Origin of the sequence: Salipiger sp. IMCC34102, from assembly GCF_004145405.1 — a bacterium.
Lineage (GTDB): Bacteria > Pseudomonadota > Alphaproteobacteria > Rhodobacterales > Rhodobacteraceae > Loktanella.
This window is the reverse complement of the sequence record NZ_SELQ01000001.1, coordinates 386,927-606,587: the sequence shown is the minus strand read 5'-3', so window position 1 is coordinate 606,587 and position 219,661 is coordinate 386,927. Positions and strand designations below refer to the sequence as shown.

General features: G+C 66.7%; 225 protein-coding genes, 3 tRNA genes and 1 pseudogene (2 of these 229 cut by a window edge). 102 read left to right on the top strand and 127 right to left on the bottom strand.

What is annotated here, in order from left to right; genetic code table 11:
- From rpsE to rpmC, 10 genes are all read right to left on the bottom strand, one after another.
- Positions 1-220 carry the 5' portion of a 30S ribosomal protein S5 gene (rpsE, locus tag EU805_RS03170; protein WP_129762483.1) on the bottom strand. Its footprint begins 383 nt before the window's first position, so only the first 220 of its 603 coding nucleotides appear in the window; its start codon is at positions 218-220; its stop codon lies off the left edge, out of view.
- Positions 221-381: 161 nt separating this feature from the next.
- Positions 382-741 (bottom strand): 50S ribosomal protein L18, encoded by a 360-nt coding sequence (rplR, locus tag EU805_RS03165; protein ID WP_129762482.1) that lies wholly within the window; start codon positions 739-741, stop codon positions 382-384.
- A 1-nt stretch (position 742) separates the two neighbouring features.
- Entirely contained in the window at positions 743-1,276 is a 534-nt protein-coding gene (gene rplF / locus EU805_RS03160) for a 50S ribosomal protein L6 (RefSeq protein WP_129762481.1), read from the bottom strand.
- 10 nt (positions 1,277-1,286) lie between these two features.
- On the bottom strand, positions 1,287-1,679 hold the full coding sequence (rpsH, locus tag EU805_RS03155; RefSeq protein WP_129762480.1) for a 30S ribosomal protein S8: 393 nt from the start codon (positions 1,677-1,679) through the stop codon (positions 1,287-1,289).
- 18 nt (positions 1,680-1,697) lie between these two features.
- Positions 1,698-2,003: a 30S ribosomal protein S14 gene (gene rpsN, locus EU805_RS03150; protein ID WP_129762479.1), complete on the bottom strand. Its 306-nt coding sequence runs from the start codon at positions 2,001-2,003 to the stop codon at positions 1,698-1,700.
- Positions 2,004-2,025: 22 nt separating this feature from the next.
- A complete protein-coding gene (rplE, locus tag EU805_RS03145) occupies positions 2,026-2,589 on the bottom strand; it encodes a 50S ribosomal protein L5 (protein WP_129762478.1) in 564 nt (187 codons plus the stop codon).
- Positions 2,589-2,894 carry a 50S ribosomal protein L24 gene (rplX, locus tag EU805_RS03140; RefSeq protein WP_129762477.1) on the bottom strand — a complete coding sequence of 102 codons (306 nt, stop codon included), beginning with the start codon at positions 2,892-2,894 and terminating at the stop codon, positions 2,589-2,591. The genes rplE and rplX overlap by 1 nt, the downstream gene beginning before the upstream one ends.
- A 2-nt stretch (positions 2,895-2,896) precedes the next feature.
- Positions 2,897-3,265: a 50S ribosomal protein L14 gene (gene rplN / locus EU805_RS03135; protein WP_129762476.1), complete on the bottom strand. Its 369-nt coding sequence runs from the start codon at positions 3,263-3,265 to the stop codon at positions 2,897-2,899.
- 81 nt (positions 3,266-3,346) lie between these two features.
- Positions 3,347-3,577, bottom strand: coding sequence for a 30S ribosomal protein S17 (rpsQ, locus tag EU805_RS03130; RefSeq protein WP_129762475.1), 231 nt, complete (start codon positions 3,575-3,577; stop codon positions 3,347-3,349).
- 4 nt (positions 3,578-3,581) lie between these two features.
- Positions 3,582-3,791 (bottom strand): 50S ribosomal protein L29, encoded by a 210-nt coding sequence (gene rpmC, locus EU805_RS03125; protein WP_129762474.1) that lies wholly within the window; start codon positions 3,789-3,791, stop codon positions 3,582-3,584.
- Between the two features lie 241 nt (positions 3,792-4,032).
- On the opposite strand from rpmC, the gene EU805_RS03120 reads away from it, so the two are divergent.
- Positions 4,033-4,677: a hypothetical protein gene (locus EU805_RS03120; RefSeq protein WP_129762473.1), complete on the top strand. Its 645-nt coding sequence runs from the start codon at positions 4,033-4,035 to the stop codon at positions 4,675-4,677.
- Positions 4,678-4,680: 3 nt separating this feature from the next.
- Here the strand turns inward: EU805_RS03120 and EU805_RS03115 are convergent, their stop codons facing one another.
- The 23 genes from EU805_RS03115 to rplJ form a co-directional block, all read right to left on the bottom strand.
- Positions 4,681-5,301, bottom strand: a complete 621-nt coding sequence (locus EU805_RS03115) for a TIGR02466 family protein (protein WP_129762472.1) — start codon at positions 5,299-5,301, stop codon at positions 4,681-4,683.
- 248 nt (positions 5,302-5,549) lie between these two features.
- Positions 5,550-5,963 carry a 50S ribosomal protein L16 gene (gene rplP, locus EU805_RS03110; protein WP_129762471.1) on the bottom strand — a complete coding sequence of 138 codons (414 nt, stop codon included), beginning with the start codon at positions 5,961-5,963 and terminating at the stop codon, positions 5,550-5,552.
- 12 nt (positions 5,964-5,975) lie between these two features.
- Positions 5,976-6,692, bottom strand: coding sequence for a 30S ribosomal protein S3 (gene rpsC / locus EU805_RS03105; protein WP_129762470.1), 717 nt, complete (start codon positions 6,690-6,692; stop codon positions 5,976-5,978).
- The gene (gene rplV, locus EU805_RS03100; protein WP_129762469.1) at positions 6,692-7,072 is read right to left on the bottom strand and encodes a 50S ribosomal protein L22; all 381 of its coding nucleotides are present in this window, start codon (positions 7,070-7,072) and stop codon (positions 6,692-6,694) included. The genes rpsC and rplV overlap by 1 nt, the downstream gene beginning before the upstream one ends.
- Before the next feature lie 3 nt (positions 7,073-7,075).
- Positions 7,076-7,354 carry a 30S ribosomal protein S19 gene (gene rpsS, locus EU805_RS03095; RefSeq protein ID WP_129762468.1) on the bottom strand — a complete coding sequence of 93 codons (279 nt, stop codon included), beginning with the start codon at positions 7,352-7,354 and terminating at the stop codon, positions 7,076-7,078.
- Position 7,355: 1 nt separating this feature from the next.
- On the bottom strand, positions 7,356-8,198 hold the full coding sequence (rplB, locus tag EU805_RS03090) for a 50S ribosomal protein L2 (RefSeq protein WP_129762467.1): 843 nt from the start codon (positions 8,196-8,198) through the stop codon (positions 7,356-7,358).
- Positions 8,199-8,525: 327 nt separating this feature from the next.
- Positions 8,526-9,149, bottom strand: coding sequence for a DUF6338 family protein (locus EU805_RS03085; RefSeq protein ID WP_129762466.1), 624 nt, complete (start codon positions 9,147-9,149; stop codon positions 8,526-8,528).
- 426 nt (positions 9,150-9,575) lie between these two features.
- On the bottom strand, positions 9,576-9,872 hold the full coding sequence (locus tag EU805_RS03075) for a 50S ribosomal protein L23 (protein ID WP_129762464.1): 297 nt from the start codon (positions 9,870-9,872) through the stop codon (positions 9,576-9,578).
- Positions 9,869-10,489, bottom strand: coding sequence for a 50S ribosomal protein L4 (gene rplD / locus EU805_RS03070; RefSeq protein ID WP_129762463.1), 621 nt, complete (start codon positions 10,487-10,489; stop codon positions 9,869-9,871). The genes EU805_RS03075 and rplD overlap by 4 nt, the downstream gene beginning before the upstream one ends.
- Complete coding sequence (gene rplC, locus EU805_RS03065) at positions 10,479-11,327, bottom strand: 50S ribosomal protein L3 (RefSeq protein ID WP_129762462.1); 849 nt, start codon at positions 11,325-11,327, stop codon at positions 10,479-10,481. Before rplC ends, rplD begins: the two co-directional genes overlap by 11 nt.
- A gap of 12 nt (positions 11,328-11,339) precedes the next feature.
- Entirely contained in the window at positions 11,340-11,651 is a 312-nt protein-coding gene (gene rpsJ / locus EU805_RS03060; RefSeq protein ID WP_056032218.1) for a 30S ribosomal protein S10, read from the bottom strand.
- A gap of 178 nt (positions 11,652-11,829) precedes the next feature.
- Positions 11,830-12,816 (bottom strand): nickel/cobalt transporter, encoded by a 987-nt coding sequence (locus tag EU805_RS03055; RefSeq protein ID WP_129762461.1) that lies wholly within the window; start codon positions 12,814-12,816, stop codon positions 11,830-11,832.
- Entirely contained in the window at positions 12,804-13,568 is a 765-nt protein-coding gene (locus EU805_RS03050) for a DUF1007 family protein (protein ID WP_242494035.1), read from the bottom strand. The genes EU805_RS03055 and EU805_RS03050 overlap by 13 nt, the downstream gene beginning before the upstream one ends.
- Positions 13,569-13,700: 132 nt before the next feature.
- Positions 13,701-14,876, bottom strand: coding sequence for an elongation factor Tu (gene tuf / locus EU805_RS03045; RefSeq protein WP_129762441.1), 1,176 nt, complete (start codon positions 14,874-14,876; stop codon positions 13,701-13,703).
- A gap of 114 nt (positions 14,877-14,990) precedes the next feature.
- On the bottom strand, positions 14,991-17,114 hold the full coding sequence (fusA, locus tag EU805_RS03040; RefSeq protein WP_129762460.1) for an elongation factor G: 2,124 nt from the start codon (positions 17,112-17,114) through the stop codon (positions 14,991-14,993).
- An 18-nt stretch (positions 17,115-17,132) separates the two neighbouring features.
- Positions 17,133-17,603, bottom strand: a complete 471-nt coding sequence (gene rpsG / locus EU805_RS03035; protein ID WP_129762459.1) for a 30S ribosomal protein S7 — start codon at positions 17,601-17,603, stop codon at positions 17,133-17,135.
- A gap of 98 nt (positions 17,604-17,701) precedes the next feature.
- The gene (rpsL, locus tag EU805_RS03030; protein WP_129762458.1) at positions 17,702-18,073 is read right to left on the bottom strand and encodes a 30S ribosomal protein S12; all 372 of its coding nucleotides are present in this window, start codon (positions 18,071-18,073) and stop codon (positions 17,702-17,704) included.
- A 306-nt stretch (positions 18,074-18,379) separates the two neighbouring features.
- Positions 18,380-19,279, bottom strand: a complete 900-nt coding sequence (locus tag EU805_RS03025) for a DMT family transporter (RefSeq protein WP_129762457.1) — start codon at positions 19,277-19,279, stop codon at positions 18,380-18,382.
- A 38-nt stretch (positions 19,280-19,317) separates the two neighbouring features.
- Positions 19,318-19,662: a VOC family protein gene (locus tag EU805_RS03020; RefSeq protein WP_129762456.1), complete on the bottom strand. Its 345-nt coding sequence runs from the start codon at positions 19,660-19,662 to the stop codon at positions 19,318-19,320.
- A 103-nt stretch (positions 19,663-19,765) separates the two neighbouring features.
- The gene (gene rpoC / locus EU805_RS03015) at positions 19,766-24,022 is read right to left on the bottom strand and encodes a DNA-directed RNA polymerase subunit beta' (protein ID WP_129762455.1); all 4,257 of its coding nucleotides are present in this window, start codon (positions 24,020-24,022) and stop codon (positions 19,766-19,768) included.
- A 91-nt stretch (positions 24,023-24,113) separates the two neighbouring features.
- Positions 24,114-28,253, bottom strand: a complete 4,140-nt coding sequence (gene rpoB / locus EU805_RS03010; protein ID WP_129762454.1) for a DNA-directed RNA polymerase subunit beta — start codon at positions 28,251-28,253, stop codon at positions 24,114-24,116.
- A gap of 387 nt (positions 28,254-28,640) precedes the next feature.
- The gene (gene rplL, locus EU805_RS03005; protein WP_129762453.1) at positions 28,641-29,015 is read right to left on the bottom strand and encodes a 50S ribosomal protein L7/L12; all 375 of its coding nucleotides are present in this window, start codon (positions 29,013-29,015) and stop codon (positions 28,641-28,643) included.
- Positions 29,016-29,082: 67 nt separating this feature from the next.
- The gene (rplJ, locus tag EU805_RS03000; RefSeq protein WP_129762452.1) at positions 29,083-29,595 is read right to left on the bottom strand and encodes a 50S ribosomal protein L10; all 513 of its coding nucleotides are present in this window, start codon (positions 29,593-29,595) and stop codon (positions 29,083-29,085) included.
- A 329-nt stretch (positions 29,596-29,924) separates the two neighbouring features.
- On the opposite strand from rplJ, the gene EU805_RS02995 reads away from it, so the two are divergent.
- Positions 29,925-30,584 carry a MarC family protein gene (locus tag EU805_RS02995; RefSeq protein WP_129762451.1) on the top strand — a complete coding sequence of 220 codons (660 nt, stop codon included), beginning with the start codon at positions 29,925-29,927 and terminating at the stop codon, positions 30,582-30,584.
- Positions 30,585-30,643: 59 nt separating this feature from the next.
- On the opposite strand, the gene rplA is transcribed toward EU805_RS02995, so the two are convergent.
- Together rplA and rplK are read right to left on the bottom strand one after the other, a co-directional pair.
- Positions 30,644-31,345, bottom strand: coding sequence for a 50S ribosomal protein L1 (gene rplA, locus EU805_RS02990; RefSeq protein WP_129762450.1), 702 nt, complete (start codon positions 31,343-31,345; stop codon positions 30,644-30,646).
- On the bottom strand, positions 31,345-31,770 hold the full coding sequence (gene rplK / locus EU805_RS02985) for a 50S ribosomal protein L11 (protein WP_129762449.1): 426 nt from the start codon (positions 31,768-31,770) through the stop codon (positions 31,345-31,347). The genes rplA and rplK overlap by 1 nt, the downstream gene beginning before the upstream one ends.
- A 282-nt stretch (positions 31,771-32,052) precedes the next feature.
- Here rplK and EU805_RS02980 point away from each other — a divergent pair, with 282 nt between their 5' ends.
- Positions 32,053-33,282: a glycosyltransferase family 4 protein gene (locus tag EU805_RS02980; protein WP_129762448.1), complete on the top strand. Its 1,230-nt coding sequence runs from the start codon at positions 32,053-32,055 to the stop codon at positions 33,280-33,282.
- Here the strand turns inward: EU805_RS02980 and nusG are convergent.
- The 5 genes from nusG to EU805_RS02955 form a co-directional block, all read right to left on the bottom strand.
- On the bottom strand, positions 33,257-33,790 hold the full coding sequence (nusG, locus tag EU805_RS02975; protein ID WP_129762447.1) for a transcription termination/antitermination protein NusG: 534 nt from the start codon (positions 33,788-33,790) through the stop codon (positions 33,257-33,259). The genes EU805_RS02980 and nusG overlap by 26 nt on opposite strands.
- 225 nt (positions 33,791-34,015) lie before the next feature.
- Positions 34,016-34,213 carry a preprotein translocase subunit SecE gene (secE, locus tag EU805_RS02970; protein ID WP_129762446.1) on the bottom strand — a complete coding sequence of 66 codons (198 nt, stop codon included), beginning with the start codon at positions 34,211-34,213 and terminating at the stop codon, positions 34,016-34,018.
- 55 nt (positions 34,214-34,268) lie between these two features.
- Entirely contained in the window at positions 34,269-35,174 is a 906-nt protein-coding gene (locus EU805_RS02965) for a hypothetical protein (RefSeq protein ID WP_129762445.1), read from the bottom strand.
- 24 nt (positions 35,175-35,198) lie between these two features.
- Positions 35,199-35,274: transfer RNA gene (locus tag EU805_RS02960), tRNA-Trp, on the bottom strand.
- A gap of 59 nt (positions 35,275-35,333) precedes the next feature.
- Entirely contained in the window at positions 35,334-36,299 is a 966-nt protein-coding gene (locus EU805_RS02955; RefSeq protein ID WP_129762444.1) for a hypothetical protein, read from the bottom strand.
- A gap of 137 nt (positions 36,300-36,436) precedes the next feature.
- On the opposite strand from EU805_RS02955, the gene EU805_RS02950 reads away from it, so the two are divergent.
- Complete coding sequence (locus EU805_RS02950) at positions 36,437-36,937, top strand: ferritin-like domain-containing protein (protein ID WP_129762443.1); 501 nt, start codon at positions 36,437-36,439, stop codon at positions 36,935-36,937.
- A 59-nt stretch (positions 36,938-36,996) separates the two neighbouring features.
- Here the strand turns inward: EU805_RS02950 and EU805_RS17910 are convergent, their stop codons facing one another.
- Both EU805_RS17910 and tuf (EU805_RS02940) read right to left on the bottom strand, forming a co-directional pair.
- Positions 36,997-37,308: a CatB-related O-acetyltransferase gene (locus tag EU805_RS17910; protein WP_370318154.1), complete on the bottom strand. Its 312-nt coding sequence runs from the start codon at positions 37,306-37,308 to the stop codon at positions 36,997-36,999.
- Between the two features lie 665 nt (positions 37,309-37,973).
- Positions 37,974-39,149, bottom strand: coding sequence for an elongation factor Tu (tuf, locus tag EU805_RS02940; RefSeq protein ID WP_129762441.1), 1,176 nt, complete (start codon positions 39,147-39,149; stop codon positions 37,974-37,976).
- A gap of 277 nt (positions 39,150-39,426) precedes the next feature.
- On the opposite strand from tuf (EU805_RS02940), the gene EU805_RS02935 reads away from it, so the two are divergent.
- Positions 39,427-41,373 (top strand): PhoX family phosphatase, encoded by a 1,947-nt coding sequence (locus EU805_RS02935; protein ID WP_129762440.1) that lies wholly within the window; start codon positions 39,427-39,429, stop codon positions 41,371-41,373.
- Positions 41,374-41,487: 114 nt separating this feature from the next.
- On the opposite strand, the gene EU805_RS02930 is transcribed toward EU805_RS02935, so the two are convergent.
- Entirely contained in the window at positions 41,488-43,830 is a 2,343-nt protein-coding gene (locus tag EU805_RS02930) for a DNA topoisomerase IV subunit A (RefSeq protein WP_129762439.1), read from the bottom strand.
- Between the two features lie 136 nt (positions 43,831-43,966).
- Between EU805_RS02930 and EU805_RS02925 the strand changes: the two genes are divergently transcribed.
- The 6 genes from EU805_RS02925 to EU805_RS02900 all read left to right on the top strand — a co-directional run bounded on the left by EU805_RS02925 (position 43,967) and on the right by EU805_RS02900 (position 48,119).
- Positions 43,967-44,557 (top strand): SH3 domain-containing protein, encoded by a 591-nt coding sequence (locus EU805_RS02925; protein WP_129762438.1) that lies wholly within the window; start codon positions 43,967-43,969, stop codon positions 44,555-44,557.
- A 41-nt stretch (positions 44,558-44,598) separates the two neighbouring features.
- Complete coding sequence (locus EU805_RS02920; protein ID WP_129762437.1) at positions 44,599-45,420, top strand: SDR family NAD(P)-dependent oxidoreductase; 822 nt, start codon at positions 44,599-44,601, stop codon at positions 45,418-45,420.
- Between the two features lie 58 nt (positions 45,421-45,478).
- Positions 45,479-45,682, top strand: coding sequence for a twin transmembrane helix small protein (locus tag EU805_RS02915; RefSeq protein ID WP_129762436.1), 204 nt, complete (start codon positions 45,479-45,481; stop codon positions 45,680-45,682).
- Positions 45,683-45,685: 3 nt separating this feature from the next.
- A complete protein-coding gene (locus tag EU805_RS02910; protein ID WP_129762435.1) occupies positions 45,686-46,258 on the top strand; it encodes a cob(I)yrinic acid a,c-diamide adenosyltransferase in 573 nt (190 codons plus the stop codon).
- Between the two features lie 176 nt (positions 46,259-46,434).
- Entirely contained in the window at positions 46,435-47,193 is a 759-nt protein-coding gene (locus EU805_RS02905) for an electron transfer flavoprotein subunit beta/FixA family protein (protein WP_129762434.1), read from the top strand.
- Positions 47,193-48,119: an electron transfer flavoprotein subunit alpha/FixB family protein gene (locus EU805_RS02900; protein WP_129762433.1), complete on the top strand. Its 927-nt coding sequence runs from the start codon at positions 47,193-47,195 to the stop codon at positions 48,117-48,119. Before EU805_RS02905 ends, EU805_RS02900 begins: the two co-directional genes overlap by 1 nt.
- 94 nt (positions 48,120-48,213) lie before the next feature.
- Here the strand turns inward: EU805_RS02900 and EU805_RS02895 are convergent, their stop codons facing one another.
- Positions 48,214-49,062 carry a DUF6473 family protein gene (locus EU805_RS02895; RefSeq protein ID WP_129762432.1) on the bottom strand — a complete coding sequence of 283 codons (849 nt, stop codon included), beginning with the start codon at positions 49,060-49,062 and terminating at the stop codon, positions 48,214-48,216.
- Positions 49,063-49,193: 131 nt separating this feature from the next.
- Between EU805_RS02895 and EU805_RS02890 the strand changes: the two genes are divergently transcribed.
- Entirely contained in the window at positions 49,194-50,069 is an 876-nt protein-coding gene (locus EU805_RS02890; RefSeq protein ID WP_129762723.1) for a 3-hydroxybutyryl-CoA dehydrogenase, read from the top strand.
- Here the strand turns inward: EU805_RS02890 and EU805_RS02885 are convergent.
- From EU805_RS02885 to EU805_RS02855, 7 genes are read right to left on the bottom strand one after another with little or no spacing between them, the layout of a single operon-like run.
- Positions 50,066-50,932, bottom strand: coding sequence for a lysophospholipid acyltransferase family protein (locus EU805_RS02885; protein ID WP_129762431.1), 867 nt, complete (start codon positions 50,930-50,932; stop codon positions 50,066-50,068). The two genes, EU805_RS02890 and EU805_RS02885, sit on opposite strands and share 4 nt — an antisense overlap.
- Complete coding sequence (locus EU805_RS02880; RefSeq protein WP_129762430.1) at positions 50,925-51,194, bottom strand: HPr family phosphocarrier protein; 270 nt, start codon at positions 51,192-51,194, stop codon at positions 50,925-50,927. Before EU805_RS02880 ends, EU805_RS02885 begins: the two co-directional genes overlap by 8 nt.
- A 2-nt stretch (positions 51,195-51,196) precedes the next feature.
- Positions 51,197-51,589: a PTS sugar transporter subunit IIA gene (locus EU805_RS02875; protein WP_129762429.1), complete on the bottom strand. Its 393-nt coding sequence runs from the start codon at positions 51,587-51,589 to the stop codon at positions 51,197-51,199.
- Positions 51,586-52,506 carry an RNase adapter RapZ gene (gene rapZ, locus EU805_RS02870; RefSeq protein ID WP_129762428.1) on the bottom strand — a complete coding sequence of 307 codons (921 nt, stop codon included), beginning with the start codon at positions 52,504-52,506 and terminating at the stop codon, positions 51,586-51,588. The genes EU805_RS02875 and rapZ overlap by 4 nt, the downstream gene beginning before the upstream one ends.
- Entirely contained in the window at positions 52,499-52,921 is a 423-nt protein-coding gene (locus EU805_RS02865; RefSeq protein ID WP_129762427.1) for an HPr kinase/phosphorylase, read from the bottom strand. Before EU805_RS02865 ends, rapZ begins: the two co-directional genes overlap by 8 nt.
- A 21-nt stretch (positions 52,922-52,942) precedes the next feature.
- Positions 52,943-54,655 carry a sensor histidine kinase gene (locus tag EU805_RS02860; protein WP_129762426.1) on the bottom strand — a complete coding sequence of 571 codons (1,713 nt, stop codon included), beginning with the start codon at positions 54,653-54,655 and terminating at the stop codon, positions 52,943-52,945.
- Positions 54,656-54,659: 4 nt separating this feature from the next.
- Entirely contained in the window at positions 54,660-55,361 is a 702-nt protein-coding gene (locus EU805_RS02855; protein WP_129762425.1) for a response regulator transcription factor, read from the bottom strand.
- Between the two features lie 282 nt (positions 55,362-55,643).
- Here EU805_RS02855 and EU805_RS02850 point away from each other — a divergent pair, with 282 nt between their 5' ends.
- Together EU805_RS02850 and EU805_RS02845 are read left to right on the top strand one after the other, a co-directional pair.
- Positions 55,644-57,242 carry a phosphoenolpyruvate carboxykinase gene (locus tag EU805_RS02850; protein WP_129762424.1) on the top strand — a complete coding sequence of 533 codons (1,599 nt, stop codon included), beginning with the start codon at positions 55,644-55,646 and terminating at the stop codon, positions 57,240-57,242.
- A 35-nt stretch (positions 57,243-57,277) separates the two neighbouring features.
- Positions 57,278-57,808 carry a DUF3859 domain-containing protein gene (locus EU805_RS02845; RefSeq protein WP_129762423.1) on the top strand — a complete coding sequence of 177 codons (531 nt, stop codon included), beginning with the start codon at positions 57,278-57,280 and terminating at the stop codon, positions 57,806-57,808.
- 24 nt (positions 57,809-57,832) lie between these two features.
- On the opposite strand, the gene EU805_RS02840 is transcribed toward EU805_RS02845, so the two are convergent.
- Positions 57,833-58,603 (bottom strand): sulfite exporter TauE/SafE family protein, encoded by a 771-nt coding sequence (locus EU805_RS02840; RefSeq protein ID WP_129762422.1) that lies wholly within the window; start codon positions 58,601-58,603, stop codon positions 57,833-57,835.
- 147 nt (positions 58,604-58,750) lie between these two features.
- On the opposite strand from EU805_RS02840, the gene EU805_RS02835 reads away from it, so the two are divergent.
- Complete coding sequence (locus tag EU805_RS02835; protein ID WP_129762421.1) at positions 58,751-60,436, top strand: acyl-CoA dehydrogenase family protein; 1,686 nt, start codon at positions 58,751-58,753, stop codon at positions 60,434-60,436.
- 400 nt (positions 60,437-60,836) lie between these two features.
- Here the strand turns inward: EU805_RS02835 and recO are convergent, their stop codons facing one another.
- A complete protein-coding gene (gene recO / locus EU805_RS02830) occupies positions 60,837-61,571 on the bottom strand; it encodes a DNA repair protein RecO (RefSeq protein WP_129762420.1) in 735 nt (244 codons plus the stop codon).
- Positions 61,572-61,658: 87 nt separating this feature from the next.
- Between recO and EU805_RS02825 the strand changes: the two genes are divergently transcribed.
- Positions 61,659-62,327 carry a flavodoxin reductase gene (locus EU805_RS02825; RefSeq protein ID WP_129762419.1) on the top strand — a complete coding sequence of 223 codons (669 nt, stop codon included), beginning with the start codon at positions 61,659-61,661 and terminating at the stop codon, positions 62,325-62,327.
- A 105-nt stretch (positions 62,328-62,432) separates the two neighbouring features.
- On the opposite strand, the gene EU805_RS02820 is transcribed toward EU805_RS02825, so the two are convergent.
- Positions 62,433-63,218 carry an Fpg/Nei family DNA glycosylase gene (locus EU805_RS02820; protein WP_129762418.1) on the bottom strand — a complete coding sequence of 262 codons (786 nt, stop codon included), beginning with the start codon at positions 63,216-63,218 and terminating at the stop codon, positions 62,433-62,435.
- Positions 63,219-63,340: 122 nt separating this feature from the next.
- Here EU805_RS02820 and EU805_RS02815 point away from each other — a divergent pair, with 122 nt between their 5' ends.
- Together EU805_RS02815 and EU805_RS02810 are read left to right on the top strand one after the other, a co-directional pair.
- On the top strand, positions 63,341-64,090 hold the full coding sequence (locus EU805_RS02815; protein WP_129762417.1) for a class II aldolase and adducin N-terminal domain-containing protein: 750 nt from the start codon (positions 63,341-63,343) through the stop codon (positions 64,088-64,090).
- Complete coding sequence (locus tag EU805_RS02810) at positions 64,087-64,560, top strand: DUF1810 domain-containing protein (protein WP_129762416.1); 474 nt, start codon at positions 64,087-64,089, stop codon at positions 64,558-64,560. The genes EU805_RS02815 and EU805_RS02810 overlap by 4 nt, the downstream gene beginning before the upstream one ends.
- A 97-nt stretch (positions 64,561-64,657) precedes the next feature.
- On the opposite strand, the gene rnr is transcribed toward EU805_RS02810, so the two are convergent.
- From rnr to dapD, 7 genes are all read right to left on the bottom strand, one after another.
- The gene (gene rnr, locus EU805_RS02805; RefSeq protein ID WP_129762415.1) at positions 64,658-66,907 is read right to left on the bottom strand and encodes a ribonuclease R; all 2,250 of its coding nucleotides are present in this window, start codon (positions 66,905-66,907) and stop codon (positions 64,658-64,660) included.
- Between the two features lie 197 nt (positions 66,908-67,104).
- Entirely contained in the window at positions 67,105-68,253 is a 1,149-nt protein-coding gene (gene dapE / locus EU805_RS02800) for a succinyl-diaminopimelate desuccinylase (RefSeq protein WP_129762414.1), read from the bottom strand.
- Positions 68,254-68,378: 125 nt separating this feature from the next.
- The gene (locus EU805_RS02795; protein ID WP_165351870.1) at positions 68,379-68,726 is read right to left on the bottom strand and encodes a hypothetical protein; all 348 of its coding nucleotides are present in this window, start codon (positions 68,724-68,726) and stop codon (positions 68,379-68,381) included.
- Between the two features lie 32 nt (positions 68,727-68,758).
- Positions 68,759-69,790 (bottom strand): sodium:calcium antiporter, encoded by a 1,032-nt coding sequence (locus EU805_RS02790; protein WP_129762412.1) that lies wholly within the window; start codon positions 69,788-69,790, stop codon positions 68,759-68,761.
- A 71-nt stretch (positions 69,791-69,861) separates the two neighbouring features.
- Positions 69,862-70,116, bottom strand: a complete 255-nt coding sequence (locus EU805_RS02785; protein ID WP_129762411.1) for a GlsB/YeaQ/YmgE family stress response membrane protein — start codon at positions 70,114-70,116, stop codon at positions 69,862-69,864.
- Positions 70,117-70,191: 75 nt separating this feature from the next.
- Complete coding sequence (locus tag EU805_RS02780; protein WP_129762410.1) at positions 70,192-70,473, bottom strand: hypothetical protein; 282 nt, start codon at positions 70,471-70,473, stop codon at positions 70,192-70,194.
- Positions 70,473-71,300, bottom strand: coding sequence for a 2,3,4,5-tetrahydropyridine-2,6-dicarboxylate N-succinyltransferase (dapD, locus tag EU805_RS02775; RefSeq protein ID WP_129762409.1), 828 nt, complete (start codon positions 71,298-71,300; stop codon positions 70,473-70,475). Before dapD ends, EU805_RS02780 begins: the two co-directional genes overlap by 1 nt.
- A gap of 87 nt (positions 71,301-71,387) precedes the next feature.
- Here dapD and EU805_RS02770 point away from each other — a divergent pair, with 87 nt between their 5' ends.
- The gene (locus tag EU805_RS02770; protein WP_129762408.1) at positions 71,388-72,233 is read left to right on the top strand and encodes a TIGR00730 family Rossman fold protein; all 846 of its coding nucleotides are present in this window, start codon (positions 71,388-71,390) and stop codon (positions 72,231-72,233) included.
- Positions 72,234-72,558: 325 nt separating this feature from the next.
- Here EU805_RS02770 and rlmN read toward each other — a convergent pair whose 3' ends face one another.
- Entirely contained in the window at positions 72,559-73,740 is a 1,182-nt protein-coding gene (rlmN, locus tag EU805_RS02765; RefSeq protein WP_129762407.1) for a 23S rRNA (adenine(2503)-C(2))-methyltransferase RlmN, read from the bottom strand.
- A 123-nt stretch (positions 73,741-73,863) separates the two neighbouring features.
- Positions 73,864-74,400, bottom strand: a complete 537-nt coding sequence (locus tag EU805_RS02760; RefSeq protein WP_207208054.1) for a hypothetical protein — start codon at positions 74,398-74,400, stop codon at positions 73,864-73,866.
- Positions 74,401-74,568: 168 nt separating this feature from the next.
- Here EU805_RS02760 and EU805_RS02755 point away from each other — a divergent pair, with 168 nt between their 5' ends.
- The 5 genes from EU805_RS02755 to EU805_RS02735 all read left to right on the top strand — a co-directional run bounded on the left by EU805_RS02755 (position 74,569) and on the right by EU805_RS02735 (position 78,193).
- Entirely contained in the window at positions 74,569-75,564 is a 996-nt protein-coding gene (locus EU805_RS02755; protein WP_129762406.1) for an asparaginase, read from the top strand.
- 8 nt (positions 75,565-75,572) lie between these two features.
- Positions 75,573-76,361, top strand: coding sequence for an exodeoxyribonuclease III (locus EU805_RS02750; RefSeq protein ID WP_129762405.1), 789 nt, complete (start codon positions 75,573-75,575; stop codon positions 76,359-76,361).
- 93 nt (positions 76,362-76,454) lie between these two features.
- Positions 76,455-77,357 (top strand): co-chaperone YbbN, encoded by a 903-nt coding sequence (locus tag EU805_RS02745; protein WP_129762404.1) that lies wholly within the window; start codon positions 76,455-76,457, stop codon positions 77,355-77,357.
- Positions 77,358-77,384: 27 nt separating this feature from the next.
- Positions 77,385-78,023, top strand: coding sequence for an LON peptidase substrate-binding domain-containing protein (locus tag EU805_RS02740; RefSeq protein WP_129762403.1), 639 nt, complete (start codon positions 77,385-77,387; stop codon positions 78,021-78,023).
- On the top strand, positions 78,020-78,193 hold the full coding sequence (locus EU805_RS02735) for a Trm112 family protein (RefSeq protein WP_129762402.1): 174 nt from the start codon (positions 78,020-78,022) through the stop codon (positions 78,191-78,193). Before EU805_RS02740 ends, EU805_RS02735 begins: the two co-directional genes overlap by 4 nt.
- A gap of 133 nt (positions 78,194-78,326) precedes the next feature.
- Here EU805_RS02735 and EU805_RS02730 read toward each other — a convergent pair whose 3' ends face one another.
- A complete protein-coding gene (locus EU805_RS02730) occupies positions 78,327-79,532 on the bottom strand; it encodes a UbiH/UbiF/VisC/COQ6 family ubiquinone biosynthesis hydroxylase (RefSeq protein WP_129762401.1) in 1,206 nt (401 codons plus the stop codon).
- A gap of 80 nt (positions 79,533-79,612) precedes the next feature.
- On the opposite strand from EU805_RS02730, the gene EU805_RS02725 reads away from it, so the two are divergent.
- The 4 genes from EU805_RS02725 to EU805_RS02710 all read left to right on the top strand — a co-directional run bounded on the left by EU805_RS02725 (position 79,613) and on the right by EU805_RS02710 (position 86,188).
- Positions 79,613-80,959 carry an amidase gene (locus tag EU805_RS02725; RefSeq protein WP_129762400.1) on the top strand — a complete coding sequence of 449 codons (1,347 nt, stop codon included), beginning with the start codon at positions 79,613-79,615 and terminating at the stop codon, positions 80,957-80,959.
- A gap of 83 nt (positions 80,960-81,042) precedes the next feature.
- The gene (locus EU805_RS02720) at positions 81,043-82,221 is read left to right on the top strand and encodes an aminotransferase class I/II-fold pyridoxal phosphate-dependent enzyme (RefSeq protein ID WP_129762399.1); all 1,179 of its coding nucleotides are present in this window, start codon (positions 81,043-81,045) and stop codon (positions 82,219-82,221) included.
- A gap of 11 nt (positions 82,222-82,232) precedes the next feature.
- On the top strand, positions 82,233-85,133 hold the full coding sequence (locus EU805_RS02715; protein ID WP_129762398.1) for a DNA translocase FtsK: 2,901 nt from the start codon (positions 82,233-82,235) through the stop codon (positions 85,131-85,133).
- Positions 85,134-85,366: 233 nt separating this feature from the next.
- Positions 85,367-86,188, top strand: coding sequence for a bifunctional allantoicase/(S)-ureidoglycine aminohydrolase (locus EU805_RS02710; RefSeq protein WP_129762397.1), 822 nt, complete (start codon positions 85,367-85,369; stop codon positions 86,186-86,188).
- Between the two features lie 93 nt (positions 86,189-86,281).
- Here EU805_RS02710 and puuE read toward each other — a convergent pair whose 3' ends face one another.
- The gene (puuE, locus tag EU805_RS02705) at positions 86,282-87,682 is read right to left on the bottom strand and encodes an allantoinase PuuE (RefSeq protein ID WP_129762396.1); all 1,401 of its coding nucleotides are present in this window, start codon (positions 87,680-87,682) and stop codon (positions 86,282-86,284) included.
- A gap of 66 nt (positions 87,683-87,748) precedes the next feature.
- Here puuE and EU805_RS02700 point away from each other — a divergent pair, with 66 nt between their 5' ends.
- Positions 87,749-88,969 carry a urate hydroxylase PuuD gene (locus tag EU805_RS02700; RefSeq protein ID WP_129762395.1) on the top strand — a complete coding sequence of 407 codons (1,221 nt, stop codon included), beginning with the start codon at positions 87,749-87,751 and terminating at the stop codon, positions 88,967-88,969.
- On the opposite strand, the gene EU805_RS02695 is transcribed toward EU805_RS02700, so the two are convergent.
- Positions 88,970-89,572 carry an outer membrane lipoprotein carrier protein LolA gene (locus EU805_RS02695; protein ID WP_129762394.1) on the bottom strand — a complete coding sequence of 201 codons (603 nt, stop codon included), beginning with the start codon at positions 89,570-89,572 and terminating at the stop codon, positions 88,970-88,972.
- 177 nt (positions 89,573-89,749) lie between these two features.
- On the opposite strand from EU805_RS02695, the gene dps reads away from it, so the two are divergent.
- Positions 89,750-90,229 carry a DNA starvation/stationary phase protection protein Dps gene (gene dps, locus EU805_RS02690; protein ID WP_129762393.1) on the top strand — a complete coding sequence of 160 codons (480 nt, stop codon included), beginning with the start codon at positions 89,750-89,752 and terminating at the stop codon, positions 90,227-90,229.
- 57 nt (positions 90,230-90,286) lie between these two features.
- On the opposite strand, the gene EU805_RS02685 is transcribed toward dps, so the two are convergent.
- Complete coding sequence (locus tag EU805_RS02685; RefSeq protein ID WP_129762392.1) at positions 90,287-90,871, bottom strand: transglycosylase SLT domain-containing protein; 585 nt, start codon at positions 90,869-90,871, stop codon at positions 90,287-90,289.
- Between the two features lie 218 nt (positions 90,872-91,089).
- On the opposite strand from EU805_RS02685, the gene hspQ reads away from it, so the two are divergent.
- Positions 91,090-91,416, top strand: a complete 327-nt coding sequence (gene hspQ / locus EU805_RS02680; RefSeq protein WP_129762391.1) for a heat shock protein HspQ — start codon at positions 91,090-91,092, stop codon at positions 91,414-91,416.
- Between the two features lie 72 nt (positions 91,417-91,488).
- Here hspQ and EU805_RS02675 read toward each other — a convergent pair whose 3' ends face one another.
- Entirely contained in the window at positions 91,489-93,066 is a 1,578-nt protein-coding gene (locus EU805_RS02675) for a gamma-glutamyltransferase family protein (RefSeq protein ID WP_129762390.1), read from the bottom strand.
- Between the two features lie 144 nt (positions 93,067-93,210).
- Here EU805_RS02675 and EU805_RS02670 point away from each other — a divergent pair, with 144 nt between their 5' ends.
- Complete coding sequence (locus EU805_RS02670; RefSeq protein WP_129762389.1) at positions 93,211-94,095, top strand: homocysteine S-methyltransferase family protein; 885 nt, start codon at positions 93,211-93,213, stop codon at positions 94,093-94,095.
- A gap of 65 nt (positions 94,096-94,160) precedes the next feature.
- On the opposite strand, the gene EU805_RS02665 is transcribed toward EU805_RS02670, so the two are convergent.
- From EU805_RS02665 to EU805_RS02625, 9 genes and pseudogenes are all read right to left on the bottom strand, one after another.
- A complete protein-coding gene (locus EU805_RS02665) occupies positions 94,161-95,525 on the bottom strand; it encodes a S41 family peptidase (RefSeq protein ID WP_129762388.1) in 1,365 nt (454 codons plus the stop codon).
- 7 nt (positions 95,526-95,532) lie between these two features.
- Positions 95,533-96,657, bottom strand: a complete 1,125-nt coding sequence (locus EU805_RS02660; RefSeq protein ID WP_207208053.1) for a murein hydrolase activator EnvC — start codon at positions 96,655-96,657, stop codon at positions 95,533-95,535.
- Positions 96,657-98,183: a 2,3-bisphosphoglycerate-independent phosphoglycerate mutase gene (gene gpmI / locus EU805_RS02655; protein ID WP_129762387.1), complete on the bottom strand. Its 1,527-nt coding sequence runs from the start codon at positions 98,181-98,183 to the stop codon at positions 96,657-96,659. Before gpmI ends, EU805_RS02660 begins: the two co-directional genes overlap by 1 nt.
- A gap of 128 nt (positions 98,184-98,311) precedes the next feature.
- Positions 98,312-98,782 (bottom strand): 23S rRNA (pseudouridine(1915)-N(3))-methyltransferase RlmH, encoded by a 471-nt coding sequence (gene rlmH / locus EU805_RS02650; RefSeq protein ID WP_129762386.1) that lies wholly within the window; start codon positions 98,780-98,782, stop codon positions 98,312-98,314.
- The gene (rsfS, locus tag EU805_RS02645; protein ID WP_207208067.1) at positions 98,779-99,225 is read right to left on the bottom strand and encodes a ribosome silencing factor; all 447 of its coding nucleotides are present in this window, start codon (positions 99,223-99,225) and stop codon (positions 98,779-98,781) included. Before rsfS ends, rlmH begins: the two co-directional genes overlap by 4 nt.
- Positions 99,226-99,333: 108 nt before the next feature.
- Entirely contained in the window at positions 99,334-99,906 is a 573-nt protein-coding gene (locus EU805_RS02640; RefSeq protein WP_129762384.1) for a hypothetical protein, read from the bottom strand.
- On the bottom strand, positions 99,900-102,020 hold the full coding sequence (locus EU805_RS02635; RefSeq protein ID WP_129762383.1) for a YadA-like family protein: 2,121 nt from the start codon (positions 102,018-102,020) through the stop codon (positions 99,900-99,902). Before EU805_RS02635 ends, EU805_RS02640 begins: the two co-directional genes overlap by 7 nt.
- A 36-nt stretch (positions 102,021-102,056) precedes the next feature.
- Positions 102,057-102,113, bottom strand: a pseudogene (locus EU805_RS17905) (hypothetical protein); the annotation flags it as partial.
- A 296-nt stretch (positions 102,114-102,409) separates the two neighbouring features.
- On the bottom strand, positions 102,410-103,783 hold the full coding sequence (locus tag EU805_RS02625) for a mechanosensitive ion channel family protein (RefSeq protein WP_129762382.1): 1,374 nt from the start codon (positions 103,781-103,783) through the stop codon (positions 102,410-102,412).
- 156 nt (positions 103,784-103,939) lie between these two features.
- Here EU805_RS02625 and EU805_RS17565 point away from each other — a divergent pair, with 156 nt between their 5' ends.
- The 8 genes from EU805_RS17565 (at position 103,940) to EU805_RS02585 (ending at position 110,733) form a co-directional block, all read left to right on the top strand.
- Entirely contained in the window at positions 103,940-104,047 is a 108-nt protein-coding gene (locus EU805_RS17565) for an isopropylmalate isomerase (RefSeq protein ID WP_207208052.1), read from the top strand.
- A gap of 69 nt (positions 104,048-104,116) precedes the next feature.
- Positions 104,117-105,517, top strand: coding sequence for a 3-isopropylmalate dehydratase large subunit (gene leuC, locus EU805_RS02615; RefSeq protein WP_129762381.1), 1,401 nt, complete (start codon positions 104,117-104,119; stop codon positions 105,515-105,517).
- A complete protein-coding gene (leuD, locus tag EU805_RS02610) occupies positions 105,517-106,122 on the top strand; it encodes a 3-isopropylmalate dehydratase small subunit (RefSeq protein ID WP_129762380.1) in 606 nt (201 codons plus the stop codon). The genes leuC and leuD overlap by 1 nt, the downstream gene beginning before the upstream one ends.
- Positions 106,123-106,422: 300 nt before the next feature.
- Positions 106,423-107,259 carry a hypothetical protein gene (locus tag EU805_RS02605; RefSeq protein WP_242494033.1) on the top strand — a complete coding sequence of 279 codons (837 nt, stop codon included), beginning with the start codon at positions 106,423-106,425 and terminating at the stop codon, positions 107,257-107,259.
- A 47-nt stretch (positions 107,260-107,306) separates the two neighbouring features.
- On the top strand, positions 107,307-108,281 hold the full coding sequence (locus tag EU805_RS02600) for an endonuclease/exonuclease/phosphatase family protein (RefSeq protein ID WP_242494032.1): 975 nt from the start codon (positions 107,307-107,309) through the stop codon (positions 108,279-108,281).
- Positions 108,282-108,343: 62 nt separating this feature from the next.
- The gene (gene leuB / locus EU805_RS02595; RefSeq protein WP_129762379.1) at positions 108,344-109,450 is read left to right on the top strand and encodes a 3-isopropylmalate dehydrogenase; all 1,107 of its coding nucleotides are present in this window, start codon (positions 108,344-108,346) and stop codon (positions 109,448-109,450) included.
- A gap of 108 nt (positions 109,451-109,558) precedes the next feature.
- Complete coding sequence (locus EU805_RS02590; RefSeq protein ID WP_129762378.1) at positions 109,559-110,614, top strand: DMT family transporter; 1,056 nt, start codon at positions 109,559-109,561, stop codon at positions 110,612-110,614.
- A gap of 42 nt (positions 110,615-110,656) precedes the next feature.
- Positions 110,657-110,733: transfer RNA gene (locus EU805_RS02585), tRNA-Pro, on the top strand.
- A gap of 112 nt (positions 110,734-110,845) precedes the next feature.
- Here the strand turns inward: EU805_RS02585 and EU805_RS02580 are convergent.
- On the bottom strand, positions 110,846-111,847 hold the full coding sequence (locus EU805_RS02580) for a zinc-dependent alcohol dehydrogenase family protein (RefSeq protein WP_242494031.1): 1,002 nt from the start codon (positions 111,845-111,847) through the stop codon (positions 110,846-110,848).
- Positions 111,848-112,323: 476 nt separating this feature from the next.
- Here EU805_RS02580 and EU805_RS02575 point away from each other — a divergent pair, with 476 nt between their 5' ends.
- A complete protein-coding gene (locus tag EU805_RS02575) occupies positions 112,324-113,154 on the top strand; it encodes an amidohydrolase (RefSeq protein ID WP_129762377.1) in 831 nt (276 codons plus the stop codon).
- 82 nt (positions 113,155-113,236) lie between these two features.
- On the opposite strand, the gene EU805_RS02570 is transcribed toward EU805_RS02575, so the two are convergent.
- The 7 genes from EU805_RS02570 to EU805_RS02540 form a co-directional block, all read right to left on the bottom strand.
- On the bottom strand, positions 113,237-114,418 hold the full coding sequence (locus tag EU805_RS02570) for a D-isomer specific 2-hydroxyacid dehydrogenase family protein (RefSeq protein WP_165351868.1): 1,182 nt from the start codon (positions 114,416-114,418) through the stop codon (positions 113,237-113,239).
- Positions 114,419-114,462: 44 nt separating this feature from the next.
- Positions 114,463-114,795 carry an L-rhamnose mutarotase gene (locus EU805_RS02565; RefSeq protein ID WP_129762375.1) on the bottom strand — a complete coding sequence of 111 codons (333 nt, stop codon included), beginning with the start codon at positions 114,793-114,795 and terminating at the stop codon, positions 114,463-114,465.
- Entirely contained in the window at positions 114,795-115,850 is a 1,056-nt protein-coding gene (locus EU805_RS02560) for an ABC transporter ATP-binding protein (protein ID WP_129762374.1), read from the bottom strand. Before EU805_RS02560 ends, EU805_RS02565 begins: the two co-directional genes overlap by 1 nt.
- A gap of 14 nt (positions 115,851-115,864) precedes the next feature.
- On the bottom strand, positions 115,865-116,704 hold the full coding sequence (locus EU805_RS02555; protein WP_129762373.1) for a carbohydrate ABC transporter permease: 840 nt from the start codon (positions 116,702-116,704) through the stop codon (positions 115,865-115,867).
- 8 nt (positions 116,705-116,712) lie between these two features.
- Entirely contained in the window at positions 116,713-117,630 is a 918-nt protein-coding gene (locus tag EU805_RS02550) for a carbohydrate ABC transporter permease (protein ID WP_207208051.1), read from the bottom strand.
- Positions 117,631-117,713: 83 nt separating this feature from the next.
- Positions 117,714-118,964 (bottom strand): ABC transporter substrate-binding protein, encoded by a 1,251-nt coding sequence (locus EU805_RS02545; RefSeq protein ID WP_129762372.1) that lies wholly within the window; start codon positions 118,962-118,964, stop codon positions 117,714-117,716.
- Positions 118,965-118,984: 20 nt separating this feature from the next.
- Complete coding sequence (locus EU805_RS02540; RefSeq protein WP_129762371.1) at positions 118,985-120,142, bottom strand: mandelate racemase/muconate lactonizing enzyme family protein; 1,158 nt, start codon at positions 120,140-120,142, stop codon at positions 118,985-118,987.
- Between the two features lie 90 nt (positions 120,143-120,232).
- Here EU805_RS02540 and EU805_RS02535 point away from each other — a divergent pair, with 90 nt between their 5' ends.
- Positions 120,233-120,907: a GntR family transcriptional regulator gene (locus EU805_RS02535; protein ID WP_207208050.1), complete on the top strand. Its 675-nt coding sequence runs from the start codon at positions 120,233-120,235 to the stop codon at positions 120,905-120,907.
- Positions 120,908-120,970: 63 nt separating this feature from the next.
- Here EU805_RS02535 and EU805_RS02530 read toward each other — a convergent pair whose 3' ends face one another.
- The 11 genes from EU805_RS02530 to EU805_RS02480 all read right to left on the bottom strand — a co-directional run bounded on the left by EU805_RS02530 (position 120,971) and on the right by EU805_RS02480 (position 132,152).
- Entirely contained in the window at positions 120,971-121,813 is an 843-nt protein-coding gene (locus tag EU805_RS02530) for a fumarylacetoacetate hydrolase family protein (RefSeq protein WP_129762370.1), read from the bottom strand.
- A gap of 23 nt (positions 121,814-121,836) precedes the next feature.
- The gene (locus EU805_RS02525; RefSeq protein ID WP_129762369.1) at positions 121,837-122,568 is read right to left on the bottom strand and encodes an SDR family oxidoreductase; all 732 of its coding nucleotides are present in this window, start codon (positions 122,566-122,568) and stop codon (positions 121,837-121,839) included.
- 30 nt (positions 122,569-122,598) lie between these two features.
- Complete coding sequence (locus EU805_RS02520) at positions 122,599-123,585, bottom strand: aldo/keto reductase (protein WP_129762368.1); 987 nt, start codon at positions 123,583-123,585, stop codon at positions 122,599-122,601.
- Positions 123,586-123,892: 307 nt separating this feature from the next.
- Positions 123,893-125,362 carry a mannitol dehydrogenase family protein gene (locus EU805_RS02515; protein WP_129762367.1) on the bottom strand — a complete coding sequence of 490 codons (1,470 nt, stop codon included), beginning with the start codon at positions 125,360-125,362 and terminating at the stop codon, positions 123,893-123,895.
- A gap of 20 nt (positions 125,363-125,382) precedes the next feature.
- On the bottom strand, positions 125,383-126,153 hold the full coding sequence (locus tag EU805_RS02510) for an L-iditol 2-dehydrogenase (protein WP_129762366.1): 771 nt from the start codon (positions 126,151-126,153) through the stop codon (positions 125,383-125,385).
- A complete protein-coding gene (locus EU805_RS02505; RefSeq protein ID WP_129762365.1) occupies positions 126,150-127,154 on the bottom strand; it encodes an ABC transporter ATP-binding protein in 1,005 nt (334 codons plus the stop codon). The genes EU805_RS02510 and EU805_RS02505 overlap by 4 nt, the downstream gene beginning before the upstream one ends.
- A 12-nt stretch (positions 127,155-127,166) precedes the next feature.
- Positions 127,167-127,997 (bottom strand): carbohydrate ABC transporter permease, encoded by an 831-nt coding sequence (locus EU805_RS02500; RefSeq protein ID WP_129762364.1) that lies wholly within the window; start codon positions 127,995-127,997, stop codon positions 127,167-127,169.
- A gap of 10 nt (positions 127,998-128,007) precedes the next feature.
- The gene (locus EU805_RS02495) at positions 128,008-128,871 is read right to left on the bottom strand and encodes a carbohydrate ABC transporter permease (RefSeq protein ID WP_129762363.1); all 864 of its coding nucleotides are present in this window, start codon (positions 128,869-128,871) and stop codon (positions 128,008-128,010) included.
- Positions 128,872-129,025: 154 nt separating this feature from the next.
- On the bottom strand, positions 129,026-130,348 hold the full coding sequence (locus tag EU805_RS02490) for a sugar ABC transporter substrate-binding protein (protein ID WP_129762362.1): 1,323 nt from the start codon (positions 130,346-130,348) through the stop codon (positions 129,026-129,028).
- Positions 130,349-130,465: 117 nt separating this feature from the next.
- Entirely contained in the window at positions 130,466-131,491 is a 1,026-nt protein-coding gene (locus EU805_RS02485) for a LacI family DNA-binding transcriptional regulator (protein WP_129762361.1), read from the bottom strand.
- Between the two features lie 205 nt (positions 131,492-131,696).
- Positions 131,697-132,152 carry a MarR family winged helix-turn-helix transcriptional regulator gene (locus EU805_RS02480; protein ID WP_129762360.1) on the bottom strand — a complete coding sequence of 152 codons (456 nt, stop codon included), beginning with the start codon at positions 132,150-132,152 and terminating at the stop codon, positions 131,697-131,699.
- Between the two features lie 128 nt (positions 132,153-132,280).
- Between EU805_RS02480 and EU805_RS17815 the strand changes: the two genes are divergently transcribed.
- On the top strand, positions 132,281-132,415 hold the full coding sequence (locus EU805_RS17815) for a hypothetical protein (RefSeq protein ID WP_255465829.1): 135 nt from the start codon (positions 132,281-132,283) through the stop codon (positions 132,413-132,415).
- Positions 132,416-132,486: 71 nt separating this feature from the next.
- Here EU805_RS17815 and EU805_RS02475 read toward each other — a convergent pair whose 3' ends face one another.
- Together EU805_RS02475 and EU805_RS02470 are read right to left on the bottom strand one after the other, a co-directional pair.
- Entirely contained in the window at positions 132,487-132,783 is a 297-nt protein-coding gene (locus EU805_RS02475; RefSeq protein ID WP_129762359.1) for a DUF1244 domain-containing protein, read from the bottom strand.
- Positions 132,784-132,804: 21 nt separating this feature from the next.
- Positions 132,805-133,542 carry an N-formylglutamate amidohydrolase gene (locus EU805_RS02470; protein ID WP_129762358.1) on the bottom strand — a complete coding sequence of 246 codons (738 nt, stop codon included), beginning with the start codon at positions 133,540-133,542 and terminating at the stop codon, positions 132,805-132,807.
- Between the two features lie 120 nt (positions 133,543-133,662).
- Here EU805_RS02470 and pyk point away from each other — a divergent pair, with 120 nt between their 5' ends.
- The 7 genes from pyk (at position 133,663) to EU805_RS02435 (ending at position 137,965) form a co-directional block, all read left to right on the top strand.
- Positions 133,663-135,108, top strand: coding sequence for a pyruvate kinase (pyk, locus tag EU805_RS02465; protein ID WP_129762357.1), 1,446 nt, complete (start codon positions 133,663-133,665; stop codon positions 135,106-135,108).
- Between the two features lie 35 nt (positions 135,109-135,143).
- On the top strand, positions 135,144-135,368 hold the full coding sequence (locus tag EU805_RS02460; RefSeq protein WP_129762356.1) for a hypothetical protein: 225 nt from the start codon (positions 135,144-135,146) through the stop codon (positions 135,366-135,368).
- Between the two features lie 109 nt (positions 135,369-135,477).
- Complete coding sequence (gene rpmI, locus EU805_RS02455) at positions 135,478-135,678, top strand: 50S ribosomal protein L35 (RefSeq protein ID WP_129762355.1); 201 nt, start codon at positions 135,478-135,480, stop codon at positions 135,676-135,678.
- 15 nt (positions 135,679-135,693) lie between these two features.
- Positions 135,694-136,062: a 50S ribosomal protein L20 gene (gene rplT / locus EU805_RS02450; protein WP_129762354.1), complete on the top strand. Its 369-nt coding sequence runs from the start codon at positions 135,694-135,696 to the stop codon at positions 136,060-136,062.
- A 123-nt stretch (positions 136,063-136,185) separates the two neighbouring features.
- The gene (gene pheS / locus EU805_RS02445; protein ID WP_129762353.1) at positions 136,186-137,259 is read left to right on the top strand and encodes a phenylalanine--tRNA ligase subunit alpha; all 1,074 of its coding nucleotides are present in this window, start codon (positions 136,186-136,188) and stop codon (positions 137,257-137,259) included.
- On the top strand, positions 137,259-137,540 hold the full coding sequence (locus EU805_RS02440) for a YrhK family protein (RefSeq protein WP_129762352.1): 282 nt from the start codon (positions 137,259-137,261) through the stop codon (positions 137,538-137,540). The genes pheS and EU805_RS02440 overlap by 1 nt, the downstream gene beginning before the upstream one ends.
- Positions 137,537-137,965, top strand: coding sequence for an ASCH domain-containing protein (locus EU805_RS02435; RefSeq protein WP_129762351.1), 429 nt, complete (start codon positions 137,537-137,539; stop codon positions 137,963-137,965). Before EU805_RS02440 ends, EU805_RS02435 begins: the two co-directional genes overlap by 4 nt.
- Here the strand turns inward: EU805_RS02435 and EU805_RS02430 are convergent.
- The 5 genes from EU805_RS02430 to EU805_RS02410 all read right to left on the bottom strand — a co-directional run bounded on the left by EU805_RS02430 (position 137,962) and on the right by EU805_RS02410 (position 142,371).
- Entirely contained in the window at positions 137,962-138,603 is a 642-nt protein-coding gene (locus tag EU805_RS02430) for a hypothetical protein (RefSeq protein ID WP_129762350.1), read from the bottom strand. The genes EU805_RS02435 and EU805_RS02430 overlap by 4 nt on opposite strands.
- 141 nt (positions 138,604-138,744) lie before the next feature.
- A tRNA-Thr gene (locus EU805_RS02425) sits at positions 138,745-138,820 on the bottom strand.
- A gap of 43 nt (positions 138,821-138,863) precedes the next feature.
- Positions 138,864-140,321, bottom strand: coding sequence for a heme biosynthesis protein HemY (locus EU805_RS02420; protein WP_129762349.1), 1,458 nt, complete (start codon positions 140,319-140,321; stop codon positions 138,864-138,866).
- Positions 140,322-140,331: 10 nt separating this feature from the next.
- Positions 140,332-141,600, bottom strand: coding sequence for a COG4223 family protein (locus tag EU805_RS02415; RefSeq protein ID WP_129762348.1), 1,269 nt, complete (start codon positions 141,598-141,600; stop codon positions 140,332-140,334).
- An 81-nt stretch (positions 141,601-141,681) separates the two neighbouring features.
- Positions 141,682-142,371 carry a uroporphyrinogen-III synthase gene (locus EU805_RS02410; RefSeq protein WP_129762347.1) on the bottom strand — a complete coding sequence of 230 codons (690 nt, stop codon included), beginning with the start codon at positions 142,369-142,371 and terminating at the stop codon, positions 141,682-141,684.
- 69 nt (positions 142,372-142,440) lie between these two features.
- Here EU805_RS02410 and tsaD point away from each other — a divergent pair, with 69 nt between their 5' ends.
- From tsaD to EU805_RS02390, 4 genes are read left to right on the top strand one after another with little or no spacing between them, the layout of a single operon-like run.
- On the top strand, positions 142,441-143,535 hold the full coding sequence (tsaD, locus tag EU805_RS02405) for a tRNA (adenosine(37)-N6)-threonylcarbamoyltransferase complex transferase subunit TsaD (protein ID WP_129762346.1): 1,095 nt from the start codon (positions 142,441-142,443) through the stop codon (positions 143,533-143,535).
- Complete coding sequence (locus EU805_RS02400) at positions 143,532-144,479, top strand: NAD(P)H-dependent glycerol-3-phosphate dehydrogenase (RefSeq protein WP_129762345.1); 948 nt, start codon at positions 143,532-143,534, stop codon at positions 144,477-144,479. Before tsaD ends, EU805_RS02400 begins: the two co-directional genes overlap by 4 nt.
- Positions 144,480-144,893: an EVE domain-containing protein gene (locus tag EU805_RS02395; RefSeq protein WP_129762344.1), complete on the top strand. Its 414-nt coding sequence runs from the start codon at positions 144,480-144,482 to the stop codon at positions 144,891-144,893.
- A 35-nt stretch (positions 144,894-144,928) separates the two neighbouring features.
- Positions 144,929-145,183 (top strand): DUF1761 domain-containing protein, encoded by a 255-nt coding sequence (locus EU805_RS02390; RefSeq protein WP_165351867.1) that lies wholly within the window; start codon positions 144,929-144,931, stop codon positions 145,181-145,183.
- Between the two features lie 14 nt (positions 145,184-145,197).
- Here the strand turns inward: EU805_RS02390 and EU805_RS02385 are convergent, their stop codons facing one another.
- Positions 145,198-145,539, bottom strand: coding sequence for a DUF2853 family protein (locus tag EU805_RS02385; RefSeq protein WP_129762342.1), 342 nt, complete (start codon positions 145,537-145,539; stop codon positions 145,198-145,200).
- 264 nt (positions 145,540-145,803) lie between these two features.
- On the bottom strand, positions 145,804-147,192 hold the full coding sequence (gene ahcY / locus EU805_RS02380; RefSeq protein WP_129762341.1) for an adenosylhomocysteinase: 1,389 nt from the start codon (positions 147,190-147,192) through the stop codon (positions 145,804-145,806).
- Between the two features lie 110 nt (positions 147,193-147,302).
- On the opposite strand from ahcY, the gene EU805_RS02375 reads away from it, so the two are divergent.
- A complete protein-coding gene (locus EU805_RS02375; protein WP_129762340.1) occupies positions 147,303-147,896 on the top strand; it encodes an HD domain-containing protein in 594 nt (197 codons plus the stop codon).
- A 136-nt stretch (positions 147,897-148,032) separates the two neighbouring features.
- Here EU805_RS02375 and EU805_RS02370 read toward each other — a convergent pair whose 3' ends face one another.
- Positions 148,033-148,611: an ActR/PrrA/RegA family redox response regulator transcription factor gene (locus EU805_RS02370; protein ID WP_129762339.1), complete on the bottom strand. Its 579-nt coding sequence runs from the start codon at positions 148,609-148,611 to the stop codon at positions 148,033-148,035.
- Positions 148,612-148,662: 51 nt separating this feature from the next.
- On the bottom strand, positions 148,663-149,271 hold the full coding sequence (locus tag EU805_RS02365) for an SCO family protein (protein ID WP_129762338.1): 609 nt from the start codon (positions 149,269-149,271) through the stop codon (positions 148,663-148,665).
- Between the two features lie 65 nt (positions 149,272-149,336).
- Here EU805_RS02365 and regB point away from each other — a divergent pair, with 65 nt between their 5' ends.
- The 8 genes from regB (at position 149,337) to trxA (ending at position 161,154) form a co-directional block, all read left to right on the top strand.
- Positions 149,337-150,686, top strand: a complete 1,350-nt coding sequence (regB, locus tag EU805_RS02360; RefSeq protein WP_129762337.1) for a sensor histidine kinase RegB — start codon at positions 149,337-149,339, stop codon at positions 150,684-150,686.
- Positions 150,687-150,769: 83 nt separating this feature from the next.
- Positions 150,770-152,371: a PAS-domain containing protein gene (locus EU805_RS02355; RefSeq protein ID WP_129762336.1), complete on the top strand. Its 1,602-nt coding sequence runs from the start codon at positions 150,770-150,772 to the stop codon at positions 152,369-152,371.
- Between the two features lie 40 nt (positions 152,372-152,411).
- Positions 152,412-152,888 carry a tRNA (adenosine(37)-N6)-threonylcarbamoyltransferase complex ATPase subunit type 1 TsaE gene (gene tsaE, locus EU805_RS02350; RefSeq protein ID WP_129762335.1) on the top strand — a complete coding sequence of 159 codons (477 nt, stop codon included), beginning with the start codon at positions 152,412-152,414 and terminating at the stop codon, positions 152,886-152,888.
- Positions 152,881-153,819, top strand: coding sequence for an aminoglycoside phosphotransferase family protein (locus EU805_RS02345; protein ID WP_129762334.1), 939 nt, complete (start codon positions 152,881-152,883; stop codon positions 153,817-153,819). The genes tsaE and EU805_RS02345 overlap by 8 nt, the downstream gene beginning before the upstream one ends.
- Positions 153,816-154,493, top strand: a complete 678-nt coding sequence (locus tag EU805_RS02340; RefSeq protein WP_129762333.1) for a nucleotidyltransferase family protein — start codon at positions 153,816-153,818, stop codon at positions 154,491-154,493. The genes EU805_RS02345 and EU805_RS02340 overlap by 4 nt, the downstream gene beginning before the upstream one ends.
- Complete coding sequence (addB, locus tag EU805_RS02335; RefSeq protein WP_129762332.1) at positions 154,486-157,404, top strand: double-strand break repair protein AddB; 2,919 nt, start codon at positions 154,486-154,488, stop codon at positions 157,402-157,404. The genes EU805_RS02340 and addB overlap by 8 nt, the downstream gene beginning before the upstream one ends.
- Positions 157,401-160,775 carry a double-strand break repair helicase AddA gene (gene addA / locus EU805_RS02330; protein WP_129762331.1) on the top strand — a complete coding sequence of 1,125 codons (3,375 nt, stop codon included), beginning with the start codon at positions 157,401-157,403 and terminating at the stop codon, positions 160,773-160,775. The genes addB and addA overlap by 4 nt, the downstream gene beginning before the upstream one ends.
- A 58-nt stretch (positions 160,776-160,833) precedes the next feature.
- On the top strand, positions 160,834-161,154 hold the full coding sequence (trxA, locus tag EU805_RS02325; RefSeq protein ID WP_129762330.1) for a thioredoxin: 321 nt from the start codon (positions 160,834-160,836) through the stop codon (positions 161,152-161,154).
- 54 nt (positions 161,155-161,208) lie between these two features.
- Here the strand turns inward: trxA and EU805_RS02320 are convergent, their stop codons facing one another.
- Positions 161,209-162,123, bottom strand: coding sequence for a hypothetical protein (locus tag EU805_RS02320; RefSeq protein ID WP_129762329.1), 915 nt, complete (start codon positions 162,121-162,123; stop codon positions 161,209-161,211).
- A gap of 105 nt (positions 162,124-162,228) precedes the next feature.
- Between EU805_RS02320 and hslV the strand changes: the two genes are divergently transcribed.
- From hslV to EU805_RS02305, 3 genes are all read left to right on the top strand, one after another.
- A complete protein-coding gene (gene hslV / locus EU805_RS02315; protein ID WP_129762328.1) occupies positions 162,229-162,786 on the top strand; it encodes an ATP-dependent protease subunit HslV in 558 nt (185 codons plus the stop codon).
- Between the two features lie 48 nt (positions 162,787-162,834).
- On the top strand, positions 162,835-164,142 hold the full coding sequence (gene hslU / locus EU805_RS02310) for an ATP-dependent protease ATPase subunit HslU (RefSeq protein ID WP_129762327.1): 1,308 nt from the start codon (positions 162,835-162,837) through the stop codon (positions 164,140-164,142).
- A gap of 204 nt (positions 164,143-164,346) precedes the next feature.
- Positions 164,347-165,567, top strand: coding sequence for an MFS transporter (locus EU805_RS02305; protein ID WP_129762326.1), 1,221 nt, complete (start codon positions 164,347-164,349; stop codon positions 165,565-165,567).
- Here the strand turns inward: EU805_RS02305 and EU805_RS02300 are convergent.
- The 3 genes from EU805_RS02300 to EU805_RS02290 are packed head-to-tail and all read right to left on the bottom strand — an operon-like array spanning position 165,550 to position 167,821.
- On the bottom strand, positions 165,550-166,140 hold the full coding sequence (locus EU805_RS02300; protein WP_129762325.1) for a Smr/MutS family protein: 591 nt from the start codon (positions 166,138-166,140) through the stop codon (positions 165,550-165,552). The genes EU805_RS02305 and EU805_RS02300 overlap by 18 nt on opposite strands.
- The gene (locus EU805_RS02295) at positions 166,140-167,108 is read right to left on the bottom strand and encodes a murein transglycosylase A (RefSeq protein ID WP_129762714.1); all 969 of its coding nucleotides are present in this window, start codon (positions 167,106-167,108) and stop codon (positions 166,140-166,142) included. The genes EU805_RS02300 and EU805_RS02295 overlap by 1 nt, the downstream gene beginning before the upstream one ends.
- A 50-nt stretch (positions 167,109-167,158) precedes the next feature.
- The gene (locus EU805_RS02290; protein WP_129762324.1) at positions 167,159-167,821 is read right to left on the bottom strand and encodes a Tim44/TimA family putative adaptor protein; all 663 of its coding nucleotides are present in this window, start codon (positions 167,819-167,821) and stop codon (positions 167,159-167,161) included.
- Between the two features lie 107 nt (positions 167,822-167,928).
- On the opposite strand from EU805_RS02290, the gene EU805_RS02285 reads away from it, so the two are divergent.
- Together EU805_RS02285 and secB are read left to right on the top strand one after the other, a co-directional pair.
- The gene (locus EU805_RS02285; protein ID WP_129762323.1) at positions 167,929-168,447 is read left to right on the top strand and encodes an FxsA family protein; all 519 of its coding nucleotides are present in this window, start codon (positions 167,929-167,931) and stop codon (positions 168,445-168,447) included.
- A 46-nt stretch (positions 168,448-168,493) separates the two neighbouring features.
- Complete coding sequence (gene secB, locus EU805_RS02280; protein WP_129762322.1) at positions 168,494-169,018, top strand: protein-export chaperone SecB; 525 nt, start codon at positions 168,494-168,496, stop codon at positions 169,016-169,018.
- Here secB and dnaQ read toward each other — a convergent pair.
- The 4 genes from dnaQ to EU805_RS02260 are packed head-to-tail and all read right to left on the bottom strand — an operon-like array spanning position 169,011 to position 171,709.
- The gene (gene dnaQ, locus EU805_RS02275) at positions 169,011-169,700 is read right to left on the bottom strand and encodes a DNA polymerase III subunit epsilon (RefSeq protein WP_129762321.1); all 690 of its coding nucleotides are present in this window, start codon (positions 169,698-169,700) and stop codon (positions 169,011-169,013) included. The two genes, secB and dnaQ, sit on opposite strands and share 8 nt — an antisense overlap.
- A 4-nt stretch (positions 169,701-169,704) precedes the next feature.
- The gene (gene coaE / locus EU805_RS02270) at positions 169,705-170,283 is read right to left on the bottom strand and encodes a dephospho-CoA kinase (RefSeq protein WP_129762320.1); all 579 of its coding nucleotides are present in this window, start codon (positions 170,281-170,283) and stop codon (positions 169,705-169,707) included.
- Positions 170,280-171,113 (bottom strand): shikimate dehydrogenase, encoded by an 834-nt coding sequence (locus tag EU805_RS02265; protein ID WP_129762319.1) that lies wholly within the window; start codon positions 171,111-171,113, stop codon positions 170,280-170,282. The genes coaE and EU805_RS02265 overlap by 4 nt, the downstream gene beginning before the upstream one ends.
- Positions 171,110-171,709, bottom strand: a complete 600-nt coding sequence (locus tag EU805_RS02260; protein ID WP_129762318.1) for a nucleoside triphosphate pyrophosphatase — start codon at positions 171,707-171,709, stop codon at positions 171,110-171,112. The genes EU805_RS02265 and EU805_RS02260 overlap by 4 nt, the downstream gene beginning before the upstream one ends.
- Positions 171,710-172,106: 397 nt before the next feature.
- Between EU805_RS02260 and hemJ the strand changes: the two genes are divergently transcribed.
- From hemJ to EU805_RS02225, 7 genes are all read left to right on the top strand, one after another.
- Positions 172,107-172,553 (top strand): protoporphyrinogen oxidase HemJ, encoded by a 447-nt coding sequence (gene hemJ, locus EU805_RS02255; RefSeq protein WP_129762317.1) that lies wholly within the window; start codon positions 172,107-172,109, stop codon positions 172,551-172,553.
- Between the two features lie 113 nt (positions 172,554-172,666).
- The gene (rho, locus tag EU805_RS02250; protein WP_129762316.1) at positions 172,667-173,941 is read left to right on the top strand and encodes a transcription termination factor Rho; all 1,275 of its coding nucleotides are present in this window, start codon (positions 172,667-172,669) and stop codon (positions 173,939-173,941) included.
- 4 nt (positions 173,942-173,945) lie between these two features.
- Entirely contained in the window at positions 173,946-175,214 is a 1,269-nt protein-coding gene (gene mnmE, locus EU805_RS02245) for a tRNA uridine-5-carboxymethylaminomethyl(34) synthesis GTPase MnmE (protein WP_129762315.1), read from the top strand.
- Positions 175,215-177,083, top strand: coding sequence for a tRNA uridine-5-carboxymethylaminomethyl(34) synthesis enzyme MnmG (gene mnmG, locus EU805_RS02240; protein ID WP_129762314.1), 1,869 nt, complete (start codon positions 175,215-175,217; stop codon positions 177,081-177,083). It abuts the gene before it with no gap.
- On the top strand, positions 177,073-177,699 hold the full coding sequence (rsmG, locus tag EU805_RS02235; protein ID WP_129762313.1) for a 16S rRNA (guanine(527)-N(7))-methyltransferase RsmG: 627 nt from the start codon (positions 177,073-177,075) through the stop codon (positions 177,697-177,699). Before mnmG ends, rsmG begins: the two co-directional genes overlap by 11 nt.
- The gene (locus EU805_RS02230; RefSeq protein WP_129762312.1) at positions 177,680-178,498 is read left to right on the top strand and encodes a ParA family protein; all 819 of its coding nucleotides are present in this window, start codon (positions 177,680-177,682) and stop codon (positions 178,496-178,498) included. Before rsmG ends, EU805_RS02230 begins: the two co-directional genes overlap by 20 nt.
- On the top strand, positions 178,498-179,382 hold the full coding sequence (locus EU805_RS02225) for a ParB/RepB/Spo0J family partition protein (RefSeq protein WP_129762311.1): 885 nt from the start codon (positions 178,498-178,500) through the stop codon (positions 179,380-179,382). Before EU805_RS02230 ends, EU805_RS02225 begins: the two co-directional genes overlap by 1 nt.
- Here EU805_RS02225 and hemW read toward each other — a convergent pair whose 3' ends face one another.
- Genes hemW through rph form a run of 3 tightly spaced genes read right to left on the bottom strand, consistent with a single transcriptional unit; the run spans position 179,383 to position 181,842 of the window.
- Positions 179,383-180,537, bottom strand: a complete 1,155-nt coding sequence (hemW, locus tag EU805_RS02220) for a radical SAM family heme chaperone HemW (RefSeq protein WP_129762310.1) — start codon at positions 180,535-180,537, stop codon at positions 179,383-179,385.
- The gene (gene rdgB, locus EU805_RS02215; protein WP_129762309.1) at positions 180,530-181,138 is read right to left on the bottom strand and encodes an RdgB/HAM1 family non-canonical purine NTP pyrophosphatase; all 609 of its coding nucleotides are present in this window, start codon (positions 181,136-181,138) and stop codon (positions 180,530-180,532) included. The genes hemW and rdgB overlap by 8 nt, the downstream gene beginning before the upstream one ends.
- Positions 181,135-181,842: a ribonuclease PH gene (gene rph / locus EU805_RS02210; protein ID WP_129762308.1), complete on the bottom strand. Its 708-nt coding sequence runs from the start codon at positions 181,840-181,842 to the stop codon at positions 181,135-181,137. Before rph ends, rdgB begins: the two co-directional genes overlap by 4 nt.
- A gap of 101 nt (positions 181,843-181,943) precedes the next feature.
- On the opposite strand from rph, the gene hrcA reads away from it, so the two are divergent.
- Positions 181,944-183,002: a heat-inducible transcriptional repressor HrcA gene (gene hrcA / locus EU805_RS02205; protein ID WP_242494030.1), complete on the top strand. Its 1,059-nt coding sequence runs from the start codon at positions 181,944-181,946 to the stop codon at positions 183,000-183,002.
- A gap of 31 nt (positions 183,003-183,033) precedes the next feature.
- Positions 183,034-183,564 carry a nucleotide exchange factor GrpE gene (locus tag EU805_RS02200; RefSeq protein ID WP_370318161.1) on the top strand — a complete coding sequence of 177 codons (531 nt, stop codon included), beginning with the start codon at positions 183,034-183,036 and terminating at the stop codon, positions 183,562-183,564.
- Between the two features lie 83 nt (positions 183,565-183,647).
- Here EU805_RS02200 and mutS read toward each other — a convergent pair whose 3' ends face one another.
- Positions 183,648-186,281 carry a DNA mismatch repair protein MutS gene (mutS, locus tag EU805_RS02195; protein WP_242494029.1) on the bottom strand — a complete coding sequence of 878 codons (2,634 nt, stop codon included), beginning with the start codon at positions 186,279-186,281 and terminating at the stop codon, positions 183,648-183,650.
- A gap of 110 nt (positions 186,282-186,391) precedes the next feature.
- Between mutS and EU805_RS02190 the strand changes: the two genes are divergently transcribed.
- The gene (locus tag EU805_RS02190) at positions 186,392-188,641 is read left to right on the top strand and encodes an NADP-dependent malic enzyme (RefSeq protein ID WP_129762306.1); all 2,250 of its coding nucleotides are present in this window, start codon (positions 186,392-186,394) and stop codon (positions 188,639-188,641) included.
- Positions 188,641-189,516 carry a ribokinase gene (locus tag EU805_RS02185; protein WP_129762305.1) on the top strand — a complete coding sequence of 292 codons (876 nt, stop codon included), beginning with the start codon at positions 188,641-188,643 and terminating at the stop codon, positions 189,514-189,516. Before EU805_RS02190 ends, EU805_RS02185 begins: the two co-directional genes overlap by 1 nt.
- Here EU805_RS02185 and msrA read toward each other — a convergent pair whose 3' ends face one another.
- The gene (gene msrA, locus EU805_RS02180) at positions 189,517-190,152 is read right to left on the bottom strand and encodes a peptide-methionine (S)-S-oxide reductase MsrA (RefSeq protein WP_129762304.1); all 636 of its coding nucleotides are present in this window, start codon (positions 190,150-190,152) and stop codon (positions 189,517-189,519) included. It lies immediately after the preceding gene.
- A 133-nt stretch (positions 190,153-190,285) separates the two neighbouring features.
- On the opposite strand from msrA, the gene EU805_RS02175 reads away from it, so the two are divergent.
- The 3 genes from EU805_RS02175 to EU805_RS02165 all read left to right on the top strand — a co-directional run bounded on the left by EU805_RS02175 (position 190,286) and on the right by EU805_RS02165 (position 192,557).
- Entirely contained in the window at positions 190,286-191,188 is a 903-nt protein-coding gene (locus EU805_RS02175) for a D-amino acid aminotransferase (RefSeq protein WP_129762303.1), read from the top strand.
- A 186-nt stretch (positions 191,189-191,374) separates the two neighbouring features.
- Positions 191,375-192,079, top strand: coding sequence for an HAD family hydrolase (locus EU805_RS02170; protein ID WP_129762302.1), 705 nt, complete (start codon positions 191,375-191,377; stop codon positions 192,077-192,079).
- 61 nt (positions 192,080-192,140) lie between these two features.
- Positions 192,141-192,557, top strand: coding sequence for a hypothetical protein (locus EU805_RS02165; protein WP_129762301.1), 417 nt, complete (start codon positions 192,141-192,143; stop codon positions 192,555-192,557).
- A gap of 101 nt (positions 192,558-192,658) precedes the next feature.
- Here EU805_RS02165 and EU805_RS02160 read toward each other — a convergent pair whose 3' ends face one another.
- Together EU805_RS02160 and EU805_RS02155 are read right to left on the bottom strand one after the other, a co-directional pair.
- Positions 192,659-193,876: an argininosuccinate synthase gene (locus EU805_RS02160; protein WP_129762300.1), complete on the bottom strand. Its 1,218-nt coding sequence runs from the start codon at positions 193,874-193,876 to the stop codon at positions 192,659-192,661.
- Positions 193,877-193,932: 56 nt separating this feature from the next.
- Positions 193,933-194,376, bottom strand: coding sequence for an NUDIX domain-containing protein (locus tag EU805_RS02155; protein ID WP_129762299.1), 444 nt, complete (start codon positions 194,374-194,376; stop codon positions 193,933-193,935).
- Positions 194,377-194,452: 76 nt separating this feature from the next.
- Between EU805_RS02155 and EU805_RS02150 the strand changes: the two genes are divergently transcribed.
- The 7 genes from EU805_RS02150 (at position 194,453) to EU805_RS02120 (ending at position 202,675) form a co-directional block, all read left to right on the top strand.
- Positions 194,453-195,463 (top strand): Hsp33 family molecular chaperone HslO, encoded by a 1,011-nt coding sequence (locus EU805_RS02150; protein ID WP_129762298.1) that lies wholly within the window; start codon positions 194,453-194,455, stop codon positions 195,461-195,463.
- Positions 195,450-196,040, top strand: a complete 591-nt coding sequence (locus EU805_RS02145; RefSeq protein WP_129762297.1) for a CoA pyrophosphatase — start codon at positions 195,450-195,452, stop codon at positions 196,038-196,040. Before EU805_RS02150 ends, EU805_RS02145 begins: the two co-directional genes overlap by 14 nt.
- Entirely contained in the window at positions 196,037-197,176 is a 1,140-nt protein-coding gene (locus EU805_RS02140) for a CCA tRNA nucleotidyltransferase (RefSeq protein ID WP_129762296.1), read from the top strand. Before EU805_RS02145 ends, EU805_RS02140 begins: the two co-directional genes overlap by 4 nt.
- A gap of 51 nt (positions 197,177-197,227) precedes the next feature.
- Complete coding sequence (locus EU805_RS02135; protein ID WP_129762295.1) at positions 197,228-199,060, top strand: ABC transporter ATP-binding protein; 1,833 nt, start codon at positions 197,228-197,230, stop codon at positions 199,058-199,060.
- Complete coding sequence (locus EU805_RS02130) at positions 199,057-200,886, top strand: ABC transporter ATP-binding protein (protein ID WP_129762294.1); 1,830 nt, start codon at positions 199,057-199,059, stop codon at positions 200,884-200,886. Before EU805_RS02135 ends, EU805_RS02130 begins: the two co-directional genes overlap by 4 nt.
- A complete protein-coding gene (locus EU805_RS02125) occupies positions 200,883-202,079 on the top strand; it encodes a class I SAM-dependent RNA methyltransferase (protein ID WP_129762293.1) in 1,197 nt (398 codons plus the stop codon). Before EU805_RS02130 ends, EU805_RS02125 begins: the two co-directional genes overlap by 4 nt.
- A gap of 92 nt (positions 202,080-202,171) precedes the next feature.
- Entirely contained in the window at positions 202,172-202,675 is a 504-nt protein-coding gene (locus EU805_RS02120; RefSeq protein ID WP_129762292.1) for a murein L,D-transpeptidase family protein, read from the top strand.
- A 37-nt stretch (positions 202,676-202,712) separates the two neighbouring features.
- Here EU805_RS02120 and EU805_RS02115 read toward each other — a convergent pair whose 3' ends face one another.
- Complete coding sequence (locus EU805_RS02115; RefSeq protein WP_129762291.1) at positions 202,713-203,270, bottom strand: CAP domain-containing protein; 558 nt, start codon at positions 203,268-203,270, stop codon at positions 202,713-202,715.
- A gap of 165 nt (positions 203,271-203,435) precedes the next feature.
- On the opposite strand from EU805_RS02115, the gene EU805_RS02110 reads away from it, so the two are divergent.
- Positions 203,436-204,023, top strand: a complete 588-nt coding sequence (locus EU805_RS02110; RefSeq protein WP_129762290.1) for a L,D-transpeptidase — start codon at positions 203,436-203,438, stop codon at positions 204,021-204,023.
- A 123-nt stretch (positions 204,024-204,146) separates the two neighbouring features.
- On the opposite strand, the gene EU805_RS02105 is transcribed toward EU805_RS02110, so the two are convergent.
- From EU805_RS02105 to EU805_RS02095, 3 genes are all read right to left on the bottom strand, one after another.
- Positions 204,147-205,313 carry an MFS transporter gene (locus EU805_RS02105; RefSeq protein ID WP_129762289.1) on the bottom strand — a complete coding sequence of 389 codons (1,167 nt, stop codon included), beginning with the start codon at positions 205,311-205,313 and terminating at the stop codon, positions 204,147-204,149.
- Between the two features lie 68 nt (positions 205,314-205,381).
- A complete protein-coding gene (gene hemH / locus EU805_RS02100) occupies positions 205,382-206,458 on the bottom strand; it encodes a ferrochelatase (protein ID WP_129762288.1) in 1,077 nt (358 codons plus the stop codon).
- Between the two features lie 54 nt (positions 206,459-206,512).
- Complete coding sequence (locus EU805_RS02095; protein ID WP_129762287.1) at positions 206,513-207,331, bottom strand: SAM-dependent methyltransferase; 819 nt, start codon at positions 207,329-207,331, stop codon at positions 206,513-206,515.
- 13 nt (positions 207,332-207,344) lie between these two features.
- Between EU805_RS02095 and EU805_RS02090 the strand changes: the two genes are divergently transcribed.
- The 4 genes from EU805_RS02090 to EU805_RS02075 are packed head-to-tail and all read left to right on the top strand — an operon-like array spanning position 207,345 to position 209,624.
- Positions 207,345-208,070 carry a double zinc ribbon domain-containing protein gene (locus tag EU805_RS02090; protein ID WP_129762286.1) on the top strand — a complete coding sequence of 242 codons (726 nt, stop codon included), beginning with the start codon at positions 207,345-207,347 and terminating at the stop codon, positions 208,068-208,070.
- A gap of 32 nt (positions 208,071-208,102) precedes the next feature.
- Positions 208,103-208,360, top strand: a complete 258-nt coding sequence (gene grxC, locus EU805_RS02085; RefSeq protein WP_129762285.1) for a glutaredoxin 3 — start codon at positions 208,103-208,105, stop codon at positions 208,358-208,360.
- Positions 208,357-209,190 (top strand): carbon-nitrogen hydrolase family protein, encoded by an 834-nt coding sequence (locus tag EU805_RS02080; RefSeq protein ID WP_129762284.1) that lies wholly within the window; start codon positions 208,357-208,359, stop codon positions 209,188-209,190. Before grxC ends, EU805_RS02080 begins: the two co-directional genes overlap by 4 nt.
- Positions 209,187-209,624, top strand: coding sequence for a MarR family winged helix-turn-helix transcriptional regulator (locus EU805_RS02075; protein ID WP_129762283.1), 438 nt, complete (start codon positions 209,187-209,189; stop codon positions 209,622-209,624). The genes EU805_RS02080 and EU805_RS02075 overlap by 4 nt, the downstream gene beginning before the upstream one ends.
- Positions 209,625-209,627: 3 nt before the next feature.
- On the opposite strand, the gene ubiG is transcribed toward EU805_RS02075, so the two are convergent.
- Positions 209,628-210,365, bottom strand: a complete 738-nt coding sequence (gene ubiG / locus EU805_RS02070; protein WP_129762282.1) for a bifunctional 2-polyprenyl-6-hydroxyphenol methylase/3-demethylubiquinol 3-O-methyltransferase UbiG — start codon at positions 210,363-210,365, stop codon at positions 209,628-209,630.
- Positions 210,366-210,439: 74 nt separating this feature from the next.
- Between ubiG and pip the strand changes: the two genes are divergently transcribed.
- The 8 genes from pip to EU805_RS02030 form a co-directional block, all read left to right on the top strand.
- Positions 210,440-211,438, top strand: coding sequence for a prolyl aminopeptidase (gene pip / locus EU805_RS02065; RefSeq protein WP_129762281.1), 999 nt, complete (start codon positions 210,440-210,442; stop codon positions 211,436-211,438).
- A 61-nt stretch (positions 211,439-211,499) separates the two neighbouring features.
- Positions 211,500-212,489, top strand: coding sequence for an ABC transporter permease (locus EU805_RS02060; protein WP_129762280.1), 990 nt, complete (start codon positions 211,500-211,502; stop codon positions 212,487-212,489).
- Entirely contained in the window at positions 212,486-213,676 is a 1,191-nt protein-coding gene (locus EU805_RS02055; protein ID WP_129762279.1) for an ABC transporter permease, read from the top strand. Before EU805_RS02060 ends, EU805_RS02055 begins: the two co-directional genes overlap by 4 nt.
- Positions 213,673-215,319, top strand: a complete 1,647-nt coding sequence (locus tag EU805_RS02050; RefSeq protein ID WP_129762278.1) for an ABC transporter ATP-binding protein — start codon at positions 213,673-213,675, stop codon at positions 215,317-215,319. Before EU805_RS02055 ends, EU805_RS02050 begins: the two co-directional genes overlap by 4 nt.
- A gap of 64 nt (positions 215,320-215,383) precedes the next feature.
- Positions 215,384-216,931, top strand: coding sequence for an ABC transporter substrate-binding protein (locus EU805_RS02045; RefSeq protein WP_129762277.1), 1,548 nt, complete (start codon positions 215,384-215,386; stop codon positions 216,929-216,931).
- Positions 216,932-217,105: 174 nt separating this feature from the next.
- Positions 217,106-217,732, top strand: a complete 627-nt coding sequence (rimP, locus tag EU805_RS02040; RefSeq protein WP_129762276.1) for a ribosome maturation factor RimP — start codon at positions 217,106-217,108, stop codon at positions 217,730-217,732.
- On the top strand, positions 217,732-219,402 hold the full coding sequence (nusA, locus tag EU805_RS02035) for a transcription termination factor NusA (RefSeq protein ID WP_129762275.1): 1,671 nt from the start codon (positions 217,732-217,734) through the stop codon (positions 219,400-219,402). The genes rimP and nusA overlap by 1 nt, the downstream gene beginning before the upstream one ends.
- A gap of 3 nt (positions 219,403-219,405) precedes the next feature.
- Positions 219,406-219,661, top strand: the 5' portion of a protein-coding gene (locus tag EU805_RS02030; protein ID WP_129762274.1) for an RNA-binding protein. It continues 371 nt past the right edge of the window; the window shows 256 of its 627 coding nt (coding positions 1-256); the start codon lies at positions 219,406-219,408; its stop codon lies beyond the right edge, outside the window.

Here is a 219,661-nt window from a genome sequence, read left to right as displayed (position 1 = left end):
CGGTGGCCTTGCGGATGGCCTCGGGGACCTCCTTGGCCTTGCCCTTGCCGAAGCCCACGCGGCCCTTCTGGTCGCCCACGACGACGAGGGCTGCGAAGCCGAAGCGCTTACCGCCCTTGACGGTCTTGGACACGCGGTTGATCGCGACCAGACGGTCGGCGAATTCCGGTGTTTGCTCTTCGCGGCGGCCACGGCCCCCGCGGTTGTCACGTTCTGCCATGTCTGGCTGTCCTTTCAAATCCGGCTTTCGCCTTGTTGCGTCGACCGCAGTGCCCATCGGCCCCGGTCATCGAGGACGGATCCATCCGCCCTGCAGTCGGGAGAGGCGAAAGATCGCATCCCCCGCATGTCGAAGGGCGGGATCGCTCCCGCCCCGATCGCTTAAATTTTCAGGCCACCCTCGCGCGCGCCGTCGGCGACGGCCTTGATCTTGCCGTGGAACAGGAAGCCACCGCGGTCGAAGTAGGCTTCTTCCACACCGGCCTTCTTGGCGCGCTCGGCGATCGTCTCGCCGATCTTCTTGGCCGCCTCGACGTTGTTCTTGCCGACCAGCCCCAGATCCTTCTCGAGGCTGGAGGCGGAGGCCACGGTCACGCCGTTCACGTCGTCGATCAGCTGGGCGCTGATGTTCTTGTTGCTGCGGTGCACGCTCAGGCGCATGCGGCCCGCGTTGACGGCGCGCAACTTGTTGCGGACGCGCAGGCGGCGCTTGATGAACAGGGATCTCTTGGAGTTTGCCATGTTACTTCTTCTTCCCTTCCTTGCGGAAGATGTACTCGTCCTTGTACTTGATGCCCTTGCCCTTGTAGGGCTCGGGCGCACGCCAGGCACGGATGTTTGCGGCAACCTGACCAACGACCTGCTGGTCGATGCCCTCGACGACGACCTCGGTCTGCTTCGGCGCCGTGACGGTCACACCCTCGGGCACTTCGAAGTTCACGTCGTGGCTGTATCCCAGGCTCAGCTTCAGGGTGTTGCCCTGCATCTGCGCCCGGTAGCCCACGCCATTGATCTCGAGTTCCTTGCGGAACCCCGTGGTCACGCCGGTCACCAGGTTCTCCACCTGCGAGCGGCTCATGCCCCACTGCTGGCGGGCCCGCTTGGACTTGCCGCGCGGGGTCACCGTGACGGCGCCGTCCTCGACGGTCAGCGTGACGTCGTCGGTCGCATGGAAGCTGCGGGTGCCCTTGGGGCCCTTCACTTCGATGGTCTGGCCCGACACCTTGGCCTCTACCCCGGAGGGCAGCTCGACCGGTCTTTTACCAATACGAGACATGGGTCCCTCCTTAGAATACGGTGCAGAGCACTTCGCCGCCGACGTTGGCGGCCCGTGCCTTGGCGTCGGACATGACGCCCTGCGGGGTGGAAACGATGGACACGCCCAGGCCCTGGCGGACCGAGGGCAGGTCGGTGGCGGCCATGTAGACACGGCGACCGGGCTTGGACACGCGCTTGACCTCCTGGATGACAGGAGCGCCTTCGTAGTACTTCAGCTCGATCGAGAAGGCCGGGTGACCGTCCTTGCCGTCCTTCTTGTTGTAGCCGCGGATGTAGCCTTCATCGGCCATCACATCCAGCACCCAGCCGCGCAGCTTGGAGGCGGGGGTTTCCACCGCCGACTTGCCGCGCATCTGGCCGTTGCGGATCCGGGTCAGCATGTCGCCGATAGGGTCGTTCATTGGCATGATGTCTCTCCCTTACCAGCTCGACTTGACCATGCCGGGGATCTCGCCGTTGGACCCGAGGTCCCGCAGCGCGATCCGGCTGATCTTCAGTTTGCGGTAGTAGGCGTGCGGACGGCCCGTCAGCTGGCAGCGGTTGTGCAGGCGCACCTTGCTGGAGTTGCGGGGCAGTTCGGCCAGCTTCAGGGACGCCTTGAAGCGCTCCTCCACGGGCTTTTCACGGTCGTTGATGATATCCTTGAGGGCCGCGCGCTTCTCAGCGTACTGCGCCACCAGGCGTTCGCGCTTCTTCTCGCGCTCGATCATGGATTTCTTGGCCATATCTCTATTCTCCCTGACGCGATCAGCTGTTGAACGGCATGTTGAAGTGCTTCAACAGGCTCTTGGCTTCGGCGTCGGTTGCAGCGGTGGTGCAGATCACGATGTCCATGCCCCAGTTCTCGTCGATCTTGTCGAAGTTGATCTCGGGGAAAACCAGGTGCTCCTTGATGCCGGTGGCGTAGTTGCCACGGCCGTCGAAGCTCTTGCCGGACACGCCGCGGAAGTCGCGGATCCGCGGCATCGCCACGTTGATCAGGCGGTCGAGGAATTCGTACATCCGGTCGGCACGCAGCGTGACCTTGGCACCCAGGGGCATGTCCTCGCGGACGCGGAAGCCGGCGATCGACTTCTTGGCGCGGGTGGTCATGGCCTTCTGGCCGGCGATGGTGGTCAGGTCTTCCTGAGCCGTCTTCGCCTTCTTGCTGTCACGGACGGCTTCGGCACCGCAGCCGATGTTCAGGACGATCTTGTCCAGACGCGGGATCTGCATGTCGTTCTTGTAGCCGAACTCTTCCTTGAGAGCCGCCCGGATCGTGTCCCGGTACTGCTTCTCGAGGCGCGGGGTGTATGTCGCGTTGTCAAGCATCAGATCGCATCCCCTGTGGTCTTGGCGTACCGCACCTTGTTGTCCCCATCCATGCGGAAGCCCACGCGGGTGGCCTTGCCGTTGGCGTCGACCAGCGCGAGGTTGCTCAGCTGGATCGGCATCGCCTTGGGCGTGCGACCGCCTTCGGACGTCTGGGATTGCTTCTGGTGGCGCACGGCCATGTTCACGCCGTCGACCACGGCCTTGCCGGCCTTGGGATCGACGCTCTTGATCTCACCGGTCAGGCCCTTGTCCTTGCCGGCGAGCACGACGACCTTGTCGCCTTTGCGCAGTTTCGCAGCCATGGTTACAGCACCTCCGGAGCGAGCGAGATGATCTTCATGAAGTTCTTGCCGCGCAACTCGCGCACCACCGGCCCGAAGATACGGGTGCCGACGGGCTCGTTGTTGTTGTTGAGGATGACGGCGGCGTTGCGATCGAAGCGGATCGCGGTGCCGTCCTCGCGGAAGACTTCCTTGGCGGTGCGCACGACGACGGCCTTGCGCACGTCGCCCTTCTTCACGCGGCCGCGCGGAATGGCCTCTTTCACCGAGACGACGATGATATCGCCGACCGATGCGTAACGACGGTGCGAACCGCCGAGCACCTTGATGCACTGAACACGGCGTGCGCCGCTGTTGTCAGCAACATCCAGGTTGGTCTGCATCTGGATCATGTGATGTCCTTTTTCGACCTATGGGGAAGTCCCGATTTCCGACCGGGGCCCCAGGGTTTCGTTGATCGGGGTGCGACCGCCTTAGCTGGCGATCACCTCCCAGCGTTTGGTCTTCGACTTCGGCGCGCATTCCTGGATGCGCACCATGTCGCCCACGTTGAACGCGTTGTTCTCGTCGTGGGCGCGGTACTTCTTCGACTTCCGCACGGTCTTGTGCAGCAGCGGGTGCTTGAAGCGACGCTCGACCGACACGGTGACGGTCTGTTCGTTCTGGTTGGAGGTCACGACCCCCTGCAAAATGCGCTTCGGCATGGGCTCAGGCCTCCGACTTGGCGGCGTCAGCCGCTTTTTGGTTGAGAATCGTCTTCACGCGGGCAGCGCCACGGCGGGCGTTGCGAATCGCCGCAGTGTTCTCAAGCTGGCCGGTGGCCTGCTGGAAGCGCAGGTTGAACGATTGCTTCTTGAGGTTCACAAGCTCTTCCCGAAGCTGGTCGGGCGTCTTGTCACGCAGTTCTTTGGCGTCCATGGGACGGCTCCTTTTTCAACATCACCGGTGGGCCCGCGAGGGGTGACCCAGAATCCGGTGGAGTGGGGTAGAGAGGGCCCTATAGGAGGCTTGTCCGCAGTTGGCAACCCAATATTCACTGGCACCTCGCGCCCGGGACCCTTCCCGTATCGGCAAGGCGCTGCCGGGCGCGCCTGTCCGCCGCTTTACACCGGCCCCGCCCGCGTCACACTCGGGTAAAACGCCTTACAGGACCACCCCGATGATTCTCCGCGCTTCCTGCCTCGCCGCAGGCCTTCTGTCGATCGCCGCCACCGGCGCCCATGCCGGGATGTGCGACTACCGCCTGAGCGCGCTCGTGGGCTCGGGCGGACGCGCCGTGGCCAACGTGGGCGGGGCAGCACTCGACGCGACGGGGATCTCGGGCAAGGCCCTGGGCTATTACACGCTCACCAACGCGGTGACCGGGGCGAACCTGCTGGGGGCCGGCGGGGCCGCCGCCACCTCGGCCGAGGTCATCGCAGGCGCCGGCACCGGGATCGGCGCCGCCGGGGCCGCCCTGATGACGCCGCTGGGGATCGCCATCGGCGTGGTGGTCGCCGCGGGCGTCGCGGGCAGCGAGGGCTACTGCTACTTCCAGGACGAGCGGATCACCGATTACGACGAGATCATGACGATCCTCGAAGGTCTCGCGGCCAATGCCGACCCCGCCTACTTCCAGCTCGTCGATCCCGCGACCCCGCTGGAACGTCAGGCGATCATCCAGGTAGGCGACGGCTCCAACGCCTTCACCTCCTACCGGGTGGAGGACCTTTACATCGTGAACGGCGATCTCAAGCACCGTGAGCGCCTGCGCGACACGACCATCGGCACCGTGCGGCTGGATGTCGTCCCGATCGAGGAGTGAGCGTCAGCCCCAGCTGTAGTTGAAGCTGACGCTGATCCGGTCTTCCTCGGCCATGTTCATCGGCACCTCGTGCCGCAGCCAGCTCTCCCACAGCAGCACGTCGCCCACGACCGGCGCGACATAGGTGAACTGCTGCAGCATCTCGGCCGCGTCCTTGCGGCGTCCGGGGGCGGCCATCATCATCGGCAGGCGCGGGTCCTCGAACTTGATGGCAGAGGTGCCCTCCGGCATCGCGACATAGGTCGTCCCCGAGATCACCGAGTGCGGATGGATATGCGCCGTGTGGATGCCGCCTTCGGGCAGGATGTTGATCCAGAGGTCTTCCAACTTCAGCTTCTTGCCGTCCAGGTCGAAGGCCAGATCCTCGGCGAAGGCTTTCACGTGCTTGTCGAGCGCCTTCTTCACCGTCTTGAAGATCGGCATCCGCCAGGCGAGATCCGTGAGCGAGGCATAGGAGGTGTAGCCGGGGAAATCGTTCTGCTCGCACCAGTCCTGCCCCGCCTCGTCGTCCTCGGCGATGGAAAGACAGGTGGCCGCAAGCTCGTCGGGATCGACGGGTTTGCCCTTGGCCGAAAGCGGCGCCTGGTAGAGGCGGGTGACGAAGAGGGATCTGATGTTGCTCATGGGTCCTTCCTATCCCCGACACGCCCGCCTGCGCCAGCGGTGACCGGGGAGGTGTCGTGAAAAATACGCCGAAGCCCCGCCTTGCGCGGCAAGGGTAAACGCCGCGGGCGGTGGCCTTAAGGGGCAATTGAGATCGCGCAAGCGCGGAGCGCCTCACGACTTTCCGGTCGATTGCCACCTGGCAATCCCACGCAAAAGGCCCCCGCCGCGGGGCGAGGGCCTTTCAAGTCTTAACGCGAGATCCGGGCTTACCAGTCTTCGCGCATCACGGTGCGGGTCTTGATCGGCAGCTTCATCGCGGCCAGACGCAGAGCCTCGCGGGCCACGTCCTCGCCGACGCCGTCGATCTCGAACATCACGCGGCCGGGCTTGACCTTGGCGGCCCAGAAATCGACCGAGCCCTTGCCTTTACCCATCCGGACTTCGACCGGCTTGGAGGTGACGGGCAGATCGGGGAAGATCCGGATCCAGACGCGACCCTGACGCTTCATGTGACGCGTCATGGCCCGGCGGGCGGCTTCGATCTGGCGTGCGGTGATCCGCTCGGGCTCGAGGGCCTTCAGGCCGAAGGTGCCGAAGTTCAGGTCGAACCCGCCCTTCGCTTCGCCCTTGATGCGGCCCTTGTGCATCTTGCGGAATTTGGTGCGTTTCGGTTGCAGCATGTGCTCTACTCCTTACCGGTCGCGACGCGGGCCACCAGGACCGCGCGGGATCGCGCCTTCCTGAAGCTCGGCGTGTTTGCGATCGCGCGCCTGCGGATCGTGTTCCATGATCTCGCCTTTGAAGATCCAGACCTTGATCCCGATGATGCCATAGGGGGTCATGGCTTCGTAAAGCGCGTAGTCGATGTCGGCCCGCAGGGTGTGCAGAGGCACGCGGCCTTCGCGGTACCACTCGGTCCGTGCGATCTCGGCGCCGCCAAGACGGCCGGCGAGGTTCACGCGGATGCCCAGGGCGCCCATGCGCATCGAGTTCTGCACCGCGCGCTTCATGGCGCGACGGAACGAGACACGACGCTCGAGCTGCTGACCGATGTTCTCGGCCACCAGGGCTGCGTCCAGTTCGGGCTTGCGGACCTCGACGATGTTGAGGTGCAGTTCCGACTTGGTCAGCTTCGACAGCTTGGCGCGCAGCGTCTCGATGTCCGCGCCCTTCTTGCCGATGATGACGCCCGGACGGGCGGCGTGGATCGTGACGCGGCACTTGCGGTGCGGACGCTCGATGATCACGCGGCTGATGCCGGCCTGCTTGCATTCCTTGCGGATGAACGCCTTGATCGCGAGGTCTTCCAGCAGAAGGTCCCCGTAGTCCTTGGTGTTCGCAAACCAACGGCTGTCCCAGGTGCGGTTCACCTGAAGACGCATGCCGACGGGATTGACTTTGTTACCCATTACGCTTGCTCCTCGTTCTGACGCACCAGGATGGTGATTTCCGAAAACGGCTTCACGATCTTGCCGAAGCGGCCGCGCGCCCGGGGGCGTCCGCGCTTCATCAGAAGGTTCTTGCCCACGTAGGCCTCGGCGACGACCAGTTCGTCGACGTCCAGACCGTGGTTGTTCTCGGCGTTGGCGATGGCCGACTGAAGGCACTTCTTCACGTCGCCGGCGATCCGCTTCTTCGAGAAGGTCAGGTCCGTGAGGGCCTTGTCCACCTTCTTGCCGCGGATCAGTTGCGCCACCAGGTTCAGCTTCTGCGGGCTGGTGCGCAGCATGCGCAGCTTGGCGCGGGCTTCGTTGTCGGCCACGCGGCGGGGATTGTTGTCCTTGCTCATGGCTTACTTCCGCTTCGCTTTTTTGTCGGCGGCGTGACCGTAGTAGGTCCGGGTCGGGGAGTATTCACCGAACTTCTGACCGATCATGTCTTCGCTGACGTTGACGGGAATGTGCTTCTTGCCGTTGTAGACCCCGAAGGTCAGGCCAACGAACTGAGGCAGGATGGTGGAACGACGCGACCAGATCTTGATCACCTCGTTGCGGCCGCTGTCGCGCGCCGCTTCGGCTTTCTTCAGCACGTAAGCGTCGACGAAGGGGCCTTTCCAGACGGAACGAGCCATATTAGCGGCCTTTCTTCTTTTGGTGACGCGTGCGGATGATCAAGTTGCTCGAAGCCTTCTTGCGGTTGCGCGTCTTGGCGCCCTTGGTGGGTTTGCCCCAGGGCGTGACGGGGTGACGACCACCGGAAGTCCGGCCTTCACCACCGCCGTGCGGGTGGTCGATCGGGTTCATGGCGACGCCGCGGACGCTCGGGCGCTTGCCCTGGTGACGCGTGCGGCCGGCCTTGCCGAAGTTCTGGTTGGAGTTGTCGGGGTTCGACACGGCACCGATGGTGGCCATGCATTCCTGACGCACCAGGCGCAGCTCGCCGGAGCTCAGGCGGATCTGGGCGTAGCCGCCGTCGCGACCGACGAACTGGGCGTAGGTGCCCGCGGCGCGTGCGATCTGGCCGCCCTTGCCGGGCTTGAGCTCGATGTTGTGGACGATCGTGCCGATCGGCATGCCGCTGAAGGGCATCGCGTTGCCCGGCTTGATGTCGGCGCGCGCGGAGGCGATCACCTTGTCGCCGACGCTCACGCGCTGGGGGGCCAGGATGTAGGTCTGGGTGCCGTCCTCGTACTGGATCAGGGCGATGAAGGCGGTCCGGTTGGGGTCGTATTCGATCCGGGCGACGACAGCGGACATGTCCAGCTTGTTGCGCTTGAAATCGACGATACGATAGAGCCGCTTCGCGCCCCCGCCGATGCGGCGAGAGGTGATCCGTCCGGTGTTGTTCCGGCCGCCCGATTTCGTCAGACCCTGGGTGAGGGACTTGACGGGACGTCCTTTCCAAAGCTCCGAACGGTCGATCAGCACCAGCCCACGCTGGCCCGGCGTCGTCGGCTTGTACGACTTGAGTGCCATGTTAGCTTCTTCCGTTTGCTTGGCGGAGCCGGCATGCGGCCCCTGATGTGAAGGCCCCCGAAGGTGCCCGGTTTTCAAAGCACAGCACCCCGGAACGAATCCCGGGGCGCGGTGAGTGTTGGGCGTATAGGGGGGTTGGGGGCGGGTGGCAAGTGGTCAGCCGCTACTCAACAATTTAATCTATTTCTTAGGCTTGGTTGGCGTCGGCGCTGGAGGTCGCTCACTGACCTGCTGCGTGGTATTTAGCCCGCCCTTTTTCATACTGCCGTCATTTACGATCCCGCGATGATCCCTACCGGGATCTTTTCCTTCTCGATCAGTCATGGCTCATGTTCCTTCTGGCTCTATTGGAAACTCTATCCAAATATCCTGCTTGGGCCTCGATAAATACAAGAATGGCGCTCTCGAAATTTCTTCGCCCTCAAGATCATACACAATCGCATCACGCAGTAGCAACTCTCTATACTCCTCAGTTTCTGAGAATACGTTGATCCAACCAGCATAAACGAACCCGCCCTGTAAATCACGGAGATGCAGATATTCGACGCTACGTATGCTAGAATTAAGCGCAAAACTCCAAACATCCTCGTCGCCATAGCGCCTGCTCGCACCACACCAATTCAAGAATCTTGCTAGCCACCTTAAGCGGACCACCCACAGCCAAACGATTGATAGAATGAATGCAACTGGTATTGAAAACGCAATTTCATCTCTGAGTTGTATTAAATCTAGCTCGGCAATATTCCTTGGAAGTTCATCATACCCGAAAGGAATATCCAACATGAGGTAGACAACAAACAGTACCGAGTATGACGCTAGACCAAAAGCAAACGACCTTATCAGCATTACAGTTTGAGTAGCTTTGGCCCCAGAACCGTATTTTGCATCGATACTTCCCCAAATGAGGCCTGGAAGAAATATCAACGCAAGCTGCGCTACTGCAAAGTCCATCAAAGCAACCTTAAAAGACGCAAAACGGGATCAGCTCCGCCTGCGCGAAGCTGAATGTTTTACTTGAAACCAGACTTATTTTTCGTTCCATCTACTGGAACGTAACGTTGGCCTGGTTTTGGCGTCGGGGGGAGTGGATTACCTTTGGTCGTGGTCCGCTCCTGACCTGTATCTCCCCCTCTCGGTCCGACAATCTTTACTTGACCGGAACCGGGAGCCCTCTGACCTGGCTTAAGTGTTTTACTCATAATGGATTCCTTAAATTAGTGCGTTTTGCACGCCAGTCATGTGGGATCTACCTTCAGATACGACAAGTAATGGCGACCAAACTTTTTGCCGAGATCGCCGATATTCTTGTTTTCATACGAAAATAGCCCCCTGCTTTCGCAGGAGGCTATCCGATGACGCATCGAATGCGTTTTTGCCTTACAGCCCGGTGCTCACGTCGATCGTGTTGCCCTCTTCGAGCGTCACGTAGGCCTTCTTGACGTCCCGGCGGGTGCCGAGGGCGCCGCGGAAGCGCTTGATCTTGCCCTTGGTGATGGAGGTGTTCACCGCCTTCACCTTCACACCGAAGAGCGCCTCGACGGCCTCCTTGATCTGCGGCTTGGAGCTGTCGATGGCGACCTCGAAGACGACGCCGTTCGCTTCCGACATCATCGTGGCCTTTTCCGTGATGACCGGCTTGCGGATCACGTCGTAGTGTTCTGCCTTGGCGCTCATTTCAAACGGGCCTCCAGTGCTTCGATCCCGGCCTTCGTGATGACCAGCGTATCGCTTTTCAGGATGTCGTAGACGTTGGCGCCCTGGCTGGGCAGCAGGTCCACGTTCGCGAGGTTGCGCGCGGCGCGGCTGACGTCCTCGTTCACCGACGCGCCGTCGATGATCAGCGCGCGCTTCCAGCCACGCTCGGTCACGTGCTTCGCCAGCATGGAGGTCTTGGCGTTGTCCAGCGTCAGCGCGTCCAGCACCACCAGCTCACCGGCGGCCTGCTTGGCCGACAGCGCGTGGCGCAGGCCCAGCTTGCGGAACTTCTTGGTCAGCTCGTGGCCGTGGCTGCGGGGCTTGGGACCCTTGTAGACACCACCGTGACGGAAGATCGGCGCGCCCTTGGACCCGTGGCGTGCGCCGCCGGTGCCCTTCTGGCGATAGATCTTCTTGGTCGAGTAGCTGACCTCGGACCGGCCCAGCGTCGAGTGGGTGCCCTGCTGCGCGTTGTTGCGCTGCCAGCGGACCACACGGTGCAGGATGTCGCGGCGCGGCTCCAGCCCGAAGATGGCGTCGTCCAGGTCCACGGACCCGGCCGATGCGCCGTCGAGTTTGATTGCATCAGCTTTCATTTTTGTCACCACCCTCTTCGGCGTTGTTCTCTTGAGCCAGCTCGGCCTCGGCGGCCTCGAGTGCGGCCTGCTCTTCCTTCGCGGCGGCCTCGGCGGCGGCGGCTTCGGCGGCAGCGGCTTCGGCGGCGGCTTCATCGGCCAGACGCTGGGCTTCCTCGGCCTTCGACTTCAGACCGGCGGGGTAGATCACGCCTTCGGGCGTCGGCTTCTTCACCGCGTCCTTGATCGTGACCCAGCCACCCTTGGAGCCGGGAACGGCGCCCTTGACCATGATCAGGCCACGGTCGGTGTCGGTGCGGACGACCTGCAGGTTCTGCGTGGTCACGCGGGCCGCACCCATGTGGCCGGCCATCTTCTTGCCCTTGAAGATCTTGCCCGGGTCCTGGCACTGACCGACGGAGCCGTGCGAACGGTGGCTGATCGACACGCCGTGCGTGGCGCGCAGGCCGCCGAAATTGTGCCGCTTCATGGCACCGGCGAAGCCCTTACCGATCGAGGTGCCGCAGACGTCGACGTACTGGCCCTCGAAGTAGTGGTTGGCGATCAGTGTCTCGCCGACGTTGATCATGTTCTCTTCCGAGACGCGGAACTCGGCGACCTTGCGCTTGGGTTCCACGCTGGCGGCCGAGAAGACACCACGCATCGCCTTGGAGACGCGCTTGACCTTGGCGGTGCCGGCGCCCAGCTGGACGGCGGTGTAGCCGTGCTTGTCGGCGGTGCGCTGGCTGACGACCTGCAGGTTCTCGAGGCTCAACACGGTGACGGGCACCTGGCGGCCGTCTTCCATGAACAGGCGGGTCATGCCCACCTTCTTTGCGATAAGTCCTGTACGGAGCATCTGGTGTCCTCCTTACACGCTGATCTGCACGTCCACGCCGGCGGCGAGGTCGAGCTTCATGAGGGCGTCCACGGTCTGCGGCGTCGGATCGACGATGTCGAGCAGGCGCTTGTGGGTGCGGATCTCGAACTGGTCGCGCGACTTCTTGTCGATGTGCGGCCCGCGCAGGACGGTGAACTTCTCGATCTTGTTGGGCAGCGGGATCGGACCACGGACGGACGCGCCGGTGCGCTTGGCGGTCGAGACGATCTCTGCGGTGGAGGCGTCGAGGACGCGGTAGTCGAACGCCTTGAGGCGAATACGGATGTTCTGGCTGGCTGCCATGTGACATCACCCTTTATGACAGGGCTCTAACGGAGAGGAAGATGGCGGCTCATCCGGCACCCTCGTCGCGTCTTGGTCCAACGTAAAAGGGCGCGGAGAATCGCGCCCTTGGCTGGATGTGCGGCGTATAGGGGATGGGGTCCGGGCTGACAAGGGGCCGCCCGCGATTGCGGCGCGATTACAGGCTGCGCAGAAGATACTGCCCGGCGAGGATCAGTACCAGCGATCCCGCCGCGATCTGGATGCCCACGAAAAGCCGCGCGGACCCATCGGAGGAGACGGCCTGCGCCAGCACGCTCTCGCGCACGCCGGCCGCAGCCAGCGCCACGACGGCGGTGAAGGTCGCCGTGCCCAGCCCCATCACCAGCGCCCCCGCGATCCCGGCCCAGTCGAGGCCGAGCGCATGGGTCAGGATCAGAAGGAAGATCGCGCCGGTGCAGGGCCGCACGGCGATGCTGCCGATCAGGACGAGCGCGTCGCGAACCGAGCGGACCTCCGCCGCCTGGCGGGGCGTGGGGGCATGGGCATGACCGCAGGTGGCGCAGATGCCGTCCGACGCGTGGTCGTGGGCATGGCCATGATCGTGGTGGTGATCGTGACCGTGGTGATGGTGGCGATGGTCGTGGCCCGGGTGATGATCATGGGCGTGCCCGTGATCCCGCCGGGTGGCGCGGCGCCCGGGGATCTGGCGCAGCCCGCGCAGGATCAGCCAGGCGCCGACCGTGGCGATCATCGCGGCGCTGACGGGGGCCAGCAGACCGTCCGCTAGCGAGGTCATCTGCGCGCGCCCCCACCCCAGGAGCGTCACCGCGGCATAGACCAGCGCGATCGCGGTCAGCGCCTGGGCCAGCGACGACAGCACGGCGAGTCCTGCCAGGCGACGGGCGGTCGCCCGCGCGGCCAGACCGTAGCCCCCGATGACCAGTTTCCCGTGACCCGGCCCCGCGGCATGGACGAAGCCGTAGCCGAAGCACAGGGACCAGAGCGTGAGGATCGCTCCCGGCTCCTGCGCCTTCAGCGCGCGCAGGCTGGCCGCCATCGCGTTCTGGACGCTTCGCTGCGCCTCGCCGGCGGAGAGCATGATCCGCTCCGCACCGCCAAGACCCCAGAGCCAGAGCGCGACCAGCGACAAGGCGGCAAGAAGGAGGATGCCTAGGACCCGCATGTCACCACCACGCTCTGGGCATAGGCGATCCCGATCTCGGGAAAGAATTCGTCCGGCCCGATCTCGTCGGGGGAGCGGCCCAGAAGCAGGTCCTCCGCCAAGGCGTTCGCGGCGCCGAGGTCGGGTTTCTCGACCGTCGCGGTGCAATCTTCGCGGCCTTCGAACTGGATCGGGCCGGTGACGTCGTAGGCGGTGTAATAGCTTGGATCGTATGGGCGGATCACCAGGGGGGCCGCGACGGGCGGGTCCAGGGGGCGGGTCAACGTCTCGACCATCGCCTCTCCTTCGAGGTGCGCCTCGTGGTCCGTCCGGGGCGCGAGGGCTGCGCGCGCGCCGTCGCTCTCGACTTCCAGATCGCCTTCGAAGCCCGGGGGCCATTCGGTGACGGCCTCGCGGAACGTGGCCTGCTCCTCGTCCGAGAGGGTCAGATCCCCGTCCGAATCCAATCCCAGATCGGCCAGCAGCAGCATCGTGAAGAAATCGTCGTAGGCCCAATTCAGCCGGACCTCGGTCATGTCCTCACCGTCGAAGACGATGGTCATACCGACTTCGACGAAGACATGAGGATGCGCCGGTGCCTCGGTCGCGAGGAAGGCAGCACAAAGAAAGAGGCAGGATCCGGTTCGGCGCATGGCGAAGTCGTAGTCGCGGTCTTGCGCGAGGACAAGCGAGCGGCACCGGACTGGCGGCGATGTGCCGACGACGCGCGGGGCCAGGGGCGCGCGTCCGTGACGCGGCAGGTCATCGGGCACGCTTCGCACCGTCGCAGGAAAAAGGCCGCCGCATGTCTGCGACGGCCTTTCTGTTCTCTCCCGCGTGGGCCGGCGGTTCGGTCGAACCGCGTTTGCCCACCGGTGGCGGTTCGGTCTTGCCGAAGCCGCCCCTTACTCGGTGATCTTCGACACCACGCCGGCGCCGACGGTGCGGCCGCCTTCGCGGATGGCGAAGCGCAGGCCTTCTTCCATCGCGATCGGCGCGATCAGCTCCACGTCGAACTTCAGGTTGTCGCCCGGCATCACCATCTCGGTGCCCGAGGGAAGCTCCACCGTGCCCGTCACGTCCGTCGTGCGGAAGTAGAACTGCGGACGGTAGTTGGCGAAGAACGGCGTGTGACGGCCACCCTCTTCCTTGGTCAGGATGTAGGCCTCGGCCTCGAACTTCGTATGCGGCTTCACCGAGCCGGGCTTGCAGAGCACCTGGCCCCGCTCCACGCCGTCGCGGTCCACGCCGCGCAGCAGCGCGCCGATGTTGTCGCCGGCTTCACCCGAATCCAGCAGCTTGCGGAACATCTCGACGCCCGTGCAGGTGGTCGTCTTGGTGTCGCGGATGCCCACGATCTCGATGCTGTCGCCGACGTTGATCACGCCACGCTCGACGCGCCCCGTGACGACCGTACCACGACCCGAGATCGAGAAGACGTCCTCGATCGGCATCAGGAACGGCAGGTCCACGGCGCGTGCGGGCGTCGGGATGTACTCGTCGACGGCGGCCAGCAGTTCGCGGATCGAGTTCTCGCCGATCTCCGCGTCACGCTCTTCCATCGCCGCCAGGGCCGAGCCCTTGATGATCGGGATGTCGTCGCCGGGGTAGTCGTAGGAGGACAGCAGCTCGCGGATCTCCATCTCGACGAGCTCCAGCAGCTCCTCGTCGTCCACCTGGTCGACCTTGTTCATGTAGACGACCATGTAGGGGATGCCGACCTGACGGCCCAGCAGGATGTGCTCGCGCGTCTGCGGCATGGGGCCGTCGGCGGCGTTCACGACCAGGATCGCGCCGTCCATCTGGGCGGCACCGGTGATCATGTTCTTGACGTAGTCGGCGTGGCCGGGGCAGTCGACGTGCGCGTAGTGGCGCGTGTCGGTCTCGTACTCGACGTGCGCGGTCGAGATCGTGATGCCGCGGGCCTTCTCCTCGGGGGCGCCGTCGATCTGGTCGTAGGCGCGGAAATCGCCGAAGTACTTCGTGATCGCCGCCGTCAGCGTCGTCTTGCCGTGGTCCACGTGACCGATCGTCCCGATGTTCACGTGCGGTTTGTTACGTTCGAACTTTGCCTTAGCCATGATGGCCTCCTTGCATTTTTGTTTTCGGCCCCCTGTCCCGAAGCATGTCCGGGACCCAAGGGCGCAATGGGGTCAGAGGTCCCGGACCAGGTCCGGGACGTCCGTGTCGCGGAATTACGCGAACTTCTTCTGGATCTCTTCCGAGATGTTCTGCGGCACCGGCTCGTAGTGGTCGAACTGCATCGAGAACTGCGCGCGGCCCGAGGACATCGAGCGCAGCGTGTTGATGTAGCCGAACATGTTGGCCAGCGGCACCATGGCGTCGATGACGTTCGCGTTGCCGCGGCTGTCCTGGCCCTGCACCATGCCCCGACGCGAGGTCAGGTCGCCGATGATCCCGCCGGTGTATTCCTCCGGGGTCACGACCTCGACCTTCATGATCGGTTCCAGCAGCTTGGCCCCGGCCTTGCGCATGCCTTCGCGCATGCACATCCGCGCCGCGATCTCGAAGGCCAGCACGCTGGAGTCCACGTCGTGGAACTTGCCGTCCAGGAGCTCGACCTTGAAGTCGATGACCGGGAAGCCCGCCAGCGGACCGGAGTCCATGACCGACTTGATGCCCTTCTCGACGCCCGGCACGTATTCCTTCGGAACCGCACCACCGACGATCTTGCTCTCGAACGAGTACCCCTCGCCCGGCTCGGTCGGCAGGATGTTCAGCTTCACCTCGCCGAACTGACCGGACCCGCCCGACTGCTTCTTGTGGGTGTAGGTGTGCTCGACGGCGTGACCGATGGTCTCGCGGTAGGCGACCTGAGGGGCACCGATGTTGGCCTCGACCTTGAACTCGCGCTTCATGCGGTCGACCAGGATGTCGAGGTGCAATTCGCCCATGCCCTTCATGATGGTCTGACCGGACTCGAGGTCGGTTTCCACCCGGAAGGACGGATCCTCGGCGGCCAGGCGCTGAAGGGCAATGCCCATCTTTTCCTGGTCGGCCTTGGTCTTGGGCTCGACGGCGATCTCGATCACGGGATCGGGGAAGGTCATCGTTTCCAGCACGACCGGATCCTGCGGGTCGCACAGGGTGTCACCGGTGGTGGTGTTCTTCAGGCCACCCAGCGCGATGATGTCGCCCGCGAAGGCTTCGTTGATTTCCTCGCGGTTGTTGGAGTGCATCATCATCATGCGGCCGACGCGCTCCTTGCCACCCTTGGTGGAGTTGAGCAAATTGTCGCCCTTGGCCAGAACGCCCGAGTAGACGCGGGTGAACGTGAGCGAGCCCACGAAGGGGTCGTTCATGATCTTGAACGCCAGGCCCGCGAAGGGCATGTCGTCGTCCGCGCGGCGCGGGATGTTGCGGGTTTCGGTCTCGTCGCCGGGCTTGAAGCCCATGTAGTCGACCACGTCCATCGGGCTGGGCAGGTAGTCGATCACGGCGTTGAGCAGGGGCTGGACGCCCTTGTTCTTGAAGGCCGAGCCACCCAGGACCGGGACGAAGTGCAGCGCCAGCGTGCCCTTGCGCAGCAGCTTGCGCAGGGTGTCGACGTCGGGCTCTTCCCCGTCGAGGTAGGCCATCATCGCGTCGTCGTCTTCCTCGACGGCCGCCTCGATCATCTTGCCGCGCCATTCGTCGGCCTGCGCCTTGAGGCTGTCGCGGATCGGCTTCTTGATCCAGGACGCGCCCAGGTCTTCACCTTCCCAGACCCACTCTTCCATGGTGACCAGGTCGACGAGACCTTCGAGCTCGTTCTCGGCGCCGATGGGGAATGCGATCGGCACGGCCTTCGCACCGGTGCGGTCCTCGATCATGCGGACGCAGTTGAAGAAGTCGGCGCCGATCTTGTCCATCTTGTTGACGAACACCATGCGCGGGACCTTGTAGCGGTCGGCCTGGCGCCAGACGGTTTCGGTCTGGGGCTCGACACCGGCGTTGGCGTCCAGCACGCAGACGGCCCCGTCGAGAACGGCGAGCGAACGCTCCACCTCGATGGTGAAATCGACGTGGCCGGGGGTGTCGATGATGTTCATCCGGAACTTGGTGTCGGACGTGCCATCGGCGGTCGGCTCTTCCTGGCGCTGCCAGAAGGTCGTGGTCGCAGCGGAGGTGATCGTGATGCCACGCTCCTGCTCCTGCTCCATCCAGTCCATGGTGGCGGCGCCGTCGTGGACCTCACCGATGTTGTGGGACTTGCCGGTGTAGAAAAGAATGCGCTCCGAGCAGGTCGTCTTGCCCGCGTCGATGTGCGCCATGATACCGAAGTTGCGGTACCGTGAGAGGGGATAGTCGCGTGCCATCTTCGTGGTGCTCCTGAATTACCAGCGGTAGTGGCTGAACGCTTTGTTCGCGTCGGCCATCTTGTGGGTGTCTTCGCGCTTCTTCACGGCCGTGCCACGACCGTTGACCGCGTCCAGAAGCTCGCCGGCGAGGCGCTCTTCCATGGTGTTCTCGTTGCGCTTCTTGGCGGCGGCGATGAGCCAGCGGATCGCCAGCGCCTCGCGGCGCTCGGGGCGCACCTCGACGGGGACCTGGTAGGTCGCACCACCGACGCGGCGCGAGCGGACCTCGACCGAGGGTTTGATGTTGTCGAGGCACTCGTGGAAAACCTCGACGGGGGATTTCTTGAGCTTGTCCTCGACCCGGTCGAAGGCGTTGTAGACGATCCGCTCGGCGACGGCTTTCTTGCCGTCGATCATGAGGTTGTTCATGAACTTGGTCAGAACGGTATCGCCGAACTTGGCGTCGGGCAGGACTTCGCGTTTTTCGGCGGCGTGGCGGCGTGACATAGTGTGTGTCTCTCTTTTCGGGCGGGCGCCCCGGACCTGATCCGGGGCCACGTGAAGGGAACGGGATCCCGGCACCAGGCCGGGATGACGCTGGCGCGTTACTTCGGACGCTTGGCGCCGTACTTCGAGCGACGCTGCTTGCGGTCCTTCACGCCTTGCGTGTCGAGCACGCCGCGCAGGATGTGGTAGCGCACACCGGGAAGGTCTTTCACACGGCCGCCGCGGATCAGCACGACCGAGTGTTCCTGCAGGTTGTGCGATTCACCGGGGATGTAGCTGATGACCTCGTAGCCGTTGGTCAGGCGCACCTTGGCGACCTTCCGCATGGCCGAGTTCGGCTTCTTCGGGGTGGTGGTGTAGACGCGGGTGCAGACGCCGCGCTTCTGCGGGCATCCTTCAAGGTGCATCGACTTCGACCGGGCGACTTTGGGCTGGCGCGGCTTGCGGATCAGCTGCTGGATCGTTGGCATGGGGCGGTTTTCCCTATTCTTTCACTGGTACGCAGGGACCGGCCCCGCACGGTTTGGTTCACACGCCTGCGGCGCGATGGATTTCACGTGCGCAAAGCACGAAAGTTCCGCAGTCGAACCCTTACCGGAGGTTCGGTGCGGTGAGGTTACAGAGGAACGGGGACAGCATTAGCCCGGTTCTTGACCACGACGACATTGATATCGGACAAAGGGGGACTGCCCCCCGGACCCGGATGCGCGCCGTATAGGCCGCGCGGGATAGGGTGTCAACAGCGCCCGCGGCGGACCGCGCACCCCCTGCCCCGCCTAGCGGATCCGGTCGGGGATCACCCGGCGGCGCAGGCGGATCTGGCGTTCGCGCCACAGGGTGAAAAGCCCGGTGGCCACGACGATTCCCGCCCCGACCAGGGTCAGCGCACGGGGGACCTCGTCGAAGAAGACCACGCCGATGAGGAGCGCCACCAGCAGGCTGGTGTAGCGGAAGGGCGCCACGAAGCCGATCTCGCCCACACGCATGGCCGCGACCGAGAAGATGTAGCCGCCGATCAGCGACAGCGTCGCACCGCCCAGCATCACCCCCTGCCGACCCGAGACCGGCGTCCAGTCGACGAAGATCGAGGCCGCCCCCGCGCTTGTCATCACCACGACCGAGGCGCTGAGCGAGATCAGCACCGATGGCACCGTCGCGGACATCCGCCGCACCACGAGGTCGCGCACCGTCACGCACAGCACCGTCGCCAGCGCGCTGACGGCGAAGATGTTGAAGTCCGCGCCGCCGGGGCGGACGATGAGCAGGACCCCCGCGAAGCCCACGAGGATCGCGGTCATCCGCCGCCAGCCCAAGGGCTCCTTCAGCCACAGCGCGCCGCCGAGCGCCACGGTCAGCGGCAGGGCCTGCAGGATCGCGCTGACATTGGCGATGGGCATGTTGAACAGGGCGGTCACGAAGAAGAACGCCCCGAAGGCCTCGGCGAGCGACCGGACCCCGATTAGGCCCCAGTCCGCGCGCGACTGCTCGAGCCGAAGCTGGCCGAGCGCGACCGAAAGCGCCAGCAGGCCCAGCGTCACGCCGATGCCGCGCAGGAACAGGATCTGGAACAGCGGAACGTCCCCGCCCAGCGTCTTGACGAAGGCGTCGTTGACCGTGAAGGCCGTCATCCCGGCCGCCATCAGGAACGCGCCGCGCATGTTGTCGGACAGTGCCATGCGCCAAGCCGTATCAGGGCCTGTCGCGGGGCGCCAGATCAGTCGGCGGTGATCCAGACCGCCATCTCGGTGCCGCCGGGCTCGCGGAACTGGAACCGGCGGCCACCGGGGAAGCTGAAGATCCCGCGCGTGATCTCTCCACCGGCGGCCTTCACCGCGGCGTAGCTGGCATCCAGATCGGTGGAACGCACGACGGGCAAGGGCGCACGCCCCGCACCGCGTTCGACGCCGCCACCGATCCCGGCCCCCTGGATGTCGGCGTAATCCGGCCCGTAGTCCACGAAGGACCAGCCGAAGGCCGCGGCCATGAAGTCCTTCGTCCGGTCCAGGTCCGGCGAGGTGTATTCGACGTAATCGAGCGTGTGGTGCGGATCGTCGGTCATGCGGCCCTCCCTCGGGTCGAGCCTAACGCCGGCGTCGCGCCCTGCAAACGCAAAAGGCCCCCGGAACGGATCCGGGGGCCTGTCGCATGTCCTGCGGCGCCGCTTACTCGTCGCGGCTTTCGGGCGTGTCGACGATCATCGTGTCGAACTCGTCACCTCCCACCACGTCGCCGGCGGGATCTTCCACCGGGGCGGCGAGGGCCGCGGCCTTCTCGGCCTCCTCGCGGCGCGCCTCGATCACGACGTTGTCGCGGTCGGAGGCCACCTTGCGCACGCGGCTGGTCGCACCACCGGTGCCCGCCGGGATCAGGCGGCCGACGATGACGTTCTCCTTGAGGCCCACCAGCTTGTCACGCTTGCCCATGACCGAGCTTTCGGTCAGCACCCGCGTCGTTTCCTGGAAGGACGCCGCCGAGATGAAGCTGCGGGTCTGCAAGCTTGCCTTGGTGATGCCCAGCAGGATCGGCTCGCCCGTCGCCGGGCGTCCATCGCGCGAGATCGCGCGGGCGTTGGCCTCGTCGAACTCGGCCTTGTCCACGGTCTCGCCCTTCAGCAGCGTGGTGTCGCCGCTGTCCTGGATCTCCCACTTCTGGAGCATCTGGCGGACGATCACCTCGATGTGCTTGTCGTTGATGCGCACACCTTGCAGGCGATAGACGTCCTGGACCTCGTCGATCATGTACTCGGCCAGCGCCTCGACACCCATGACCGCAAGAATGTCGTGCGGGGCCGGGTTGCCGTCCATGATGTAGTCACCCTTCTGGATGAAGTCGCCTTCAGCCACCGGGATGTGCTTGCCCTTGGGCACCATGTACTCGACCTTGGTGTCCGGATCCTCGGCGGACTCGATCGCGATGCGACGCTTGTTTTTATAGTCCTTGCCGAAGCGCACGTAGCCGTCGATTTCCGCGATGATGGCGTGATCCTTCGGGCGACGTGCCTCGAAGAGTTCGGCCACACGCGGCAGACCACCGGTGATGTCCTTGGTCTTGGCGCCTTCGCGCGGGATGCGCGCGATCACGTCACCGGCCTGGATGTCCTCGCCGTCCTCGACGGACAGGACCGCATCCACCGACATCGCGTAGGAGACGGGGTTGCCGTCGTCCTTCATCACCGGCTCGCCGTCGGCGTCCGCAATGATGATCTTCGGGGCCAACTCGTTGCCCTTGGGGGCCGCGCGCCAGTCCGCGACGATCCGCTGCGTCATGCCGGTGGCGTCGTCGGTGTCCTCGCGCACGGCGATGCCGTTCACCAGGTCCACGTATTTCGCCTTGCCGGCCTTCTCGGCGATGATCGGCAGGGTGTAGGGGTCCCATTCGAACAGCTTGTCGCCGCGGTGGACGTCCTGACCTTCCTTGACGAAGATCTTGGTGCCGTAGCCGACCTTGTGGTTGGCCCGCTCGACGCCGTTGTCGTCCACGATCGCAAGGACCATGTTCCGGCCCATCGCGACCTGCTCTCCGGCGGTGTTCTCGAGCAGGGCCGCGTTGCGGAACTCGATCTTGCCGGGCTGGCTGGCTTCCAGGAAGGACTGCTGACCCCCCTGTGCGACGCCGCCGATGTGGAAGGTCCGCATCGTCAGCTGGGTGCCGGGTTCACCGATGGACTGCGCCGCGATGATGCCGACGGCCTCGCCGATGTTCACCTGCGTGCCGCGCGCCAGGTCGCGACCGTAGCACATGGCGCAGACGCCATCCTCGGCCTCGCAGGTCAGCGGAGAGCGGATGCGCATCTTGGTCACGGCGGCCATGTCGATCAGGTCGGCCTTGCGCTCGTCGATCAGCTCGCCCGCTTCGACCAGCACCTCGTCGGTGCCGGGCTTGAGGACCTGGTCGGCCGAGACCCGGCCCAGCACGCGCTCGGCCAGCGAGGAGACGATCTCTCCGTCGTTGACGGCCGCTTCCGCGGTGATCGCACGCTCGGTGCCGCAGTCGTGCTCGCGCACGATGCAGTCCTGGGCCACGTCCACCAGGCGGCGGGTCAGGTAGCCCGAGTTCGCCGTCTTCAGAGCGGTGTCCGACAGACCCTTCCGGGCACCGTGGGTCGAGTTGAAGTACTCGAGCACGGTCAGACCTTCCTTGAAGTTCGAGATGATCGGCGTCTCGATGATCTCACCCGAGGGCTTGGCCATCAGGCCGCGCATGCCGCCCAGCTGCTTCATCTGCGTGACCGAGCCACGGGCGCCGGAGTGGGCCATCATGTAGACCGAGTTCGGCTCGGCTTCCGACCCGTCCTCTTCGGTGCCGGCCTGGCTGATGGTGGACATCATGGCGTCTGTGACCTTGTCGTTGGCCTTCGACCAGGCATCGACCACCTTGTTGTACTTCTCGCCCTGGGTGATCAGGCCGTCCATGTACTGCTGTTCGAAGTCCTTCACCTGCTCGCGGGTCTCGCCCACCAGGTCCCACTTCGTCTCGGGGATGACCATGTCGTCCTTGCCGAAGGAGATCCCGGCCTTGAAGGCCTCGCGGAAGCCCATCGTCATGATCTGGTCGCAGAAGATGACCGATTCCTTCTGGCCGCAGTAGCGGTAGACGGTGTCGATGACCTGCTGCACCTCTTTCTTGCGCAGCAGACGGTTCACCAGGCTGAAGGGGGCCTTGGCGTTGAGCGGCAGAAGCGCGCCCAGGCGCAGACGGCCCGGGGTGGTCTCCACCCGCTCCATCACCTCGTTGCCCTCGTCGTCGATCTGGGCAATCCGCGCGGTGATCTTGGCGTGCAGGTGCACGGCCCCGGCGGTCAAGGCGTGCTCGACCTCGTCGATGGAGCCGAAGGACATGCCTTCGCCCTTCATGCCGGCCCGCTGGATCGTAGTGTAGTAGAGACCCAGGATCATGTCCTGCGACGGCACGATGATCGGCGCACCGTTGGCGGGCGACAGCACGTTGTTCGTGGACATCATCAGGACGCGTGCTTCCAGCTGGGCTTCCAGCGACAGCGGCACGTGGACGGCCATCTGGTCACCGTCGAAGTCGGCGTTGAAAGCCGAGCAGACGAGCGGGTGCAGCTGGATCGCCTTGCCTTCGATGAGCACGGGCTCAAAAGCCTGAATGCCCAGACGGTGCAGCGTCGGCGCCCGGTTCAGCATCACGGGGTGTTCGCGGATCACCTCGTCGAGGATGTCCCAGACCTCGGGACGCTCTTTCTCGACCAGCTTCTTGGCCTGCTTGACGGTGGACGACAGGCCCTTCGCCTCGAGCCGCGAGTAGATGAACGGCTTGAACAGTTCGAGCGCCATCTTCTTGGGCAAGCCGCACTGATGCAGCTTCAGCTCCGGTCCGGTCACGATCACGGACCGGCCCGAGAAGTCGACCCGCTTGCCCAGAAGGTTCTGGCGGAAGCGGCCCTGCTTGCCCTTCAACATGTCGGAGAGCGACTTCAGCGGGCGCTTGTTGGCGCCCGTGATGACGCGGCCGCGGCGGCCGTTGTCGAAGAGCGCGTCCACGGATTCCTGCAGCATTCGCTTCTCGTTGCGCACGATGATGTCGGGCGCGCGCAGCTCGATAAGCCGCTTGAGACGGTTGTTGCGGTTGATGACCCGGCGATAGAGGTCGTTGAGGTCCGAGGTCGCGAAGCGGCCGCCGTCCAGCGGCACCAGCGGGCGCAGCTCGGGCGGGATCACGGGGATCACGGTCAGGACCATCCACTCGGGCCGGTTGCCCGAATCGATGAAGTTCTCGACGATCTTCAGGCGCTTGATGATCTTCTTGGGCTTCAGCTCGCCGGTAGCTTCCTTCAGCTCCTCGCGCAGCTTCTCGGCCTCGGCTTCGAGGTCGATCTGGGCCAGCATTTCGCGGATGGCCTCGGCCCCGATGTTCGCCTGGAAGGCGTCGGCGCCATAGGCGTCCTGAGCGTCGTTGTACTCTTCCTCGGTCATCAGCTGACCGTAGGTCAGATCCGTCAGACCCGGTTCGATCACGACGTAGTTCTCGAAGTAGAGGATCCGCTCGAGGTCGCGCAGCGTCATGTCCAGCATCAGGCCGATGCGGCTGGGCAGCGACTTGAGGAACCAGATGTGCGCGACGGGGGCGGCCAGCTCGATGTGGCCCATGCGCTCGCGGCGGACCTTCTGCAACGTGACTTCCACGCCGCACTTCTCGCAGACGACGCCGCGATACTTCATGCGCTTGTACTTGCCGCAAAGGCACTCGTAGTCCTTGATCGGACCGAAGATACGCGCGCAGAACAGGCCGTCACGCTCGGGCTTGAACGTGCGGTAGTTGATCGTCTCGGGCTTCTTGATCTCGCCGAAGGACCAGCTGAGGATCCGTTCCGGGGACGCGAGCGAGACCTTGATCTCGTCGAAGGTCTTCACCGGGGCGACAGGGTTGAACGGGTTGTTCGTGAGTTCCTGGTTCATCTTCAATTCCTTGAATTGGGGTGCGTCGGGATGAGGCGGGGGACGAGGACCGATCGGCCCTCACCCCCCGGGAATTTCGGGTCGGAAATTCCTATTCCTCCTCCTCCGCATCCAGGAGTTCCATGTTGAGGCCGAGGCCCCGGACTTCTTTGACGAGCACGTTGAACGATTCCGGCACGCCGGCTTCGAAGTTGTCCTCGCCCTTGACGATGCTCTCGTAGACCTTGGTCCGGCCCGCCACGTCGTCCGACTTCACCGTCAGCATCTCCTGCAGGGTGTAGGCGGCGCCGTAGGCTTCCAGCGCCCAGACCTCCATCTCGCCGAAGCGCTGACCACCGAACTGCGCCTTACCACCGAGCGGCTGCTGGGTGACGAGGCTGTAGGGCCCGGTCGAGCGCGCGTGGATCTTGTCGTCCACGAGATGGTGCAGCTTCAGAAGGTACTTCACGCCCACCGTCACCTTGCGGCTGAACTGCTCACCGGTGCGCCCGTCGAACAGCACCGACTGGCCGGAGGTGTCGAAGCCCGCGCGCTTGAGGCTGTCGTTGACGTCGGCCTCCTTCGCGCCGTCGAAGACGGGCGTGGCGATCGGAACACCGCGCACCACGTTGCCCGCGGCTTCCAGCATGGCCTCGTCGTCCATGCCCTCGAAGCCCTCGTCGTAGACGTCGTCACCGTAGGCGATCCGCAGCGCTTCCTTGACCGGGGTCATGTCACCTTGGCGGCGGTAGTCGTCCAGCGCCTCGTCGACCTGCAGGCCCAGACCGCGCGCGGCCCAGCCCATGTGGGTCTCGAGGATCTGACCGACGTTCATCCGGCTCGGCACGCCCAGCGGGTTCAGACAGAAGTCGACCGGGGTGCCGTCGGCGAGGAACGGCATGTCCTCCATCGGCACCACCTTCGAGATCACGCCCTTGTTGCCGTGACGACCGGCCATCTTGTCGCCGGGCTGCAGCTTGCGCTTCACCGCGACGAAGACCTTGACCATCTTCATGACACCCGGCGGCAGATCGTCGCCGCGACGCACCTTCTCGACCTTGTCCTCGAAGCGCGCGTCGAGGGTCTTCTTCTGCGCCTCGTACTGCTCGTTCAGGGCCTCGACCACCTGCGCGTCGGATTCGTCCTTCAGCGCAAGCTGCCACCATTGGCCGCGGGACAGACCGTCCAGCGTCTCTTCCGAGACGACGGTACCGGCCTTGATGCCCTTGGGACCTTTGACGACTTCCTTGCCCATGATCATGTCGCGCAGACGGGCGTAGATGTTGCGATCCAGGATCGCCAACTCGTCGTCGCGGTCGCGGGACAGGCGCTCGACCTCTTCGCGCTCGATCTGCAGGGCGCGCTCGTCCTTCTCCACACCGTGGCGGTTGAAGACGCGCACCTCGACGACCGTGCCGAAATCCCCCGGCGGCAGGCGCAGCGACGTGTCGCGCACGTCGGAAGCCTTTTCACCGAAGATCGCGCGCAAGAGCTTCTCTTCCGGGGTCATGGGCGACTCACCCTTGGGCGTGATCTTGCCCACCAGGATGTCCGCCGGGCCGACCTCGGCGCCGATGTAGACGACGCCCGCCTCGTCGAGGTTGCGCAGGGCCTCCTCGCCGACGTTGGGGATGTCGCGGGTGATCTCTTCCGGCCCGAGCTTCGTGTCACGGGCGGCGACTTCGAATTCCTCGATGTGGATCGAGGTGAAGACGTCGTCGCGGGTGATCCGCTCCGAGATCAGGATCGAGTCCTCGTAGTTGTAGCCGTTCCAGGGCATGAAGGCGACGACGACGTTCTTGCCAAGCGCCAGTTCCCCCATGTCGGTGGAGGGACCATCGGCGATGACCTCGCCCTTCTGGACCGTGTCGCCCACCTTCACCAGCGGGCGCTGGTTGATGCAGGTGTTCTGGTTCGAGCGCTGGAACTTGCGCATGCGGTAGATGTCCACGCCCGCGTCGCCCAGCTCCAGGTCGGAGGTCGCGCGGACAACGATCCGGCTTGCGTCGACCTGGTCGATGACACCGGCCCGGCGCGCCATGATGGCCGCCCCCGAGTCCCGGGCCACGACTTCCTCGATGCCCGTTCCAACCAGCGGCGCCTCTGCCTGCAGAAGCGGCACCGCCTGACGTTGCATGTTCGAACCCATCAGCGCGCGGTTGGCGTCGTCGTTCTCGAGGAACGGGATCAGCGAAGCGGCGACCGAGACCAGCTGCTTGGGGCTGACGTCGATCAGGTCCACGTTCTCGCGCGGGGACAGGGTGTAGTCACCGTTCTTGCGGGTCGAGACCAGCTCGTTCTCGAAGCCGCCCTCTTCGGTAAGGTTGGCGTTGGCCTGCGCCACGGTGTGCCGCATCTCCTCGGTAGCGGACATGTAGGACACGTCGTCGGTGACGCGGCCGTCCGAAACCTTGCGGTAGGGCGTTTCGATGAAGCCGTACTTGTTCACCCGCGCGAAGGTGGCGAGCGAGTTGATCAGACCGATGTTCGGCCCTTCCGGCGTCTCGATCGGGCACATGCGGCCGTAGTGCGTCGGGTGCACGTCGCGCACCTCGAAGCCCGCACGCTCGCGCGTCAGGCCGCCCGGCCCGAGCGCCGACAGACGACGCTTGTGCGTCACTTCCGACAGCGGGTTGGTCTGGTCCATGAACTGCGACAGCTGCGAGGAGCCGAAGAATTCACGTACCGCAGCCGCGGCGGGCTTGGCGTTGATCAGGTCCTGCGGCATCACCGTGTCGATCTCGACCGACGACATGCGCTCCTTGATGGCGCGCTCCATGCGCAGCAGGCCGACACGGTACTGGTTCTCCATCAGCTCGCCGACGGAGCGGACGCGACGGTTGCCCAGGTGGTCGATGTCGTCGATGTCGCCCTTGCCGTCGCGCAGTTCGACCAGCGCCTTGATGCAGGCGACGATGTCCTCGCGGCGCAGGGTGCGCTGGGTGTCCTCGGCATCGAGGTCGAGGCGCATGTTCATCTTCACGCGGCCCACGGCCGACAGGTCGTAGCGGTCGGCGTCGAAGAACAGCGTGTCGAACAGGGCGGAGGCCGCGTCGACGGTGGGCGGCTCACCCGGGCGCATGACGCGGTAGATGTCCATGAGCGCGGTTTCGCGGTTCATGTTCTTGTCGGAGGCCATCGTGTTGCGCATGTAGGCGCCCACGTTGACATTATCGATGTCCAGCACGGGGATCGTGTCGACGCCGGCGTCGATCAGCTCCTTCAGGGTGCCGCCGATCACGTCGCCGGACTTGTCGCGCTCGAGCGTCAACTCGTCGCCAGCTTCCACAAAGATGGCGCCTGTGTTCTCGTCGATGATGTCGCGGGCGACGAACTTGCCCAGGATGTGCTCGTAGGGGACCAGAAGGTCGGTGACCGTGCCTTCGTCCTTGAGCTTCTTGACGGTGCGCGGGGTCACCTTCTCGCCGGCCTTGGCGATCACTTCGCCGGTCTTGGCGTCGATCAGGTCATAGGTCGGACGGGTGCCGCGGACGCGGTCGGGGAAGAACTTCGTCGTCCAGGCGTTGGCCTTCTTGTCGAGCGCGTATTCGACGGTGTCGTAATACGCATCCATGATCGCTTCCTGGTCCAGACCCAGCGCGTAGAGAAGCGTGGTCACGGGCAGCTTGCGGCGGCGGTCGATGCGGCAGAACACCAGGTCCTTGGCGTCGAACTCGAAGTCCAGCCAGGAGCCGCGGTAGGGAATGATCCGGCAGGCGAACAGCAGCTTGCCCGAGCTGTGCGTCTTGCCCTTGTCGTGGTCGAAGAACACGCCGGGCGAACGGTGCATCTGGGACACGATGACCCGCTCGGTCCCGTTCACGATGAAGGTGCCGTTCTGCGTCATCAGGGGCATGTCGCCCATGAAGACGTCCTGCTCCTTGATGTCCTTGACGGACTTGTTACCCGTGTCCTCGTCCACCTCGAACACGACCAGTCGCAGCGTCACCTTCAGGGGCGCGCTGTAGGTCATGTCGCGCTGCTGGCATTCCTCGACGTCGTACTTGGGCTTTTCCAGCTCGTACTTGGAGAATTCCAGGATCGCCGTCTCGTTGAAGTCCTTGATCGGAAAGACCGACTGGAAGACGCCCTTGATTCCCTCGCCGTCGAGCGGGGCTTCGGCGTCGCCGGACCGCAGGAACAGGTCGTAGGAGGATTTCTGAACCTCGATGAGGTTCGGCATCTCCAGCACTTCGTTGATTTTGCCGTAATACTTGCGCAGGCGCTTCTGACCAAGGTACGATTGAGCCATCTGGAAGGGGCCTTTCTTAATGCCGAAACACGCGGTGGCTGGGTCACCAACGCGCGCTTCCCATGCGGCAGGATCGTTTCCATTCCAGAGATGCGCCCAAACATCTCACTCGAAACGATCAACTTACCTGTCAAAACGCGCGCAAATCGGCGCTTTGAGAGATAAGCGGTCTGTGTAGGTCTGTGATGTCGGTTTTTGCCGGGCTTCGGGGGTCAGATCGCCCACCTAGAGGGGATTCGCCCAAAGTGCAAGGGGCGCGCGAGATTTCAAGGGAATGTTCACGGTTTCCTGCTGTTTGATCCTCACCCCTGATCGCACCCTCCGCCCACGAAAAAGCCCGGCACGTTTGCGCGTACCGGGCCCTTCCAGATCGAAGGCAGAAGTGGCTTAGGCCAGCTCGACCTCGGCACCAGCTGCTTCCAGCTTGGTCTTGATCTCTTCGGCTTCGGCTTTGGACGCGCCTTCCTTGACCTTGCCGCCGGCTTCGACCAGGTCCTTGGCTTCCTTCAGGCCCAGACCGGTGATGCCGCGCACTTCCTTGATCACGTTGATCTTCTGTGCGCCGGCGTTCTTGAGAACGACGTCGAATTCGGTCTTCTCTTCGGCGGCTTCGCCGGCGTCGCCCGCGGGACCGGCCATCATGACGGCGCCGCCAGCGGCGGGCTCGATGCCGTACTCGTCCTTCAGGATCGTCTTGAGTTCTTGTGCTTCCAGCAGGGTCAGACCAACGATGTCTTCTGCCAGTTTCTTCAGATCAGCCATTTGACTACTTTCCGTTTACTTGATGTGTTCCAACGTCAGGGCTTGCGCCCCGCGCAATCGAGATGCCTTAAGCAGCTTTCTCTTCGATGGTCGAAAGAATGCTCGCGATGTTCGAAGCAGGCGCGCCAATGGCCCCGGCGATGTTGCTGGCAGGTGCCCCGATGCAACCCACGATGGAAGCGATGAGCTCCTCGCGGCTTGGCATCCCGGCAACGGCCTTCACACCGGCTGGATCCAGTGCAGTCTCGCCCATGGCACCACCCAGAACAACGAGCTTCTCGTTCTTCTTGGCGTATGCATCGACCACCTTCGCCGCGGCGACGGGGTCTTCGGAATAGGCGAGAACCGTCATCCCCGTCAGGTAATCGGCGATGGACGCCGAGGGCTTACCTTCGAGGGCGATCTTGGCGAGCTTGTTCTTGGCAACGCGCACGGACCCGCCCGCTTCACGCATTTGCGCGCGCAGGTCCTGCATTTCGGCAACTGTCATGCCTTCGTAGTGTGCCACTACGACGACGCCAGAGCTTTCAAAGATCTGACCGAGTTCCTCGACCAGCTTTTCCTTTTGGGCTCTATCCACAGTTTCACTCCAATTGTGGTGCGAGGGGTCCCGCACCGGCTCTCATTTTGACGAGGAGAAGAGGTCGCCCCGTCAGTCACGGTCCGTGATACGGGCGGAGCCAGCGAAACCGGGAGATCCCGGCAAATCTGGTCTTTCCCGTCTCGGGCAGGAATTAACGACTTGCAGCCAACCCACCGTCTAGGACGATGCACCGATCCCCGAATCGCTTCGGGGGGATGCAGTGCGCCTCTTAAAGCCTGGCCGCCCGGAAGGGAACCCCGAAGCGCCGGCAGATGACATCCCCCGCCCGAGGCCCTATGGCGGGGGCCCCCAAACCGGAGCGCCCGATGGACCTGACCGCCCTTGCCCGCGAATTCGTCACGCTCTTCGTGCTGGTCGATCCGATCGGGTCGATCCCGGTGTTCCTCTTCGCCGTCGCGTCGGTGCCGCGCCACCTGCACCGCCGCTTCGCCTTGCGCGCGACGGGCATCGCCGGGGTCGTGCTGCTGGGGTTCCTGGTGCTGGGACAGCTCGCGCTGGAAAGCATCGGGCTGGCGCTGGGGTCGTTCCAGATCGCGGGCGGGATCGTGTTGTTCTTGTTCGCGCTGACGATGATCTTCGGCGAATCGAAATCCGACACCGAGATCGAGGAAGCCGAGAAACACCGGGACCATCTTGCCGGGGCGGTCTTTCCGCTGGCGATGCCCTCCATCGCCTCTCCCGGGGCGATGCTGGGGATCGTGGTGCTGACCGACAACCGGACGCAGACGCTGGCGGAACAGGCGGTGACCGCGGGGCTGCTGGTCACCGTGCTGCTGCTGACGCTGATCTTCCTGTTCCTTGCGACCTACATCTTTCGACTGATCGGCCACACGGGGATCAGCGTCATCAGCCGCGTCATGGGGATCATCCTGGCCACCATCGCGGTGGATGCGGTGCTGGTCGGCCTCGAATCGCTCGGGCTGTTCACCATGGCGCCCGAAGCCCCGGCCTCCGCCCTGCCCTGACGAAAAAGGGGCGGCCCCTCGCAGGACCGCCCCTCTCTATCGTGCCTCGATCGATGCGATCAGGCGTTGCCGGTCGCGTCCGCGATGTCGACGGAGACGCCCGGACCCATGGTCGAGGTCAGCGAGACCTTCTTCATGTAGGTGCCCTTGGCGCCGGTCGGCTTGGCCTTAGAGACCGCATCGACGAAGGCCTTCACATTCTCCTCGATCGCCTTGGCGTCGAAGCTGGCCTTGCCGATGCCGGCATGGACCACACCGGCCTTCTCGGCCTTGAACTGGACCTGACCGCCCTTGGCGTCCTCGACGGCCTGCTTGACGTCGGGCGTCACGGTGCCGACGCGGGGGTTCGGCATCAGGTTGCGCGGGCCCAGGATCTTGCCCAGGCGACCGACGATGCCCATCATGTCGGGCGTCGCGATGCAGCGGTCGAAGTTGATGTTGCCGCCCTGGATCTGCTCCATCAGGTCCTCGGCACCGACGACATCGGCGCCGGCAGCCTTGGCTTCCTCGGCCTTGTCGCCACGGGCGAAGACCGCCACGCGGACCGTCTTGCCGGTGCCGTTGGGCAGGGTCACGGTGCCACGGACCATCTGGTCGGCGTGACGGGGATCGACGCCCAGCACCATCGAGATCTCGATGGTCTCGTCGAATTTCGCCTTGGCGTTCGACTTGATCAGCGACACGGCCTCTTCGACCGAGATGTCCTGCTTGCCCTTGACCTGCTCGCGGGCCGCGGCGGTGCGTTTGCCAACTTTTGCCATTACTTCACCTCGATGCCCATGGAGCGGGCGGAGCCCGCGATGATCAGCATTGCGCCCTCGACGGAGGTCGCGTTCAGATCCTTCATCTTCGCCTCGGCGATCTCGCGGACCTGCTTGCCGGTGATGGAGCCCGCGCTGGCGCGGCCGGGGGTCTTGGAGCCAGACTGCAGCTTGGCGGCCTTCTTGATGTAGTAGGACGCGGGCGGCGTCTTGATGTCCATCGAGAAGGACTTGTCCGCGTAGTAGGTGATCACGGTCGGGCAGGGCGCACCCTGTTCCATGTCCGCGGTCTTGGCGTTGAACGCCTTGCAGAATTCCATGATGTTGATGCCGCGCTGACCCAGGGCAGGACCCACGGGCGGGGCGGGCTTGGCGCTGCCTGCAGGAACCTGCAGCTTCAGCGTTCCGACGACTTTCTTGGCCATCTGGCCTCTCCTTCTGAACACCCTTTGGTCGCGACCAAGGGGTCTTGCGTTCTGTGGTACGGTCCGGTGCGCGCGCGCTCCTCGCCTCCCACGGCGAATGCCGGGCAAATCCCGACAAGCGCGCCGCATACCTGCCAGCATACCTTTTGGCAAGGGTGCCCGCACCGAGCCGCCAAGGCCGAGGGATCTGCCGCTCGCAGCCCCGTCCCATCGGCGTTGACAGGTTTTGCAGGACGATCTAACCAAAGCGAATTGATTTAAAGCAATTTTTGACGGTCGATCATGACCAAAATTGTAGTTATTTCGCCGAATGCCAGCCTGACCATGGGGGGCGAGGCGATCAAGGCCCACCAGTTCTTCCAGTTCCTGCTGGAAACCGGTTACGATGCGATTCTCTGCTGCCACGCGCGATGCAGATCCGATATCGAAGGTCACTTTCCCGTAGGGCGTGTCCTCTTCATCGAAGATGACGCGATCTTTAAATCGTTCTGGCGAATCCGGCCGTTGCGAAGTCTCGTAAATCCCTACTTTCACCTTCAAGCCAAGCAAAAACTTCTTGCTGCCGGTCTGGACAATGCCCTCTGGCATTTTTTGTGCCCGATTTCCCCGGTGGAACCGCGGTTTTTCGCCAAAGGCACCACGGTCGTAATCGGGCCGCTAAACGGGAACCTGTTTTTTCCCCCAGCTTTTCTGTCGCGATTGCCGGCATTTGCGCGGATCCAGCAACACCTTTATCGGCCAATCCAATCAATCGTTGGCCGCCTCATCGGCGACAAGCGGCGGGCAAATGTCGTGCTGAACTCGGGTGGAGACCGAACGGAAGCCGCCCTTCGCTGGGCTGGTGTTCCGCCAGATCTGATTGCCGATGTAACTGATTCCGGCCTTACCGAAGGCTTTGCCGCCCGAGCGCCTGTCAGCCACTCAGGCGAAAATCTGCGCTTTCTATCGGTCGGGCGCCTGATAGATCTGAAAGCCAATGATCTTGCGATCGAGGCAGTCGCGAAAGCGCAGAAACCCGTCACGCTCGACATTTTCGGGGAGGGGCCGGACGGGCCGCGACTGAAAGCGCTGGTATCGCGCCTTGGGCTGGAAAACAGGGTTCACCTGCGTGGCTGGATCAGCCACGACGATCTGATCGCGAGAGCTAACCTTTACCGAGGTTTCATCTTTCCGTCATTGGCCGAAGCGAACGGCATCGTGGTTCAGGAAATGATGAGCATGGGTGTTCCGGTCGTCTGTCTTGACTGGGGAGGGCCGGCCAGACTGGTGGACGCTCGCAGCGCAGTTCTTATTCCACCGACCTCTTCCGGAGTGGTCGTGGCCGGCCTTGCAAACGCCATGGACCGCTTGTCCTGGGATGCCGATCACGCAGAGGCGCTTTCAAAATCAGCGCACACAATCGCAACGTCTCGGTTCCCCTGGCCGGTCGTCGCAGCCAGTTGGATCGAGCGCTATCCAGCCCCGCTCGAGATCCGATCTCGTGGCGTCAGCCCTGCTTGGAGACCTGAGTGAATTCCAGTTCGACCGGGGTCGCGCGGCCGAAGATCGAGACCGTCACCTTCAGGCGCTGGTTCTCTTCGTCCACTTCCTCGACCAGGCCGTCGAAGTCCTCGAACGGGCCTTCGTTGACCTTGACCTTCTCGCCGATGTCGAAGTGGATCAGCGTGCGCGGGCTGTCCTCGCCTTCCTGGACGCGGCCCAGGATCGCCTGCACCTCTGCGTCGCGCATCGGCATCGGACGGCCCTGCGGGCCGAGGAAACCGGTCACGCGGTTGATCGAGTTCACAAGGTGGTAGGCCTCGTCCGAGAGTTCCATGTGCACCAGCACGTAGCCGGGCATGAAGCGCCGCTCGGTCGTGACCTTCTTGTTGCGGCGGATCTCGATCACCTCTTCGGTGGGCACCAGAACCTCGTCGATCTGGTCGGTCAGGTCCTGCTCTTCCGCCTTCTGGCGAATCTGCTCCGCGATCTTTTTCTCGAAGTTCGACAGAACGCTAACCGAATACCAACGTTTCGCCATGCTCTTCGCCACCCCGTGCCTGCAAGGCCATACGGCCCGCCTGGTTCAAAATACATCGGGCGACCGCGTCACCCGCCCGGAGAATGAATTGTGGCGTGCAACGCTCATCGCCGCACGCCATCCCGGGTCGTTGGCGGCTGATACCGCCCGCATTCGGATTATTCAAGAGCCGCGGCGCACAATCCTGCGGCGCGCCGGCCTGGCCGGACGGGTGGTCCGTGCCGATCAGCTCCCGAAGGAGGTCAGCACCAGCTGCAGCGCCTGGCGGATGCCGAGGTCCACGATCGAGAAGAACGCCGCCATCAGCGCCGCCATGATGAAGACCATGATCGTCGTGAGCACGACCTCGCGCCGGGTCGGCCAGACGACCTTGGCGATCTCTGCACGGGTCTCGTTGATGAACTTGACGGGGTTCGTGGCCATGGAGCGATCTTTCACAAGCGGACGCTTGGCCACATACGACGCCCCGCCCGCCGGATCAACCCACGGGTTTCAGAACCGTGACCCCCTCCATGCCGCCTATCTCGTCCCACTGGGCCGCGTAGAACTCCGCCGAGAGTGCCGCATCCTCCGGCCCGAAGAGCTGGAACGCCGGGGTATCGGGGCCGATGGGCAGCGTATCGCGCGCATGGTGGGCAAGCGGGCCCCTCTGCCCGGCGCCGTGCAACTTCAGAACCACGTCCACCGCGGCGCGGGACAGGCCCGGGTTCACCCGTTGCGCGACCGGCGCCACGTGATGCGAAGCCGGCCCCAGCATCGCGGCCAGGATCCGCGGGAAGAGCGCGTGGTACTCTTCCTGCCGCCATACGGTGATCGTCCGGACCCCGCGCGCGGACCGCAGGCGTGCCACCAGGTCGACCCAATCGACGCTGCCCATGGGGTTCTGGTTGCGGAACCGCTCTTCCGAGACCACCACTTCGGCCAGCAGCGCCTGCCCGTAGGCGGAGGTCAGGAACCCCGCCGGCGCGCGCAGGCCCAGGCAGATGTCGACCCCCTCGGGCGCGATCCGGGCCGCGAGCGCGTCCAGCCGGGGGCCCGCCTGGGGATAGAGCGGAGCGCCTATGCGATAGAGCGGACCGTCGGTGTCCTTGTCGAAGAGGATGCCGATAAAGTTCTCCTCCGACAGGACCAGTCGGTGGGCGCCCTGGGTCATCTCGTCGAGGACCACCGCCGCGGGGCGGGTGTCGGCGAGTGACTTGCGCGGATTGAACGGCAGATCGAACCGCGCCTCCAGCCGCTTGCCGGGGCCGCGCAGGGACTGCGGTCCGAAGAAGTTGACCCCCTCCATCGCCAGCAGGTCGGCCACCGCGCCGATCGAATGCTGCAGGTGCGTCGTCGCGGTCTTGTGCGCGCCGATGTGGAAGACGATCTGGGGATGGGTCATGGTGCGGATCACCGATGGGTGGACTGGCAGGGGCAGCAGGGCTTGAACCCGCGACCTACGGTTTTGGAGACCGTCGCTCTACCAACTGAGCTATACCCCTACGTCCGACGCCCGAGGTAGCCGAGGTGCGCGCCGGGATCAAGGGCCAAGGACGTGGTGTCAATTCGATTTGTTCAGGCCGACGGCCTGGGCATGGGTGACGGAGTCGGCGTCCCGCTGGGTCCTTTCCACGGCTTCCTTCCAGCCGTCGTTGTGGACCACGGTATCGGGGCGGGCTGCCTCCTTGTCGTAGAAAGCCAGCAGATCCTCGACCGACCCGAAATCCGAGAACTCGACCAGCAGCCGGTCCGCCAGCCACTTGACGGGCAAGGACTTCAAGGTCGCGGCCTTCTGGTAGTGGTAGCTCACGACCAGTCGCAGCGCCTGATCCGTGATCTTGCCGGCCCGGTTCCACTTCGTGTCGATCATGTTCAGCCGCAGCCCGGCCAGTTCGGTCGCCACCGGCAGGCTGATCTGGTCGAGTGTCGGGTAGATGCCGCGTGCCAGGCGCTTGGCTTCGATGACCAGCGCGGTGTCGCGCCAGACCGCGCCGAACTCGGGCTCCATGTAGGCCACGAACCCGGCAGAGATCGAGGGCGCCGTGAAGCTTCCATCGGGCCGGGCCATGCGCGCGGGCGGCAATTCCAGCCCGACGCTGGCGTAGGCGGGCGCCCAGTCCCGCGGCCCCGTCCCCCACATCCAGCTGCCCGTGGGACGGCCCGACACGCAGCCCGGCACCAGCGTCTCGGACAGGCGGGCGGATTGCAGCATGAACATGTCGGTGTCGAAAAGCATCGTCGCGGGCTCCGGCCGGGACTCGGCGCAGGCGTAAAGCTTGTTGCCCTGCGGATAGACCACCTCGAACGCGGGCAAGATCGGGCGCAGCGTGACGCCGTTTCGCTCGAAGAAGGCAAGCGTGCGCGGATGCAGCTGGTCGATCAGCTCCGCCCGGCAATAGCCGTAAAGGTGCAGATCGTCCTGCGCGAAGGCCCTCAGAGAGGCCACCAGCAGCACGGCCGGCCACTCGTAGGCGCCCGGTTCCACCATGAAGACGGCGGCGATGGGGGTCTGCGCGGGATGCGGCACGGGGCAAGCTCCTGGGACTGGCGGCCCGGCAAGGCTAGCCGTGGATTGGGGCGGAATACAGGCGAAAGCCGTGCCATTGCCGGAACCTTCCGCCGCGCCCATCCGTTGAGCGGCGATTTGACAAAGGAGAGACCGACATGGCCATGACATCGCTCAAGGACATCTACCTCGACCAGCTTCAGGACATCTGGAGCGCCAACACCCAATCCCTTCCGGTCGTGACCGAACTGGGCCGCGCCGCATCCGACACCGAACTGTCCGAGGCGCTGATCGACGGCGGCAACGGCATTTCCGACGGGATCGCCGAGCTCGAGAAGCTGTGCTCCGACCACGGCATCAAGCCCAACGCCGAGCACTGCAAGGGCATGGAGGGCCTCGTGAAGGAAGCCCGCGCTCACGGGCTGTCGGACGAGATCACCGACCCGGACGTCCGCGACGCCGCGATCATCCCGCAGTACCAGCGCATGGTGCACTACGCGCTGGCCGGTTACGGCACGCTGGCGGCCTTCGCCAACCGTCTGGGCCTGGACGGCGATGCGGCGGTGCTCAAGAAGTGCCTCGACCAGACCTACGACGGCGACCGTCGCATGACCGAGATCGCCACGAAGGGCGGCGTGAACAAGGACGCCGCCTCCTGATCCGGTAGAACCCGGGAAATCGAAGGGCCGCACGCCTGCGCGTGCGGCCCTTTTTCGTGTCAGGGCCTTGCGGCGCGCAGGGCTGCGATATCCCCGCCGCAGATCGCGTCCTCGGCGGCCAGGATGCGATCGATGGGCCAGTCCCACCACGCCAGCTCCAGAAGCTCCGCGATGACATCCGGGGCAAAGCGCATGCGCACGACGCGGGCCGGGTTGCCCGCGACGATCGCGTAGTCTGGCACCTCGCCGCCCACCACGGCACGGGCACCGACGATCACACCGGTGCCGATCCGCGCCCCGGGCAGCACCGTGGCCCCCTGCCCCAGCCAGACGTCGTGCCCCACGACCGTGTCCGCACCCGGACCGGGCATCGACGCCCGATCCTCGCGCGGGCCGCCGAAGATCGCGAAGGGAAAGCTCGAGATCCCGTCATGGCGGTGGTTGGCCGAGGCGGTGATGAAGGTGACACCATCCGCGATCTGGCAGAAACGCCCGATGACCAGGCGCTCCGGAGAGAAGGGATAGAGGTAGGGCGCCAGCCGCGCGCCCCAATCTTCCGGCGGGTGATGCGCGCTGGCGTAGCTGTAGGCGCCCGCCTCGATGCGCGGATGGTCGAGCGCGGGGGCAAGGAAGACGGACCCGGGATGCGGGCTGCCGTCGGGCAGGACGATGGGATGGCGCGTGTCGGGCGCGGGAAAGTCGTGGCAGGCATGGAAAGCTCCGGTCTGAAATCAGGTCAGCGGGTGAAGCGATTCTGGTCCATGTCAGCCTCCATCGGGTTCGCGGCAACCCTACCAGATGACCTCGCAGGCGCAAGGCAGGCGCGTTCTCCGTGCCGGTCCGACGCGGGTTGAGAGATGTCGGGACGGACCGCGCGTCCGTGACGCTGCAGGTCATCGGGCACGCTTCGCACCGTCGCAGGAAAAAGGCCGCCGCATGTCTGCGACGGCCTTTCTGTTCTCTCCCGCGTGGGCCGGCGGTTCGGTCGAACCGCGTTTGCCCACCGGTGGCGGTTCGGTCTTGCCGAAGCCGCCCCTTACTCGGTGATCTTCGACACCACGCCGGCGCCGACGGTGCGGCCGCCTTCGCGGATGGCGAAGCGCAGGCCTTCTTCCATCGCGATCGGCGCGATCAGCTCCACGTCGAACTTCAGGTTGTCGCCCGGCATCACCATCTCGGTGCCCGAGGGAAGCTCCACCGTGCCCGTCACGTCCGTCGTGCGGAAGTAGAACTGCGGACGGTAGTTGGCGAAGAACGGCGTGTGACGGCCACCCTCTTCCTTGGTCAGGATGTAGGCCTCGGCCTCGAACTTCGTGTGCGGCTTCACCGAGCCGGGCTTGCAGAGCACCTGGCCCCGCTCCACGCCGTCGCGGTCCACGCCGCGCAGCAGCGCGCCGATGTTGTCGCCGGCTTCACCCGAATCCAGCAGCTTGCGGAACATCTCGACGCCCGTGCAGGTGGTCGTCTTGGTGTCGCGGATGCCCACGATCTCGATGCTGTCGCCGACGTTGATCACGCCACGCTCGACGCGCCCCGTGACGACCGTACCACGACCCGAGATCGAGAAGACGTCCTCGATCGGCATCAGGAACGGCAGGTCCACGGCGCGCGCGGGCGTCGGGATGTACTCGTCGACGGCGGCCAGCAGTTCGCGGATCGAGTTCTCGCCGATCTCCGCGTCACGCTCTTCCATCGCCGCCAGGGCCGAGCCCTTGATGATCGGGATGTCGTCGCCGGGGTAGTCGTAGGAGGACAGCAGCTCACGGATCTCCATCTCGACGAGCTCCAGCAGCTCCTCGTCGTCCACCTGGTCGACCTTGTTCATGTAGACGACCATGTAGGGGATGCCCACCTGACGGCCGAGCAGGATGTGCTCGCGCGTCTGCGGCATCGGGCCGTCGGCGGCGTTCACGACCAGGATCGCGCCGTCCATCTGGGCGGCACCGGTGATCATGTTCTTGACGTAGTCGGCGTGGCCGGGGCAGTCGACGTGCGCGTAGTGGCGCGTGTCGGTCTCGTACTCGACGTGCGCGGTCGAGATCGTGATGCCGCGGGCCTTCTCCTCGGGGGCGCCGTCGATCTGGTCGTAGGCGCGGAAATCGCCGAAGTACTTCGTGATCGCCGCCGTCAGCGTCGTCTTGCCGTGGTCCACGTGACCGATCGTCCCGATGTTCACGTGCGGTTTGTTACGTTCGAACTTTGCCTTAGCCATGGCGGGCCACCCTTTGGTTTGCGGGGCCTGATCAGACCCGATTTTGACATCGCGGGCGATGTATTGTGGATCGTGCGGGAAATCAAGCGTCTCCTTCGCGGCCCCGGGGTCCGCGCGCGCGCGCAAACGCTGCCCGACGCCCCGGGATCGCGGCGCGCCCGCGCCCACGGCGCGAATTCTGCCGCACCGTCATGCAGCCGTGATGTTGCGCGCTTAAGGCGTGCCGCGACGGCGGGCCATGACCTGCCGCGGATGCAATCCAAGCAGGGTGAGAGACATGAAAGACGACATCAATACCGGCCTCAGCTTCGACGACTGGGACGAGGCACGCTTCCCCCGCGCCAAGACGCAGGACTTCGACCGCGTGGTCGAGCGCGCGATCTCGCGCCGTGGTTTCCTGGGCGGCGTGCTGGCCTTCGGGTCTGGCGCGGCCGTCATGGGCACCGCCGCCCTGAAGGGCAGCACGGCGATGGCGCAGGGTGCTACCCGCTTCCCGTTCGAGCAGATCGCGGCCCAGACCGACGGCACGATCCACGTCCCCGAGGGCTACAACTGGCAGACGCTGGTGCGCTGGGGCGATCCGCTGTTCTCCGACGCGCCCGAGTTCGATTCCCAGACCGGCGTGCCGTTGGAAGGCTCCGACCGGGTCTTCGGCGAGAACACCGACGGGATGGAGCTGTTTGACATCGACGGCCGTGAAGTGCTGGTGGTGAACTCCGAATACACCAACAACGAGATCAACCTCGCCGGCCGCCCCGCCAACAACGTGGGCGAGCAGGACAGCGACCCCGCCCCCGGCACCGCCGAGGACGTGCTCCTGCTGCAGAACCTGCAGGGCGTGACGGTCATGGAACTGGAAGAAGGCGAGAACGGCTGGTCCGTCGTGATCGACAGCCCGCTGAACCGCCGCATCACCCACAACACGCCGATGTCCCTTGACGGTCCCGCCGCGGGTCACGCGCTGCTGCAGACTGCCGCCGATCCGACCGGCATGGAATCGCTGGGCACCTTCAACAACTGCGGTTCGGGCCGGACGCCCTGGGGCACCTACCTGACCTGCGAGGAAAACTTCAACGGCTACTTCGGCGCCACCGGCGAGATGCCGACCGACGAGGCCGTCGCGGCAGGCTACGCGCGCTACGGCATCGCGGCAGAGGGCAACGGCTACAACTACCACCTCTACGACACGCGCTTCGACGTGACCGAGAACCCCAACGAGCCGCACCGCGCCGGCTGGATCGTCGAGATCGACCCCTCGGATGCCGCCTCGACGCCCGTGAAGCACACCGCCCTGGGCCGCTTCAAGCACGAGAACGCGGCTTACGCGCTGGCCAACGACAACCGCCTGGTCGTCTACATGGGCGACGACGAGCGCGGCGAGTTCATGTACAAGTGGGTCAGCCGTGACGTCTACGAAGAAGGCGGCGACACCTCGACACTGCTGAACGAAGGCCAGCTCTACGTCGCGACCTTCAGCGACAACCAGACCGGTGAATGGGTCGCCCTGACGCCCGAGGCCACCGGCATGGAAGCCGCCGAGATCGCGATCTTCACCCGCATGGCAGGCTCCGCCGTGGGCGCCACGACGATGGACCGCCCCGAGTGGATCGCCGTCAACCCGACCGCCGCGGAAGCCTACTGCTGCCTGACCAACAACTCGCGGCGCGGTGCGACCAACGACGACGGCGAAGTGCTGACCAACGCCGGCGGCGACGTGATGGAGGTCAACGCGCCCAACCCGCGCGAGACCAACGACTACGGCCAGATCGTCCGCTGGCGCCCCGAGAACGGCGACCACGGCGCGGTCGACTTCGAGTGGGACCTCTACGTCATGGCGGGCAACCCGAACGTGCACTCCGACGGGCCCTACGCCGGGACCGACAACATCAACGCGGGCAACCTGTTCAACTCGCCCGACGGGATGCAGATCGACACCACCGGCCTGATCTGGATCCAGACCGACGGCGACGACAGCAACGAGGGCGACTTCGAGGGCATGGGCAACAACCAGATGCTCGCGGGCGACCCCGAAACCGGAGAGATCCGCCGCTTCCTCACCGGCCCCAACGGGTCCGAGGTAACGGGCCTGACCTGGTCGTCGGACCGCCGGACGATGTTCGTGGGCATCCAGCACCCCGCAGCCCCCTTCCCCGACGGTGAAGACGCGCTGCCGCGCTCGGCCATCGTCACGGTCAAGCGCAACGACGGCAACGCCGTGGGCTGACCTTCGGGTCAAGACAGGCCTGTCCGACCTCCCCCCGGATCGGACAGGCCAAGGGGCCGGCCTTCACGGGCCGGCCCCTTTCGTTTCAGGCGCATCGCGTGAAGAAGACTTGCCTCAGGCCGGATCGAAGCGGTTCGACTTGGGAAAGCCATGCGGCGCCCGCCGCCCGACAGAGCCGCGCGCGGCGCGCCATTCGCTCATGTCGGCCTCGGTCCGGGTCTTGCCGCCGCCCATGGTCCAGGAAAGCCCTGCGTCCCAGTCGAAGGTCGTCACGTCGGCCAGCCCGCCGTCGAGTTCCAGCGAGCCCTGCTTTCCGAAGACCCGCTTGTATTTCTGCAGGCGCACGCCCTTGCCGCGGCCCATCTCGGGCAGGTCGGCCACCGGAAACACCAGGAACCGGCCGTTCTCGGACACCACGGCGACGGTGTCGCCCTTCACCCGGTGGACCACCTTGGCCGCCCCTTCCTTGACGTTGAGCACCTGCTTGCCCGCACGGGTCTGGGCCACGACGTCGTCCTCGGGCACCACGAAACCGTCCCCTTCGGTCGAGGCGACAAGCAGCTTGGCCCCCGGCCGGTGGATCAGGATGTCGACGATGGCCACATCGTTGGGCAGGTCGATCATCAGGCGCAAGGGCTCGCCCATGCCGCGCCCGCCGGGCAGAAGGCTCGCCTGCACGGTATAGACGCGCCCCGACGTCCCCATCACCAGCAGCTTGTCCGTCGTTTCCGCATGGAAGGCGAAGCGCGGGCCGTCACCGTCCTTGAACTTCAACTCGCGGTCCAGCGGCACATGGCCGTTGAGCGCACGGATCCAGCCCATCTGGGAACAGACGACCGTGATCGGCTCCTTCGCGATCATCGCCTCCAGCGGAACCTCGGCGACCTCGCCCGCCTCGGCGAAGCTGGTGCGCCGCGCGCCGCCCGGGGCGTCGCGGCCGAACTGCTTGCGGGTCTCGCGCAACTGCTCGGCGATGCGCTTCCACTGCAGGCCCTCGTCCTCCAGAAGATCCTCGATCCCGGCGCGTTCCTCCATCAGGGCATCCCGCTCTGCGATCAGCTCCAGCTCTTCGAGGCGGCGCAGGGATCGCAGGCGCATGTTCAGGATCGCCTCGGCCTGCACCTCGGTCAGCAGCACTTCTCCGTCGGTCTCCACCGGCGCCACGTAATCGGCCTCCGAGGTGGCGCGGACGTGCGCCTTCGACCAGTCCTCCCGCATCAACGCAGCCTTTGGATCGTCGTCGTAGCGGATGATGTCGATCACCCGGTCGAGGTTCAAAAACGCGATGATGAACCCTTCGAGCACCTCCAGCCGGTGGTCGATCTTCGCCAGCCGGTGGCGCGAGCGGCGGCAGAGCACGTCGCGACGGTGGTCGAGGAAGGCGCGCAGCAGTTCCTTCACGCTGCAGACCTTGGGCGTCAGCCCGTCGATCAGCACGTTCATGTTGAGCGAAAACCGCGTCTCCAGGTCGGAGTTGCGGAACAGCATGCCCATCATCATCTCGGGATCGACCGTCTTGGCGCGCGGTTCCAGCACGATGCGCACGTCCTCGGTCGATTCGTCGCGCACGTCGGCCAGCAGGGGCACTTTCTTTGTCTGGATAAGCTCCGCCAGCTTCTCGATCAGCTTGGACTTCTGCACCTGGTAGGGGATTTCCGTGACGACGACCTGCCACTGGCCGCGGCCCAGGTCTTCGACCTCGTGACGCGCGCGCAGGCGGATCGCCCCCCGCCCGGTGCGGTAGGCGGTCGCGATGTTCTCGGGGCTTTCGACGATGACGCCGCCGGTCGGGAAATCGGGACCGGGAATGTATTGCATCAAGGTCTCGTCGCGCGCGTCAGGCGACTTGATCAGGTGCAGACAGGCCTCGATCAGCTCGTGCAGGTTGTGCGGCGGGATGTTGGTGGCCATGCCGACCGCGATCCCGCTCGACCCGTTGGCCAGCAGGTTGGGGAATTGGGCGGGCAGGACCGAGGGTTCTTCCAGCCGCCCGTCGTAGTTCGGGCGAAAATCGACGGCATCCTCGGACAAGCCTTCCAGCAGCGCCTCGGCGGCGGTGGTCAACCGCGCCTCGGTGTAGCGGCTGGCGGCGGGGTTGTCGCCGTCGATGTTGCCGAAGTTGCCCTGCCCGTCGACCAGCGGGTAACGCACGTTGAAATCCTGCGCCAGCCGCGCCATCGCGTCGTAGATCGCGCCGTCCCCGTGGGGATGGAAATCCCCCATCGTGTCGCCCGAGATCTTGGCCGACTTCAGGAACCCGCCCGTGGGCGACAGCCGCAACCGGCTCATCGCGTAGAGGATCCGGCGGTGCACCGGCTTCAGCCCGTCCCGCGCATCGGGCAGCGCCCGGTTCATGATCGTCGACAGCGCGTAGGTCAGGTAGCGATCGCCGATGGCGCTGCGCAGCGTTTCGGTCGTGTCGTTGGGGCCGAGGGTATCGGGAATGTCTTCACTCATGGGGATCATCTAGCGAAGCGGCCCGGTTGCGTAAAGGACACGCAAGACCGGGGCGGGGGGTCGAAATCAACTGACCGGGAACCCGCGAGGCGTTACAAGGTTGAGCCATGCGACTGCCATCGCTTCGGGGATACCAATGTACAAATTCATGATCGGGACCTTCGCGATCCTGGGCTGGGCCTTCTACGTCATGTCGGGCGGCGCGGATTTCGTGCCGGAAGAGCGTGTGGCCTCCGCCGCCCCCGCGCAGGTGGACCAGGCACCGGTGCAGACCGACGCATCCCCCGCCGTGCCGCAGGATAGGGCCGTCCTCGCCCGCGCCGACACCGCGCCCCTCGACCAGCCCGCCCCCGCGACCGAAACCGACACCGGGCCCGAGACCGCCGTGCTGACCGAAGCTACGGCCCAGCCCGCGGAGCAGGCGCCGGCGATGGCCCCGCGTACCGCGGGCAGTTCCACCGATATCATCACCACCGAAGAGCCCGTCTTCGCCTCCCTCTCGGGTGCGGATGATACCGCGCTCACCGCCAACCCGATCCGCGAGGTCTCGGCCCGCGCGGTGAACATGCGCGACGGGCCCGGCACCGATTTCAACGTGATCGACACGCTGCCGCAGGGCACCCAGGCCGAGATCACGGCCTCTGACGGCACCGGCTGGGTCCGCGTCTTCATCCCCGGCACCGGCATGACCGGCTGGATGGCGGAACGCCTGCTGACCGAAGGCTGAGCGCGCTTGCGTCCGCCCGGCCCCTCGGGCAGTCACCCGCCATGAGCAAGAGCATCCTCATCACCGGCTGTTCGTCGGGCATCGGTCTTGACGCGGCCCACGGGCTGCGCGCCGCCGGCTGGCGCGTCTTCGCCTCCTGCCGCCAACAGGTCGACTGCGACCGCCTGCGGGCGGAAGGATTCGACGCCCCCCGGATCGACTACGCCGACGAAGGCAGCATCGAGCGGGGCCTGTCCGAGATACTGGCGGCCACCGGCGGCACGTTGGACGCGCTCTACAACAACGGCGCCTTCGCCTGCCCGGGGGCTGTCGAGGATCTGCCCCGCGGCGCTCTGGAATCGATCTTCCAGACCAACCTCTTCGGGGTGCACGACCTGACCCGCCGCGTGATCCCGGTGATGCGGGCGCAGGGGCAGGGGCGCATCGTGAACTGCTCCTCGGTGCTGGGGCTGGTGGGCATCAAGTGGCGCGGCGCCTATGTCGCCACGAAGTTCGCGCTGGAAGGTCTGACCGACGTGTTGCGGATGGAAATGGCGGACACCGGGATCAAGGTGATCCTGATCGAACCCGGCCCCATCGCCTCGCGCATCCGCGAGAACGCGATCCCCCACTTCGAGCGCTGGATCGACACCGAAGGCTCCGCCCGCGCCGAACAATACGAAAGCCTGAAGACCCGGCTCTACGAAGGCGGCGGCGACCGGTTTCAACTTCCGCCCGGCGCGGTGACGCAGAAGCTGCGCCACGCGCTCGAACACCCCCGGCCCCGGGCGCGCTACTACGTCACGACGCCGACCCGTTTCGCGGGCACCCTGCGACGGCTTCTGCCGACGCGGGCCCTGGATGTGGTGTTGCGACGCGGTTGATCCCGCTGGCCTTCGCGCCGCGCGCCCCTATGTGCCAGTCGAACCAGCAGGACACGCCATGATCAACGACCCGCTCTTCATCCTCGCCGCCCTCGCCTGCCTGATCGTGCTGGGCGTGCTCATTCTCGGCATCGGCAGCTTCGGCAAGGGGGGCGACTTCAACCGCCGCAACGCCAACAAGATCATGCGCTGGCGCATCGGCCTGCAATTCGTGGCCGTCCTGCTCATCCTTCTGTTCGTTTTCCTGCGCGGAGGCTCCTGACCCATGGTCGTGCTCAACAAGATCTACACCAAAACCGGCGACACCGGCGAAACGGCACTCGGCAACGGCGCGCGCGTGAAGAAATACGCCGACCGGGTGAATGCCTACGGCACCGTGGACGAGGTCAACGCGACCGTGGGCCTCGCCCGCCTGCACGCGACAGGCGACGCCGCCGACCAGCTTGCCCGGATCCAGAACGACCTCTTCGACCTCGGCGCGGACCTGTGCCGCCCCGACATGGCGAAAGACGCGGAGGCAGAGTATCCGCCCCTGCGCATGACCGACGCCCAGGTGACCCGGCTCGAGACGGAGATCGACGCGATGACGCAGGCGGTCGAGCCCTTGCGCAGCTTCGTCTTGCCCGGTGGATCGGCGCTCGCCGCCCATCTGCATCTCAGCCGCACCGTCACCCGCCGGGCCGAGCGGCTTTGCGTGGAACTCGCCGCCGCCGAAGACGTGAACCCCGCCGCGGTCAAGTATCTCAACCGGCTGTCCGACTGGTTCTTCCAGGCCAGCCGCATCGCCAACGACGACGGCCGGGCGGACGTGCTCTGGGTCCCCGGCGCGAATCGCTAGGGCGTCATCTGGCCGGATGACCTCGGGGGGCCGCGTGGCGGCGGGGGCCTCGGCCCCCTCTTCGCCCCGGGAAACGTGACGTAGCCGGGGCGGACCACGTCGAATTTGCACTGTTGCGACGGTCGGGCGGTTGCTATGCCTGCGCCCAAGCAACGAAACCAAGGGAGATTTGCGCGATGAAGGTACTGGTGCCGGTCAAACGCGTCATCGATTACAACGTGAAGGTCCGTGTGAAGGCGGACGGATCGGGTGTCGATCTGGCCAACGTGAAAATGTCGATGAACCCCTTCGACGAGATCGCCGTCGAAGAGGCGATCCGCCTGCGCGAAGCGGGCAAGGTCGAGGAAGTCGTCGCCGTCTCCATCGGCGTCAAGCAATGCCAGGAAACCCTGCGCACCGCGCTCGCCATGGGCGCCGACCGCGCGATCCTCGTCGTGGCCGCCGATGACGTGCACACCGACATCGAACCGCTCGCCGTCGCCAAGATCCTCAAGGCCATCGTCGACGAGGAAAAGCCCGACCTCGTGATCTGCGGCAAGCAGGCGATCGACAACGACATGAACGCCACCGGCCAGATGCTGGCGGCCCTGCTGGGCTGGTCCCAGGCGACCTTCGCCTCCGAAGTGGGGATCGAGGGCGAGCACGCCACGGTCACCCGCGAAGTGGACGGCGGCCTGCAGACGATCAAGGTCAAGATGCCCACGATCGTCACCGTCGACCTGCGCCTGAACGAGCCGCGTTACGCCTCGCTGCCCAACATCATGAAGGCGAAGAAGAAGCCGCTCGATGAAAAGACGCCCGCCGACTACGGCGTCGACGTCAGCCCGCGCCTGAGCATCGTGAAGACCTCCGAGCCGGAGCAGCGGTCGGCCGGGATCATGGTCGGCTCGGTGGACGAGCTGGTCGAGAAACTCAAGGAAAAGGGAGTCGCGTGATGGCCGTATTGTTGATTGGTGAAGTGACCGACGGCGCGCTGTCGGTCGACGCGACCGGCAAGGCCGTCGCCGCCGTGAAATCGTTGGGCGACGTGACCGTGCTCTGCGCCGGCGCCTCCGCCGCCGAAGCCGCGGCCGAGGCCGCCAAGATCGACGGCGTCTCGAAAGTGCTCTGCGCCGAGGACGAGGCCCTGGGTCATCGCCTGGCCGAACCCACCGCCGACCTGATCGTGAAGCTCGCGGGGGATTACAGCCACATCGCGGCCCCCGGCACCACGGACGCCAAGAACGTGATGCCCCGCGTCGCGGCCCTGCTCGACAGCCAGATCCTGTCGGAGGTCACCGCCATCGTGGACGCCGACACCTTCGAACGCCCGATCTACGCAGGCAACGCGATCCAGACGGTCAAGTCGTCGGACGCGACCAAGGTCATGACGATCCGGACCGCCGCCTTCGACGCGGCGGAGATGACCGGCTCGGCTGACGTCGAGAATATCGACGCCGCCGGAAACCCCGGCCTGTCGGAATGGATCGAGGACAAGGTCGCCGAATCCGACCGCCCCGACCTCACCAGCGCCGGCACCGTCGTCTCGGGCGGGCGCGGCATCGGCTCCGAAGAGGACTTCGCGATGATCGAGCGTCTGGCCGACAAGCTGGGCGCCGCCGTCGGCGCCAGCCGCGCGGCGGTCGATTCGGGCTACGCGCCCAACGACTGGCAGGTGGGCCAGACCGGCAAGGTCGTCGCCCCCGAGCTTTACGTCGCCATCGGCATCTCCGGCGCGATCCAGCACCTCGCCGGCATGAAGGACAGCAAGATCATCGTCGCGATCAACAAGGACGAGGAAGCGCCGATCTTCCAGGTCGCCGACTACGGCCTTGTCGCGGACCTCTTCGAAGCGGTCCCGGAACTGACCGAGAAGCTGTAACGGCGCCCGTGCGCCCGTTCATTCACGCCTTGCCTCGGGGCCGTCGCATCACCGCGGCGGCCCTTTTGGTGTCGCATGGCGCGGGGCGGGGGCGTCAGGCCGCGACATCCGCGACCCGGCGCAGACGCTCGGCCAGGTGATCGGCGGCTTCGACGTGACAGGCGGGGCCCAGCATCTCCTCCGCCGCCGCGCGCTGCAGTTGCGTGAAGGTCATGCCCCGGGTGCCGGCGGCGATGGCCATGCGCGAGGGTTGCAGATCGACCACCTCGCGGACCAACGGGCGCAGCGTGTCGACCATCGACGCCGTCACGAAGAGCGGATTGGCATGAAGTCCCGCGGGCCGGTCCTGCCAAGGCGTATCGTCCAGATCCTCCATCGTGAACCAGGCCAGCACGACGGGCGACTGGATCGCGGCGATCAGCGTCTTCATCCGCGCAAGCCAGGCCTCGCGCAGTTCCGAGACGACGATGTCGAACCGATCCGGGTCGGTCTCGTGCAGCGCCGTCAGCATGTGGCGCGTGAAGGTGAACTCCGAGAAATCGACGTCCGGATAGATCGCGTCCAGCACGGTCGAGGTGCGCAGGAAACGATCATTGCGCCGTGGGTGCACCGTGTAGAATCGGTTCGACAGAAAGTTCGCCCCCATGACCTGCAACACCGTGCAGCTGGCCTGCGAGAACAGGCGCGTCAGCGTGGGGTCGTTGACATAGGCGTCGATCCCGCCGTTCACCGCGGCGAAATTGGCGCAGGTCTCTCCGATGCGGTCCTCGACCAGTGCCGGCAGCGGGGATTCGATGAACCGGCCATAGAATTCGCTGCTTCCCGCGAAGGCGACATAGGGTTTGTCCAGCTGCCTTCGGGGTCCGCGACAGATCAGCCGGGACACGCCGTAGCGGCAGGTCGTGGCGCCATCGCCCGAGGTGTTGCCGGAAAGATCCATCATCGTGCGCCCCTTTCACCCGTTCTTGACCCGGGCATCCTTGTCGAAAGCCCTTTCGATTTCGCTAAGCCCCGCGGTCTTGTAGGTCCGCGTCCGAACCCTCATTGTGGCGGGGCAAACAGCAGGTGGCAGTGATGACAATCGAGCGGATCGGAATCGTGGGCGCAGGCCAGATGGGCAACGGGATCGCGCATGTCTGCGCCGTCGCGGGCTACGACGTGCTGCTCAACGACGTGAACCAGGAGGCGCTCGACCGCGCCATCGCGCTCATCGACCGCAACCTGACGCGCCAGGTCGGCCGAGAGATGATCTCGGAGGACGACAAGGCCGCCGCGATGAAACGGATCACCCCGGTCACCACCCTGTCGAAGCTGGGCGACACCGACCTCGTGATCGAGGCCGCGACCGAGCGGGAGACGATCAAGCAGGCGATCTTCGAAGACCTCGTGCCGCACCTCAAGCCGCGGACGATCCTGACCTCGAACACCTCCTCCATCTCGATCACGCGGCTCGCCAGCCGCACCGACCGACCCGAGCGGTTCATGGGCTTCCACTTCATGAACCCCGTCCCGGTCATGCAGCTGGTGGAGCTGATTCGCGGCATCGCCACGGACGAGGAAACCTTCACCGCCTGCCAGGGCGTGGTGGAGCAACTGGGCAAGACCGCCACCGCGTCCGAGGATTTCCCCGCCTTCATCGTGAACCGCATCCTGATGCCGATGATCAACGAGGCGATCTACACGCTCTACGAAGGCGTCGGATCGGTGCACTCCATCGACACCTCGCTCAAGCTCGGCGCGAACCATCCCATGGGCCCGCTGGAGCTTGCGGATTTCATCGGGCTGGACACCTGTCTTGCGATCATGAACGTCCTGCACGACGGGCTGGCGGACACCAAGTATCGCCCCTGCCCGCTTCTGACGAAATATGTCGAGGCCGGCTGGCTGGGCCGCAAGTCCAAGCGCGGCTTCTACGACTACCGCGGGGACACGCCGGTCCCGACCCGCTAGCCGCGGCCCAGGTCCAGCGTCCGCTGCCGCAGCCAGGCCATCAGGCGTCGCGGCTGGGCCAGGCGGTCTTCCAGCGCGTCGAAGGGGATCGCCTCGCCGATGATCGGGGACATGACCGAATTGCGGGTTCGCGCGACTTCGTGCAGCAGCAGGCTTTGCCGCAGCAGCGGGGAAATCCGGTTCGCGATCATGTAGGCCCTGGAATTCGCGCCGGGAAAGAAGCAGGGCACGACCGTGGCGCGCGACATGCGGATCATCTTGGCGGTGAAGACGTTCCACTCCGCCTCGACCGCCGGGCCGAAGGCCGTGTCCGAGGCGGCCACCACGCCCGAGGGGAACAACGCCACCACCCCGCCCGCGTGCAGTTGCGCCATCGCCGCGCGGCGCATCTCCAGCATGCGGACCTGCGTATCCGACTGGTCGCGGAACGGCACCGGGATCATGTAGCGCGAGGCTTCGGCATCCAGCGAGGCCAGCAGCGACCGCACGAGGATCTTGTAGTCCGGCCGGCGGCGCCCGATGAGTTCGGCCAGCACCATGCCGTCGACCATCCCGTGCGGATGGTTCGCGACCAGCACCACCGGACCGGTGCGGGGAATGCGGGCGATCTGCGCGGGCGGCGTGGCCACGGTGATGCCCTGCACGTCCAGCGTGGCGGTCCAGAACCCCTGCCCCGTCTGCCGCCCGCCGCGCTCGTAGGCGCGCACCAGGCGCAGGATCTTCGCCTTGCCCGTCATCCACTCGACCGAGCGGATGAAGGCCTGACGGCCCGGACTCTCGAACGAGGTGGCATAGCTCAGGGCGCGCCGGTCATAGACCCGACCGACCGCCGCGCGCCGCTCTTCGGTCAGGACATCAGTCACCTTCGCCGAACTTGTCGTTGACCAAATCGGTGATCGCCGCGCACAGCTTGTCGGCCTCGGGCCCGTGGGTCTCGACCTCGATCCAGCTGCCGATGGTGGCGGCCAGCATGAGAAGCCCCATGATGCTGTCGCCGCCCGCGCGCATGCCGTCCTTCGACACCACCGCGGTGGCGTCGTGATCTTCGACGACCTCGACCAGCCGGGCCGAGGCGCGCGCGTGCAAGCCCTTGATGTTCTGGATTTCGAGCCGGGTGCTTGCCATGGTTACTTCGGTCCAACCGTATGCGAATTGATGTAGCGATGTGCCGCGTCGATGGCCGCGCTTACCGCGTCGGGCACGGATTTGCGACGCGATTTCGCAAGTTTGATCAGCATCGGCAGGTTGGCCCCGTAAAGGATCTGGCGGTTCTCGACGCTGCAGGCCCGCAGCGACAGGTTCGAAGGCGAGCCGCCGAACATGTCCGTCACGATCACCACGCCGTCGCCGCTGTCCACCGCGTCGGCGGCGGCGCAGATCTCCTGCTGCTTTTCGGCACGGTTGTCCTCGGCCTCGATCGTGACGGCCCGCATCCCGTCCTGCGCCCCCACGACGTGTTCGACCGCCGACAGGTACTCGCGCGCCAGACTGCCGTGTGCGACGATCACAATTCCGATCAAACTGCCGGTCCCCGTTCTGCAGCCGGTTCCACGCTCACCCGGCGCTCCAACTCCCGGTGTCGAATAGACACGGGCCAGCCGTCCTGCACAAGGGAGGCACCCAGCCTTTCGGCCAGTGCGACCGACCGGTGTTGCCCCCCGGTGCAGCCGAAGCCGATCGCCAGATGCGCACGGCCTTCGTCCTTGTGCGCGGGCAGCACCAGGTCCAGCAGGCCGCGGACCTGCTCGAAGAAGGGCTGCGCGCGCGGATCCTCGGCGACGTAGGCGGCGACGCCCGCGTCGCGCCCGTCGAGGGGGCGCAGCTCCGGATCCCAGTGCGGATTGCGCAGGAAACGGCAGTCCAGGACCATGTCCAGCCCCCGCGGCAGGCCGCGCTTGTAGGAAAACGACTGCACCGAAACCCCCAGCAACCGGCCCCCACCGGGGGCGAACAGGGCGTCGAGTTCGCGGCGCAGGTCATGGGGCGACATCTCGGTCGTGTCCAGCAGCACGTCCGCCCGCGCCCGGATCGGCTGCAGCAGGGCCTTCTCCGCCTCGATCCCCACCAGCGGCGGACCCGCCGGGGCGAGCGGATGATGCCGCCGCGTTTCGGAGTAGCGGCGATCCAGCACCGCGTCCTCCGCGTCGAGGTAGAGCACCTGTGCTTGGTCCCCCAGCTCCTCGGTCAGCCGGTCGATGGCGGAGATCAGGGCGTCCGTGGAAAAGTCGCGGTTGCGCACATCCAGCCCCAGCGCCAGGGGCGTCGACATGCCGCGGCCCAGCAGGGGCGGCAGCAACGACAGCGGCAGGTTGTCGATCACCTCGAAGCCCAGATCCTCCAGCGCGTTGATCGCCGTCGACCGCCCGGCGCCCGAGGGGCCGGTGATCAGCACGGTCTCGATCCGGCGTTCGCCGGTCCGCGTGGGGGAATCAGGCATGGCGTCCGGCCCGCATGAGTTGCATCAGCGCACCAGCGGACTCTAGGCCCCCGGGACAGCGATGCAAAGGCAGATCACATCCCAGTATCGTGACCTGTCGGTGCGGCGGCAGCCGTGCCCCGGCGGGGCCGAGGTCGACCACATGCGACAGCGGCACGGGCGGGGCGGGCGTCGCGCGCAACAGGCCCAGGCCACGCGCCTCGATCAGGCCACGCCCCGCGGGCGGGCATCCGGCGATCACCCGATCGCCCTGTCGTGACAGAAGCACCATGTCATCCGCGACCAGCACCGCGCCCAGCGCCATCAGGTGCAGCGCCGTCGCCGACTTCCCCGCCCCCGACGGCCCACGCAGCAGCAGCCCCCGCCCGTCCACCGCGATGCAGCTCGCCTGCAGCGTGAGGGGATCGTCCGTCATGGGGGCGGGGTGCCGCGCACCTCAGACCGGCAGACCGACGACGAAGCGCGCGCCCAGCGGCTCCGAGGTCACGTCCGCGCGCGAGGGGCGGATGTTCTCGGCCCAGATCACGCCGCCGTGGGCTTCTACGATCTGCTTGCTGATCGCAAGGCCGAGGCCCGAGTTGTTGCCGAACTGCCCCGCGGGCCGTTCCGAGTAGAAGCGCGTGAAGATCTTCTTCAACGCCCCCTCGGGAATGCCGGGACCGGTGTCCTCGACCACCACCAGGATCCGGTTCTCGCGCCGCCGCGCCCAGACCCGGATCGCGTCGCCGTCCTCGCAGAACGAGATCGCGTTGGTGATGAGGTTCACGAAGACCTGCGCAAGCCGCCCCTCGAGCCCCTGGACGATCAGCGCCTCGTCGGGCAGGTCGGTGCTGTAATCGACGCCCTTCTCGGCCGCCTGGGCGGCCAGGAAGTCGTTGAGATTGCCAAGCATCTTAAGCAGATCGAAGGGCTCTTCCTCTTCCTTCACCAGCTCCGAATCAAGCCGCGAGGCGCTGGCGATATCCGTCACCAGCCGGTCGAGGCGGTTCACGTCGTGCTCGATCACCTTGAGCAGGGTCTCGCGCTGGTCCTCGCGCCGGGCGACCCGCATCGTGCCCACGGCGGAGCGCAGCGAGGCCAGCGGATTCTTCAGCTCGTGCGCCACGTCGGCCGCGAATTGCTCGTTGCCCTCGATCCGCTCGTAAAGCGCCTGCACCATGCCGCGCAGCGCGCCAGAAAGCCGCCCGATCTCGTCGGGGCGGGCGGTCAAGTCGGGAATGCGCACACGCACGGGGGACATCTTGCGGGCGTTCTTGTCGCGCCCCAGCTCCGCCGCGGCGGCGAGGTCCGCGAGCGGGTTGGCGATGGTGGAGGCAAGGGCGAGGCTCAGCGCCACGCTGACCACGACGCTGACCACGAACAGCCGCAGCACCTGCTCGCGCTCGCGGCTGACCAGCGCGTCGAGCTCTCCCGCGGCGCTGGACATCGACACCACCCCCACGGGCCGCCCGTTCTGCTCGATCGCGGTCGCGACCACGAAGGTCGTGCCGGCGGGCGTGTTCAGCGTGCGCACGTCCGCCCCGTTGGCCATGACGTTCGTGATCTCCTCAGGGGTCAGGAAGACGGGCTGCGGCCCCTGGGGCTCGTTCGGGGCCACGAGGGACTCGAACGCCCCCCAGGTCCGCGAGAGCGCGTCGATGATCGCCGTTCCGCTGTCCGAGACCGCCCTGGGCGGCGCCCCGGTCGCCTGGCCCACGATCTGCCCTTCGGGACTGTAGATCGTCACGTCGACGCCACCGCGCAGGTCCATGCCGCGCAGGGTGCGGTCGATGTCGATCCCGTCGCCGCTGACGAGGTTGACCGGGGCGGTGGCGGGCATCCGTGCCTCCAGCACGTTGGCCACCAGCTCCACTTCGTTCACCAGCCCGTTGGCGCGCTGGTAGGCCAGGTTGTCCCGGGACGGGTTCAGGTAGAGCACCCCCGCCACCAGCATGATCATCGCCAGCAGGTTGAAGGTGATGATCTTGCGCGCGATCGGCGAGTTGCGCAGCGTCAGGAACCGCCGCGCCTTGCGGCGGTCGTTCAGCTCCCGCTCCGCCTGCGACTGCGGCGAAACCCAGTCGTCGCCCAGCACCAGCTTGGGCTGGCGGGCGGCGGCGCGCACGGAATTGAGGTTGCGCACATCGACGGGCCCGGCCGCATCCGCCATCGGATCAGTCTTCGTTATAGCGGTAACCGATTCCGTAGAGCGTCTCGATCGCCGAGAAGTCCTCGTCGGCGGTGCGCATCTTCTTGCGCAAACGCTTAATGTGGCTGTCGATGGTGCGGTCGTCGACGTAGACTTGGTCGTCGTAGGCCACGTCCATCAGCTGGTCGCGCGACTTCACGAACCCGGGCCGCTGGGCCAGCGCCTGCAACAGCAGGAACTCGGTGACCGTCAGCGACACGTCGCGGCCCTTCCAGGTCACCGCATGGCGCAGCGGATCCATCGTCAGCTCGCCCCGGGTCATGACCTTGGTCTCTTCGGTGTCGGCCTCGATCTCTCCGCCGATGGCGTCCTGGCGGCGCAGCAGCGCGCGGATCCGCTCGACCAGCAGGCGCTGGCTGAAGGGTTTCTTGACGTAGTCGTCCGCGCCCATGCGCAGGCCCAGGACCTCGTCGATCTCGTCGTCCTTGGAGGTGAGGAAGATCACAGGCATGGCCGACTTCTGGCGCAGCCGCTGCAACAGGTCCATGCCGTCCATGCGGGGCATCTTGATGTCCAGCACGGCCATGTCGGGCATCTTGCGGTTGAAGGCGTCCAGCGCGGACTGCCCGTCGTTGTAGGTGTCGACCTCGAAGCCCTCGGCCTCCAGCGTCATGGAGACGGAAGTCAGGATGTTTCTGTCGTCGTCGACCAAGGCGATCTTTGACATTGGGTTAGTCCCCTACTGCTCGTTGTTGTAATGCCTGAATTTTTTCGGGAATCCTTCGGCGGTTTGCCGAAACGAATCAACCCTGCCAGACGAAACGATTAGCAATTGTGTCTTATTTGCGCAGCCAATGTGCAACAAATCGTTAACCTCACCGGGCGACGTGGCTGGTTGCGTTAACATCGCTCCGGTGGCGCTAAACCCCGATCCTTGGGCTTCTGCGGATCGCATGATTGGTGTTACGTCCGACCTTGCCAGTCACGGCCCGCTGAAAGGAGCGCTCTTATGGACCACGGTACGGTCAACCCCGCGATGAGACTTGAGGATCAAGGCATCGAAGGTCTGGCCCGGGTCTATTACAACCTGTCCGAGGCCGAGCTTCACGACGCGGCCGTGGCAAACGGTGAAGGTCGGACCGGTAAGGGCGGGACGTTCCTCGTCAGCACCGGCAAGCACACGGGCCGGTCGCCCAAGGACAAGTTCGTCGTGCGCACCCCGGACGTCGAGGATACGATCTGGTGGGACAACAACCCGCCGATGGAGCCTGCGAAATTCGACCAGCTCCACGCCGACATGCTCGCCCATCTGAACGGCGGCACTGCCTACGTCAGCGACCTTTACGGGGGTGCCGATCCTGCGCATCGGCTGGACGTGCGGGTCATCACCGAACTGGCCTGGCACGGGCTCTTCATCCGTCACCTGCTGCGCCGCCCCGAGGCAAGCGAACTGGCCGGGTTCACGCCGGAGTTCACGGTGCTGAACTGTCCCAGCTTCAAGGCCGACCCCGCGCGTCACGGCTGCCGCAGCGACACGGTGATCGCGCTGAACTTCAGCAAGAAGCTGATCCTGATCGGCGGCACGGAATACGCGGGCGAGAACAAGAAATCCGTCTTCACCCTGCTGAATTACCTGCTGCCCGAGAAGGGCATCATGCCGATGCACTGCTCGGCCAACCACGCGACCGGCAACCCCGTCGACACGGCCGTCTTCTTCGGCCTCTCCGGCACGGGCAAGACGACGCTCTCCGCCGACCCTTCCCGCACGCTGATCGGTGACGACGAGCACGGCTGGTCCGACCGCGGCGTCTTCAACTTCGAAGGCGGCTGCTACGCCAAGACCATCGGCCTCGATCCCGCGGCAGAGCCCGAGATCTACGCCACCTGCGAGATGCCGCACACCGTGATCGAGAACATGGTCTTCGACCCCGACACGCTCGAGCTCGATTTCGAGGACGACAGCCTGACCGCCAACATGCGCTGCGCCTACCCGCTGCCCTATATCCCAAACGCCTCGGAGACCGGGCTGGGCGGGCACCCCAAGAACATCATCATGCTGACCTGCGACGCCTTCGGGGTCCTGCCGCCGATCAGCCGCCTGACACCGGCGCAGGCGATGTATCACTTCCTGTCGGGCTTCACCTCCAAGGTGGCGGGCACCGAGCGTGGCGTGACCGAGCCGGAGCCCACGTTCTCCACCTGTTTCGGCGCGCCCTTCATGCCGCGCCGGCCGGAAATCTACGGCAACCTGCTGCGGTCCAAGATCGCAAGCCACGGGGCGACCTGCTGGCTGGTGAACACCGGCTGGACCGGCGGCGCCTATGGCACCGGCACCCGGATGCCGATCAAGGCGACCCGCGCGCTCCTGTCGGCGGCGCTGGACGGCAGCCTCGAGGACAGCAATTTCCGCAAGGACCCCAACTTCGGCTTCGACGTGCCCGTCGCGGTGGCGGGCGTCGACGACACGTTGCTCGACCCCCGCAAGACCTGGGAGGACGGCGCGGCCTACGACGCCCAGGCCGAGAAGCTGGTGCAGATGTTCTCCGAGAATTTCGCCAAGTACGTGCCCTACATCGACGACGACGTGAAGGCCGCCGCCATCGGCTGATGCGCGGACCTTCGGCCTGTGCTAAGGGTCGGACCATGCGCCTGACCCTTTCGCTTCTGCTGCTTCTCGCCACCCCGCTTGCCGCGCAAGCGCCCGACACGGTCTCCGACCGGCTGTCGTCCTTCGAGACCGGCGTGATCTGCCCGCCCCCTTCGGTCGGAGAGGCCCCGGCCCCCGGCACCGTCGCCGGCACCACCCACCTGATCGAGGAGGAACCGCCCTTCGTCTCGAACGCCAGCCGCGTGCCGGCCGTGCTGGGTCTGGGGTTCGGCGCGAAGGCGCAGGCGCGCGGCCTGGGCCTTGCCGACGTCGAGATAGAGGTGACGCATCCCCCGATGGGGCCGGACGGGGCCACGCGGCAAAGTTTCCGCTCGCGCATCGACGCCTTCGCGCCCTCGCTCACCTTCTACCAGTTCGATTTCGCATACGAGCTTGTGCAGGGCCTCTGGCAGATCGAGGCGACGAAGGACGGGGAAACGCTCTACCGCAAGACCTTCGAGGTGGTCGCCCCCGACCAAATGCCGGAACTGGCCCGGATCTGCGGGTTCGAGAACCTGCTGTCCTGAGCCCCGCGCGCCGCCGCGGGCGGCCTAGCCCATCACCCCGCGCCGTATCAGGTTCGCCCCCGCCACGATCAGCACCAGCAGCGTGATCTTGCGAAAGAGATCCTGATCGAACCGGTCGCCCAACCGGAACCCCACGGCCATGCCCAAAAGCGCCGGCACGACCAGCAGGACCGAAAACGGCAGCGTCGCCGCGTTGAGCACGCCCGACTGCAGATGCCCCAGCAGCAGCATCACCGATCCCGCGCCGTAGATCACGCCCTGCACCGCCATCTGTTTCGCCCGCGGCGTCTCCAGCGCCAGAAGGTAGAGGACCGTCGGCGGCCCCCATGTCCCGGCCAGCCCGCCCAATGTTCCCGCGACCGTTCCCGCCCCCCACTCGAAGGTCCGCCGCCAGCGCGGCGAGATGCGGGGCCGCCAGCCCAGAAGCTGGATCGCGCAAAGCGCCACCACCGGCACGCCCAGCACCACGAACATCACGTCCGTCGGGATCAGGACCAGGAACTGCGCCGCCACCAGGATCATCACGCAGACGATCCCGACATAGCGCCAATGCTCCGCCAGCGCCGCCCGCGCGGGGCCAAGGCCCGCGTGCAGCACCTGCCAGCCGTTGCTCAGCACGATGGGCACGACGATGCCCGCGATGACCAGTTGCGGCTCGATCGCGATCCCCATGCCCGAAATCATCACGAGCGGCATGCCGAATCCCACCGCCCCCTTCACGAAGCCGCTCACCAGCGTGACGAGGCAGGCGAACAGGATCAATCCGGGCGGCAAGAGGTCGGTCAACAGGTCCATGCGCGGACCTTGGCCCAGCGCAGGCACCGCGACCAGCGAATTCCGTGACGACACTTTCGGTCTATAATCAGTTTTAATGCGCATTATTATTGCGCTGCACCTGCAAAGCGGATATCCCTGCACCCGCACAACACGTGGAGCCTGACGATGCCGCATGACGGAGCCTCCTTCGATCCCGCCGCGGATCCGGTCCTCGCCGATCTGACCGCCGTTACCGCCGCGGCCCTCGAGGCCGTCGATGCACTGCTTGCGCGCGCGAAGGGCAGCGTGGCCGCCCTGGTGCACGACGGCGACCGCGTCTCCTCCCGCCTGGTGGAGGCGCATCAGACCGCCGCCCACGGCCTCGCCTGGCTCGCCACCTACGCGCAGGCGCTGCACCGAATGCAGGACTGGGCCCTGCGCCTCTCTGACGCGGGCACCTTCGGCGAGGTCGAGCAGCTTATCCACCAGATCGCCTTCGGCGAATACCTCGCCCAGATCGACGGCGGCATCCAGATGAACCAGGGCGAGGTCGTGCGCCTCTCCGACCTTGGCCTCTCCCCACAGGACCGCACCGATTTCACGACCGACGCCGTGCGGACGCTGCAGGCCCATGGCAACACGCAGGCCGCCCGCAGCCGCCTCGCGGCGCTCATGCAGGATCACGCCGCCGAGCTGACCGTGGGCCGCTCCGGCCTCGACGAAGAGCTCGAGATGATCCGCGACCAGTTCCGCCGCTTCTCCCGCGAGCGGGTCGAGCCCCACGCCCACGGTTGGCACCTCAACGACGAGCTGATCCCGATGGAGATCATCGAGGAGATGGCCGAGATGGGCGTCTTCGGCCTCACGATCCCCGAAGTGCACGGCGGCTTCGGCCTGTCGAAATCCGCCATGTGCGTCGTCTCCGAAGAACTCTCCCGCGGCTACATCGGCGTGGGCAGTCTCGGCACCCGGTCCGAGATCGCGGCCGAGCTGATTCTCTGCGGAGGCACCCCCGCGCAGAAGGAAAAGTGGCTCCCCCGTCTCGCCAGCGGAGAGACCTTGCCCACGGCCGTCTTTACCGAACCCAACACCGGCTCCGACCTCGGCTCCCTGCGGACCCGCGCCGTGAAGGACGGCGACACCTGGACGATCACCGGCAACAAGACCTGGATCACCCACGCCGCGCGCACCCACGTGATGACCGTGCTGGCCCGCACCGAGCCCGAGACGACCGACTACCGCAGCCTGTCGATGTTCCTCGCCGAAAAGACCCCCGGCACCGACGCGGCCCCCTTCCCCGACCCCGGCCTCACCGGCGGCGAGATCGAGGTCCTCGGCTATCGCGGCATGAAGGAATACGAACTGGCCTTCGACGGCTTCGAGGTCGCGGACGAGAATCTCCTCGGCGGCGAGACCGGCAAAGGCTTCAAGCAACTCATGCAGACCTTCGAGTCCGCCCGCATCCAGACCGCCGCCCGCGCCGTGGGCGTCGCGCAATCCGCGCTCGACGAGGGGATGCGCTACGCCCAGGACCGCAAGCAGTTCGGCGCGGCGCTCATCGACTTCCCCCGCGTCTCGGGCAAGCTCGCGATGATGGCGGTCGAGATCATGGTCGCCCGCCAGCTCACCTACTTCTCGGCCCACGAAAAGGACGCCGACCGCCGCTGCGACCTGGAGGCCGGCATGGCCAAGCTTCACGCCGCCCGCGTCGCCTGGGCCTGCGCCGACAACGCCCTGCAGATCCACGGCGGTAACGGCTTCGCGCTGGAATACAAGATCAGCCGCATCCTCTGCGACGCCCGCATCCTGAACATCTTCGAGGGCGCCGCCGAAATCCAGGCCCAGGTCATTGCACGGCGGCTGCTGTCGTAGAGATTCGCGAAAAACGCTCCAGTGGAGCGTTTTTGGTAAAGGCGACGCGCAGAGATTCAGGCCCAGGTCATCGCGAGACGACTGCTGCAAGCGTAACGCGCGAAACCGTCCAGTGGACGGTTTCGGACCGGCGGCGCGAGAGTTCAGCACGGCGGGTTCCAAACCTGGTGCCCGCCCAAATGTCACGAACCGGTTCTACGCGCCCGGCCAAACACCCCGCGTGCCCGGCGGCTCCGCCGGGCATCGCCCGACCTCCCCCCGGAGGGCGATTTTGCACTGCTTCAAGCAGCGCTCCCGCGCGCTCTTTGCGCTGCCCCTCGCAATACGAGCGTCCCGAACGCCCTCCAGGTCGGGCGACACCCGGCTTCCGTTCCACGCCCGAGGCGGTTCACCCGCGAGCCTACCGCCCCCCCTCCCGCGCGATCGCCGCCAGCAGCCGTGACCGCGCGGCGGGAAGGGCCGTGCCGTCCTGACCGCGGATCAGCCGGTTCTCGATGAAGTAGCCCGTCACCTCGAGCCCCGCGACGATATCGGCGTTTTCCGCCTCTCCCTGTCCTGCGAGGACCGGCGGCAGGGGCAGCATCCGGTCGGCCCATTCCCCGGCACCGGCGGCACTGACCGCCCGGCCCGACCGGGGCGAGATGTAGATCAGCCCCTCCGATGCCCCCGTCACCGCACAGGTGCCCAGATCCAGCCCGTAGCCCAGCTCGGCCAGCAGGGCCTGCTCCCACCGCAGGTAGGCCAGCGGCCAAAGGTCGCGCTGGCCCAGAAGGTCCAGAAGCTGAACCGTCCGCGTGTAGAGGGCCGCATGCGCCTCGCGCTCGGCCAGGGTCACGGAGAGCAGCGCGCAGACCGCCCCCAACCCCGCGAGCGAAAGCCGGTCGGCCATGGCCGCGGCGGCGCGGCTGCGCAACGGCTCGACCGTGAAGGCGCCCAGGTGATCTTCAAGCCGGGCCTTCCAGGTCACGTCGAGCTGCGCGCCGGGTTGCAGGATCGGCGCGATCCGGCGGCTCGCCCCGCCGCGCACGACGCCCGCGTGCCGGCCCCGCGACGGGGTCAGCACCTCGACGATGGCCGCACTCTCGCCGAAGGGGCGGGCGGCCAGCAGCAGTCCTTCGTCACGCCATTCGATCATGCCGCGATCCTAGCGGCTGGGGCACGCGAGCGCACGGGGAACCGCAGACCCCACGCGTTCGTTTTGCCACCAACAGAGGAGACAGCCATGACCTACACCCTGACCGTCAAGAAGATCGAACCGCTGACCCACGATACCTACCACATCATCTGCTCGCGTCCCGACGGGTTCGACTTCGAACCCGGGCAGGCCACGCACATGGCGCTCGACAAGGACGGCTGGCGCGACGAGGACCGCCCCTTCACGATGACGTCGGACCCGTCGGCCGATCACGTCTCCTTCGTGATCAAGAGCTACCCCTCCCACGACGGCGTGACCGAGATGATCCCCGACATCGAACCGGGCGACCGCTGGATCGCCGAGGAACCCGCGGGCGCGATCACCGACCACGGCTGCGGGACCTTCATCGCGGCGGGCGCCGGGATCACGCCCTACATCGCGATCCTCGACAAGCATGCGCGCGACGGGATCGGCGGCGATCACCTGATCTTCGCCAACGAGGCCGACCGGGACATCATCCTCAAGGACCATTGGGACCAGATGTCGGGCCTGACGGCGACCTACGTGATCTCCGACCAGGAGGATACGGAGCACCGCAAGGGCAAGCTCGACGCCGACATGCTGCGCGACATCGGCGTGCAGACCGACCGGCCCTGCTACGTCTGCGGACCGCAGGGGTTCGTCGACGACATCCGCGATGCGCTCAAGGACGTGGGCGTGCCGGAGGACAAGATCATCACCGAAGCGGGCTGGTAAGCCCCGCAAGACCGGCAAAGGCCGGTTTGCGTGGCCGGCCGGGTTGGGGGCTCTGCCCCCGCCCGTTCCGGGCTCCCCCGGGATATTTTCGGCCAGAAGAAGCCTTCAGGCGCCGGTTTGGTGCTCCGGGCAGTGATAGGCCGTCCGGCCACCGACCGTCTTCTTCGCGATCGTTCCACCGCACCGCGGACACGCGGCACCGGCCTCGCGGTGGTGGATCAGCCAGTCCTGCGGCAATTGGCTGTAATCGGCGTTCTTGTCCATCACCAGCCCCATGATGTCCTGCATCGCCCGGTGCAGATGAGAGATCGTCGCGGCCTCCAGATCGCAGGCGCGCGCGTCGGGCAGGACGCCGCAGCGGTAGAGCGTCTCGTCCGACCACAGGTTGCCGATTCCCGCCAGTTTCGACTGCAACAGCAGCGCCGACTTGATGGCACCGCGCGTGCTGCCGATCACGTCCGCAAAGGCGTTGTCGCCGATCTGCATCGCGTCGGGACCGAGGCCCTTGTCCTCGATGAAGGCGTCCACGTCCTCGACCAGGGCCAGGACGCCGAACTTGCGCGGGTCGTGGAAGCTCAACCGGCGTCCGCCTTCGAAGCGGATCGTGAGACGCGCGAAATCGGGCTCCGCCTCGCCCTCCTCCCAGACGCGCAGGCTGCCCGACATGCCTAGGTGCACGTGAAGCCAGGGCCCGCCCTTCGTTCCCGCGAAGATATACTTGCCGTGCCGCCGCGTCGTGCTGAACTGCGTGCCGACGAGGCGGTCGCGCTCGGCCTTCGAGGGCAGCTCGACGTGGCTCACCTCGCCCAGATCGAAGCCTTCTATGGTGCGGTTCAGGCACTGATCGGCGATCCTGCGGCGGGCGGCGTCGGATTCGGGCAGTTCTGGCATGGCGGCGCTTTCGGTTCCGGTGTCGCCTGATAGGTGGCGTATCCGCCGCCGGGATCAACTTTGCCCGGAATCCGCTGGACACCGCGGGCGTGATCTTCACACTGGCCCAAAGGAGGGCCGACATGACCACCGCCGGACACAACCTGAACTACCGTGACGAACGCGCCGACCTGGCCGCCGCCTTTCGCTGGGCGGCCCGGATGAACCTGCACGAAGGGGTCGCCAACCACTTCAGCCTCGCCGTGGACGACAGCGGCAAGCGGTTCCTGATGAACCCCAACCAGATGCACTTTGCCCGGATCAAGGCGAGCGACCTTCTGCTGATCGACGCGGACGATCCTGCCACGATGGAAGGCCCCGACGCGCCGGACCCCACCGCCTGGGGCCTGCATGGCGCGCTGCACCGCCAGGTGCCCCACGCGCGCTGCGCGATGCACGCCCATTCGGTCTTCGCCACGGTGCTGGCCAGCCTGAAGGACAGCCGCCTGCCCCCCATCGACCAGAACTGCTGCACCTTCTACGACCGTATCGTCATCGACGAAGGCTACGGCGGCCTCGCGCTGGAGGACGAGGGCGCGCGCTGTGCTGCGCTCTTCACCGATCCCCAGAAGCGGGTCATGGTCATGGGCAACCACGGGGTGCTGATCATCGGCGACACCGTGGCCGAGACCTTCAACCGCCTCTACTACTTCGAACGCGCCTGCGAGACCTACATCCGTGCCCTGCAGACCGGCCAACCGCTGCGGGTCCTGTCGCACGAGGTGGCCGAGAAGACGGCGCGGGAAATCGCCTCCTACCCCGAACTCGACGCCCGCCACCTGACGGAGTTGCGCGCCATCCTGGACGGCGAAGGCGCCGATTACGCGGCATGAGCGGGGATATCGACGATTTCGAGGACGACGAGGACGAGCTGGACCACTTCGTGGATGCCCAGGACACCGTCTGGGACACCGTGCAGGCGGAACTGCGAGCGGGGGAGAAACGGACCCACTGGATGTGGTTCGTCTTTCCCGTGCTAACAGGCATCGGCGCCTCGCCCATGGCGATGTTCTATTCCCTGCGCGACCTAGAGGAGGCCCGCACCTACGCCGATCACCCGGTCCTCGGACCGCGGCTGGATGCGTGCTTCCGACTGATCCGCGGGCACGACACCTCGGCCGAGGAGATGCTGGGCGACACCGATGCCTACAAGCTGCGCGCCTCGGCCACGCTGTTCGAGGCGGCCAAGCCCACCCAGCCGCTGTTCGGCGCCGTGCTGGAGGACAAGTTCGCGGGCCAGCGCTGCACCAAGACCCAGCGGCTTCTGCGCCAGCCCGTCGAAGGGCTGTTCGACGCGGACTAGGGTCAGGAGTATTTCTTCAAAAGCGAGGAGGTGCGGCACGTCCCCCGGGGGGCCGCCCGATCCGCCCCGGGTTTGACCCGGGGAAACCGCGCCGCAACTACCGTTTGGCCTTGCGCGTGCGGGACACCTTCCGGGCAGTCTTGTCGGCCTTCTTCTTCGACGCGCCGATCCGGCGCTTGGGCGGCTTGCCGCGGCCTTTCGAAGGGCCGCGCGGCAAGACGGCACCGTCGAGGTCCACCAGGTCCGCGATCAGCCCGCCGGTGACCGGCGTCGCCTCGGTCAGCTTCACGGTCGCGCGTTGGCCCAGCGCGATCACCGTGCCGCTGTCCGCGCCCATCAGCGTCTGCGTCTCGTGGTCGTAATGGAAATACTCCGCGCCCAGGTTGCGCATCGGGATCATCGCATCGGCGCCGGTCTCGTCGAGTTTCACGAAGACCCCGAACTTCGCGATCCCCGCGATCCGGCCCGCCATCGTCGCACCCACCCGGTCGGCGAGGAAGGCCGCGAGGTAGCGGTCCGTCGTGTCGCGCTCGGCGGCCATCGACCGCCGCTCTGTGTCCGAGATGAGCTTGGCGGTATCGGCGAGGTTCTCGATGTCCCAGGGGCTCAGACCGTCCTTGCCCCAGCGGTGCGCCGAGATCAGCGCGCGGTGCACGATCAGGTCGGAATAGCGTCGGATCGGCGAGGTGAAATGCGCGTAGGCCTTCAGCGCCAGCCCGAAGTGGCCGAAATTCTCGGGGTGGTAATAGGCCTGCGTCATCGACCGCAAGGTGGCGAGGTTGATGAGCTCCGCGCTGTCGGTCGCGGCGGCGGAGCTCAGAAGCCGGTTGAGATGTGCCGTCTTCAGCACCTGCCCCTTGGCGAGCGTCAGCCCGGCACTGTCGGCGACCTCGCGCAGGGCGTCGAGTTTCTCGGGGCTGGGTTCCTCGTGGACGCGGAACAGCAGCGGGGTCCGTTTCGCGATCAGCGTCTCGGCGGCGGCGACATTGGCCAGCACCATGAACTCCTCGATCATCCGGTGCGCGTCGAGGCGGTCCTTGAAGGCCACGGCGGTGACCTCGCCCGCGTCGTTCAACTCGATCCGGCGCTCCGGCAGGTCCAGCTCCAGCGGCTGGCGATCCTGGCGGGCGCGGCGCAGAGCGGCATAGGCCGCAAAGAGCGGCTCGATCACGTCCTTCACCAGCGGTGCGGTCTGCGCGTCGGGCTGCCCGTCGGCGGCGGCCTGCGCCTGTTCGTAGGTCAGCGACGCGGCGGAGCGCATCATCGCGCGGTGGAACCTGTGACCCGTCTTCACGCCCTCGGCGTCGATCTGCATCTCGGCCACGAGGCAGGGGCGTTCGACCCCTTCGTGCAGCGAACACAGATCACCCGAGAGCGTGTCGGGCAACATCGGTACGACGCGGTCGGGGAAATAGGTGGAATTGCCGCGCTTGCGCGCCTCGCGGTCGAGTGCGGAATTCGGCGTGACGTAATGCGCCACATCGGCGATCGCGACCCAGAGGGTGAAGCCGTCGCCGTCGCGCTGCACGAAGACCGCGTCGTCGTGATCGCGCGCATCGGCGGGGTCGATGGTCACCAGCGGCAGGTCGCGCAGGTCGGTGCGGCTGCCCATCGGCGCGGGCTTCGCCGCATCGGCCTGGGCCACGACCTCGTCGGGGAAATGATCGGGGATGCCATGCTGGTGGATGGCGATCAGGCTGACCGCCCGCGCGCCGGAGGGATCGCCCAGCCGGTTGAGGATACGCGCCTTGGGCAGGCCCATGCGCCCCTTGGGGCCGGTCTGCTCTGCCTCGACCAGCTCGCCGTCCCGGGCGCCGTTGGTGGCCCCAGCGGGAATCGTCCACTGCTTGTCGGAGCCCTTGTCGATGGGCATCACGCGGCCACCTTCCGATCCCGCTCGGAAGACGCCCAGGATGCGCTGGGGATTTGTGCCGATCCGGCGGATCATCCGGCCCTGGTAGGCGTGCTCCTCTCCGGGCGTCGCGGTGAGGCGCGCCAGGATCCGGTCGCCCACGCCCAGCGCCGGGTCGGACTGGCGCAGAGCCATGAGGATGCGCGGCGGGTCGGTGTCCTCGGTCCACTCCAGGGGCCGCGCGATCAGGTCGCCATCGGCGTCCGGTCCCGTGACCTCGACCACCGACACCGGCGGCAGCCGCCCCGGCTCACGGTAGCTGGCGCGGCGCTTGGTGAGGGTGCCCTCGGCCTCCATCTCGCGCAGGAGCCGCTTGAGGTCGACGCGCAACGCGCCCTTGATCCCGAAGGCGCGGGCGATGTCGCGCTTCGACGTCTGGGTCGGGTTGTCGGAGAGGAACGCGAGCACGTCGCGTTTGCTGGGAAGATCTGCCATGCTTCGCATCTAGGGCGGCGGAGCGCCCGATGCAAACGGCGGACCGGGGCGCTGCCCCGGACCCCGGAGTTTATTCGGCCAGATGAAGCAGCGGGCGGATCGGGGCGGCGATCCCGGCTTCTTTGGATCGGAAATACTTGCCCCGCCGGCGAGGCGTCCCGCACGCGCCGCGCGCGCGCGGCCGGCAGCGGCGCGCGTCAGGCGAAATAGGCGCGCAGGATACGGGAGTAGATCGCCTTAAGCGTCTCGATGTCCTTCACCGGCACACGCTCGTCGACCTGGTGCATGGTCTTGCCGACGAGGCCGAATTCCACCACCGGGCAATGGTCCTTGACGAAGCGCGCATCCGAGGTGCCGCCGGAGGTCGACAGCTCTGGCCGGGTGCCCAGTTCGGCCTCCACCGCGTCGCCGATCAGGTCGGAGAGGTCTCCCGGCGGCGTGAGGAAGCTTTCACCGCTGATTTTTACGCGCATCTCGATGGCGATGCCGGTCTCGGCGGCCACGGCGTCGGCATGGGAGTGCAGCCACTCGGTCAGGGACGCACCCGAATGGCTGTCGTTGAAGCGGATGTTCACCGTGGCGCGACCCTGCGCGGGGATCACGTTGGTCGCGGGATTGCCGGTGTCCATCGTCACCACCGCCAGGGTCGAGGCGTCGAAGTGCTCGGTGCCCTGATCCAAAGGCTCCGACGACAACCGGTCCATCAGCCGCGCCATGGAAGGCAGCGGGTTCTTCGCGCGGTGCGGATAGGCGGAATGGCCCTGCACCCCGGTGAAGGTGAACCAGGCGGTCATCGACCCGCGCCGCCCGATCTTCATCGCCTGGCCCATGCGATCGGGGCTCGTGGGCTCGCCCACGAGGCAGTGGGTCATGGTCTCGCCTTGCGCGGCCATCCAGTCGAGCAGCGCCGTGGTGCCGTCCTGCGCGTCGCCTTCCTCGTCGCCGGTAATTGCCAGGATCACCGCCCCGTCGGGGGGCGTGTCGCGCACGAAGTCGACGGCGGCGGCGGCGAAGGCGGCGACGCCTGACTTCATGTCCGTCGCCCCCCGACCCCAGAGGAAGCCGTCACGGATCTCCGCCCCGAAGGGATCGACGCTCCAGTCGGCGGGATTGCCCAGCGGCACCACGTCGGTATGGCCGTTGAACCCGAAGCTGCGGTTCGCCCCCTTGCGACCCCAGCGCGCGAAGAGGTTCGCCACCCCGCCCCGGTCGACGCGGGTGCAGTCGAACCCGGCGTCTGACAGAAGCCGCTCCAGCAGGACCAGCGCGCCACCTTCCTCGGGCGTAATCGAGGGGCAGCGCACCAGCGCCGCGGTCAGCTCAACGGGGTCGGTCGGATTGGTCATCTGGCACCTGTGGGTCGGGGATCGCCCCCAGCGGTAGCGCGCCGCGCGCGCGGGTGCAATTGAAGCCGCAGGGCAAGGGTGGTTCCGCGGCGCCATTCAGAGGCCACGGAGCCGCACATCCCGGCCTAGGCGTCGGCCGGGTCGGGGCCGGCCGGCGCGTCGTAGAACGGCGTCATCTGCGCCACGATCACGCTGTTTTCCTCCAGCGCGCGCTGCATCAGGGCGCGTTCCTCGTCGTCGATGTCGTGACCTTCGGCCAGCCGTTCCTCGAGCGTGCCGTAGCCTGACACGTCCAGCGGCGAAAGGTCCGCCTGCTTGAGGATGGCGACCGTCTCGCGCACGGCCTCGGCCTCGTCCACGCCGCTGGCGTAGCACATGAGCGCCGCCCCCGTGGACTCCTTCGGCAGCCCGTCGCCGGGGGTGCGGCCCACTTCGACCAGCAGGGTGAAGATCTGTTGCGTGCGCTTGTTCATGGCCCATCGCATCGCGCGGGCGGGCGGCCCTGTCAAGCGGCGGCGAACTGCACCACGACGGCCACGGCGTAGATCGCGATGAGCAGCACGCTCTCGATCCCGATGCGCGCGGGCCCGTCGCGCTGGCGCAGGATCAGCCCGCCCAGCAGCACGCCGGTCATCAGAAGGCCCGTCGCCATCCAGTAGGTGTCGCTGCCCGAAGTCGCATGGAAGATCGACCGCTCGCGGTAGCTGACGTCAGAGGCCACGAGGAACAGCGTGTCGAAGGTATTGCCCCCGATGATCCCGCCGACCGCCAGTTGCAGCGCGCCGCGCCGGACGGCCGTGAGCGTCGTCACCAGTTCGGGCAGGGAGGTGACGACGGCCGTGACGATTGCGCCGACCAGCGAGGAGGCCAGCCCGAAGCGCGTGATGAAGGCCCCGCCCACCTGCGAGATCACCCAGCCCCCGGCGCCCATCAGTACGACCAGCCCCGCGAAGATCAGCGCGGGCCGCAGGGCGGAGCGGTGCCGCTCGGTCTCGTCCTCGGGTTCGTCGGTCCGGGTGTGGACGGTCTGGACGGGGCGCCACATCGGCTCCTCCGCGACGCGCTGCGACAGCTTCACGCCGCCCAGGTAGCACAGGAACATGATGATTGCCGCCGGATGCACGCCGAAATAGGCGATCTCGGGGCCGGAGGCGGCGGCCATGGGGATCGACAAAAGGATGATGAGCATCACCGCCTGGAACAGGTTGGCAGGCTCCGCCGCAGCGTGTTCGAGGTTGGCGGTGCGATGCAGGATGTCGGCGATGGCCAGGAACAGGGTCTGCGCCGCGATCCCGCCCACGGCGTTCGACACGGCGTAGCTGGCATCGCCCGCCAGGGCAGCGTCTACCGACACGACCACCCCGGCCAGCGAGGTGGCGGCGCCCAGGATCAGCCCGCCGGCCAGCGCCTCCCCCATCCGGGTGCGGTCGGCGATGACGTCGGCCAGGCCGGTGGCGCGGATCGAGGAGACCACGACGAGCGCCCCCGCGGCCAGGAAGACCAGCAGCAGGAGCGGCAGGGACAGGTTGGCGATCATGGGGGCCTTTCATGCAAAAACGGCGCGCGATCCATCGCACGCCGTTTTCAGGTCAGTCGATCGTGATCCGATCAGGTGTTGCGACGCACCAGGCGCGCCAGGAAGATCAGGATGCAGGCGCCGATGAAGCCGACCAGCAGGTAGCCGAGGCTGAAGCTTGCGCCCGCCGCGTAGAGGCCCAGCAGCGTTCCGAAGATGAAGTTGAACACGATCGCGCCGACGATGCCGAGAACGATGTTCGCCAGAAGACCCATGTTGGACTTCATGAATTGTTCGGCGAGCCATCCTGCGATGCCGCCGACGATGATTGCTGCAAGCCAGCCCATGTCGTTATCCCTTTGTTGGTTGAGGCCAGCATGGCCTCTTGACCACACGAACCCGTGACCGTCGACTTGGTTCCCTCAAAAATCAGAATCCGAGAAGATTTGTCCCCGCGCTCTTGCAGCCCAGAGCGACGCGGTGATCAGGACGGCCTGGATCGGCAGGAAGACCCCCGCGAACAGCGCCAGGATCCGAAGCCAGATCGGCCATCCCATCAAGGTAGGCCAGATCGCCGGCAGGGCCAGCGCGAAGACAAGCGCCAGCAAGATCGCATCCGCGGCGACCGGTCCCCAGGCCATCAGCCAGCCCGGCCTGCTACCCGCCGCGATGTGGCGGCGGGCGGACCAGCGCGACAGGATCATCAGTCGCGCAACAGCTCGTTCACGCCGGTCTTGGACCGCGTGCGCTCGTCCACGCGCTTCACGATGACCGCGCAGTAGAGGTTGATCCCGTTCTTCGACGGCATCGAACCTGCGACGACGACGGAATAGGGCGGGACCTCGCCATACATGACGTCGCCGGTCTCGCGGTCGACGATCTTGGTGGACTGGCCGATGAAGACGCCCATGCCCAGCACGGAGCCTTCGCGGACGATGCAGCCCTCGACCACCTCGGAGCGGGCGCCGATGAAGCAGTTGTCCTCGATGATGGTGGGCCCGGCCTGCATCGGCTCCAGCACGCCGCCGATGCCCACACCGCCCGAGAGGTGCACGTTCTTGCCGATCTGCGCGCAGGATCCGACCGTGGCCCAGGTGTCGACCATGGTGCCCTCGTCCACGTAGGCGCCCAAGTTCACGAAGGAGGGCATCAGCACCACGCCGGGGGCGATGAAGGCCGACTTGCGCACCACCGCGTTGGGCACGGCGCGGAAACCGGCCGCGCGCCACTGGTTGTCGCCCCAGCCCGCGAACTTGCTGTCGACCTTGTCCCACCAGCCGCCGCCCTGCGGGCCGCCGGGCTGCATCTCCATGTCCTTGATGCGAAAACCCAGCAGGACCGCCTTCTTGGCCCATTGGTTCACGTTCCAGTCGCCGTTCTCCTGCCGTTCGGCGACGCGCAGCCGGCCGCTGTCGAGCGCGTCGAGCGTATCCTCGATCGCCTCGCGGGTCTCGCCGCCGGTGGAGGGGGTGATCTGGTCGCGGGCGTCCCAGGCGGATTCGATGGCGGTTTCGAGTTGGGCGTTGGACATGGAACGGGCCCCTTTGGCTGGTTTGGCGGTTCAGACCGGGCTATAGACCAGCCTCGCCTTGCCGCGCAATGACATCAGGACGCCTTCATGACCGACGACCACCGCACGCCCCTGCGCTCCTCCGGGAGTGACCGGGAACACGCGAAATCCGTGCCGGACACGCCGCAGACGCGGGCGCCCAGCTACAAGCTGGCCTTCACCGACGACGACTTTCTGTGCCGCGACGAGCTGCGCCCGGTGCGCTGGCAGCTGGAGCTGATGAAGCCCGAGATTCTGATGGACGCGGCGGACGTCGTCTCGACCGTGGTGATGTTCGGCGGGGCGCGCATCCCCGAGCCTGCCCACAAGGACCGCGCCCGCACGCAGACGCTGGCGGAGCTGACGGCCTTCTATGACGAGGCCCGCCATTTCGCGCGGATCGTGACCGAACGGTCGATGGCGCAGGGCGGGTCGGAGAATGTCATCGTTACCGGCGGCGGCCCCGGCGTGATGGAGGCGGGCAACCGCGGTGCGCAGGACGCGGGCGGCCGGTCCGTCGGGCTGAACATCGTGCTGCCGCACGAGCAGGCGCCCAATCCTTACGTCACGCCGGACCTTTGTTTCAACTTCCACTACTTCGCCACGCGCAAGATGCACTTCCTGATGCGCGCCTCGGCGATCACCGTCTTTCCCGGCGGCTTCGGCACGCTGGACGAGATGTTCGAGGCCCTGACCCTGATCCAGACGGGGCGGATGAAGAAGGTGCCCTTCCTTCTGTTCGGCCGCGATTTCTGGACCCGGATCATCGACTGGGAGGCGCTGTCGGATGCCGGCACGATCTCTCCCGCCGATCTGGACCTGTTCCGCTTCGTGGACAGCGCCGAAGAGGCGCTGGCCGCGATGGACGATTGGGACGGGGCGGGCGAGGTGCGCGAGGAAATCCCGGGCCGGTGAGAGAGCCGCCGGGCCCCGGGATGTTTCGCATGCGAAACATATTATGTCATATTTAACAATATTTTCAAAGCGTTGAACGAAGGCTGACACCACCGGGCGCAGAGTGACGAGGGCATCGACCGACCTGGAGGGCGCCTCGACAACGCCAATGGGCGGGCGCTGGCAAGGCGTCCAACGGGTCCGCAACTTGCGGCGTTGCAAGATCGCCCTCCGGGGGGAGGTCAGGCGATGCCCGGCGGTGCCGCCGGGCGCGCGCGAGGTTCGGCGTGGGCGATCGAACGTCAATCCAGCCGAATGGAACGTGTGATTGACGTGAGCGCCCGGGCTACAGGCCCGCTTCGGCCTCGACCTGTTTGCGGCTCTTGCGGGCGCGTTCGGTTTCGGACTTGAGTTGGCCGCAGGCGGCCATGATGTCCTCTCCGCGCGGAGTGCGGATGGGGGAGGCGTAGCCGGCCTTGTAGATGATGTCCGCAAAGGCGCGGATGCGGTTGTTGGAAGACCTCTTGTAAGGCGCGCCGGGCCATTCGTTGAAAGGGATCAGGTTGATCTTGGCCGGGATGCCGTCGATCAGCTCGATCAGGCGCCGCGCGTCGTCGTCGGTGTCGTTCACCCCGTCGAGCATGACGTATTCGAAGGTGATCCGCTCGGAATTCGAGACCTTGGGATACTCGCGCAGGGCGTCCAGAAGTTCCGCGATGTTCCAGCGCTTGTTGATCGGCACGAGCTTGTTGCGGACCTCGTCCGTGGTCGCGTGGAAGCTGACGGCGAGCTGGCAGCCGATCTCTTGCGCGGTGCGGGCGATCTCGGGGACGACGCCGGAGGTCGAAAGCGTGATGCGGCGGCGCGACAGGGCGATGCCCTCGCCGTCCATGGCGATCTTCATCGCGTCGCGCACGTTCTCGAAGTTGTAGAGCGGCTCTCCCATGCCCATGAGGACGATGTTGGACAAAAGGCGCGGGCCGTTCTCGCCGGTGCCCTGCCCCGGTTCGGGCCATTCGTCCAGATCGTCGCGTGCGAGCATGATCTGGCCCACGATCTCTCCCGCCGTGAGGTTGCGGACCAGCCGCTGCGTGCCGGTGTGGCAGAAGGAACAGGTCAGCGTGCAGCCCACCTGGGAGGAGACGCAGAGCGTGCCGCGGTCCTCCTCGGGGATGTAGACGACCTCGACCTCGTGGCCGCCCGCGATGCGGACGAGGTACTTGCGGGTGCCGTCGGTGCTGACCTTGCGGGTCACGAGTTCGGGCAGTTCGATGACGAAGCGCTCGGCCAGCATCGCGCGGTAGTCCTTGGACAGGTTCGTCATGTCCGCGAAATCGCGCTTGCCCCAGTGATAGAGCCACTGCCAGATCTGGTTCACCCGCATCTTGGCCTGCTTGTCGGGCGTGCCCGCCGCGATCAGCGCGTCCTTGAGCTGGTCCCGGGTCAGGCCGATCAGGTTGACCGGGCCCTCGGGCAGCTTGCGCGGCATCGTGTGGACGTCCTGCGTGATCGGGGCGGTGGCGGTCATCTCGGTCTCCCTCGGGCGGAAAGTAGGCCCCATATAAGATAGAAGGCCCGGTTTCCAATGGAAAACCGGACCTCGCAACTTCATCTGGCCAGATAAACTCGAAAAGGCGCGCAGCGCCTCCGCTTAGCTGGAGCAGCGACTTTCGGCCTCTTCCACCCCGGCGGTGAAGCCCAGAAGCGAGAAGGTGTCGGTCGTCACGTTGCCCCGGCCGGAGCGTCCGCGCAGCACGGCGTCGGTGCCGCGCTTGAGGGCGGCGACCACGCGGGCGTCATCCTCGGGCGTGGCGGGCCAGGCCCATTCGCCTTCGGTGAACATCTGGAAGGTGGTCCCCGCCACGGTCAGATCCACGGTGGAGCCGGGCGCGAAGGGATAGCCGCCGGTGAAGGTCACCTGGCCCTGCACGTCGGCACCGGGCCGGTAGAAGACCATCAAGAAGATATCGCCCCGGCGGCCCTGCGTGGGGTTGCCGCTGGAATCGGTCAGCGCGCTTTCGGTGGGGGACGAGACACTGATGCACTCGCGCGGGTTCTCCGCCTCGAAGGTGCTCCAGTCGGTATTGGCGGCGACCAGGTTGTCGGTGGTGCTTTGTGCTGCGGCCGGTGCGGCCAGCGCCAAGCCCAGTGCCAGCGCCCATCCCGTGGTGATCGTTTTGTGCATCATCAAAGTCTCCAAACTGCCCTTCGGTCATGTGCGCGTGTCGCGACAGGTCTTGCCGACCTTTTCGTCTGGCGGCCATGCGTTCAACCGGATAGCCCTGTGCCTAGCAAGAAATTGCCCAGACTGAAAAGCATATTCCATGCACAAGATCGTGCCCGAGGGAGCCCTGCCATGACCGCCGCCGTCCCGCTGATCCAGACCTTTCGCGGCGATCTGCCCGAGTCGCTTCACGCCGGTCACGCGGTGGTCTGCGACGCGGAGGGCGGAATCGTGCAGCAGTGGGGCGACCCCGGGGCGGTGATCTTCCCGCGCTCCTCGTGCAAGATGATCCAGGCGCTGCCGCTCATCGAAAGCGGTGCGGCGGATGCGCACGGGCTGCGGCCCGAGCAGCTTGCCCTGGCCTGCGCCAGCCACCAGGGCGCGCATATCCACACCGACCGGGTCCGGGTCTGGCTCGACAGCTTGGGCCTGCGCGACGCCGATTTCCGCTGCGGCCCGCAATGGCCCGCCGACCTGCCCGCCCGGGACGAGATCATCCGCGCCCACGCCCAGCCCTGCCAGATCCACAACAATTGCTCCGGCAAGCACGCGGGCTTCCTGACGCTGAATCGTCACCTGGGGGGCGGCACGGATTACGAACTAATGGATCACCCGGTGCAGCAGGCCTGCAAGGCCGCCTTCGAGGAGGTCACGGGCGAGACCTCTCCCGGCTACGGGATCGACGGCTGTTCCGCGCCCAACTTCGCCACCAGCGTCCACGGCCTTGCCCGCGGGATGGCGGCCTTTGCCAGCGCGCAGGACCGCAGCGACAGCCGCGCGCAGGCGATGCAGCAGCTGGTGGCGGCGATGACCGCACACCCCGACCTCGTCGCGGGAGAGACGCGCGCCTGCACCGACCTGATGCGCGCCATGGGCGGACGCGTGGCGATCAAGACCGGGGCCGAGGCGGTCTTCGTCGCCATCCTGCCCGAACAGCGGCTGGGCGTCGCGCTGAAGATCATCGACGGCGGCACCCGCGCCGCCGAGGCCGCCATCGCGGCGATCCTGATCAAGCTGGGCGCGCTCGACCCCGACCATCCCGCCGCCCGGCGCTGGGGCCGCCCCGAGATCCGCAACTGGCGCGGTACGCTCTGCGGCCGCATCGAACCCACCGACGCCCTCGTCTAGGAGACCCCATGTCCTTCACGCTCGCCACCTGGAACATCAACTCGGTCCGCCTGCGCGAGGGTCTCGTCGCGCGGCTGATGCAGGACGAGGCGCCCGACGTGCTGTGCCTGCAGGAATGCAAGTCGCCGATGGACAAGATCCCGACGGAGGCCTTCGAGGCGCTGGGCTACGTCCATCGCATCGGGCGCGGGCAGAAGGGCTACAACGGGGTGGCGATCCTCTCGAAGATGCCGATCGAGGAGACGGGCGCCGCCGACCACGCGGAGCTGGGCCATGCCCGCCATATCGCGGGCCGGCTGGAGAACGGCGTGACGGTGCACAACTTCTACGTCCCCGCGGGCGGCGACAAGCCGGACCGGGCGATCAACGACAAGTTCGGCCAGAAGCTGGATTACCTGACGGCAATGCGCGACGCCTTCGTGGCGGAGCCGCCCGAGCGCGCGATCCTGGTGGGCGATCTGAACATCGCCCCGCGCGAGGACGATGTCTGGGACCACAAGAAATTGCTGCGCGTCGTCAGCCACACCCCCATCGAGGTCGAGCACCTGGCGCAGGTGCAGGACAGCGCCGGTTGGGTCGACGTCACGCGCAAGGACATTCCCGAAGGGCGTCTTTATTCCTGGTGGTCCTACCGCTCGCCCGATTGGGACGCCGCCGACAAGGGCCGTCGCCTGGATCACGTCTGGGCCACGCCGGACATCGCGGGCGCCGCGCACTCCAGCCGGATCCTGCGCGACGTGCGCGGCTGGGAGCAGCCGAGCGATCACGCACCGGTCTTCGCAACCTTCGATCTGTAAGCCGATCGCCTCGGCGGGCGGGCGTCGCCACCCGACGGTTGTCCCGGCCCCGTCCAGCGCACATATAAGCCGGAACTCGAACAGGAGACCCCGATGATGGATCTGACCGCCGCCCCCGAAAGCCACGTGACCGACGGCACCGATGCGACCTTCATGGCCGACGTGGTCGAAGCCTCGCAGAGCGTGCCCGTCATCGTTGATTTCTGGGCCCCGTGGTGCGGCCCCTGCAAGACGCTGGGCCCGGCGATCGAGAAGGCGGTCAACGCCGCGAAGGGCCGGGTGAAGCTGGTCAAGATCGACGTCGACGCCAACCAGCAGATCGCGGGCCAGCTGCGGGTGCAGTCGATCCCGACGGTCTATGCCTTCTGGCAAGGCCAGCCGGTCGACGGCTTCCAGGGCGCCCTGCCGCCGTCCGAGGTGGACGCCTTCGTGAACAAGGTCGCCGACATGGGCGGCGAAGCGGACGATGGGGGGCTTGCCTCGGCCATCGAGGCCGCCCAGGGGATGCTGGACGACGGCGACGCGGCCGACGCCGCCGAAACCTTCGCCGCAATCCTGCAGGAAGACCCGAACTCTGCCGCGGCCTACGCGGGGCTGGTGAACGCGCATCTGGCCATGGACGACGTGGACCAGGCGGAGGCCATCCTGAACGGCGCCCCGGCCGAGATCAGCACCGATCCCGCACTGGAAGCCGCCGCCGCCCGCATCGCCCTGCTGCGCGAGGCCGAGAACACCGGCCCCCTGGCGGACCTCGAAGCGCAGGTGGAGGCGAACCCGGACGACCACCAGGCGCGGCTCGACCTGGCGACGGCCCTGTCCGCCAAGGGCCGCACGCAGGAGGCGGTCGATCACCTGCTGGATTCGTTCCGCCGCGACCGCGAGTGGAACGACGGCGCCGCAAAGGCCCAGCTTTTCAAGCTCTTCGACGCGCTCGATCCGAAGGATCCGGTGGCCCTCGCGGGGCGGCGCAAACTGTCGTCGATGATATTTGCCTAAAAGGGGGCGCAGGCTAGGTGGGAGGTCATGTTTTCAGCCTCAGACCTGCCTGACACGATCCCGATCTTCCCGCTGCCGGGCGCCCTTCTGCTGCCGCGCGGGCGGCTGCCGCTGCACATCTTCGAACCGCGCTATCTGGCGATGGTCGAGGACACGATGAAGCAGCCCGGCCGCCTGATCGGGATGGTCCAACCCTACGACACACCGGGCGGCGAAAGCCGTTTGCACAGCATCGGCTGCGCGGGCCGGCTGACCGGCTTCAACGAGACCGACGACGGGCGCTACATGATCACGCTCGCCGGCGTGTCGCGATTTCGCGTCGTGAAGGAGGTCGAGGGGTTCCAGCCCTACCGCCGCTGCGAAGTGCGCTGGGACGCTTTCGGCCGCGACCTCGGCCCCGCGGAGCGCGACCCCGAGTTCGATCGCGACGCCTTCATGGACATGCTGGGGCGCTTCTTCGAGGACCAGAACCTCAAGACCGACTGGGAACAGCTGGGCGAGGCGGAGGACGAGCTGCTGATCAACTCGCTGTCGATGCTGTGCCCCTTCGAGCCGGAGGACCGGCAGGCCCTGCTGGAGGCGCCCTCGCTTTCAACCCGGCGCGAGACGCTGGTGACGTTGATCGAATACGCCCTGCGGGGCGGCGACGAAGAGGTGATGCAATGACCCCGTTCGACCCCCGCATGCTGGAGGCCCTGGTCTGCCCGCAGACCCAGGGTCCGCTGCGCTACGACGCCGAGGCGCAGGAGCTGTTGAGCGAGCGTGCGAACCTTGCCTTCCCGATCCGCGACGGGATCCCCGTCATGCTGGTGGACGAGGCGCGCGCGCTGGACTGATCGGCTTTCCCCGCGCGTGTCGGCGTCAAGGCACGGGGGCGAGACCTGCGGCGGCGGAGGGTGCGGGACGCCTCGCCGGCGGGGCGGATATTTTCAGAACAGAGATGGGCCGCGGCGGCGCGTCGCTGTGCCGTCAGCGCATCAGGCGCGGCAAGGTGCTGTTGAGGCCCGCGGCCTCGCGGATGAAGCCACGGCGCATGCCGGGGATGGCGTTGACCACGCCCATGCACAGATCGCGCAACCCGCGCATCAGGGTGTTGTCGTTGGAGAAAATTCGGTTGAAGGCGTCGGTGGCGAGGGCCAGCTTCACCGTGTCGAATCGGCGCCAGTGCTGGTACTCCTGCAGCACGGTGGCGCTGCCGATATCCTGACCGCGCTGGCGGGCGTCCTCGATCACCTGGGCCAGGGCGGCGACGTCCCGCAGCCCGGCGTTCAGCCCCTGCCCCGCGATGGGATGGATGCCATGGGCCGCATCCCCGACGAGCGCCACGCGCGGACCCGTCAGGCTGTGCGCCAGCGTCAAGCCAAGCGGATAGGCGTGCCGTTTGCCGGCAAGCCGGATGTCCCCGAGGAACGAGCCGAAGGCGGGCTTGAGCGCCTCGATGAAGGCGGCGTCGTCCATCTCGGTCATGGCGCGGGCGCGGGTGGCCTCCTCCGACCAGACGATGGAGGATCGGTTGCCGGTGAGCGGCAGGATCGCGAGCGGCCCGCCCGGCATGAAGAACTGGTGCGCGATGCCGCGGTGCGGCAGGTCGTGTTCCACCGCACAGACCACGGCGAGCTGGCCGTAGTCCCAGCCGGTGCGCGCGATGCCCGCACGCCGGGCGGTGCCGCTGCCGCGTCCGTCGCAGCCGACGACGAGCGCGGCGGTCAGGGTCTGGCCGTCGTCGAGGGTCACTTGCGCGCGCGCGCCACTCGTGTCCTGCGCCGTGACGCTGCGTCCGGGAAGATGCGTGATCCGCGCGTGGGTCAGCGCGTCGAGAAGTGCGGGGCGCAGGTGGCGATCCTCGACGAGCCAGCCCATGGGGCCTTCCTCGATCTCGGCGTGGTCGAAGTGCATCATCCAGGGCGAGGCGCCTTCCCCCGCGCGGCCATCGGTGACCTTGATGTCGCGCATCGGTTGCGCCTGCTCCGCGACAGCGTTCCAGATCCCCAGCCGCCGCAGCATCCGCACGGAGGTGAGAGAGAGCGCGTAGGCGCGCCCGTCGAAATCGCGGTCGCGGTGGGTGGCTGTGGGTTGCGCATCGACGATAATGACGCGCAGACCGGCCTGCGCCGCGGCGGTGGCAAGGGCGGGACCGTTGAGGCCGCCGCCGACGATGATCAGGTCGCTGTCCATGCAACCTCATATGGGCGCGGCGGCGGGATTGTCCATGCGGCACAGGCTCGCTAGCGTCGCACCAAAGAGAGGGCGGCACGATGGACGACTGGCGGTGGATGACGGCGCAGGCGCTGGGCGCGGGGATCGCGGACGGCGCGATCGACCCCGTGGCCCTGTGCGAAACCTACCTGGAGGCAATCGCGGCCCATCCGTCGCGCGACCGGATCTACGCCCGGGTCACGCCCGAGCTTGCGCGGGCGCAGGCGCAGGAGGCGCGGGCGCGCGCCCGGTCGGGGACGCGGCGCGGGCCGCTCGACGGGGTGCCGGTCAGCTGGAAGGACCTGTTCGACACGAAGGGCATCGGCACCGAAGCCGGAACCGCGCTGATGAAGGGGCGCGTGCCAAAAGAGGATGCCGAGGCCGTCCGCGCCGGTCATGCGGCGGGGCTCGTGTGTCTTGGCAAGACGCATATGTCCGAAATCGCCTTCTCGGGCCTCGGGGTGAACCCGGTGACGGCGACGCCGCCCAACGTGAACGACGCGGATGCAGCCCCGGGCGGGTCGTCCTCGGGCGCTGCGGCGTCGGTCGCCTTCGGGCTCGCCGCGGCGGCGGTGGGGTCGGACACGGGCGGGTCGGTCAGGGTGCCATCGGCCTGGAACGATTTGGTGGGCTACCGGCCCAGTTTCGACCGGATCTCGACGGTCGGGGCGGTGCCCCTGTGCCGGACGCTGGACGGGGTCGGGCCGCTTTGCCGGACGCTTGCCGACGCGCGGCTCATGGTGGCGGCGCTGAGCGGGACGGCGGACGCTCTGGACGCGCGTGCGCCGCGGCGGCTCGGGATCCTCGAGACCATCGGGATGGAGGATCTGGAGGAGGCGCCGCATGCCGCCTTCACCGCCGCCACGGCGGAGCTGGAGGCGGCCGGGATCACCATCGAGCGGGTGCGCTTCGACGCGTTGAAGGAGGTCTTCGCGTTCTCGGGCGGGCTCTACACCGCCGATGCCTGGTCCTTCTGGGGCCCGCGCATCACCGCCAACCCCGGCGTGATGTTCGAGCAGATCGAGACGCGGGTGACGCCGGGGCGAGAAGTGCTGGCCGCCGACTACCTGGCCCATTGGGCCCGCCTGCGCGAGGTCAGGAACGCGTGGCGCGCGCAGGTGCAGCACCTGGACGCGGTGATCCTGCCCAGCGTTCCGATCCTGCCGCCGCCGGTCGCGCGGCTGCTGGAGGACGGGGCCTACTACAAGGACCGCAACCTGATGTCGCTGCGCAACACGCGGATCGCGAACCTGCTGGACCTGCCCTCGGTCACGTTGCCGGGCGACAGGCCGTCCTGCGGGGTGATGCTGTTCGGACAGACCGGCGCGGACGCAGACCTTCTGGCGGTATCGCAGGGGGTGGCGGAGCTTCTGTCCCAAAAGACACAATTGCCCCGCAAAGCCTAGCCCGACTGCTGGACAGGGGGTCGGGGCGGCAGGTAGGCTGGCGCGCAAGCGGGGCGAGACGACCCTGCGCGAGAGGCAGTAAGATGAAACCCCCGATGCGGTTTGCAGACCTTCCGGTTGCGACGTGGCCCCGATTGCGCAGGCTGCTGGACGCCGTCCCGCCCGGGGGCGATCCCATCGACATGACCATCGGCACCCCGATGCACGCGATGCCGCCTTTCCTGTCCGACGTGCTGATGTCGCAGATGACGGGCTTTCGCGGCTATCCGTCGAACGACGGCAGCGCCGAACTTCTGGATGCCATCGCAGCTTGGCTGCATCGGCGCTACGGCGTGACCGTGGCCCCGTCCGAGATCATGGCCTTGAACGGCACGCGCGAAGGGCTCTACAACGCCGCGATGACGCTGTGCCCCGAGCGGAAAGCAGGCCAGCGCCCGGTCGTGCTGACGCCGAACCCCTTCTACCAGGTCTACGCCGTGGCCGCGATGTCAGTGGGGGCCGAGCCGGTCTACGTGAACGCGACCGAAGCGACAGGGCACCTGCCGGATTTCACCTTTCTCGATGCGGCCACGCTGGAGCGGACGGCGATCGCCTATGTCTGCTCCCCCGCCAATCCGCAGGGCGCCGTGGCCTCGAAGGCCTACTGGCGCGACCTCATCGCCCTGGCCGAACGGCACGACTTCCTGATCTTCGCTGACGAGTGCTACTCGGAGGTCTACCGCGACACGCCGCCGCCCGGCGCGCTGGAGGTCGCGCGCGAGATGGGCGCCGATCCCGACCGCGTGGTGATCTTTCACTCGCTGTCGAAGCGCTCGAACCTGGCAGGGCTGCGCTCGGGCTTCTGCGCCTCGGGGCCCGGCAACATGGCCCGGATCCGCAGCCTGCGCGCCTACGCAGGCGCACCGCTGCCCGGACCGGTGCAGGCGGTTTCGGCCCGGGTCTGGGACGACGAGAACCACGTCGCGGAGAGCCGCGCGCTCTACCGTGCGAAGTTCGACGCCGCGGACCGCATCTTGGGCGATGTTCCGGGCTACAGCTCTCCCCCGGCGGGGTTCTTTTTGTGGCTTCCCGTGCCCGACGGGGAGGAGGCGGCCCTGACCCTGTGGCGCGAGACGGGCGTGCGGACCCTGCCGGGCGCCTATCTCAGCCGCGACACCAAGGCGGGCAACCCCGGCGCGGGCTACATTCGCGCGGCGCTGGTGGCGCCGCAGACCACCGTCGAGGCAGGCCTCACCCGCCTGCGCGACCAGCTTTACACGTGAGGACGAAACGCATGGCATCCTACCAGACCAAGGCTCGTGACCCCCTTCTGGACAGCGAAACGCAGGCCGTTCTGGAACGACGCGGCAAGGAGCTGCTGGGGATCGTGCTGGCGGTCGCGGGTCTGGCCATCGCCGCCATGCTGGTCAGCTACACGCCCGAGGACCCGTCCTGGATGTCCGCGACCGGTCAACCGGTGCGCAACTGGCTGGGGCCGTTGGGGGCGTCCGTCGCGGCGCCGGTGATGATGATCGTGGGGCTGGGCATCTGGGTGCTGCCCTTGGCGCTGATCGCCTGGGGCGCGCGCTACGTGCTGCACAACGGCGAGGAGCGCGCGCTGGGCCGCCTGATGGTCCTGCCCGTCGGCATCGCGGTCGGATCGCTCTTTGCCGCGACGCTGACGCCGGGCGCGGGCTGGCCGCCGAACTTCGGCCTGGGCGGACTTTTCGGGGACACCGTGCTGGGCATGGTCCTGACGATCCTGCCGGTCGCGGTGGTGCTGTCGGTCAAGGTGCTCTCGCTGGTGCTGGGGGTGGCCTGTGCCGCCCTTCTGGGGTTCACCATGGGCTTCACCCGGCACGAGTTGCGGATCGGCCTGCGGCGGATGATGTTCGGCGTGCTGATGCTCTACGACCTGATCGCCCGCTCGATGTCCTCGGGCAGCCGGCGCGCCGTGCAGGCCGCGGGGGCCGGTGCCTCGACCCTCGCCGCGCGCCGTGCCGCCGCCCGCGCCGAACAGGCGGACAGCGCGACCGCGCCCCGCATGGCCGCGGCGGATCACGGCGGGGCCGGAGCGCGCAAGATGCCACCGATCCACCGCGCGGAGCCTGCGGTCGCGGCCCCCTCCCCTGCCCCGCAGGCGGAGGCGGAGGCCCCTGCGACGCGCAAGATGCCGGGCCTCGGCAATCTGCTGCGCCGCAAGTCCGACCCGGCGGAGGCCCCTGCGCCGGAGCAGGAAGGCACCGCACCCGAGGGCGTCGCCGCCCGCATCGCCGACGCGGTCAAGGCGCGCACCATGCCGACGCGGCCGGTCATCGCACCCGAGATCACGGGCGTCCGGATCGAGCCGTCGCTGACCGCCGGTCGCGGACCGCAGCCCCTGCGCCTGAACCCCGTGCCCTCGCTGGAGCTGGACCCCACCGACGAGGACACGCTGATCGAGGAGCCGGAGGACGTCCCAGGCGGGACGCCCGACCGCGCGGTCCTGCAGCGCAGCGCCCTGCCCCGCGACGACGCCAAGTCGCTGGTGGCCGAACCTCTCTTCGATCCCGATGCACCCCGGGCCACGCCGGCACAGCCGCGCCGCGCGCAGGTGCAGCAGGAGTTGAACCGCAAGGTCGTTCCCAGCAAGCAGGCCCGCGCGGAAGCGCAGCCGAGCCTGGAGCTGGAAGACGCGCCTGAGGCCTACGAGCACCCGCCGCTCAACCTGCTGATGGACCCCGCGGGCGTGCAGCGTCACGTGCTCTCCAACGAGGCGCTGGAAGAAAACGCCCGGATGCTCGAGTCGGTACTGGACGATTACGGCGTGAAGGGAGAGATCGTCAGCGTCCGCCCCGGCCCCGTGGTCACGATGTACGAACTCGAACCCGCGCCGGGCCTGAAGGCCAGCCGCGTGATCGGCCTGTCGGACGATATCGCGCGCTCGATGTCGGCGCTGTCGGCCCGTGTCTCGACCGTGCCGGGACGCACGGTGATTGGCATCGAACTCCCCAACGAGAATCGCGAAAAGGTGGTGCTGCGCGAGATTCTCTCGCACCGCGATTTCGGCGATGGCAAGGCGTCGCTGCCGCTGGCGCTGGGCAAGGACATCGGCGGCCAGCCGATCGTCGCGAACCTCGCCAAGATGCCCCACCTGCTGATCGCGGGGACGACCGGCTCGGGCAAGTCCGTGGCGATCAACACGATGATCCTGAGCCTGCTCTACAAACTCTCCCCCGAAGAGTGCCGGATGATCATGATCGACCCGAAGATGCTGGAACTTTCGGTCTACGACGGCATCCCGCACCTGCTGTCGCCCGTTGTCACCGATCCAAAGAAGGCCGTCGTGGCGCTCAAGTGGGTCGTCGGAGAGATGGAGGAACGCTACCGCAAGATGTCCAAGATGGGCGTGCGCAACATCGACGGCTACAACGGTCGCGTCCGCGAGGCGCTGGCCAAGGACGAGATGTTCAGCCGCACGGTGCAGACCGGCTTTGACGACGAAACCGGCGATCCGATCTTCGAGACCGACGAGTTCACCCCCGAGGTGCTGCCCTACATCGTCGTCGTCGTCGACGAGATGGCCGACCTGATGATGGTGGCGGGCAAGGAGATCGAGGCCTGCATCCAGCGCCTGGCGCAGATGGCCCGTGCCTCCGGCATTCACCTGATCATGGCGACGCAGCGGCCTTCGGTCGACGTCATCACGGGCACGATCAAGGCGAACTTCCCGACGCGGATTTCATTCCAGGTGACCTCGAAGATCGACAGCCGCACGATCTTGGGAGAGATGGGCGCCGAGCAGCTTCTGGGCATGGGCGACATGCTCTACATGGCCGGCGGGTCCAAGGTCACGCGTGTCCACGGGCCGTTCTGCTCGGACGAGGAGGTCGAGGAGATCGTCAACTACCTCAAGAGCTTCGGCCCGCCCGAGTACATGTCCGGCGTGGTCGAAGGTCCCGCCGACGACGGCGAGACCAGCATCGACGCGGTGCTGGGCCTGGGCGACGGGTCGGACGCGGAAAACGCGCTTTACGATACCGCGGTGGCGATCGTCATCAAGGACCGCAAGTGCTCCACGAGCTACATTCAGCGCAAGCTGGCCATCGGCTACAACAAGGCCGCGCGCCTGGTGGAACAGATGGAGGAAGAGGGCGTCGTCTCGGCTGCGAACCACGTCGGCAAACGCGAGATCCTGGTGCCCGAGCAGCACTAATCGGCGCGGCGGAACGGGGGCCGCCGCTGGCGCGGCGGGCGAGAGGCTCTGCCTCTCGCGCTCTCCGGGATATTTCTGGCCAGAAGAAGGAAGACCGTGTCAAATCTTCTTCTGGCCATAAATATCCCGGGGGGAGCGCAAGCGGCGGGGGCAGAGCCCCCGATCGGCCGCAGGCCGATCCGGTTGGGCGAAAGTCCGGCACAGGTGCCTGGTGGTGCGCAAGGAGAGTTTGGATGACCGATTATTTCACCCCGCCCGGGGGGCTGCCGCCGCAGACGGATCTTCTGTCCGACCGAGCGGTCTTTACCGAAAGCTACGCGGTGATCCCGAAGGGGACCCTGCGCGATATCACCACCAGCGCCCTGCCGCATTGGGAGAAGACCCGGGCCTGGATCATCGCGCGGCCACTGTCGGGCTTTGCCGAGACCTTTGCGCATTACGTGATGGAGGTCGCTCCCGGTGGCGGCAGCCGGCAGCCGGAACCGGACGCGGGCGCTCAAGGGGTGATCTTCGTCACCGACGGCCATGCGGAGCTGACGTATCAGGGGACGACGCATCTGCTCTATCCCGGCTCCTACGCCTACCTGCCCGCGGGCTGCGACTGGACGCTGGTGAATGACCACGATGGCCCTTGCGGGTTTCACTGGATCCGCAAGCGCTACGAACCGGTCGAGGGGATCGACCCGCCCGCGCCCTTCGTCACGCAGGATGCCGATGCGACGGTGGTCGAGATGGAAGGCACCCATGGGGCCTGGTCCACGACGCGTTTCGTCCCGCCTTCGGACCTGTCGCACGACATGCACGTGAACATCGTGAACCTGCAGCCCGGCGGCGTGATCCCCTTCATGGAAACCCACGTGATGGAGCACGGGCTTTACGTGCTTTCCGGCAAGGCGGTCTATCGGTTGAACCGCGACTGGGTCGAGGTCGAGGCAGGCGATTACATGTGGCTGCGCGCCTTCTGCCCGCAGGCCTGTTACGCCGGGGGGCCGGGGCCGTTTCGCTACCTGCTCTACAAGGACGTCAACCGGCATCCGGCATTAGGTCTGCGGTAGCAGCGATCGGCCGACGGCCGGGGGCGCTGCCCCCGGGCCCCCGAGGTATTTCCGGCTGGAAGAAGCCGGAACCCGCGCGCGGCCGGAGCCGCGTCAGAGGATCTGCCGGAGGCGAAGCTCGGCGATGCGTTCGACCTGCGCGCAGGCGGTGGCGAATTCCTCCTCCACGGAATTGGCGAGGCGGCGTTCGAAGGCGTCGAGGATGCCGGCCTTGTCGTGATCGCGCACGGCGATGATGAAGGGGAAACGGAACTTGGCCGTGTAGGCGGCATTCAGGCGCTCGAAGGTCGCGCGTTCCTCATCCGTCAGCGCGTCGAGCCCGGCGGAGGATTGCTCGGACGTGCTGTCGGCCGTGAGGCGTTTCGCGGCGGCGAGCTTGCCCGCGAGATCGGGGTGGGCGCGCAGGACGGCCAGCCGGTCGGCGGTGCTGCCGCGGCGGAAGGCCCGCGCCATGAGGCTGGCGAGCCCCGCGGGGGTATCGTGCGCGGGGGAGCGTTCCAGTTGGTAGGCGGCTTCGGCCACCCAGGGGGAATGCTCGAAGATGCCGCCGAATTGCGCGACGAATTCAGCGCGGGGCATCTGGCTGGGGCGGTCCTTCGCCGCGGGCGGATGGGTGGCGCGCCAGTGGTCTGCGATCTGCGCCCGGGTGGCGAACCAGACGCCGTCGTGGCCGCGCATGTGCTCGAGCGCCTGGCGGAGGGCCTCGATCCGGCCGGGGCGCCCGGCGAGGCGGCAGTGCAACCCGATCGAGAGCATCTTGGGCGCGCCCTCCACCCCTTCGCGGTAGAGCGCGTCGAAGCTGGCGGTCAGGTAGTCGCGGAACTGGGCGCCCGCGTTGAACCCGTTGGGGGTCGAGAACCGCATGTCGTTGGCATCCAGCGTGTAGGGCACGATCAGCTCGTCCCGGCCGCCGATCCGCATCCAGTAGGGCAGGTCGTCGGCGTAGCTGTCCGAGAGGTAGTCGAAGCCTTCCTCCGCCGCGAGGCGCAGGGAGTTCATCGAGGCGCGCCCTTGGTAGAAGCCGCGCGGACGCTCGCCGGTCACTTCGGTGTGCAGGCGGACGGCGCGCTGGATATGGGTCCGCTCGGTATCCTCGTGGGTGTCCTTGTACTCGATCCATTTGAGCCCATGGCTGGCGATCTCCCAGCTCGAGGCCTGCATGGCGGCAACCTGTTCGGGGCCGCGGGCCAGCGCCGTGGCGACGCCGAAGACCGTCACCGGCAGATCGCCCAGCAGGCGGTACAGCCGCCAGAAGCCGGCGCGGGCGCCGTATTCGTAGATCGTCTCCATGTTCCAGTGCCGTTGACCGGGCCAGGGAACGGCGCCGGGGATCTCCGACAGGAAACCTTCGGAGGCGGGGTCGCCGTGCAGGATGTTGTTCTCGCCGCCTTCCTCGTAGTTGACGACGATCTGGACGGCGATGTTCGCATCACCGGGCCACTTGGGGTCGGGCGTCCGGGCACCATAGCCGATCATGTCGCGAGGGTAGGTCATCTTGGGTCTTTCCTGCAGGTTGCGGGATTTATACCGTGGCCCGGGAAACAAGACAGGGAAAACGAGATGTATGACATGGCGATCCTTTGGGAGTGGCTGGCCTTCGCCGTCCGCTGGACCCATGTCATCACGGCCATCGCCTGGATCGGGTCGTCGTTCTATTTCATCGCGCTGGACCTGGGGCTGAACCGGGATATCGCGGGCCCCGCCGACGGCGAGGAATGGCAGGTCCACGGCGGCGGGTTCTACCACATCCAGAAATACCTCGTGGCGCCCGACGCGATGCCCGCCCACCTGACCTGGTTCAAGTGGGAGAGCTACGCCACCTGGCTGTCGGGGGCCGCCCTGCTGATGGTGGTCTACTGGGCGGGGGCCGAGCTTTACCTGATCGACCCCGCGCGGGCGGATTTGAGCGTCTGGCAGGCGGTGCTGATCTCCGCCGCGTCGCTGACCCTGGGCTGGCTCGTCTACGATACCGCCTGCAAATCCCGATTGGGGGAGCACCCGACCGCGCTGATGGGGCTGCTGTTCGTGCTGCTGGTCGCGATGAGCTGGGGCTACAACCAGGTCTTTTCGGGGCGCGCCTCGCTCTTGCACCTGGGCGCCTTCACCGCGACGATCATGACGGCGAACGTGTTCCTGATCATCATGCCGAACCAGCGGGTCGTGGTGGCCGACCTGAAGGCAGGGCGCAAACCCGATCCCAAGTACGGCAAGATCGCCAAGCTGCGCTCGACCCACAACAACTACCTGACCTTGCCGGTGATCTTCCTGATGCTGTCGAATCACTACCCGCTGGCCTTCGGGACGCAGTACGCCTGGATCATCGCGGCGCTGGTGTTCCTGCTGGGGGTGACGATCCGGCACTACTTCAACTCGATGCATGCGCGCAGCGGCAAGCCGTCCTGGACATGGGCCGCGACGGTGGTGATCTTCATCCTCATGGCGTGGCTCTCGACCTTTCCGGGTCACGACACCTACGAGCAATCGCAGGCCCGCGACCTGACCGCGCAGGAAGAGCGGTTCGCGGAAGCCGCGGGGTTCGAGGAGGCCGCACAGATCGTGCAGGGCCGGTGTTCGATGTGCCATGCGCGAGAGCCGGTCTGGCCCGGCATCCGCTGGGCGCCGAAGGGGGTGCACCTGGAAACCGCGGCCGACATCGCGCACCACGCGCCCGAGATCTACACCCAAGCCGCCGTGAGCCACGCGATGCCGCCGGGGAACATCACGGAGCTGTCGGACGCGGACCGGGTCGTGCTGGCCGACTGGGTCCGCGCCGCGCGCTGATCAGCCGCCGCGGGATGCGGTCTCGGCCTGGATGTTGAACTGCCGGTCGGAAATCGACCCGCCGGGCTGCAATCCGTTGAGGATCACGGTCGTCTGCTCGCCCACGTTGTCGGTGACGATCCACTGTCGCAGCTCTGTCGGGTTGGCCGAGAACACCATCTGGATGTTGCCGTACTCGGGGTGATCGGGGTCCTGCGCCGTGATCGTCGTCGTGGTCCCGTCCGAGGTGTGACCCGTCACCATCCGCGCCCGCGTGAGATCCACGTTACGCGCAAGGATGATCGACAGCGGCGTCTGGTTCAGCGGGTAGCGCTCGACGCCCGCGTTGGAGCGGGGATCGAAGACCGCGACCGACCCGCCACCGGCCATCACGAGGCTGTTGTCGGGGGCGTTGTATTCGAACCGGATCCGTCCGGGCCGCTTGATGTAGAGCTGACCGGTCGAGATCGTGCCGTCGCCGTTGATCTGGGTGAAGCCGCTGGTCGCGGTCGTCAGCCCGTTGAGGTAGCTGGACACGGCCCCCAGAGAGAGTTGCTGGGCCTGGGCCGTGCCGCCGACGAGCGCCAGGGCGGCGGCCGACATAAGAAGCGTGCGTCTGTTCATGGTCTAACCTTCGTTCGAGTTGACCCTCAGATAGGGTGCGATGCCACGCATCCAAGCGCCCGTGCCCCGGACATGCGATAACGCGCCGCCGCAAACGGGTAGCGCGGCACGGAACCTGCATGGGGGGGAGTGCATTGAGAGGCGCACGCAATTTGCGAAAAAAGACAGGAGACATTCATGCCCGAAGCATTCGTCGCAGGCCTCGACGGCCAGACCCGCGAAAAAGTCATCAACATCCTCAACGACAACCTGGTCGAGATGCAGGCCCTCCAGATGGCCGTGAAACAGGCGCACTGGAACCTCAAGGGTGACGGTTTCATCGGCGTGCACGAGCTGCTCGACGGTGTGTCCGCCCGCCTGCTGAAGGGGATCGACACCATCGCCGAGCGCACCGTGATCCTGGGCGGCTACGCCCGCGGCACGCTCGAAGTCGCCGCCGACCGCGCCAAGATGAAGGCCTACCCGGTCGAGCTGACGGACCTCGACGCGCATGTCGTCGAACTGCAGGAACGCTTCCTCAGCGTCGGCGCCTCGATTCGTCAGGGTGCATCGGACGCGGACGAAGCGGGTGACGCGGATACCGAGGACCTGTTCGTCGAGATCAGCCGCGCGCTGGACAAGGACGCCTGGTTCATCGGCGCCAACGCCAAGAAGTAAGCGGATCACCTTAAGTGATGAAAGCCCCGCACGCAGATCGCGTGCGGGGCTTTTTCGTCACCGCTTGCCGCAGCCGCGCAGTTGCGCATCATAGAGCAGGGCGCGTTGCTCGACCTCTCCGGCGACGCGGATCAGCCAGCCCTTGCTTCGCCAGGTGCCGCGTTTGAAGCCCGAGCGCCCGTCGTGATAGGCCAGATACTGGTTGCGGATATCGTACATCGACACGCCCGTCTCGGCGACGGTCTTGGTCATGTACCAGCCCATGAAGTCCGCGGCGTCGTGGATATCCTCGCGCCGGGACCGGCGACCGCCGACCTCGTTCTGGTATTCCTCCCAGGTGCCGTCGAGCGCTTGGCTGTAGCCCAGCGCGGAAGATTGCCGACCGATGGGAATGACCCCCAGCGCGTATTGATGCGGCGGGCGGTTGTTGCCGATGAACTTACTCTCCTGGTAGATCATTGCCATCATGCCCGGCATCGGGACGCCGTACTTGCGCTCTGCCGCCTTGAACGCGCGCCGGTATTCGGGACGCTCGCTCAGGATCGCGCAGGCGTTTTCGAGATCGCGCGGTGCGGAATACTCCCGGGCGCCACAGCTGCCCAGGACCACGAGTAACACCAGCGCGCGAAGGATACTGCTCATATGCCTCTCGCTTCTTGTTTGTAATTGTCCCCAGCCTAGCCAATTCCGGCGCGGTTGGGAACGGGGCAGGCGCAGCCGGGGGTCGCCTGTTGCATCGACGCGCGAGTTGATGCCGATCGGGGGCGAAAGATAACAAACTGTTTCGGTTCCTCCCGGGCGTGGCTAGTGGACTTCGACGCGGTATTTCGATTAGGAACAAGGACGAAAGGGCTGATTTCATGTACAAGACGCGCGCGAAATATTACCTCGGCCAGGTCGTGAAGCACCGCAAGCACCCGTTCCGAGGCGTGGTCTTCGACGTCGATCCGACGTTTTCCAACACCGACGCCTGGTACGAGGCGATCCCCGAGGACAGCCGCCCCGCCAAGGATCAGCCCTATTACCACCTGCTGGCGGAAAACGATCGCAGCTTCTACGTGGCCTATGTGTCCGAACAGAACCTGATCGCGGATTATTCCGGCGAACCGGTGGAACACCCGGATGTGCCCGACCTGTTCGGACCGTTCGAGGACGGGTCCTACCCGTTGCAGGTCCAGCTGAACTGATCTTGGCCCGGTGATGCGGGGATAAAGGCGCGGCCCAGGCTCACGGCCGGGGCGGGGTTGGCCTGTGACGCCTCAGTAGCCCAGCGCGCAGCCGTCCTTGCGCGGATCGGACGCCCCTTCCAGCACGCCGCTGTCGTGAATGCGGATCGCCTGCGCGCCGCCGATGGCCGTGGGCGGGGCGATCACCTCGTGGCCCATGTTTGACAGCTCCGCCTTCACCGCGTCGGAATAGCCGTTCTCCACCCGAAGGCCGTCGGTGTCCGAGAAGACCCGCGGCCCGTCGATGGCCGTCTGCGGGTCCATGCCGAAATCGGTGAGGTTGCTGACGAAACGCGCGTGGCCGGTCGACTGGTAGGCCCCGCCCATGACACCGAAGGGCATCAGAGTGCGCCCGCCTTGTTGCAGGATGCCGGGGATGATCGTGTGCATGGGCCGCTTTCCCGGCGCGCCTTCGTTGGGATGGCCCTCGGCCAGGCTGAAGCCCGCGCCACGGTTCTGCATCAGGATGCCGAACTTGTCCGTGCCGATCCCGGACCCGAAGCCGTGGAAGATCGAGTAGATCAGCGACACCGACATCCGGTCGCGGTCCACGACGGTGATGTAGATCGTGTCCTTGTGCACCGCTTCGACGGTCGGACGCCTGGGCGATTGCGCGCGTTTCGGGTCGATCTGGGCGGCGAGCGCCTGGGCGGTCCTGTCGGACAGCATGTGGTCCAGCCGCGTCACGTGGTCGGGGTCCGACAGGAAGCGGTTGCGGGCGTCGTAGGCAAGCTTGGTGGCCTCCGCCTCGATATGCGCGCGGGCGGCGCCGTAAGGATCCATCGAGCCGAGGTCGAATTGCTTGAGGATGTTCAGCAAGAGGATCGCCGTGGCGCCCTGCCCGTTCGGCGGATGCTCGAAGAGGTCGAGCCCGCCGTAGGTCCCCTGGATCGGATCGCCGTAGGTCGCCGCGTGGGAGGCGAAATCCTCCAGCGTGTGGGTGCCGCCCGCCGCGCGCAAGGCCGCGACCATGTCCTCGGCCACCTCGCCTTCGTAGAAACCCGCGCGGCCCTCCATCGCGATGCGGCGCAGCGCTTCGGCCTGCTTGGGCGCGCGGAAGACCTGGCCCACCTGCGGGGCCGTGCCGTCCAGCAGGAAGTCGTCGCGCGCCACGCCCTGCAAGGTGTCCATGTCCATCGCCCAGTCCGAGGCGACGCGCGGGGCCACGGGGACGCCCGCCTCGGCGTAGTGGATCGCGGGGGCGAGCGTGGCCGCAAGGCCGATCCGGCCCCAGTCCTTCGACAAGCGGCAGAAGGCGTCGATCGCGCCGGGGATGGTGACCGCATGCGCGCTTCCCGTGGGGATCGCCGTCAGCCCCTGACCGCGCAGATCCGCCGCCGAGAAGGCCGCGGGCGCCCGCCCCGACCCGTTGAGCGCGACGATCCGGTCCTCGCCCGGCGGGGTCAGCAGCACGAAGCAGTCGCCCCCGATGCCGGTCATCTGCGGCTCGCAGATGCCCAGCAGGACCGCCCCCGCGATCGCCGCATCGACAGCGTTGCCACCGGCCTCGAGCGTCTGGATCGCGACCTTCGCGGCCAGCGGATGCGAGGTCGCGCACATGCCGTTGGTGGCGAAGGTGGCCGAGCGGCCCGGCTGGTGGAAATCGCGCATTTGTCGTGTCCTTGCGGTGTCTTGCCGCAGGGTGCGGGAAAAGTCCTGCCGGTGCAAACCTCAAATTCGGCCCGCCGCTCTTGCGGGCTTGATCGCCCGTGCCGCGGTGGTAAGCGCAACCTCGAAACACGAAAGGACCGTCCGATGGCACAGATCACCCTACTCGACGGCGGCATGGGACAGGAGTTGACCCACCGCGCGCCCGAAGCCCCGACGCCGCTGTGGGGCACGCAGGTGATGATCGACCATCCCGGCCTCGTGCAGCGGATCCACGCGGATTATTTCGCCGCCGGCGCGACGGTGGCCACGACGAACAGCTACGCGATCCACCACGACCGTCTGGCAGGCACCCCGCAGGAGGGGGCCTACGCCAAGCTGCACGCCCTGTCGCTGGCCGAGGCCGAGGCCGCCCGCGAGGCCCACGGCTCGGGCCGGATCGCGGGCAGCATCGGGCCGCTTGGCGCAAGCTACCGCCCCGAGCTGCATCCCGCCCATGACGCGGCCGTGGCCCTCTACGCCGAGAATGCCGCGCAGATGACGGGTTGCGACCTGATCCTGTGCGAGACCATCGCGTCCGTCGCCCACGCGCGTGCGATCCTCGAAGGCGCGCAGGCGGCGAAGCGTCCCGTGTGGCTGGCGATGACCGTGGACGACCGGGACGGCACCCGGCTGCGCTCGGGCGAGTCGCTGGCCGAGGTGCTGGCGGTGGCCCGCGGTGCGGAGGCGCTCCTAGTGAACTGCTCGGCGCCGGAGGCGATCCACGATGCGCTGCCGATCCTCGCGCAAGGGGGCCTGCCCTTCGGCGCCTACGCCAACGGATTCGTCAAGATCACGTCCGAGTTCCTAGAGGACAAGCCGACCGTGGCCGCGCTGACCAGCCGGGACCTGTCGCCGGAGGCCTACGCCGATCACGCGATGCGCTGGATCGAGGCGGGCGCCACCATCGTCGGCGGCTGCTGCGAAGTGGGGCCTGCGCATATCGCGCATCTGGCGCAGCGGATCGTGCAGGCGGGCCACGAGATCGTCTGACCCCTGCCCACGCGGCCCGATCCTGCGAAACCGCGCCGCCCGCGAGGGGCGCGGCGCGCGTCAGTTCATTCCGAGTCGGCGATCAGCCCGACCTGTTCGCCGCCCAAGGCCTGCAGGCCCTTGAGGATGTCGATGGCATAGGCCAGCTGGTAGTCCTCTTCGCGCAGCTGTGCGGCGGCTTCCGCACGGGCGCGGTCTTCCTCGATCTGGTCGATCTCGTCGTCGGACAGGCTGTCGTTGTTCAGGGCCCCGCGCAGCATCGCCTCGGTCCGGGCGGGACGGTCGTTCTCTTCCTCCTCCGCCTCGGGGTCGATGTCCGCCGGGCGCGGCTGTTCGACGATGATGTCGGGCGAGATGCCCAGCGCCTGGATCGAGCGGCCCGATGGGGTGTAGTAGCGCGCGGTGGTCAGGCGCATCGCCCCGTTGCCTTGGAGCGGCACGACGGTCTGGACCGATCCCTTCCCGAAGCTCTTGGTGCCCACGACGATGGCGCGGCGGTGGTCCTGCAGCGCGCCTGCGACGATCTCGGACGCGGAAGCCGAGCCGCCGTTGATCAGCACGACGATCGGCAGCCCCTGTGCAAGGTCGCCTTCGGTGGCGTTGAACCGGTCGCTGTCCCGCGTCCCGCGTCCCCGGGTCGAGACGATCTCGCCTTCGTCGAGGAAGGCGTCGGAGACGAAGACCGCCTGGTTCAGCAGGCCGCCGGGATTGTTGCGCAGGTCGAGCACGATACCGTCGACGTTTTCTATCCCGCCCGCGGCTTCGAGCTGCTCGGCCAGCCCCTCTTCGAGGTTGGGGAAGGTCTGGCTGTTGAACGTGGTGACGCGCAGCACGACGGCCTGGCCTTCGGTGCGGGCGCGCACGGCCGTCAGCTTGATGGTGTCGCGGATGATCGAGACGTCGAACGGTTCGACCTCGTCCTCGCGGACGACGGTGATGACGACCTCCGAACCTACGGGTCCGCGCAGGAATTCCAGCGCTTCGTCCAGGGTGAGGCCCATCAGGCTTTCGCCATCGACGGCGGTGATGTAATCGCCCGACATCATGCCGGCCGCCGCCGCGGGCGTCCCGTCGATCGGAGAGACGACCTTCACCCAGCCTTCTTCCTGCGTGACCTCCAGCCCCAGGCCGCCGAACTCGCCGCGCGTCTGCACGCGCATGTCGGCGGCGTCGTCCTCGGACAGGTAGGACGAATGCGGGTCGAGCGAGGTCAGCATGCCGTTGATCGCGGCCTCGATCAGTTCCTTGTCGTTGACGTCCTCGACGTAGCCCTGGCGGATCCGTTCGAAGATGTCGCCGAACAGGTCCAACTGCTGATAGATGTTGCCGTCGCCTTCGGACGACTGGGCGAGCACCGGGCCCGCAAGTTGCGTCGTCGCCAGGAGTCCGACAACCGTCCCGCTTGCCGCGGCCATCAACAGCTTTTTCATATCCTACCTATCCTTGGTCCAGCGCGAACCATGTCGCGGGGTCAACGGGACCTTGCCCGTCCCTGACCTCAAGATAAAGGGTCTGGGTTGCCGCAGAGCCGCCGGCGCCCTCAGATCCGGTCAAAATCGCGTCAGGGGTCGGCGTCTCTCCGCCCAGAAGACCCAAGGGCGCGCCCGCGGGCAGGACCTGGCCCACCTCGCCGTAGACCTCGCCCAGGCCGCCGATGACGAAGAGCACGTCCTGCGCGGGCTCCACGATGACCACGTTGCCGTAATCCAGCAGGGGGCCGCGGAACAGGAGCGTGGCGGGCACGGGCGTCGTGACGAGCGCGCGCGGGCGGGCGGCGAGGATGACGCCGGGCCGGACCACGCCCGCGGCGTCGGGCTGGCCCGCGGCGCGCAGCAGGCGTCCCTGCACCGGCAGTGGAAGATCGCCGGTCGCGGAAAGCTCCGGGGCGGCATCCCCGGTGTCGAAAGCCTCCGCCAGGCCGGTGGCGAAGGCGTCCAGCGTCTCGGTGCTGGCCAGAAGCAGGGCGGTCTGCACCGGATCGTCGCTGAAGCGCAGCGGCAGGTCGGTGCGATCCGCGATCGCCGCCGAAAGCGCCGCGCGCGCCTCCTGCGCGCCGCGCAACCCGTCGGAGACGGTTTCGAGCGCGGCCTCCTGCAGGGTTTGCAGGTCGGAAAGCTCTTCCAGCGTGGCCGACAGGTCGCTGACCTGTGCCTGCAGCGCCGGTGTGACGTCCGCCACCATCATGCCGGACCGGGCCGTGCCCAGCGCACCCGTGGGATGCAGTAGCAAGAGGGGCGCGGGCGCATCGCCGAGAGAGGCCAGCACGCCCAGCAGGCGGGAGACCTCCTCCTGCCGCGCATCGAGTTGCAGTTCCAGCGTGTCGGCCCGGATCGCGGCCCGGCGCAGACCGTCGCGCAGGGCGACAAGGCCGTCCTCGTAGGCGCGCACCACTTCGGTCAGCGCCTCGACCCGGTTGCGGCCCGATCCCGCGGCGTCCAGTTGCAGGCGTGCTTGCGCCAGCCGTGCCGCCGCGGCCTCGGCCGCCTCGGCGGGCGTGGCGGTCTGGGCCTGGGCCTGAGCCAGCCCGGCCCACAGGCACAGGATCGCGGCGAGACGGCGCATCAGTCGATCAGGCTCTGCCCGGTCATCTCCGCCGGGGGGTCGAGCTGCATCAGCGACAGCAGCGTCGGCGCGAGATCGGCGAGCCGTCCGTCGTGCAACCGGGCCCCCTGCGGCCCGCCGACGAGGATCACCGGCACCTTGTTGAGCGTATGGGAGGTGTGCGGGCCGCCGCTCTCGGGATCGACCATGACCTCGCAGTTGCCGTGATCGGCGCAGACCACCATCGCGCCGCCCGCCGCTTCCAGTGCTTCCAGCGCGCGGCCCAAACCGCGGTCCACCGCCTCGCAGGCCGCGATCGCCGCCTTCAGATCGCCGGTATGGCCGACCATGTCGGGATTGGCGTAGTTCACGACGATCAGGTCGTAGCGTTTCTCGATGGCCTCGACGAGCGCGTCGGTCACCGCGACCGAGGACATCTCGGGCTGCAGGTCGTAGGTCGCGACCTTGGGGGACTTGGGCATGAACCGGTCCTCGCCGGGCTCGGGCGTCTCCTTGCCGCCGTTGAGGAAGAAGGTGACGTGGGGATATTTCTCGGTCTCGGCCAGGCGGAACTGCGTGCGCCCGTGGGATGCGACCCAGGCCCCCAGCGTGTTGACGATGTCGCGCTTGCGAAAGACGGTATCGTACCAGCCGTTGTGCGCCTCCGAGTATTCCACCATGCCCAGCCGTGCGGCGAAGACCGGCAGGTCGCGGGCGAAGCCGTCGAAGGTGGGATTGCCGATCGCGTCCAGGATCTCTCGCGCGCGGTCGGAGCGGAAGTTGAGGCAAAAGAGCCCGTCCTGCGGCCGCGGGCCCGCGTAATCGCCGATGACCGTGGCGGGCAGGAACTCGTCTGTGACGTCGCGGGCGTAGGCGGCCTCGATCGCGGTGACGGGATCGTCGGCGCGCGGTCCTGTCGCACGGATCACGGCGTCGTAGGCGGTCTCGACCCGTTCCCACCGGGTGTCGCGGTCCATCGCGTAGTAGCGGCCCGTCACGGTGGCGATCGTGACGTCCTTGGGCAACCGCGCGACAAGGTCCGCCATGAAGCCCGCCCCGGACCGCGGGGCGACATCTCGCCCGTCCGTGATCGCGTGGATGACGACCGGGATCCCGGCGTCCGACAACACCTTCGCCGTCGTCACCATGTGGTCGATATGCCCGTGCACGCCCCCGTCCGAGACGACGCCCATCAGGTGTGCGCGCCCGCCGCTGGCCTGCAGCGCCTCGATGAAATTGCGCAGGGCGGTCTGATCGGCGTAGGAGCCGTCCTCCATCGCCAGGTCGATCTGGCCCAGGTCCATCGCCACGACCCGGCCCGCGCCGATGTTGGTGTGCCCCACCTCGGAGTTGCCCATCTGTCCGCTGGGCAGGCCTACTTCCGGGCCATGGGTGGTCAGCTGCGCGCGCGGGCCCGCCTGCGCGATCCGGTCGAAATGCGGCGTCTGTGCCAGCGCGGGCGCGTTCGCCTCGCGCACGTCACGGTCGCCCCAACCATCCAGGATGCACAGGACGACGGGTTTCGGCACGGGCGAGTTCGAGGGCATGGCGGGTCTCCTTTGGGCGGATACCTAGCGCAGGGCGCGTCCACCGAAAACCGCCCCCCTGCTTCATCTGGCTAAATAAACTCACGACGCGACGCTGGTCACGCGCGGGGCGCCCGGTCGGGGCGCCGTCATTCGCGGTGATAGGGAGAGCCCGTCAGGATCGTCGCGGCGCGGTAAATCTGTTCGGCGAGCATCACGCGGACCAGCTTGTGCGGCCAGACCATCTTGCCGAAGGACAAGAGCAGGTCCGCCTCGGCGCGCAGGGCGGGATCGATCCCGTCTGCACCGCCGATCACGAAGGCCACGTCGCGCCCCTGGTCGCCCCAGTCGCGCAGCCGCCCGGCGAAATCGGGGGAGCTCATGGGTTTGCCGCGCTCGTCGAGGGCCACGATCACGGCACCCGGCGGCAGGATGCGCCGCAACTCGGCGGCCTCGGCGGCCATGCCCTGCACCTTGCGGGTCTCGACCTCGGTTTCGGTCAAAGGGCCCCAACCCAGCCGACGGGCGGCGGGGGCGAAGCGCGCCATGTAATCGTCGGTCAGGCTGCGCTCCTCGGACCGCGGGGCCAGCCGCCCCACGGCGCAGACGCTCAGCTTCATCCCGCGGGGCTTGCGTCCGCGCCGGGCATCCACATCTTCTCGAGCTGGTAGAACTCGCGCACTTCGGGGCGGAACAGGTGGACGATCACGTCGCCGGTGTCGATCAGGACCCAGTCGCCGATGTCCTTGCCTTCCATCTTTGAGATGACGCCGAAGCGCTGTTTCAGCCGGTCGGTCAGCTTCTCTGCCATGGCGGAGACCTGTCGGGTGGAGCGTCCGCTGGCGATGACCATCCAGTCGCCCATCTCGGACTTGCCGCGCAGGTTGATCTTGACGACCTCCTCAGCCTTGTCGTCGTCCAGCGATGTCAGGATGGCGTCGAGCAGCTGGTCGCTGTCGTAGGTCGCCGCCGTCACGCGCTGCGCCTTGGGGTTGGCGGGGGAAGCCGCCGGGGTGGAAAGAGACAGTGCATCGTCCTCCGGTTCAAGGCACCGGCTTGGCAAGGCCCCGGTGCATGGGCCTGACACCAACCTAGACACGCCCGTGTGTCATTTCAACGAAACCCGCGCGCGCAAGCGGCGGGTTGTTGCTGAATGACCGGGAAGATTGCCTCATTCCTGGTCGTCCCCGACCGTGTCGGGGGCCTCGGGATCGGGGGTCTCCGCCCCTTCGCCCCCGGGCGGCGGTGCGGAGGCGGGTGGCGGGGCAGGAGCGGCGGCCGGACCGACCGAGACGCCCTGCAGGCGCCAGGCGTTGTTCTCCAGCCGGAATTCCATGTCGAAGTCGATCCCCTGGCCCTGCACCGGTACCACGCCAGACAGGCGCATGACCGACCGGTCTAGCGACAGGCTGGAGTTGCGGAACCGGGGGGCGACGATCAGCGCCTGCATCAGGTTCAAGCGCTCGGCCCGCAGGCGGGCGAAGGCGGCGGCAAGGTCGGTGGGGTCGTTGGCCTCGCGGAAACCGCGAGCGCCGTAGTCGCGCAGGACCGTGTAGTTGCCCGTCACGTTGGCCTGGTTCAGCGCCGCGAGCGCGTCGCGCACCAGCGCCGTCGCGAAGGACGGTTCGATATCCGCGGACAATTGCGCGCGGACGGGACCCGCGGGCAGCAGTGCGAAAGAGGCAAACGCCGTGGACAGGATCCACGGCGCTGCAAGGCGTTTGAACGAGGTGCGGCTTACCACGAGTAGGTGACACCCACGCGGCCGCCGACCTTGTTGCGGTCGAACCCGTAGGTCACGCCCGCGTCGATCTGCGTGTTGGCATCGACCCGGTAGGCGCCCGACATTGCGAAGGCCTTCGCTCCGTCGAAGAAGCCCAGGCCACCGGACACGGCGTATTGCGCGTCGGGGGCCACGTAGGGCACCTCGAGCGCCATCGCCATCGCGATACCGTCGCGGTTGTCCGCGATCTCGCGGCTGTTGCCGGCGATCGCTGCAGAGTTGGCGGTGATCCCAGTCTGCATGTCGGCGATGTCCTGGGAGGCATTCGCGACGATCGACATGAAGTCGTTGACCGATCCGCTTTCCACCGTGGCCAGGTTGCCGTCCGCGTCGGCGGTCACGAAGCGCACGTCGTCGCCTTGCGCATCGCGGCTGGCGTCCGAGGCGATGCCGGGCAGCGTGTAGGTGTGCACGCTGGTGCCGATGACGGCCTGGTTGTCGCGGGTCGCCCGCGCCTGGTTGCCGATCGCGATGGAGTTGTCGCCGGATGCCACGCTCTGGTTGCCGAAGGCGAGCGCCCGCGCGCCCGACGCGGTGGCCGCTTCACCGACCGCGGTCGAGCGGAGACCGCTCGCCGTGGCCAGGTGACCGAAGGCCTGCGCCCGCTCGGCGCTGGCGGTGGACTGCCAGCCGATGGCCGTGGCGCCGGGACCGCTGGCGAAGGATTCGCCACCGACGGCCGTGGTCGACGGACCGGAGGTTTCCGCCGCATCACCGATCGACAGCGCGTCGATGCCGTCCGCAACCGCCAGGTTGCCGATCGCGGTGGCGTTGTCGCTGGCCGCATTGGCCGCTTCACCGACGGCGAGGGACCGCTCTCCGGTGGCCGTGGCCAGGTGACCGAAGGCCTGCGCCCGCTCCGCCGTGGCGACGGAGCGCCAGCCGATGGCGGTGGCACCCGGACCGGTCGCGGTGGCCTGGCCACCGACCGCGGTGGTCGAGGGGCCGGTCGCCGTGGTGAAGGACGCGCCGTCCTCGCCCGCGTTGCGGTTGCCGCCGATGGCAAGCGCGTCGCCGCCAGTCGCGATGGAGCCGTTGCCGATGGCGATGTCGTTGCTGGTGTCGGCACGCGCCGCCTCACCCACGGCGAGCGAGAAGTCGCCGTTCGCATCGGCCAGGTGACCGAAGGCCTGCGAGCGCACGCCCGTCGCTTCCGAACGCCAGCCGATGGCCGTGGTGCCTGCTTCCGTCGCGATGGACTGGCCACCGATGGCGGTCGAGGAGGCACCGGAGGCTTCCGTGGCGCGACCGTCTTCACCGTCGCGGTTGCCGCCGATGGCCACACCGTCCGCGCCGCTTGCGACGGCGGTGTTACCGATTGCGATGGCGTTCACGCCAGAGGCGACCGCATCCTCCGCACCCGCGAAGGATTGCGCGCCGGAGGCCGTGGTCTGGTGACCGACCGCGGTGCCCATCGCGCCGCTGGCGACAGCCTGCCAGCCCAGCGCGGTGGAGCCGGGGGTCGTCGCGCTCGATTCGCCGCCCACGACGACGGTGGAGTTTCCGTCCGCGACAGAGCCTGCGCCGATCGCGATCGCATCGACGCCCGACGCGTTCGCGCCGGCATCCTGACCGTTGTCGTCGTTGCCGCCGATCGCGATCGCGCCCTCGTCGTCCGCGACGGAGTCCTCACCGATGGCAATCGCCTGCGCACCGCTGGCGGTCGACTGGTGACCCAGGGCGTTGGAGAAGGCGCCCGTGGCGCTGGACTGCCAGCCCAATGCGGTGTTGCCCGGCTGGTTGGCCACGCTTTCCCCGCCGACGGCGGTGGTGGAATTGCCTTCTGCGACGGCCGCCGCACCGATGGCCACGGCATCGTTGCCGTTGGCCGTGGCGCCCGTGCCGTCGCCGACCTCGCCGTCCTCGTTGGCGTTGTTGCCGCCGATGGCGATGGCGCTGTCACCGGTGGCCGAGGCATCTTCGCCCACGGCGACCGACTGCTCGCCGATGGCGCTTGTCTGGTGGCCGAGCGCGGTGGAACGGTCGCCCGTGGCGCTGGACTGCCAACCGAAGGCGCTGTCGCCGGGGTTTTCCGCCACGCTTTCGCCGCCCACCGCGGTGGTCGAGTTGCCCAAGGCTTGTGCGCCTGTGCCTTCGTCGTCGCCGCCGATCGCGACCGCGTCTACGCCAGTCGCATTCGAATCGTTCCCGATCGCGATGGATCCCGCACCGTCCGCAGAGGCGTCGCTTCCGCCAGCGGTCGCGTCTGCGCCACCAGCGGTCGCGCCTGCGGCGGTATCCGTGTTGTCATCCTAAAAGACGACGCTTTGCGCCATCGCCCCGTGCGAGACGCCCATCATCAGCGTCGCTACCGCGCCCGCCTTGAACAGAGATTTCGTATTGAAAGTCGTCGCCATCTAACCGGCCCACCCCTTAAAGTTGTTTCACCACTCAGCGTTATATCGCGACGTTACGTCACGGCTACCTTTATTCCGACCCCCGGGATCGCGATTTCGTGATCGGCCTAAATATCGGACTTTGCATCCTTTTCCATCGCAAGGTGCGACCCGCTGAGAACCTTCACCTCGCGCTGCGGGAACGGGATGGAGATGTCGTTCTCGGCGAAGGCATCCCACAACGCGAGGTAGACGTTGCCGCGGATGTTCGTCAGCCCTCCGGTCGGGTCGGAAATCCAGAACCGCAGGATGTAGTCGATGCTGCTGTCGCCGAAACCCACGATGTGACAGACCGCCGGACGGCTGGACAGGACCCGGTCGACGCCCTGTGCGGCCTCGATCGCGATGCGGCGGACCTCGTGGGGGTTGTCGGCGTAGGCGGTGCCGAAATGGATGTCGAGCCGGACGAACTCGTTGGAATGGGACCAGTTGACCACCTGGCCGGTGATCAGGTCCTCGTTGGGGATCAGGTATTCCTTGCCGTCGCGCGTGGTGATCGAGACGTAGCGGGCACCCAGCGCGTTGATCCAGCCGAAGGTCTCGCCCAGGCTGATGACGTCGCCGGGCTTGATCGACTTGTCGAGCAGGATGATGACGCCCGAGACGAGGTTCGAGACGACCTTCTGCAGGCCGAAGCCCAGGCCCACGCCGATGGCGCCCGACAGCACCGCGAGGCCGGTGAGGTCGATCCCGATGACCTTGAGCCCGATGAAGACCGCCAGCCCGTAGAGCGCGATCTGCATCGCCTTGACCGCCAGTACCTGCATCGAGGGGCTGATGTCGGCATTGCCCTGGATCCGCCCCGTCGCGGTGCGCGAAAGGAACCGCGCGATGGCCCAGAGCGCCCCGATGACCAGAAGCGCCTGAAACAGGATCAACAGGGAGAACCGCACCTCGCCGATGTGGAAGGCGAGGCTGTCCATCAGGGTGGCGAAGGCCTCCGTCAGGCCGAGGATGCGCAGGGTGATCCAGCCCCAGAGGACGTAGCGCAGGAAGCTGCGCAAAAGGGGGTTGCCGATCAGCCGCGTCGTCAGCGCCACCACCAGCCAGGCGGTGGACAGGTTTCCGATGATCTCCAGCAGGTAGCTGCGGCTGTGCCAGGTGATCTGCTGCATCACCAGGATCGTCATCCAGATCAGAAGGACGAAGAGGATCAGCCGCAGGCGCTTGTGGATCACCAGCGCCCAGCGGATGCGCCACATCGGCCAGCCTTCGCGCTCCTTGATCCAGGTGCGGTAGCGGGGGCCGATCACGGCACGGCCCAGTTGTGCGAGGGCGAAGAGCGCCAGCACGATCAGCACCTGGTAGCCGATCCATGGCCGCCAGAGGGAAGCCACGAAGACCTCGGCCTGCTGCACGAGGTCGAGGCCCACGCCCAGCATCTCCCCCAGGGGGGCGTCCTCGACCTCGACGCTGTCGAACAGATCCGTTTCTATCGCCATGTCCCTCCCAGGTGTCGGACAGGCACAGGTTAGAAGCCGGGGCATCCCGGAACAAGCGCCACGCGGCATGGGGCGCCCGGATCTGCCGCAAGGTCGGAAAGGCGGCGCCATGCCACGAAGGCCCGCCCGCTTTACGTTTCTCTTGCGGGGAAAGGGGTGCAGGTATATTCCGCCCGCATGACGATGATCTTCGACATGGACGACCGCGCGCGACTGCCCTGGCGGTTCTTCGGCGCCGACCGCACGATTCTCGCCCACCTATGAGGCGCGGGACGCCTGCGCGCGTCCACCCTTCCGCATGTTTCCGCACAGTACAACCACGGGAGAGGACCGATGTCCCCCAAGACGCTTTACGATAAAATCTGGGATGCCCATGTCGCCCACGAGGCCGACGACGGCACCTGCCTTCTCTATATCGACCGCCACCTGGTGCACGAGGTGACGTCCCCGCAGGCCTTCGAGGGTCTGCGCATGACCGGCCGCACGGTGCACGCGCCCGACAAGACCATCGCGGTGCCCGATCACAACGTGCCCACCACGCTGGACCGCGCCAAGGGGATCGAGAACCCCGAGAGCAAGATCCAGGTGGAGGCGCTGGACAAGAACGCGACCGATTTCGGCATTCACTACTATCCCGTCTCCGACGTCCGGCAGGGCATCGTGCACATCGTGGGGCCGGAGCAGGGCTGGACCCTGCCCGGCATGACCGTGGTCTGCGGCGACAGCCACACCGCGACCCACGGTGCCTTCGGCGCGCTGGCGCATGGCATCGGCACGTCGGAGGTGGAGCACGTGCTCGCCACCCAGACGCTGATCCAGAAGAAGTCCAAGAACATGAAGGTCGAGATCACGGGCAAGCTGCGCCCCGGTGTGACGGCCAAGGACATCACCCTGTCCGTCATCGGCGCGACCGGCACCGCGGGCGGCACCGGCTACGTCATCGAGTACTGCGGCGAGGCGATCCGCGATCTGTCCATGGAAGGCCGCATGACGGTCTGCAACATGGCGATCGAAGGCGGCGCGCGCGCAGGGCTCATTGCGCCCGACGAGAAGACGTTCGAGTATTGCAAGGGCCGTCCCCACGCGCCGAAGGGCGGTCAGTGGGAAGCGGCGATGGAGTGGTGGAAGACGCTCTATTCCGACGACGACGCCCATTGGGACAAGGTCATCACGCTCAAGGGCGAAGACATCGCCCCGGTCGTGACTTGGGGCACCTCGCCCGAGGACGTTCTGCCGATCACCGCAAGCGTTCCCGCGCCCGAGGATTTCCAGGGCGGCAAGGTGGGTGCGGCCAAGCGCAGCCTCGAATACATGGGGCTGACCTCGGGCACGCCGCTGGACCGGATCGAGATCGACACGGTCTTCATCGGCTCCTGCACCAACGGCCGGATCGAGGATCTGCGCGCCGCGGCAGAGGTCCTGAAGGGCAAGAAGATCGCCGTGAAACGCGCGATGGTCGTGCCCGGCTCCGGCCTCGTGCGGGCGCAGGCCGAGGAAGAGGGCCTGGCAGACATCTTCAAGGAGGCCGGTTTCGAATGGCGCCTTGCGGGCTGCTCGATGTGCCTTGCGATGAACCCCGACCAGCTCTCGCCCGGCGAGCGCTGTGCCGCGACCTCCAACCGCAACTTCGAAGGCCGACAGGGCCGCGGCGGTCGCACCCACCTGATGAGCCCCCAGATGGCCGCCGCCGCGGCGATCACCGGGCACCTGACCGACGTGCGGGAGATGATGTAATGGACAAGTTCGACAAGCTCACCGGGGTCGCGGCCCCCTTGCCGCTGATCAACGTCGACACCGACATGATCGTCCCCAAGCAGTTCCTGAAGACGATCAAGCGCGAAGGGCTGGGCGTGAACCTCTTCGACGAGATGCGTTACGACGACGACCGCAACGAGATCCCCGATTTCGTGCTGAACCAGCCGCAGTACCGCGACGCGGAGATCCTCGTGGCGGGCGACAACTTCGGCTGCGGGTCGAGCCGCGAGCACGCGCCCTGGGCGATCAAGGATTTCGGCATCCGCTGCATCATCGCGCCAAGCTACGCCGACATCTTCTACAACAACTGCTTCAAGAACGGCATCTTGCCGATCGTGCTGCCGCAGGACCAGGTCGACGTGCTGATGAACGACGCCGAGAAGGGATCCAACGCCCGGATCGAGATCGACCTGGAAGCCCAGACGATCACCTCGTCCGACGGCGAGGTCTTCACCTTCGAGGTCGACAGCTTCAAGAAGCATTGCCTGATGAACGGCCTTGACGACATCGGCCTGACGCTGGAGAAGGCCGCCTCGATCCGCGACTTCGAGGCGCAGGCCAGTGCCGCGCGTCCTTGGGTCTGACGCGGCGCAAAACCGGACATCGGGATCACTTTCTATGGGGTCGGCACACGCCGGCCCCATCATCTTGTGATACGCGCCCGATCGGCCATCATCTTGCCGCAAAAAGGTTGCAATCGCGCACCATTGCTTCCTTAAAACCGCCGCACTGAATTCCCAAGGGTTAACAGAACCTTGCGGTACCGGCGCAAAATGGGCAGAATTGTGGCACATTTGAGGCAGCCCGCCACGATTGCGGGTCATCGCATCGGGACAAAGGAGCGGCGATGTATCGCTCCGGACCGCGTGAAGGAAGAACTGGCAGTGCAGACAACCCTGCTGAAGGCTGCGGCTCGCGCCGTCTGCGTCGTGGCTCTCGTGGCGACGCCAACCCTGCTCTTGCCCGCCCAGGGCGGCAGCGCCAGCAGCGTCGTGGTGCTCGTCGCGATCTTCGCCGCGATCTTCACGGTGGTCGAATACACGGTCGACAGCCCCAGCTTCATCGAATTCCGCAGCGCCCCGCCCTTCAACCGATTGCGCTTCGCGGCGCTCTTCGTGACGGTGCTGACCATCTCGCTGACCATGAGCGACGCCGATGGGTCCGCCCTCGTCTCGCTGGTGGAGGCCGCAGCCTTCCGCATCGGCGACTCGCTGGACTTTCCGTTCTCTCCGGTCCGGCTGATCCTGCTGATGATGGCCCCCTCGACCACGCCGGAGACGCTCGCGGTTCTGCGCGCCGCGGCCGGAGTGGCTTACTTCATGTCGATCCTGGCGACCATGTTCTTCATCGTGCTGCTGCGCTGGAACCGCTGGCCGCGCCGGAACGACAGTTTCAACGTCTGGATCAACCTGCCCATGTTCGACCCCACCGGGGGCGGTGACGTCGTCGCCCGGCTGTCGCGCGATGGCCAGGTTAACCTTGTGTTAGGGTATCTTCTGCCATTCCTGATCCCGGCCGTCGGCAAGATGGTCTCGATGTTCGGCATGCCGATCGTGCTGGACGATCCGCAGACGATGATCTGGATGGTGGCCGCATGGGCGTTCCTTCCCGCAAGCCTGCTGATGCGCGGCATCGCGCTGACCCGCGTGGCGCAGATGATCCACATGCAGCGCAAGCGTGCCTATCGCAAGGCCGCGGCAGAGGGGCTCTTGCCGGCCTGATCCTGTCCGTCGCGCTGGTCCTGGCCTCGGGCGCAGGGGCCGAGACGGTGCGCGTCGCCACCTTCGCCGCCCCGCTGGGGCGCGCGGGTCCGGGGCTCATGCTGCGCGATCTCGGGCGCGGGGATGCCCAGATCGACGCCGTCGCCGACATCACGGCCTTCGCCGATCCCGATATCCTGTTGCTGACGGACGTGGATTACGACCTTGACCACCTTGGGCTGACCGCGCTGGCCGCGCGGCTGGATTATCCCCACCACTTCGCGCTGCCGCCCAACACCGGCGTGCCCACGGGGCTGGACCTGGACGGCAATGGCCGGCTGGAAGAGGCGCGCGACGCGCAAGGCTACGGGCGGTTCAGCGGCGACAGCGGCATGGCCATCCTGTCACGCTGGCCGATCGACGCGGCGGCGGTACAGGATCACTCCGCGCTGCTTTGGCGGGATCTGCCGGGGGCCAGCCTTCCGGGCACGCTCTGGTCCGAGGAGATCGCGGCGGTGCAGCGCCTGTCCTCGACCGGGCACTGGGTGGTGCCGGTGCTGGCGCCGGGCGGGGCGGTCACCTTGCTGGCCTGGTCCGCGACGCCCCCCGTCTTCGATGGCCCCGAGGATCGCAACGGGCTGCGCAACCGTGACGAGCTGCGGTTCTGGTCCCATCTGCTGGACGACGGTGTGCCCGAGGGCGCGGTCGTCCTGGGAAATGCGAACCTCGATCCCGTCGACGGTGAGGGGTATCCGGAGGCGATGGCGACCTTCCTGGCCGATCCACGCCTCGTCGATCCCCGACCCGCCAGTGCGGGCGGGCGCGCCGCGGCGGATCCGGACCACCGGGGCGATCCCGCGCACGACACCGCGGATTGGGAAACCGAGGGACCGGGCAACCTGCGGGTGTCCTACGTGCTGCCGTCGCGCGCCTTCACCGTGCTGGACGCGGGCGTCGTCTGGCCCGCGGACGGCGACCCGCTTGCGCAGGCGGTGCAGGACGCGGGCCCGCACCGGCTGGTCTGGGTCGATCTGCACCGCTGACTTGATCCCGCCCCGCCTTGACGCTACGCCATCGCAAACGCCAAAACCAAAGGAACCGCGCGATGTCGACCCCGTCCCTCCTGATCCTCGCCGGCGACGGCATCGGCCCCGAAGTCATGGCCGAGGTGAAGCGCGTCATCGGCTGGTACAGGGACAAGCGCGACATGCCCTTCGACGTCTCCGAGGACCTGGTGGGCGGCTGCGCCTACGATGCCCACGGCACGCCGCTGCACGACGACACCATGGCCCGCGCGCAGGAGGTGGACGCCGTCCTGCTGGGCGCCGTCGGCGGCCCGCAATACGACGACCTGGACTTCAGCCTCAAGCCCGAACGCGGGTTGCTGCGCCTGCGCAAGGAGATGGACCTCTTTTCCAACCTGCGACCGGCACAATGCTTCGACGCGCTCGCCGATTTCTCCTCGCTCAAGCGGGACGTCGTTGCGGGGCTGGACATCATGATCGTCCGAGAGCTGACCTCGGGCGTCTACTTCGGCGACCCCCGCGGCATCCACACCGAAGGTAACGAGCGGGTGGGCATCAACACCCAGCGCTACACCGAGAGCGAGATCGCCCGCGTTGCCCGTTCCGCCTTCGAGCTGGCCCGGCGTCGCGGCAACAAGGTCTGCTCGATGGAGAAGGCCAACGTCATGGAATCGGGTGTCCTTTGGCGGCAGGTCGTCACGGAAGTGCACCAGAAGGACTACCAGGACGTCGAGCTGAGCCACATGTACGCCGACAACGGCGCCATGCAACTGGTGCGCAATCCCAAGCAGTTCGACGTCATCGTCACCGACAACCTGTTCGGCGACCTTCTGTCGGACGCCGCCGCGATGCTGACCGGCTCGCTCGGCATGCTGCCCAGCGCCTCGCTGGGTCTGCCGATGGCCAACGGGCGGCCCAAGGCCCTGTACGAGCCGGTGCACGGCTCCGCCCCCGACATCGCGGGCCAGGGCAAGGCGAACCCGATCGCCTGCATCCTGAGCTTCGCCATGGCGCTGCGCTATTCCTTCGACGCCGGGACCGAGGCGGACCGGCTTGAACAGGCCGTCGAGACCGTGCTGGCCGATGGCGCGCGCACCGCGGACCTGCTGGGCCCCGAAGGCGGTACCCCGATCTCGACCAGCGAGATGGGCGACCGGATCCTGGCGGCGCTCGACGCCAGCCTCTGAGATGTCCCGCGCGGCGCGGTGGGGGGATCCCGCCGCGCCGCGCCGCGGCCCTTGACGGTCGGTGGTCGGCGTCCGAACAAGGACCGGCCCGCTTTCAGGAAACCTCCGATGTCCTCCAACGCCCGTGGCGCTCTTCTGGCGCTTCTCGCCTTCGCGATCTTCGCGACGCATGATGTCTTCATCAAGGTGCTGGGGGGAAGCTATTCGCCGATCCAGGTGGTGTTCTTCTCGGTCCTGCTCTCGTTTCCGCTGGCGACGGTGCAACTGATGCGCGACCCCACGCCGGGCACGCTCAGACCACACCACCCGTGGTGGATGGCCCTGCGGACGGCGGCGGGCGTCATGACCGGGATCTCGGCCTTCTATGCGTTCAGCGTCCTGCCCCTGGCGCAGGTCTACGCGATCCTCTTCGCCTCGCCCCTGCTGATCACGATCCTGGCCATCCCGATCCTGGGAGAGCGGGTCCGCCTGCGCCGCGCCCTGGCCGTGGTCGTGGGGCTGGCCGGCGTCATGGTCGTCCTGCGCCCGGGCAGCACGCAACTGGAACTGGGGCACGCGGCCGCCATGGCCGCCGCCATAGGCTCCTCCCTGACCTCGATCATCGTGCGCAAGATCGGCGCGGACGAGCGGCCCGTGGTGCTGATGCTCTTCCCGCTGGTCGGCAACTTCGTCGTCATGGGCGCGCTGCTGGGCACCGTCTATCGGCCCATGCCGATCGAACACATCGGCATGGCCGCGGTCATCGCGGTCTTCTCCTTCGCCGCGGGCCTGCTGGTCATCGGCGCCTACCGCGCGGGCGAAGCGGTCATCGTGGCCCCCATGCAGTACAGCCAGATCCTCTGGGCCACGCTTTTCGGCGTGCTCTTCTTCGGCGAGACGCCGGACGGCACCACGGTGCTGGGTGCGGCGATCATCATCGCGAGCGGCCTTTACATCGTGCTGCGCGAGAGCCGGTCGCAGGACAGCGCCACGCCGGTCCTGCGCACCCGCCTGCGGATCGACACCGGCACCTTCCTGCGCCTGCGCCTGCCAGAGGAGATCGCCCCCACGATCCCGCGCGAGATGCCCGACAATGCCCCCTCCGCCCGTGCCCGCCCGCACCTGCGCGGCCTGCCCGGTCGCGTGCCCCCGGTCGCCGAGCCGCGGCGCACCGATACGGATTAGGCTTGTCAAAGCGCCTTCGCGGGGATAGGACGCCGCCACGGTCGGGCTGTAGCGCAGCCTGGTAGCGCACCTGCTTCGGGAGCAGGGGGTCGGAGGTTCGAATCCTCTCAGCCCGACCAGTCATCCAGATGAACAGCACCACATGGTCTTGGCCTTTTCGTCAGAAGCATCGCCTCTGACCGGGCGGTCTAAGCCGAAGCGGACCTTTGCTGCGGCTGGCGCGAGCGTCGGCTATGCGGACGAAGCCGCCGTTCGTTGGGTGAGGCTGGACAGATCGAGTATTGGTTTCTGGCCACCTGGCTTTTCGACTTCCGATAGGGCCTCCCGCCACTCTTGGGCCGGGAAAACCCTTGGAGGTGGCGGCGGGGCATCTGCCAGCAGCGGCCAGATCTGGGCGAATGCAGTTTGCATGCCTTGGCCCGCCAGGACCGAGAAGTGATCGCGCATGTGAAACCGGTGGTATCGCGCTCTGATCTCTGCTCCGATCATGACCGGCTTGCCCGACAAAAGACCGTAGGCGACAAAATCCGTCTCCCCGCGCATCCGTTCCAGCACGCATCTTGCGATGTCGCCACCAAGGGCATCGAAGGCGACGTCGGCCGAGACGGAGGCGTTCGAAATGGCGTCAAGATCGGATGCTGCGATCGGTTCGATACCTACCCGGTGCAACCGATCCTTTCGGCACTCCGAACGATAGATCCCCAAGACGCGCTTGGCTCTTTGACGGATGGCCCAACGTCCCAAGTGTTCCGAACAGCTTGATCCCGCACCACTAAGCAGGACCACCTTATCACGGACGGGCCAGAGCCGAAGCATCGTGGCGGCGGCCAGAGGATTGATATATGCCCGCGCCGCAACCAGGTCTGGAACCGTGTCGGGCACCTCCACTGCATGATGGGCGGGGCAATCGACATAGGTCTGCCACGTGCCTTCGCCCCGCAGAGGCAGGACGCGCTGACCGACCATGTGAGATAGACCGTCCGGAGCTTCGACCACACGCCCGACGCCTTCGTATCCCGCCACACCCGGCAGCGATATCCGATGCGCATAGGCTCCTGTGATCGGTATGAGATCGGATGGGTTGACCGGCACATGTGAAACTCTCACGCGAATTGAACCGGGGTCGCGTGGCGGCAGTTCATGCACGAGCATTTCAAGAGACGACTGCGGCGGCCCGAACATTCTATAGATGAATGGGGTTCGCATGAGCTGCTGGGGATCTGTCCGAAGCATGGTTTGCCCTAGCATATGACACGATTGCCGGCAAAGGGCTCGATGCCGACCTTCGCCGCACGCTGCCTGAACGGCAGCTTCGCGCGCTGACGAGCGCCATACGGGCCTTGGGAGGCAATCCTTTCTGACGAAGACCGCAATCCCGGTTCCGCGCCGAGATCTCGCCACCTGTTTTCAAACGATATTTCTCCGCCACAGAGGCAGACCTATATGACCGCCGCCAGCAGAATCATGAAACGGGGCCTCGCTCGGGCGGGAACCGGGTTCGGGGGGTGGCGTAGATCGTTTGGCCGAACGGCCTGCAAAGGTCGCGTTTCAATCGGATACGCTGTCTTGCGGGCAGCGCGCCGCGCGTGAGGGCGCTGGCGGGTCGGGGTGGGTCACCGCCTAGACCGCATTGATTTGATATATCAAGTAAGGAATACTGATATTTCTTGTCCTGCTCGTCCGTTCCGACACCCAAAAGGCCTGCCTTCATGTTCATCGACACGCACCTGCACCTCGTCGACAAGTCGCGCCTGTCCTACCCGTGGCTCGAAGGTGCCGGGGCGCTCGATCGTGACTGGAGTTTCGAGGCCTACGCGAAGATCGCGCGGCGGATCGGGATCGAGGCGGTCCTGCACATGGAAAACGACTGTGCGCCTGCCGACATCCTGGCCGAAACCGAGATGATCGGCGAGGTCGCGCAACGCCCGGGCAGCCTCATGGTGGGCGCGATTTCCGGCGCGCGGCCCGAGGACGCGGGGTTCGACGCCTTTCTCGACCGGTTGGACCGCCGCATCGTCAAGGGGGTCCGCCGGGTGCTGCACGTGATGCCGGACGACCTGTCCCGCGATGCGCGGTTCAGGGCCAACGTGGGCCGCTTGGGCGCGGTCGGCCTGCCGTTCGATATCTGCGTGCGGACGGACCAGCTCGACCTTGCCCGGGACCTGGTGCGCGCCTGCGAGGCGACCGAATTCGTGCTCGACCACTGCGGCGTTCCGGACATCGTCGGCGGTGACATGAAGGACTGGCGCCGGGGCCTCGACCGCCTTGCGGTCCTGCCGAACGTGAATGCCAAGATCTCAGGCATCAGCGCCTATGCGGGGCCCGACTGGACGGTCGAGCATCTGCGCCCTTACGTCGAACAGACCATCGAAGCGTTCGGCTGGGACCGCGTTGTCTGGGGCTCGGACAGTCCCGTCGTCACGCTCAACGCCTCGCTCGAACAATGGATGGCCGCGACGCAGGCGCTGATCGCGAGCGCCTCGGCAGAGGAGCGCGCCAAGTTCGCCTCCGGGAACGCCCGCCGGATCTGGAAGCTGTAGCGGGGCCTGTTGCCAGGGTCGGGGCGCTCAGGCGGCTCCGGGGCCTGTCCGGGCCGCCCGTCGAAGTGGGCCGCGCGCGCGGTCAGCGCGTGGCGGTGTAGCCATCGGGCAGATCGCCCACCGGGTTCGTCACCTCGCCCGTGCGGATGGCACGCACGATCTGGTCCACGGCCATCCTTGCCCCCGCGACCCGGGTCGGGTGATCGGTGTCGGCTGCGGCATGCGGCAGGAGGCACAGGCGCGCGCGGTGCCGCGGTACGAGATCGAGGTAGGGCGCCATCGGACCCGACACCGCGCCGGTCTCGGGGTCGACGAAGACATCCGCGTCGATCGCGGCGTGACCGACCTGCCCCGATGCCAGGGCCGCATCCAGAGCCGCGCAATCCACCAGCTCGCCGCGGTCGAAATTCACCAGGATCGCCCCCGGCGCCAGCGCCTCGAGCACGCCGGCATCGATCAGGCCGGTATTGGCGGGGATGCCGCGCGCGGGGTCCACCGGGCCGAGGCCCAGGTGCACGCTCAGCATGTCCGCGTCCCGTGCCGCCTCCTGAATCGTGGCGGCGTGGGACGCGCCATCGCCCCTGATCCGCGGTGCATGGTGCGACCGGGCGAAGACACGGACATCCATGCGGAACGCCAGGGCCAGACGGACCATTTCCCGTCCGATGTTGCCGTAGCCGATCACGGCGATCCGGCGCCCTTCGAGCTTGCGGGTCGGCACGCTGGCCAGATCCCGGCCGGTGTCGAATCGTCCGGCCATGACGCGCTCCGACAACGATGCGAGCGGAAGATCGGGGGCCACATGCATCAGGGCCTTCCAGGCCATCTGCGCCGTGGCCACGCAGTTGACCCCCGGCGTGTTCATCAGCGGTGCCGTGCCGCCCCGTCCCTGCGCCCCGCCCCAGGAGGCGCTCGCCATGTTGCCGGTGCCCGCGCCGATACGCACCCCGCCCGCGGGGAACGAGACATCCTCGGGCACCAGCGTGGCCGCGGCGATCACGGCGTCGTAGACACCGCCCTTTGTGGCTTCGCGCAGCTCGGCGGGGGTGGAGATGTCCGGTCGGTAGTGGAAGTGAATCGTGTGAGCTGCCGCTTCGGACGCCGCGTCCTCGGCGCCCGGGATCGCGCCCTCCACGAAGCGGCAGCCGTCGAGGCCGTCGACGTAATCGCGCACCTGCGAGGGATCGGGCCTGCCGGTCGCATCGAGCGTCAGGCCGACGTGATCGAGGACGAGCACGCGGGTCGGGCGGGTCGGGTTGGTCACTGTGCCTCTGCTTTCCTGGTCGTTCGATCGGTGCGGGCATGCGCCTAGTCGAGGTGAAAGATCTCGACCGCGTCGCTCCACCATTCACCCTCGCGCGCCGTGGGCAGGGGGATCTGGCAGGGATCGGTCAGGGCCAGCCACTTGCGCGTGATCTCGCTGTCGCCAAGCCGCTTCATATCCGCCGCGTAGTCGTCGCCCACGTAGTCCCAGACCCCGAAGAGCAGGTTCTCGGGCTCGCGCAGGAAGATGGTGTAGTTGCGTATGTTGGCGGCGCTCAGCGCCGCGTTCATTTCGGGCCAGGGGGCGGCGTGCAGGTCGCGATACTCGGCCACCCGCTCGGGCCGCAGCCCGATGACCATTCCCATGCGGCGCGCCATCACCGCACCCGTGCGCCGTCGGGATCGAACAGGCGGACCTTGTCGGGCGCGAAGCAGATCTCCAGCTCGCGCACCGCGTTGCCCACGTGGGCCCGGCGTTCCGCGACCAGCGTCTCTCCGCCCACCGTGCCGTGCACGAAGGTGGTGGCGCCCAGGTCCTCCGCCACGTCCACGTCCATCATCAGGCGCACGCCGTCCGTCGCGTCGAGGTGTTCGGGACGGATGCCGAGCTGCAACGCCGTGCCATCTCGAAGATCGGCCGTCAGATTGGGCAGCGGAATGGTCCGGCCCGCGACCTCCACGCTCTTGGGGCCGTTCGCCCTGGCGTTCAGGAAGTTCATCCGTGGCGAGCCGATGAAGCCCGCGACAAAGGCGTTGTCGGGGTCCTCGTAAAGTTCGATCGGCGTGCCGACCTGCTCGATATGGCCCGCCCGCAGGACGACGATGCGGTCGGCCAGCGTCATCGCCTCGGTCTGGTCGTGGGTGACGTAGATCATCGTGTTCGACAGCGTGCGGTGCAGCTTGGCGATCTGGACGCGCATTTCCACCCGCAGTTCTGCATCGAGGTTCGACAGCGGCTCGTCGAAGAGGAAGACGTCCGGATCGCGCACGATCGCCCGCCCGATGGCCACGCGCTGGCGCTGCCCGCCCGACAAGGCGGCCGGCTTGCGATCCAGCAGGGGTTCGAGTTGCAGGATCCTCGCCGCGTCCTTCACCTTGCGGTCGATCTCGTCCTTGGGGGCGTGGGCCATGCGCAGGCCGAAGGACATGTTGTCGGCCACGGTCATGTGCGGGTAAAGCGCGTAGGACTGGAACACCATCGCGATGCCGCGCTGCGCGGGTTCGACGTCGTTCATCAGCGTGCCGCCGATCTCCAGATCGCCGTCGGTGATGTCCTCCAGCCCCGCGATCATGCGCAGCAAGGTGGACTTGCCGCAGCCCGAAGGGCCGACGAAGACCACGAATTCCCCGGGCTCTATATCGAGCGAGACGCCGTGGATCACCTCGACCTGGCCGTAGGACTTGCGCAAATCGGTGATGGAGATGTTGGACATGGTGGAACTCCGGTTCAGCCCTTGACGGCGCCGACGGCGATGCCGCTGACGATCTTGCGCTGGAAGACGAGGTAGAGGATCACGATCGGCGCCGCGGCCAGCACGATGCCCGCGGTGAGCAGGGGCACGTTGGTGGTGTATTCTCCGCGCAGGGCGGCGATGCCCACCATGAGCGTGCGGTTGTCCTGCAGCACCAGAAGCGAGATCAGGATGTCGTTCCAGCAGTAAAGCGTGTTGAGAATGCCGAGCGTGATCAGCGCGGGCATGCCCATCGGCAGCATCACGTGCCACCAGACTTGGGTCAGTTTCGCGCCGTCGATCCGGGCGGCCTCGACCAGTTCGCGCGGAAGACCCGAGTAGAACGACGTCATCAGGTAGACCGAGAACGGCAGGAAGAAGGCCGTGTAGCTCAGGATCAGGCCCGCCCGCGTGTTCAGCAGCCCGAGGCCGATGATCGTCTTGTAGAACGGCACCAGCACCACCTGCACCGGGATCATGAGCGAGGCCAGGATCACCACGAAGATCAGTTTTCTCAGCGGGAATCGCAGGACCGCCAGCGCGAAGCCCGCCAGCGACGAGACGATGATCAGCGCGAGCACCGACAGGACCGTGACCACGACCGAGTTGAAGAAATACTCGCTCAGGTTGGACCGCGTCCAGGCCTGGACGAAGTTCTGGAAGGTCGGCTCGCTGACGATCCCGAAGCGATCGAGGATGTATTCCCGGTTCGACTTCAGCGCGTTGTTGAGCGCGAAGAACACCGGGTAGACGCAGGTGAGCGCGATCAGCGCCATGGGGACCGAGATGCCCCACAGCAGGCGTCTTTGGCGTTTGCCGACGGTGAATTCGGACATGGTGGACCTCAGACGTTCACGTTGCGGGACATGATGCGAACCTGCGCGTAGGCGATCCCGGCCATCAGCACGAACAGCACCATGGAAATCGCGGCGGCGTAGCCGGGCCGGTTCATCCGGCCCAGTTCGATCCAGATCAGGAACTCCGGCAGGGTCGTCGATGTGCCCGGCCCCCCGGCGGTCAGCACGTAGATCAGGCCGAACATGTTGGTCAGCACCCCGATCGTGGTGACCACGGCCACGAACTCGATGATCGGGCGCAGGGTGGGAATGATGACGTGCCAGAAGGTCTGCAGCATCGACGCGCCTTCCAGTTTCGCGGCCTCGATCATGTCCGACGGCACGGTCGAGAGGCCCGCGAGGAAGATCAGCAGGCTCATCCCGAAGGTCGCCCAAAGCTGCACCGCGATCAGGCTCAGCAGGGCGGTGTTGGAATTGCCCAGCCAGTCGATCGCCCCGATCCCGAAGAGCTCCAGGAACTGGTTGAGCTGGCCGTCGTTGCGCAACAGCACGTTGAAGATCGAGCCCACGATCACCGAGGACAAGGTGGCGGGAAAGAAGTAGACGGCGCGGTAGAACTTGCCGCCCGGCACGCCCTGGTGGATCAGGATCGCCAGAAGCATCGGCACCATGATCCAGATCGGCAGGGTGGCGATCAGCAGGATCGTGTTCGCCATGCTGTCGTGAAACGCGGGGTCGCGGGCAAGCTCGGCGTAGTTGTCGAAGCCGATGAACGCCCCTTCGGTCACGCCGCGCGCATCGGTGAGCGACAGAACGAAGCCCCAGATCAGCGGCACGATGCGGAAGACGACCACCAGCAGAAGTGCGGGCATCACGAAGAGAAAGGCGAACCGACGTTCCTCGGACCGGGCCTTTCCGCCGCGCTTGCGCAGCGGCTGTTTGGTCTTGCTGACACCCATCTTCATGCCTTCGGTCTTGCTGGGGGCTTCGGTCCGTCGGGGTGCGGGGCAAAGCACCGCGCCATGCGGCCCCCTGCCCGGCGCCTGCTTTATTCCGCGGCAGCCTGTGCGGCGTCGAGCCGCTGGACGGCGTCCTGCACCGTGTTCTCTCCGTTGAGCAGAAGCTGGCTCTGCCGGTGCAGGTCCTCGAGCTCCCCGGCGGAGACGTTGGCATGGGCCATCGGCGCGGAGGCGCCGTCCATCATGCCCAGGATCGCCGTCAGCGTCGGGCTGTTGGCCGCGGAGGTGTCCACCTCCGGGTTCGCAGGCAGGATGCCCGCGTCCTGCGCGAAGATCGCGATCGCCTCGGCCGAGGCCAGGGTGGCGACAAGTTCACGCGCCAGGTCGATGTTCTCGGATGCCCGGTTCACGCCGTAGCCGATCCCGCCTGCCACGGGCATCATCGGACCGCCGTCACCCGCGGTGGCAGAGGCATCCGGGGCGGGGTGGCGGAACACGCCGAGGTTCTCGGCGCCCAGGAAGTCGTCGAACTGCTTCCAGTGCGCGACGTCGGACAGAAGGCCTATGGTATTGGCCGCCTCGCCCCGCATGAAGGTTTCGTATTCGTCCATGAACTTTGCCGTCGAATTGCCGCCCTGAGGATACCAGCCGGCCGCCTCGGTTTCGACCCAGGCGTCGAGGATCGCCGTCATCTTGGGGCTGGACCAGGCCAACTCTCCCGATTTCAGCGCCGCGTGCTCTTCGGCCGTCAGCATGGAGGCCGCCAGCGCCGAGACGAAGAATTCGGCGGCGAACCCTTCCTTGTTGCCCATGGAAAAGCAGGGCACGTCGCCTTGCGCGATGATCGCCTCGCAGGCCGCGGAGAGTTCGTCCCAGGTGGTGGGCAGGGCCTCGGGGTCGAGGCCCGCGTCCGCGTAGCGTTGCTTGTTGGCGTAGACGACGAAGCCCTGCGTCGTGATGGGCAAGGCGTAAACAGTGCCGTCGGCGTCCGAGAATTCCTCTGTCCCGAGAAGGCCTTCGGCCATGTCGCTGACATCGGCCAGCGCATCGAAGCGCGCCTGTGCCTGTGCGCCACCGTTCAGAAGGAAGACGTCGGGGCCCGCGTTGGACGACAACGCGGTGCCGAGCAGCGTGTAATACTGGTCGTTGGGCTGCATCACGAAGTTCACCTCGACGCCCGGGTGGGCTTCCTCGAACAGGCGGGTGGCCTCGTCGATATAGCCGTAGGCCGCCGGATCGCCGGATTTCCAGTCCCAGACCGTGATCTCCTGTGCCACGGCGGCACCCGTCAGCGTTGCACCAAGGGCCGAGGCCGTCAGCAAGGTCGTCTTGATCGTCATGTCTTATCCTCCCTTGAAATTTACGCAGCCGCGGTCGTTTGCAGGTCTGCTGGCAGTCGTGGGTTGAACGGGGCCGGGCCCAGTTCATCGAAGCGCGCAAGCTTGGGCTGTGCATCGGCACGCGCCGCTTCGGACAGGACGAGGCCATGGCCCGGACGTGCGGGGGCATGGGCGTAACCGTCCCTTATCATCACCGGCTCCTCAACCAGGTGATCGAAATTCTGGAAGGAATATTCCATCCATTCCACTTCGGGCAGCGCCACGGCGGGGTGGATGCCCACCTCCAGGAAGGTATTGCCGACCGTGACCGGCACGCCCTTTTCGGCAGCCAGCCAGCCGATGCGCATCACGTCGGTGATCTGGCCGTGCACGTTCAGGATGTCGGTACCGCATTCGTCCATCAGCAAACGCTTGCCGCTCGCGTCGAGGTATTCGCCCGAGTTGATCACGGTGTGCGGCAAGGCGCGGCGCAATTGGCGCAGCCCGTCGTAATCGTGGCGCAGGATCGGATCCTCGACCCACATCAGATCGAACCCGGCCTTCCGGATCGCCTCGATCTTGATGGCCGCCTCCTTGGCGCCCCAGGCCTCGTTGGCGTCGATCATGAACTGGGCGCCCTTGCGCACGGTCTTTCGCAAAAGCTCCAGCCGGTGCATGTCGCGGTCGAAGTCGGCATGGCCCACCTTGATCTTGAACGCGCCGTAGCCCAGAGCATCGGCGTGCCCGAAAAGCGCGCAGAACGCCGCGTCGTCCAGATGGAAGTCAAGGCCGGAAGCATAGGCCCGTACCCGGTCGCGACGCGCGCCGAGCATCTGCCAAAGCGGCATCCCGACCCCTTTCGCCGCAAGGTCCCAAAGGGCCACCTGCAGCGCCTCGTGGAACGGCAGGCTGGTCGCGCGCTGCCGTCCGCCGCGCGGGCGGTTGACCCGGTGAACGAGCGCCATCGGCGATTGTCCGTCGAGGTCGGGCCAGACTTCCGCAAGGAAGATCCGCTCGATCTCGTCCTGGTCAGGCAACGGCGAGAACAGGGTCTGGACGAAACCCAGGCCGACCTCCCCGGCGTCGGAGATCAGCTCCACCGCCGCGGCATTCACGTCCTCCGCACGGACCTGGCTGTCGCCGATCACACGGTCGCGCCGGAACTGAAACCGCGTTATACGAAACGAATGAATGCGCATCAGGACACTTTTTCTCGATTAGATACGTCGACTGATATATCAACTTGAGAACGTAATATGCGCAAACCCGGGGCGAGACAAGTGACAACTGTGAAAAAGAACATGGCCGAGACACCGCGCAGCAGCACGCTGAGCGACGTCGCCTACGAGCGGATCCTCGAAAACCTGTTCAACAAGACGCTGCCCGCCGGTGCCTTCGTGTCGCAAAGACATCTCGTGGATCTGCTCGACGTGCCCATCGCACCGCTGCGCGACGCCCTGCGGGTGCTGGAAGCGGAAGGCATCCTGAAGATCCACCCGCGCTCCGGCATCGAGTTCGTGAAGCCGGGGCTGGAACTGACCCGCTCGACCTACCAGTTCCGCGCGATCATCGAACGATCCGCCGTGCGCGCCTTCGCCGAGACCGCCAACGAGGACGTCTTCACAAGCTTGATCGCAAAGCACGACGCGCTGATCGAAAGGCTCGAGGCGGGCGAACAGGGTGAAAGCGTCCTGACCGCGTTGGAACATCTTGAGGGCGATCTGCACAACACGATCGTGGAGACGCTGAACAATCCGCTGATCTCGTCGAGCTACCAGCGGATGCACAACTACCTGCGCCTCGTGCGGCTCGACCGCCGTCTGACGCCGCCCGTCATGCTGCGATCGCTGCACGAACACCTGAGCATTCTCGAAGCCTGCAAGGCGCGCGATGCGGACGCGGCCGAGGCGGCGATCCAGCAGCACTTCGGCGCCGCACTCCAGCGCCACATCGGGTTTTCCTGACCCCGAACGCGCTGCGCCGCGAAACCCGGGGCTTCGCGGCGCGGGTCGGTCGGGATGGATATCTCAGGCCTGGACGCAGGTCTGCTTCTGGGTGCCCAGGCCCTCGATGCCCAGCTCCATCACGTCGCCCGCCTTGAGGAAGACGTTGGGCGTCTGGCCCAGCCCCACGCCCGGCGGCGTCCCGGTCGAGATGATGTCGCCCGGACGCAGGCTCATGAACTGCGACAGGTAGGACACGAGGTGACGCACGCCGTAGACCATCGTCTCGGTCGAGCCGTCCTGGTAGCGGTGGCCGTTGACCTCGAGCCACATCTTCAGGGCCTGGGGATCCGCGATCTCCTCGCGGGTGACGAGCCAGGGGCCCGTCGGGCCGAAGGTGTCGGCGCTCTTGCCCTTGGTCCACTGGCCTTCCCGTTCCGCCTGGAACGCGCGTTCCGAGACATCGTTGATCAGGCAGTAGCCCGCCACGTGATCCATCGCCGCGTCTTCCGAGACGTATTTCGCGGTCTTGCCGATCACCACGCCCAGTTCGACCTCCCAGTCGGTCTTTTGCGATCCGCGCGGGATCTCGACGTCGTCGTTGGGACCGCAGATCGCCGAGGTCGCCTTCATGAAGATGATCGGCTCGGGCGGGACTTGCGCCCCCGTCTCGGCGGCGTGATCCGAATAGTTCAGCCCGATGCAGATGAACTTGCCGGTCCCGGCAACGCAGGGACCCAGGCGCGGGTTGCCCTCGACCACCGGCAGGCTTGCGATGTCGAGCGCGCGGATCGCGTCCAGCCCCTCGGGGCCGATGTGGTCCGCGCCGATATCGTCCACCTGCTGCGACAGGTCGCGGATCTGGCCGTCCGCGTCCAGGATCCCCGGCTTCTCGGCGCCCGCCGGTCCGTATCTGAGTAGTTTCAAGGTCGTTCTCCTTCGCGATCGCGTCAGTTGAGCCAGCCGCCGTCGATGACGTGGATCTGGCCGGTCGTGAATGTGGCCCCCGCCAGGTAGACGGCGAGTTCGGCGATTTCCCCGGGCTGGCCGATCCGCCCGATGGGTTGGCGCGCGACGAAGTCGGCGCGAGCCTTGTCGTAGTCCCCGGTCGCGGTCCACCGCTCCTTCAACGAGGGGCTGTCGACGGTGCCCGGGCAGATCGCGTTGCAGCGGATCCCCTGCGAGACGAAATCGGCAGCCACCGACTTGGTCAAGCCGATCACGGCGGCTTTCGTGATTCCGTAGGCGCAGCGGTTCGGCACGCCCTTCGGGCTGCCCGCGACAGAGGCCATGTTGATGATCGTCCCGTCCTTGCGCTCCAGCATGCCCGGCAGGACCTGCTGGATCAGGCGCGCCTGTGCCTCCACGTTCAATGCGAAGGCAAAGGAGAGGTCGGTGTCGCTCATCTCGAGAATACTGCCGTTGTGGACCACGCCCGCGCAGTTGAAGAGCACGTCGATCGCGCCGGCCTGCGCCACGAAATCGGCCACCGCCGTCGCGTCCAGCACGTCCAGCCGGGCGGTGGTGATCCCCTTCGCGCCGTCGAGTTCGGCCAGCAGCCCGTCGTTGATGTCCGTCGCGATCACCCTTGCCCCCGCCGCGGCGAAGGCCAGGGCGCTGGCCTTGCCGATGCCCTGGGCCGCGGCGGTGATCAGGACGGTTTTTCCCGAAAGGTCGGTCATGATGTTTCCTTGCTGGATGAAGGGGGCGCCTCAGCCCCTCAGGGTCTGTGTGCGCAGGACATGCGGGGCGATCTCGTCCAGCAGCCCGGGCGGCAGCCTCGCGCCGAACTGGTCGAGATTGCGGCGCAGGCTGGAGACCTTGCCGGTGCCGATCAGCACGTGTGAGACGGCCGGATGGGCTGCCGGAAAACTCAGCGCGGCCTGCGCCATGGGAATGCCGTAACGGGTGCAGATCGCCTCTATCGCGTCGACGCGGGCGCGGATGTCGTCGCTCGCCGGGCCGTAGTCGAAATGCGCCTGCGCCGAGGCCCCGGTGGCCAGGATCCCGGAATTGAACACGCCGCCGATCACCAGCCGCGTGCCCCGTTCCAGGCAGAGCGGCAGAAGCGATTCCTCCGCCGTGCGATCGAGGAGGGTATAGCGCCCTGCCAGCAGGATCTCGTCGGGGGTGGTGGCCTCCATCACCTGCAGGCAGGTTTCGACCTCGTTGACGCCGAGGCCCCAGCCGCGAATGATGCCTTGCGCCTTGAGCCCTTCGAGAAAGGGAATTCCGCTGCTTAAGAGATTTTCGAGATGCGGGCCGTTGGCGTCGCCATGGGCGAAGCGTCCGATGTCGTGCACGTAGAGGTAATCGATGGACGCCATGCCAAGCCGTTGCAGGCTGTCCTCGAACGAGCGCGCGATGGCGGTGTCCGAATAGTCGAAGTGCACGTGGAACGGGAGCGCGCCATCCTCGCGCGTGGCCTTGTCGGCAGGCGACAAAAGGCGGCCCACCTTGGTCGAAAGCGTGAAGGTCTCTCGCGGTTTGTCCCGCAGCACGTCGCCGACCCGCCGCTCCGACAGGCCACGGCCATAGAACGGTGCGGTGTCGAAGCGGCGCAGGCCGCTGTCCCAGGCCGCCTCCAGCACCGCGATGCCGTCGGCGCGGGTAAGTTCGCCGTAAAGCCCCGCGACCGCGGCGCAGCCGAAGGCCAACGTCGCGTGATCCTTTGGGTCATGGGTGTCGTCCGACTGCATCGCTCGGCCCTGAAGCAACGGTTAGAAATACCGATCCCGCCCTGCGCGATCTTGCTATATCAGATATACGCGCTGATCTATCAGATCAACCGCGAAAGCGAGGCGGGGCCGAAGGTGCCGTGACCCGGTCCGACGCGCCCCAGCATCGCGTCCGCTTGCGGGGCGGGCAAGGGCCGGAACGTCTCCGCGGTCCGCACGCGGGAAATGCACAGACTTTCGTTATCCAAAATTCATTCGCCGGAGACGGTCTCTCCGTCCCGGGCCGTCAGGCCCCGGGCGTTGGCCGCGCACGCCATGGCGTCGCCTTCTAGCGGGTGGCGTAGGCCTTCAGCGCCGCATCCGTTCCCTCGGCCCAGATCAGCGTCAGCCAGCGGTGGAACGCCTCCGCGAAGCGGGTCTCCTTGGCCAGGTCGCCGTAGATCCAGCCCTGCTGCAACCACGCGCCGGGGCGGGTGCGCGCCTCGACCGCGGCGGCCTGCAAGGTGTCCCAATGCGGGTCGTTTGGCGCGATGGTCGAGCCGTCCTCGCGGGTGCCTTGGCACATGCGGGCCCACAGCGCTTCGGCCAATGCGAGCCCCTCGACCGGGGTGCCGGCCTTCAGCGCGTCGCGCACCACCGGCAGCACGAAGCCCGCGTGCCGCGAGGATCCGTCGAAGGCCACCCGCCGCACCGTGTCGCGGATCTGCGAGTTCGAGAAGCGGGTGTCGATCAAGTCGACGTAGGCCTGCGGCGTCATCCCCGGCACGGCGGAGACGTGGGGGACGATCTCGTCCTCCTCGACGCGGCGGAAGAAGGCGTGGACGCCGGCGTGCGCCATGCAGTCGTCGATGGTGGCAAGGCCCAGCAACTCGCCGGGGTTGGCGAGTATCTGGTGGCCCGCATTCAGGCAGCGCAGTTTCATCGATTCGTAGGCGTGCACGTCGTCCGTGATCGTGGCACCCGCACGTTCCCACTCGGGGCGCCCGGCGCAGAAGCGGTCCTCGATCACCCACTGGCGGAAGTTCTCGTGGGTGACGGGCGCGTCGTCCTCGATCCCGAAGTCGCGCACGAGCGCCAGTTCAGAGGGGCCGGTCGCGGGGACGATGCAATCGACCATGGCGTTTGGGAAGGTGGCGTTCGCCTCGATCCAGTCGGCGAGTTCCTCGTCCGTCAGCCGGGCAAGGCCCACGACCGCGCGGCGCAGGATATCGCCGTTGCCTTGCAGGTTGTCGCAGGACTGGCAGGTGAAGGGACCGTGTCCCGCCGCGCGACGCCGACCCAAGGCGGCCACCATCGCGCCGAAGGCGGTGCGCGGCGCATCGGGGTTCTGCACGTCGTGGCGGATATCCGGGTGATCCGTGTCAAAGCCCCCGTCGGAGGTCTGGTAATAGCCCCCTTCGGTCACGGTCAGCGACACGATGCGGATCGCCGGATCGGCCATCCGGGAGATGAGCGCGCCGTTCCCATCCTCGACCGGCAGGAAGTCGATCATGGAGCCCACGACTTCCGCGGATTTGCCCGCGGGATCGAGCTCGATCAGGGTGTAAAGGCAATCCTGGCCCAGCAGCCGCTCGCGCTGGGCGGCATCTGGCGCGCGCACGCCCGCACCGATGATCGCCCAATCGTGCGCCTCGCCCGCCTGCATCAGGCGGTGCAGGTACCACGCCTGGTGCGCGCGGTGGAAATTGCCCAGACCGATATGCACGATGCCGGGCGTCATGCCGGGGCGGTCGTAGGTCGGAAAGAGCACGTCGTCGGGCAGATCCAGCAGGGTCGCGTCGGACAGGGGGGTGGTCATGGAACGTATCCTTTCCGGCGTCAGCTCATCCACTGGCCGCCGTCGACGTTGTAGCATTGGCTGACGATGTAATCGCTGTCGGCGCTTGCCAGAAAGACCGCCATGGGCGCAAGATCCGACGGCTGCGCGTAGCGGCCCGCGGGCACGCCCGCCTCGACCTCGGCGCGCTTCTGGCCCTTGGGCTTGCCTTCGAGCTGGGCGAACATCGCGTCGACATGCTCCCAGTGGGCGCCGTCCACGACGCCCGGGGCGATGGCGTTGACGTTGATCCCGTGCCGGATGAGGTCGAGCCCCGCGCTTTGCGTCATCGAGATAACCGCCGCCTTGGTCGCGCAATAGACCAGCACCAGCGGCTCTCCGCGACGGCCGGCCTGGGAGGCCATGTTGATGATCTTGCCGCCCTGGCCCTGGGCTATCATCTGGCGCGCCGCGGCCTGCATGGTGAAGAGCGTGCCTGCGAGGTTGACCGAAAAGAGCCTGTCGTAGCTGTCGCGGGTGATATCGACCGTCTTCGCGGCATCGAAGAGGGCCGCATTGTTGACGAGGATGTCGAGCTTGCCCGTCCGGTCCACGACCTGCGCGATGGCCGCGTCGATGCTGGCCTGATCGCTCACGTCGAGGTGCACCGCGTAGGCGCCCTCCCCGATCTCGGCGGCGGCGGCCCGTGCCGCGTCGAGGTCGATATCGCCGATGGCGACGGTGGCCCCTTCGGCGACGTAGGCCTGTGCGAAACCCAGTCCGATGCCCCGCGCGGCCCCGGTGATCAGGGCGGATTTGCCGTGCAGTCTCATGCGATGCGCAGCCCCTGGTCGTCGAAGCGATGGATGTTCTGGGCCTGCGGCTCCAGATGGATCGTGTCCCCGTGCCTGAGGCCCACATCGCCCGGCGCGCGGACGGTCACCGGGTCCTCGATCCCGTCGACATGCACGTGAAAGAACGTGTCGGAGCCCAGATGCTCGGCCACGCCGACACGGCCCTGGAAGGTTCCGCCGCTTTCCACGACGTCCAGGTGTTCGGGCCGGATGCCCATCGTCGCGCAGTCGTGACGCGCCGCGGTGGCCCCGGTCAGCAGGTTCATCCGTGGCGAGCCGATGAAGCCCGCGACGAAGATGTTGCGCGGTTCCTTGTAGAGGTCCAGCGGCGAGCCCACCTGCTCGATCACACCGGCGCGCAACACGACGATCTTGTCGGCCATGGTCATCGCTTCGACCTGGTCGTGGGTGACGTAGATCATCGTCGTCTCGAGCCGGTTGTGCAGTTCCGAGATCTCGAGCCGCATGCCGACCCGCAGGGCCGCGTCGAGGTTCGACAGCGGCTCGTCGAAGAGGAAGGCCGCAGGCTCGCGCACGATGGCGCGCCCGATGGCGACCCGCTGGCGCTGGCCGCCCGAAAGCTGGCCCGGACGGCGGTCGAGGTAATCGGTCAGGTTCAGCGCCTCGGCGGCCTTGGCAATGCGGCGGTCCTGTTCCTCCTGGTCCATGCCCGCCATCTTCATCGGGAAGGCGATGTTCTTGCGCACCGACATGTGCGGGTAGAGCGCGTAGCTCTGGAACACCATGGCAAGGCCGCGCTTGGCGGGTGGCAGGTCGGTGGCGGGCTGACCGTCGATGCGGATCTCACCGCCGGTGACGTCCTCGAGCCCCGCCATCAGGCGCAGCAACGTGGACTTGCCGCAGCCCGAGGGACCGACGAAGACCACGAACTCCCCGTCGTCGATGGTCAGGTCCAGTGGCGGAATGACTTCGACGTCGCCGAACTTCTTCTGCACTTTTTCCAGCGTGATGCGTCCCATGGTGGTCGCTCCTTATTTGACGGCGCCGAAGGTCAGGCCGCGGACAAGTTGTTTCTGGCTGAACCAGCCCATGACGAGGATCGGCGCGATGGCCAGCATCGAGGCCGCCGAGAGCTTCGCGTAGAAAAGCCCCTCGGGGGCCGAGAAACTGGCGATGAACTTCGTCAGGGGCGCCGCCGAGACGGTGGTCAGAAGGATCGTCCAGAACGCCTCGTTCCAGGCCAGGATGATGTTGAGCAACACGGTGGAGGCGATCCCCGGCAGCGCCATGGGCGTCAGCACGTAGAGAATCTCGTTCCTGAGGTTCGCGCCGTCCATGCGTGCAGCCTCCAGGATTTCGCCCGGGATCTCGCGGAAGTAGGTGTAGAGCATCCAGACGATGATCGGCAGGTTGATCAGCATCAGCACGACCACCAGCAGGATGCGGCTGTCGAGGATGTCGAGCCACTTGGCGACCAGCACTAGCGGGTACAGCACGCCGACGGCAGGCAGCATCTTGGTCGAGAGCATCCACAGCAGCACGTCCTTGGTCCGTCGTCCCGGCACGAAGGCCATCGCCCAGGCGGCGGGCACCGCGATCAGGATGCCCAGCAGCGTCGATCCCACGGCGATGATGATCGAGTTTGTCAGGGCCAGCGGATAGTTCGACCGGTCGAAGACGTCCGCGTAGTTTTCCGTCGTCCAGTCGAAGAAGAACCAGACCGGTGGATCGGCGATCGCGGTGGCTTCCGTCTTGAAGGACGTCAGGAACGTCCAGAGGATCGGAAAGAACATGAGGAGGCCGAATGCCCAGGCGAGGGCGGTCCACATGGCTTTCTTGCGGGTGGTGATGGCGCGGGCCATGATGTTCCCCTCAGTCCAGGTTCCGGCCGACGATCCGCATCAGGAAGATCGCGACGATGTTGGCAAGGATGACGGCGATGATGCCACCGGCGGAGCCCAGGCCGATGTTCTGGCTTTCCAGCACGCGCTGGTAGACCAGGTAGGTCAGCGTCCGGGTCCCGAAGGCGCCATTCGTGGTGACGAAGATCTCGGCGAAGATCGACAGCAGGAAGATCGTCTGGATCAGGATCACGACGGTGATCGCGCGGCTCAGGTGCGGCAGGATGATGTAGCGAAACCGCGACAAGGCGGGCGCGCCGTCCATCTCGGCCGCCTCCAGCTGCTCGCTGTCGAGCGACTGGACGGCCGTCAGCAGGATCAGCGTCGCGAAGGGCAGCCACTGCCAGGCCACGATCACGATGATCGAGAAGAGCGGCGCCTGGCTGAGGAAGTCGTAAGGTTCCATCCCCAGCCCCTGGAAGGCGTAGCTGAAAAGCCCGTTGTCGACGTTGAAGAACATGTTCTTCCACACCAGCGCCGAAACAGTGGGCATGACAAAGAAGGGTGCGATCACCAGGATACGCACGATGCCCTGCCCGAACATCGGCTTGTCGAGAAGCAGCGCCATCATCACGCCGCCCACGATGGTGATCAACAGGATGCCGCCCACCATCTGCAGCGTCGTGACGACGGAATCGACGAAGGACGACGAAGTCACGAAGCGGACGTAGTTCTCGAACCCGATCCAGGGTTCGAAGCTGCCGCGCATGGGGCGGTAATCGGCGAAGCTGAAATACAGCGTCATGCACAGCGGGATCAGCATCCAGACCATCAACGCGAAGACGGCGGGTGCGATCATCAGCCGGGCGGCGGATCTGGAATGCTGGGTCGCCATGGGACACATCCTTGCAATGACGGAGCACGACACGCGGCACTTGCGAAGGCCCCTTGTCGGGCCTGCGGAAACGTGCCGATCGGATGGGGTCGTGTGGAAAAGGCCCGGGCGGGGCGAGGCACGTGGCCCCGCCCCGCGGGTCGGTGCGGCAGGCTTAGTAGCCTGCGGCTTCCATCTCGTCGGTGGTCAGCGCCTGCGCGTTCGACAGGGCTTCCTCTGCGGACTGCTGGCCAGCCAGCGCGGCAGAGAATTCCTGCCCCACCTGAGTGCCGATGCCCGCGAACTCGGGGATCGCGACGAACTGCACGCCGGTGTAGGGCACGGGATCCACGGTCGGGTTGGTCGGATCAGCCGCGTTGATGCTTTCCAGCGTCATCTGCGCGAAAGGCGCCGCGTCCAGGTACTCCTGGTTCTCGTAGAGAGAGGTGCGGGTGCCCGGCGGCACGTTGGCCCAGCCTTCGTTCTCGGCGACCAGTTCGGCGTAGCCCGGACCGGTGGCCCAGCTGATGAAGGTCTTGGCGGCGTCCTGCTTTTCGGAGGACGTGGGGATCGCCAGCGACCAGGCCCAGAGCCAGTTGCCCCGCTTGCCAAGGCCGGTGTCGGGGGCCAGCGCGAAGCCCACGCTGTCGGCCACGGTCGAATCTTCGGGGTTGGTCACGAAGGACGCCGCGACGGTCGCGTCGATCCACATGCCGCACTTGCCCTGCTGGAACAGCGTCAGGTTCTCGTTGAAACCGTTGTTGGCGGCACCGGCGGGACCGGATTCCTCCATCATCTCCAGGTAGAAGGTCAGCGCCTCGGACCATTCCTCGCTGTCGAACTGGGCCTGCCAGTCCTCGTCGAACCAGCGCGCGCCGAAGCTGTTGGCCATGGCGGTCAGGAAGGCCATGTTCTCGCCCCAGCCGGCCTTGCCGCGGGCGCAGATGCCGTTGATGTCGGCGTCGCGGTCGGTCATCGCGGCGGCGGCTTCGCGGATGAACTCCCACGTCGGCGCGTCGGGCATTTCGAGGCCGGCCTCTTCCATCAGGTCGGTGCGATACATCACCATCGAGGATTCGCCGTAGAAGGGGGCTGCGTAAAGCTCGCCGTCCATGCTGAGGCCGTCGGCGATGGCGGGCAGCAGGTCGTCCGCGGCGAAATCGTCGGACATGCCGTCGTTCAGCGACACCAGCCAGCCGTTGTTGGCCCAGATCGGAACTTCGTAGGTGCCGATGGTCATGACGTCGTAGGCGCCGCCCCCGGTCGAGATGTCGGTGGTGACGTTCTGGCGCAGCACGTTCTCTTCCAGCGTGACCCACTCGAGCTGGATGTCGGGGTGCTGTTCGGTGAAATCGTCGGTCAGGGTCTGCATCCGGACCATGTCGCCGTTGTTTACGGTGGCGATGGTCAGGGTCGTGGTCTCGGACTGGGCGAGCGCCGCGGTGGCCGTGACCGACACGATCGCGGAGGCCGCGAAGAGTGCGTTCTTGAGTTTCATTCCTTTTTCCTCCCTGGAAAAGTCTTGAGTGACTGCGCGGAAACTACGGGCGCGCCCCCGCACCGGTCAACCGAAAATTTACACCCGTAAAGAAATTCGTCGCCGCGCCGCAGAAACTCAGGCCGACTCGCGCAGCACCAGCTTGCCGTCGAACAGCACTTCCGGGCGGTCCGAGGGGCGCTGGCCGCCTTCGATCAGGTCGAACAGGATCTCGACGCTGCGGTCGGTGATCGACTTGTAGTCCTGGCTCACCGTGGTCAGCGGCGGGGCGGTGAACTGCGACCAGGGGTGGTCGTCGTGGCCCGCGATCCGCAAGGCGCAGCCGGGCCCATGCCCCACGCGCAGCCCTTTTTCGTAGGCCGCCGCGATCAACCCGACCGCCAGCCGGTCATTGCTGCACAGCACGGTATCCGACGGCAGGGACCGCTCCGCGATCAGGCGCTTGCCTTCCGTCAGGCCGATCTGCTCGAACGCCCATCCGCCGCCCTGCGCCTGGATGACATGCGGATCGAAGCCCAGCCGCTCCATCGCGCCCACGTAGGCATCGCGCCGCTTGTTGGCGTTTGGATTGACCGGCTCCATCTCGAAGAAGCAGGGCGGCTCTCCGGTGCGGCACAGGTAGTCGACGATCAGCGGAATGCTCTGCCCGTTGTTGGAACCGACGAAGGCCTCGCCCACGCTCATGTTGCTGTCGAAGACCACCGTCGGCACGCGCTCGCTGAACTGCTGGACCACCTCGAAATCCGATGACCGGCCAAGGGGCGCGATCAGTGCACCCGCCGGCCGCAAGGTTTCGAGCGTGGATAGCGCATTGTTTTCCAAGGATTGTTGCCCATGGGCAGAGAAGACGATGGGCCAGAAGCCCGCGTCGATGCAGCGCCGTTCGATCAGGCGCACCATTTCCGCGAAGAACGGGTCGGACAGGTAGGGCACGAGCACGCCGATGGTCTTCGTCAGCTTGCGGTTCTGGTTGATGGCGAAGATGTTGGGCCGGTAATCGTAGGTTTCGAGCGCGGCCTCGATCTTGGCGCGCGTCGATTTTCGCACGCTATCGGGGTCGTGGAAGTATTTCGATACCGTGGGACGGGAAATCCCGCTGACTTCGGCAAACTCTTCCATGTTCTTGATTTTCTGAAGAGCCATTCCCTCACCTCCGCCATGGCGCGCACCACGGGGTGGGGCGCGTCAAGTTTGCGCGCTGAAAATTTTTACGCGCGTATAGTGTTCGGGAAATCTAAGCGTCACATCCCGAGGCGGTCAAGACGACAATCCCGGGGCGGATTGCACGCAGGGGGTTCACATCCGGCAGCCGCAGCCGGTCATCCGTCAGACCGAATCACTACGGCGCCTATCCGGCCTGTACGTCCTCGGCCTGCCGGATCTTGGCCAGAAGCGCGATCAACGTGGCCCTTTCAGCCTCTGTCAGCATGCCCAGTAGCCGATCCTCGTGCGCCTGCACCCGCGCCATCGCGTCGTTGCAGGCCCGCGTCCCCTCGGGCGTCGCGACCAGCGCCTGCACCCGCTTGTCGCCCGGCACGTCGGCGCGTTCCAGCAAACCCCGCTCTTCGAGTTCGCCCACGATGGCCACGAGGCCGGAGCGTTCGATTCCCAGCCGCCGGGCAAGATCGCTTTGCGAGATCTGCGGAAACTCGACCACCAGCGTCAGCGCGGAAAAGACCCGCGGCGCGAGCGCGCCGTCGCCCAGGGCCGCGCGGTAATCGCCCTGCACGACCATGTAGGCCCGCTTGAGATTGTAGCCGACGAGACGTTCAAGCGTCGGGACGTTTCGGGATCTGTCGGTCATGGGCGCTCCTGTTCGGCACAATCTAGACGAGTTGCCGCGCCGGGCCAACGCTTGCGCGAAAGGCCGGGAACAATCGGGAACAATCCGGCGAGGTCTGCCGTTTGCCCGGAGATAAAAGGAGACGAGCCATGAGCGGCACGAACGACAACATGACCGGCGACGGCAAGGCGGTCGAGGCGACCAAGCGCCAGAAGGAACGCCCCGAAGAGGCCAAGCATCACGAATTGAAGGACGAGGACGGCACGCCGAAGTCCGAGGACTGAAGCGCACCCCAACGTTCGAAGGGCGGTCCCGCCGGGGCCGCCCTTTTTCGTGTCCGGCCCCTCGCTTGCGCTCAGTCCTTATGGCTTTGGGCGAAGGCGGTTTGTGCCTCGGGGCTCGCCTCGGTCTGGTGGCGTGCCTTCCATTCGGCAAAGGGCATGCCGTAGAACGCCTCGCGGCCTTCTTCCTTGGTCATCGCGACGCCGCGCTCTTCCGCGGCTTCCTGGTACCAGCGCGACAGGCAGTTCCGGCAGAAGCCCGCGAGGTTCATCATGTCGATGTTCTGCGCGTCCGGCCGATCTTCCATCAGGTGCTTGCGCAGGCGGCGGAAGGCGGCGGCTTCGATCTCTGTGCGGGTGGCGTCGTCCATGAGGCTCTCCTGATCAGTCGCTCACAAGGTGGAGGCGTCGAGCACGCGCTGCAAGAGGGGGGCGAGACGTCCCGCCCAGTCTGCCTGCTGCTCTGGCGTCTCGATCAGGTCCTGGCGCAGCTCGATCAGGATGTTGGGATGGCCGCGCTGGATCGCATGGCGGTCGACGCTGTCGGCAGGCAACTTGCCGGTATAGGGCTGGTTGTCGCCGGTCAGCCAGCCTTCCTCGCGGCAGGCCTGCACCACCGAAGCGGCCAGCCGCGCGTCCTCTGCATAAAGGACCGCGATTTCCCATGGGCGCAGGGGCCGACCGCGCAACTGCGGGGTGAAGCTGTGGATCGCGCAATAGACAGGCCGATCCCGACTTTCGACGGTGCGGGCGATGGCGTCGTGATAGGGGCGGTAGAGCCGCTCCAGCCGGGTGGTCAGATCGCCCTCGTCGGCATGGCGGTTGCCGGGGATCAACGTGCCGTCGTAAAGCCGCATCAGCAGCGTCGGGTCCTGTTCGCCCCGGTTGGGGTCGATCACCAGCCGCGAGAAGCGCGAGGACACCACCGGGCTGTCGAGCGCCGCCCCGAGCCCACGCGCCACGCCAAGCGCGCCGATGTCGTAGGCGATGTGCCGCCCCATGTCGGCTGTGGGCAGGCCCAGGTCGCCGCCGTTCACCCAATCGGGCACGATATTGGTCGCGTGGTCGCAGGTGACGACCCAGCGTCCGGGGCGATCCGCGCCTTCAATGTTGAATGCGTCGTCTGACATGGGATCTGTCATGGCGGTGACACGGCAATTAGTCCAGTTGTGAAGCGAGCCATTTTCGGCAATAACCGGGGCAACATTCGGTTACCGCTAACGCCGCCCGCCGGTAAAAGGACCTGACCCATGAAACGCAATCGCCACGTCAAGATCGTCGCGACACTCGGACCCGCGTCCAACGATTACGACATGATCCGCAAGCTGCACGAAGCGGGGGCGGACGTGTTCCGCCTGAACATGTCCCACGGCAGCCACGAGGAAATCCGCGTCCGCCATGCCACGATCCGTCAGGTCGAAGAGGACCTGGGCTCTCCCATCTGCATCCTGGCGGACCTGCAAGGCCCCAAGCTGCGCGTCGGCACCTTCAAGAACGGCGAGGAGGAGCTGGAAGTCGGCCAGGCGTTCCGCATGGACCTGTCGGACGAGGAAGGCGACGCCACCCGCGTGAAACTGCCCCACAAGGAAATCTTCGACGCGCTGGAGCCCGGCAGCCACCTGTTGGTCAACGACGGCAAGATCAAGCTGCGGGTCAAGGACTGCGGGCGCGACTTCGCCGACACGGAGGTGATCGTCGGCGGCACGATCTCGAACCGCAAGGGCGTGAACGTCCCCGACGTGGTGCTGCCGCTGGCCGCCCTGTCCGAGAAGGACCGCAAGGACCTGGAGTTCGTCTGCGAGCTGGGCGTCGACTGGCTGGCGCTGTCCTTCGTGCAGCGCCCCTCGGACGTCGAGGAGGCGCGCGACCTCTGCAAGGGCCGGGCCAAGATCCTGTCCAAGATCGAGAAGCCCGCGGCGGTGAAGAACTTCGACGACATCCTCGTCGCGTCGGACGGGATCATGGTCGCCCGCGGCGATCTGGGCGTCGAGCTGCCGGTGCAGAACGTGCCGCCCATCCAGAAGAACCTGGTGCGCAAGTGCCGCGCCGCGGCCAAGCCGGTGATCGTGGCGACGCAGATGCTGGAATCGATGATCGATTCGCCGATGCCCACCCGGGCCGAGGTCTCCGACGTGGCCACCGCGATCTACGAAGGCACCGACGCGATCATGCTGTCGGCCGAATCCGCCGCCGGGTCCTTCCCGGTCGAGGCGGTGACGACGATGGACAACGTGGCCCAGGAGGTCGAGGCCGACCCCACCTACATCGAGATCATCGAGAGCAGCCGCAGGACCTCCGGTGCCTCGGTGGCCGACGGGATCGTCGCCGCGGCCCGCGAGATCGCGGAAACCTCCGACATCGCGGCGATCTGCTGCTTCAGCCAGACCGGCTCCACCGCCGTTCTGGTCGCGCGCGAACGCCCGCGCGTGCCGATCCTGGCGCTGACCACCCACGTGCGCACGGCCCGGATGCTCAGCCTGACCTGGGGCACCAACTGCGTTGTCGCGGGCCGGGTGACCCGCTTCAAGGATGCGGTGATCGAAGCCGTCCGCGCCAGCCTGCGCGAGCAGATGGCGACGGAAAAGGACATGATCGTCGTGACCGCAGGCGTGCCCTTCAACACGCCGGGGTCCACCAACATCCTGCGGGTCGCCCCCTGCGAGGAGCGATTGATCTACAGCTCCGATCAGGATTAACCTCCTTCGATCTGCCAACGGTGAGGGTGCCGCCCGTGTCGACCGACATGATCTTCGTGCTGGGACTGGTCCTCGGCGTCGTGTCGATCCCCGCGATCGTCAGTGCCTTCGCCGACGGCCGGACACCGCGCGCGCCCGCGCTGATCGTGGTGATCGCGGCGCTGATGATCGGCTATGCGATGCGTGAGGCCCCCGGCGCCTATAGCTGGTCGACCCTGCCCGACGTGCTGACCCGGGTCGTGGCGCAAGTCACGCGCTGACCCCCTTGCCAAACGGACCGCGCGCCTCTATCAGGCGCGCTCCACCCGCGCGTCCGGCCGATAGGCATGCCGAGTCGCGCGTTCACACCGACCCACCGAGGAGACGGAAATGCCGAAGATGAAGACGAAATCGAGCTGCAAGAAGCGGTTCAAGATCACGGCCTCCGGCCGGATCAAGGCAGGTCAGGCCGGCAAGCGCCACGGCATGATCAAGCGCCACAAGAAGTTCATCCGTGATGCCCGCGGCACCACGGTCCTCGCCAAGGCCGATGAGCAGATCATCAAGCCGATGATGCCCTACGCACGATAACCAGGAGGACCGAACATGCGCGTTAAATCCGGACCCGTCACCCACCGTCGTCACAAGAAGATCCTGGACCAGGCGAAAGGTTACTACGACCGCCGCCGCCGCACCTTCAAGGTTGCGACCCAGGCCGTCGACAAGGCCAACCAATACGCCACCCGCGATCGCCACAACCGCAAGCGCAACTTCCGCAGCCTGTGGATCCAGCGCATCAACGCGGGCGTGCGCGCCATCGACGCCGATCTGACCTATTCGCGGTTCATCAACGGTCTCACGTTGGCCGGCATCGAAGTCGACCGCAAGGTCCTGGCCGACCTCGCCGTGAACGAGCCCGCCGCCTTCGAGGCGATCGTGACCAAGGCCAAGGACGCCCTGTCCGAAAAGGCCTGAGGCCCGTTCCAGCACGATATCGGGGCCGTCCTTCGGGGCGGCCCTTTTTCGTGGGCGCGACCTGTCTTGCGATGCCCTTCGCGACAGGCTAGCACCGGGCAAACCTGAAAGGACGGGGGCGTCATGGACGATCTCAAGCAGAAATACCTGGATCAGGTGGCCGCCGCCGGCGACGAGGCCACGCTGGAGGACCTGCGCGTGCAGGCGCTCGGCAAGAAGGGCGAGATCAGCCTGAAGATGCGCGAGCTGGGCAAGATGACCCCCGAGGAGCGCAAGACCGCGGGCCCTGCCCTGAACGCCCTCAAGGACGAGATCAACAGCGCCCTCGTTGCGAAGAAAGCAGCACTTTCGGATGCCGCCCTCGACGCGCGCCTGCGGACCGAGTGGCTGGACGTGACCAAACCCGCGCGGCCGCAGCGGCAGGGGTCGATCCACCCCATCAGCCAGGTCACCGAGGAGGTCACCGCGATCTTCGCCGACATGGGCTTCGCCGTCGCCGAAGGCCCGCAGGTCGAATCGGACTGGTACAACTTCGACGCGCTCAACATTCCCGGGCACCACCCCGCGCGGGCCGAGATGGACACTTTCTACATGGCGCGCGCGACGGGCGACGACCGCCCGCCCGCCGTGCTGCGGACCCATACCTCGCCGGTGCAGATCCGCTCGATGGAAGCGACCGGCGCGCCCACGCGCATCATCTGTCCGGGCCGGGTCTATCGCGCCGACTTCGACCAGACGCACACGCCGATGTTCCACCAGGTCGAAGGCCTGGCGATCGATCGCGATATCTCCATGGCGCACCTCAAATGGGTGCTGGAGGAATTCGTGAAGGCCTACTTCGAGGTCGATCACGTCGATATCCGTTTCCGCGCCTCTCATTTTCCCTTCACCGAACCTTCGGCAGAGGTGGATATCCGCTGCTCCTGGGAAGGCGGCACGCTGAAGGTGGGCGAAGGCGACGACTGGCTGGAGATCCTGGGCTCGGGCATGGTGCATCCCAAGGTGCTGCAGGCGGCGGGCGTCGATCCCGACGCGTGGCAGGGCTTTGCCTTCGGCATGGGGATCGACCGGATCGCGATGCTGAAATACGGCATCCCCGACCTGCGCGCCTTCTTCGATTCCGACCTGCGCTGGCTGCGGCACTACGGCTTCGGCGCGCTCGACGTGCCCACCCTGCGGGGCGGCCTGTCGCGCTGATGTACTTCCAGGACAAGTCGCACGACCACCCGCGCAAGAAGCGCATCTACGCCACCTACGAACTTGCCCACACCGTGGTCGACCTCATGGCGGCGATCTGCTTCGTCGTGGGATCGGCGCTCTTCTTCTTTCCCGCCTACGAGACGTCGGCCCTGTGGTTCTTCCTGATCGGCTCGATCCTCTTCGCCGTCAAACCCACGCTGCGCTTCTCGCGAGAGGTGCACCTGGCCCGGATCGGCGACACCGGCGATCTGGCAAAGCGCGAAAGCGCGCCGTCATGACCGACGAGATCGAAGATCTCAACGACCGCTATCCCGGTGCCGGCAACTTCACGTTCGGCGACAGCAAGGCGCTGTGCCAGGAGTTGATCGCGCTGGTGCGCGCGGGCAAGAAGACCGCCACCTGCGGCGCGCTGCGCGACTTCGAGGACGAGCCCGAGGCGATGCCCGTCGTCGGTCGTTGCGACATCGCGATGAACTGGGGCGGATCGCCCGCGCTGGTGATCCGCACGACGCAGGTCCAGACCATCCGCTTCTGCGACGTCACCGAAAAGATGGCGCTGGCCGAAGGCGAGGACGACGATCTCGACGGCTGGCGCGCAGGGCACGAGGCCTATTTCAGGCGCAACGGCGGCTTCTCTCCCGACATGATGCTCGTCTTCGAGCACTTCGAACTGGTCGAGGATCTGGACGGGCGCGCGCTCTAGCGGCGCAGCATGTTCACGTCGAAGCTGCCCGCGCTGACGGTCACGCGCGACAGCGCGCCGCCGGCATAGGCCAGCTCCATGTTCAGCGACTTGAAGTTGAAGGGCGACAGATGGCCCTTCCCGGCGGTGACGCGGTAGGACATCTCGCAAACCGTCTCCCCCCCTACGACTGCCGAAGACGCGGTGGAGATCCCCACCACCCGCCGTCCGTCGTACATCGACAGCGGCGCGGGGCAGCCGCCAGCGGCTTCGAGGCGGGCGAAGACCTCCGGCGGGAAAAGGACACCCGCGGGCACGGCCGAAGGCACGCTGAGGTCCGTGGCGTCGTTGGCGGGGACCACGGTGACGTCGCGCACTGCACCGTCCTGTCTGATCACCGAGATATCGCGCGTCTTGCCGCCGCGGTTGATGCCCAGGAACTGATCCGCGGCACTGCCGTCATCCAGCCCGACCCGGCTGACGGAGGCCTGGAACGTCCCGTCCGCGACCCCAAGCGGCGTGTTGTCCAAGGTCGAGGTCAGCGCGCTGGCACCGGTTTCAAGCGTACCGATCTGACGGCTGCCCAGCTGGATCGCGTAGGTCTCGGTCACCGCGGGGGTGGCGGTCAGAAGGGCAAGGGCAAGTACGGGTTTCAGCACGGGTCATCTCCAACGCGGGTCACGGGCGCAGGGATAGGCCGCCGCATCCGGCAAGGCGAGGGCCAAGTGGTCCGGTCGGCGGAAAACCGGTCGGGCGTCGGAGGGCCAAGCCATTGGTCCCATTGATGGTCGAGGAGGAACTGGTGCCGCATGAGGGATTCGAACCCCCGACCCCATCATTACGAATGATGTGCTCTACCAACTGAGCTAATGCGGCATCCGGGGTGCCGTCTAGCACCACCGGGGCGGTCCGAAAAGACCTATTTTGCGTCCTGTGGCCGGTCGGCCTGTGCGGGCAGGGCCTCGACGACCTCGGCGTCACTGCGGGTCACCACGGTGGGTTTCTGGCCCACGATCAGCGGCAGCATCTCCGTGCCGGTTGGCATCGCCACCTCGCCCTGCGGCGGGCGTTTCCATTCAAGCGTATCGAAGGCCGCGCAGTTCTCGCAGACGGGTCCCCAATGGGCATGGATGTGCTGGCAATTGTTGCAGATCCACTGCGGGCCGCGCGGGGCCGTCAGCGCGCGCGTCAGCCAGCCGCGCACGATGGCGTCATCGGACCCCTCGCCCCGCTCGATCGCGGCCATCAGCGTGAGGTTCCGCGCCGTGGGATCGTCGGTCACGAGGTGACCCAGATCGCGCTTGGCCTGCGGGAAATCCTCCGTCGCGATGTGCAACTCGGCCAGCAGCATCTTGGTCTCGGCGTGGTCCGGGTTCTGCTTGGTCAGCGCGCGGAACCGCTTGAGACGCGCCTCCGGCGTCTCCTTCGGCTCGATCTCGGCGAAGGCGGCGGCAATGTCGGGATGCGGGGTCACACCCCAGGTCTTGGTGAGGATCCGCGCAGCCTTGCGCTGCTCGCCCTTGGCGATATGCGCGCGGGCGGCCATGACCGCGGCGGGCACCAGGTCGGGGGACAGCTTGTTGGCCTCGATCGCGGCTTCGCGGGCCTTCATGTCCTTGCCGTCGTCCATGATGTCGCGCGCCTCCGACAGGGCCAGCACCGCGTCGCGGCGCTTGTGGACCTCGCGCGGCAGGTTCCCGGACTTGAGCTTGGCGCTCAGCGTCTCTCGCGCGCCGGTCCAGTCGGCCTTCTCCGCCTGAAGCTTCAGCAGCGTGTCCTGCACCCCCTGGTGCTGCGGTTTCAGCGCGAAGGCCTTGCGGGCCAGCGCAAGCGCCGTGTCCGTCTCTCCCGCGTCGAGTTTTTGCTGCATGAGCCCGCGGACCCCCACGAAGCGGGTGTCCTCGCGTTCCAGAAGCGCGCGGTAGCTTTCCTCGGCGGTGCGGGTGTCGTTGGTCAGTTCCGCCGCCTGCGCCTTAAGCAGGGTCGTCAGCTGCGGCCGGTCCAGGTACTTGTCCGCACGCTTTGCCTTCTGCATCGCCAGCTGGCCTTCGCCCGCGGCGATGGCGAACATGGCGTCCGACAGCGCCTCCTGGCCCTTGCGCGTGCGGTTGCGGTCGAAGTGGCGCGAGATCGCGGTCTCGTCACCGTTGAGGAACCGGAACACCGCCGCGAGCAGCTTCACAAGCTGCACCGCAAGCCAGAACACCACCAGCAGCGCCACGATGGCGACCACCAGTTGCAGCGCGCCCAAGGTCACCTCGTAACCGCCGATGGACACGATCGCCCCGCCTTCCAGCGACAAGAGCATCATCCCGCCCCAGGTCACGGCGACCACGAGGGCGATGAAAACGGCGATCTTCAGAAAGGTCGTGAACATGGCGCGTCCCTCAGTTGGCGGTCAGGTTGGTGTCGAGTTGGCGTGCCGCGGCGACCGCATCGGCACGGGCCTGCGCGCGGCCGATCCAGTCGGACATCGCGGCGCGGGTGTCTTCGGGCAAGGTCTCGACCTCGGCCAAGGCGTCGGTCAGGCGACCGTTGCGCAAGGCGTCCTCCGCCCGTGACAGAATGGCGTCGACGCTGTCGCCTTCGCGCGGGGCGGTGGAGCGGACGTTGAACTGGCGCTGCAGGAAGCTGCCGAACCCGCCCTCGCCTTCGCTGCCGGAGGCGCGCGCGGTCTGCAGCGCCGCGCGCGAGGCGTCGGGGAAATCGTCGCGCAAACCAGAAAGCGTCGGGGCGCCCTCCTCCGCGACGGCCCGCAAGGGGTCCGGCGCGGGTTCGCCCAGCGCATCGGACAGATCGTTAAGCACCGCGGTCATCGGCGCGCCCGTTTCCAGTGCGCCCTGCACGCGGGCGAGTGCGGCCTGGATGGTTTCGGTGCGTGCATTCTCGACGGCGGTGGAGCGCACTTCCTCGGCTTCGGCCCGGATCTCGTCGGCCTGCGTGCGGATTTCGTCGAGTTGCGATTGCAATTCGTTGCGTTGGTCCTGCAAGGCGGCGGTCTGCTGGGCGATCTGCTGGCTCAGCGACTGCACGGCGGCGTCCTGCGCGTCCTCTCCCACGATCGGTTGGGCGGTCAGCGTGTCGACCAGTTCGCGCAGATCGGCGGTCTCGGACTGCAGGGCGCCCAGCTGATCCTCGATCTCGGAGGCATCGAAGGGTTCCGGCGCCTCGAAGGCCTGCGGTTCGGGCAGTGCCTCGAGGTCCGCGCGCAGCTGGTCGAGCTGCGCCTGCATGTCGGCAGCGCCGTCCACCTCCGCGACCGAGGGATCCGCCAGGCCGTCGTCGGTGCCGAACTGCGTCCAGGCGATGCCGTAGCCCATCAGGCCGGCGACCAGCCCGCCCAGCGCCATCGGCAGAAAGACCGGGCCCCGCGCAGTGGAAGCCAGCCCGTCGCCCGACGCGGGCGCGCCGGTAGAGGCGGCCGTCGTTGCAGGCTTGGAGCCTGTCGACGGCGAAGACGTCCCGGATGTCGAAGCCCCGGGGACGGCGCCAGGGATCGAGGCCGCGACAGGGCCGGCGGCGGTGGGCGGGACCTGCGCCTCGCGCTCGGGCGACTTGCCTTGCGATGTCGCGCGATCCGGAATCGTCGGCGGCGGCATCGCCGTGCTGGCCTTGCCCGCGACGGGCTCTTCGTCCTTGCCAACCTTGTCCGCCACATCAATTCCTTTCGCTGCAGGCCCCCTGCAAGGGGCGCTTCCTCCGACGTTAGACCGCACCGCCACCAGCCTCAAGCGGCGCTATGGCCCGCAGTCCGCCAGCGCCCGCGTGGTCGCTTCCAGCATGTGAACTGCGTCGGGCCGGGCTGCGGTCAAGACTCTTTCGGCGTTGAGGCGCTGCGCTTCGTGGGCCACGGCCGCGCTGATCGCCACGATATGCAGCGGCGCCACCCGCCCGGCAAGCGCGAGCCCCGCCACCGATCGGGGGGAAAAGACGGGCGCCACCAGCGGCGCACCCTCCCTTGCGGCGTCGAGCAGGGCGGTGGCCGGGGCCAGCGGCACTTGGGTGTAGAGTTCGACCGTTTCGCACCGCACGCCCGCCTGCGTCAGGCGGCGCGCGATGTCGCCGCGCCGCTGCGCGCCCGCAAGGTGGGTCAAGGGACCGGCGGGGCGCATCGACAGGATCAGCGTCACCAGCGCCTCCACATCGCCCCTGGCCGAACGGGCGGTCCAGCCTTTCGCCTCTGCCGCTTGGGCCGTGGCGTCGCCCACGCACCAGGCGGTGCCGGTGCCGGGGGGCGCGATGTCGACGGCCCGAGCGGAGGTGAAGATCACGTCGCCGCCCGGGACCGCCGCACCGGTCGGCTGCACCGCGAAAGCGGGCGACAGGATCACGCGGGGCGGTCGCGCCATGTCCTGGCACACGGCGCGCGCGAAAGCCTCGCCCTTCGGCGCGGGGCGCGTGACGACCAGAACGGGGGCGTGTCGCATCGTGCACCGCAGTTGTTTGACCCGGGCCCGAGTGTTACCTGCTGGGCAGTCCCGCGCAACAGGCCACCCATGTCCCGCCCCCTCACCATCCTCGGCATCGAGAGCAGCTGCGACGACACTGCCGCCGCCGTCGTGCGCGGCGATGTCGGCGCGGCGCGCGTGCTGTCCTCTGTCGTCTTCGGACAGGCGGCTTTGCATGAAAGTTTCGGCGGCGTGGTCCCAGAGATCGCCGCCCGCGCCCATGCCGAGAAGATCGACCACTGCGTCGAGGAGGCGCTGGCACAGGCCGAAACGCCGCTCACCGCTTGCGATGCCATCGCCGTCACCGCCGGGCCCGGGCTGATCGGCGGGGTCCTGTCCGGCGTGATGTGCGCCAAGGGGCTCGCCGCCGCGACCGGGCTGCCCCTGGTCGGGGTGAACCACCTTGCGGGTCACGCGCTGACGCCGCGCCTGACGGATGCGGTGGCCTTTCCCTACCTGATGCTGCTGGTCTCCGGCGGGCATTGCCAGTTCCTGATCGTCCACGCCGCAGACCGGTTCGAGCGGATCGGCGGCACCATCGACGACGCGCCGGGAGAGGCCTTCGACAAGACCGCCCGGCTGCTCGCCCTGCCCCAACCGGGCGGCCCATCGGTCGAGCGGGCGGCGCGCCATGGCGATCCCCGACGCTTCGCCCTGCCCCGGCCCCTGCTGGACCGCGACGATTGCGACATGAGCTTCTCCGGTCTCAAGACAGCGCTTCTGCGCGCCCGCGATGACGTGGTGGGGCCGGACCGGACGCTCGCACGGTCCGACCAAGCGGACCTGGCCGCAGGGTTCCAGGCCGCGGTGCGCGACGTGCTGCGCGCCAAGACCGCCCGTGCCCTCGACCGCTACATGGCACTGCGCCCGCAGGCCCCGACGCTTGCCGTGGCGGGTGGGGTCGCGGCGAACATGACGATCCGCGAGGCGCTGACCACGCTCTGCACCGACCGGGGGGTGGCGTTCCTTGCCCCGCCGCTCGCGCTGTGCACCGACAACGCGGCGATGATCGCCTACGCGGGGCTCGAGAGGTTCGCCACCGGTGCCGAGGACGACATGACGCTGTCCGCCCGGCCACGCTGGCCCCTGGACGACAGCGCGGCGCCGATGCTGGGATTCGGCAAGAAGGGGGCCAAGGCATGATCGCCATCATGGGGGCCGGCGCTTTCGGCACGGCGCTGGCGATCGCGCTCGCCCGCGACGGACGGGACGTGACGCTCTGGGCGCGGGACGTAGGCACCCTTGCCCGCACGCGCCGCAGCACGAAACTGGACGTGGAGATCCCCAAGGGCGTCACGATCACCGACGACAACGCCACGCTGAAAGGGGCGCGGGCCGTCCTGCTGGCGGTGCCTGCCCAGACCCTGCGCGGCGTGCTGGAGACCCATGCGGACGCGCTGCGCGGCCTGCCGCTGGTCGCCTGTTGCAAGGGGATCGACCTTGAGACCCTGACCGGGCCTGTCGACACGATCCGCAAGGCACTGCCCGACAACCAGGCCGCGATCCTGACCGGACCCAGTTTCGCCGATGACATCGCACGTGGCTTGCCCACGGCGCTGACGCTGGCCTGCGCCGACGATCCCGTCGGAGAGACGCTCCAACTGGCGCTCTCGACCGCGACCCTGCGGCTCTACCGGACCACGGACACCGTGGGCGCCGAACTGGGCGGCGCGCTGAAGAACGTGATCGCCATCGCCTGCGGCGTGACCATCGGCGCGGGGCTTGGCGACAGCGCACGCGCAGCACTCATGACCCGCGGCTTCGCCGAGATGCAGCGCCTGGCCGAGACGATGGGCGCCGACCCGCAGACGCTGTCGGGCCTGTCTGGGCTGGGCGACCTTGCGCTGACCTGCACCTCCGATCTGTCGCGCAACTACCGCCATGGGCTGAAGCTGGGCGCGGGGCAGGACATCGACCCGACGGTCACCGTCGAAGGGGCCGCCACCTCTGCCGCGGTGACCGATCTAGGCCAGGCGCGCGGCCTGGACCTGCCGGTCTGCGCGGTCGTCTCGGCGCTTTGCGCGCGCAAGATCGACGTGGAAACCGCGCTGCAAAGCCTGCTCGCCCGTCCGCTGAAGGAGGAATAGATGGCCCATTACCTGTTCAAGTCCGAACCCGACGTCTTCGGCTGGGACGACCTCGTCGCGAAGGGAGAGGCCGGCGAGGAATGGGACGGCGTGCGCAACTACCAGGCGCGCAACGTCATGCGCGGGATGGAGGTGGGGGATACCGGGTTCTTCTATCATTCCCGCAGCGGGCTCGAGATCGTGGGCACGGTCGAAATCATCGCCGCCGCCCACCCCGACAGCACCGACGACAGCGGCAAGTGGGAGTGCGTCGACATCCGCGCCGCGGACCCGCTGCTCCGGCCCATATCACTCGACCAAATCAAGGCCGATCCCCGGCTGGCCGACATGGTGCTGGTGAAGAATTCACGCCTGTCCGTACAGCCGGTGACGGATGCGCAATGGGATGTGGTGATGTCGCTGGCCGAAGCGTGAGCCGCGCCCGATCCGGCAAGAGAGGCCGCCGTCCCTTGGCCTACGTCGTCGCGGTGGCGATGATCGGGGTGGTGACGGCGATGATGCACCACATCTTCGCCACCTCGGGCGTCGACACGATCCTCGAAGGTCTGACCGCGGGGCTCGGGCTTGGTGCTTTCGTCATCGCGCCCTGGCTGATCCTCCTGGGCGCGCTCGAGGCGCGTGGATGGCGCCGCATCCTGCGGACGGCCACGGGCGTGACGCTGGTCTGCGGCGTGATCGGTGCGGTCCTGATCCCGTTGTCCTGACCGCCCCGGCCCGTTCAGGCGTAGACGGATTCCTTGCCGAAGTGCTTGACCAGCAGGTAGTAGACAACCGCGCGGTACTTGTTGGTGTTCGACCGGCCGTAGGCGGTCAGCGCGGCCTGGATACCGCCCATCAGTTCCGGCCCCTCGGGCAGGCCCAGTTTCTTCTTCAGGAAATTGTCCTCGATCCGCCGCAGCTCGTCGCCATCGCTGCCGGCGACGGTGCTGGAGTCGGCGTTGTAGATCGACGGACCGCAGCCGATGGTGACCTTGGTCAGCAGGTCCATGTCCGGCTCCATCTCGCAATCGTTGCGCAGGTCCTCGGCGTATTTCTCGATCAGCTCGTCGCGTTTGCTCATGGCGTATTCCCTCGGTTGTGTCGGCCCCGCGGGACCATTGCCGTCACGCTAACGTGATCGCGCGGGCCGGGCCAAGGAGAAAAGGACGAAATTCAACCGCAAGGTGAACCTCGCTTTCGCTTCGACGCGACGATTCGATCGGTCGAGACTGCCTGCCCCGTCCAATCTGCAGGGGATGCACTGGGGCCGAAGCGACCCCCTGCCCTGAAACGCAAACGCCCCCGCAAGGATGTGCGGGGGCGTCCGGATCGCGAGGGTTCAGGGTCAGTAGCGGTAATGCTCGGGCTTGAAGGGGCCTTCGACCGTGACGCCGATGTAATCTGCCTGCTCCTTCTTCAGCTCCGTCAGCTTCACGCCGATCCGCTTGAGGTGCAGGCGGGCCACCTTCTCGTCGAGGTGCTTGGGCAGGATGAAGACGCCCGGCTCGTATTCATCGCCCTTGGTCCAAAGCTCGATCTGCGCCAGCACCTGGTTGGTGAAGGACGCAGACATCACGAAGGACGGATGCCCCGTGGCGTTGCCGAGGTTCAGCAGACGTCCTTCGGAGAGCAGGATCAGACGGCTGCCCGAAGGCATCTCGATCATGTCGACCTGGTCCTTGATCTTCGTCCACTTGTGGTTGCGCAAAGCGGCGACCTGGATCTCGTTGTCGAAGTGGCCGATGTTGCCGACGATCGCCATGTCCTTCATCTCGCGCATGTGCTCGATGCGGATCACGTCGCGGTTGCCGGTCGTCGTGATGAAGATGTCGGCGGAGTCCAGAACGTCCTCCAGCAGCACCACCTCGAAGCCGTCCATCGCCGCCTGCAGGGCGCAGATCGGGTCGACCTCGGTCACCTTCACGCGCGCGCCCGCGCCGCGCAGGGACGCCGCCGACCCCTTGCCCACGTCGCCGTAGCCGCAGACCACGGCGACCTTGCCGGCCATCATCGTGTCGGTCGCGCGGCGGATGCCGTCGACGAGGGATTCTTTGCAGCCGTACTTGTTGTCGAACTTCGACTTGGTGACGGAGTCGTTCACGTTGATCGCGGGGAAGGGCAGCTGACCGTTCTTGTGCAGATCGTAAAGCCTGTGCACGCCGGTCGTCGTCTCTTCCGAGACGCCCTCGATCGCGTCGCGGGTCTTGGTGAACCAGCCCGGCGAGGCCTCCATCCGCTTCTTGATCTGGGCCTTGATGACCTCCTCTTCCTCGGACTGCGGGACGGCGATGATGTCCTCGCCCGCTTCCGCCCGCGCGCCCAACAGCACGTAGAGCGTGGCGTCGCCGCCATCGTCGAGGATCATGTTCGCCCCTTCCGCGAACTGGAACGACCGGTCGAGGTAGTCCCAGTGCTCTTCCAGGCTTTGTCCCTTGACGGCGAAGACCGGCACACCGCTTTCGGCGATCGCCGCAGCCGCGTGATCCTGGGTCGAGAAGATGTTGCAGGAGGCCCAGCGCACGTCCGCGCCCAGCGCCACCAGCGTCTCGATCAGGACGGCGGTCTGGATCGTCATGTGCAGGGACCCCACGATCCGCGCCCCGGCGAGCGGTTTGGCCGCGCCGTATTCCTCGCGCAGGGCCATCAGGCCGGGCATCTCTGTTTCGGCGATGTCCAGTTCCTTGCGACCGTAGGCGGCCAGCGCAATGTCCTTGACGATGTAATCCGTGCTCATGTCCGGCTCCTGCCAAATGGTTTGGCGTCCCTTATCACCGCGAGGCCCGCGTTGACAACGCGACCCGATGCCCGCTTTCTCTGCCCATTGCGTCGACCAGGGAATCCCCCATGAAACAGCCCCGCGCGTGGCAGCGCATGCTTTCGGGCCGCAGGCTCGATCTGCTGGACCCCACCCCGATGGACGTCGAGGTCGAGGATATCGCCCACGGCCTGGCCTTCGTCGCGCGATGGAACGGGCAGACCCGCGGCGATCACGCCTATTCGGTGGCCGAGCATTCGCTGCTGGTGGAGCGGATCTACGCGCGGCTGGTCCCCGGCGCACCGCCGAAATGGCGCCTGGCTGCCTTGCTGCACGACGCGCCCGAATACGTCATCGGCGACATGATCAGCCCGGTGAAGGCGGCCGTGGGCCCGGGATACGAGGAACTCGACACCCGCCTGACCGCCGCGATCCACCTGCGCTTCGGCCTGCCCGCGCAGATCCCCGCCACGGTCAAGAAACGGATCAAGGCCGCCGACACCGTCTCGGCCTGGCTGGAGGCCACGCAGATCGCCGGTTTCTCGGTCACGGAGGCGACCCGTTTCTTCGGACGCCCGGCACCCGAGGTCATCGACGGGCTGACCATCGCCCTCAGACCCCCGGCCGAGGTCCGGGCCGATTTCACCGCCCGCCACGCGGCCCTGCTGGACGAGATGGGCTGACCGCGCGGGCGCCTGCGTGACCCGAGGCTGAATTTCCTGAATGGTCCAGACCCGCATGGTCATGGCGAACGGATGGTGCCGATCCCGACGCGTGCGTGGCCGCTCTTGCGGAAAGGAATTCCTTCCGCGTCCTACCTCAACGCGGGCTGCGCTTGGCGAGGATACGTTGCAGCGTCCGGCGGTGCATGCTCAGCCGCCGCGCGGTTTCCGAGACGTTGCGGTCGCACAGCTCGTAGATGCGCTGGATATGCTCCCAGCGGACGCGGTCGGCGCTCATCGGGTTCTCCGGCGGGGGCGGCAGGGCGTCGTTGCGCGCCAGGAGTGCGTTGGTGACATCCGTGGCGTCGGCAGGCTTGGCCAGGTAGTCGGTCGCGCCGATCTTGACCGCCGCGACCGCGGTGGCGATGGCCCCGTAGCCCGTCAGCACGACGATCCGCGCGTCGGGCCGCCGGGCGCGCAGATCCTCGACCACGTCCAGCCCGTTGCCGTCCTCGAGCCGCAGGTCCACCACCGCGAAGGCAGGAGGGTGGGACGAGACCGCCGCCTTCCCCTCAGCCACCGATTGAGCGATCACCGGCTCGAACCCGCGCTTTTCCATCGCCTTGGCCAGGCGGCGGACGAAGGCCTCGTCATCGTCGACCAGCAAGAGGCTGGGATCGGGCCCCAGGTCGCGCGTCGAATCCGTTTGCGAAGAAGTGGCGGCAGCATCGGTCATGGGTCGAACCTTCCGTTGTCCCGGCACTAGATAAGCGCGCCAGGCCGTCCGTCAAATCGTGTTCACGGCACAGGCGGTCTGCTCTGCGACCTCTTCGGGCGTGGTGTCGCGGCGGAAGAAGGTGGCGTAGCCGGTCTCGGGCATCATCAGGTAGGTGAAGGCCGAGTGGTTCATCAGGTAATAATCGGGATCGTCGCCGTTTCTGGAATAGATTACGCGGTAGGCATCCGCGGCCTCCCGCACCTGTTCCGGGCTGCCGGTGAGCCCGATCATGTCGGGGTGCATGTTCGCGGCGTAATCGCCCATGAACTCGGGCGTGTCGCGTTCGGGGTCGATGCTGATGAAGATCGGCGTGGCCTCGATCCCGCGCTCTTGCAGCAGATCGACGGCGGCCACGTTGCGGGCATTGTCGATGGGGCAGACGTCCGGGCAGAAGCCGTAGCCGAAGTAGATCAGCGACGGTTCGGTGATGACGTCCGTATCCGTCACCGTGGCACCGGTCGGATCGACGAGGGTGAAGGGACCGCCGATGTCGGCCCCCGCGACGGCGGTGCCGAAGCAATCGGCCAGGTCCTGTCCGCGTCCGTAGGTCAGTGACAGGGTCACGCCCAGCACGGCGGCGATCGAGGCCGCGCCGAGGATCAGGGGCAGTCGGGACATCGTGAAAGTTCCTTTTGCGAAGCGCCGGATTGATCGGCAGGCGGCGGGGTCGTAAGAGCTAACCCATGGACACGTCGATACTGGCGCAACACGCGCGCGGCAACTGGGTGCGACTTCAAACCTTGCTGACCCTGCGGTGGTGCGCCATCGCGGGCCAGATGGTGGCCGTCGCCGCCGCGACGCAGGTCTACGACCTGTCGCTGAACATGCTGCCCGTGGTGATGGTCATCGCGGCCTCCATCCTGGCCAACCTCGCGACCCACGCGCGCTACCCCGAGGCTCGGCGCCTGTCAGAGCGGGAGGCCCGCTCGATGATGGCCTTCGACATCGTGCAACTGGCCTTGCTGCTCTACCTCACCGGCGGGCTGACGAACCCCTTCGCGGTTCTGATCCTGGCCCCCGTGGTCATCGCCGCGACGGTGCTTCACCTGGGCAGCTTCATCGCGCTGGGCGCGCTTGCGATCGCGGCGGTCTGCATGTTGGGTCTGTTCTGGATCCCGCTGGAGCTGACCGACGGGACGCAGCTGACCCCGCCGCACCTGTTCCACTTCGGCACCTGGGTATCGCTGGTGATCGGCGTGCTGTTCCTCGGGATCTACGCCCGGCGCGTCACGACCGAGATGCATTCCATGGGCGACGCGCTACTGGCCACCCAGCTGGCGCTGGAGCGGGAGCGCAAGCTCACGGACCTGGGCGGTGTCGTCGCCGCCGCGGCACACGAGCTGGGCACGCCGCTCGCCACGATCAAGCTCGTCAGCTCGGAGCTTGCGTCGGACCTGCCGGAGGGCAGCGACAGTCAGGAGGACGCGCGGCTCATCGGGCAGCAGGCGGATCGATGCCGCGACATCCTCCATTCCATGGGCCGTGTCGGCAAGGACGACCTGATGGTCAAGTCCGCCCCGATCGAGGCCGTCGTGCGCGAGGCCGCGGAACCCCACCTGGACCGCGCCGCAGAGGTGATCTTCGAGATCGCGCCGGAGCCGGGGTCCGCGGCGCAGCCGCACATCCCCCGCCGGCCCGAGATCATCCACGGGCTGCGCAACCTGATCCAGAACGCGGTCGATTTCTCGCAAAGCCAGGTGACGATCCGGGTGCGCTGGGGCGAGGGCCGCGCCTCGGTCGAGATCGTCGACGACGGGCACGGGTTCCCGCAATCGGTCATCGGTCGCATCGGCGATCCTTACGTGCGCCGCCGCCGCGAAGCGCTGGATGGCGACATCCGGCCGTCCTACAGCGGCATGGGCCTGGGCCTGTTCATCGCCAAGACCCTGCTGGAGCGGACCGGTGCGGGGCTGACCTTCGCCAACAACCCCGAAAGCGGCGCCGTCGTGCGGGTCGTCTGGACGCTGTCGCAGCTGATGGACACGCCCCGGACCTCGGACCGGCTGGGACAGAACCCGACGTTCCTGCCGTGAGCATCGGCCACGTCGAACAGGCGTTAATATCCGGTTAACTCTTTTGCCACAGCATCGGTCCATGAACTGGAGCCCGTGTTCCCATGACTGACGTCCTGACGGTTTCCCTGGCCTTTGCCCTGCTTCTGAACGGCCTGTTCGGTGCGGCAATGGCCCTTCGCGGAAACCGGCGCGCGATTGCGAACGCCGGGCCACGGGGTGCTGCGAACGGGTCGGATACGCCGGTCTTCCTGTTCGACGGGGATTTCCTGGTCGACGCCTCGCCCTCGGCCTCGGCCCTGATCGCCGACCGCGGGACCCACGGGGAAGAGATGGAGACGCTGCTGTCGATCCTGTCGCCACGGTTTCCACAATTGCGGCAGCGGATGGCCAAACTTCGCACCCGCAGCACCGAAACCGTGCGGGCCGAGCCGCCCGACGGGACATGCGTGCAGGTGCGCGACGACGACGGATTGACCCGGATCAGCCTGCGCACCGCGGAGGCCGGGGACTCCACGATGACCCTCGATGCGCTGGAACGCGAGGCGGAGGTCAGGGAATTGGACCTTTTGCGCGCCTTCACCCGCGAGACACCGCAGCTGATCTGGCAGGAGGATCCCTCCGGCAACCTGACCTGGGCGAACGATGCCTACCTGGCCTACGCCGATCGGACGCGCCCCGCCGGTTCGGGTGGTGACCGGATCTGGCCCGGATCGCGGTTGTTCAAGGACCTCGATCCGCTCGACCCGGACGCCGACGGCCCAATCACCTGCCGTCAGTCGCTGCGCCTGAACGACGAAGACGTCGAACATTGGTTCGACGTCACCGCTCGGCGACTGGACGACAGCACGATCTTCTTCGCCGCCGACGTCAATGCCACCGTCCGCGCGGAACATGCCCGCCACGAGTTCCTCCAGACCCTGGCGAAGACCTTCGCGCAACTCTCGACCGGGCTTGCGATCTTCGACAAGCAGCGGCGCTTGACCATGTTCAACCCCGCGCTTCTCGACATGTTCGACCTTCCGTTCTCCTTCATGTCGACCCGCCCCACGCTGGAGGCGATCCTCGACCGGCTGCGCGAAATGCGCAAACTGCCCGAGCCCAAGGATTACATCGGCTGGCGGGACGGTTTCGTCATGCTTGAAACCGGCGAAAGCGGCGGCATCTACGCCGAACGCTGGCACCTGCCCGACGGGCTGACCTTCCGCGTGACGGGGCGTCCGCATCCCGACGGGGCGACGGCCTTCCTGTTCGAGGACATCAGCGCCGAGGTGTCCCTGACCCAGCGGTTCCGGACGGAGATCGAGACCGGGCAAGCCGTCCTGGACGAGATCGAGGACGCGATCGCCGTCTTTTCCAATGCCAATACGCTGGTGATGACGAACCAGGCGTATGGTCGGCTCTGGCAGGATACCCAACCCAACGGGATCGAGGTGCAGGATCTGCGCGCGGCCTTGCGCACCTGGCGGTCCCGAAGCACCACCGCCGGGATCTGGCGACGGATCGAGGCGATGCAGGCCGGCGACCCCGCCAGGGGGGCCGTGGACGAGGTCGTGATCCTGAAGAACGGGCGCCAGCTCCACTGCAAGGCCCGGCGTATCGCGGGCGGCATGACGCTCGTGCGGTTCTGCCTGCCCGAACTCACCCTCGGGGCCGACCATGGCGCGCGCCCGGAACCGGGCGACTTGCGCGCGGCGAAGGCCTGATTGCGCTTGCGACGAAGGCCGGAGCGGATAGTTTGGCCCCATGTCGTCCCCATTCGCCCGCCTCGTCCTGCCGGACTCCCCGGACATGCAACGCCTGGCCGCGCAGATCGCCCCGCTCTTGCGGGCCGGTGACACGGCCTTGCTCGACGGAGACATCGGCGCGGGCAAGACGACCTTTGCCCGCGCCCTGATCCAGACCCGGCTGGGCCGGGCAGAGGATGTCCCATCGCCCACCTTCACGCTCGTCCAGACCTATGCCGCGGACGAGGTGGAGATCTGGCATTGCGACCTCTACCGCCTGACCGCGCCGGACGAGGTGATGGAACTGGGCTTGTCGCAGGCCTTTGAGACCGCGATCTGCCTGATCGAATGGCCGGACCGGCTAGGGTCCGACGCGCCCCCCGCCGCCTTGCACTGCCAGTTCACCGCCGGAGCGGACGCCCATCACCTGACCCTGAGCGGCCCCGCAGCCTGGGCCGACCGCCTTGCCCCGGTCCTGGATCAGGCCCTTGTCTGAAAGGGCGCAGGCCATTGCGCGGACCCTCTCGCGTGCGCCCTGGCGGGACTGGCGGGCAGAGCCGATCACCGGCGATGCCTCGGCCCGGATCTACACCCGGCTGATCGGACCCGAGGACTCCGTTGTGGTCATGGACGCGGACCCCGCGCAGGATTCCGGCACGCCCGCGTTCGTGAAGATCGCGCGCTACCTCGCGTCCCGTGACCTGGCCGCGCCGAAGATCCTGATGGAGGACCTCGACCTGGGCCTCGTCGTGATGACCGACCTGGGCCGGGACCGCATCGCCGAGGCCGTGTCCCGTACGCCGGAGCTGGAGGCGGAGGTCTACGACGCCGCCACCGATGTGCTGGTGGCCCTCGACGGCCTGGCGCCCCCGCCGCTTGCCGCGATGACCCCGCAGGTCGCGGGAGAGATGGTGGCCATCACCGCCGAACGTTACGCCCGCTGCGATCCCGGCCCCCTTTGCGCGGCGGTCACGCAAAGCTTCGCGGGGCTGACGCCGGACCGGATCGCCCTGCGCGACGTCCATGCAGAGAACCTCGTCTGGCGGCCTGACCGCCACGGCCTCGACCGCGTCGGATTGCTGGATTTCCAGGACGCCTTCCTCGCCCCCCGGGGCTATGACCTCGCATCGCTCCTGTCGGATATCCGCCGCGATGTCCCGGCTTCGGTGCGCGCGCGCGAGATCGGGCGGTTCGCCCGCGCCACCGGCCAGGACGAGAGCGATCTGAACCGCGCCCTCGCGACCTTGGGCGCCCAGCGCAACCTGCGGATCCTCGGCGTCTTTTCCCGCCTGATCGCCAACGGCAAGGACCACTACGCAGCGCTGATGCCCCGCGTCTGGACCACGTTGATGCGAGATCTGTCCCACCCGGAGCTGTCCGATCTGCGCGCCGTGGTCCTGCGCGACCTGCCGCCGGTGGCGCCATGAGATACCCGGCCCTTCATTTCGCCGCTGGACGGGGGACCCGCATGGCGCCCCTCACGGACGACCGCCCGAAACCGCTTGTCGAGGTCGCAGGCCGCGCGCTTCTGGACCACGCACTCGACCTGACCGACGTGCCCGGGATCGGGCCGCGTGTCGTGAATGCCCACTACCGCGGAGAGATGCTGCACGCCCACCTGGCGGGCCGCGACATCGCGATCTCGGATGAGGCGACACTTCTGGACACCGGCGGCGGGCTGCGTCACGCGCTGCCGCTGCTGGGGCCCGGACCTGTCCTGACGCTGAACACCGACGCGGTCTGGCGCGGGTCCAATCCGGTGCCGCGGATCTGCGACGCCTTCGGCGACGGGATCGAAGGTCTGCTTCTCGTCCTGCCGAAATCGCGCGTCCACGGGCACGTCGGCGCGGGAGATTTCAGCATGGACCCGCAAGGCCGGCTCACCCGGGGCCGGGACCTGGTCTATACCGGCTTGCAGATCCTGCGGACCGATCGCCTGGCGGATATTCCAAAGGAGGTCTTTTCGCTCAACCTCGTCTGGGACCGGATGATCGCGGCAGGCACGTTGCACGGGCTCGTCTGGGACGGCGCGTGGTGCGACGTCGGCCGACCCGACACGATCCCACTGGCCGAAGCCCTGCTGGACCGCGCGCATGTTTGACCCCGCACCCGGACCCCGCGTCTTCGGACTGGCCCCGGGCGTGCCTTTCGCACGGGCCTTCGTCGACGGCCTCCTCGCCCGGTCGGAGGATCTGTCGCGGGTGCGGGTCTACGTGAACTCCGCCCGGATGCAGCGCCAGATGCGCGCGGCCTTCGACGACGGCCCCGCGCGCCTGTTGCCACGGGTCCGGCTCGTCACCGACCTGGCCTTCGAAGGACGGCTGGACCACCTGACGGTCCCCGTCTCTCCCCTGCGCCGGCGGCTGGAATTGTCGCGTGCGGTCGAGCGCCTGATCGAGGCGGTCCCCGGCCTGCCCCGCGCCGCGCTCTACGACCTGTCCGACAGTCTTGCCGCCCTCATGGACGAGATGCACGGCGAGGGCGTCAACTTCGAGACGATCGCGACCCTCGATATCAGCGATGTCTCGGGCCACTGGCAGACCGCGCTCGATTTCCTGCGCCTGCTGGAGCCTTATTTCATCGCCGACGCGGAACAGCCCGACACGGACGCGCTTCAGCGAATGCAGGTGCTTGCGCTGACCGAACTCTGGGCCGAAAATCCGCCCGAGCATCCGGTGATCGTCGCGGGGTCCACCGGGTCGCGCGGGGCGACGGGACTGTTCATGCAGGCCGTCGCGCGCCTGCCGCAAGGCGCGCTGGTGCTGCCGGGGTTCGATTTCGACATGCCAGGCCCCGTGTGGGACAGTCTCGACGCGACCGGTTCGCGACCGGACCAGGAGGATCACCCCCAGTTCCGCTACCGTCGCCTGTTGCGAGAGCTGGACCTGCCGGAGGATCGCGTCCGCCCCTGGACCGACGCGCCAGCCCCCGCGCCCGCGCGCAACCGGTTGGTGTCGCTGTCCCTGCGCCCGGCCCCCGTGACCGACCAGTGGCGCCGGGAGGGCGCGGCCCTGGGCGATCTCGTGGCCGCGACCGACGGGATGACACTGGTCGAGGCCCCCTCCCCCCGGGCGGAAGCGGAGGCCATCGCGCTGGGCCTGCGTCAGGCTGCGGCAGCGGGCAAGGTCGCGGCGCTGATCACGCCGGACCGGATGCTGACCCGGCAGGTCGCCGCGGCGCTCGACCGCTGGGACATCCGTGCGGACGACAGCGCGGGCCTGCCGCTGGAACTGTCGGCCCCCGGGCGCCTGCTCAACCAGCTGGCGCAGACCTTCGGCACGCCGGTGACGGCGCAGACGCTTCTGGTCCTGCTGAAGCATCCTCTGGCCAATACCGGCGGGACGGACCGGGGCGATCACCTGCGCCGCACGCGCGATCTGGAACTCGCCTTGCGTCGCGCCGCCGTGGCGGATCTGACCGCAGAGGCGCTGTCGAAGCACGGCGGCGACGATCCCCACTGGACCGCCTGGATCACGCGGCTTCTCGCGGCCCTGCACCACGGGGGCACGCGGCCCATCGCGGAACATCACGACCACCTTGTCCGCACCGCCTGCGACCTGGCCGCCGGACCCGATGCCACGGGAAGTGGCGATCTGTTCGACAAGGACGCGGGCCGCAAGGCACGGGGCGTCTGCCAGACGCTCGCCCGCGACGCGGACGCGGGCAACCCGATGAGCCCACGCGACTACGCCGCCCTGCTCGGCGCACTGCTGGCGCAGGGCACCGTGCGCGACCGCGATGCGGGCCGTACGGACGTGCTGATCCTCGGCACGCTGGAGGCGCGGGTCGGCGGGCCGGACGTGGTGATCCTGGGCGGTCTGAACGATGGCATCTGGCCGCCCGCACCGAAACCGGATCCCTGGCTGAACCGCACCCTGCGCGCCCGCGCCGGGCTCTTGCTGCCGGAGCGGCAGGTGGGTCTTTCCGCGCACGACTACCAGCAAGCCATCGGCGCGAAGGAGGTCTGGATCACGCGAGCCTTGCGCGACAGCGATGCGCAGACCGTGCCCTCGCGCTGGGTCAACCGCCTGACGAACCTTCTGGGCGGCCTGAAGGAGACGCGCGGGACCGAGGCGCTGGGCGCGATGCGCGCCCGCGGGGCGGTCTGGCTGCAACAGGCGCAGGGCCTGTCGGTCCCGACCCATGAGGTGCCGAAGGCCCGCCGCCCCGCGCCGAATCCGCCGCCGCAGGCACGGCCCGACCGGATTTCGGTCACGCAGATCAAGACGCTCTACCGCGATCCTTTCGCGATCTACGCGCAAGGCGTGCTGCGGCTGCGCGCGCTCGACCCGCTGGTGCCGGACGCGGGACCGGCGATGAAGGGCACGCTCTACCACGAGGTGCTGGAGCGGTTCCTGAACACGCGGCCCGATGTCACCGCCCCCGGGGCGGAGGAGGCGTTCCTTGCCTTGGCCGACGAGGTTCTGGCGGAGCATATCCCCTGGCCCGCCGTGCGCCTGCGCTGGCGGACCGAGCTTGCGCAACTGGCCGCCCCCTTCCTCGCGCAGGAGGCGCAGCGGCAGGCGCGCGGCACCGTCGTCGCGACCGAAGCCCTGGCCGAGATCGCGGTCCCCCCCGCCGGCATCAAGCTGCGCGGCTACGCCGACCGCATCGACGAGATGCCGGACGGGCGCGTGGTGATCTTTGATTACAAGACCGGCGCTGTGCCGACCGCCAAGGAGCAGGCGCGCTTCGACAAGCAGCTTCTGGCGGAGGCGGCGATGATGGAACGCGGGGCCTTCGCGAACCTGGGCCAGCGGCCCGTCGCCGGGGCGGAGTTCCTGGCCTTCAAGCGCGACATGAAGTCTGTCGCGGCACCGCTCGACACCCATCCCACGGCCCGGGTCTGGGCGGAGTTGCAGGACTTCCTGACCCGCTGGATGACCACGCCGGAACCGATGATTGCCCGGCGTGCGCCGAAATTCATGGGCGATTACAACGACTACGACCACCTGTCGCGCCGGGGGGAATGGTCCGACAGCGACCGCGCTGAGCCGGAGGATCTGACATGATCCACGACGAGGCGACCCGAAGGCAGATCGCCGCCGCCGACCCGCGTGTCTCGACGTGGCTGTCGGCCAACGCGGGATCCGGCAAGACGCGGGTCCTGACCGACCGCGTGGCGAGACTGCTCTACCTCGGGGTCAGCCCGCAGAACGTGCTGTGCCTGACCTACACCAAGGCCGCCGCCGCCGAGATGCAGAACCGCCTGTTCAAGCGGCTGGGCGGCTGGGCGATGCTGGGCGACGAGGACTTACGCACCGCCCTGCGCGAGCTGGGCATCGAAGAGACGATCGCCGCCCACGACCTCGCCCGCGCCCGCACGCTCTTTGCCAGCGCGATCGAGACGCCGGGCGGGCTGAAGATCCAGACGATCCATTCTTTCTGCGCCAGCGTTCTGCGGCGCTTTCCGCTCGAATCCGGCGTCAGCCCCGCCTTTCGCGAATTGGACGACCGCGCCGCCGCGGAGCTGCGCACGCAGGTTCTTGACGCCCTGGCGGAAGACGCGCCGGAGGTCGTGACCCCCTTTCTCGCCCAACTGGGCGGCATCGATCTGGACCCGATCCTGCGCGACATCGCGGGCCAGGCGGAGGCCTTTGCCACCCCCCGCGACGAGGCCGATTTCCGCGCCCATTTCGACGTGCCGGACGGCGTGACGCTCGACGGTCTGCTGGCCGATCTGCTGGGCCCCGACGGGACCGAGATCATCCGCGACCTGATCCCGGTGCTGCGCGGCGGTGGACCCACCGACAACAAGAACGCCGATACCCTGTCGCAGGTGTCGCTGACCGATCCCGGCCCCGCCGATCTGGCGCTGCTGGAAAAGGTCTTCCTGACCGGCGCCACCGCCAAGGTCCCCTTCGGCGCCAAGATCGGGACAATCCCCACCAAGGCGCTGCAGAAGGCGAACCTGGAGCTGACGGATGCGCTCAATGGCCTGATGGCGCAGGTCGAGGCCGCCCGCGAGCCCCGGCTGGGCCTGCTCGCCGCGCGGCGCAGTGCAGCGCTGCATCGCTTCGCACGGGCCTTCAACGCGGCCTATGCCGAGGCGAAGATGGCGCGCGGGGTGCTGGATTTCGACGACCTCATCACCCGCGCCCGCGATCTGCTGGCGAACCCGGCGGTGGCGGACTGGGTGCTGTTCCGGCTCGACGGGGGAATGAACCACCTGCTGGTGGACGAAGCGCAGGACACCTCTCCGCGGCAATGGGACCTGGTGCGCCACCTGACGCGAGAGCTGCTCAGCGGGACCGGCGCACGTGCGGACGAAGGCCGGACAATCTTCGTCGTGGGCGACGTGAAACAGTCGATCTATTCGTTCCAGGGCGCGGACCCGGACGCGTTTCAGGACATGCGCGCGCTTTTCGACGCGGGTCTGGTCGAAAGCGACGCGCCGCTCGTGACCAGCACGCTGGAGCATTCCTTCCGCTCCGCCCCCGCGGTCCTGCGGGTGGTGGACGAGGTCTTCGTCCGCGACCGGGCCGAGGCGCTGGGCGGTCCCGTGCGGCACCTGGCCTTCAAGACGGACATGCCGGGACGCGTCGACCTCTGGCCGCTCATCGAACCGGCCGCGGCGGAGAAGGAGGACGATCCCGGGCTGCTCGACCCCGTGGACGAGGTGAGCGAGGATCACCACCTGGTGCAGATGGCACGGCGCGTGGCGCAACAGATCCGGCGCATGATCGACCACGAGACGCTGCCGGAAGAGATCGGGCACAGCGGCACCTACAACCACCGCCCCATCACACCGGGGGATTTCCTGATCCTCGTGCAGCGCCGCGACGCGGTCCTGTTCCCGGAACTCATTCGCGCCTGCAAGGCGGAGGGGTTGGACATCGCGGGCGCCGACGTGCTGCGCGTGGGCGCGGAACTGGCGGTCAAGGACATCGCCGCCGTCCTGCGCTTCCTTGCCCTGCCGGAGGACGACCTGTCGCTCGCCGCCGCCCTGCGCTCGCCGCTTTTCGGATGGAGCGAGCAGCAGCTCTACACGCTCGCCCACCACCGTCCGAAGGGCGCGTTCCTGTGGCAGGCATTGCGCAACAGCGAGGGTCACCCGCAAACCGTGGCGATCCTGAACGATCTGCGCAGGCAGGCCGATTTTCTGCGGCCCTACGACCTGATCGCGCGGCTGCTGACCCGCCACGCGGGGCGGCAGAACCTGCTCGCCCGGCTGGGAAGCGAGGCCGAGGACGGGATCGACGCGCTTCTGGCCCAGGCGCTGGCCTACGAATCCGACGGCGTGCCAAGCCTGACCGGGTTCCTCGCCTGGATGGACACCGACGATCTGACGATCAAGCGGCAGGTCGACAGCGCGGGCGACCAGATCCGCGTCATGACCGTCCACGGGGCCAAGGGGCTGGAGGCGCCCATCGTCATCCTGCCCGACGCCGCCGAACGCCCCGAGCGCCTGCGTGGAGAGATCCTGGCCGGCGCCCCGCCCGTCTGGAAAACCCCCGCCGCCGAAATGCCCGATGCGATGATCGCCCGCGCCGACGCGATCAAGGCTGCCGAGGCGCGCGAGAACCTGCGCCTGCTCTACGTCGCGATGACCCGGGCCGAGAAATGGCTGATCGTGGGCTCTGCAGGTAAGCCTGGCACGGACATGCGCGGCTGGTACGACCTTGTCTCGGACGGCATGACCCAGGCGGGCGCGGGCACCGAGGCGGCGGGCGATCTTGCCGTGCAGCGGGTCGAAAGCGGGGCCTGGCAACCGGGGGACCTGATCCGGCCAGACCGCCCCACGCCCGCGCAGGAGGCGGGGCCGACGCTGATCCCCCTGCCCGATCCGCCGGTGCAGCGCACGCTGTCGCCCTCGGATCTCAAGGGCGCGAAGGTCCTGCCCGGCGATCCTGCGGACCTCGACCTCGACGTGGCACTGATGCGCGGGACCCTCATGCACCTGTTGCTGGAACACCTGCCGGCCCAGCCGCCGCCCGCGCGGGCCGACATCGGCGCGCGGCTGCTTGCCACCTTTCCCGGCGCGGACGAGGTCCCGACGGAGGATCTGGTCGCGGATGCCCTGGCGATCCTCGATACGCCCGATCTGGGCTGGATCTTCGACGACACGCTGGCGGAGGTCGACGTGACCGCCGCCCTGCCCGACCTTGGCGGCGCGCGCATCCACGGCAGCATCGACCGCCTGATCGTGACCGAAAAGACCGTCACCGCCGTGGACTTCAAGACCAACCGCCTGATTCCCGACACACCACAGGCGATTCCAGAGGGCCTGTTGCGCCAGATGGGGGCCTATGCGCAGGCCCTTGACCTGATCTTTCCAGACCGGAGGGTCGAAACCGCGATCCTGTGGACCGCGAAGGCGCAGTTGATGCCGGTGCCCGCGGAGCTTGCACGGGCGGCGCTCGTCCGGGCGGGGGCGTCTTGACGGTCCCGCACCCCCTACCTACGTTCCACTCCTGACACTGAATTCCAGGAGATACTCCATGGCCACCCAAGCCGTAACCGACGACACCTTCGACAGCGAAGTGAAACAGTCCGACATCCCCGTCGTGGTGGATTTCTGGGCAGAGTGGTGCGGCCCCTGCAAGCAGATCGGCCCCGCGCTCGAGGAATTGTCGAACGAGATGGAAGGCCGCGTGAAGATCGTGAAGGTCAACGTGGACGAGAATCCGAATTCCCCCGCGCAGATGGGCGTACGCGGCATCCCCGCGCTCTTCCTCTTCAAGAACGGCGAGGTGGTGTCCAACAAGACCGGTGCCGCCCCCAAGGCCGCGCTGCAAAGCTGGATCGAAGACTCGATCTGAACCGCGCCGGATACGTGAATTGGGCCGCCTTCGGGCGGCCTTTTTCGTTTTCCCTCAGACCGGCCAGCCGTGCTGGCGGAAGGTCGCCGTGATCTTGTCCAGTGCCTCCGGTCGGCCTGCGTTGATCGACATTTTCTGCAGGAACCACCAAAGATAGCCCGCGTAATCGCGATCACGGTCGAGGTCGGCGAAGGCGCGCTCCTCCCCCTCCATCGGAACGTTGCCCGCAATGTGGTGAAAGTCGATCTGCCCGAAGACGACGGCAGGCTTTCGAAAGAAGAACCCCTTGAGCGCGACCGAGGAATTCTGCGTCACAACGGCAGAGCACCGCGGCAGAAGCTGTTCTGGCGGGCGGGCGCTGACGGCAACATTGGGGTGCTGCCCCTCGATCTCTTCCAGCGCCGTGATGTCCGCGTTGCCGTAGCGTTCCCCGGGGTGCAGCGTGAGGACGATGTCGCGGTCGGGCATGCGGCAGGCGGTGCGCCGGATCATCTCGACCGGGCTGAACGACTGGAACGACCGGTGCTGCTGGATCCGGCCCTGTAGAGGCATGTAGATCGGCCCGTCCGGCGTCTTTTGCGGGGCTACATCGGGGAAGAGACGGTGGCGCCAGAAATCGGCAAAGCGATCCGCCTCCTGCCGGTCGACCGCGTCGGGCTTGAACTTCGACAGGGCGACGGTCCATTCCCATCGCCGCGACGATCGTTCGATCTGCCAGAACGGGTAGAAGTAGTTGCGCCGCACGGTCAGGGCCCGCGCGTGGAACGGCTCGTCCATGTGGAACAGCGAATACCCCGGCCGGTCGGCGGATTCGGCGCGTGCCTCACGGGTGTTCAGCTCCAGCAGGACGCGCAGACCGGCATCGGTCAACGCCTTGGATACGAGGCCCAGGAAGTTGTGACGCCCTTCGCGGGCCGCGTTCAGCAACGGGCGATCGAGGTAGAAAACGACATCGGTGGGCTGATCCATCGCCGCAGATTACCCCGCCGGGCCCGCCGATCAAGTGGCCGCGGGGTTGTGGCCCCCCCTGCCCCCGACCATATAGGCCCAAGCACCAAACGACAGGACGGCCCCATGGACAACGATCACTTCCCCGGCTGGCACGGCACCACGATCATCGGCGTCAGGAAGGGCGGCCGCGTCGTCATCGCCGGTGATGGCCAGGTGAGCTTGGGTCAGACCGTCATCAAGGGCACGGCCCGCAAGGTCCGCCGGCTTGCCGTCGAGGGCGCCGACGTGATCGCGGGCTTCGCCGGATCGACCGCCGACGCCTTCGCCCTGCTCGAACGGCTGGAAAAGAAGCTGGAGGCGACGCCGGGCCAGCTGAGCCGCGCCTGCGTGGAACTGGCCAAGGACTGGCGCACCGACAAGTACCTGCAGAAGCTCGAGGCGATGCTGATCGTGTCGGACGGCGACGCGCTTTTCGTCATCACCGGCGCGGGCGACGTGCTGGAACCGGAACATGACGTGACCGCCATCGGCTCGGGCGGCAACTACGCGCTGGCCGCGGGTCGCGCGCTGATGGACACCGACATGGACGCCGAGGCCATCGCCCGCCGCGCCATGCAGATCGCGTCCGACATCTGCGTCTACACGAACGGCAACCTGACGGTCGAAACCGTCGGCGGCTGACCGCAGCTTCATCTGGCAAAGTAAACTCAATCTGCCGGAGGCAGACCCATGACAGACCTCACTCCCCGCGAAATCGTCTCGGAACTCGATCGCTTCATCATCGGCCAGGCCGAGGCCAAGCGCGCCGTCGCCGTGGCCCTGCGCAACCGCTGGCGGCGCAAGCAGTTGGGCGACGACCTGCGAGACGAGGTCTATCCCAAGAACATCCTGATGATCGGACCCACCGGCGTCGGCAAGACCGAGATTTCCCGTCGACTCGCCAAGCTCGCCCGCGCGCCCTTCATCAAGGTGGAGGCTACGAAGTTCACCGAAGTGGGCTACGTGGGCCGCGACGTGGAGCAGATCATCCGCGACCTCGTGGACACCGCGATCATCGACACGCGAGAGCACATGCGCGAGGACGTGAAGGCCAGCGCCCACAAGGCCGCGGAGGATCGCGTCATCGACGCCATCGCCGGTGACGGCGCGCGCGAGGGCACGCGCGAGATGTTCCGCAAGAAGCTGAAGGATGGTCAGCTCGACGACACGATGATCGAGATCGAGGTCAAGGACACGTCCAATCCGTTGGGCGGCATGGAGATTCCCGGCCAACCCGGCGGCATGGGCGGGATGATGAACCTGGGCGAGCTCTTCGGTAAGATGGGCGGCGGACGCACGGTCAAGAAGCGGATGAGCGTCGCCGACAGCTACGATCTGCTGATCGCCGACGAGGCCGACAAGCTGCTCGACGATGAAAGCGTGACCAAGACCGCGCTCGAAGCGGTGGAGCAGTCGGGGATCGTCTTCCTCGACGAGATCGACAAGGTCTGTGCCAAGTCCGAGGCCCGCGGCGGCGATGTCAGCCGCGAAGGCGTGCAGCGCGACCTGCTGCCTCTGATCGAGGGCACGACGGTCAGCACCAAGCACGGGCCGATCAAGACCGACCATATCCTCTTCATCGCCAGCGGCGCCTTCCACGTGGCCAAGCCCTCGGACCTTCTGCCCGAACTTCAGGGCCGCCTGCCGATCCGGGTGAACCTGCGCGCGCTGACGGAAGGCGATTTCGTGCGCATCCTGACCGAGACGGACAACGCGCTCACCCTGCAATACAGCGCCTTGATGAAGACCGAGGAGGTCACCGTCACCTTCACGGGCGAGGGCATCCACGCGCTGGCGCGGATCGCGGCGGAAGTCAACGAGAGCGTCGAGAACATCGGCGCGCGCAGGCTCTACACCGTGATCGAGCGGGTCTTCGAGGATCTTTCGTTCAATGCGCCCGACCGTGGTGGCGAAGAGATCGTCATCGACGACGCCTTCGTCGAGAAGCACCTGGGCGAGATGGCCCGTTCCACAGACCTGTCGCGCTACGTGCTGTAAGGCCGCGCCTCCGCGTGGCGTCCCAAGGGGACGCCGGGGGGCTCTGCCCCGCCGACGCTGCGCGTCGCCTCCCCGGGATATTTCCGGAACAGAGAGGGCGGGTGGCGTGGAATGGCGGGGGGCGCGCGGGAGTGAGACCGCTTATTTGCGCGTTCAGCCCCGCCGGCCCTTCCCTTTCGGTGCGCAGAAGCCGATGGGTGGGGCATGGGTTTTCTGTCCTTCCTTCGCACCAACTGGCTGTTCCTGCTGGCCGGGTTCATCCTGACGCTGACCTCCTCCTACGGGCAGACGTTCTTCATCTCGCTCTTCGCGGGCGGGATCATGACGGATTTCGCGCTGACCGACGGGCAATGGGGCGGAATCTACACCGTGGGCACGCTGGCCTCGGCCGGGACGATGGTTTGGGCGGGCACGCTGGTGGACCGGTTCCGGGTGCGGGTGATCGGAACGGTGGTCTTCGCGGGCCTGGCCGCGGCCTGTTTCTTCATGGCCGCCGTGCCGAACGCGCTCTTGCTCATACCGGCGATCTTCTTCCTGCGGCTTTTCGGGCAAGGCATGTCGAGCCATCTGGCCGTCGTGTCCATGGCGCGCTGGTTCGTGGCGGGGCGCGGCAAGGCGCTGGCCGTGGCCTCGATGGGGTTTTCGGTCGGGCAGGCGGTGCTGCCGATCGTCTTCGTCGCCTTGCTCGCGACGATGGACTGGCGCGCGCTCTGGGTCGTGGCGGGTGGCATCGTCCTGGTGACGATCCCACTGGTGGGCCTGCTGCTGCGCCAGGAACGCACGCCGCAAAGCCTTGCCACCGACGAACAGGCCGCGGGGATGCACGACCGGCACTGGACACGGCTGGACGTGATGCGTCATCCGCTGTTCTGGCTGATGGTCCCGGCCCTTCTGGGTCCGCCCGCCTGGGGCACGGCGCTGTGGTTCCAGCAGGTCCACCTGTCGGAAGTGAAGGACTGGTCGCTCGCCGCCTTCGTGGCGCTCTTCCCGCTTTATACGCTGATCAGCATCGGGTCGAACTTCGGCACCGGCTGGGCCATCGACCGTTTCGGCACCGCGCGGATCGTGCCCTTCTACATGCTGCCCTTCGCGCTGTCTTTCGTGGTCATCGCATTCGCCCCCGGGATCGGCGCGGCGGCGATCGGAATGGCGATCCTCGGCGTCGGCCAGGGGTTGCAGTCCACCCTGCCCGGCGCCTTCTGGGCAGAGTTCTACGGCACGCGCCACATCGGCGCGATCAAGGCCGCGGCCGCCGCGATCATGGTCTTCGGCTCGGCCATCGGGCCGGGGGTGTCGGGCGTGCTGATCGACTACGGCATCGACTTTCCCGCCCAGATGATCGGCTACGCGATCTTCTTCGCACTCGCGGCCGCACTCGCCACGCTGGGGATCAGCCGCGCCGCCCCGTCACTTCCTGCGCCTTAGGTAGACGTAATAGGCCCCGTCGCCGCCGTGCTTGAGGTGCGCGGGCCGCACTTCCAGCACCGCAGAACCGAGCGGCGGCAGTTGCAGCCACTGCGGCACCTGGCGGCGCAGGATGCCGCGCCCGCCGACCCAATCGTCGCCGGCCCGCCCCTTGCCGGTGATCACCAGCACCAGACGCTTGTCCGCCGCCTGGGCGTTCAGGATGAAGGCGATGAGCTCTGGGTAGGCCTCGTCCCGATACATTCCGTGCAGATCGAGCCGCGCCTCGGGCTTCAGCTTGCCCGACTTCATCCGCATGAAGTTCTTGGCATCCATCCGCACCGGTGCGGCGCGCAGCCGGTCCCGCAACGGGGGCAGGATGTCGTTGGGGCGCGCGACCTCGGCCTTCATGCCGAGGGTGAAATCTTCGATCTTCCGCGCCGGATGTGCCGTGTCCTTCGCGGGTTTCGGCGCGGGTTTCGCGACCGGTTCGGGCGCGGGGTCCGGGCGTTTGGGATGCAAGGGGTCCGCCTTGCGAGCCACGTGATCCCACATCGCGCGTTCTTCCTTTGAAAGATTGCGCGGGCGGCGCATCAGAAGACCACCTCCGGCTCTGTCTTCGACAGGGCATAGTCGATGGGCATCAGCACGATCATCCGGCCGCCGTCCTTGATATCCCCTGCCGCCTCGCCCGCGGCGCGGCCGGTCCCGTAGAAGACATCCGCCCGCTGCGCGCCCGTGATCGCGGAGCCGGTGTCCTGCGCCACCATCAGCCGGCGCAGCGGATCGCGTCCGTCCTTCTCGATCCACACGGGGGCGCCCAGGAGTGTGATCTCGGGGTCGACTGCGATCGTGCGCATCGCCGTGATCGACCGGTTCATCGCGCCCAAGGGTCCCCTGTCCGCCGGCACCTGCGAGACCTCGCGGAAGTAGACGTAGGATTCATTGAGCCAGAGCAGTGCCTGACCTTCCTCCGGGTTGGCGCGGACCCAGTCGCGGATCGTGGTGGCAGAGACTTCCTCCAGCGTGAAGACCCCGCGCTCCACCAGCGCCTGCCCCACGGAGGTGTAGTCGCGTCCGTTCTTGCCCGCGTAGCCCACGCGGATACGGGTGCCGTCGGGCAGGCGGATCCGGCCGGAGCCCTGGATCTGCAGGAAGAACTTGTCGACCGGGTCGGCCAGCCAGGCGATCTCGGACCCCGCGAAGGGGCGGTCCTCCTCGATCTCGCGGCGCGAGAAGACCCCGGCGCGGCCGTCCTCGGGCAGGCGGTAGAGCGGGTAGCGGTAGACGTCCGACGGTGTCAGCGATCCGCGCAACTCGGGCTCGTAGTAGCCGGTGAAGAGCATCGGCGTGCCGTCCTCGATCAGGACGGGCTTGAAGAACGTCTCGAAGAAGTCACGCGCGGCGGGACCGTCCTTGGCAAAGGCGCAAAGCCGCGCCCAGTCGGTGCGGGAGATGTCGCCGCAGGTCTGGGTGAAGACGTCCAGCGCGGCGGCGTGATCGTCCTCGGCCCAACCGTCGAGGTCGTCGTAGCTCAGGATCGTGTAGGTCGGTTCAGCCATCGCCGCCCCCGCGAGTGCAAGCCAGACGGCGGCGGCCCAGGCGGCGCCCGTCATTCGGTCGCGACAAGACGCCAGTTGGGATCGCCGCTGTCCATGTCGCGGGCGAAGGTCCAGATGTCCTTCTGCTTCTTGATCCCGTTGGGATCGCCGTCGACCAGCTTGCCGTCCGCGTCGTAGACGGCATGGGTCAGCTCCCCGGTGAAGCGGACGGTGATCTCGGCCTCCTTGGTGTTCGGATCGAGGCTCGCATCCTTCAACGTCACCTCGCTGACGCCGATGAAGGTGGCTTCCACCGTCAGGCCGCGGGCGGCCCGGTCGTCGATCACGCTGGTGAAGGCCGCGTCGATGTCGTCGGAGACGAAGGGCCGCACCTCGGTCATGTCGCCGCGCTCGAAGGCCATCAGGATCATCTCGTAGGCCTGGCGCGCGCCGGAAAGGAACTCGCCCACGTTGAAGGACGGATCGAGCTTCTTCATCTCCGTCAGGGCCATGGCGGTGCTGGTGCCTTCGTCGGCGTGATCGACGATGTCGCGATCGGGGCCGCCTTCGATCACCTCGAAGTCGCGGCGGCGCGGCACCTCGGCATCGGCCTTCTGCTGCGGGACGGGGGGCTTTTCGAACCCCTCGCGCGTGCCGAGAACGCCACGCAGCCGCAGGATCAGGAAGATCGCGATCCCCGCCAGGACGAGAATCTGGATTATCGGTCCGTTCATAAATCCCTCTTGCCGCGCGCGGCTGGTAAAACCCGTGTCGTTTCTTATGTAGGTGCCAGCCGCTGCCAAGTCCACCGGTGCGCGGCCCCGTGACAAAAGGACCGCCGATGTACCTTCTCCTCGCCTTCGTGGCCGTTCCCCTGATCGAGATCGCCCTGTTCATCCAGGTCGGCGGGTTCATCGGGTTGTGGCCGACGCTGCTGATCGTGCTTCTGACCGCGATCCTGGGCAGCTATCTCGTCCGCAAGCAGGGGGCGGCGGAGCTGTCGAAGCTGCGGCGGTCGTTCTCGGATCTGTCCGATCCGTCGGAATCCCTGGCGGGCGGGGCGATGATCCTGTTCTCGGGCGCGCTGTTGCTGACGCCGGGGTTCTTCACCGACGCGGTGGGCTTCGCGCTTCTGGTGCCGGGCATCCGCAAGCGCGTCTACACGGCCGTCCGGTCGCGCATCAAGGTGCAGTCGTTCCAGATGGGACCGCAGGGGCATCCGCGGGGGCACCCCGAACATCATCCGCCGCATCCGCGCCCCGACGACCGCGTGATCGACGCCGAGTACGAGCGTATCGACGAGCCCCGCAAACCCGGCGAAAGGCCGGGCGGACGGCCCTCCGGCTGGACGCAGCACTAGGCGGCTGCTATCCCGGCCCCGACCTGATTATCATACGAGAGTTCATATGACCGACACGCCCGACGTCCCCCAGACCGACGCCCCCGCAGCCGGCGAAGGCGAACAGAAGCCCCAGATCCAGACCCGCATGATCACCCAGTTCGTGCGCGACATGTCGTTCGAGAACATCCTGGCCCAGAAGGGCATCAAGGGCGATCCGACCCCGGAAGTGCAGGTTCAGGTCAGCGTGGACGCGCGCAAGCGCGGGGCCGACGACCAGTTCGAGATCATCACCAAGCTCAACATCACCTCGAAGACGAAGGAAGCGCAGGAGACGCTGTTCATCCTCGAGCTTGAATACGCGGGCGTCTTCCAGGTCTCCGGCGTGCCGGAACAGCAGTTGCATCCGTTCCTGCTGATCGAATGCCCGCGCCTGACCTTCCCCTATGTCCGGCACATCGTGGCCAACGCGACCCGCGAAGGCGGTTTCCAGGCGCTGAACCTCGAACAGATCGACTTCTTGCAGCTTTACCGGGCGCAGCTGGCCGCACAGGCCAAGAAGCAGCAGGAAAGCGGCGAACCCGTCAACTGAAGCGCGACCAGACCGGCGCGTCGCCCAGGGTGCCGACGAATTCGGCATGGGCGGCGGCCTCCTCCTCGGTCAGGCGCGAGGGCAGGGGCGTCTTCCTCGGGCGCGGCGTCCAGCGGGTCGCGGCGTCCCCCGTATCGCCACCGCCATTGCTTTGCAGCACAAGGTCGGGTTGGCGGCCGCCGATCAGCTCCAGGTAGACTTCCGCCAGGATCTCGCTGTCGAGAAGCGCGCCGTGCAGCGTGCGCGAGGAGTTGTCGATACCGAAGCGACGGCAGAGCGCGTCCAGCGAGGCGGGCGAGCCTGGAAACTTCTTGCGCGCCATCTCCACCGTGTCGATCGCCTGGCTCATCGGCAGCAGCGGACGGTTGATCCAGCCCAGCTCGGCGTTGAGGAATTTCATGTCGAACTTGGCGTTGTGGATCACCAGCTTCGCATCGCCCACGAAATCGACGAACTTCTGCGCGATATCGCGAAAGAGCGGCTTTCCGGCCAGGAACTCGTCGCCCAGCCCGTGCACGGCGAACGCCTCCGCCGGCATGGCACGCTGCGGGTCGATGTATTCGTGAAACGTCCGGCCCGTGGGCATGTGGTTCAGCAGCTCGACCGCGCCGATCTCAACGATCCGGTCGCCTTCGGCCGGTTCGAACCCGGTGGTTTCGGTATCCAGGACGATTTCGCGCATGGGTCTACTCCGACAACTGTGCGAGCAGGTTTCGCACGGCGGCCCGGGTGGCGTCCAGCGTGCGCGTCTCGATCACGTGGTCGGCGCGGGCCCGCTTTTGTGCATCGGGCATCTGCCGCGCGCGGATCATGTCGAACTGCGCGCGCGTCATGCCGGGCCGGGCCAGCACCCGTGCCGCCTGGATCTCCTCCGGCGCGGTGACGACCAGCGTCCGGTCGAGCCAGGCATCCGCCCCCGTCTCGAACAGCAGCGGGATGTCGAAGACCAGCACCGGCGCATCGTGGCCTTCGATAAAGGCGGCGCGGTCGTCCGCCACCAGCGGGTGAACGACGGCCTCCAGCCGGGCGAGGGCCGTCTTGTCGGAGCGCAGGATCGCGCTCAGGGCAGGGCGCGAGACGGCGTCGTCGACGATCGCATCGGGGAACACCCGGGCCAAGGGCGCGACCGCGGCCCCGCCCTTGGCATAAAGCCCGTGCACCGCGGCATCCGCGTCCCAGACCGGCACGCCTTCGTCGCGGAACATCTGGGCCGTGGTGCTTTTGCCCATCCCGATCGAGCCCGTGAGGCCCAGCGTCAGGCTCATTCCAGGACGGCCCGCCGCAACTCGTCGTCGACGGCGGGACGTCGGCCGAACCACCGCTCGAACCCCGGCACGCCCTGGTGCAACAGCATACCCAACCCATCGACGGTGGCGCAGCCGCGATCCCGCGCCCCCTGCAGAAGCGGCGTGACCAGCGGCTCGTAGACGATATCGTTCACGACCGTCGCGGGGCGCAAGTTGTCGAGGGAGATCTTCAGCTCCGCCTGTCCGGTCATCCCCAGCGAGGTCGTGTTCACCAGAAGTTTCACGTCTGCGAGCGCCTCTCCCGCCTGGACCCAGTCGACCACCTCGATCCGGCTGCCGAACTCGGCCCGCAAGGCCTCTGCCTTGGGGCGGGTGCGGTTGGAAAGCAGGATCCGCGGCACGCCTGCGTCCGCAAGCGCCACGATCACCGCCCGCGCGGCACCGCCCGCGCCCAGCACCATCGCGGGGCCGGATCGCGGCGCCCATCCCGGCGCGCCCTGGCGCAGGTTCTCCATAAAGCCGTAGCCGTCGGTGTTGTCGGCAAAGATCGTCCCGTCCGCGCGAAAGATCAGCGTGTTGGCCGCCCCGATGACGATGGCCCTGTCGCTGTGATGATCGGCGATCTTGAGCGCCGCCGTCTTGTGCGGGATCGTCACGTTGGCCCCGACGAAACCCATCTTCGGCATCGTACGCACGACGGTTTCGAAGTTCGCCTCGCGCACTTCCAGGGGGACGTAATCGCCGGCCAGACCATAGCGCGCCAGCCAATGCCTGTGCATCCGCGGTGAGCGGGACTGCGCGATCGGGTTCCCGATCACGCCCGCAAGGGGAATGGCTGGCAGCGTCATGCCGGCAGTGTTCCCCGAAGGGTCAGGTATGACAAGAGTTCGAGCAGCGGCAGGCCCTGGACGTCGAAAAGACTTCCCTCGATGCGATGAAAAAGTCGCACCCCTTCCGCCTCGATCTGGTAGGCGCCGACGCAATGTCGAATTTCGTCCCAGTTGCGCGCGACGTAGTCTTCCAGGAAGGCGTCGGAGGCGTCCCGCATGTGCAGCCGCACGACGCCCACGTGCCGCCATTGCGGCGCACCGCCCTCGTAGAGCACCGCGGCGGAAAGCAGCTGGTGCACCTTGCCCCGCATCGCACTCAATTGCGCGAGCGCCTCTTCCGGATCGCGGGGTTTCGACAGAAGGCCACCGTCGAAGGCCAGCACCTGGTCGCAGCCCAGCACCAGCGCCTCCGGCCTGCGACCGGAGATCTTGGCGGCCTTCAGCTCCGCCAAGGCGTCGGCGACGTCGCGGGGAGACGCCGCCTCGCCCCTCAACGCGTCCTTCACGGCGTCTTCGTCGACACGCGCGGCCTGCACCTCGAACGGGACGCCGGCGTTACGCAGCAGGGCGGCGCGGATCGTGGAGCCGCTGGCAAGGATCAGGGGGGCAGTCATGTGGACAAGTCAGGGACATTTTGATCGGGAAGGTCAAGCCGGTCGCGTGTGCCCGAAGCTCCCGCAGGACGGGCCGTGAACGGGCGGACACAATCGCGGTTTCACGCGAAAAGATCACATGGGGAAAGGATAACATCGGCCTGTGCGCAACTGTCCCGCGATCCCAGAGTCAAGGCGGAAGGCTCGGAACCTCAAGGTGAATGAGGCACTCAAGTTATTGATATTTATAGGTTCCACAAAGATATCCCGAAGGTTTATCTTTGAAATCGCGGCAACGCGCTGTGGACAACCGTAGGGACGAATTCATTGTCCACAGATTCTCGGACGCCCTACATCATCATCTTTTCTTTCTTTTATATTTAATTAAGGAGAGGCCAGAACCGGGCTGGGGAAAAGCATGGACTGGATTGCGCCGTACTACTTCTGGATCAAGGCGTTTCACATCATGGCGGTGATCGCCTGGATGGCCGGTCTGTTCTATCTTCCCAGGCTTTTCGTCTATCATGCAGAGCAGGCCACGGTCGGGTCCGAGATGGATCGCACGTTCCAGGTCATGGAAGAGAAGCTGCTGAGGGTCATCATGAACCCCGCGATGATCGCGGCCTGGATCTTCGGGCTGGTGATGATCGGGCTCGGCGGCCTCGACTTCGGAGCGGTCTGGGGCTGGGCCAAGCTTCTGGCGGTGATCGGCATGACAGCGGCGCACATATGGATGGCGAAGTGCCGCAAGGCCTTCGCCGCGGGCGAGAATGCCTATTCCGGCCGGACCTTCCGGATGGCCAACGAGGTGCCGACACTCCTGATGGTCGTGGCGGTGATCGCGGTGGTGGTCGAACCCTTCTGATTGACTTCCACGTCGCGCAGGCTTAACTGGCCCGCAATCGCCGCCCGTCCGGGCATCCGCGTTTTCCCGATCAAACCGATTATCCGCCCGTCCGCCGGGCGCGGAGACCATTCATGTCCGACCACCGTCTGAATCTTGCCGACCTGAAGGCGTTGAGCCCGAAGGACCTCGTCACCATGGCCGAGGAAATGGAGATCGAGAACGCCAGCACCATGCGCAAAGGCGATATGATGTTCGCGATCCTGCGCGAACGGGCCGATGAGGAATGGCTGATCGGCGGCGACGGCGTGCTCGAGGTGCTGCAGGACGGATTCGGCTTCCTGCGCTCGCCGGAAGCCAACTACCTGCCCGGTCCCGACGACATCTACGTCTCGCCCGAAATGATCCGTCAGCACTCCTTGCGCACCGGGGACACCGTCGAAGGGACCATGAAGGAGCCCAACGACAACGAACGCTACTTCGCGCTGCAGACGGTCGAGAAGATCAATTTCGAGGACCCGATCAAGACCAAGCACAAGGTCGCCTTCGACAACCTCACGCCGCTCTATCCCGACCAGCGGCTGAAGATGGAAGTCGATTCCGAGCACGACAAGAAGGACCGGTCGGCGCGGATCATCGACCTCGTCTCGCCAATCGGGAAGGGCCAGCGGTCGCTGATCGTCGCCCCGCCGCGGACCGGCAAGACGGTGCTCTTGCAGAACATCGCCCATTCGATCGAACAGAACCACCCCGAGTGCTACCTGATCGTTCTGCTGATCGACGAACGCCCCGAGGAAGTCACCGACATGCAGCGGTCCGTGAAGGGTGAGGTCGTCTCCTCGACCTTTGATGAACCCGCGACCCGCCACGTGGCCGTCTCCGAAATGGTGATCGAGAAGGCCAAACGCCTCGTGGAACACAAGCGCGACGTGGTGATCCTGCTCGATTCGATCACCCGCCTGGGCCGGGCCTACAACACGACCGTTCCGTCCTCGGGCAAGGTGCTGACGGGGGGTGTCGACGCCAATGCCCTGCAACGGCCCAAGCGGTTCTTCGGTGCGGCGCGGAACATCGAGGAGGGTGGTTCGCTGACCATCATCGCGACCGCGCTGATCGACACCGGCAGCCGCATGGACGAGGTCATCTTCGAGGAATTCAAGGGCACCGGCAACTCCGAGATCGTGCTCGACCGCAAGGTGGCCGACAAGCGGGTCTTCCCGGCCATGGATATCCTGAAGTCCGGCACCCGGAAGGAAGAGCTTCTGGTGGAAAAGGTAGACCTGCAAAAGACTTACGTCCTCCGGCGGATTCTGAACCCGATGGGAACCACGGACGCGATCGAGTTCCTGATCGGCAAGCTCAAGCAGACGAAGACGAACACCGATTTCTTCGACTCGATGAACACCTGATCCCATGGCAGAACCGACCATCTACGCGCTGGCCTCTGCACCGGGCCGGGCAGGGGTGTCGGTCATGCGGATTTCCGGACCCGACGCTTTCATTATCGCCGGTGGGCTGATGTCTTCGGTTCCGCAAGCGAGGGGGGTGCGACGGATCCTCGATGCTGACGGCGATCTCATCGACAGCGCCTTGATCCTGCGTTTCGAAGAAGGTCACAGCTTTACCGGCGAGGCCACGATCGAGATCCACTGCCACGGTAGCATCGCGATCGTCACCGCGTTGAGCACGCGCCTTGAAGAGCTCGGCGCTACCCCCGCGGGGCCCGGCGACTTCACCCGTCGCGCCTTGGAAAACGGAACGCTAGATCTGACCCAGGTTGAAGGTCTCGCCGACCTGATCGACGCGGAGACGGAGGCGCAGCGCAAGCAGGCGGTACGGGTCTTCAACGGCGCGCTCGGTCGGCAGGCGGATCTCTGGCGGTCTGACTTGATCCGGGCAGGCGCCTTGATCGAGGCGACGATCGATTTCGTGGACGAGGATGTGCCGGTCGACGTGAACCCGGAGGTTATCACGTTGCTCACGGGCGTCTTGCGCACGCTGCAACAGCAAATCGATGGAGCTCGGGCCGCCGAGATGGTGCGGACCGGGTTCGAGGTCGCCATCGTTGGACCGCCGAACATCGGAAAATCGACGCTTTTGAACAGGTTAGCCGGTCGCGACGCGGCCATTACCTCTGAGATCGCGGGAACGACGCGCGATGTGATCGAAGTGCGTATGAACCTCGGAGGTCTTGCGGTGACGCTCCTCGACACGGCCGGGGTGCGCGAAACCGATGACGTGGTCGAACAACTCGGCGTCACCCGCGCCATCTCGCGAGCGCGTGATGCTGACCTGCGGGTTTTTCTTACTGAAGAAGGCGGTGATCCGCCGTTTTCACCGGAACCAGGGGATCTGGTTCTCCTCGGAAAGGCGGACAAGACCGGCGGGATCAGCGGTCTGACCGGGGCAGGGGTTGCCGAGGCGCTCGATGCTATCACGGTCGAATTGTCCCGCCGATCCGCGACAGCGGGACTGGCGATCAGGGAGCGTCACCGCGCCGCGATGATCTTGGCGGTTCAGTTTTTGACGGCCGCGATTGATCGGGTTAAGGGAGACGGCGAAGCGGATCTCATCGCTGAGGATATCCGCCTTGCAGTTCGCGCCTTGGATAGCATCGTCGGCCGTGTCGACGTCGAGGATCTGCTGGGAGAAATTTTTTCCAGTTTCTGTATCGGAAAGTAGGTGTTTCACGTGAAACATTTTGAAGTCATCGTTATCGGCGCTGGCCATGCTGGCTGCGAGGCCGCCTTGGCAAGCGCTCGGACTGGTTGCACCGCGGCGCTTGTCACGATGAAGGCGTCGGATATCGGTGTAATGTCCTGCAACCCCGCAATCGGCGGGTTGGGTAAAGGGCATTTGGTGCGAGAAATCGACGCCCTAGGCGGAGCCATGGGGTTGGCCGCCGATGCGTCCGGCATCCAGTTTCGGTTGCTCAATCGAACGAAAGGGCCCGCCGTACGCGGACCCAGAACGCAATCGGATCGCGCGCTTTATCAGCAGGCGATGCAGCAAATTGTTGCAGAACAGGACAACCTGACCTTGATAGAAGGTGAGGTCACCGGGCTGCTGTTCGATGGGGATGTCGTTTGCGGTATTCGGACCGCGTCTGAAGAAATGCACGCGGCGACGGTCGTCTTGACCACCGGAACCTTCCTCGGCGGCGTTATCCACATCGGTGATCGGCAGCTTCCGGGTGGACGGATCGGCGCCGCAGCATCGACCGAGATGGCGCAACAGCTCCGCGGCATGGATCTTCCCATCGGTCGCCTCAAGACCGGCACGCCACCGCGCTTGGCGTCGTCCTCGATCGACTGGAATGCTGTAGGACGACAGGAGGCGGACGAGGAGCCCTCGCTGTTCTCCTTCCTCTCGACAGAGCCAGGCGCCAAACAGATCGCGTGCGGCGTCACGGAGACCAATTCCCGGACGCACGAGATCATTGTCGCCAACCTTTCTCGTTCTGCGATGTATGGGGGCCATATCGATGGGGTGGGACCGCGGTATTGCCCATCCATCGAAGACAAGGTCACGCGTTTCGCGGACAAGGACTCGCATTTGGTGTTCCTGGAGCCGGAAGGTCTGAACAGTGATGTGGTCTATCCGAACGGTATTTCGACCTCTCTGCCGGAGGACGTCCAAAACGATTACGTGCATTCCATGAAGGGCTTGGAAGACGCCAAGATCCTGCAGCCCGGCTACGCGATCGAGTATGACTATATCGATCCCAGGGCCTTGCACGCTGACTTTTCGTTGAAGGCCTGTCCGAACCTCTATCTCGCAGGGCAGATCAACGGCACGACGGGCTACGAAGAAGCGGCCGGCCAAGGTTTGGTGGCCGGATTGAACGCGGCCCGGAAGGTGAAGCGGCAGGAACCGTACATCTTCAGCCGGACTGACAGCTATTTAGGCGTAATGAATGACGATCTGACGAAGATGGGTGTCACCGAACCATATCGGATGTTCACATCCCGGGCGGAGTATAGATTGCTCCTGCGGGCGGATAATGCAGACCGTCGGTTGACCCCGATTGGCCGAACCATTGGGCTAGTCTCGGACGAAAGATGGGATGCCTTCACCGCAAAACGTGATCAAATCGAAGCTGGCCAGGCGCTGCTGTCGAAGTCGATGATACCGGCCGAGAAGCTTGCGGATCGCGGCGTGCGCTTGAATAGGTCAGCACCCACGCGCTCGGCGGCTGATGCTTTAACTTTGGCTGATATGTCGTTCAAAATTATACGGGAACTCGTATCCGAAACGGCATCGATCCCCAACGCTATCGGTGAGCAGCTTCGCAATGATGCGCTTTATGCCACCTATGCGGAACGTCAGCAACGCGATGCTGCTGCATTGCAGGCCTTGGAGAACGAGCCCGTTCCTCATGACTTCAACTACGACGTGTTGTCCGGGCTTTCGAACGAGTTGAAGTCGAAGATTGCGCGCGCCAAGCCGCGCTCGATGTACGAAGTTTCCCGAATTGAAGGTATGACACCGGCGGCTCTCTTACTCATACGGGCGTCGGTGAAAAAAGATCGACGGGCTCATGCAGGCTAATCCCGCTTTCAAAGATGTTTCACGTGAAACATGGGACGATCTGCGTGCCTATGAAGACTTACTGACAAAATGGACTAAGCGGATCAACCTGGTTGCCAGCAGTCAGCTTGATGAGCTCTGGGAGCGTCATATCCTAGATAGCTTACAGATAGCACCGCTTATTTCAAAGGACGCATCACTGATTACGGATATCGGCAGCGGAGGCGGCTTACCGGGATTGGTTCTGGCAATTCATGCGAAATATTATGCACCGCACCGAAGAATTAACCTTGTCGAGAGCGATCAGAGAAAGGCCGCTTTTTTGCGGACCGTCATTCGAGAACTGAAACTGAATGCTTCGATTCACGCCGTTCGGATCGAAGAGGTCTTTCTCGATCCAGCGGAGATCGTGACGGCCAGGGCGCTTGCGCCATTGACAGACCTGCTTGCGCACTCGGAACCGCTACTGAAAGCCGGCGGTACTGCCATTTTTCCCAAGGGCCGCACGGCATCCGAAGAGCTGGAAACCGCTCGTGAGACCTGGCAGTTCACTTGCCACGCCGTTCAAAGTTTGACACAACCTGACGCTCGCATTCTTGTCATCAAGGACATCATCCGTGGGAACCTCCGAAGCTAAATCCCGTACGCGGATCATCGCGGTCGCTAATCAGAAGGGTGGGGTGGGCAAGACCACGACGACGATCAACCTTGGCGCGGCCTTGGCCGAGCAGGGGCAGAAGGTGCTTTTGATCGACCTAGATCCCCAAGGGAACGCATCGACCGGCCTCGGTATTTCCAGCCATGATCGCGCGGTTACCACCTATGACTTCCTTTTGGGCGATGCGTCTCCAGAGGCGGCGATTCAGAAAACCGACTTCGAAAATCTCACGCTCATTCCCGCGACCACGGATCTCAGCTCTGCAGACATCGAATTGATCTCGAACGAAAAGCGGAGTTATCTCCTGCACGATGCCCTGCGGCAATTGTCGATGGATGACCTTGGGTTGGACTATATCCTGATCGATTGCCCGCCGTCGCTCAATATCTTGACGGTGAATGCCATGGTGGCCTCCCATTCCGTCGTCGTGCCGCTGCAAAGCGAATTCTTCGCGCTCGAAGGATTGTCGCAGCTCATGCTGACGATCCGGGAGGTTCGGCAGAACGCGAACAAAAATTTGCGGATTGAGGGTATCGTTCTGACGATGTACGACCGCCGAAACAACCTGTCTCAACAGGTTGAAGCCGACGCCCGGGATAACCTGGGCGATCTCGTCTTCAAGACGGTCATTCCCCGCAACGTCCGCCTGTCCGAGGCGCCGTCCTACGCGATGCCGGCCCTGTCTTATGACAGCCAGTCCGCGGGTAGCTTGGCGTATCGCGCGCTTGCAGCGGAAATCCTGTCGAAAACGAAACCCTCTCTGCGAAAGGCCAGCTGATGTCGCAACCTCCCAAATCCCGTGGGCTGGGCCGCGGCCTGTCCGCGCTGATGTCCGATGTGCATCAACCGGAGCCCGTGACCGAGACGCAGCGGCCGACCCCCGATCTCGTCGTTCCAATCGAGCGCGTACACCCCAATCCCGATCAGCCTCGTCGCAGGTTCGACGAGCAGGCGTTGCAGGACCTCGCCGCCAGCATCTCCGAGAAGGGCGTGATCCAGCCGCTGATCGTTCGGCGTCTTCCGGGAAGCGAGGACGACTATCAGATCGTCGCGGGCGAGCGCCGCTGGCGGGCTTCCCAGATCGCGCGCAAGCACGATATTCCGGTTCTCGTGCGAGAGTTCGACGACACCGAGGTCCTCGAAATCGCAATCATCGAGAACATTCAGCGTGCCGACCTCAATCCGGTGGACGAGGCGACCGGCTATCGGCAGTTGATGGATCGGTTCGGTCATACGCAGGACCAGTTAGCATCGGCCTTGGGTAAAAGCCGCAGCCATATCGCGAACCAGATGCGCCTGCTGAACCTCCCCGAGGACGTTCTGGAATGGCTGGCCGAAGGCAAGTTGAGCGCCGGCCACGCGCGCACGCTCATCGGGCATGACAAGGCGACGGATCTCGCCAAGCAGATCATCAGCAAAGGACTTTCCGTTCGCGCGGCCGAGAAACTGGTGAAAACGCCGGAGAAGACCTCCCGCGGGTCGTCCCGGTCGAAGCCGGTCAAGGATCCCGATACCGTCGCCCTCGAACGAGAGTTGTCGGCCAGTACGGGGATGCAGGTTTCCATCGATCACACCGCAGGACAGGAAGGTGGCAAGGTCACGGTGCAATACCGCGACCTGGGCCAGTTGGATGACCTGATGCGGATGCTGGGTGGGTCCTGATCAGGACAGAAGGCTGCGAAGGACGCCGTTCAGAACGGGACGGCCGTTCCGCGTCACGCGCAGGCGGTCGGGATCTTCGGCGATCAAGCCGAGGTCGACGAGTTCGCGTTCCTTGGGGTTGGCAGCGTCGTAGCCGTTCGCCGCAAGCCGCGTACGGTCCAGACCTTCCGTCAGGCGAAGGCCCATCAAAAGCATCTCCGTCAGGTGCTCGTCGGCAGACAGGGCCTCTCGCGGCTCTTCGCCTGCGCCTGTCGTTTCGACGGCGCGCAACCAGGCAAGCGGGGCGAGGGGGGTCGCGGTGGCATACCGTGCGCCGCCGAGGGTCAGACGCCCTTGGGCCCCGGGACCGATCCCGACATAATCGCCGGATTGCCAGTAAATACGGTTGTGCAGGCTCTCTTGCCCAGGTTTGGCATGGTTCGAGGTTTCATAGGCGGGAAGCCCAGCCTCTTCGCAAAGGGTTTGCGTCGCGAAATAAAGGTCGGCCCCGCTGTCTTCGTCCGGCAGACCGCGAAGCTGACCCCGTGCCGCGCGGGCCCCGAACACCGTCCCGTCTTCGATCGTCAGCTGGTAGAGCGACAGGTGCTCGCCCGCGAAGGACAGCGCAAGGGTCAGCTCTGCTGTCCAATCTTGCAATGTCTGGTCCTGTCGGGCGTAGATCAGGTCGAAGCTGATCCGGTCGAAGGTGTCGCGTGCGATGTCCAAGGCGCGCATGGCCTCCCGTACGCTGTGCATTCGGCCAAGGCGCCGCAGATCGGTGTCGTTCAGGGCCTGCATCCCGAGCGACACACGATTGACGCCGGCTGCGCGATACCCTTCGAAACGGTCGGCCTCCGTCGACGTGGGGTTCGCCTCGAGCGTGATCTCGATGTCGTTCGACGCGGGCCAAGTCGCGCGGATCGCCCGTAACAGCCGGTCGACCAAGTCAGCTGACATCATGGAGGGCGTGCCCCCACCGAAGAAAACCGAATTGAGCACGCGGCCTTCGGTCTCGGCACCCAGGCGCGCGATTTCGGACAGATAGGCCCGCGCCCAGCGATCCTCGTCGATGTGGTCGACGACGTGGCTGTTGAAGTCGCAATAGGGGCACTTCGCCTGGCAGAACGGCCAATGCAGGTAGAGGCCGAAGCCCCCGTGGCGCCAGTCTTCAGGCAAAGCAGCCCGCCACAAGCTTGGCGAAGGCGTCGGCGCGGTGGCTCATGCGGTTCTTTTCCCAGCGATCCATTTCACCGAAGGTCTGTTCATGCCCGTCGGGTTGGAAAATGGGATCGTAACCGTGGCCTTGGTCGCCGCGACCGGGCCAGACGATCCGGCCGTCGATCGTGCCCTCGAACACCTCGTCATGGCCGTCGGGCCAGGCCAAGACAAGCGTGCAGCAAAACCGCGCGGTGCGCGGGTGGGGGGCGCTGATGTCTTCGAGCGCGTCGAAGGCACGGCGCATGGCCATGTCGAAATCGCGCCCTTTCGGCGTTTCCGCCCAATCGGCGGTGCGCACGCCGGGCTGACCGTCGAGAGCCGCGATCTGTAACCCGCTGTCGTCGGCCAGCGCGGGCAGGCCGGTGGCCTTGGCCGCGGCATGCGCCTTGATCCGGGCGTTGCCGACGAAGGTCTCTTCCGTCTCCTCCGGTTCGGGCAGGCCGTGATCGGCGTTGCTGGTCAGCGTCACGCCGTATTCGGACAGCAGGTCGGCGATCTCGTCCCGCTTGCCCGTGTTGTGGGTGGCGATGACCAGTTCCGACCCCTCGAAGCGCCTCACCCGACGGCCTCCAACTGAATGCGGTTGAGCTCTGCGATGCCGGTCTCGGCAAGGTCCAGAAGCTTGTCCATCTGGCCGCGGGTGAAAGTGGACCCTTCGGCGGACATCTGCACCTCGACCAGCTTTCCGGCGGTCATGATGAAATTGCCGTCGACGCCGGCCTCGGAATCCTCGGGGTAATCAAGGTCGAGCACTTCCTGACCGGCATAAATGCCGCAAGACACAGCGGCCACAGGCTCTACGAGCGGGTCGGAGGTGACGAGGCCCGCCTTCATCAGTTGGTTGACCGCTAGTTTCAGAGCGACCCAACCGCCGGTGATCGCTGCACAGCGGGTCCCGCCGTCGGCCTGGATCACGTCGCAGTCGATCTGGATCTGGCGCTCGCCCAAGGCCACCCGGTCGACGCCCGCGCGCAACGAGCGCCCGATCAGCCGCTGAATTTCCTGCGTGCGGCCAGACTGGCTGGTTTTGGCCTCGCGCCGCATCCGGGTGTGCGTCGCGCGCGGCAGCATCCCGTATTCCGCCGTCACCCAGCCCAGGCCCGAGTTCTTCATGAAGGAGGGCACGCGCTCGTCCACGCTTGCGGTGCAGAGCACATGCGTGTCGCCCACGCGGATCATGCAGCTGCCTTCGGCGTGGCGGGTGACGCCCGTCTCGATCGTGACGTCGCGCATTTGGGTGGTTTCGCGGCCGGATGGGCGCATGGCGGTGCTCCTTCATGGGTTGCGGGAGGGGCATACGCCGCCCATGTGGATAATCCAAGTCCCGTTGACGTCCCCGCAACCGCCCGTCAGAGTGACCCATCATGCCCCGGACCCCACCAGAACTCGAGCAGATGAACGCCCGTTCGCGCGAGGTGTTTCGCCGTATCGTGGAAGGCTACCTGGAGACGGGGGCCCCCGTGGGATCGCGGACGCTCTCGCGCGAGATGACCGACAAGGTCAGCCCCGCCACCGTGCGCAACGTGATGAACGACCTCGAATACCTCGGCCTTCTAGGCAGCCCGCACGTCAGCGCAGGGCGGATCCCGACGCAGGTCGGCCTGCGGATGTTCGTCGACGGCTTGCTGGAGGTGAACCAGCTGTCCGACCCCGACCGCAGCCTGATCGACCAGACGCTGACCGACGACGACACCGACGTAGGGGCGGTGCTGGATCGCGTGGGCTCCGCGCTGTCGGGCGTGACGCAGGTGGCGAGTCTCGTGCTGACGCCGAAGCACGAGGCACCGATCAAGCATATCGAGTTCGTCTCACTCTCCGCCAACCGCGCGCTGGTCGTGCTGGTCTTCGCCGACGGCCACGTGGAGAACCGGCTGTTCACCCCGCCGCCGGGGCAGACGCCTTCCTCGATGCGCGAGGCGGCGAATTTCCTGAACGCCATCGCGGAAGGTCAGACGCTGTCCACGCTGGGCGACGCCATCGCGCGCGAGATCACCGCGCGGCGGCGCGAGATCGACACGCTGGCAGCGGAGCTGGTGCAATCGGGCGCGGTGCTGTGGGAGAACGAGGGCGAGGCGAACGAACGCCTGATCGTGCGCGGGCGCGGCAACCTGCTGGGCGACGATGGTGCTGACATCGAGCTCATTCGCAGCCTCTTCGATGATCTCGAACGCAAGCGCGATATCGCGCAGTTCTTGGAACTGGCCGACGACGCCGATGGCGTGCGCATTTTCATCGGGTCCGAGAACAAACTTTTCTCACTTTCGGGTTCCTCTCTGGTGGTTTCTCCTTATATGAACGCCGACCGTAAGATCATCGGCGCCGTGGGCGTCATTGGTCCGACCCGACTGAATTACGGGCGCATCGTGCCCATCGTGAACTACACCGCGCAGCGCATCGGCCGGATGATCGCCGATCGCTCCTGAAGGAATTGACATGGCTGACCAAGACGAACCCATGAGCCTCGATGACCTCGCCGCAGAGGGCGACGAGATGGACGCGGCCGGCGACGAGACCCTCGCCCGGATCGCCGACATCGAGGCAGAGCGCGACGATTTCCGCGACAAGTGGATGCGCGCGCTGGCCGACGCCGAGAACACCCGCAAGCGTGCCGACCGCGACCGCCGCGAGGCGGAGAACTACGGCGGCTCCAAGCTCGCGCGCGACCTGCTGCCCGTCTACGACAACTTGCGCCGCGCACTGAAGGCCACCGACGAGGCGGAGAAGGCGGTGAACGCCGCGCTGCTGGAGGGGGTGGAATTGACGATGCGGGAGCTGATTTCGGTCTTCAAGAAACACGGCATCGACCCGATCACGCCGGAGGTCGGCGACAAGTTCGACCCCAACCTGCACCAGGCGATGTTCGAAGCGCCCTTGCCCGGCACCAAGGCCGGCGAGATCATCGACGTGTCCACCGAAGGGTTCCTGCTGCACGACCGGCTGCTGCGTCCCGCGCAGGTCGGCGTGTCGTCGATGCCGGCGAGCTAAGGGGTCCGGCCTGCGGCCGGAGCGGGGGCTCTGCCCCCGAACCCCCGGGATATTTTTGGCCAGAAGAAGATGCGGACCTCGCGTCAGTCGGAAGACTGCGCGAGGTCTTTCAGGTCGTAGAGAAGGTTCAGTGCATCGCGGGCCGTCAACTCGTCGGGGTGGATGTCGCGCAAGCGGTCCTCGACGGCGGAGCGTTTCGCAGGGGACGGGGCGGGCGGCGGCGTGGCCGCGAAGAGTGGCAGGTCGTCGATGACGGCCTTGCGGGCCGCGCCTCCTTCGCGTTCGCCTTTTTCCAGCGCGTCGAGCACGACCTTGGCGCGGGCGACGACGGCGGGGGGCAGGCCCGCGAGGCGGGCGACCTGCACACCGTAGCTGCGATCGGCGGTGCCTTTCTTGACCTCGTGCAGGAAGATCACGTCGCCGTCCCATTCCTTCACGCTGACCGTCGCATTGTCGACACCGTCGAGCTTGGCGGAGAGGCTGCTCATCTCGTGGTAATGCGTCGCGAAAAGCGCGCGGCAGCGGTTCACATCGTGCAGGTGCTCCAGCGTCGCCCAGGCGATGGAGAGACCGTCGTAGGTCGCGGTGCCGCGCCCGATCTCGTCGAGGATCACCAGAGCGCGGTCGTCGGCCTGGTTCAGGATCGCCGCCGTCTCGACCATCTCGACCATGAAGGTCGAACGGCCCCGGGCGAGGTCGTCGGAGGCGCCCACCCGGCTGAAGATCTGGCTGACGACGCCGACATGCGCCCGTTCCGCCGGGACGAAGGCACCCATCTGCGCCAGCACGGCGATCAATGCGTTCTGGCGCAGGTAGGTCGATTTGCCGGCCATGTTGGGCCCGGTGAGCAGCCAGATCGGCGTCTCCGTCAAATCGCAGCCGTTGGCGACGAAGGGCTGACCCGCGCGGGACAGCGCCGCCTCGACCACCGGGTGACGGCCGCCGTCGATGGCAAATGCCCGGCTGTCGTCGATCTCGGGCCGGGTCCAGCCGTCCTGCCGCGCGAGATGGGCGAGGCTCGCTGCGAGGTCGCATTCCGCAAGCGCGCGCGACAACTGGCCCAAGGCCGCCTGTTCGGCCAGGACCGACTCGGTCAGCTGCGCAAAGAGCCGCTTCTCGATCTCCAGAGCCTCGGAGCCCGCGTTCAGGATCCGGCTTTCGATCTCGTTCAGCTCGACGGTCGTGAAACGGACCTGATTGGCGGTCGTCTGGCGGTGGATGAAGGTGTCCGACAGGGGCGGGGCCAACATGCGCTCGGCATGGGTCGAGGTGACCTCGATGAAGTAGCCCAGCACGTTGTTATGCTTTATCTTCAGCGCATTGATGCCGGTCACCTCGACGAACTCCGCCTGCATGCCCGCGATCACGCCGCGGCCTTCGTCGCGCAGCTTGCGGGCCTCGTCGAGGTCGGCATCGAAACCCGGAGCGATGTAGCCGCCGTCGCGGGCCAGCAGCGGCGGGTCGGCGATCAGGGCGGCGTCCAGCAGGTCGTGGACCGCCTCGTGACCGGCGAGGGCGGCCTGCGCCTCCGACAGAAGATCGGGCAGGTCGCCGCGGTTCAGCGTCTCGTACAGACGCCGGGCATGTTCGATCGTGTTGCGCACCGCGGCGAGGTCGCGCGGGCCGCCCCGTTCCAACGCGAGACGCGAGAGCGCGCGGTCGAGGTCGTGGATCCCGCGCAGGTGATCGCGGATATCCTCGGTCAGGGTCGGATCGTCGTGCAGGGCACCCACCGCGTCCTGCCGGCGCGCGATCACGTCGAGCTGCCGTGACGGGGCGGAGAGTCTGCGTTCCAAAAGCCGCGCGCCCGCCGCCGTCACCGTCCGGTCCACCGCGTCCAGCAGGGATCCTGCACGGCCCCCCGCCATCGCTTGGGTCAGCTCCAATGAGCGGCGGGTCGCGGCGTCGATCTGCATGAGGGCCGCGCGGCTTTCCAGCACCGGCGGGCGCAGCAAGGGCAGTTGGCCCTTCTGCGTGATCTCGAGGTACTCGGTGATCCCGGCGAGGGCCGCGATCTCGGCCCGGCCGAAACTGCCGAAAGCGTCGAGCGATTTCACGTGAAACAAGTCGCAGAGCCGTTTCTCGCCCCCCGTGCTGTCGAAGGCGGCGCGGCCGAGCGTGGTCAGATGCGCACCCGCGTCCTCGATCAGCGGGCGGAAATCGGCCTCGTCCCCGTCGGCGACAAGCACCTCCTTCGGGGCGAGCCGCGCCAGTTCGGGCGCCAGCGCCACCACCGGACATCGCATCACCCGCATCACCCCAGTGGAAATGTCGACCCAGGCGAGGGCCACCTCGTCGCGCACCCGCCCCAGGGCCGCCAGGAAGTTGTGCCGCCGGGCGTCCAGAAGGCTGTCTTCCGTCAGGGTGCCGGGGGTGACCAGCCGCACCACGTCGCGTTTCACGACCGCCTTGTGGCCGCGCTTCTTGGCCTCCGCCGGGCTTTCCATCTGTTCGCAGACCGCGACGCGAAAGCCCTTGCGGATCAGCGTCAGAAGGTAGCTTTCCGCCGAGTGCGCCGGCACGCCGCACATGGGAATGTCGGCACCGTCGTGCTTGCCGCGCTTGGTGAGCGCGATGTCGAGCGCCGCGGCCGCCTGCACCGCGTCGTCGAAGAACATCTCGTAGAAATCGCCCATCCGGTAGAACAGGATGGCATCCTGGTACTGCGCCTTCAGCTCCAGGTACTGGGCCATCATCGGCGTGACGGTCTCGGTCATCGGCATCTCCCTCAGGCGGCTGTCCTAGCACCGCCGGGGGCCTCGTGAAACCCGCGCTTGAGCGCCGCCGCCGCCCCCGCTAACGTCGCGGTTCAGACGAGGGGGATACGATGGCGAAAGTGACACGAGAGGACGCACTGGCGTTCCACCTGCAACCGACCCCCGGCAAGTGGGAGATCACGCCGACCGTCCCCATGACCACCCAGCGGGACCTGAGCCTTGCCTATTCCCCCGGCGTCGCGATTCCGTGCGAGGAGATCCACGCCGATCCCGCGACCTCCTACGATTACACGAACCGGGGCAACCTCGTCGCCGTGATCTCGAACGGGTCGGCGGTGCTGGGGCTGGGCAACCTGGGCGCGCTGGCCTCCAAGCCGGTGATGGAAGGCAAGTCGGTCCTGTTCAAGCGCTTCGCGGACGTCAATTCCATCGACCTGGAACTCGACACCGAGGACGCGGATGCCTTCTGCAACGCGGTCAGGCTGATGGGGCCCAGCTTCGGCGGGATCAACCTCGAGGACATCAAGGCGCCGGAGTGCTTCATCATCGAGCAGCGCCTGAAGGAAGAGATGGACATCCCCGTCTTCCACGACGACCAGCACGGGACGGCGGTGATCTGCGCCGCGGGCCTGCTGAACGCGCTGCACCTGTCGGGCAAGAAGATCGAGGATGTGCGCATCGTCCTCAACGGGGCAGGGGCCGCGGGGATCGCCTGCCTGGAGCTTCTGAAGGCGATGGGGGCCACCCACGACAACTGCATCATGTGCGACACAAAGGGGGTCATCTACCAGGGCCGGACCGAGGGGATGAACCAATGGAAATCCGCCCATGCCGCCAGCACCGAGGCGCGCACCCTGGCGGAGGCGATGGAAGGGGCGGACGTCTTCCTCGGCGTGTCGGCCAAGGGGGCCGTGACGCCCGCGATGGTCGAAAGCATGGCGCCGAACCCGGTGATCTTTGCGATGGCCAACCCCGACCCCGAGATCACGCCCGAGGAGGCCCACGCCGTCCGCTCTGATGCGATCGTGGCGACGGGGCGCAGCGATTATCCCAACCAGATCAACAACGTGCTGTGCTTCCCCTACCTCTTCCGGGGCGCGCTCGACATCCATGCCCGCGCGATCAACGACGAGATGAAGATCGCCTGCGCCCATGCCCTGGCCCAGATGGCGCGAGAGGACGTGCCCGACGAGGTCGCGGCGGCTTACGGCAAGAAGCTGACCTTCGGGCGGGACTACATCATTCCCACCCCCTTCGACCCGCGGCTCATCCACCGGATCCCGCCGGCGGTGGCGAAGGCGGGCATGGACACAGGCGTCGCCCGGCGGCCCATCATCGACATGGAGGCCTATACCGCCACCCTGACCGCGCGGATGGACCCGACGGCGAACATCCTGCGCAGTCTCTACAACCGGGCGCGGACCGCGCAATCGACCGTGGTCTTCGCCGAGGGCGACGATCCGCGCGTGCTGCGGGCGGCCATCGCCTACCAGCGGCAGGGTCTGGGCCGCGCGCTCGTCGTGGGGCGGTCGAAGGACGTCGAGGCGCTTCTGCGGGCCGAACGGCTCGACGACGCGGTGGGCGAGCTCGAAGTGGTCAACGCCGCCAACACCGAGCACCTGGAGATCTACAAGGGATTTCTCTACGACCGTCTGCAGCGCCGGGGACACGACCGGCAGGACGTGCACCGGCTGGCCGCGCGCGACCGACACGTCTTTGCGGCTCTGATGCTGGCGCATGGTCACGCCGACGGAATGGTCACCGGGGCCACTCGCAAGTCCGCGCAGGTGCTGGAACTGATCGGCCACGTCTTCGACGCGCGACCGCACCACGGGGCGGTCGGGGTCACGGCACTTCTGGCGCGCGGGCGCATCGTGCTGGTGGCTGATACGCTGGTCCACGAATGGCCCGACGAGACCGACCTTGCCGACATCGCGACCCGCGGGGCAGAGGTCGCACGCGGGCTCGGGCTCGACCCACGGGTGGCCTTCTGCAGTTTCTCGACCTTCGGCTACCCGATGTCCGAGCGGGCGGAGAAAATGCACCGCGCGCCGCAGGTCCTCGACCAGCGCGGTGTCGATTTCGAATACGAGGGAGAGATGACGGTGGACGTGGCGCTCAATCCCTCCGCCGCGGCGCATTACCCGTTCAGCCGTCTCACGGGACCGGCCAACGTGCTGGTGGTGCCCGCGCGGCATTCGGCCAGCATCAGCGTGAAACTGATGCAGGAGATGGGCGGCGCCACGGTGATCGGTCCGATCCTGGCGGGCGTGGGCAAGCCGGTTCAGATCTGTTCGACCGTGAGTTCCGTCAACGATATCATAAACATGGCCGTCATCGCGGCCGCGAGGGTGGCCTGATGGCAATCTGGAATCTCGGCTCCATCAACATCGACCAGGTCTTCGCCGTGCCGCATATGCCGGGCGCTGGAGAGACCCTGTCGGCCACCGATCACAAGATCTTCCTGGGCGGCAAGGGGACCAACATGTCCGTGGCCTGCGCCCGGGCGGGGGCGCGGGTGCATCACATCGGCGCCGTGGGCGAGGACGGCGAATGGTGCGTCGACCGGCTGATGGAACACGGCGTCGACACCCGTTTCATCGCGCGGATGGACGACGAGGATACGACGCAGGCCCTGATTCTCGTCGACCAGGACGGGGAGAACATGATCGTCCTTTCTCCGGGTGCCAACGACGTGATCCCGCAGGCGATCCTGCAGGAGGCCCTGTCGGAGGCGCAGACCGGCGACTGGCTGCTGATCCAGAACGAAACCAACCTGCAGCGCACCGCGGCCGAACTGGGTCGCAAGATGGGGCTGAAGGTTGCCTATGCCGCCGCCCCCTTCGATGCGGACCGGGTGCAGGCGGTGCTGCCGTCCATCGACTTGCTGTTCCTCAACGAGGTCGAGGCGCGGCAGCTGCGCGAGGCCGTGGGCAAGAAGCCCTACGATCTGGGCGTGCGCGACGTGGTGGTGACCCTGGGCGCCGACGGGGCCGACTGGTTCGGACCCAAGGGCCCGCAGCACTTCGACGCCCACAAGGTCGAGGCGGTGGACAGCACCGGCGCCGGCGACACCTTCACCGGCTACGTGCTGGCGGGGCTGGACCGGGGTCAGCCCATGGGCCAGGCGATCGGCGTGGCGATGCGCGCGGGGGCGCTGATGGTGCAGCGCCACGGCACCTCGGACGTGATTCCGGACCTGCACGAAGTCCAGAACACGATCCTGGGCGACTGATCAGCCCACGAAAGGCGCGTCGGCCCCCCAGATCTGGCGGACGCGCTCGTCGCGCTGGCAGCTGTCGCGGTAGAACTTGTAGGCACCGGCCTGCGTCTTCACCCCGCCGCGGGTCAGCTTCAGCCCTTCGGACTTGTAATAGTCCTGGTGGTAGTCCTCGGCCACGTAGAAGGGACCGGCCTGCACGACGGGCGTGACGATCTGGCGTCCCAATTCCTGCTGGGCCGCGTTGATCGCGGCGGTCGCGGCATCGGCCTGTTCCTGCGTCTGGGCGAAGATCGCGGTGCGGTAGCTGTCGCCCCGGTCGCAGAACTGGCCGCCGTCATCGAAGACGTCGACCGACCGCAGGAACAGGTCCATGATCTCGCGGTAGCTGATGACGCTGGGATCGTAGGGAATGCGCACGGCCTCGTAATGGCCGGTGCCGCCGCGTGTCACCTCGCGGTAGGTCGGGTCCTCCACCGTCCCGCCGGTGTAGCCGGAGACGACGTCGCCCACGCCCTCGACGCTTTCGAAATCGGCCTCGACGCACCAGAAGCAGCCTCCGGCGACGATGGCGGTTTCGGTCTGTTGCGCCTGTACGGCCCCGGTGAGCCCGAGCGTCACGGCGCCTGCGGCGATGATGGTTCTCAACATGATGGTTCCTCTCCTGGTTGCCCGTAAGGTGGGGTAAAGCCCGCGCGCGATCAAATCCCGCGGTCCGGCCTCACGCGGTCTTTACCCCCGGCGCGGGCAGACCTAGCGTCACGGTGACCAACCCGAGGACCCCATGACCGACGTCTCTACCCACCAATCCGCCGAGGACGCCCGCAACGAGACGATCCGCATCTGGGTGAACGGCAACCTCAAGCCGCGGGCCGAGGCGCTGGTCAGCGTCTACGACAGCGGCTTTATGCTGGGCGACGGCGTTTGGGAGGGGCTGCGGCTTTACGACGGGCGCTGGGCGTTCCTCGACGAACACCTCGACCGGCTGTTCGAGGCGGCGAAGGCCATCGATCTGGATATCGGCATGGACCGTGCCGGGGTGGTGGCCGCGTTGGAGGAGACGCGCGCCGCCAACGACATGACCACCGACGCCCATGCCCGCCTGATGGTCACGCGGGGGATCAAGACGCGGCCCTTCCAGCACCCCTCCCTGTCGCGGCAGGGGCCGACGGTGGTGATCATCATGGAACATTCCACCCCGTCGATCCCGCGTCCGATCAACCTTGCCACCGTGCCGCACCAGCGGGGCCTGCCGATGACGCAGGACCCCAAGCTGAACTCCCATTCCAAGCTGAACTGCATCCTTGCCTGCATCGCGGCCCAGAAGGCGGGCGCGGACGAGGCGCTGATGCTTGACGTTCACGGCTTCGTGAACACGACCAACGCCTGCAACTTCTTCATCGTGCGCCGCGGCCAGCTTTGGACCAGCACCGGGGATTACTGCATGAACGGGATTACGCGTCAGAAGGTCATCGACGTGGCCCGCGACGACGGGATCGAGGTCTTCGAGCGGAATTACAGCCTCGTGGACACCTACGGCGCGGACGAGGCGTTCCTGACCGGCACCTTCGGCGCGCAGACGCCGGTGGGCACGATCGACGGACGCCAGATCGGGAGTGGAGAGCTGGGACCGATGACCAAGCGCATCCGCGCGCTCTACAAGGCCCTTGTCGATGCGCAGGCCTAGCCTGAGGCGCGAGAGCGCCCGCCACGACCTCGGGAGGGCCGTGCAGCCCTCGCCATCGGTTGCATTTCAAGGCATCGAGGCCGCACACCCTGCCGCTGGTCCGATGTCGCCCCTCCCGAGGGCGAGGTCAAGGCGGGCGCTTGCGCGCCGGGAATGCGGGACGATCCGGTCTTCGGGGGCCGGCCAATGAAGATCGCCATGTGGTCCGGCCCGCGGAACCTGTCGACCGCGATGATGTATGCCTTCGGCGCGCGCTCCGACTTCGCCGTCTGGGACGAGCCGTTCTACGCCGCCTACCTCGCGCGCACGAGAGCCGACCATCCGATGTCGGAGGAGATCACCGCAGCGCACGAGACCGACCCGCAGGCCATCGCCGCCCGTTGCGCCGGGCCCGTCCCGCGCGGCAAGCCGCATTTCTACATGAAGCACATGGCGCACCACATGGAGGGCATGCCGACAGACTGGGCGGAGGGGTGCGTCAACGTCCACCTCATCCGCCACCCCGCCCGGGTGATCGCGAGCTACGGGGAAAAACGCGACACCGTCACCGATGCCGACATCGGGTTCGCGGCGCAGGCCGCGCTTCACGACCGGATCGGCGGCCTGGTCATCGACAGCGCCGACATCCGCGACGACCCCGAGGGGATGCTGCGGACCCTCTGTACCGCGATCGAGCTGCCCTTCGACGCCGACATGCTGGCCTGGCCACGTGGCGGGCATCCCGACGACGGCGTCTGGGCCGCGCATTGGTACGGTGCCGTCCACGACAGCACCGGCTTCGCGGGTCCCGAAGGACCGATGCCGCCCCTCATGGACGAAGCCGCCGATCTCGCGCGAAGGGCCTTGCCCGCCTATGAGAGACTTTTTTCGAAACGTCTTAAAAAAAGCTGAAACTCTTTCCCGCGACGCGTCGTGTATCAGGCAAGACCAACAGAAACAGGGAGTTTCTACGATGAAAACCTTCTACGCCGCGACCGCCGCCGCCATGCTGACCGCTGGCTCCGCCTTTGCCGCCGCTCACGCGATGGCAGATGACGTGACCGCCTCCGACCAGGACGTTTCGGGCGGTGTCGTCAGCGCCGACATGGTCACCGCTGCCCAGAACGGCTGGCTGGTCGTCCACCGCACCGACGCGGAAATGGCCCCCGGCCCCGTCGTCGGCTACGCCCCGCTCCGTGCCGGTGAAAACACCGATGTCGTCGCCATCCTGCAAGAAGAGGTCGCCTCCGGTGACATGCTGATGCTGATGGTGCACGGCGAGGAAGGCGGCAACGAGACCGGTGTCTTCGAATATACGCTCGGCGCGACCGAGGACGGCCCCGTCCGTCCCGACGGCGAACTGGTGATGACCGTCATCACCGCCGAGTAAGCGAAATCCGGGCATGTGTTCGCCCGGATGTTAACGAGTAATCGTTTGGATCGACCCGTCACGCGTTGCGCGGCGGGTCGTTTCATGTCCGGGCGATGGATTTACTTCAGCCGCCGCGCGCGCGCCGCCAGCAGCTTCAGCCGCAGCGCGTTGAGCTGGATGAAACCCTGGGCGTCGGTCTGGTCGTAGGCGCCGGCGTCATCCTCGAAGGTGACATGCGCCTCGGAATAGAGCGAGGCATCCGACCAGCGCGCGACGGTCGTGACCGATCCCTTGTAGAGCTTCACGCGAACCGTGCCCTGCACGTGTTCCTGGCTCTTGTCGATCAATGCTTGCAGCATCTCGCGCTCGGGGCTGAACCAGAAGCCGTTGTAGATCAGCTCCGCATAGCGGGGCATGATGCTGTCCTTGAGGTGGCCCGCGCCGGAATCCAGCGTGATCTGCTCGATCCCGCGGTGCGCTTCCAGCAGGATCGTGCCGCCTGGGGTCTCGTAGATGCCGCGGGATTTCATGCCTACGAAGCGGTTTTCGACAAGGTCCAGCCGCCCTACGCCGTGCGCGCCGCCCAGCTCGTTGAGCTTGGTCAGGATTTCGGCCGGTGACATCTCCTGGCCGTCGATGGCCACGGCGTCGCCGCGCTCGAAGGTGATCTCGACCATCTGCGGCTCGTTCGGCGCGTCCTCTGGCGAGACGGTGCGCTGGTAGACGTAATCGGGCGCTTCCTGCGCGGGATCCTCCAGCACCTTCCCTTCGGAGGAGGTGTGCAGCAGGTTCGCGTCCACGCTGAACGGCGCCTCGCCGCGCTTGTCCTTGGCGACGGGGATCTGGTGGGCTTCCGCAAATTCCAGCAGCTTGGTGCGGCTCGTCAGATCCCACTCGCGCCAGGGGGCGATGACCTTGATGTCGGGGTTCAGCGCGTAGGCCGCGATCTCGAACCGGACCTGGTCGTTGCCCTTGCCGGTGGCCCCATGGGCCACGGCGTCGGCGCCCTCGGCCTCCGCGATCTCGACCAGCCGCTTGGAAATGAGCGGCCGCGCGATGGAGGTGCCCAGCAGGTAGAGCCCTTCGTAAAGCGCGTTGGCCCGGAACATGGGGAAGACGAAGTCGCGCACGAATTCCTCGCGCAGGTCCTCGATGTAGATCGAGGCCGCCCCCATGTCCTCGGCCTTGCGGCGCGCGGGCTCCAGCTCCTCGCCCTGGCCGAGGTCGGCGGTGAAGGTCACGACCTCGCACCCGTATTCCGACTTGAGCCACTTGAGGATGATCGAGGTGTCGAGACCGCCCGAGTAGGCAAGCACGACTTTCTTGGGAACGGACATGGGCACGGGCCTTTGCAGCTGTTCAATCAGGCCGCGCGATACTGTGAAACGCGGCTTTAGGCAAGGTGGAGGACCCGGGCGAGCATGTCGGCGTCCCCGTCGTTCGCCAGCATCCGCACCGCATCCGCGGGATCGAGCCAGACGGCGGTGTGCTTGGGCTCCGTCGGGGGTCCAAGCGGCAGGACGGGCCGTGCGAGGTAGACGGTGCAGACCTTCATCGCGTGGCGTTCGTATTCCGGCATCCAGGTGAACCGCCGGAAGGCGCCCAACCGGCGCGGGGAGGCGATGCGCCAGCCGGTTTCCTCGTAGACCTCGCGGTGGAGCGCAGTCAGGGGATGCTCGCCCGGGTCGATGCCGCCGCCGGGCAGTTGCAACTCGAAATGCGGGGCACCTTGCCAGGTCGCCAGCATCTGCCCGCGCCGCATCAGGATAGCGTAGACGCCACTGCGCTGGCCGTAGGTCACGCCCTTTCGGGGCGTGTCGCCAAACCTGCGGATCATCGACGCCCCCTTGGACCTGTGCCATGCTTGCCTATATGGACCCGGTATGCCCAATTCCCAGCTTCGAGGAAACCCCATGACCATAGGCGCGCAGATCGCCTGGGACGACACGGTCCTGCCCTTCACGCTCGACGCCTCCGACATCCGGGGTCGCGTGGCGCGGCTGGACGGCGTGTTGGACAACGTGCTGAAACAGCACGACTATCCCGCCCAGATCGAGGCCCTGGTGGCCGAGATGGCGCTTCTGACCGCGCTCATCGGCCAGACCATGAAGCTGCGGTGGAAGCTGTCGCTGCAGGTCCGCTCCTCGGGGCCTGCCCGGCTGATCGCCATGGATTACTATGGCCCCACGGAAGAAGGCCAGCCGGCCCGCATCCGCGCCTACGCCAGCTTCGATGCCGAACGGCTGGACCCGCAGGCCGACCCCTTCAGCCAGGTGGGCGACGGGTATTTCGCGATCCTGATCGATCAGGGCACCGGCACCGCCCCTTACCAGGGGATCACGCCGCTGACCGGCGAGAGCCTGTCCCGCTGTGCCGAGACCTACTTCGCCCAGTCCGAGCAGATCCCCACCCGCTTCGCGCTGACCTTCGGGCAAAGCCAGCAGGCGGGGGAGGCGTCGCGCTGGCGGGCGGGCGGAGTCATGCTGCAGCACATGCCCAAGGCCTCTCCCTTCGCGAGCGGTGAAGGCGGGTCTGGCGAGGACGGTCTGCTGGCTGCCGAGGACATCCTGTCCGAGGACGAGGGCGAGAACTGGACCCGGGCCAACACGCTGCTCGACACCGTGGAAGAGATCGAGCTGATCGGCCCCACGGTCCAGCCGACGGACCTGCTGGTGCGTCTCTTCCACGAGGAACGCCCGCGGGTCTACGACGCCCAGCCCGTGGTCTTCGGCTGCACCTGCTCCGCCGACCGCGTGCGGCAGTCGCTGTCGATCTACTCGGCCAAGGACATCGGCACGATGACCACCGAGGACGGCAAGGTCACCGCCGACTGCCAGTTCTGCGGCGCGCATTACGAGTTCGACCCCAGCACCCTCGGCTTCGAAGCCGAAGGCGCGGCCGATAACGCCGATGGCGAGGCCTGATCTCGAATCCCGGCTGACGCAGGCGCTGGCCCGGGCGGGCCGGCCCTCGACCGATTTCGACCTCAACCCCGAGGTGGCCTCCCCCGGTCAGACCCTTCGGCAGGCGGGTGTGCTGATCGCCGTGGACCCCGGGCGTGAGACGGTGGTGCTGACGAAACGCTCGCCCGCGCTGAAGCATCACCCGGGCCAAGTCGCCTTTCCCGGCGGCAAGCTGGAAATCACGGACGCCGACGTCACCGCCTGCGCCCTGCGCGAGGCGCGGGAGGAGGTGGGCCTCGATCCCGCCTGCGTGCGGGTTCTGGGACAGATGCCCCCGCATGAGACGGTCACGGGGTTTCACATGACCCCGGTGATCGGCCTGATCGAGGGGCCCTACACGCCGCGCGCCGAATGGGGCGAAGTGTCGGAGGTCTTCACCGTCCCGCTGGCCCATGTCACCGATCCCGCCCGCTTCGTGGTGCAAAGCCGCGCCTGGCGGGGCAGCCTTCGACACTATTACACGGTCCCTTACGGCCCCTATTACATCTGGGGCGCCAGCGCGCGGATCCTGCGCGCCCTCGCGGAGCGCATGGCATGAAACTGGACGCCCCCTGGCTGTTCGACCCCGCCACCCGGGCGGTCTGCGACGCGCTGACGGCGGAAGGCCATCGGCTTTGGTTCGTGGGCGGCTGCGTGCGCAACGCGCTGCTGGGGCGGGAGGTCTCGGACCTCGACCTGACGACCGATGCCGCGCCCGAACGCATCATCGCCCTGGCCCGCACGGCGGGGCTGAAATCCGTCCCCACGGGCATCGACCACGGCACCGTCACCGTGATCGCCGAAGGCCGCCCCTTCGAGGTCACGACCCTGCGCCGCGACGTGGACACTGACGGGCGGCACGCCACCGTGGCCTTCACCGACGACCTGGCACAGGACGCGGCGCGGCGCGATTTCACCATGAACGCGCTCTACGCCGCCCCCGATGGCACGGTGGAGGATCCGCTCGGCGGTCTGCCCGACGCGAAAGCGGGACACGTCCGCTTCGTGGGCGATCCCGAACGGCGCATCACGGAGGATTACCTGCGCATCCTGCGCTTCTTTCGCTTCACTGCCTGGTACGGTGCCCCGGCGCTGGGGATCGACCGCGACGGGCTGGCCGCCTGCGCCGCTTGGGCGGACGGGCTCGACGGGTTGTCGGCCGAGCGCGTCACCGCCGAGATGCTGAAACTGCTCGCGGCCCCCGATCCGGCCCCCGCCTTGGCGGCGATGGGCACAAGCGGGGTGCTGATGCGCGTTCTCACCGGCGCGGCCCCCGACGTGCTGACGGTGCTGGTCCACCTCGAACAGGAGGCCGGACTGGCACCAAAGCCCTTGCGGCGGCTGGCGGCCCTCGGCGGGGATACGGACCGGCTGCGGCTCAGCAAGGCGCAGGCGAAACGGCTGGAGGCACTCTCCACCGACCCCGCGCCCGCGGCCGAAATGGGCTACCGGCTGGGGGCCGAGGTCGCCATCGACAAGCTGGCGATCCTGGCCGCGAGCTTGGGCCAGCCGGTCGATCCGGAAGACATCGCGCAGGCCCGGATGGGTGCCACGCAGACCCTTCCCGTCACCGCCGCCGATTTCATGCCCACCCTCAAGGGCCCCGCGCTGGGCCAGGCCCTGCGCGCGGCGGAGGCGGCCTGGATCGCCTCGGGCTTCTCACTCGACCGAGAGGCGCTGATCCACGGGGGTTGAACCCCTCGCGGAAGGGGCAGAAACAACGGGCAACCTTCAGGACTATGCCCCATGTTCCGCCTTTTCGAAAACCTGGTCGATCCCTTCGTCGATTACCCCGAACGCGACGCCCCGCCGCGACGGCTGATCCCGTTCCTGCGCGAACAGTTGCAGCCCTTCCGGAAGGTCTTCGTCTGGACGCTGATCTCCACCGCGGCGGTCGCCTTCATAGAGGTCGGCATGGTCGCCTACCTCGGGCGGCTCGTGGATCTGCTCGAGAAAGGGCCGCAGGCGTTCGTTGCCGATCATGGCCTGGAACTGGCACTGGCGGCGCTGTTCTTCCTGTTGCTCAAGCCGGTGATCCAGGCCTCGCAGACGTTGCTCCTGTTCCAGACCATCGTGCCGAACCTTGGCGCGCTGGGACGCTGGCGCGGGCACCGGCACGTGATGCGACAGCCCATCGGCTGGTTCGAGGAGGATTTCGCGGGCCGTCTGTCCAACCGGGTCATGCAGACGCCCATGTCCGTGGTCGGGCTGGTGTCGAAGGCCTTCGAGGCGGTGTCCTACTTCGTGGCCTTCATCCTGGGCGCGGTCGTGCTGCTGGCACAGGCCGACCCGCGCCTGCTGATACCGCTGCTGGTCTGGCTCGTGCCCTACCTCGCCCTGCTGCGCTGGGCCATCGGGCGCGTCTCGCCCGCGTCCGAAGCGGCCTCCAACGCACGCTCGGCCCTCACGGGACGGGTGGTGGACGCCTATACCAACATCCATTCGGTCAAGATGTTCTCCGACCCCGCGACGGAACTGGCCTACGCCCGCGACGGGGTGGAGGATACCCGACGCACCGTCCAGCGCGAGATGCGGATCTACTCGATCATGGACATCGGGCTTTTCACGCTTGCCGGTGTGCTGGTGGTCGGCGTCGTCGGCTGGGCGCTTCTCTTGTGGACGCAAGGCAGTGCCAGCGTCGGTGTCGTAGCCGCGGCCGCGGCGCTCGTGCTGCGCCTGACCAGCATGAGCGGCTGGGTGATCTTCGCAATCTCCGAGATGTTTCGCGACGTGGGCGTGATCCGCGAAGGGATGGAGACGATCGCCGATCCCGTCACCCTGACCGACGCCGCGGGTGCACCGCCGCTGAAGGTCGACCGGGGCGAGATCCGCATCGAGGGGCTGGCCCACCACTACGGCCAGCGCAAGGGCGGGCTGGAACGCATCGACCTGACCATCCCCGCGGGCCAGAAGCTGGGGGTCGTCGGCGCCTCCGGCGCGGGCAAGTCGACCCTGATCAAGCTGCTCTTGCGGTTCTACGACGCCGAACAGGGTCGCATCGAAATCGACGGACAGGACATCTCGACCGTGACGCAGCACGCCCTGCGGCAGGCGGTGGGGATGGTCCAGCAGGACAGTTCCCTGCTGCATCGCTCGGTGCGCGAGAATGTCCTCTACGGTCGGCCCGACGCGACCGAGGCGCAGATGCTCGCCGCCACCCGGCAGGCGGAGGCGCATGACTTCATCCTTGCTTTGACCGACAGCGAAGGGCGCACCGGCTACGATGCGCTGGTCGGTGAACGCGGCGTGAAACTCTCCGGCGGGCAGCGGCAGCGGATCGCGCTGGCCCGGGTGATCCTCAAGGACGCGCCGATCCTGGTGCTGGACGAGGCGACCTCCGCGCTCGATTCCGAAGTGGAGGCGGCGATCCAGGCCTCGCTCGAGACGATGATGGACGGAAAGACGGTCATCGCCATCGCGCACCGGCTGTCGACGCTGACACAGATGGACCGGATCGTGGTCATGGACCAGGGCCGGATCGTCAAGGATGGCACGCACGAGGCGCTTTTGGCGCAAGACGGGCTATATGCCCGGTTCTGGGCCCGTCAATCGGGCGGATTTCTGGGACAGGACGCATGAGCCCGCACGAGATGATCGACCCCTTCGCCCCGGCAGGCGGTCCGCCACCGAACACGTTGGCGGCCTTCCTGCGCTGGGCCTTGGCGGGCACCGGAAAGGCGCTTGGCCTGGGATCGGTGCTGGCCATCGCCGCCGGCGTGCTGGAGGTGATCTCGGCCCTGATCCTGGGCCGGGTCATCGACGCCGCTCTCGCGTCGGAGGCGACGGGGTTCTTCGGCGACAACGCGATCCTGCTGATCGCGGTGGTGGCCTTCTTCGTGATCGCGCGACCCGTCACGCTGGGCCTGTCGGCGATGCTGAACGTGGTGGTCATGGCCCCGGGGATCTACACGCTGGTGTTGTCGCGCCTGCATCGGCACACGCTGGGGCAGGCGGTGACCTTCTTCGACAACGATTTCGCCGGTCGGATCAGCCAGAAGCAGATGCAGGCCGCCCGTGCCACCACCGACGTGGCCGTCGATTTCGTGCAGACCGTGCTTTACGCGCTGGCCTCCGTGGTGGGGTCGGTGCTGCTTTTGACCTCGATCGACCTGTGGTCGGCCTTGCTGCTGGCGCTGTGGCTCGCAGCCTACATCGGGCTCATCCGGGGTTTCATGCCGCGGATCCGGGCGACCTCCAAGTCGCGGGCGGCAAGCCGGGCGATGGTCAGCGGGCAGGTCGTGGACACGATCACCAACATCAAGACGGTCAAGCTCTTCGCCCATGCCGACCACGAGGACCGCGCCGCGATCGGGGCGATGGACAAGTTCCGCGCGGCGTCGCTGGATTACGGCTGGGTCAGCGTCTGGTTCCGGGTCTTCTTGATGGCGCTGGCGGGCACGCTGCCGATCCTTCTGGTGGGCACTACGCTGGTTTTGTGGACGCAAGGCACGGGCACCGCGGGCGATATCGCCATCGCCGGCACCATCGGCCTGCGGCTGAGCCAGATGACCGGCTGGGTCAGCTTCACGCTGATGGCCATGTACGGCAACGTCGGAGAAATCGAGGACGCGGTCCAGACCCTCTCTCCGCCGCATGCGCTGGCCGACAGGCGCCACGCCGTGCCGTTGCAGCTGACCGACGGCCGTATCACCTTCGAGGACGTGACCTTCACCTACGGCGGCGGGCAGGGCGGCCTGCGCGGCGTGTCGCTCGACATCAAGGGGGGAGAGAAGCTGGGCCTCGTCGGGGCCTCCGGTGCGGGCAAGTCCACGCTCGTGGCGCTGCTGTTGCGGCTCTACGATACCGAACAGGGTCGCGTGTCGATCGACGGGCAGGACCTGCGCGACGTCACGCAGGAAAGCCTGCGGCGCGAGATCGGGATGGTCACGCAGGAAACCTCGATGTTCAACCGCTCCGCGCGGGAGAACATCGGCTACGGCAACCCCGAGGCCGATACCGATGCGCTTCATGAAGCGGCCGAACGGGCCGAGGCGTCGGGCTTCATTCCCGATCTGCGGGACCACGCGGGCCGCACCGGCTACGACGCGCACCTGGGCGAGCGGGGCGTGAAGCTGTCTGGCGGGCAACGCCAGCGCATCGCCATCGCCCGCGCGATCCTCAAGGACGCGCCGATCCTGGTGCTCGACGAGGCGACCTCCGCGCTCGACTCCGAGGTCGAGGCCGCGATCCAGTCCGCGCTCGACAACGTGATGGAAGGCAAGACCGTGATCGCCATCGCGCACCGGCTTTCGACCCTGCGCCAGATGGACCGGATCGTCGTGATGGAGGACGGGCGTATTGTCGAGGAAGGCGACCACGACAGCCTTCTGGCGCAGGACGGCGTCTATGCGCGCTACTGGAACCGTCAATCGGGCGGCTTCCTTGCGACAGAGGCCGCCGAATGAGGATCGAGGCGCTGACCCATCTCGGCGCAGGCCGGGCGAGCGACGGGACATTGGTCCCGCGGACACTGCCGGGGGAGGAGATCGCGCTGCGACCGGACGGCTCGGCGCAGATTCTGACGCCATCGGACCAGCGGGTGGCCCCGCCGTGCCGGCACTACAGGGGCTGCGGCGGCTGTGCGTTGCAGCATGCCTCGGACCCCTTCGTCGCCGGGTTCAAGCAGGGCATCGTCGAACGTGCGCTGTCGGCCCACGGTCTGACGCCGCCGTTTCGAGGCTTGCATACCTCGCCGCCCCGGTCGCGCAGGCGCGCCAAGTTCGCGGGGCGCCGCACCAAGAAGGGCGCGCTGGTGGGCTTTCACGCGCGCGGATCGGATACGCTCGTCGCGGTGCCGGACTGCCAGCTCGTGACGCCAAGGCTGACCGCCGCGCTTCCCATGCTGGAGGCGCTGACCGTCCTCGCCGCCTCGCGCCGGGGCGAGGTTGCGCTGACGGTCACCGAAAGCGACGCGGGGCTGGATGTGCGCGTCGACAGCGAGCAGCCTCTCACCGACCAGTTGCGCCTCGACCTTGCCGTCTTCGCGCAGACCCATGGCCTTGCCCGCCTGTCCTGGGGCGAAGATCCCATTGCCATGATCCACCCGCCCGGCCAGGTCTTCGGGCCCGCCCGGGTCGTGCCCCCCGCCGGGGCGTTCCTGCAGGCGACCGCCGAAGGCGAGGCTGCCTTGCGGGACGCCGTGACCGAAATCCTGGGCGATGCCGCTCGTGTCGTGGACCTTTTCGCCGGCTGCGGCACCTTCAGCCTGCCGTTGTCGCAGCGGGCGGAGATCCACGCGGTCGAAGGAGAGGCCGCGATGCTCGACGCGCTGGACCAGGGCTGGCGCCGCGCGCAGGGTCTCAAGCGGATCACGACGGAGGTGCGCGACCTCTTCCGCCGCCCGTTGGAGCCCGACGAGCTGAACCGGTTCGACGCCGCCGTGATCGACCCGCCGCGCGCCGGGGCGGAGGCGCAGGTGGCCACGCTGGCGCGTTCGAGCATCCAGACCATCGCGATGGTGTCCTGCAACCCCGTGACTTTCGGGCGCGACGTGGCGGTGCTTGTTAACGCGGGGTTTACCATTGATTGGGTAAAGGTCGTCGACCAGTTCCGCTGGTCGCCTCACACGGAGTTGGTGGCCAGAGTGACACGGGGCTGAAGGCAGCGCGCGACCCCTCTATGCGCAGATGGCCGGATGTTGTAGAAGGGGGACCGAACCCGCGCAGACGGGTCGGTCTTGAGGACAGAAGCATGAAGATTTCCCGACGTTTCGCGACCTTCGGCGCGCTCGCCGCGCTGACGACCGCCTGCGCACCGCAGCCGTCGCGGTTCAAGATCTACACTGGCCCGCCAGTCACGCGCGTTCAGGTCTTCAAGGCCCAACGCGTGCTGCAACTGCTCAGCGGCAACAGGATGCTCGCGCAATACGACATGCAGATGGGCTTCACCCCCGAAGGGCACAAGCAATTCTCGGGCGACGGGCGCACGCCCGAGGGCGCCTACCGCATCGACCGCCGCAATCCCAACAGCCGGTTTCACCTGTCGATCGGGATTTCCTATCCCAATTCGCGCGATATCGAAGTGGCCCAGCAGATGGGGCAGGAGCCGGGAGGCGACATCTTCATTCACGGCACGCCGAAGGAATTCCTGGGCAAGCCCGATTGGACCTGGGGCTGCATCGCCGTGACCAACGAGGAGATGGAAGACATCTTCGCGATGGTCAAGAACGGCACGCCGATCTTCATCTATACCTGAGATGCGCGGCGGGGGCGGCCCCCGCCACGCAAACCACCTAGTTCGTGATCGCAGGCGTGAAGGCCGCGGTCTGCACCGGGGCCGCGGCAGAGCCCATCGTCATCGACCACCACAGCTTGCCTGCGGCTTCCTGGCTCCATCCCAGCCCCATGTAGCGGGCGGCGGGATCTAGGACCACGCGACGGGTGTCCTCCTGTCGCATCCAGGCGGCCAGCGTCTCGAGCTCGGTCTCGTAGGATTCCGAGATGTTCTCGCCCAGGACCTCGCCGCGGAAGCCCGCCCGCCGTCCCCGCTCGATCGGGGAGGACCCGTCCGAGCCGAAGAGCCAAGGCCGGTTCTGCGCCTGCATGTCACGCGCGTGGGTCATCGCCGCGGCGGTGAGCGAGGCGTCGAGCTCCACCGGGGGGGCGCCCGCGACCTGGCGCAGCGAATTCACGCTGTCGAGCATGCGGAACTGGATGTCGTCGGTGTCGCCCGGCTGGATCCGGTAGACAGTGGGCAAGGGCAACCCGTCCGGACCGATTCGCCCGCGCGGTGCGCCACAGGCGGTCAGGATCAGGGCGGCAAGGCCGGTCAGGGCAAGGCGTCGGTGCATGGAGGCGTCCTTTGTGCGTCGCATCCTGTTAGCAGCACGGATGATGCGGATCAAACACGGCATAAGCGCCTCTTCGCCCATCGCACGCGCTTTTGAATTGCCCCACTGGATCGCGGGAGGCTATCGGGTGCAAAAGAAATCTCGAACGATACGTTGGGACCGAGCATGACCAATTCCACCATGACCCGTCGCGGCCTTCTGGCCTCCGGTGCGGCGCTTCTGGCCAGCCCCGCGCTGGCGCAGGCGAACAGCACCGAGATGGAGACCAACATCCGCGGCGGCAGCGCCGTGGTGCGCAACGTCGCCAGCTTCCGCGCGATGGACTGGCGTCCGCATTTCGACACGCTGGCGGGCGGGGCGATCCTGGTCGACCTGCAAAGCCGCGCGCTGCACTACTGGTCCGAGGACCAGCAGATCTACAAGCTCTACCCGACCTCCGTTCCGCTGACCGAGGATCTGACCCGCCGCGGCAAGACCGAGATCATCAAGAAGGTCGACGGCCCCTCCTGGGCGCCGACGCCCTCGATGAAGGAGCGCAACCCCGACTGGCCCGACTTCATCGGCCCGGGCCCGGACAACCCGCTGGGCACCCATGCGCTTTGGCTGACCTGGCAGTATTACCGGATCCACGGCACCCACGACACGCGCAAGATCGGGCGGCGGTCGTCGAACGGCTGCATCGGTCTCTACAACGAGCACATCGCCGAGCTGTTCTCGATGACGCAGGTCGGCACGCAGGTCGTCGTTCTTTGATCTCAGGGGCGGGATGCGTCCCGCCCTCCATGACGCCGCCACTGATCGCTTGCGGTCCGCTTCCGTTTCAACCGGCACCGCAAACGGTGGGTGCGGGACGCCTCGCCGGCGGGGCGGATATTTTCAGCCAGAAGAAGCAGGGGACGGCTCTTCCGCGGCCGGGGCGAGGCGGCTCGAGAGGGCCAGCGAGAGCGCGATCAGCGGCAGGCTGATGCCCCAGACCCAGTGCAGGCCCGCGTGCTCGGCGATATAGCCCAGAAGCGGCGGGCCAAGCAGGAAGGCCACGAAGCTGAACTGCGCAAGGGCTGCGACGTTGAGGGCGGCGGGCCGGTCGGTGCGCTGCGCCGCGGCCGAGATCGCCAGCGGAAAGAGCGTCGCCGTGCCGCCGCCGATCAGCGCGAAGCCCAGCAGGGCCACGAGTGGGGCGGGCGCGAAGAAGACGAAGACCACCCCCAGCGCCATTGCCGCCTGCATCGCCCGGGCCACGGGGACGGGCTGGAACCGGTCGATCAGCCGATCCGCGCGGTAGCGCACCAGCGCCTGGCTCAGTGCTACGGTGGCCACGGCCAACCCGCCGAAGACCGGGGCGGTGTCGAAGCTTTCAAGCATGTAGATCGCCGACCAGTCGAGCGAACCGCCCTCCAGCACCATGGCCGAGATGCTGACGCCCACCAGGGCCAGGATCGGCAGGGTCGGGCGCGCGATCATCGGCGCCTCGGTCGAGCTGTCGGTGCCGCGCTTCGGCGCCGGTTCGAAATTGCGCAACAAGAGCCAGAGCGCGCCCCAGGCAAGGGGGATGACCAGCGCCATGTGAAGGGCGGGCGGCACGCCGGCCTGCGCCATGCCCGCGCCGAAGAGGCCCGCGCCGAAGAAGCCGAAGGACCAGAAGGCGTGGGCCCGGTTCATGATCCGGCGGCCCATCCGTGCCTCTGTCCGGTCGGCTTCGACGTTGACGATGATCTCCGTCAGGCCCAGCGTGACGCCCGCGGGCAAGAGAAGGACGAAGAGCATTCCCGGCCCCGGCGCATGGATCGCGATGGCATAGAACACCGGCATCGCCATGAGCGCGCCGATCATCACCCTTTTGTGACCGAAACGGTTGATGACCGGGCTGCCCAGCGTCAGCGCCACCATCGTCCCCACCGACGCCCCGATGAGTGCCAGGCCCAGCGCCCCTTCGCCCACGCCCATGGCCTCCTTCACGGACGGCAGCCGGGTGAAGAGCTGCCCAAGGCAGAAGGCGTAGATCGCGAAGGACGCGAAGACTTGGCGGTGCGGGGCGATGGACATCGGAACCTCGGTCCGGGCGCGCCCGGTAATTAACTGTATTTTAACGCTTTCTTATCCGCGGATAAGCCTCACTGGTCGATCCAGCCGGTCAGGTTCCGATCGATCACGCCGCAGAGCGCGTGGATATGCGCGGCGTCCGCGTTGAGGCAGGGGATATAGGTGAAGTGTTCGCCGCCCGCCTCCTCGAAGCTTTCGCGGATCTCCTCGTTGATCTCTTCGAGCGTCTCGATGCAGTCGGCGCTGAAGGCGGGCGCGCAGACGGCGATGTTCTTCACGCCGTCCTCCTGCGCCAGCCGCGCCACTTCCTCGACCGTGTAGGGCTTGAGCCATTCCTCCGGTCCGAAGCGGGACTGGAAGGTGGTGACGATCTGGGTGTCGTTCCAGCCGAGACGCTCCTTCAGCAGGCGCGTCGTCTTCTGGCACTGGCAGTGGTAGGGATCGCCTTCGCGCAGGTAGCGCTCGGGCACGCCGTGATAGCTGCAGATCAGCTTTTCGGGCTTCTTTTCGAGCTTGGCGTAGGCGGTCTCGATCGACTGGGCGAGTGCGTCGATGTAAGCGGGATCGGCGAAGTAGGGCTCAACCACGCGGGCGATGGGCTGCCACTTCTCCTTCATCAGGGCGCGGAAGAACTGGTCGTTGGCGGTGGCGGAAGTCGCGCCCGCGTAATGCGGGTAGAGCGGGAAGAAGAGGATCTTCTGGCAGCCCGCCTCCACCATCTCGCGCACCTTGGAGGCGGTCGAGGGGTTGCCGTAGCGCATGCAGAAATCGACCCGGACGTTGTCGCCGTAGCGGTCGCGCATTTCGGCCCGGATCGCCTCGGTCTGCTCCTTGGTGATCGTCAGGAGGGGGGATTCATCGGCCTCGGTGTTCCAGATCGAGCGGTAGGCCGCGCCCGAGGTGAAGGGACGCCTGGACAGGATCACCAGTTGCAGGAGCGGTTGCCATTTCCAGGCGGAGTAATCGACGACGCGCTTGTCGGACAGGAACTCGTTCAGGTAGCGGCGCATCGACCAGTAGTCGGTGCCGTCCGGCGTGCCGAGGTTGGCAAGCAGGATGCCCACGCGGGCCGGTTCGACCTTCGGATGGTCCGCGGGCGCATGCACGGGGCAGGTCGCGGGGCGCGCTTGGACGGTGGCGTCGGACATGGGAAGCTCCTGCGTGGCCGGGACGCAACCCAGATAACCGCTTTGGCCGCAGCGTCAATCTTGTGGGATGTCGCGGGGGTTCTCCGTCGTGCCCAATGCGTCCGCAAGCCGGGCGGTGGCCGACCCGGGGCGCAGCGGCTGCGGCTGATCGGCAGAGGGGGCCCAGCCGGTCAGGGTGATGATCTCGAAGGTGGCGGTCAGGCGGCCGTCGGGTCCGGTGAAGTGTTCGGCATAGATCTCCGCCGCGTGCCGCAGGACCGCGGCCCGCGTGGGCCGGCGCAGGCGGGCGTCGAGCGCGTTGCCCTCGCCCATGGCACGCAGGTCGCGCATGAGCGCGGGCAGGTCGGGGTAGCTGACGCGGACCGTGTCGCTGTCGGCCACCGGCAGGGCCAGGCCCGCCCGTTGCAGCAACCCGCCCAGGTCGCGGATCTCGGCCATGGGGGCCACGCGCGGCGAAAGGCCGCCGGTCACGTGGGTTTCCGCCTGCGCGAGGGCCACGCGCAGCTCGTTGAGGGTCTGGCCGCCGAAGAGCGTGGCCAGGAACAGCCCGTCCGGGGCCAGCGCCCGGCGGGACTGGACCAGTTGACCCACGAGGTCGTTCGCCCAGTGCAGGGACAGGTCGTGGATCAACAGATCATGCGCGCCGGGGGCAAGGTCCAGCGTCTCGGCGTCGGGGACGGTGCGGGCGGCGGGGAAGCCTTGCCACAGGGAGGGGCGCGGCGTGACGAGGGCGGCAGACGTAAACGTCCTGTTAACCTCTTCCAGTCTCTCCTGAAGGTCGTCGCGGGCGCGCTGGTGGAGGAAATCCACCGTCGCGCGCGCGCGGTTACGGGCCAGGGCTGCGGTGTCGGTCAGGGTCTGCATGGTGCGCATGTAAGGGGTGACGATGAACTTGCAAACGGCGATCCGGGCGATCTATCCCGCGACCTGCGTCGGCTGCGCGGAGCCGGTCGCCGACGAAAACGGCCTCTGCGGGGCCTGCTGGTCGGAAACGCATTTCATCCACGGCCTCGTCTGCGACCTTTGCGGCGCGCCGCTTATGGGAACGGAAGACGGGCTGGGGGCGAACCAGTGCGACGATTGCCTTGCCGCGCCGCCGCCCTGGGATCGGGGGTGCGCGGTCCTGGAATATGCGGGCAAGGGGCGGGCGATGGTACTGGGGCTCAAGCACAATGACCGCAGCGATCTTGCGGTGCCCGCGGCGGGCTGGATCGCGGAACGGCTGCGGGGAAAGGTCGGGGCGGACACGCTGGTGGTGCCGATCCCGCTGCATTGGTCGCGCCTCGTGACGCGGCGCTACAACCAGGCGGCCCTGCTGGGGCGGCTGATCGCGCGGCACCTGGAGGTGGACTACCTGCCGGACGCGCTGCAACGCACCCACCGCCACCCGAAGATGGAGAACGAGACCAGGCGCGCCCGCTTCCAGGCGCTCTCGGGGGCGATCCGTCCGCATCCGCGGCGGGGTGCGCGGATGGCGGGGCGCGCGGTGCTGATCGTGGACGACGTGATGACCTCTGGCGCCACGCTGACGGCCGCGGCGCGGGCCGCGCGCCGGGCGGGGGCCGGCACGATTTCGGTCGCGGTACTGGCACGGGTGGTAAAAGAGCCCTAGCTTGGCACGGAACCCGAACCCGGAGCCCGCCCATGCCGAACGTCGAGATCTACACCAAGCCCACCTGCGGCTTCTGCCACATGGCCAAGCGACTGCTGACATCGAAGGGGGTTTCGTTCCAAGAGATCTCGCTTGCGGACGAACCCGGTCGCCGGGACGAGATGATCGAGCGCGCGAACGGGCGGCGGACGGTGCCGCAGATCTTCGTCGGCGACACGCACGTGGGCGGGTGTGACGACTTGATGGCGCTCGACCGGACCGGCGGGCTGGAGGCGCTCTTGCGGTCATGAGGGCCGCGCTGGTCCAGTTGACGAGCGGTGACGATCCGCAGGCCAACCTTGAGATCACGCGCGCCTTCGTGGCCGAGGCGGCGCAGGCCGGGGCGGAGCTGGTCTGCACGCCCGAGGTCACCAATTGCGTCAGCCGGGATCGGGGCCACCAGACCCGCGTGCTGGCCGAACAGGACGACGACCCCACGCTCGCGGCGCTGGCAAAGGACGCGGCGCGGCTTGGCGTCTGGATATCTGTCGGTTCGGTCGCGTTGCGCACACGCGACCCGGAGGGGCGGTTCGCCAACCGGTCGGTCCTGATCGGCCCCGATGGCGGGATCGCCGCGACCTACGACAAGATCCATATGTTCGACGTCACCGTGTCGGACACCGAGTCCTACCGCGAATCCGCCGGCTACCGCCCCGGCGACCGCGCGGTGACAGCACGGGCCGGGACGGCCACCCTGGGGCTCAGCGTCTGTTACGATCTGCGCTTCCCCGTACTTTACCGCATGCTGGCGCAGGCGGGGGCGCAGGTGCTTCTGGTGCCCTCCGCCTTCTCGCCCGTCACCGGTGCCGCCCATTGGGAAACCCTTCTGCGCGCCCGCGCGATCGAGACGGGCTGTTTCGTGCTGGCGGCCGCGCAGACCGGGACGCACCCCATCTCGACCGGACCGGGACGGAAGACCTACGGCCACAGCCTTGCCGTCGCCCCTTGGGGCGAGGTGCTGGCCGATGCGGGCACCGACCCGGGCGTGACGCTGGTCGACCTCGACCTGTCGGAGGTCGCGCGCGCGCGCGAGCGCGTCCCGTCGCTGACCCACGACCGTGCCTTCGCGGACCCGTCATGAGCGAGACCTCCCAGCACCTGGCCGTCGCGCTCTTTTCGGAGCTGCTGGCGGTGGACCAGCTGGCGCGGATCGCGCTCGACCGGGTGCTGCCCAAGGGGATGGAGCTGTCGCATTTCAGCGTGTTGAACCACCTCGCACACACGCAATCGGAACGATCGCCCACGCAGCTGGCGCAGACCTTTCACCTGACGCGCGGAGCGATGACAAACACGCTCAACAGGCTGGAATGGGCGGGCTACATCCACGTGCGGCCCGACTGGGACGACGCGCGCAAGAAGATGGTCTCGATCAGCCCCAGCGGCGTGCAGGCCCGCGACGCGGCGGTAGCGGCGATCTCTCCTCTCGTCAGCGACGTGGCGCAGAAGGTGGGAGAGGACAAGGTACGCGCCGCCCTGCCATTGCTGCGCGAGTTGCGGTTGAAGCTGTCGGACTAGGCCTCAGGGCTTCACCGCCGCCGTGACGTAGTTCACCGACAGGTCCTTTTCGGACATCGACCAGCGGAAGGTGAGCGGGTTGAAAACGTAACCGGTGCGGTCCACCGGGGTCAGGCCCGCCTTTTCCAAGAGCGCGAAAAGCTCGTCGGGGGTGATGAACTTCGCCCATTCGTGCGTGCCCTTGGGCAGCCAGCGCATGACCCATTCCGCGCCGACGATGGCCAGGGCGAAGGATTTGGGATTGCGGTTGATGGTCGAGCACAGGTGCAGCCCGTCGGGCTTCAGCAGGGCCGCACAGGCGTCGAGGTAGCCTTGCGGATCGGCCACGTGTTCGACCACCTCCATGTTGAGGACGACGTCGAATTGCTCGCCCGCCGCCGCCAGCGCCTCGGCGGTGCCGACGCGGTAGTCGATCGCAAGGCCGGATTGTTCGGCATGGATGCGCGCGACGGGAATGTTGCGCGGTGCCGCGTCCACGCCCACCACGGTGGCGCCCAGCCGGGCCATCGGTTCGCAGAGCAAGCCCCCGCCGCAGCCGATATCCAGCAGGCGCAGACCCTCGAAGGGCCGGTCCGCGGACAGGTCGCGCCCGAAGTGCGCCGCCACGTGCCGGGTGATGTAGTCCAGCCGCACCGGGTTCATCATGTGCAGGGGCTTGAATTTGCCGGTCTCGTCCCACCACTCGGCGGCCATGGCCTCGAACTTGGCGATCTCTGCGTCGTCGATGGTGTTCGTGGGCATGGGGGTCCTCCGGGTAGCATCGAATTTGGGCGCGGGCCGTGGTCTTGGCGCTCGACACGCTATATGCCCTCTTCATGGACCGAGACCAGAGACAGATGAGCGCAGCCGCCTACCTTTACCCGCCCGTCGACCCGTTCGACCGCCGGGATCTGGAGGTGGGCGAGGGTCACAGCCTTTACGTCGAGCAATGCGGCAACCCCGACGGAATCCCCGTGGTGGTGCTGCACGGCGGGCCCGGCGGCGGGTGCAGTCCCGCGATGCGGCGCTACTTCGATCCCGCGCGTTATCGCGTGGTGCTGTTCGACCAGCGTGGCTGCGGGCGCTCGCGGCCGCATGCCAGCGTGCAGGACAACACGACCTGGCACCTCGTCCGCGACATCGAGTTGATCCGCAAGACCCTGGGGATCGCGCGCTGGATCGTCTTCGGCGGAAGCTGGGGCGCGACGCTGGCGCTGATCTACGCGCAAAGCCATCCGGACCGCGTCGCGGCGCTGGCGCTGCGGGGCGTGTTCCTGATGACGCAAGGCGAGCTCGACTGGTTCTACGGCGGCGGCGCGGGAAGGTTCTGGCCGGATCTCTGGGCGAAGTTCACCGGGCTCATTCCCGAAGACGAGCACGACGACTTCATCGCGGCCTATCACCGGAGGTTGTTCTCCGGCGATCCGGTGGAAGAGGCGAAACACGCCCGCGCCTGGGCCTCGTGGGAGAATGCGCTGGCCGCGATCGACAGCAACGGGGTCACGGGCGAAAGCTCTGCCGAGTATGCGCGGGCCTTCGCCCGGCTGGAGAACCACTACTTCCGGCACCTGGGCTGGCTGGACGAGGAGACGGCGATCCTCAACCGTACCGACCGGCTGGCGGAGATCCCCGGAACCATCGTGCAGGGACGCTACGACATGATCTGCCCGCCCGTCAGCGCCTACAGGCTGGCCGAGGCCTGGCCTGCGGCCAAGCTGAAGTTCGTCGCGAAATCGGGGCACGCGCTGTCGGAGCCCGCGATCAGTGCCGAGCTGGTGCGCACGATGGACCGATATGCCGCGCGGGCGGACGCCCTGGGGCTTTCACGGGGTTAATTCCTTTACACCCTTGGATTCCCCGTTAAAGTTGGCGTCATTCCAAGGGGACATCGGGTAGGTGAATACCGTACTGAAGATCATTCTGCAGCGGCTCGGGCTTGGGCTGCTGACACTTCTGGTCGTTTCGATCGTCATCTTCCTGGCGGTGAACGCGCTGCCCGGTGACTTCGCGCAGGTGATCCTGGGACAGGGCGCGACGGAGCAGGCGACTGCGCAGATCCGACGGGACCTGGGCCTTGATCAGCCGCTGGTGATGCGGTATTTCGCCTGGCTGGGCGGTATGGCGACCGGCGATCTGGGTACCTCCTTCGCGCAGCTGAACTTCGCGCAGAACATGGGCGGCAGCGGCGGCGTCACCGTGGTCGAGCAGATCGCACCCCGCTTTGCCAACACGATGTTCCTTGCCGGTGTGACGGCGGCCATCGCGGTGCCGGTCGCGGTGGGCCTGGGCATCCTCGCGGCGCTCTATCGCAACACGGCCTTCGACAAGGCGGCCAACGTGGCGACGCTGTCGTCGATCTCCAGCCCCGAATTCTTCATGGCCTACGTGCTGATCCTGTTCCTTGCGGTGCTGAACCCGATCCTGCCCAGCCTGTCGAACATCTATGAAGGCATGCCCTTCGGCGAGCGGCTGACGCGCACGCTGCTGCCCGCGCTGACGCTGACGCTGGTGGTGGTGGCGCACATGATGCGGATGACGCGGGCCTCGATCATCAACCTGCTGGCCAGTCCCTACATCGAGATGGCGCGCCTCAAGGGGATCGCGCCGATGCGCATCATCGTGCGGCACGCGCTGCCCAACGCGCTGGCGCCGATCATCAACGTGATCGCGCTCAACCTGGCCTACCTGATCACCGGTGTCGTCGTGGTCGAGGTGGTCTTCGTCTATCCCGGCATCGGCCAGCTTTTCGTGGACAGCGTGAAGATCCGAGACATTCCCGTCGTGCAGGCGTGCTGCCTGATCTTCGCCGCGGCCTATATCCTGCTGAATCTGACGGCGGACGTGATGTCGATCCTCAGCAACCCGCGTCTGAGGCATCCGAAATGACACTCGCCCTGGTTCTTCTTGCCCTGCTGCCCCTGGCCTGGGTCTTTCGCTTCGCGGGCCAGCGGTTGACGCGCCGGCCCTACTGGCGCGACATGACCTTCGCCGTGGCCTACGGCTACCTGCTGGTGGCGGTCCTGTTGGCCTGGCTCGCCTGGGCCTACCTGCAGTCGATGTCCGCCGATGCGGAGGTCGCGAACACCTATTTCTTCCTGCGGGTGGCGATCAACCTGTTCATCGGGTTCGCGATCGCGGCGATCCTGTTCCGGCTACTGGGCCGCGCGGTGGGCCCCGCCTGGTCGCGCAAGGCCTTCCGGCAGATGCCCCTGACCGCGGCCTTCGGGATGCTGACGATCATCGTCTACGTGGTCGTGGCGATCTTCGCCCCTCTGATCGCGCCCTACGGGCAGGAGCAGATCATCCCCGGCGTGGCGGCCAACATCCTGCCCGGGGGCGATCCCGCGCTGGGCGGCAACCCCGATTTCCCGCTGGGCACCGACCAGATCGGCCGCGATATCCTGAGCCGCCTGATCTACGGCGCGCAGAACACCGTGGGCATCGCCTTTGCCACCACCTGCCTTGCCTTCGTGCTGGGCGGGACGCTGGGGATCCTGGCGGCGACGCTGGGCGGGTGGCTCGACAACCTTCTGTCCCGCGCGGTCGACGTGCTGATGGCGATCCCGTCGCTGATCTTCGCGCTTCTTCTGATGACGATCGCAAGCGTCTGGGCGCCGCGGCTGGGCATTCCGCTGACCGTCTTCATGGTCTTCATCATCGCGGTGATCGACAGCACGCGGGTCTACCGGCTGGCGCGCGCCGTGGCGCAGAACATCGTCGTCATGGACTACATCGAGGCGGCCAAGCTGCGCGGAGAGGGGCTGCGCTACCTTGTCTTCAAGGAGATCCTGCCCAATGCCACCGCCCCCCTCCTGGCGGAGTTCGGGCTGCGGTTCTGCTTCGTCTTCCTGACCATCGCGGCTCTGTCGTTTCTGGGCGTGGGCATCCAACCGCCGCTTGCCGACTGGGGCACGATGGTGCGCGACCTTGCGTCCTTCATCAACTTCGCGGCTTTCGCACCGCTCGCGGCCAGCGCGCCGCTGCTGGCGGCGGGGGCGATCGCGCTTCTGACGGTGGCGGTGAACTTCCTCGTGGACTGGATGCTGCACAGATCGTCGGGGCTGAAAGAATGACCGAACCGCTACTGACCATCCGCGACCTGCATCTGGAGGGGCGGACCGACGAGGAATGGGTCCCGATCATCAAGGGTGTGGACCTGACGCTCGACCGGGGCGAGGTTCTGGGCCTGATCGGTGAATCCGGCGCGGGCAAGTCCACGCTGGGCCTGGCCGCGATGGGCTATTGCCGCGACGGGGTGCGCGTGAGCCAGGGCCAGGTGAAGTTCGACGGGATCGACCTGTTCGAGGCCTCCGCCGGGCAGAAGCGCGCGCTTCTGGGCAAGCGGATCGCCTATGTCGCGCAATCGGCGGCGGCGTCCTTCAACCCCGCTCACAAGATCATCGACCAGCACACCGAGGCGCCGGTGCGGCACGGCGTGATGGGCCGGGCGGAAAGCGTCGAAGACGGGGTCGACCTTTACGAGCGGCTGCGCCTGCCGAACCCCGAGGAGATCGGCTTTCGCTACCCGCACCAGGTCTCCGGCGGGCAGTTGCAGCGCGCGATGACGGCGATGGCGATGTCCTGCCGCCCGGACCTGATCATCTTCGACGAGCCCACCACGGCGCTGGACGTGACCACCCAGATCGAGGTGCTGGCCGCGATCCGGCGCATCGTGAAGGATTTCGGCACGGCCGCGATCTACATCACCCACGACCTTGCGGTGGTGGCGCAGATGGCCGACCGCATCAAGGTGCTGCTGCGCGGCGAGGAGGTCGAGACCAACGAGACCCGCGCCATGCTGTCGGACCCGCAGGAGGAGTACACCAAGTCGCTCTGGGCGGTCCGCAGCTTCAAGCGTCCGGCGAAACCCGCGGTGGCGGAAGGAACGGTGCCGGTGATCTCGGTCCGGAACGTCGATGCCTCCTACGGCCCCGTGCCGGTCCTGCACGACATCAGCTTCGACGTCCACAAGGGGCGCACGGTCGCGGTCGTGGGCGAAAGCGGATCGGGCAAGTCGACTGCGGCACGCTGCATCACCGGCCTTCTGCCGCCCACCGGCGGAGAGATCCTGCTGGACGGCGAGCCGATGGCCGCCGACTACCGCAAGCGCAACAAGGACACGCTGCGCCGCGTGCAGATGATCTACCAGATGGCGGATACAGCGCTCAATCCGCGCATGTCCGTGGGCCAGATCATCGCGCGCCCGGTGCAGTTCTACCTTGGCCTGCGGGGGGCTGCGAAGCGCAAGCGCGTGAACGAGCTGATGGAGCAGATCGAGCTTGACCCCGCGGAATACTACGGCCGTCTGCCCTCCGAGCTGTCGGGCGGGCAGAAGCAGCGGATCGGGATCGCGCGCGCCTTGGCCGCGGAGCCCGAGTTCATCATCTGCGACGAGGTCACCAGCGCCCTCGACCAGCTGGTCGCGGAAGGAATCCTCAAGCTGCTGGCACGGCTGCAGGACGAGTTGCAGCTGTCCTACATGTTCATTACCCATGACCTCGCCACGGTACGCGCCATTTCCGACGAGGTCGTCGTGATGAAGGACGGGCGCGTGCTCGACCAGGGGCCGAAGTCGGAGATGTTCCGGCCCCCGCATCATCCCTACACCGACCTGTTGCTGTCGAGCGTCCCGGAGATGGACCCCGATTGGCTGACCCACCTGCTCGAGACGCGTGGAGTTGATAACATCGGCGACGCGGCAACGGATAAGATGTAGACCGAATCACCCCCCCGAAAGGGGATCAAGGCGCATTTAAGCGTCACCACAACGGGAGAATTCAATGACCACTCTTAACAGACGCGGATTGCTCAAGACCGGTGTCGCGGCCGGTGTGCTTGGCCTGACCGGCCTGCCTCTGCGCGCGCAGACCCGCGGCGGCAAGCTGACGGCGGGCCTGTCGGGGGCCAACACCTCTGACAGCTGGGATGCGCGCACGCATTCGGACCTGTTCATGATCGCCTCCGCGCAAGGCGCCGTGTTCGATTCGCTGACCGAAGTGGCCGCCGACGGCTCACTGGTGGGTGAACTGGCCGAAAGCTGGGACAGCACCGACGCCCAAACCTGGGTCTTCAACCTGCGCACCGGCGTGAACTTCCACAACGGCAAGGCCTTCGGCCCGCAGGACGTGATCGAGTCGCTTCAGATGCACCTGGGCGAGGAAAGCAAGTCCGCTGCCAAGCCCATCGTGCAGAACATCACCGAGATGACCCAGTCGGGCGATCATCAGGTGACCTTCGTGCTGAACGCGCCCAACGCCGATTTCCCCTACCTTCTGTCGGACTATCACCTGCTGATGTATCCCGCGGGCCAGATCGAGGACGCGATCACCAACGGCATCGGCACCGGCCTTTACCAGGTGCAATCCTTCGATCCCGGCGTCCGCATGGTCGCGACGCGGGTGGACGATCACTACAAGGGCGACAGCGCCGGCTGGTTCGACGAGATCGAGTACATCGCGATCAACGACAACACCGCGCGCAACAACGCGCTGCTGACGGGCCAGGTCGACGCGATCAACCGGATCGATTTCAAGGTGGAATCGCTGCTGCGCGCTAACCCGAACATCGTGATCAAGGAAGTGACGGGCAACCAGCACTACACCTTCCCGATGCTCACCAACAATTCGCCCTACGATAACGTCAACCTGCGCAAGGCGTTGAAATACGGGATCAACCGCCAGGAGATGGTCGACAAGATCCTGCTGGGTCACGGTCAGGTCGCCAACGACACGCCCATCGGTCCGGCCAGCCAGTACTATGCCGGCGACATGGAGCAGCTGACCTACGATCCCGACCAGGCGGCCTTCTACCTCAAGGAAGCCGGGATGGAGGACGTCACGCTCGATTTGTCCGCGTCCAACGCGGCCTTCGAAGGTGCGGTCGACGCGGCGCAGCTCTTGCAGGCCTCCGCCTCCGTCGCGGGCATCGGCATCAACGTGGTGCAGGAACCCGCCGACGGCTACTGGTCGAACGTCTGGCTGAAGAAGAACTTCTGCGCCTCCTACTGGTCGGGCCGCGCGACGGAGGACTGGATGTTCTCCTCCGCCTACGAAGAAGGCGTGCCGTGGAACGACAGCCAGTGGGGCACCGAGGACAGCGCCCGCTTCCAGGAGCTGCTGCTGGAAGGCCGCGCCGAGCTGGACAGCGACCGCCGTCGCGAGATCTACACCGAGATGCAGATGATCCTGCGAGACGAAGGCGGCGTGCTGATCCCGATGTTCGCCAACTACGTCGAGGGTCTGAGCGCCAAGCTCGGCACGCCCGAGACGATCGGCAACCTGTGGCAGATGGACAATGCCCGCATGGCCGAGCGGTGGTGGACCACCTGATCCGTTGAAATTGCGTCGCCTCGCCGGGTCCGGCGGGGCGGCCGACCCTTGGGGCTTGCAATCCGGGCCACGCCGGTCTATCTGCATCCCAACAGCGGCGCAGGCCTCCACCCCCTGCACCACCGGACACGTAACGGGCCGCGCGCCCGTTTTTTTGTGCCTGAAAGGAATGCCATGACCGATCTTGTCGCCAAGGCCGCCATCGACCGCCGGATCGCGGAAATCATCGGCCCCGTGATCGAGGACCTGGGCTTCGAGCTGGTGCGCGTGCGCCTGATGTCGGGCAAGGAAACCACCTTGCAGGTCATGGCGCAGAAACCCGACGGGACGATCGAGGTCGACGAATGCGGCCAGATCTCGACCGCCGTCAGCGCCGTGCTGGACGTCGAGGACCCGATCCTGGATGCCTACATGTTGGAAGTCTCCAGCCCCGGGATCGACCGGCCGCTGACAAGGCTGAAGGATTTCGACCAGTGGCAGGGCTTCGAGGCCAAGCTGGAAACCGACGAGCTGATCGACGGACGCCGCCGCTTCAAGGGCGAGCTTGCGGGCACGGACGGCAATGAGGTTCTGATCGAGATCGAGGAAGGCACCATCGGGTTGCAGTTCGACTGGCTGTCGGATGCCAAGCTGGTGCTGACCGACGATCTGATCCGAGAGGCCCTCAAGGGTCGCAAGGACGGCGGCATGATCGACGAGACGCAGTTCGACGAAGTGCAGACGATCATCGACAGCGACGAGAACGTCGCCCCCGACAAGAGAACGAAAAAGCGACCGAGTTCGCGCAAGGAGATGAACTGATGGCCATCACATCCGCCAACCAGCTTGAGCTTTTGCAGACCGCAGAGGCCGTGGCGCGCGAGAAGAACATCGACCCCGGCCTGGTGGTCGAGGCGATGGAGGAAAGCCTCGCCCGGGCCGCGAAGTCCCGCTACGGCGCCGAGATGGACATCCACGTGGCCATCGACCGCAAGACCGGTCGGGCGACCTTCACCCGCGTGCGCACCGTCGTGGACGAGGAAGAATACGAGAACTACCAGGCGGAGTTCACCACCGAGACCGCGCAGCCCTACTTTCAGGATACCGGCAAGCAAGGCTCTCGCTGGATGCGTGACGGATCCGAGATCACCGATTACACCGGTGGGGCGCAGATCGGCGATGCGCTGGTCGAGCAGGTGCCGCCCGTGGACCTGGGACGTATCGCCGCACAATCGGCCAAGCAGGTGATCCTGCAGAAGGTCCGCGAGGCCGAGCGCGACAAGCAGTACGAGGACTTCAAGGATCGGGCCGGCACGATCATCAACGCGCTCGTCAAGCGCGAGGAATACGGCAACGTCATCGTCGACGTAGGCTCCGGCGAGGCGATCCTGCGCCGCAACGACAAGATCGGCCGCGAAGCCTATCGCCCGAACGAGCGCATCCGCTGCTACATCAAGGACGTGCGCCGCGAGCCGCGCGGGCCGCAGATCTTCCTGTCCCGCACGGCGCCCGAATTCATGGCCGAGCTGTTCAAGATGGAAGTCCCCGAGATCTACGAGGGCATCATCGAGATCAAGGCCGTCGCCCGCGACCCCGGTTCGCGCGCCAAGATCGCCGTGATTTCCTACGACAGCGGCATCGACCCCGTGGGCGCCTGCGTCGGTATGCGCGGCTCTCGCGTGCAGGCCGTCGTGAACGAGCTGCAGGGCGAGAAGATCGACATCATCCCCTGGAACGAGGACATGCCGACGTTCCTCGTGAACGCGCTGCAACCGGCCGAGGTCAGCAAGGTCGTGCTGGACGAAGAGGCCGGCAAGATCGAGGTCGTGGTGCCCGACGAGCAGTTGAGCCTCGCCATCGGGCGGCGCGGTCAGAACGTGCGTCTGGCGTCCCAGTTGACGGGTCTGGATATCGACATTCTGACCGAGGAAGAGGAATCCAAGCGTCGCCAGGCCGAGTTCGAGGTGCGCACGAAGCTGTTCATGGACACGCTGGACCTGGACGAATTCTTCGCCCAGCTGCTGGTCTCGGAAGGGTTCACCAACCTCGAGGAGGTCGCCTACGTCGAACTGGACGAGCTTCTGGTGATCGAGGGGGTCGACGACGAGACCGCCGCCGAACTGCAGGCCCGGGCCCGCGACTACTTGGAAGCGCAGAACACCAAGGCGCTGGAAGAGGCCCGCGCGCTGGGCGCGGAGGACAGCCTGATCGAATTCGAGGGGCTGACGCCGCAGATGGTCAAGGCGCTGGCCGAGGACGGCGTGAAGACGCTGGAAGACTTCGCAACCTGCGCCGACTGGGAACTGGCCGGCGGCTGGACGATCCAGAACGGCGAGCGGCACAAGGACGAAGGCGTGCTGGAACCCTTCGACGTCAAGCTCGAAGAGGCGCAGGACATGGTCATGACCGCCCGCGTGATGCTGGGCTGGGTCGATCCCGACGACCTTGCAACCGAGGAGACGGATGCCGATATGGAAGAGGTCGAGGCCTGATCCATGAGCCGCGGTGGTGCACACAAGACCCGGGACGACGGGCCGGAACGCCGGTGCATCGTCACCAGTGAGACGGCTCCGAAGGCGGGGTTGGTGCGCTTCGTGGTGGGGCCGGACGGCACGGTCGTGCCGGACGTTCTGGAAAAGCTTCCGGGCCGCGGGATGTATGTCACCGCGACCCGGGCCGCGCTGGATGCGGCGAAGAAGGGCCAGTTCAGCCGTGCCGCGCGGCAGCAGGTCGCGGTGCCGGATGGGTTGG

Excerpts from the sequence above, each read along its gene's own strand:
- EU805_RS02525 (WP_129762369.1), bottom strand. The coding sequence starts at position 122,568 with ATGACCGACCTTTCGGGAAAAACCGTCCTGATCACCGCCGCGGCCCAG.
- EU805_RS02440 (WP_129762352.1), top strand. The coding sequence starts at position 137,259 with ATGTACTTCCAGGACAAGTCGCACGACCACCCGCGCAAGAAGCGCATC.
- EU805_RS02755 (WP_129762406.1), top strand. The coding sequence starts at position 74,569 with ATGACCGCCGCCGTCCCGCTGATCCAGACCTTTCGCGGCGATCTGCCC.
- rplA (WP_129762450.1), bottom strand. The coding sequence starts at position 31,345 with ATGGCAAAAGTTGGCAAACGCACCGCCGCGGCCCGCGAGCAGGTCAAG.
- nusA (WP_129762275.1), top strand. The coding sequence starts at position 217,732 with ATGGCCATCACATCCGCCAACCAGCTTGAGCTTTTGCAGACCGCAGAG.
- EU805_RS02575 (WP_129762377.1), top strand. The coding sequence starts at position 112,324 with ATGTTCATCGACACGCACCTGCACCTCGTCGACAAGTCGCGCCTGTCC.
- EU805_RS02555 (WP_129762373.1), bottom strand. The coding sequence starts at position 116,704 with ATGTCCGAATTCACCGTCGGCAAACGCCAAAGACGCCTGCTGTGGGGC.
- EU805_RS02590 (WP_129762378.1), top strand. The coding sequence starts at position 109,559 with ATGTCCTCCAACGCCCGTGGCGCTCTTCTGGCGCTTCTCGCCTTCGCG.
- EU805_RS02660 (WP_207208053.1), bottom strand. The coding sequence starts at position 96,657 with ATGCGCCGTCTCGCCGCGATCCTGTGCCTGTGGGCCGGGCTGGCTCAG.
- dapD (WP_129762409.1), bottom strand. The coding sequence starts at position 71,300 with ATGTCCAACGCCCAACTCGAAACCGCCATCGAATCCGCCTGGGACGCC.
- EU805_RS03055 (WP_129762461.1), bottom strand. The coding sequence starts at position 12,816 with ATGCGGGTCCTAGGCATCCTCCTTCTTGCCGCCTTGTCGCTGGTCGCG.
- rpsC (WP_129762470.1), bottom strand. The coding sequence starts at position 6,692 with ATGGGTAACAAAGTCAATCCCGTCGGCATGCGTCTTCAGGTGAACCGC.
- pyk (WP_129762357.1), top strand. The coding sequence starts at position 133,663 with ATGAAACGCAATCGCCACGTCAAGATCGTCGCGACACTCGGACCCGCG.
- grxC (WP_129762285.1), top strand. The coding sequence starts at position 208,103 with ATGCCGAACGTCGAGATCTACACCAAGCCCACCTGCGGCTTCTGCCAC.
- EU805_RS03115 (WP_129762472.1), bottom strand. The coding sequence starts at position 5,301 with ATGAGCAACATCAGATCCCTCTTCGTCACCCGCCTCTACCAGGCGCCG.
- EU805_RS02050 (WP_129762278.1), top strand. The coding sequence starts at position 213,673 with ATGACCGAACCGCTACTGACCATCCGCGACCTGCATCTGGAGGGGCGG.
- leuC (WP_129762381.1), top strand. The coding sequence starts at position 104,117 with ATGTCCCCCAAGACGCTTTACGATAAAATCTGGGATGCCCATGTCGCC.
- rpoC (WP_129762455.1), bottom strand. The coding sequence starts at position 24,022 with ATGAACCAGGAACTCACGAACAACCCGTTCAACCCTGTCGCCCCGGTG.
- hspQ (WP_129762391.1), top strand. The coding sequence starts at position 91,090 with ATGTACAAGACGCGCGCGAAATATTACCTCGGCCAGGTCGTGAAGCAC.
- rplF (WP_129762481.1), bottom strand. The coding sequence starts at position 1,276 with ATGTCTCGTATTGGTAAAAGACCGGTCGAGCTGCCCTCCGGGGTAGAG.
- EU805_RS02935 (WP_129762440.1), top strand. The coding sequence starts at position 39,427 with ATGAAAGACGACATCAATACCGGCCTCAGCTTCGACGACTGGGACGAG.
- tuf (WP_129762441.1), bottom strand. The coding sequence starts at position 39,149 with ATGGCTAAGGCAAAGTTCGAACGTAACAAACCGCACGTGAACATCGGG.
- EU805_RS02080 (WP_129762284.1), top strand. The coding sequence starts at position 208,357 with ATGAGGGCCGCGCTGGTCCAGTTGACGAGCGGTGACGATCCGCAGGCC.
- rplC (WP_129762462.1), bottom strand. The coding sequence starts at position 11,327 with ATGCTCCGTACAGGACTTATCGCAAAGAAGGTGGGCATGACCCGCCTG.
- EU805_RS02565 (WP_129762375.1), bottom strand. The coding sequence starts at position 114,795 with ATGGCGCGCCGCATGGGAATGGTCATCGGGCTGCGGCCCGAGCGGGTG.
- rplK (WP_129762449.1), bottom strand. The coding sequence starts at position 31,770 with ATGGCCAAGAAAGTCGTCGGAACGCTGAAGCTGCAGGTTCCTGCAGGC.
- hslV (WP_129762328.1), top strand. The coding sequence starts at position 162,229 with ATGGACAACGATCACTTCCCCGGCTGGCACGGCACCACGATCATCGGC.
- rlmH (WP_129762386.1), bottom strand. The coding sequence starts at position 98,782 with ATGAAGCTGAGCGTCTGCGCCGTGGGGCGGCTGGCCCCGCGGTCCGAG.
- rpsQ (WP_129762475.1), bottom strand. The coding sequence starts at position 3,577 with ATGCCGAAGCGCATTTTGCAGGGGGTCGTGACCTCCAACCAGAACGAA.
- ahcY (WP_129762341.1), bottom strand. The coding sequence starts at position 147,192 with ATGAGCACGGATTACATCGTCAAGGACATTGCGCTGGCCGCCTACGGT.
- EU805_RS02815 (WP_129762417.1), top strand. The coding sequence starts at position 63,341 with ATGACCACCGCCGGACACAACCTGAACTACCGTGACGAACGCGCCGAC.
- EU805_RS02295 (WP_129762714.1), bottom strand. The coding sequence starts at position 167,108 with ATGGCTGAACCGACCTACACGATCCTGAGCTACGACGACCTCGACGGT.
- EU805_RS02500 (WP_129762364.1), bottom strand. The coding sequence starts at position 127,997 with ATGGCCCGCGCCATCACCACCCGCAAGAAAGCCATGTGGACCGCCCTC.
- coaE (WP_129762320.1), bottom strand. The coding sequence starts at position 170,283 with ATGAGCCTGACGCTGGGCCTCACGGGCTCGATCGGGATGGGCAAAAGC.
- EU805_RS02225 (WP_129762311.1), top strand. The coding sequence starts at position 178,498 with ATGTCGCAACCTCCCAAATCCCGTGGGCTGGGCCGCGGCCTGTCCGCG.
- rplR (WP_129762482.1), bottom strand. The coding sequence starts at position 741 with ATGGCAAACTCCAAGAGATCCCTGTTCATCAAGCGCCGCCTGCGCGTC.
- EU805_RS02550 (WP_207208051.1), bottom strand. The coding sequence starts at position 117,630 with ATGAAGATGGGTGTCAGCAAGACCAAACAGCCGCTGCGCAAGCGCGGC.
- EU805_RS02920 (WP_129762437.1), top strand. The coding sequence starts at position 44,599 with ATGAGCAAGAGCATCCTCATCACCGGCTGTTCGTCGGGCATCGGTCTT.
- EU805_RS02725 (WP_129762400.1), top strand. The coding sequence starts at position 79,613 with ATGGACGACTGGCGGTGGATGACGGCGCAGGCGCTGGGCGCGGGGATC.
- rpsN (WP_129762479.1), bottom strand. The coding sequence starts at position 2,003 with ATGGCCAAGAAATCCATGATCGAGCGCGAGAAGAAGCGCGAACGCCTG.
- EU805_RS02510 (WP_129762366.1), bottom strand. The coding sequence starts at position 126,153 with ATGAGACTGCACGGCAAATCCGCCCTGATCACCGGGGCCGCGCGGGGC.
- puuE (WP_129762396.1), bottom strand. The coding sequence starts at position 87,682 with ATGACCTACCCTCGCGACATGATCGGCTATGGTGCCCGGACGCCCGAC.
- EU805_RS02355 (WP_129762336.1), top strand. The coding sequence starts at position 150,770 with ATGACTGACGTCCTGACGGTTTCCCTGGCCTTTGCCCTGCTTCTGAAC.
- rpsS (WP_129762468.1), bottom strand. The coding sequence starts at position 7,354 with ATGGCTCGTTCCGTCTGGAAAGGCCCCTTCGTCGACGCTTACGTGCTG.
- EU805_RS02340 (WP_129762333.1), top strand. The coding sequence starts at position 153,816 with ATGAGATACCCGGCCCTTCATTTCGCCGCTGGACGGGGGACCCGCATG.
- EU805_RS02470 (WP_129762358.1), bottom strand. The coding sequence starts at position 133,542 with ATGTCAGACGACGCATTCAACATTGAAGGCGCGGATCGCCCCGGACGC.
- EU805_RS02965 (WP_129762445.1), bottom strand. The coding sequence starts at position 35,174 with ATGACCCATCCCCAGATCGTCTTCCACATCGGCGCGCACAAGACCGCG.
- rplD (WP_129762463.1), bottom strand. The coding sequence starts at position 10,489 with ATGAAAGCTGATGCAATCAAACTCGACGGCGCATCGGCCGGGTCCGTG.
- EU805_RS02915 (WP_129762436.1), top strand. The coding sequence starts at position 45,479 with ATGATCAACGACCCGCTCTTCATCCTCGCCGCCCTCGCCTGCCTGATC.
- EU805_RS02175 (WP_129762303.1), top strand. The coding sequence starts at position 190,286 with ATGACCGACGTCTCTACCCACCAATCCGCCGAGGACGCCCGCAACGAG.
- EU805_RS03085 (WP_129762466.1), bottom strand. The coding sequence starts at position 9,149 with ATGGACTTTGCAGTAGCGCAGCTTGCGTTGATATTTCTTCCAGGCCTC.
- EU805_RS02090 (WP_129762286.1), top strand. The coding sequence starts at position 207,345 with ATGAACTTGCAAACGGCGATCCGGGCGATCTATCCCGCGACCTGCGTC.
- pheS (WP_129762353.1), top strand. The coding sequence starts at position 136,186 with ATGGACGATCTCAAGCAGAAATACCTGGATCAGGTGGCCGCCGCCGGC.
- EU805_RS02110 (WP_129762290.1), top strand. The coding sequence starts at position 203,436 with ATGACCAATTCCACCATGACCCGTCGCGGCCTTCTGGCCTCCGGTGCG.
- trxA (WP_129762330.1), top strand. The coding sequence starts at position 160,834 with ATGGCCACCCAAGCCGTAACCGACGACACCTTCGACAGCGAAGTGAAA.
- nusG (WP_129762447.1), bottom strand. The coding sequence starts at position 33,790 with ATGGCGAAACGTTGGTATTCGGTTAGCGTTCTGTCGAACTTCGAGAAA.
- rho (WP_129762316.1), top strand. The coding sequence starts at position 172,667 with ATGTCCGACCACCGTCTGAATCTTGCCGACCTGAAGGCGTTGAGCCCG.
- rplV (WP_129762469.1), bottom strand. The coding sequence starts at position 7,072 with ATGAGCAAGGACAACAATCCCCGCCGCGTGGCCGACAACGAAGCCCGC.
- EU805_RS02395 (WP_129762344.1), top strand. The coding sequence starts at position 144,480 with ATGGCCCATTACCTGTTCAAGTCCGAACCCGACGTCTTCGGCTGGGAC.
- EU805_RS02170 (WP_129762302.1), top strand. The coding sequence starts at position 191,375 with ATGAAGATCGCCATGTGGTCCGGCCCGCGGAACCTGTCGACCGCGATG.
- EU805_RS02115 (WP_129762291.1), bottom strand. The coding sequence starts at position 203,270 with ATGCACCGACGCCTTGCCCTGACCGGCCTTGCCGCCCTGATCCTGACC.
- EU805_RS02055 (WP_129762279.1), top strand. The coding sequence starts at position 212,486 with ATGACACTCGCCCTGGTTCTTCTTGCCCTGCTGCCCCTGGCCTGGGTC.
- EU805_RS02160 (WP_129762300.1), bottom strand. The coding sequence starts at position 193,876 with ATGTCCGTTCCCAAGAAAGTCGTGCTTGCCTACTCGGGCGGTCTCGAC.
- EU805_RS02410 (WP_129762347.1), bottom strand. The coding sequence starts at position 142,371 with ATGCGACACGCCCCCGTTCTGGTCGTCACGCGCCCCGCGCCGAAGGGC.
- rpoB (WP_129762454.1), bottom strand. The coding sequence starts at position 28,253 with ATGGCTCAATCGTACCTTGGTCAGAAGCGCCTGCGCAAGTATTACGGC.
- EU805_RS02880 (WP_129762430.1), bottom strand. The coding sequence starts at position 51,194 with ATGGCAAGCACCCGGCTCGAAATCCAGAACATCAAGGGCTTGCACGCG.
- EU805_RS02520 (WP_129762368.1), bottom strand. The coding sequence starts at position 123,585 with ATGCAGTCGGACGACACCCATGACCCAAAGGATCACGCGACGTTGGCC.
- EU805_RS02375 (WP_129762340.1), top strand. The coding sequence starts at position 147,303 with ATGAAACAGCCCCGCGCGTGGCAGCGCATGCTTTCGGGCCGCAGGCTC.
- EU805_RS03025 (WP_129762457.1), bottom strand. The coding sequence starts at position 19,279 with ATGGCACTGTCCGACAACATGCGCGGCGCGTTCCTGATGGCGGCCGGG.
- EU805_RS02435 (WP_129762351.1), top strand. The coding sequence starts at position 137,537 with ATGACCGACGAGATCGAAGATCTCAACGACCGCTATCCCGGTGCCGGC.
- rnr (WP_129762415.1), bottom strand. The coding sequence starts at position 66,907 with ATGGCAGATCTTCCCAGCAAACGCGACGTGCTCGCGTTCCTCTCCGAC.
- EU805_RS02130 (WP_129762294.1), top strand. The coding sequence starts at position 199,057 with ATGAGCCCGCACGAGATGATCGACCCCTTCGCCCCGGCAGGCGGTCCG.
- rpsH (WP_129762480.1), bottom strand. The coding sequence starts at position 1,679 with ATGAACGACCCTATCGGCGACATGCTGACCCGGATCCGCAACGGCCAG.
- rplX (WP_129762477.1), bottom strand. The coding sequence starts at position 2,894 with ATGGCTGCGAAACTGCGCAAAGGCGACAAGGTCGTCGTGCTCGCCGGC.
- EU805_RS02925 (WP_129762438.1), top strand. The coding sequence starts at position 43,967 with ATGTACAAATTCATGATCGGGACCTTCGCGATCCTGGGCTGGGCCTTC.
- EU805_RS02140 (WP_129762296.1), top strand. The coding sequence starts at position 196,037 with ATGAAACTGGACGCCCCCTGGCTGTTCGACCCCGCCACCCGGGCGGTC.
- EU805_RS02625 (WP_129762382.1), bottom strand. The coding sequence starts at position 103,783 with ATGGCGATAGAAACGGATCTGTTCGACAGCGTCGAGGTCGAGGACGCC.
- regB (WP_129762337.1), top strand. The coding sequence starts at position 149,337 with ATGGACACGTCGATACTGGCGCAACACGCGCGCGGCAACTGGGTGCGA.
- EU805_RS02300 (WP_129762325.1), bottom strand. The coding sequence starts at position 166,140 with ATGCGCCGCCCGCGCAATCTTTCAAAGGAAGAACGCGCGATGTGGGAT.
- EU805_RS02580 (WP_242494031.1), bottom strand. The coding sequence starts at position 111,847 with ATGCTTCGGACAGATCCCCAGCAGCTCATGCGAACCCCATTCATCTAT.
- EU805_RS02995 (WP_129762451.1), top strand. The coding sequence starts at position 29,925 with ATGGACCTGACCGCCCTTGCCCGCGAATTCGTCACGCTCTTCGTGCTG.
- mutS (WP_242494029.1), bottom strand. The coding sequence starts at position 186,281 with ATGACCGAGACCGTCACGCCGATGATGGCCCAGTACCTGGAGCTGAAG.
- EU805_RS02495 (WP_129762363.1), bottom strand. The coding sequence starts at position 128,871 with ATGGCGACCCAGCATTCCAGATCCGCCGCCCGGCTGATGATCGCACCC.
- EU805_RS02145 (WP_129762297.1), top strand. The coding sequence starts at position 195,450 with ATGGCGAGGCCTGATCTCGAATCCCGGCTGACGCAGGCGCTGGCCCGG.
- hemH (WP_129762288.1), bottom strand. The coding sequence starts at position 206,458 with ATGTCCGACGCCACCGTCCAAGCGCGCCCCGCGACCTGCCCCGTGCAT.
- EU805_RS02930 (WP_129762439.1), bottom strand. The coding sequence starts at position 43,830 with ATGAGTGAAGACATTCCCGATACCCTCGGCCCCAACGACACGACCGAA.
- rplP (WP_129762471.1), bottom strand. The coding sequence starts at position 5,963 with ATGCTGCAACCGAAACGCACCAAATTCCGCAAGATGCACAAGGGCCGC.
- rplE (WP_129762478.1), bottom strand. The coding sequence starts at position 2,589 with ATGCTTGACAACGCGACATACACCCCGCGCCTCGAGAAGCAGTACCGG.
- EU805_RS02150 (WP_129762298.1), top strand. The coding sequence starts at position 194,453 with ATGACCATAGGCGCGCAGATCGCCTGGGACGACACGGTCCTGCCCTTC.
- EU805_RS17815 (WP_255465829.1), top strand. The coding sequence starts at position 132,281 with ATGAGCGGCACGAACGACAACATGACCGGCGACGGCAAGGCGGTCGAG.
- addB (WP_129762332.1), top strand. The coding sequence starts at position 154,486 with ATGTTTGACCCCGCACCCGGACCCCGCGTCTTCGGACTGGCCCCGGGC.
- rpsJ (WP_056032218.1), bottom strand. The coding sequence starts at position 11,651 with ATGGCAGCCAGCCAGAACATCCGTATTCGCCTCAAGGCGTTCGACTAC.
- EU805_RS02695 (WP_129762394.1), bottom strand. The coding sequence starts at position 89,572 with ATGAACAGACGCACGCTTCTTATGTCGGCCGCCGCCCTGGCGCTCGTC.
- EU805_RS02865 (WP_129762427.1), bottom strand. The coding sequence starts at position 52,921 with ATGACGGACGATCCCCTCACGCTGCAGGCGAGCTGCATCGCGGTGGAC.
- EU805_RS02185 (WP_129762305.1), top strand. The coding sequence starts at position 188,641 with ATGGCAATCTGGAATCTCGGCTCCATCAACATCGACCAGGTCTTCGCC.
- EU805_RS02850 (WP_129762424.1), top strand. The coding sequence starts at position 55,644 with ATGGACCACGGTACGGTCAACCCCGCGATGAGACTTGAGGATCAAGGC.
- EU805_RS02490 (WP_129762362.1), bottom strand. The coding sequence starts at position 130,348 with ATGAAACTCAAGAACGCACTCTTCGCGGCCTCCGCGATCGTGTCGGTC.
- EU805_RS02125 (WP_129762293.1), top strand. The coding sequence starts at position 200,883 with ATGAGGATCGAGGCGCTGACCCATCTCGGCGCAGGCCGGGCGAGCGAC.
- dapE (WP_129762414.1), bottom strand. The coding sequence starts at position 68,253 with ATGACCAATCCGACCGACCCCGTTGAGCTGACCGCGGCGCTGGTGCGC.
- addA (WP_129762331.1), top strand. The coding sequence starts at position 157,401 with ATGATCCACGACGAGGCGACCCGAAGGCAGATCGCCGCCGCCGACCCG.
- tuf (WP_129762441.1), bottom strand. The coding sequence starts at position 14,876 with ATGGCTAAGGCAAAGTTCGAACGTAACAAACCGCACGTGAACATCGGG.
- EU805_RS02735 (WP_129762402.1), top strand. The coding sequence starts at position 78,020 with ATGACCCCGTTCGACCCCCGCATGCTGGAGGCCCTGGTCTGCCCGCAG.
- rapZ (WP_129762428.1), bottom strand. The coding sequence starts at position 52,506 with ATGCCTGATTCCCCCACGCGGACCGGCGAACGCCGGATCGAGACCGTG.
- EU805_RS02950 (WP_129762443.1), top strand. The coding sequence starts at position 36,437 with ATGGCCATGACATCGCTCAAGGACATCTACCTCGACCAGCTTCAGGAC.
- EU805_RS02825 (WP_129762419.1), top strand. The coding sequence starts at position 61,659 with ATGACCTACACCCTGACCGTCAAGAAGATCGAACCGCTGACCCACGAT.
- EU805_RS02900 (WP_129762433.1), top strand. The coding sequence starts at position 47,193 with ATGGCCGTATTGTTGATTGGTGAAGTGACCGACGGCGCGCTGTCGGTC.
- pip (WP_129762281.1), top strand. The coding sequence starts at position 210,440 with ATGGACCGAGACCAGAGACAGATGAGCGCAGCCGCCTACCTTTACCCG.
- EU805_RS02890 (WP_129762723.1), top strand. The coding sequence starts at position 49,194 with ATGACAATCGAGCGGATCGGAATCGTGGGCGCAGGCCAGATGGGCAAC.
- EU805_RS02835 (WP_129762421.1), top strand. The coding sequence starts at position 58,751 with ATGCCGCATGACGGAGCCTCCTTCGATCCCGCCGCGGATCCGGTCCTC.
- EU805_RS02785 (WP_129762411.1), bottom strand. The coding sequence starts at position 70,116 with ATGGGCTGGCTTGCAGCAATCATCGTCGGCGGCATCGCAGGATGGCTC.
- EU805_RS03120 (WP_129762473.1), top strand. The coding sequence starts at position 4,033 with ATGATTCTCCGCGCTTCCTGCCTCGCCGCAGGCCTTCTGTCGATCGCC.
- leuB (WP_129762379.1), top strand. The coding sequence starts at position 108,344 with ATGTCGACCCCGTCCCTCCTGATCCTCGCCGGCGACGGCATCGGCCCC.
- EU805_RS02685 (WP_129762392.1), bottom strand. The coding sequence starts at position 90,871 with ATGAGCAGTATCCTTCGCGCGCTGGTGTTACTCGTGGTCCTGGGCAGC.
- EU805_RS02505 (WP_129762365.1), bottom strand. The coding sequence starts at position 127,154 with ATGGGACGCATCACGCTGGAAAAAGTGCAGAAGAAGTTCGGCGACGTC.
- EU805_RS02910 (WP_129762435.1), top strand. The coding sequence starts at position 45,686 with ATGGTCGTGCTCAACAAGATCTACACCAAAACCGGCGACACCGGCGAA.
- rpmI (WP_129762355.1), top strand. The coding sequence starts at position 135,478 with ATGCCGAAGATGAAGACGAAATCGAGCTGCAAGAAGCGGTTCAAGATC.
- rimP (WP_129762276.1), top strand. The coding sequence starts at position 217,106 with ATGACCGATCTTGTCGCCAAGGCCGCCATCGACCGCCGGATCGCGGAA.
- EU805_RS02165 (WP_129762301.1), top strand. The coding sequence starts at position 192,141 with ATGAAAACCTTCTACGCCGCGACCGCCGCCGCCATGCTGACCGCTGGC.
- EU805_RS02745 (WP_129762404.1), top strand. The coding sequence starts at position 76,455 with ATGATGGATCTGACCGCCGCCCCCGAAAGCCACGTGACCGACGGCACC.
- EU805_RS03020 (WP_129762456.1), bottom strand. The coding sequence starts at position 19,662 with ATGACCGACGATCCGCACCACACGCTCGATTACGTCGAATACACCTCG.
- EU805_RS02820 (WP_129762418.1), bottom strand. The coding sequence starts at position 63,218 with ATGCCAGAACTGCCCGAATCCGACGCCGCCCGCCGCAGGATCGCCGAT.
- EU805_RS02770 (WP_129762408.1), top strand. The coding sequence starts at position 71,388 with ATGACCGACGACCACCGCACGCCCCTGCGCTCCTCCGGGAGTGACCGG.
- dnaQ (WP_129762321.1), bottom strand. The coding sequence starts at position 169,700 with ATGCGCGAAATCGTCCTGGATACCGAAACCACCGGGTTCGAACCGGCC.
- EU805_RS02905 (WP_129762434.1), top strand. The coding sequence starts at position 46,435 with ATGAAGGTACTGGTGCCGGTCAAACGCGTCATCGATTACAACGTGAAG.
- EU805_RS02670 (WP_129762389.1), top strand. The coding sequence starts at position 93,211 with ATGGCACAGATCACCCTACTCGACGGCGGCATGGGACAGGAGTTGACC.
- EU805_RS02790 (WP_129762412.1), bottom strand. The coding sequence starts at position 69,790 with ATGATCGCCAACCTGTCCCTGCCGCTCCTGCTGCTGGTCTTCCTGGCC.
- EU805_RS02105 (WP_129762289.1), bottom strand. The coding sequence starts at position 205,313 with ATGTCCATCGCCCCGCACCGCCAAGTCTTCGCGTCCTTCGCGATCTAC.
- EU805_RS02795 (WP_165351870.1), bottom strand. The coding sequence starts at position 68,726 with ATGAACAAGCGCACGCAACAGATCTTCACCCTGCTGGTCGAAGTGGGC.
- EU805_RS02265 (WP_129762319.1), bottom strand. The coding sequence starts at position 171,113 with ATGACGCTGCCAGCCATTCCCCTTGCGGGCGTGATCGGGAACCCGATC.
- rpsL (WP_129762458.1), bottom strand. The coding sequence starts at position 18,073 with ATGCCAACGATCCAGCAGCTGATCCGCAAGCCGCGCCAGCCCAAAGTC.
- EU805_RS03075 (WP_129762464.1), bottom strand. The coding sequence starts at position 9,872 with ATGAGCGCCAAGGCAGAACACTACGACGTGATCCGCAAGCCGGTCATC.
- rpsG (WP_129762459.1), bottom strand. The coding sequence starts at position 17,603 with ATGTCACGCCGCCACGCCGCCGAAAAACGCGAAGTCCTGCCCGACGCC.
- EU805_RS02840 (WP_129762422.1), bottom strand. The coding sequence starts at position 58,603 with ATGGACCTGTTGACCGACCTCTTGCCGCCCGGATTGATCCTGTTCGCC.
- EU805_RS02675 (WP_129762390.1), bottom strand. The coding sequence starts at position 93,066 with ATGCGCGATTTCCACCAGCCGGGCCGCTCGGCCACCTTCGCCACCAAC.
- EU805_RS02485 (WP_129762361.1), bottom strand. The coding sequence starts at position 131,491 with ATGGCTCTTCAGAAAATCAAGAACATGGAAGAGTTTGCCGAAGTCAGC.
- EU805_RS02075 (WP_129762283.1), top strand. The coding sequence starts at position 209,187 with ATGAGCGAGACCTCCCAGCACCTGGCCGTCGCGCTCTTTTCGGAGCTG.
- secE (WP_129762446.1), bottom strand. The coding sequence starts at position 34,213 with ATGGCCACGAACCCCGTCAAGTTCATCAACGAGACCCGTGCAGAGATC.
- EU805_RS02480 (WP_129762360.1), bottom strand. The coding sequence starts at position 132,152 with ATGACCGACAGATCCCGAAACGTCCCGACGCTTGAACGTCTCGTCGGC.
- EU805_RS02895 (WP_129762432.1), bottom strand. The coding sequence starts at position 49,062 with ATGATGGATCTTTCCGGCAACACCTCGGGCGATGGCGCCACGACCTGC.
- EU805_RS02665 (WP_129762388.1), bottom strand. The coding sequence starts at position 95,525 with ATGAAAAAGCTGTTGATGGCCGCGGCAAGCGGGACGGTTGTCGGACTC.
- EU805_RS02860 (WP_129762426.1), bottom strand. The coding sequence starts at position 54,655 with ATGGCGGATGCGGCCGGGCCCGTCGATGTGCGCAACCTCAATTCCGTG.
- EU805_RS02045 (WP_129762277.1), top strand. The coding sequence starts at position 215,384 with ATGACCACTCTTAACAGACGCGGATTGCTCAAGACCGGTGTCGCGGCC.
- fusA (WP_129762460.1), bottom strand. The coding sequence starts at position 17,114 with ATGGCACGCGACTATCCCCTCTCACGGTACCGCAACTTCGGTATCATG.
- EU805_RS02190 (WP_129762306.1), top strand. The coding sequence starts at position 186,392 with ATGGCGAAAGTGACACGAGAGGACGCACTGGCGTTCCACCTGCAACCG.
- EU805_RS02305 (WP_129762326.1), top strand. The coding sequence starts at position 164,347 with ATGGGTTTTCTGTCCTTCCTTCGCACCAACTGGCTGTTCCTGCTGGCC.
- rplN (WP_129762476.1), bottom strand. The coding sequence starts at position 3,265 with ATGATCCAGATGCAGACCAACCTGGATGTTGCTGACAACAGCGGCGCA.
- EU805_RS02285 (WP_129762323.1), top strand. The coding sequence starts at position 167,929 with ATGTACCTTCTCCTCGCCTTCGTGGCCGTTCCCCTGATCGAGATCGCC.
- gpmI (WP_129762387.1), bottom strand. The coding sequence starts at position 98,183 with ATGCCCTCGAACTCGCCCGTGCCGAAACCCGTCGTCCTGTGCATCCTG.
- rsmG (WP_129762313.1), top strand. The coding sequence starts at position 177,073 with ATGCAGGCTAATCCCGCTTTCAAAGATGTTTCACGTGAAACATGGGAC.
- EU805_RS02475 (WP_129762359.1), bottom strand. The coding sequence starts at position 132,783 with ATGGACGACGCCACCCGCACAGAGATCGAAGCCGCCGCCTTCCGCCGC.
- EU805_RS17910 (WP_370318154.1), bottom strand. The coding sequence starts at position 37,308 with ATGCCCGGTCCGGGTGCGGACACGGTCGTGGGGCACGACGTCTGGCTG.
- hslU (WP_129762327.1), top strand. The coding sequence starts at position 162,835 with ATGACAGACCTCACTCCCCGCGAAATCGTCTCGGAACTCGATCGCTTC.
- rplB (WP_129762467.1), bottom strand. The coding sequence starts at position 8,198 with ATGGCACTCAAGTCGTACAAGCCGACGACGCCGGGCCAGCGTGGGCTG.
- ubiG (WP_129762282.1), bottom strand. The coding sequence starts at position 210,365 with ATGCCCACGAACACCATCGACGACGCAGAGATCGCCAAGTTCGAGGCC.
- hemJ (WP_129762317.1), top strand. The coding sequence starts at position 172,107 with ATGGACTGGATTGCGCCGTACTACTTCTGGATCAAGGCGTTTCACATC.
- leuD (WP_129762380.1), top strand. The coding sequence starts at position 105,517 with ATGGACAAGTTCGACAAGCTCACCGGGGTCGCGGCCCCCTTGCCGCTG.
- EU805_RS02095 (WP_129762287.1), bottom strand. The coding sequence starts at position 207,331 with ATGCGCACCATGCAGACCCTGACCGACACCGCAGCCCTGGCCCGTAAC.
- EU805_RS02155 (WP_129762299.1), bottom strand. The coding sequence starts at position 194,376 with ATGATCCGCAGGTTTGGCGACACGCCCCGAAAGGGCGTGACCTACGGC.
- EU805_RS02545 (WP_129762372.1), bottom strand. The coding sequence starts at position 118,964 with ATGACGATCAAGACGACCTTGCTGACGGCCTCGGCCCTTGGTGCAACG.
- EU805_RS02980 (WP_129762448.1), top strand. The coding sequence starts at position 32,053 with ATGACCAAAATTGTAGTTATTTCGCCGAATGCCAGCCTGACCATGGGG.
- EU805_RS02200 (WP_370318161.1), top strand. The coding sequence starts at position 183,034 with ATGAGCCTCGATGACCTCGCCGCAGAGGGCGACGAGATGGACGCGGCC.
- EU805_RS02715 (WP_129762398.1), top strand. The coding sequence starts at position 82,233 with ATGGCATCCTACCAGACCAAGGCTCGTGACCCCCTTCTGGACAGCGAA.
- EU805_RS02260 (WP_129762318.1), bottom strand. The coding sequence starts at position 171,709 with ATGACTGCCCCCCTGATCCTTGCCAGCGGCTCCACGATCCGCGCCGCC.
- EU805_RS02385 (WP_129762342.1), bottom strand. The coding sequence starts at position 145,539 with ATGAGCAAACGCGACGAGCTGATCGAGAAATACGCCGAGGACCTGCGC.
- EU805_RS02710 (WP_129762397.1), top strand. The coding sequence starts at position 85,367 with ATGACCGATTATTTCACCCCGCCCGGGGGGCTGCCGCCGCAGACGGAT.
- EU805_RS02420 (WP_129762349.1), bottom strand. The coding sequence starts at position 140,321 with ATGTTCACGACCTTTCTGAAGATCGCCGTTTTCATCGCCCTCGTGGTC.
- EU805_RS02730 (WP_129762401.1), bottom strand. The coding sequence starts at position 79,532 with ATGGACAGCGACCTGATCATCGTCGGCGGCGGCCTCAACGGTCCCGCC.
- EU805_RS02320 (WP_129762329.1), bottom strand. The coding sequence starts at position 162,123 with ATGGATCAGCCCACCGATGTCGTTTTCTACCTCGATCGCCCGTTGCTG.
- EU805_RS02400 (WP_129762345.1), top strand. The coding sequence starts at position 143,532 with ATGATCGCCATCATGGGGGCCGGCGCTTTCGGCACGGCGCTGGCGATC.
- EU805_RS02365 (WP_129762338.1), bottom strand. The coding sequence starts at position 149,271 with ATGTCCCGACTGCCCCTGATCCTCGGCGCGGCCTCGATCGCCGCCGTG.
- secB (WP_129762322.1), top strand. The coding sequence starts at position 168,494 with ATGACCGACACGCCCGACGTCCCCCAGACCGACGCCCCCGCAGCCGGC.
- EU805_RS02760 (WP_207208054.1), bottom strand. The coding sequence starts at position 74,400 with ATGATGCACAAAACGATCACCACGGGATGGGCGCTGGCACTGGGCTTG.
- EU805_RS02290 (WP_129762324.1), bottom strand. The coding sequence starts at position 167,821 with ATGAACGGACCGATAATCCAGATTCTCGTCCTGGCGGGGATCGCGATC.
- EU805_RS02720 (WP_129762399.1), top strand. The coding sequence starts at position 81,043 with ATGAAACCCCCGATGCGGTTTGCAGACCTTCCGGTTGCGACGTGGCCC.
- tsaD (WP_129762346.1), top strand. The coding sequence starts at position 142,441 with ATGTCCCGCCCCCTCACCATCCTCGGCATCGAGAGCAGCTGCGACGAC.
- rph (WP_129762308.1), bottom strand. The coding sequence starts at position 181,842 with ATGCGCCCATCCGGCCGCGAAACCACCCAAATGCGCGACGTCACGATC.
- EU805_RS02120 (WP_129762292.1), top strand. The coding sequence starts at position 202,172 with ATGAAGATTTCCCGACGTTTCGCGACCTTCGGCGCGCTCGCCGCGCTG.
- rplL (WP_129762453.1), bottom strand. The coding sequence starts at position 29,015 with ATGGCTGATCTGAAGAAACTGGCAGAAGACATCGTTGGTCTGACCCTG.
- EU805_RS02135 (WP_129762295.1), top strand. The coding sequence starts at position 197,228 with ATGTTCCGCCTTTTCGAAAACCTGGTCGATCCCTTCGTCGATTACCCC.
- mnmE (WP_129762315.1), top strand. The coding sequence starts at position 173,946 with ATGGCAGAACCGACCATCTACGCGCTGGCCTCTGCACCGGGCCGGGCA.
- EU805_RS02515 (WP_129762367.1), bottom strand. The coding sequence starts at position 125,362 with ATGACCACCCCCCTGTCCGACGCGACCCTGCTGGATCTGCCCGACGAC.
- tsaE (WP_129762335.1), top strand. The coding sequence starts at position 152,412 with ATGTCGTCCCCATTCGCCCGCCTCGTCCTGCCGGACTCCCCGGACATG.
- rlmN (WP_129762407.1), bottom strand. The coding sequence starts at position 73,740 with ATGACCGCCACCGCCCCGATCACGCAGGACGTCCACACGATGCCGCGC.
- EU805_RS02560 (WP_129762374.1), bottom strand. The coding sequence starts at position 115,850 with ATGTCCAACATCTCCATCACCGATTTGCGCAAGTCCTACGGCCAGGTC.
- rplT (WP_129762354.1), top strand. The coding sequence starts at position 135,694 with ATGCGCGTTAAATCCGGACCCGTCACCCACCGTCGTCACAAGAAGATC.
- EU805_RS02810 (WP_129762416.1), top strand. The coding sequence starts at position 64,087 with ATGAGCGGGGATATCGACGATTTCGAGGACGACGAGGACGAGCTGGAC.
- EU805_RS02855 (WP_129762425.1), bottom strand. The coding sequence starts at position 55,361 with ATGTCAAAGATCGCCTTGGTCGACGACGACAGAAACATCCTGACTTCC.
- EU805_RS02740 (WP_129762403.1), top strand. The coding sequence starts at position 77,385 with ATGTTTTCAGCCTCAGACCTGCCTGACACGATCCCGATCTTCCCGCTG.
- hrcA (WP_242494030.1), top strand. The coding sequence starts at position 181,944 with ATGCCCCGGACCCCACCAGAACTCGAGCAGATGAACGCCCGTTCGCGC.
- EU805_RS02700 (WP_129762395.1), top strand. The coding sequence starts at position 87,749 with ATGTATGACATGGCGATCCTTTGGGAGTGGCTGGCCTTCGCCGTCCGC.
- EU805_RS02780 (WP_129762410.1), bottom strand. The coding sequence starts at position 70,473 with ATGATCCTGTCGCGCTGGTCCGCCCGCCGCCACATCGCGGCGGGTAGC.
- msrA (WP_129762304.1), bottom strand. The coding sequence starts at position 190,152 with ATGTTGAGAACCATCATCGCCGCAGGCGCCGTGACGCTCGGGCTCACC.
- EU805_RS02750 (WP_129762405.1), top strand. The coding sequence starts at position 75,573 with ATGTCCTTCACGCTCGCCACCTGGAACATCAACTCGGTCCGCCTGCGC.
- EU805_RS02540 (WP_129762371.1), bottom strand. The coding sequence starts at position 120,142 with ATGCGCATTCATTCGTTTCGTATAACGCGGTTTCAGTTCCGGCGCGAC.
- EU805_RS02845 (WP_129762423.1), top strand. The coding sequence starts at position 57,278 with ATGCGCCTGACCCTTTCGCTTCTGCTGCTTCTCGCCACCCCGCTTGCC.
- dps (WP_129762393.1), top strand. The coding sequence starts at position 89,750 with ATGCCCGAAGCATTCGTCGCAGGCCTCGACGGCCAGACCCGCGAAAAA.
- EU805_RS02370 (WP_129762339.1), bottom strand. The coding sequence starts at position 148,611 with ATGACCGATGCTGCCGCCACTTCTTCGCAAACGGATTCGACGCGCGAC.
- recO (WP_129762420.1), bottom strand. The coding sequence starts at position 61,571 with ATGATCGAATGGCGTGACGAAGGACTGCTGCTGGCCGCCCGCCCCTTC.
- rpmC (WP_129762474.1), bottom strand. The coding sequence starts at position 3,791 with ATGGACGCCAAAGAACTGCGTGACAAGACGCCCGACCAGCTTCGGGAA.